The sequence below is a fragment of the Streptomyces sp. NPDC012794 genome, from assembly GCF_042901085.1.
In the GTDB taxonomy this organism is placed as follows: domain Bacteria; phylum Actinomycetota; class Actinomycetes; order Streptomycetales; family Streptomycetaceae; genus Streptomyces.
In genome coordinates this window covers 293,243-479,064 of record NZ_JBIBCI010000005.1, presented here as the reverse complement: position 1 = coordinate 479,064, position 185,822 = coordinate 293,243, and the positions used below count along the sequence as shown (strand labels likewise).

Annotated in this window: 221 protein-coding genes and 3 pseudogenes (1 of these 224 cut by a window edge); 152 read left to right on the top strand and 72 right to left on the bottom strand. The window is 72.0% G+C overall.

Annotated features, from left to right (window positions below; translation table 11 throughout):
- The 4 genes and pseudogenes from ACFY7H_RS13330 to ACFY7H_RS13315 all read right to left on the bottom strand — a co-directional run.
- Nucleotides 1–95: pseudogene (locus ACFY7H_RS13330) on the bottom strand (undecaprenyl-diphosphatase); the annotation flags it as partial.
- Nucleotides 86–1,480 carry an integrase gene (locus tag ACFY7H_RS13325; RefSeq protein WP_388937472.1) on the bottom strand — a complete coding sequence of 465 codons (1,395 nt, stop codon included), beginning with the start codon at nt 1,478–1,480 and terminating at the stop codon, nt 86–88. The pseudogene ACFY7H_RS13330 and the gene ACFY7H_RS13325, both read right to left, overlap by 10 nt.
- A 78-nt stretch (nt 1,481–1,558) precedes the next feature.
- On the bottom strand, nt 1,559–1,756 hold the full coding sequence (locus tag ACFY7H_RS13320) for a hypothetical protein (RefSeq protein ID WP_388937471.1): 198 nt from the start codon (nt 1,754–1,756) through the stop codon (nt 1,559–1,561).
- A gap of 149 nt (nt 1,757–1,905) precedes the next feature.
- Complete coding sequence (locus ACFY7H_RS13315) at nt 1,906–2,355, bottom strand: helix-turn-helix transcriptional regulator (RefSeq protein WP_388937470.1); 450 nt, start codon at nt 2,353–2,355, stop codon at nt 1,906–1,908.
- A 162-nt stretch (nt 2,356–2,517) separates the two neighbouring features.
- On the opposite strand from ACFY7H_RS13315, the gene ACFY7H_RS13310 reads away from it, so the two are divergent.
- The 30 genes from ACFY7H_RS13310 to ACFY7H_RS13165 all read left to right on the top strand — a co-directional run bounded on the left by ACFY7H_RS13310 (nt 2,518) and on the right by ACFY7H_RS13165 (nt 15,411).
- A complete protein-coding gene (locus ACFY7H_RS13310) occupies nt 2,518–2,760 on the top strand; it encodes a helix-turn-helix domain-containing protein (protein WP_388937469.1) in 243 nt (80 codons plus the stop codon).
- Between the two features lies 1 nt (nt 2,761).
- The gene (locus ACFY7H_RS13305) at nt 2,762–3,070 is read left to right on the top strand and encodes a hypothetical protein (protein ID WP_388937467.1); all 309 of its coding nucleotides are present in this window, start codon (nt 2,762–2,764) and stop codon (nt 3,068–3,070) included.
- A gap of 96 nt (nt 3,071–3,166) precedes the next feature.
- A complete protein-coding gene (locus tag ACFY7H_RS13300) occupies nt 3,167–3,376 on the top strand; it encodes a hypothetical protein (RefSeq protein ID WP_388937465.1) in 210 nt (69 codons plus the stop codon).
- The gene (locus ACFY7H_RS13295) at nt 3,373–3,573 is read left to right on the top strand and encodes a hypothetical protein (RefSeq protein ID WP_388937464.1); all 201 of its coding nucleotides are present in this window, start codon (nt 3,373–3,375) and stop codon (nt 3,571–3,573) included. Before ACFY7H_RS13300 ends, ACFY7H_RS13295 begins: the two co-directional genes overlap by 4 nt.
- Nucleotides 3,570–3,812 carry a hypothetical protein gene (locus ACFY7H_RS13290; RefSeq protein ID WP_388937462.1) on the top strand — a complete coding sequence of 81 codons (243 nt, stop codon included), beginning with the start codon at nt 3,570–3,572 and terminating at the stop codon, nt 3,810–3,812. Before ACFY7H_RS13295 ends, ACFY7H_RS13290 begins: the two co-directional genes overlap by 4 nt.
- 90 nt (nt 3,813–3,902) lie before the next feature.
- Nucleotides 3,903–4,247 carry a hypothetical protein gene (locus ACFY7H_RS13285; protein WP_388937461.1) on the top strand — a complete coding sequence of 115 codons (345 nt, stop codon included), beginning with the start codon at nt 3,903–3,905 and terminating at the stop codon, nt 4,245–4,247.
- Nucleotides 4,244–4,585 carry a hypothetical protein gene (locus ACFY7H_RS13280; protein WP_388937460.1) on the top strand — a complete coding sequence of 114 codons (342 nt, stop codon included), beginning with the start codon at nt 4,244–4,246 and terminating at the stop codon, nt 4,583–4,585. Before ACFY7H_RS13285 ends, ACFY7H_RS13280 begins: the two co-directional genes overlap by 4 nt.
- Nucleotides 4,582–4,971, top strand: coding sequence for a hypothetical protein (locus ACFY7H_RS13275; protein ID WP_388937458.1), 390 nt, complete (start codon nt 4,582–4,584; stop codon nt 4,969–4,971). The genes ACFY7H_RS13280 and ACFY7H_RS13275 overlap by 4 nt, the downstream gene beginning before the upstream one ends.
- Before the next feature lie 108 nt (nt 4,972–5,079).
- A complete protein-coding gene (locus ACFY7H_RS13270; RefSeq protein ID WP_388937456.1) occupies nt 5,080–5,403 on the top strand; it encodes a hypothetical protein in 324 nt (107 codons plus the stop codon).
- Nucleotides 5,403–6,380 carry a YqaJ viral recombinase family protein gene (locus ACFY7H_RS13265; protein ID WP_388937454.1) on the top strand — a complete coding sequence of 326 codons (978 nt, stop codon included), beginning with the start codon at nt 5,403–5,405 and terminating at the stop codon, nt 6,378–6,380. Before ACFY7H_RS13270 ends, ACFY7H_RS13265 begins: the two co-directional genes overlap by 1 nt.
- Nucleotides 6,377–7,162, top strand: a complete 786-nt coding sequence (locus ACFY7H_RS13260; RefSeq protein WP_388937453.1) for a recombinase RecT — start codon at nt 6,377–6,379, stop codon at nt 7,160–7,162. Before ACFY7H_RS13265 ends, ACFY7H_RS13260 begins: the two co-directional genes overlap by 4 nt.
- A gap of 76 nt (nt 7,163–7,238) precedes the next feature.
- Nucleotides 7,239–7,607, top strand: coding sequence for a hypothetical protein (locus ACFY7H_RS13255; protein WP_388937451.1), 369 nt, complete (start codon nt 7,239–7,241; stop codon nt 7,605–7,607).
- Nucleotides 7,604–7,864, top strand: a complete 261-nt coding sequence (locus ACFY7H_RS13250) for a hypothetical protein (RefSeq protein WP_388937449.1) — start codon at nt 7,604–7,606, stop codon at nt 7,862–7,864. The genes ACFY7H_RS13255 and ACFY7H_RS13250 overlap by 4 nt, the downstream gene beginning before the upstream one ends.
- On the top strand, nt 7,861–8,727 hold the full coding sequence (locus tag ACFY7H_RS13245) for a hypothetical protein (RefSeq protein ID WP_388937447.1): 867 nt from the start codon (nt 7,861–7,863) through the stop codon (nt 8,725–8,727). Before ACFY7H_RS13250 ends, ACFY7H_RS13245 begins: the two co-directional genes overlap by 4 nt.
- Nucleotides 8,727–9,668 (top strand): DNA cytosine methyltransferase, encoded by a 942-nt coding sequence (locus ACFY7H_RS13240; protein ID WP_388937445.1) that lies wholly within the window; start codon nt 8,727–8,729, stop codon nt 9,666–9,668. Before ACFY7H_RS13245 ends, ACFY7H_RS13240 begins: the two co-directional genes overlap by 1 nt.
- A 44-nt stretch (nt 9,669–9,712) precedes the next feature.
- On the top strand, nt 9,713–10,603 hold the full coding sequence (locus ACFY7H_RS13235) for a hypothetical protein (RefSeq protein ID WP_388937443.1): 891 nt from the start codon (nt 9,713–9,715) through the stop codon (nt 10,601–10,603).
- Nucleotides 10,600–11,265 (top strand): hypothetical protein, encoded by a 666-nt coding sequence (locus ACFY7H_RS13230; RefSeq protein WP_388937441.1) that lies wholly within the window; start codon nt 10,600–10,602, stop codon nt 11,263–11,265. The genes ACFY7H_RS13235 and ACFY7H_RS13230 overlap by 4 nt, the downstream gene beginning before the upstream one ends.
- Nucleotides 11,262–11,558 (top strand): hypothetical protein, encoded by a 297-nt coding sequence (locus ACFY7H_RS13225; protein WP_388937440.1) that lies wholly within the window; start codon nt 11,262–11,264, stop codon nt 11,556–11,558. The genes ACFY7H_RS13230 and ACFY7H_RS13225 overlap by 4 nt, the downstream gene beginning before the upstream one ends.
- Nucleotides 11,555–11,869: a hypothetical protein gene (locus ACFY7H_RS13220; RefSeq protein WP_388937439.1), complete on the top strand. Its 315-nt coding sequence runs from the start codon at nt 11,555–11,557 to the stop codon at nt 11,867–11,869. Before ACFY7H_RS13225 ends, ACFY7H_RS13220 begins: the two co-directional genes overlap by 4 nt.
- Nucleotides 11,866–12,129 (top strand): hypothetical protein, encoded by a 264-nt coding sequence (locus ACFY7H_RS13215; protein ID WP_388937437.1) that lies wholly within the window; start codon nt 11,866–11,868, stop codon nt 12,127–12,129. Before ACFY7H_RS13220 ends, ACFY7H_RS13215 begins: the two co-directional genes overlap by 4 nt.
- On the top strand, nt 12,129–12,500 hold the full coding sequence (locus ACFY7H_RS13210) for a hypothetical protein (RefSeq protein ID WP_388937435.1): 372 nt from the start codon (nt 12,129–12,131) through the stop codon (nt 12,498–12,500). Before ACFY7H_RS13215 ends, ACFY7H_RS13210 begins: the two co-directional genes overlap by 1 nt.
- 71 nt (nt 12,501–12,571) lie before the next feature.
- The gene (locus ACFY7H_RS13205) at nt 12,572–13,000 is read left to right on the top strand and encodes a DUF4326 domain-containing protein (RefSeq protein ID WP_388937434.1); all 429 of its coding nucleotides are present in this window, start codon (nt 12,572–12,574) and stop codon (nt 12,998–13,000) included.
- Nucleotides 12,886–13,335, top strand: coding sequence for a response regulator transcription factor (locus ACFY7H_RS13200; RefSeq protein ID WP_388937432.1), 450 nt, complete (start codon nt 12,886–12,888; stop codon nt 13,333–13,335). Before ACFY7H_RS13205 ends, ACFY7H_RS13200 begins: the two co-directional genes overlap by 115 nt.
- A gap of 150 nt (nt 13,336–13,485) precedes the next feature.
- A complete protein-coding gene (locus ACFY7H_RS13195; RefSeq protein WP_388937430.1) occupies nt 13,486–13,677 on the top strand; it encodes a hypothetical protein in 192 nt (63 codons plus the stop codon).
- 8 nt (nt 13,678–13,685) lie between these two features.
- Entirely contained in the window at nt 13,686–13,907 is a 222-nt protein-coding gene (locus tag ACFY7H_RS13190) for a hypothetical protein (protein ID WP_388937428.1), read from the top strand.
- 83 nt (nt 13,908–13,990) lie between these two features.
- Nucleotides 13,991–14,122: a hypothetical protein gene (locus ACFY7H_RS13185; protein ID WP_388937427.1), complete on the top strand. Its 132-nt coding sequence runs from the start codon at nt 13,991–13,993 to the stop codon at nt 14,120–14,122.
- Nucleotides 14,123–14,163: 41 nt separating this feature from the next.
- The gene (locus tag ACFY7H_RS13180; protein WP_388937426.1) at nt 14,164–14,295 is read left to right on the top strand and encodes a hypothetical protein; all 132 of its coding nucleotides are present in this window, start codon (nt 14,164–14,166) and stop codon (nt 14,293–14,295) included.
- Entirely contained in the window at nt 14,292–14,522 is a 231-nt protein-coding gene (locus tag ACFY7H_RS13175) for a hypothetical protein (RefSeq protein ID WP_388937424.1), read from the top strand. Before ACFY7H_RS13180 ends, ACFY7H_RS13175 begins: the two co-directional genes overlap by 4 nt.
- Nucleotides 14,519–14,770, top strand: coding sequence for a hypothetical protein (locus ACFY7H_RS13170; protein ID WP_388937421.1), 252 nt, complete (start codon nt 14,519–14,521; stop codon nt 14,768–14,770). Before ACFY7H_RS13175 ends, ACFY7H_RS13170 begins: the two co-directional genes overlap by 4 nt.
- Before the next feature lie 32 nt (nt 14,771–14,802).
- On the top strand, nt 14,803–15,411 hold the full coding sequence (locus ACFY7H_RS13165; RefSeq protein ID WP_388937419.1) for a hypothetical protein: 609 nt from the start codon (nt 14,803–14,805) through the stop codon (nt 15,409–15,411).
- Here ACFY7H_RS13165 and ACFY7H_RS13160 read toward each other — a convergent pair.
- Nucleotides 15,408–15,590, bottom strand: coding sequence for a hypothetical protein (locus ACFY7H_RS13160; protein WP_388937416.1), 183 nt, complete (start codon nt 15,588–15,590; stop codon nt 15,408–15,410). The two genes, ACFY7H_RS13165 and ACFY7H_RS13160, sit on opposite strands and share 4 nt — an antisense overlap.
- Before the next feature lie 895 nt (nt 15,591–16,485).
- On the opposite strand from ACFY7H_RS13160, the gene ACFY7H_RS13155 reads away from it, so the two are divergent.
- The 4 genes from ACFY7H_RS13155 (at nt 16,486) to ACFY7H_RS13140 (ending at nt 17,912) form a co-directional block, all read left to right on the top strand.
- Nucleotides 16,486–16,779, top strand: coding sequence for a hypothetical protein (locus tag ACFY7H_RS13155; protein WP_388937413.1), 294 nt, complete (start codon nt 16,486–16,488; stop codon nt 16,777–16,779).
- A gap of 149 nt (nt 16,780–16,928) precedes the next feature.
- Nucleotides 16,929–17,207, top strand: coding sequence for a hypothetical protein (locus ACFY7H_RS13150; protein WP_388937411.1), 279 nt, complete (start codon nt 16,929–16,931; stop codon nt 17,205–17,207).
- A gap of 17 nt (nt 17,208–17,224) precedes the next feature.
- Complete coding sequence (locus ACFY7H_RS13145; protein WP_388937408.1) at nt 17,225–17,467, top strand: hypothetical protein; 243 nt, start codon at nt 17,225–17,227, stop codon at nt 17,465–17,467.
- Nucleotides 17,468–17,513: 46 nt separating this feature from the next.
- Nucleotides 17,514–17,912: a hypothetical protein gene (locus ACFY7H_RS13140; protein ID WP_388937406.1), complete on the top strand. Its 399-nt coding sequence runs from the start codon at nt 17,514–17,516 to the stop codon at nt 17,910–17,912.
- Between the two features lie 610 nt (nt 17,913–18,522).
- On the opposite strand, the gene ACFY7H_RS13135 is transcribed toward ACFY7H_RS13140, so the two are convergent.
- The 3 genes from ACFY7H_RS13135 to ACFY7H_RS13125 all read right to left on the bottom strand — a co-directional run bounded on the left by ACFY7H_RS13135 (nt 18,523) and on the right by ACFY7H_RS13125 (nt 20,473).
- Entirely contained in the window at nt 18,523–18,888 is a 366-nt protein-coding gene (locus ACFY7H_RS13135; RefSeq protein WP_388937404.1) for a DUF6907 domain-containing protein, read from the bottom strand.
- 262 nt (nt 18,889–19,150) lie between these two features.
- Nucleotides 19,151–19,924 carry a GntR family transcriptional regulator gene (locus tag ACFY7H_RS13130; RefSeq protein ID WP_388937402.1) on the bottom strand — a complete coding sequence of 258 codons (774 nt, stop codon included), beginning with the start codon at nt 19,922–19,924 and terminating at the stop codon, nt 19,151–19,153.
- Nucleotides 19,925–19,927: 3 nt separating this feature from the next.
- Nucleotides 19,928–20,473 carry a UTRA domain-containing protein gene (locus ACFY7H_RS13125; RefSeq protein WP_388937399.1) on the bottom strand — a complete coding sequence of 182 codons (546 nt, stop codon included), beginning with the start codon at nt 20,471–20,473 and terminating at the stop codon, nt 19,928–19,930.
- 162 nt (nt 20,474–20,635) lie between these two features.
- Here ACFY7H_RS13125 and ACFY7H_RS13120 point away from each other — a divergent pair, with 162 nt between their 5' ends.
- The 19 genes from ACFY7H_RS13120 to ACFY7H_RS13030 all read left to right on the top strand — a co-directional run bounded on the left by ACFY7H_RS13120 (nt 20,636) and on the right by ACFY7H_RS13030 (nt 29,344).
- On the top strand, nt 20,636–20,881 hold the full coding sequence (locus ACFY7H_RS13120; RefSeq protein ID WP_388937396.1) for a helix-turn-helix domain-containing protein: 246 nt from the start codon (nt 20,636–20,638) through the stop codon (nt 20,879–20,881).
- A gap of 31 nt (nt 20,882–20,912) precedes the next feature.
- On the top strand, nt 20,913–21,317 hold the full coding sequence (locus ACFY7H_RS13115; RefSeq protein ID WP_388937394.1) for an HNH endonuclease signature motif containing protein: 405 nt from the start codon (nt 20,913–20,915) through the stop codon (nt 21,315–21,317).
- The gene (locus tag ACFY7H_RS13110) at nt 21,317–21,475 is read left to right on the top strand and encodes a hypothetical protein (RefSeq protein WP_388937392.1); all 159 of its coding nucleotides are present in this window, start codon (nt 21,317–21,319) and stop codon (nt 21,473–21,475) included. The genes ACFY7H_RS13115 and ACFY7H_RS13110 overlap by 1 nt, the downstream gene beginning before the upstream one ends.
- 156 nt (nt 21,476–21,631) lie before the next feature.
- Nucleotides 21,632–21,817, top strand: a complete 186-nt coding sequence (locus ACFY7H_RS13105) for a hypothetical protein (RefSeq protein ID WP_388937390.1) — start codon at nt 21,632–21,634, stop codon at nt 21,815–21,817.
- A gap of 40 nt (nt 21,818–21,857) precedes the next feature.
- Nucleotides 21,858–22,247 (top strand): hypothetical protein, encoded by a 390-nt coding sequence (locus ACFY7H_RS13100; protein WP_388937387.1) that lies wholly within the window; start codon nt 21,858–21,860, stop codon nt 22,245–22,247.
- A 31-nt stretch (nt 22,248–22,278) separates the two neighbouring features.
- A complete protein-coding gene (locus tag ACFY7H_RS13095; protein ID WP_388937385.1) occupies nt 22,279–22,464 on the top strand; it encodes a hypothetical protein in 186 nt (61 codons plus the stop codon).
- 21 nt (nt 22,465–22,485) lie between these two features.
- Nucleotides 22,486–22,707, top strand: a complete 222-nt coding sequence (locus ACFY7H_RS13090; protein WP_388937383.1) for a hypothetical protein — start codon at nt 22,486–22,488, stop codon at nt 22,705–22,707.
- Complete coding sequence (locus ACFY7H_RS13085; RefSeq protein ID WP_388937381.1) at nt 22,707–23,258, top strand: DUF6919 domain-containing protein; 552 nt, start codon at nt 22,707–22,709, stop codon at nt 23,256–23,258. The genes ACFY7H_RS13090 and ACFY7H_RS13085 overlap by 1 nt, the downstream gene beginning before the upstream one ends.
- Nucleotides 23,259–23,266: 8 nt before the next feature.
- Nucleotides 23,267–23,467, top strand: coding sequence for a hypothetical protein (locus ACFY7H_RS13080; RefSeq protein ID WP_388937378.1), 201 nt, complete (start codon nt 23,267–23,269; stop codon nt 23,465–23,467).
- 72 nt (nt 23,468–23,539) lie between these two features.
- Nucleotides 23,540–23,701 carry a hypothetical protein gene (locus ACFY7H_RS13075; protein WP_388937376.1) on the top strand — a complete coding sequence of 54 codons (162 nt, stop codon included), beginning with the start codon at nt 23,540–23,542 and terminating at the stop codon, nt 23,699–23,701.
- Nucleotides 23,702–23,892: 191 nt separating this feature from the next.
- Nucleotides 23,893–24,081: a hypothetical protein gene (locus tag ACFY7H_RS13070; RefSeq protein WP_388937374.1), complete on the top strand. Its 189-nt coding sequence runs from the start codon at nt 23,893–23,895 to the stop codon at nt 24,079–24,081.
- Nucleotides 24,081–24,272, top strand: a complete 192-nt coding sequence (locus tag ACFY7H_RS13065; protein ID WP_388937372.1) for a hypothetical protein — start codon at nt 24,081–24,083, stop codon at nt 24,270–24,272. Before ACFY7H_RS13070 ends, ACFY7H_RS13065 begins: the two co-directional genes overlap by 1 nt.
- An 18-nt stretch (nt 24,273–24,290) precedes the next feature.
- Complete coding sequence (locus ACFY7H_RS13060) at nt 24,291–25,517, top strand: hypothetical protein (RefSeq protein WP_388937370.1); 1,227 nt, start codon at nt 24,291–24,293, stop codon at nt 25,515–25,517.
- 5 nt (nt 25,518–25,522) lie between these two features.
- On the top strand, nt 25,523–27,562 hold the full coding sequence (locus ACFY7H_RS13055) for an FtsK/SpoIIIE domain-containing protein (RefSeq protein ID WP_388937367.1): 2,040 nt from the start codon (nt 25,523–25,525) through the stop codon (nt 27,560–27,562).
- A gap of 209 nt (nt 27,563–27,771) precedes the next feature.
- The gene (locus ACFY7H_RS13050; protein WP_388937365.1) at nt 27,772–28,224 is read left to right on the top strand and encodes a hypothetical protein; all 453 of its coding nucleotides are present in this window, start codon (nt 27,772–27,774) and stop codon (nt 28,222–28,224) included.
- On the top strand, nt 28,224–28,409 hold the full coding sequence (locus tag ACFY7H_RS13045; RefSeq protein WP_388937362.1) for a hypothetical protein: 186 nt from the start codon (nt 28,224–28,226) through the stop codon (nt 28,407–28,409). Before ACFY7H_RS13050 ends, ACFY7H_RS13045 begins: the two co-directional genes overlap by 1 nt.
- Nucleotides 28,406–28,909, top strand: coding sequence for a hypothetical protein (locus ACFY7H_RS13040; protein ID WP_388937359.1), 504 nt, complete (start codon nt 28,406–28,408; stop codon nt 28,907–28,909). Before ACFY7H_RS13045 ends, ACFY7H_RS13040 begins: the two co-directional genes overlap by 4 nt.
- A 14-nt stretch (nt 28,910–28,923) precedes the next feature.
- A complete protein-coding gene (locus tag ACFY7H_RS13035) occupies nt 28,924–29,196 on the top strand; it encodes a hypothetical protein (RefSeq protein WP_388937356.1) in 273 nt (90 codons plus the stop codon).
- Entirely contained in the window at nt 29,189–29,344 is a 156-nt protein-coding gene (locus ACFY7H_RS13030; protein ID WP_388937353.1) for a hypothetical protein, read from the top strand. The genes ACFY7H_RS13035 and ACFY7H_RS13030 overlap by 8 nt, the downstream gene beginning before the upstream one ends.
- Before the next feature lies 1 nt (nt 29,345).
- On the opposite strand, the gene ACFY7H_RS13025 is transcribed toward ACFY7H_RS13030, so the two are convergent.
- The gene (locus ACFY7H_RS13025; protein ID WP_388937351.1) at nt 29,346–29,537 is read right to left on the bottom strand and encodes a hypothetical protein; all 192 of its coding nucleotides are present in this window, start codon (nt 29,535–29,537) and stop codon (nt 29,346–29,348) included.
- A gap of 41 nt (nt 29,538–29,578) precedes the next feature.
- A complete protein-coding gene (locus tag ACFY7H_RS13020) occupies nt 29,579–29,896 on the bottom strand; it encodes a DUF6221 family protein (protein WP_388937349.1) in 318 nt (105 codons plus the stop codon).
- Between the two features lie 138 nt (nt 29,897–30,034).
- Between ACFY7H_RS13020 and ACFY7H_RS13015 the strand changes: the two genes are divergently transcribed.
- From ACFY7H_RS13015 to ACFY7H_RS12875, 29 genes are all read left to right on the top strand, one after another.
- Nucleotides 30,035–30,280, top strand: a complete 246-nt coding sequence (locus tag ACFY7H_RS13015) for a hypothetical protein (RefSeq protein ID WP_388937346.1) — start codon at nt 30,035–30,037, stop codon at nt 30,278–30,280.
- Nucleotides 30,281–30,298: 18 nt separating this feature from the next.
- Nucleotides 30,299–32,164: a hypothetical protein gene (locus ACFY7H_RS13010; RefSeq protein WP_388937343.1), complete on the top strand. Its 1,866-nt coding sequence runs from the start codon at nt 30,299–30,301 to the stop codon at nt 32,162–32,164.
- Nucleotides 32,164–32,856 carry an SGNH/GDSL hydrolase family protein gene (locus ACFY7H_RS13005; protein ID WP_388937341.1) on the top strand — a complete coding sequence of 231 codons (693 nt, stop codon included), beginning with the start codon at nt 32,164–32,166 and terminating at the stop codon, nt 32,854–32,856. The genes ACFY7H_RS13010 and ACFY7H_RS13005 overlap by 1 nt, the downstream gene beginning before the upstream one ends.
- A 224-nt stretch (nt 32,857–33,080) precedes the next feature.
- Nucleotides 33,081–33,341 carry an HNH endonuclease gene (locus ACFY7H_RS13000; RefSeq protein WP_388937337.1) on the top strand — a complete coding sequence of 87 codons (261 nt, stop codon included), beginning with the start codon at nt 33,081–33,083 and terminating at the stop codon, nt 33,339–33,341.
- Nucleotides 33,342–33,433: 92 nt separating this feature from the next.
- Complete coding sequence (locus ACFY7H_RS12995) at nt 33,434–33,889, top strand: phage terminase small subunit P27 family (RefSeq protein WP_388937335.1); 456 nt, start codon at nt 33,434–33,436, stop codon at nt 33,887–33,889.
- Nucleotides 33,858–35,600 carry a terminase large subunit gene (locus tag ACFY7H_RS12990; protein WP_388937332.1) on the top strand — a complete coding sequence of 581 codons (1,743 nt, stop codon included), beginning with the start codon at nt 33,858–33,860 and terminating at the stop codon, nt 35,598–35,600. Before ACFY7H_RS12995 ends, ACFY7H_RS12990 begins: the two co-directional genes overlap by 32 nt.
- A gap of 13 nt (nt 35,601–35,613) precedes the next feature.
- Nucleotides 35,614–35,835, top strand: a complete 222-nt coding sequence (locus tag ACFY7H_RS12985) for a hypothetical protein (protein ID WP_388937329.1) — start codon at nt 35,614–35,616, stop codon at nt 35,833–35,835.
- 1 nt (nt 35,836) lies between these two features.
- Nucleotides 35,837–37,804: a phage portal protein gene (locus ACFY7H_RS12980; protein ID WP_388937327.1), complete on the top strand. Its 1,968-nt coding sequence runs from the start codon at nt 35,837–35,839 to the stop codon at nt 37,802–37,804.
- Nucleotides 37,805–37,806: 2 nt separating this feature from the next.
- The gene (locus tag ACFY7H_RS12975; RefSeq protein ID WP_388937325.1) at nt 37,807–38,646 is read left to right on the top strand and encodes an HK97 family phage prohead protease; all 840 of its coding nucleotides are present in this window, start codon (nt 37,807–37,809) and stop codon (nt 38,644–38,646) included.
- An 8-nt stretch (nt 38,647–38,654) separates the two neighbouring features.
- A complete protein-coding gene (locus ACFY7H_RS12970; RefSeq protein WP_388937323.1) occupies nt 38,655–39,944 on the top strand; it encodes a phage major capsid protein in 1,290 nt (429 codons plus the stop codon).
- A 10-nt stretch (nt 39,945–39,954) separates the two neighbouring features.
- Nucleotides 39,955–40,170 (top strand): hypothetical protein, encoded by a 216-nt coding sequence (locus ACFY7H_RS12965; protein WP_388937321.1) that lies wholly within the window; start codon nt 39,955–39,957, stop codon nt 40,168–40,170.
- A 119-nt stretch (nt 40,171–40,289) separates the two neighbouring features.
- Nucleotides 40,290–40,520 (top strand): hypothetical protein, encoded by a 231-nt coding sequence (locus ACFY7H_RS12960; protein WP_388937319.1) that lies wholly within the window; start codon nt 40,290–40,292, stop codon nt 40,518–40,520.
- Nucleotides 40,507–41,058: a mobile element protein gene (locus tag ACFY7H_RS12955; RefSeq protein ID WP_388937317.1), complete on the top strand. Its 552-nt coding sequence runs from the start codon at nt 40,507–40,509 to the stop codon at nt 41,056–41,058. The genes ACFY7H_RS12960 and ACFY7H_RS12955 overlap by 14 nt, the downstream gene beginning before the upstream one ends.
- A complete protein-coding gene (locus ACFY7H_RS12950) occupies nt 41,055–41,402 on the top strand; it encodes a hypothetical protein (protein WP_388937314.1) in 348 nt (115 codons plus the stop codon). Before ACFY7H_RS12955 ends, ACFY7H_RS12950 begins: the two co-directional genes overlap by 4 nt.
- 9 nt (nt 41,403–41,411) lie before the next feature.
- Nucleotides 41,412–41,693 carry a hypothetical protein gene (locus tag ACFY7H_RS12945; protein WP_388937311.1) on the top strand — a complete coding sequence of 94 codons (282 nt, stop codon included), beginning with the start codon at nt 41,412–41,414 and terminating at the stop codon, nt 41,691–41,693.
- Nucleotides 41,690–42,112 (top strand): hypothetical protein, encoded by a 423-nt coding sequence (locus tag ACFY7H_RS12940; RefSeq protein ID WP_388937308.1) that lies wholly within the window; start codon nt 41,690–41,692, stop codon nt 42,110–42,112. The genes ACFY7H_RS12945 and ACFY7H_RS12940 overlap by 4 nt, the downstream gene beginning before the upstream one ends.
- A 50-nt stretch (nt 42,113–42,162) precedes the next feature.
- Entirely contained in the window at nt 42,163–42,927 is a 765-nt protein-coding gene (locus ACFY7H_RS12935; RefSeq protein WP_388937306.1) for an Ig-like domain-containing protein, read from the top strand.
- A gap of 78 nt (nt 42,928–43,005) precedes the next feature.
- Nucleotides 43,006–43,356, top strand: coding sequence for a hypothetical protein (locus tag ACFY7H_RS12930; RefSeq protein WP_388937304.1), 351 nt, complete (start codon nt 43,006–43,008; stop codon nt 43,354–43,356).
- A gap of 4 nt (nt 43,357–43,360) precedes the next feature.
- The gene (locus tag ACFY7H_RS12925; RefSeq protein WP_388937301.1) at nt 43,361–43,699 is read left to right on the top strand and encodes a hypothetical protein; all 339 of its coding nucleotides are present in this window, start codon (nt 43,361–43,363) and stop codon (nt 43,697–43,699) included.
- A gap of 80 nt (nt 43,700–43,779) precedes the next feature.
- Nucleotides 43,780–44,112: a hypothetical protein gene (locus ACFY7H_RS12920; RefSeq protein WP_388937299.1), complete on the top strand. Its 333-nt coding sequence runs from the start codon at nt 43,780–43,782 to the stop codon at nt 44,110–44,112.
- 17 nt (nt 44,113–44,129) lie between these two features.
- Entirely contained in the window at nt 44,130–47,507 is a 3,378-nt protein-coding gene (locus ACFY7H_RS12915) for a phage tail tape measure protein (RefSeq protein WP_388937296.1), read from the top strand.
- A 2-nt stretch (nt 47,508–47,509) separates the two neighbouring features.
- On the top strand, nt 47,510–49,732 hold the full coding sequence (locus tag ACFY7H_RS12910) for a hypothetical protein (protein WP_388937293.1): 2,223 nt from the start codon (nt 47,510–47,512) through the stop codon (nt 49,730–49,732).
- 12 nt (nt 49,733–49,744) lie between these two features.
- Nucleotides 49,745–50,839, top strand: coding sequence for a DUF5047 domain-containing protein (locus ACFY7H_RS12905; RefSeq protein WP_388937290.1), 1,095 nt, complete (start codon nt 49,745–49,747; stop codon nt 50,837–50,839).
- Nucleotides 50,836–51,465, top strand: a complete 630-nt coding sequence (locus ACFY7H_RS12900) for a hypothetical protein (RefSeq protein WP_388937286.1) — start codon at nt 50,836–50,838, stop codon at nt 51,463–51,465. Before ACFY7H_RS12905 ends, ACFY7H_RS12900 begins: the two co-directional genes overlap by 4 nt.
- Nucleotides 51,466–51,478: 13 nt before the next feature.
- Complete coding sequence (locus ACFY7H_RS12895) at nt 51,479–52,147, top strand: hypothetical protein (RefSeq protein WP_388937283.1); 669 nt, start codon at nt 51,479–51,481, stop codon at nt 52,145–52,147.
- 64 nt (nt 52,148–52,211) lie between these two features.
- Nucleotides 52,212–53,129 carry a hypothetical protein gene (locus tag ACFY7H_RS12890; RefSeq protein WP_388937281.1) on the top strand — a complete coding sequence of 306 codons (918 nt, stop codon included), beginning with the start codon at nt 52,212–52,214 and terminating at the stop codon, nt 53,127–53,129.
- A 2-nt stretch (nt 53,130–53,131) separates the two neighbouring features.
- Nucleotides 53,132–53,488 (top strand): hypothetical protein, encoded by a 357-nt coding sequence (locus ACFY7H_RS12885; protein WP_388937278.1) that lies wholly within the window; start codon nt 53,132–53,134, stop codon nt 53,486–53,488.
- A gap of 436 nt (nt 53,489–53,924) precedes the next feature.
- Entirely contained in the window at nt 53,925–54,284 is a 360-nt protein-coding gene (locus tag ACFY7H_RS12880; protein WP_388937276.1) for a hypothetical protein, read from the top strand.
- A 53-nt stretch (nt 54,285–54,337) separates the two neighbouring features.
- Nucleotides 54,338–54,595 carry a hypothetical protein gene (locus ACFY7H_RS12875; protein WP_388937273.1) on the top strand — a complete coding sequence of 86 codons (258 nt, stop codon included), beginning with the start codon at nt 54,338–54,340 and terminating at the stop codon, nt 54,593–54,595.
- A gap of 40 nt (nt 54,596–54,635) precedes the next feature.
- Here the strand turns inward: ACFY7H_RS12875 and ACFY7H_RS12870 are convergent, their stop codons facing one another.
- Nucleotides 54,636–55,028 carry a hypothetical protein gene (locus ACFY7H_RS12870; RefSeq protein WP_388937270.1) on the bottom strand — a complete coding sequence of 131 codons (393 nt, stop codon included), beginning with the start codon at nt 55,026–55,028 and terminating at the stop codon, nt 54,636–54,638.
- 431 nt (nt 55,029–55,459) lie between these two features.
- Between ACFY7H_RS12870 and ACFY7H_RS12865 the strand changes: the two genes are divergently transcribed.
- The 6 genes from ACFY7H_RS12865 (at nt 55,460) to ACFY7H_RS12840 (ending at nt 58,354) form a co-directional block, all read left to right on the top strand.
- Nucleotides 55,460–55,720, top strand: coding sequence for a hypothetical protein (locus ACFY7H_RS12865; protein WP_388937267.1), 261 nt, complete (start codon nt 55,460–55,462; stop codon nt 55,718–55,720).
- Nucleotides 55,717–56,733 (top strand): integrase, encoded by a 1,017-nt coding sequence (locus ACFY7H_RS12860; protein WP_388937265.1) that lies wholly within the window; start codon nt 55,717–55,719, stop codon nt 56,731–56,733. Before ACFY7H_RS12865 ends, ACFY7H_RS12860 begins: the two co-directional genes overlap by 4 nt.
- A 10-nt stretch (nt 56,734–56,743) precedes the next feature.
- On the top strand, nt 56,744–56,953 hold the full coding sequence (locus tag ACFY7H_RS12855) for a hypothetical protein (RefSeq protein WP_388937262.1): 210 nt from the start codon (nt 56,744–56,746) through the stop codon (nt 56,951–56,953).
- Nucleotides 56,954–56,992: 39 nt separating this feature from the next.
- A complete protein-coding gene (locus tag ACFY7H_RS12850) occupies nt 56,993–57,172 on the top strand; it encodes a hypothetical protein (protein ID WP_388937260.1) in 180 nt (59 codons plus the stop codon).
- The gene (locus ACFY7H_RS12845) at nt 57,169–57,357 is read left to right on the top strand and encodes a hypothetical protein (protein WP_388937257.1); all 189 of its coding nucleotides are present in this window, start codon (nt 57,169–57,171) and stop codon (nt 57,355–57,357) included. The genes ACFY7H_RS12850 and ACFY7H_RS12845 overlap by 4 nt, the downstream gene beginning before the upstream one ends.
- Before the next feature lie 208 nt (nt 57,358–57,565).
- Entirely contained in the window at nt 57,566–58,354 is a 789-nt protein-coding gene (locus tag ACFY7H_RS12840) for a phage antirepressor KilAC domain-containing protein (protein WP_388937251.1), read from the top strand.
- 173 nt (nt 58,355–58,527) lie between these two features.
- Here the strand turns inward: ACFY7H_RS12840 and ACFY7H_RS12835 are convergent, their stop codons facing one another.
- From ACFY7H_RS12835 to ACFY7H_RS12820, 4 genes are all read right to left on the bottom strand, one after another.
- Nucleotides 58,528–58,755, bottom strand: a complete 228-nt coding sequence (locus ACFY7H_RS12835) for a hypothetical protein (RefSeq protein ID WP_388937248.1) — start codon at nt 58,753–58,755, stop codon at nt 58,528–58,530.
- Between the two features lie 23 nt (nt 58,756–58,778).
- Entirely contained in the window at nt 58,779–59,114 is a 336-nt protein-coding gene (locus ACFY7H_RS12830) for a DUF6233 domain-containing protein (protein ID WP_388937246.1), read from the bottom strand.
- 154 nt (nt 59,115–59,268) lie between these two features.
- Nucleotides 59,269–59,502 (bottom strand): hypothetical protein, encoded by a 234-nt coding sequence (locus tag ACFY7H_RS12825; protein WP_388937243.1) that lies wholly within the window; start codon nt 59,500–59,502, stop codon nt 59,269–59,271.
- A gap of 66 nt (nt 59,503–59,568) precedes the next feature.
- On the bottom strand, nt 59,569–60,552 hold the full coding sequence (locus tag ACFY7H_RS12820) for a LuxR C-terminal-related transcriptional regulator (RefSeq protein WP_388937240.1): 984 nt from the start codon (nt 60,550–60,552) through the stop codon (nt 59,569–59,571).
- A gap of 132 nt (nt 60,553–60,684) precedes the next feature.
- Here ACFY7H_RS12820 and ACFY7H_RS12815 point away from each other — a divergent pair, with 132 nt between their 5' ends.
- Nucleotides 60,685–60,891 carry a hypothetical protein gene (locus tag ACFY7H_RS12815; RefSeq protein WP_388937238.1) on the top strand — a complete coding sequence of 69 codons (207 nt, stop codon included), beginning with the start codon at nt 60,685–60,687 and terminating at the stop codon, nt 60,889–60,891.
- A 163-nt stretch (nt 60,892–61,054) separates the two neighbouring features.
- On the opposite strand, the gene ACFY7H_RS12810 is transcribed toward ACFY7H_RS12815, so the two are convergent.
- From ACFY7H_RS12810 to ACFY7H_RS12800, 3 genes are all read right to left on the bottom strand, one after another.
- Complete coding sequence (locus tag ACFY7H_RS12810) at nt 61,055–61,285, bottom strand: helix-turn-helix domain-containing protein (protein ID WP_388937236.1); 231 nt, start codon at nt 61,283–61,285, stop codon at nt 61,055–61,057.
- 552 nt (nt 61,286–61,837) lie between these two features.
- Nucleotides 61,838–62,716: an undecaprenyl-diphosphate phosphatase gene (locus ACFY7H_RS12805; protein WP_388937233.1), complete on the bottom strand. Its 879-nt coding sequence runs from the start codon at nt 62,714–62,716 to the stop codon at nt 61,838–61,840.
- A 48-nt stretch (nt 62,717–62,764) separates the two neighbouring features.
- Nucleotides 62,765–63,505, bottom strand: a complete 741-nt coding sequence (locus tag ACFY7H_RS12800) for a TVP38/TMEM64 family protein (RefSeq protein ID WP_388937230.1) — start codon at nt 63,503–63,505, stop codon at nt 62,765–62,767.
- Between the two features lie 134 nt (nt 63,506–63,639).
- On the opposite strand from ACFY7H_RS12800, the gene ACFY7H_RS12795 reads away from it, so the two are divergent.
- The 4 genes from ACFY7H_RS12795 (at nt 63,640) to ACFY7H_RS12780 (ending at nt 66,852) form a co-directional block, all read left to right on the top strand.
- Complete coding sequence (locus ACFY7H_RS12795) at nt 63,640–63,789, top strand: hypothetical protein (protein WP_388937228.1); 150 nt, start codon at nt 63,640–63,642, stop codon at nt 63,787–63,789.
- Between the two features lie 89 nt (nt 63,790–63,878).
- Nucleotides 63,879–65,060 (top strand): elongation factor Tu, encoded by a 1,182-nt coding sequence (gene tuf / locus ACFY7H_RS12790; RefSeq protein WP_388937225.1) that lies wholly within the window; start codon nt 63,879–63,881, stop codon nt 65,058–65,060.
- Nucleotides 65,061–65,150: 90 nt separating this feature from the next.
- Nucleotides 65,151–65,993, top strand: coding sequence for a patatin-like phospholipase family protein (locus ACFY7H_RS12785; protein WP_388937222.1), 843 nt, complete (start codon nt 65,151–65,153; stop codon nt 65,991–65,993).
- Nucleotides 65,994–66,060: 67 nt separating this feature from the next.
- Nucleotides 66,061–66,852 carry a spermidine synthase gene (locus ACFY7H_RS12780; protein ID WP_388937506.1) on the top strand — a complete coding sequence of 264 codons (792 nt, stop codon included), beginning with the start codon at nt 66,061–66,063 and terminating at the stop codon, nt 66,850–66,852.
- Here the strand turns inward: ACFY7H_RS12780 and ACFY7H_RS12775 are convergent.
- Nucleotides 66,839–68,176, bottom strand: coding sequence for an MFS transporter (locus ACFY7H_RS12775; RefSeq protein WP_388937505.1), 1,338 nt, complete (start codon nt 68,174–68,176; stop codon nt 66,839–66,841). The genes ACFY7H_RS12780 and ACFY7H_RS12775 overlap by 14 nt on opposite strands.
- Before the next feature lie 62 nt (nt 68,177–68,238).
- Entirely contained in the window at nt 68,239–69,270 is a 1,032-nt protein-coding gene (locus tag ACFY7H_RS12770) for a hypothetical protein (protein WP_388937219.1), read from the bottom strand.
- A 111-nt stretch (nt 69,271–69,381) separates the two neighbouring features.
- Here ACFY7H_RS12770 and ACFY7H_RS12765 point away from each other — a divergent pair, with 111 nt between their 5' ends.
- Together ACFY7H_RS12765 and ACFY7H_RS12760 are read left to right on the top strand one after the other, a co-directional pair.
- Complete coding sequence (locus ACFY7H_RS12765; protein ID WP_388937504.1) at nt 69,382–69,819, top strand: DUF4442 domain-containing protein; 438 nt, start codon at nt 69,382–69,384, stop codon at nt 69,817–69,819.
- Nucleotides 69,820–70,163: 344 nt separating this feature from the next.
- Entirely contained in the window at nt 70,164–70,826 is a 663-nt protein-coding gene (locus ACFY7H_RS12760) for a DedA family protein (RefSeq protein WP_388937503.1), read from the top strand.
- Between the two features lie 27 nt (nt 70,827–70,853).
- On the opposite strand, the gene ACFY7H_RS12755 is transcribed toward ACFY7H_RS12760, so the two are convergent.
- On the bottom strand, nt 70,854–71,420 hold the full coding sequence (locus ACFY7H_RS12755; RefSeq protein WP_388937216.1) for a gamma carbonic anhydrase family protein: 567 nt from the start codon (nt 71,418–71,420) through the stop codon (nt 70,854–70,856).
- A gap of 132 nt (nt 71,421–71,552) precedes the next feature.
- Here ACFY7H_RS12755 and ACFY7H_RS12750 point away from each other — a divergent pair, with 132 nt between their 5' ends.
- Nucleotides 71,553–72,302 carry an acyltransferase gene (locus ACFY7H_RS12750; protein ID WP_388937213.1) on the top strand — a complete coding sequence of 250 codons (750 nt, stop codon included), beginning with the start codon at nt 71,553–71,555 and terminating at the stop codon, nt 72,300–72,302.
- Between the two features lie 127 nt (nt 72,303–72,429).
- On the opposite strand, the gene ACFY7H_RS12745 is transcribed toward ACFY7H_RS12750, so the two are convergent.
- The gene (locus tag ACFY7H_RS12745) at nt 72,430–72,633 is read right to left on the bottom strand and encodes a hypothetical protein (protein ID WP_388937211.1); all 204 of its coding nucleotides are present in this window, start codon (nt 72,631–72,633) and stop codon (nt 72,430–72,432) included.
- A 168-nt stretch (nt 72,634–72,801) separates the two neighbouring features.
- Between ACFY7H_RS12745 and ACFY7H_RS12740 the strand changes: the two genes are divergently transcribed.
- Nucleotides 72,802–73,806: a LuxR C-terminal-related transcriptional regulator gene (locus ACFY7H_RS12740; protein ID WP_388937209.1), complete on the top strand. Its 1,005-nt coding sequence runs from the start codon at nt 72,802–72,804 to the stop codon at nt 73,804–73,806.
- A 68-nt stretch (nt 73,807–73,874) separates the two neighbouring features.
- On the opposite strand, the gene ACFY7H_RS12735 is transcribed toward ACFY7H_RS12740, so the two are convergent.
- Entirely contained in the window at nt 73,875–74,741 is an 867-nt protein-coding gene (locus ACFY7H_RS12735; protein WP_388937206.1) for an EamA family transporter, read from the bottom strand.
- Between the two features lie 109 nt (nt 74,742–74,850).
- On the opposite strand from ACFY7H_RS12735, the gene ACFY7H_RS12730 reads away from it, so the two are divergent.
- Entirely contained in the window at nt 74,851–75,447 is a 597-nt protein-coding gene (locus ACFY7H_RS12730) for a helix-turn-helix domain-containing protein (protein ID WP_388937501.1), read from the top strand.
- 1 nt (nt 75,448) lies between these two features.
- Here ACFY7H_RS12730 and ACFY7H_RS12725 read toward each other — a convergent pair whose 3' ends face one another.
- Complete coding sequence (locus ACFY7H_RS12725; RefSeq protein WP_388937500.1) at nt 75,449–75,853, bottom strand: CoA-binding protein; 405 nt, start codon at nt 75,851–75,853, stop codon at nt 75,449–75,451.
- Between the two features lie 90 nt (nt 75,854–75,943).
- On the opposite strand from ACFY7H_RS12725, the gene ACFY7H_RS12720 reads away from it, so the two are divergent.
- The 4 genes from ACFY7H_RS12720 to ACFY7H_RS12705 all read left to right on the top strand — a co-directional run bounded on the left by ACFY7H_RS12720 (nt 75,944) and on the right by ACFY7H_RS12705 (nt 81,955).
- Nucleotides 75,944–76,573: a YigZ family protein gene (locus ACFY7H_RS12720; protein ID WP_388937204.1), complete on the top strand. Its 630-nt coding sequence runs from the start codon at nt 75,944–75,946 to the stop codon at nt 76,571–76,573.
- Nucleotides 76,574–77,018: 445 nt separating this feature from the next.
- Nucleotides 77,019–77,534, top strand: a complete 516-nt coding sequence (locus ACFY7H_RS12715) for a hypothetical protein (protein ID WP_388937499.1) — start codon at nt 77,019–77,021, stop codon at nt 77,532–77,534.
- A 249-nt stretch (nt 77,535–77,783) separates the two neighbouring features.
- The gene (locus ACFY7H_RS12710) at nt 77,784–78,947 is read left to right on the top strand and encodes an exonuclease SbcCD subunit D (RefSeq protein ID WP_388937202.1); all 1,164 of its coding nucleotides are present in this window, start codon (nt 77,784–77,786) and stop codon (nt 78,945–78,947) included.
- Nucleotides 78,944–81,955 carry an AAA family ATPase gene (locus tag ACFY7H_RS12705; RefSeq protein ID WP_388937199.1) on the top strand — a complete coding sequence of 1,004 codons (3,012 nt, stop codon included), beginning with the start codon at nt 78,944–78,946 and terminating at the stop codon, nt 81,953–81,955. Before ACFY7H_RS12710 ends, ACFY7H_RS12705 begins: the two co-directional genes overlap by 4 nt.
- On the opposite strand, the gene ACFY7H_RS12700 is transcribed toward ACFY7H_RS12705, so the two are convergent.
- Nucleotides 81,945–82,391, bottom strand: a complete 447-nt coding sequence (locus ACFY7H_RS12700) for an Lrp/AsnC family transcriptional regulator (RefSeq protein WP_388937197.1) — start codon at nt 82,389–82,391, stop codon at nt 81,945–81,947. The two genes, ACFY7H_RS12705 and ACFY7H_RS12700, sit on opposite strands and share 11 nt — an antisense overlap.
- A gap of 94 nt (nt 82,392–82,485) precedes the next feature.
- Here ACFY7H_RS12700 and ACFY7H_RS12695 point away from each other — a divergent pair, with 94 nt between their 5' ends.
- Nucleotides 82,486–83,001: a rhodanese-like domain-containing protein gene (locus ACFY7H_RS12695; RefSeq protein ID WP_388937195.1), complete on the top strand. Its 516-nt coding sequence runs from the start codon at nt 82,486–82,488 to the stop codon at nt 82,999–83,001.
- A gap of 74 nt (nt 83,002–83,075) precedes the next feature.
- On the opposite strand, the gene ACFY7H_RS12690 is transcribed toward ACFY7H_RS12695, so the two are convergent.
- The 4 genes from ACFY7H_RS12690 to ACFY7H_RS12675 form a co-directional block, all read right to left on the bottom strand.
- A complete protein-coding gene (locus tag ACFY7H_RS12690) occupies nt 83,076–84,785 on the bottom strand; it encodes a DUF885 domain-containing protein (RefSeq protein ID WP_388937192.1) in 1,710 nt (569 codons plus the stop codon).
- A 91-nt stretch (nt 84,786–84,876) separates the two neighbouring features.
- Nucleotides 84,877–86,310, bottom strand: coding sequence for a GNAT family N-acetyltransferase (locus ACFY7H_RS12685; RefSeq protein WP_388937189.1), 1,434 nt, complete (start codon nt 86,308–86,310; stop codon nt 84,877–84,879).
- Nucleotides 86,311–86,437: 127 nt separating this feature from the next.
- Nucleotides 86,438–88,036 carry an alkaline phosphatase D family protein gene (locus tag ACFY7H_RS12680; protein WP_388937186.1) on the bottom strand — a complete coding sequence of 533 codons (1,599 nt, stop codon included), beginning with the start codon at nt 88,034–88,036 and terminating at the stop codon, nt 86,438–86,440.
- Nucleotides 88,037–88,141: 105 nt separating this feature from the next.
- On the bottom strand, nt 88,142–88,993 hold the full coding sequence (locus tag ACFY7H_RS12675) for an alpha/beta fold hydrolase (RefSeq protein ID WP_388937182.1): 852 nt from the start codon (nt 88,991–88,993) through the stop codon (nt 88,142–88,144).
- A 333-nt stretch (nt 88,994–89,326) separates the two neighbouring features.
- On the opposite strand from ACFY7H_RS12675, the gene ACFY7H_RS12670 reads away from it, so the two are divergent.
- Nucleotides 89,327–90,079: a GntR family transcriptional regulator gene (locus ACFY7H_RS12670; RefSeq protein ID WP_388937180.1), complete on the top strand. Its 753-nt coding sequence runs from the start codon at nt 89,327–89,329 to the stop codon at nt 90,077–90,079.
- A gap of 113 nt (nt 90,080–90,192) precedes the next feature.
- Here ACFY7H_RS12670 and ACFY7H_RS12665 read toward each other — a convergent pair whose 3' ends face one another.
- The 3 genes from ACFY7H_RS12665 to ACFY7H_RS12655 form a co-directional block, all read right to left on the bottom strand.
- On the bottom strand, nt 90,193–91,347 hold the full coding sequence (locus tag ACFY7H_RS12665) for an ROK family transcriptional regulator (protein ID WP_388937178.1): 1,155 nt from the start codon (nt 91,345–91,347) through the stop codon (nt 90,193–90,195).
- Between the two features lie 100 nt (nt 91,348–91,447).
- Nucleotides 91,448–92,098 carry a response regulator gene (locus ACFY7H_RS12660; protein WP_388937176.1) on the bottom strand — a complete coding sequence of 217 codons (651 nt, stop codon included), beginning with the start codon at nt 92,096–92,098 and terminating at the stop codon, nt 91,448–91,450.
- A gap of 4 nt (nt 92,099–92,102) precedes the next feature.
- Nucleotides 92,103–93,275, bottom strand: coding sequence for a sensor histidine kinase (locus ACFY7H_RS12655; RefSeq protein ID WP_388937173.1), 1,173 nt, complete (start codon nt 93,273–93,275; stop codon nt 92,103–92,105).
- A 108-nt stretch (nt 93,276–93,383) separates the two neighbouring features.
- On the opposite strand from ACFY7H_RS12655, the gene ACFY7H_RS12650 reads away from it, so the two are divergent.
- The 3 genes from ACFY7H_RS12650 to ACFY7H_RS12640 are packed head-to-tail and all read left to right on the top strand — an operon-like array spanning nt 93,384 to nt 95,546.
- Nucleotides 93,384–94,298 carry an ATP-binding cassette domain-containing protein gene (locus tag ACFY7H_RS12650; RefSeq protein ID WP_388937171.1) on the top strand — a complete coding sequence of 305 codons (915 nt, stop codon included), beginning with the start codon at nt 93,384–93,386 and terminating at the stop codon, nt 94,296–94,298.
- A gap of 20 nt (nt 94,299–94,318) precedes the next feature.
- Nucleotides 94,319–95,068 (top strand): ABC transporter permease, encoded by a 750-nt coding sequence (locus ACFY7H_RS12645; protein ID WP_388937168.1) that lies wholly within the window; start codon nt 94,319–94,321, stop codon nt 95,066–95,068.
- A gap of 40 nt (nt 95,069–95,108) precedes the next feature.
- Nucleotides 95,109–95,546 (top strand): hypothetical protein, encoded by a 438-nt coding sequence (locus tag ACFY7H_RS12640; RefSeq protein WP_388937165.1) that lies wholly within the window; start codon nt 95,109–95,111, stop codon nt 95,544–95,546.
- A gap of 14 nt (nt 95,547–95,560) precedes the next feature.
- Here ACFY7H_RS12640 and mug read toward each other — a convergent pair whose 3' ends face one another.
- The 5 genes from mug to ACFY7H_RS12615 all read right to left on the bottom strand — a co-directional run bounded on the left by mug (nt 95,561) and on the right by ACFY7H_RS12615 (nt 100,786).
- Complete coding sequence (gene mug / locus ACFY7H_RS12635; RefSeq protein ID WP_388937498.1) at nt 95,561–96,109, bottom strand: G/U mismatch-specific DNA glycosylase; 549 nt, start codon at nt 96,107–96,109, stop codon at nt 95,561–95,563.
- Complete coding sequence (gene purB, locus ACFY7H_RS12630) at nt 96,106–97,539, bottom strand: adenylosuccinate lyase (protein WP_388937163.1); 1,434 nt, start codon at nt 97,537–97,539, stop codon at nt 96,106–96,108. Before purB ends, mug begins: the two co-directional genes overlap by 4 nt.
- Before the next feature lie 71 nt (nt 97,540–97,610).
- Nucleotides 97,611–98,393, bottom strand: a complete 783-nt coding sequence (locus ACFY7H_RS12625; RefSeq protein ID WP_388937160.1) for an SGNH/GDSL hydrolase family protein — start codon at nt 98,391–98,393, stop codon at nt 97,611–97,613.
- Between the two features lie 36 nt (nt 98,394–98,429).
- On the bottom strand, nt 98,430–99,449 hold the full coding sequence (locus ACFY7H_RS12620) for a hemolysin family protein (protein WP_388937156.1): 1,020 nt from the start codon (nt 99,447–99,449) through the stop codon (nt 98,430–98,432).
- On the bottom strand, nt 99,446–100,786 hold the full coding sequence (locus ACFY7H_RS12615) for a hemolysin family protein (RefSeq protein WP_388937153.1): 1,341 nt from the start codon (nt 100,784–100,786) through the stop codon (nt 99,446–99,448). Before ACFY7H_RS12615 ends, ACFY7H_RS12620 begins: the two co-directional genes overlap by 4 nt.
- Before the next feature lie 211 nt (nt 100,787–100,997).
- On the opposite strand from ACFY7H_RS12615, the gene ACFY7H_RS12610 reads away from it, so the two are divergent.
- Nucleotides 100,998–101,423 carry a GNAT family N-acetyltransferase gene (locus tag ACFY7H_RS12610; protein ID WP_388937151.1) on the top strand — a complete coding sequence of 142 codons (426 nt, stop codon included), beginning with the start codon at nt 100,998–101,000 and terminating at the stop codon, nt 101,421–101,423.
- 65 nt (nt 101,424–101,488) lie between these two features.
- Here ACFY7H_RS12610 and ACFY7H_RS12605 read toward each other — a convergent pair whose 3' ends face one another.
- Nucleotides 101,489–102,148 carry a class I SAM-dependent methyltransferase gene (locus ACFY7H_RS12605; RefSeq protein ID WP_388937149.1) on the bottom strand — a complete coding sequence of 220 codons (660 nt, stop codon included), beginning with the start codon at nt 102,146–102,148 and terminating at the stop codon, nt 101,489–101,491.
- A gap of 172 nt (nt 102,149–102,320) precedes the next feature.
- Between ACFY7H_RS12605 and ACFY7H_RS12600 the strand changes: the two genes are divergently transcribed.
- Nucleotides 102,321–102,917 (top strand): hypothetical protein, encoded by a 597-nt coding sequence (locus ACFY7H_RS12600; RefSeq protein WP_388937146.1) that lies wholly within the window; start codon nt 102,321–102,323, stop codon nt 102,915–102,917.
- A gap of 21 nt (nt 102,918–102,938) precedes the next feature.
- Here ACFY7H_RS12600 and bioD read toward each other — a convergent pair whose 3' ends face one another.
- The 3 genes from bioD to bioB are packed head-to-tail and all read right to left on the bottom strand — an operon-like array spanning nt 102,939 to nt 106,222.
- Nucleotides 102,939–103,655, bottom strand: a complete 717-nt coding sequence (bioD, locus tag ACFY7H_RS12595; RefSeq protein WP_388937143.1) for a dethiobiotin synthase — start codon at nt 103,653–103,655, stop codon at nt 102,939–102,941.
- A gap of 1 nt (nt 103,656) precedes the next feature.
- Nucleotides 103,657–104,991, bottom strand: a complete 1,335-nt coding sequence (locus ACFY7H_RS12590) for an adenosylmethionine--8-amino-7-oxononanoate transaminase (protein WP_388937141.1) — start codon at nt 104,989–104,991, stop codon at nt 103,657–103,659.
- Nucleotides 104,984–106,222 carry a biotin synthase BioB gene (bioB, locus tag ACFY7H_RS12585; RefSeq protein ID WP_388937138.1) on the bottom strand — a complete coding sequence of 413 codons (1,239 nt, stop codon included), beginning with the start codon at nt 106,220–106,222 and terminating at the stop codon, nt 104,984–104,986. Before bioB ends, ACFY7H_RS12590 begins: the two co-directional genes overlap by 8 nt.
- Nucleotides 106,223–106,401: 179 nt before the next feature.
- On the opposite strand from bioB, the gene ACFY7H_RS12580 reads away from it, so the two are divergent.
- A complete protein-coding gene (locus tag ACFY7H_RS12580) occupies nt 106,402–107,574 on the top strand; it encodes an 8-amino-7-oxononanoate synthase (RefSeq protein WP_388937135.1) in 1,173 nt (390 codons plus the stop codon).
- A gap of 9 nt (nt 107,575–107,583) precedes the next feature.
- Here ACFY7H_RS12580 and ACFY7H_RS12575 read toward each other — a convergent pair whose 3' ends face one another.
- Nucleotides 107,584–107,805, bottom strand: a complete 222-nt coding sequence (locus ACFY7H_RS12575) for a DUF397 domain-containing protein (RefSeq protein WP_388937133.1) — start codon at nt 107,803–107,805, stop codon at nt 107,584–107,586.
- 12 nt (nt 107,806–107,817) lie between these two features.
- A complete protein-coding gene (locus tag ACFY7H_RS12570; RefSeq protein ID WP_388937131.1) occupies nt 107,818–108,702 on the bottom strand; it encodes a helix-turn-helix domain-containing protein in 885 nt (294 codons plus the stop codon).
- A gap of 197 nt (nt 108,703–108,899) precedes the next feature.
- Here ACFY7H_RS12570 and ACFY7H_RS12565 point away from each other — a divergent pair, with 197 nt between their 5' ends.
- The 8 genes from ACFY7H_RS12565 (at nt 108,900) to ACFY7H_RS12530 (ending at nt 116,069) form a co-directional block, all read left to right on the top strand.
- Nucleotides 108,900–109,349, top strand: a complete 450-nt coding sequence (locus ACFY7H_RS12565) for an ATP-binding protein (RefSeq protein WP_388937128.1) — start codon at nt 108,900–108,902, stop codon at nt 109,347–109,349.
- A 311-nt stretch (nt 109,350–109,660) separates the two neighbouring features.
- Nucleotides 109,661–109,963, top strand: coding sequence for an urease subunit gamma (locus tag ACFY7H_RS12560; protein ID WP_388937125.1), 303 nt, complete (start codon nt 109,661–109,663; stop codon nt 109,961–109,963).
- A 14-nt stretch (nt 109,964–109,977) separates the two neighbouring features.
- Nucleotides 109,978–110,289 carry an urease subunit beta gene (locus ACFY7H_RS12555; protein WP_388937122.1) on the top strand — a complete coding sequence of 104 codons (312 nt, stop codon included), beginning with the start codon at nt 109,978–109,980 and terminating at the stop codon, nt 110,287–110,289.
- A complete protein-coding gene (locus ACFY7H_RS12550; RefSeq protein WP_388937119.1) occupies nt 110,282–112,003 on the top strand; it encodes an urease subunit alpha in 1,722 nt (573 codons plus the stop codon). Before ACFY7H_RS12555 ends, ACFY7H_RS12550 begins: the two co-directional genes overlap by 8 nt.
- A 31-nt stretch (nt 112,004–112,034) precedes the next feature.
- On the top strand, nt 112,035–112,709 hold the full coding sequence (locus tag ACFY7H_RS12545; RefSeq protein WP_388937116.1) for an urease accessory protein UreF: 675 nt from the start codon (nt 112,035–112,037) through the stop codon (nt 112,707–112,709).
- 33 nt (nt 112,710–112,742) lie between these two features.
- Nucleotides 112,743–113,438, top strand: coding sequence for an urease accessory protein UreG (gene ureG, locus ACFY7H_RS12540; RefSeq protein ID WP_388937113.1), 696 nt, complete (start codon nt 112,743–112,745; stop codon nt 113,436–113,438).
- Nucleotides 113,435–114,220, top strand: coding sequence for an urease accessory protein UreD (locus tag ACFY7H_RS12535; RefSeq protein ID WP_388937111.1), 786 nt, complete (start codon nt 113,435–113,437; stop codon nt 114,218–114,220). The genes ureG and ACFY7H_RS12535 overlap by 4 nt, the downstream gene beginning before the upstream one ends.
- Before the next feature lie 184 nt (nt 114,221–114,404).
- Complete coding sequence (locus ACFY7H_RS12530; RefSeq protein WP_388937108.1) at nt 114,405–116,069, top strand: alpha/beta hydrolase; 1,665 nt, start codon at nt 114,405–114,407, stop codon at nt 116,067–116,069.
- 56 nt (nt 116,070–116,125) lie between these two features.
- Here the strand turns inward: ACFY7H_RS12530 and ACFY7H_RS12525 are convergent, their stop codons facing one another.
- The 6 genes from ACFY7H_RS12525 to ACFY7H_RS12500 all read right to left on the bottom strand — a co-directional run bounded on the left by ACFY7H_RS12525 (nt 116,126) and on the right by ACFY7H_RS12500 (nt 121,371).
- The gene (locus ACFY7H_RS12525) at nt 116,126–116,836 is read right to left on the bottom strand and encodes a lysophospholipid acyltransferase family protein (protein WP_388937105.1); all 711 of its coding nucleotides are present in this window, start codon (nt 116,834–116,836) and stop codon (nt 116,126–116,128) included.
- A 68-nt stretch (nt 116,837–116,904) separates the two neighbouring features.
- A complete protein-coding gene (locus ACFY7H_RS12520; protein WP_185911042.1) occupies nt 116,905–117,063 on the bottom strand; it encodes a hypothetical protein in 159 nt (52 codons plus the stop codon).
- Between the two features lie 32 nt (nt 117,064–117,095).
- A complete protein-coding gene (locus ACFY7H_RS12515; protein ID WP_388937101.1) occupies nt 117,096–118,052 on the bottom strand; it encodes a cytochrome c oxidase assembly protein in 957 nt (318 codons plus the stop codon).
- Between the two features lie 91 nt (nt 118,053–118,143).
- Nucleotides 118,144–119,169 carry a 6-phosphofructokinase gene (locus ACFY7H_RS12510; RefSeq protein WP_388937099.1) on the bottom strand — a complete coding sequence of 342 codons (1,026 nt, stop codon included), beginning with the start codon at nt 119,167–119,169 and terminating at the stop codon, nt 118,144–118,146.
- A 208-nt stretch (nt 119,170–119,377) separates the two neighbouring features.
- A complete protein-coding gene (locus ACFY7H_RS12505; RefSeq protein WP_388937096.1) occupies nt 119,378–120,106 on the bottom strand; it encodes a type 1 glutamine amidotransferase in 729 nt (242 codons plus the stop codon).
- Between the two features lie 26 nt (nt 120,107–120,132).
- Complete coding sequence (locus tag ACFY7H_RS12500; protein WP_388937093.1) at nt 120,133–121,371, bottom strand: MurT ligase domain-containing protein; 1,239 nt, start codon at nt 121,369–121,371, stop codon at nt 120,133–120,135.
- 121 nt (nt 121,372–121,492) lie between these two features.
- Between ACFY7H_RS12500 and def the strand changes: the two genes are divergently transcribed.
- On the top strand, nt 121,493–122,041 hold the full coding sequence (def, locus tag ACFY7H_RS12495) for a peptide deformylase (RefSeq protein ID WP_388937090.1): 549 nt from the start codon (nt 121,493–121,495) through the stop codon (nt 122,039–122,041).
- Nucleotides 122,042–122,056: 15 nt separating this feature from the next.
- Here the strand turns inward: def and ACFY7H_RS12490 are convergent, their stop codons facing one another.
- The gene (locus tag ACFY7H_RS12490) at nt 122,057–122,701 is read right to left on the bottom strand and encodes a TetR family transcriptional regulator (RefSeq protein ID WP_388937087.1); all 645 of its coding nucleotides are present in this window, start codon (nt 122,699–122,701) and stop codon (nt 122,057–122,059) included.
- A gap of 176 nt (nt 122,702–122,877) precedes the next feature.
- On the opposite strand from ACFY7H_RS12490, the gene ACFY7H_RS12485 reads away from it, so the two are divergent.
- Entirely contained in the window at nt 122,878–124,107 is a 1,230-nt protein-coding gene (locus ACFY7H_RS12485; protein WP_388937084.1) for an acyl-CoA dehydrogenase family protein, read from the top strand.
- A gap of 54 nt (nt 124,108–124,161) precedes the next feature.
- Here ACFY7H_RS12485 and ACFY7H_RS12480 read toward each other — a convergent pair whose 3' ends face one another.
- The gene (locus ACFY7H_RS12480) at nt 124,162–124,908 is read right to left on the bottom strand and encodes a hypothetical protein (RefSeq protein ID WP_388937082.1); all 747 of its coding nucleotides are present in this window, start codon (nt 124,906–124,908) and stop codon (nt 124,162–124,164) included.
- A gap of 113 nt (nt 124,909–125,021) precedes the next feature.
- Nucleotides 125,022–125,444 (bottom strand): SRPBCC family protein, encoded by a 423-nt coding sequence (locus tag ACFY7H_RS12475; protein ID WP_388937080.1) that lies wholly within the window; start codon nt 125,442–125,444, stop codon nt 125,022–125,024.
- A gap of 155 nt (nt 125,445–125,599) precedes the next feature.
- Here ACFY7H_RS12475 and ACFY7H_RS12470 point away from each other — a divergent pair, with 155 nt between their 5' ends.
- Nucleotides 125,600–125,785 (top strand): DUF5999 family protein, encoded by a 186-nt coding sequence (locus ACFY7H_RS12470; RefSeq protein ID WP_388937077.1) that lies wholly within the window; start codon nt 125,600–125,602, stop codon nt 125,783–125,785.
- Nucleotides 125,786–125,945: 160 nt separating this feature from the next.
- On the opposite strand, the gene ACFY7H_RS12465 is transcribed toward ACFY7H_RS12470, so the two are convergent.
- Nucleotides 125,946–128,096 carry an ATP-binding protein gene (locus ACFY7H_RS12465; protein ID WP_388937074.1) on the bottom strand — a complete coding sequence of 717 codons (2,151 nt, stop codon included), beginning with the start codon at nt 128,094–128,096 and terminating at the stop codon, nt 125,946–125,948.
- Between the two features lie 77 nt (nt 128,097–128,173).
- The gene (locus ACFY7H_RS12460; RefSeq protein WP_388937070.1) at nt 128,174–129,139 is read right to left on the bottom strand and encodes a fibronectin type III domain-containing protein; all 966 of its coding nucleotides are present in this window, start codon (nt 129,137–129,139) and stop codon (nt 128,174–128,176) included.
- A 183-nt stretch (nt 129,140–129,322) separates the two neighbouring features.
- Between ACFY7H_RS12460 and ACFY7H_RS12455 the strand changes: the two genes are divergently transcribed.
- The 6 genes and pseudogenes from ACFY7H_RS12455 to ACFY7H_RS12430 form a co-directional block, all read left to right on the top strand.
- The gene (locus ACFY7H_RS12455; RefSeq protein WP_388937067.1) at nt 129,323–130,912 is read left to right on the top strand and encodes an ABC transporter substrate-binding protein; all 1,590 of its coding nucleotides are present in this window, start codon (nt 129,323–129,325) and stop codon (nt 130,910–130,912) included.
- Between the two features lie 32 nt (nt 130,913–130,944).
- Complete coding sequence (locus ACFY7H_RS12450) at nt 130,945–131,910, top strand: ABC transporter permease (RefSeq protein ID WP_388937064.1); 966 nt, start codon at nt 130,945–130,947, stop codon at nt 131,908–131,910.
- Nucleotides 131,903–132,781: an ABC transporter permease gene (locus tag ACFY7H_RS12445; protein WP_388937061.1), complete on the top strand. Its 879-nt coding sequence runs from the start codon at nt 131,903–131,905 to the stop codon at nt 132,779–132,781. The genes ACFY7H_RS12450 and ACFY7H_RS12445 overlap by 8 nt, the downstream gene beginning before the upstream one ends.
- A gap of 86 nt (nt 132,782–132,867) precedes the next feature.
- Nucleotides 132,868–133,752, top strand: coding sequence for an ABC transporter ATP-binding protein (locus ACFY7H_RS12440; protein WP_388937497.1), 885 nt, complete (start codon nt 132,868–132,870; stop codon nt 133,750–133,752).
- Nucleotides 133,745–134,404, top strand: coding sequence for an ABC transporter ATP-binding protein (locus tag ACFY7H_RS12435; protein WP_388937058.1), 660 nt, complete (start codon nt 133,745–133,747; stop codon nt 134,402–134,404). Before ACFY7H_RS12440 ends, ACFY7H_RS12435 begins: the two co-directional genes overlap by 8 nt.
- Before the next feature lie 41 nt (nt 134,405–134,445).
- A pseudogene (locus tag ACFY7H_RS12430) lies at nt 134,446–134,709 on the top strand (hypothetical protein); the annotation flags it as partial.
- 27 nt (nt 134,710–134,736) lie between these two features.
- Here ACFY7H_RS12430 and ACFY7H_RS12425 read toward each other — a convergent pair.
- Together ACFY7H_RS12425 and ACFY7H_RS12420 are read right to left on the bottom strand one after the other, a co-directional pair.
- Complete coding sequence (locus tag ACFY7H_RS12425; RefSeq protein WP_388937055.1) at nt 134,737–135,660, bottom strand: ion transporter; 924 nt, start codon at nt 135,658–135,660, stop codon at nt 134,737–134,739.
- 389 nt (nt 135,661–136,049) lie between these two features.
- Nucleotides 136,050–136,454 (bottom strand): DUF5997 family protein, encoded by a 405-nt coding sequence (locus ACFY7H_RS12420; RefSeq protein ID WP_388937052.1) that lies wholly within the window; start codon nt 136,452–136,454, stop codon nt 136,050–136,052.
- 58 nt (nt 136,455–136,512) lie between these two features.
- On the opposite strand from ACFY7H_RS12420, the gene ACFY7H_RS12415 reads away from it, so the two are divergent.
- The 3 genes from ACFY7H_RS12415 (at nt 136,513) to ACFY7H_RS12405 (ending at nt 139,739) form a co-directional block, all read left to right on the top strand.
- On the top strand, nt 136,513–137,298 hold the full coding sequence (locus ACFY7H_RS12415) for a LysR substrate-binding domain-containing protein (protein ID WP_388937049.1): 786 nt from the start codon (nt 136,513–136,515) through the stop codon (nt 137,296–137,298).
- A gap of 130 nt (nt 137,299–137,428) precedes the next feature.
- A complete protein-coding gene (locus ACFY7H_RS12410; protein WP_388937047.1) occupies nt 137,429–138,217 on the top strand; it encodes an alpha/beta fold hydrolase in 789 nt (262 codons plus the stop codon).
- Between the two features lie 121 nt (nt 138,218–138,338).
- Complete coding sequence (locus ACFY7H_RS12405; RefSeq protein ID WP_388937044.1) at nt 138,339–139,739, top strand: NADP-dependent succinic semialdehyde dehydrogenase; 1,401 nt, start codon at nt 138,339–138,341, stop codon at nt 139,737–139,739.
- Between the two features lie 15 nt (nt 139,740–139,754).
- Here the strand turns inward: ACFY7H_RS12405 and ACFY7H_RS12400 are convergent, their stop codons facing one another.
- Both ACFY7H_RS12400 and ACFY7H_RS12395 read right to left on the bottom strand, forming a co-directional pair.
- Entirely contained in the window at nt 139,755–140,348 is a 594-nt protein-coding gene (locus ACFY7H_RS12400) for a TetR/AcrR family transcriptional regulator (protein WP_388937042.1), read from the bottom strand.
- A 75-nt stretch (nt 140,349–140,423) separates the two neighbouring features.
- Nucleotides 140,424–142,433 (bottom strand): discoidin domain-containing protein, encoded by a 2,010-nt coding sequence (locus tag ACFY7H_RS12395; protein ID WP_388937496.1) that lies wholly within the window; start codon nt 142,431–142,433, stop codon nt 140,424–140,426.
- A gap of 281 nt (nt 142,434–142,714) precedes the next feature.
- Between ACFY7H_RS12395 and ACFY7H_RS12390 the strand changes: the two are divergent.
- Nucleotides 142,715–143,560: pseudogene (locus ACFY7H_RS12390) on the top strand (alpha/beta fold hydrolase); the annotation flags it as partial.
- Nucleotides 143,561–143,827: 267 nt separating this feature from the next.
- On the opposite strand, the gene ACFY7H_RS12385 reads toward ACFY7H_RS12390, so the two are convergent.
- Nucleotides 143,828–144,157, bottom strand: coding sequence for a hypothetical protein (locus tag ACFY7H_RS12385; RefSeq protein ID WP_388937508.1), 330 nt, complete (start codon nt 144,155–144,157; stop codon nt 143,828–143,830).
- Nucleotides 144,158–144,357: 200 nt separating this feature from the next.
- On the opposite strand from ACFY7H_RS12385, the gene ACFY7H_RS12380 reads away from it, so the two are divergent.
- The gene (locus ACFY7H_RS12380; protein ID WP_388937039.1) at nt 144,358–144,624 is read left to right on the top strand and encodes a hypothetical protein; all 267 of its coding nucleotides are present in this window, start codon (nt 144,358–144,360) and stop codon (nt 144,622–144,624) included.
- Here the strand turns inward: ACFY7H_RS12380 and ACFY7H_RS12375 are convergent, their stop codons facing one another.
- On the bottom strand, nt 144,625–145,080 hold the full coding sequence (locus tag ACFY7H_RS12375) for a GNAT family N-acetyltransferase (protein ID WP_388937036.1): 456 nt from the start codon (nt 145,078–145,080) through the stop codon (nt 144,625–144,627).
- 235 nt (nt 145,081–145,315) lie between these two features.
- On the opposite strand from ACFY7H_RS12375, the gene ACFY7H_RS12370 reads away from it, so the two are divergent.
- From ACFY7H_RS12370 to ACFY7H_RS12330, 9 genes are all read left to right on the top strand, one after another.
- On the top strand, nt 145,316–146,761 hold the full coding sequence (locus tag ACFY7H_RS12370) for a glyceraldehyde-3-phosphate dehydrogenase (protein WP_388937034.1): 1,446 nt from the start codon (nt 145,316–145,318) through the stop codon (nt 146,759–146,761).
- A gap of 76 nt (nt 146,762–146,837) precedes the next feature.
- Nucleotides 146,838–147,194, top strand: a complete 357-nt coding sequence (locus tag ACFY7H_RS12365; protein WP_388937031.1) for a zinc ribbon domain-containing protein YjdM — start codon at nt 146,838–146,840, stop codon at nt 147,192–147,194.
- A gap of 405 nt (nt 147,195–147,599) precedes the next feature.
- Complete coding sequence (locus ACFY7H_RS12360) at nt 147,600–147,782, top strand: thiazolylpeptide-type bacteriocin (protein WP_388937029.1); 183 nt, start codon at nt 147,600–147,602, stop codon at nt 147,780–147,782.
- 92 nt (nt 147,783–147,874) lie between these two features.
- Nucleotides 147,875–150,556 (top strand): lantibiotic dehydratase, encoded by a 2,682-nt coding sequence (locus tag ACFY7H_RS12355; RefSeq protein ID WP_388937025.1) that lies wholly within the window; start codon nt 147,875–147,877, stop codon nt 150,554–150,556.
- Between the two features lie 29 nt (nt 150,557–150,585).
- Complete coding sequence (locus ACFY7H_RS12350) at nt 150,586–151,740, top strand: hypothetical protein (RefSeq protein WP_388937022.1); 1,155 nt, start codon at nt 150,586–150,588, stop codon at nt 151,738–151,740.
- Complete coding sequence (locus tag ACFY7H_RS12345) at nt 151,737–153,857, top strand: hypothetical protein (protein ID WP_388937019.1); 2,121 nt, start codon at nt 151,737–151,739, stop codon at nt 153,855–153,857. The genes ACFY7H_RS12350 and ACFY7H_RS12345 overlap by 4 nt, the downstream gene beginning before the upstream one ends.
- Nucleotides 153,854–155,818 (top strand): TOMM precursor leader peptide-binding protein, encoded by a 1,965-nt coding sequence (locus ACFY7H_RS12340; protein WP_388937017.1) that lies wholly within the window; start codon nt 153,854–153,856, stop codon nt 155,816–155,818. The genes ACFY7H_RS12345 and ACFY7H_RS12340 overlap by 4 nt, the downstream gene beginning before the upstream one ends.
- 26 nt (nt 155,819–155,844) lie before the next feature.
- On the top strand, nt 155,845–157,500 hold the full coding sequence (locus tag ACFY7H_RS12335; RefSeq protein ID WP_388937014.1) for a thiopeptide-type bacteriocin biosynthesis protein: 1,656 nt from the start codon (nt 155,845–155,847) through the stop codon (nt 157,498–157,500).
- A gap of 137 nt (nt 157,501–157,637) precedes the next feature.
- On the top strand, nt 157,638–158,567 hold the full coding sequence (locus tag ACFY7H_RS12330; RefSeq protein ID WP_388937012.1) for a DMT family transporter: 930 nt from the start codon (nt 157,638–157,640) through the stop codon (nt 158,565–158,567).
- Here ACFY7H_RS12330 and ACFY7H_RS12325 read toward each other — a convergent pair.
- The gene (locus ACFY7H_RS12325; RefSeq protein WP_388937009.1) at nt 158,564–159,961 is read right to left on the bottom strand and encodes an STM4012 family radical SAM protein; all 1,398 of its coding nucleotides are present in this window, start codon (nt 159,959–159,961) and stop codon (nt 158,564–158,566) included. The genes ACFY7H_RS12330 and ACFY7H_RS12325 overlap by 4 nt on opposite strands.
- 242 nt (nt 159,962–160,203) lie before the next feature.
- On the opposite strand from ACFY7H_RS12325, the gene ACFY7H_RS12320 reads away from it, so the two are divergent.
- Both ACFY7H_RS12320 and recQ read left to right on the top strand, forming a co-directional pair.
- Complete coding sequence (locus tag ACFY7H_RS12320; protein ID WP_388937006.1) at nt 160,204–161,397, top strand: DUF1152 domain-containing protein; 1,194 nt, start codon at nt 160,204–160,206, stop codon at nt 161,395–161,397.
- A gap of 9 nt (nt 161,398–161,406) precedes the next feature.
- Nucleotides 161,407–163,401 carry a DNA helicase RecQ gene (gene recQ, locus ACFY7H_RS12315; protein ID WP_388937003.1) on the top strand — a complete coding sequence of 665 codons (1,995 nt, stop codon included), beginning with the start codon at nt 161,407–161,409 and terminating at the stop codon, nt 163,399–163,401.
- A 345-nt stretch (nt 163,402–163,746) separates the two neighbouring features.
- Here recQ and ACFY7H_RS12310 read toward each other — a convergent pair whose 3' ends face one another.
- On the bottom strand, nt 163,747–166,128 hold the full coding sequence (locus ACFY7H_RS12310) for an ATP-binding cassette domain-containing protein (protein WP_388937000.1): 2,382 nt from the start codon (nt 166,126–166,128) through the stop codon (nt 163,747–163,749).
- Between the two features lie 359 nt (nt 166,129–166,487).
- Between ACFY7H_RS12310 and ACFY7H_RS12305 the strand changes: the two genes are divergently transcribed.
- A complete protein-coding gene (locus tag ACFY7H_RS12305; RefSeq protein WP_388936997.1) occupies nt 166,488–167,429 on the top strand; it encodes an NAD-dependent epimerase/dehydratase family protein in 942 nt (313 codons plus the stop codon).
- 44 nt (nt 167,430–167,473) lie between these two features.
- Nucleotides 167,474–170,749: an aminotransferase class I/II-fold pyridoxal phosphate-dependent enzyme gene (locus tag ACFY7H_RS12300; protein ID WP_388937494.1), complete on the top strand. Its 3,276-nt coding sequence runs from the start codon at nt 167,474–167,476 to the stop codon at nt 170,747–170,749.
- A 7-nt stretch (nt 170,750–170,756) separates the two neighbouring features.
- Here ACFY7H_RS12300 and ACFY7H_RS12295 read toward each other — a convergent pair whose 3' ends face one another.
- The 4 genes from ACFY7H_RS12295 to ACFY7H_RS12280 form a co-directional block, all read right to left on the bottom strand.
- Entirely contained in the window at nt 170,757–171,329 is a 573-nt protein-coding gene (locus tag ACFY7H_RS12295; protein ID WP_388936994.1) for a toxin, read from the bottom strand.
- Complete coding sequence (locus ACFY7H_RS12290; protein ID WP_388936991.1) at nt 171,326–171,778, bottom strand: helix-turn-helix domain-containing protein; 453 nt, start codon at nt 171,776–171,778, stop codon at nt 171,326–171,328. The genes ACFY7H_RS12295 and ACFY7H_RS12290 overlap by 4 nt, the downstream gene beginning before the upstream one ends.
- A gap of 305 nt (nt 171,779–172,083) precedes the next feature.
- Complete coding sequence (locus ACFY7H_RS12285) at nt 172,084–173,238, bottom strand: MAB_1171c family putative transporter (protein ID WP_388936988.1); 1,155 nt, start codon at nt 173,236–173,238, stop codon at nt 172,084–172,086.
- A gap of 40 nt (nt 173,239–173,278) precedes the next feature.
- Nucleotides 173,279–174,007: a TetR-like C-terminal domain-containing protein gene (locus ACFY7H_RS12280; protein WP_388936985.1), complete on the bottom strand. Its 729-nt coding sequence runs from the start codon at nt 174,005–174,007 to the stop codon at nt 173,279–173,281.
- Between the two features lie 195 nt (nt 174,008–174,202).
- Between ACFY7H_RS12280 and ACFY7H_RS12275 the strand changes: the two genes are divergently transcribed.
- The 3 genes from ACFY7H_RS12275 (at nt 174,203) to ACFY7H_RS12265 (ending at nt 176,415) form a co-directional block, all read left to right on the top strand.
- A complete protein-coding gene (locus tag ACFY7H_RS12275) occupies nt 174,203–174,625 on the top strand; it encodes a CBS domain-containing protein (RefSeq protein ID WP_388936982.1) in 423 nt (140 codons plus the stop codon).
- A 38-nt stretch (nt 174,626–174,663) separates the two neighbouring features.
- Nucleotides 174,664–174,912, top strand: coding sequence for a DUF6213 family protein (locus tag ACFY7H_RS12270; protein ID WP_388936979.1), 249 nt, complete (start codon nt 174,664–174,666; stop codon nt 174,910–174,912).
- Nucleotides 174,913–174,999: 87 nt separating this feature from the next.
- Nucleotides 175,000–176,415 carry an amidase gene (locus ACFY7H_RS12265; protein WP_388936976.1) on the top strand — a complete coding sequence of 472 codons (1,416 nt, stop codon included), beginning with the start codon at nt 175,000–175,002 and terminating at the stop codon, nt 176,413–176,415.
- A 47-nt stretch (nt 176,416–176,462) separates the two neighbouring features.
- On the opposite strand, the gene ACFY7H_RS12260 is transcribed toward ACFY7H_RS12265, so the two are convergent.
- The 3 genes from ACFY7H_RS12260 to ACFY7H_RS12250 form a co-directional block, all read right to left on the bottom strand.
- The gene (locus tag ACFY7H_RS12260; RefSeq protein WP_388936973.1) at nt 176,463–177,689 is read right to left on the bottom strand and encodes a PP2C family protein-serine/threonine phosphatase; all 1,227 of its coding nucleotides are present in this window, start codon (nt 177,687–177,689) and stop codon (nt 176,463–176,465) included.
- Between the two features lie 64 nt (nt 177,690–177,753).
- Complete coding sequence (locus ACFY7H_RS12255; protein WP_388937492.1) at nt 177,754–178,575, bottom strand: SDR family oxidoreductase; 822 nt, start codon at nt 178,573–178,575, stop codon at nt 177,754–177,756.
- Nucleotides 178,576–178,756: 181 nt separating this feature from the next.
- The gene (locus ACFY7H_RS12250; RefSeq protein ID WP_388936970.1) at nt 178,757–178,987 is read right to left on the bottom strand and encodes a DUF6480 family protein; all 231 of its coding nucleotides are present in this window, start codon (nt 178,985–178,987) and stop codon (nt 178,757–178,759) included.
- Between the two features lie 202 nt (nt 178,988–179,189).
- Between ACFY7H_RS12250 and ACFY7H_RS12245 the strand changes: the two genes are divergently transcribed.
- Together ACFY7H_RS12245 and ACFY7H_RS12240 are read left to right on the top strand one after the other, a co-directional pair.
- Complete coding sequence (locus ACFY7H_RS12245; RefSeq protein ID WP_388936968.1) at nt 179,190–181,439, top strand: catalase; 2,250 nt, start codon at nt 179,190–179,192, stop codon at nt 181,437–181,439.
- A 189-nt stretch (nt 181,440–181,628) separates the two neighbouring features.
- Nucleotides 181,629–181,904 carry an isoamylase early set domain-containing protein gene (locus tag ACFY7H_RS12240; RefSeq protein WP_388936965.1) on the top strand — a complete coding sequence of 92 codons (276 nt, stop codon included), beginning with the start codon at nt 181,629–181,631 and terminating at the stop codon, nt 181,902–181,904.
- An 85-nt stretch (nt 181,905–181,989) separates the two neighbouring features.
- Here the strand turns inward: ACFY7H_RS12240 and ACFY7H_RS12235 are convergent, their stop codons facing one another.
- Nucleotides 181,990–182,553 carry a hemerythrin domain-containing protein gene (locus tag ACFY7H_RS12235; protein WP_388936963.1) on the bottom strand — a complete coding sequence of 188 codons (564 nt, stop codon included), beginning with the start codon at nt 182,551–182,553 and terminating at the stop codon, nt 181,990–181,992.
- Between the two features lie 109 nt (nt 182,554–182,662).
- Between ACFY7H_RS12235 and ACFY7H_RS12230 the strand changes: the two genes are divergently transcribed.
- Nucleotides 182,663–183,193, top strand: coding sequence for a hypothetical protein (locus ACFY7H_RS12230; protein WP_388936961.1), 531 nt, complete (start codon nt 182,663–182,665; stop codon nt 183,191–183,193).
- Between the two features lie 598 nt (nt 183,194–183,791).
- Here ACFY7H_RS12230 and ACFY7H_RS12225 read toward each other — a convergent pair.
- Complete coding sequence (locus ACFY7H_RS12225) at nt 183,792–184,034, bottom strand: hypothetical protein (protein ID WP_388936959.1); 243 nt, start codon at nt 184,032–184,034, stop codon at nt 183,792–183,794.
- Nucleotides 184,035–184,106: 72 nt separating this feature from the next.
- Nucleotides 184,107–185,060: an alpha/beta fold hydrolase gene (locus ACFY7H_RS12220; RefSeq protein ID WP_388936957.1), complete on the bottom strand. Its 954-nt coding sequence runs from the start codon at nt 185,058–185,060 to the stop codon at nt 184,107–184,109.
- Nucleotides 185,061–185,388: 328 nt separating this feature from the next.
- Here ACFY7H_RS12220 and ACFY7H_RS12215 point away from each other — a divergent pair, with 328 nt between their 5' ends.
- Nucleotides 185,389–185,822, top strand: the 5' portion of a protein-coding gene (locus ACFY7H_RS12215) for an SRPBCC family protein (RefSeq protein WP_388936954.1). The gene runs 13 nt beyond the window's last position; 434 of the gene's 447 nt are visible here — the first part of the coding sequence; its start codon is at nt 185,389–185,391; its stop codon lies off the right edge, out of view.

Here is a 185,822-nt window from a genome sequence, read left to right as displayed (position 1 = left end):
CCCATGCCGATGAGCGCGAACAACGCGATGCCGAGCAGGATCCGGTAGATGACGAAGGGCATGAAGCTCTTGGTGGAGATGAATTTCATGAACCACTCTCTGGCCAGGATTCTTTGGCGGACTTGACCTGCTGCTTCATCCACCTAGAAAGATCAACTGGGAGAGGACTGGGAGATGGAGGCAGCGCCCAGTCTTCGGGCAACCGGGCCAGACACTGCTCCCACCGCGACTGCAGGGAGGCCGCGATCTGCTTCTCCATCCCCAGAGTAACCATGGAGTAGAGGCCCTCGACCCCCGCGACCTCGTGCCCCATCCGAGACTCAGTCGCGATACGGGAGTGTCCGTCCTCGTCCAGCCACGCCTTGTGGCCGTGGCGCACCAGGTAGAACCGCTTGCCGGCCCAGGCTTCTACGGCGGGCCACCCCGGCAGCGGGCGCCAGGAGCCTCCGCCGCGGGCCTTGCCGCCCTGCTTGGGCGGCGTGGGTTCCCGGCCGTCGGCGATGCGCCGCCAGTAGTGGTAACTGAAGTTCGAGTTGGCCAGGAGCCCGCCGCCGATCGCCGTAAAGACGAACTCACCAGCGTGAGACGCTGCCAGCATCTCGTGCAGCTCGGCGAGGAACGGGGGGATCACCAGGGAGCGGTGGCTCTCATACTTTGGTGCGTACAGTCCCACCACGCCATTCTCCCGCTGGTGCTGGTACTCAACACGGATGGCCGGCAGGGCGTTCGTCGTCCCATAGCGAGCGCTGGCCTCGCGACGCTGATCCCTGTCCGGATCCGCCGTAGGCCATGCCGGGTGGCAGTACTCACGCCGAAGAGCGTAGAGCTCGGCGGGCCGCATGCCAGTGAACGCCTTCGTGAGGACGAAGACGAAGCCGGGGAAACCCCAGTAGCAGAGCGCGTTCGAGGCGAGCTGGAGGACATCCTCCATCACCATCTCGCGCTTCTTCTCCTTGGCCTTCTTCACGTACCGGCCGCGGCGCCTGTTGACGACAGGCACGGGGGAGGAAGCCCGCATCTCATCCGTGACGGCATCGTCCATGAGCATCCGGAACACACCGATGATCTCATCGACGTAGGGCTTGCCGAGCGGCGTTCCTCTTTCGGTGGGTTGAGTGCGCAGCTGCTTCTCCCACGCCCGGAACATGCTCGTCTTGATGTCCGCGACTGCTGTGTCTCCCCATCGGGGAACGATGTGCAGCCGCAGCATGGATCGCACGGCCTTGTCTCGCAGATGTCCGACGTCGAGGGTGTCGGGCCAGGTTCGGCAGTAGTCCCGCATGAGGGTGCTGCCGTCGCGCCGGCTGATGTAGCGGTCATTTCTGAGCGCGGACTCTTGGTCCAGGCCGTACTCGTAAGCGTCAGCCTCTTCATCGAAGCCTGACTTGCTGTCGTACAGCTTCTTGCCGGTGTCGGGGTCGAGCTTGCCGGACCACCACCGGACGCGCCACTTGTTGCCGCGCTTCTCCGTAAAGGGCATACGTGACCCCTCTGTTCACCTGGAGTGGTTCGGACAGCCGGCGTGCACCCCACGCCGCCGGCTCATCCGTCTGCATGCCTACTCTGCCCTGCCAACGGGGCAACCCCCACAGGACTTGCAGTCCACACCCTGACTCTGCATGAACCGGCGGACGAGTGCCTGCACATGCTCGTCGTCGGCCGCTTGCGGCGTCAGGATGCACACCATCTGCCCGCCGATCCGTACCGCGTGGGCGTAGTGCTCAGGCCCCAGATCGAGTTCGATGACTGTGCTCATAGGTCCCCCTAGGTTCGGGAACCCCTCCAGGTACTTCCCCAAGCGTGACAGATCGAACGCGTGTTGTGGCCCGGTTGGTTGAAGTTTGTGTGATTGCTGTTGTTGCGGATGAGTCTCGGCGGCATGGTTGTACGACTATTGGCCGAGTTTCAAGAGGCGGTAGGCAGAATCCCGCGCTTCTGAAGTTCCTCGAGAACCTTCTCGGTCATCGCGTCCGCCTGTCCGAGCGTGATGCCCGGAACGACGAGGCGGGCCGCCGTGTTCACGGCGGCCCGAACGTCCTCGGCTTGCCGCTCGAGGGAGGGACGCTGGATCTGGGCGCCGGCGATGAGCTCGGTCCCGTCGGTCAGGGTGATGAAGTCGGCACCCTGGATGACCGCCCGGCAGGAGCCGGCGCGCATGGTGAAGCCCCGCTCGACCTTGGCGTAGGTGGTGTCACGCACCTGCACGCCGCTCTCGACGTTCCAGTAGGTCTGGTTCGAGAGGCCGCAGGTCTTGGCGCCCTGCTGCTGCGTGAGTCCCAGTTCGACGCGACGCTGCCGAACGAGCGCGCCGAGCAGTGTGAGCCGGTTCGCCGGGGTTTCTGTGGTTGCAGCCATGCGTACATCATCCCAGCTACATCTAGCTACGGCCAGAAACATCTACTGACCTGCATGAACTCCCCACTTTTGGGGCCCATGACCTAGATGAATCAGGATGAATCTCGATGTTACTCGCTGGTTCCCCTAGTTTCATCCAGTTGCGGACGCTAGATTCAGTGCATGGAAAGACCCCGAGCCACCTACTTGGTGAACGGGGCGGCAATCCGCACACGCCGCATGGAGCTCGGCATGGACCTCGCCGAGTGCGCTGCCGAAGTCGGGATCAGCAGGGCCTACCTGGACCAGCTCGAACTCGGCTACCGGCGACGCCCCAGTCCCCGGATATACGCGGCGCTCCGCACTGCCCTCCGCGTGACCGACAACCAGCTCCTCGCCGCCGAGGAGAACACACCCAAGGAGTGACATGGCCGCCACCAAGGCGCCCTCGCTGACCGTCCTTGAACGCTTCTACAGCATCACCGCCGCCGCAGTCCGCATCGGTCTGCGCGACCCCGAGGACCCCTCCACCAAGGGGGAGAAGGTGCTCCGGGACGGGGTCAACAAGCTGGGCTGGCCGCACCACCGAATCGGCCGAGACATCGTGTTCAGCGACTCCAACCTCGCCCGCATCGCCGAACTGCATTTCGTACCCGAGTGCTCTTCCGGGGTTGCCCAGCAGTCCCGCCGGACCGTCCGGCGGCGCTCGGTGTCCCGCACCTCGTCGGCCGCCTAGAGCGGCAAACGGCCCCACCGCCGGCATCTCACCTCCGGCAGCAGGGCCTCCCGATCCACCCCTCACCTGCATCTACCTGCAAGGAAAAGAGGACCAGTGAACAACATCATGCCCGACACGGTCGTGGACCTGATCGAGTCCCACTACCCGGATCGCATCCGCGAGGCCGCGAAGCTGACGCGGAAGACGCACTGGCGGCTGCTGGTGCCCGAATCGATCGAGGACCGCGAGCGGTCGATCTCGACCCTGCACGCCGCGGCGAAGGTTCTGGCGACGTACCCCCTGGCTACGGAGGTGGCCCGATGACCGCCCCGACGCCCCCGATTGCCCGCCTGGACGCCGACCTGCAGATGCTCGCCCTGAAGCGCGCGGCCGACGAGCGGATGCGCCGGCTGATGGTGGCCGAGCAGCAGTACGACGTCGACCACCTCGACATCGACTCGCAGGCCAGCCTCCCCGGCTCGTACCCCGTCAGCTACCTGCGCCTGGGAGGGCAGTCGTGAACACGAGGGCCATCCGCGCCGCATCCGAGGTGATCTTCCGGGCGATGGAAAAGAAGTCCATGGTTCCGGCAACGATCGCGCTGGCTCTGGACGCGACGGGCATGCTCGCCAGCCCGGAGGAGGCCACGACCGTGGTGACGCTGCGGGCGACGATCGAAGAGCTCAGCGCACGCCTCGAGATCGCCGGCTACCTCCACGGGGTGGACGACGACGTCGACGAAAAGGCGGCCCCCTCATGAGCCTCCGGAACGCCGCCGTACTGGACGCCCTCGCGGGCCTGCTCTTCGCCGCACTCGCCCTCGCAGGGCGCCGCTACCTCAGGGGGGCCCGTGTCTGAATCCATGACCACCGACCCGATCCGCGACCTGCGCGAGTTCGCCCTCAACGCCCACCTCGTGATCGGCATGCGCGTCGCAAAGGACGTCACGCCGTCGATGATGTGGGAGCGGGCCTCGGGTACCGCCGCCGCCTGGTGCGTGCACCGGCTGCTGGCCCGCCTCGTCGAGGTCGACCCGGAAGGCGTTCGCGCGTTCGTCGAAGAGCTCATCGAAGAAGGCGAGTGGCCGGAGATGACGGACCCGTTCGGCGCGGCCGAGGCGCTCGGCTTCGACCCGCAGGCCTGGATCGACGCCGAGTTCGCCCGCCAGGACGCCGCGAAGGCAGCCCCGCAGTGAGCCGCCTCGCCATAACCCGCCACCGTGGCCAGCATCGTGCTGTCGACCGGGTGGCCGTGCTGGAGCACCAGCTCGAGAAAGCCCGCGCGCTGGCGGCGGACCTGCAGTACCGGCTGGCCATCGCGACGGCCGAGCGGAAGCACGCTGACGCGAAGGCCAACCAGCTCGAGGGCGAGTTGTCCGGGGCGGTCGAGGCCACGCGTCAGAACGCCAGCGCGGTGTCTTCGCTCACCTGGCACCCGGCGGTCGCGGAGACGCAGCCGATCCCGGTTCTGCCGCTGCATCTTTCGCCGCTGGCCCGTACCAACCCGAGCCGCACTCCGGAAGGAGCGTCATGACCGTCCGACCGCCGCTCGTCGGCGCCGCCCTCTGGTCCGCAGTAATGAAGGCCGCTGGAGACCGCTGCGAGTGCCAAGGCGCCTGCGGCAAGAAGCACGACCCCGACCGCACCCGTCAGCAGCAGCGCTGCCAGGTCAGCAACGGCGACCACGTCAGCAAGGTCGGACTCATCGCCCTGATCGCGGTACCGCGCGACCCGATCAACGAGGGCGACTTCGCCACCGCAGCCCGGCTGCCCGCCAAGCGTCTGGCCGCGATGTGCAGGCCGTGCCACGACGCGGTCCTCCGGAAGATCCGCAGCGCCACGAAGAAGCTCCCTGCGGGCGACGACCTCTTCAACGTCGACGAGTACCGCGTAGCACCGCCGACCACCGGCGCCGCTTAGTACCCGCCGGGCCGGCTGCGAGTCGACCAGCCGGCCCGGCGCACCAACCACCGCCCCCGGGCCCTGCACGCCAGGGCCCTACCCCGCCACACCCTGAAAGGGGTCAGCGTGACCACTCACCACCTGTTCGGGCCCAACCGACGGCGCGTCGGCTACGAGGACCAGGAGTGGGCCGTCTGGATCCTCGGCCTGGACGACATCCATCAGAAGAAGGCCCTGGCTGACGCTCTGGAACTCGCCGCCGAGCTGAACGCCACCTTCGCCGACCTTCGACTGCGGGACAGCAGCGAGTACTCACCCGTCCTGTACGCCGTCGTTCTCCACTGGGGCTACGCCTGGAACCAGGCCGTCGAGCACTCCTTCGGCATCGACTGCGGACACCCCGAGTGCGGACCGTGCACCGTCGACCACGTCCTCCCGAAGGCCGTCTGATGGTCGAGCTCACCTTCCCCTCCGGAGCCTTCGTCTCACTCTGCCCTGGCGCCACACAGGAGGCCTGGAACGCGTTTCGGCTGACGGGACTCGGCGGCAGCGACCTCCCCGCAATCATCGGCCTCAGCCCGTACACCAGCCCTACAGAAATCTGGCTCCGCAAGACCGGCCAGACCGTGCCCCGCCTGGACAATCCAGTGCTCTCGGAGGCTGCGGAGATGGGCCACGAGCTCGAACCCGTCGTCGCCCGCCGCTTCTCCAAGCAGACCGGCCTCCCGATCATCGAGAACCCGGGCACGCTCCGCCGGCCTGACAAGCCCCACATGATCGTCAACCTGGACCGGGCCACGATCGAGAAAGGCCAGCCCGGCGTTGTCGAGCTCAAGACCCGCTCCTCCTACGCCTTGAACGACTGGCTCGACGAAACTCCCGTCGACACCACCGTGCAAGTCATGTGGCAGCTCGCGGTTACCGGATGGCAGTTCGGTTACACCGCCTGCCTGATCGGCGGCCAGCGAACGATCGTCCACCGCATCCAGCGCGACGACGAAGTAATCGCGAACCTCGAAGCAATCGCCGACGAGTTCTGGGGCTGGGTCGAGTCCGGCATCCGCCCGCCGCTCGACGGCAGCCACGCCACCGGCCAGCTCCTCGACCGCCTCCACGCCAACCCCGTCGACCAGATCGTCGTCGCCGACGCCGCCGAGGTTGAGAAGTGGCTGGCGATCCGGGCCTCCGCGAAGGAGCAGATCGCAGCCGCCGACATCGCCCTGACCGAGGCGGAGAACCACCTCAAGGCGATTGCCGGCGACAGCACCGACGTCCACGTCCGCGGCGAGCTGGCCTACACGTGGCGGCGCCGCAAGGGCCAGATCTCGTGGAAGTCCGCCGCCCTCGCCATCGACCCGGACCTCGACCCCGAGCCGTACCGCGGCCCGGACACCCGCGTCCTCAACGTCCCCCAGGAGCACCAGTGAGCACCGCCGCCAGCAACGCAGTCGCCCGTCGCGCCCAGAATGTGGGCCAGGTCGAGCAGGCCGGTGAGCAGCAGAAGCCGACCATGGCCCAGCAGATCGAGCGCATGAAGCCCGAGATCGCCCGGGTTCTGCCGAAGCACATGGACGCGGACCGGATCGCGCGGATCGCCCTGACCTTGATCCGGAAGAACCCGGACCTGGCCAGCTGCACAACCGAGTCCTTCCTTGGCGCGCTGATGACCTGCTCGCAGCTCGGGTTCGAACCCGGCTCGCCGACGCAGGAGGCGTACATCATCCCGCGGAAGGGCCAGGCAGAGTTCCAGCTCGGATACCAGGGCATGGTGACGCTCTTCTACCAACACCCGATGGCCGCGTCCCTGAAGGTCGAGACCGTCTACGAGCGGGACTTCTTCGAGCACGAGGAAGGACTCCAGGAGAGCCTCACCCACCGCCCGTACCGGGACGGGCCTCGCGGCAACGCGGTCGCCTACTACTCGGTCGCCACGCTGATCAACGGGGCCAAAACCTTCAAGGTCATGTACCCGGCCGAGGTCGAGGCCCGCAGGCAGAAATCCTCCGGATCGAACTCGCCGGCCTGGCGCAACCACTACGACGAGATGGCCAAGAAGACGGTTCTCCGCAACCACTTCAAGGCCCTTCCGAAGTCCGCCGCGCTGGCCCGCGCCATGGCCCACGACGAGACGGTTCGCACCGACGTCCAGCCCGACGCCATCGACGTCCCGCCGGAGCACCTGCAGGAACCACCGGCCATCACCGCCTAGCGGAACCCGGGGCGCCGCGGCCCGAACCTGCGGCGCCCCACCCAGCCAGTACACAGCACGCGAGAGGACCACCGCCATGACCCGCCGCCTCACCGTCGCCGAACGCCACGCCTCCGCCAACAAGGATCTCCTCCTCGAGGAGATAGCCGACCAGTCCTCGTGGGATCAGTTCCTCGTCGAACAGGCCGTCTTCGCCGCTCTCCGCGCCTACGGCACCTGCTCCGCCAACGACATCCGCGACCTGCTGCCCGAACTCGGTCACGGCTTCCTCGGCGCCGCCATCAACGCGATGCGGACCGGCGGACTGATCCAGCACACCGGGCAGGTCGTCCCCTCGACCCTCGACAGCACCCACGGCCATCGCATCGCGGTCTGGCAGCTCACCAGCAAGGGCATTGAGGTCGCCACCCGCAGCTCGGCCGCCCGCCTGCGGAGGGCGGCATGAGCCCCGACACGGTCTGGCTGTGCTGCACCCTCGCCGCCGGCCTCCTCCTCGCCTGGGCCTGGCACGGCGCCTGCCGTGAAGACCGGCGCCGCTGGGAGCACAGCACCCGCACGAAAGACGACGTCCGTACCGATCTCGCCGCAGCCCGAGCAGCACGCGACCGACTCCAGGCAGCGGCCGACCTCGCCGACTGCATCGCCATCTGGGACCTCACCCACCACGACATCCCGCAGCAGCGGACGGAGGAAGACCAGTGACCAACAAGCCGCTCCCGCCGCACGGCACCCTCAGCCGCCGGAAGATGCACGGCTGCGCCTGCGAGGCCTGCCGCAAGGCCGACCGCGACTACATGGCCAAGCGCAGCCGACTCCAGGCCTACGGGCAGTGGCAGCCCTTCGTCGACGCCGAGCCCGTCCGAGCCCACGTCCGCATGCTCATGGACTACGGCATCGGATGGCAGCGCATCGCCACCCTGGCCGGCGTCTCCAACGGCGGACTCAGCCGTCTCCTATACGGCAACTACCAGCCCGGGAAGCCGCCCACCAAGCGGGTCCGAATCGCCACGGCCGCCAAACTGTGCGCCGTCCGCCCGAACTTCGACCTCGTGGCACCGTCTGCCCTGGTCGACAGCGCCGGCACCCGCCGTCGGCTCCAGGCCCTCATGGCCGCCGGCTGGCCGCAGCTCCGCATCGCCGCGGCAATGCGGACCCACCACAAGGTCATCTGGGACCAAATGCACAGCACCACACCGGTCATGGCCACCACCGCCCGCGCCGTGCGTGATCTCTACAACCGGTTGTGGAACGTCGCCCCTGCCTCCCAGGGCGTCCAGCAGCGATACATCGATGCGGCTCGACAGATCGCAACGAACAACGGGTGGCTGCCGCCTGCGGCCTGGGACGACGACTACATCGACAGCCCCGCGTTCCAGCCCTCCACCGAGTTGGAGCCGATCTCGAAGCGGGTGGACGTCGAGCACCTGCTCCGTATGGGCATCGCCCCGGAGGCGATCCGAAGCCGAACGGGAGCTTCCGCCGCCTACGTCCGCGAAGTCGCGGCCGAGATCCGTACCGGCCAGAAGCGCGACCGCAAGCTCCCCGACATGCGAAAGGCCGCCTGATGATCGTCCACGGATTCGCCGGCATCGGCTGGTCGGAAGCCCTCCCGCTCGGCAGCCGCGAAGTGGGCCTCGAGCTCAATTGGCAGGCGTGCCGCACCCGGATCGCCGCGGGCCACCGCACCATCCAGTGCGACGTCACCCAGTACCCCACCCACCCTTTCAAGGGCCGCGCCACCAGCAAGATCGACAGCCCGCCGTGCCCCGGCTTCGGGAAGTCCGGCAAGGGCCTCGGCCTCCTCGACCTGCCGCTCGTCCACCAGGCCGTCGAAGACCTCTCCCGCGGCAAGGACACCCGGGCGCAGCTCGATGCCGCCTGCCTCGACGAAAGGTCCATCCTCACCGCCGAGCCGATGCGCTGGCACTACGACCTCCAGCCGAAGTGGATCGCCATGGAGCAGGTGCCGTCCGTCCTCCCCGTCTGGGAGCAGTACGCCGGCATCCTGCAGCGGTGGGGCTACAGCGCGGTCGCCGGGGTCCTGGACGCCGCCGACTACGGACTCGGCCAGCAGCGCAAGCGGGCCGTCCTCATCGCCTCCCGCCTTCAGGCCGTCACCCTCCCCGCCCCCACCCACGGTGGACCGGGACAGCCCCCCCATACCTCCATGGCCGAAGCCATCGGCTGGGGGTACACGCAGCGGCCCGCGCCCACCGTCACTGGCGGCGGCACCGCAACCGGCGGCGCAGAGCCCTTCGGTAACGGCAGCCGCCAGGGCATGCGGAAGGCCATCGGCACCGACCGGTGGGCCGACCGCGGCATCCGCAGCCTGACCCCCACCGTCGCCGAGTGTGCCGCCCTCCAGGGCTTCCGGCCCGGCCTCGACTTCCACGGCCGCAAGGGCCAGCAGTACCTCCAGGTCGGCAATGCGGTCCCGCCGCCGCTCGCCCGCGCCGTCCTCGAAGCCGCCGGAGCCCTCACGCAGGCACTCGCCACCGCCGCCTGACCGCGACACCACCACCCGCACCAGCCAGCCAGAGAGAAGACGCCATGGGTTACGAGCTCCGCCGCAAGCTGCGGGTAGCGCTCGGGCCGAACATCACCGGCCTGCAGCGGGCCGTGGCCCTTGAGATCACCGACGACGCCAACGACCAGACCCGCGAGAGCTACGTCGGCCTGGACGAGCTCGCCCTATGGACTGGAGCCAAGGACGAAGGCGTGGTGCGGAACGCCCTGAAGCGGTTGTCGGCCGCCGGCTGGGAGTTTCGGGTGCCGATCGGCAAGGGCAAGGACGGGCGCCTGCTATACGCGGTGCCCGGCCGCCGGATGACGTTCAAGGTGCCCCTCTTCGAAGGGGTAGCGGTGGCTCCCCCTAGGTCGGAAGGGGGAGCGGTGGCTCCTTCGGAAGGAGCCCTCGCTCCCCCTAGGGAGAGCGAGGGCTCCCCCTCAAGCCCGGAAGGGGGAGCAGGGGCACCTTCAGAAGGTGCCGGGGCTCCTTGTGAAGGTGCCGTGGCTCCCCCCTTCCCCTCATCCCCTCACTCCCCTCAGGAGGAGGAAGAAGCTTCTTCCTCCCGGGTGACTGAGCACCTCGAAGCCTTCGGCGCCTTCTGGCTCAACTACCCGAAGAAGATCGACCGCGGCCGGGCCAAGACCGAATGGGTTGCCGCCATGCACCGCGGCGCGGACCCCGCTCAGATCGTCGACAAAGCCCAGGCTTACGCCCGGCAGCAGGTCGACACCGAACCCCGCTTCATCGCCTTCGCCGCGAACTGGCTGCGCAACGAGCGGTACTTCGACGAGTACCCCGAGACCGACGGCCGCCCCGGTCTCCGCGCCGTTCCCGGGACCGCCCACAGCCGCCAGCAGCAAGACACCGACGACCTCTTCGACCGCGCCATGCAGCGCGCCAAAGCCCGCATGCAGCAGCAGGAGATCTCATGACACCTGACGAGACTGTGGTCCTCGCCCGCTACGTGCGGGCGCTGTGCCCCCAGCAGAAGTTCGACGAGTACACCCCCGACGCCTGGCATGACGTCCTTGGCGACTACCCCCTGACCGCGGCCCGGCGGGCTGCCGCCACGGTGGCCAGGCGGCAGCCCTTCATCAGCCCCGCCGAGATCATCGAGGTCATCGAGCAGCAGCGAGCAGAGAACGCCTCCGACTTCCAGGGGCCCGGCCTTCCTGCCGAGGTGCCGGACGCCGACCCCGACGACCCGGTGGCCTACATCGCCGCCCTGCGCGCCCAGCGGTACCGGGCAGCGGATGGCCTGGAACTCAAGCCCCGGCCGATGAAGCAGCTCCTGGCCGGCATCACCCAGCACATCCCCAAGCAGCCGAACCCCGAACTGGACGCCGTCCGCCGCCCGGGCCCGCTCGGGATCGCCTGCCCCCGCTGCAAGGCCGCCCGCGGCCGACCGTGCAAGAAGCCCGGCAGCAGCGACCGCTACCCGCTCGGCGAACCGATGCGTGAGCCGCACCCCATCCGAGCCGCGCTCGCCACCGGCCAACCCCTGCCGACCGGACACGACGCCGAAGCCGAGGCCGCCGGCAAGGAAGCGTCCCGCCTCGCCCTCGAGGCACTCAACGAACAGGAGTCCGCATGACCCAGCGCTCCGCCCCGATGCCCGCCAGCCTCCGCTCCGGCCGGCCCCGGCACCCCGCCTACGACCACCGCTGCCCCCACTGCAGCGCCGCACCCCACGCCCGCTGCACCACCATCTCCGGCCGCCACACCAAAACCGCCCCCTGCCCCGCCCGCATCACCACCTGGGTCGTCACCACCGCCGTCTGCACCACCTGCCAGGTAGCGCCCGGCACCCCCTGCCACGACAACGGCCGGCCCATCGACGGCCATCACCCCGCCCGCGAGAACGAAGCCAAGGAGGACGTCGCGTGACCGACACCGACCGCCTGATCGCAGACAGCCGTCGAGCCCTGGCAGCCCTCGACGACCTGATCGCCTACTGCGACGACCCCGGCACGGAAGCTCTGGGCGCCCGCCACTGCCTGGCCGCAACCCTCAGCGCCGTGGACCCCAGCGTCACCATTCCGGGGCCCAAGCTCAGCCCGGACGCCGCCCGGATCCTTGAGGTGGTCGACAACTGGTACGAGGCTGCTGACACCCACTACGACCTCGACCCGGACGACCTCTGCCGCAGCCTCGAAGCGGCGGGCTACCCGCTACCCGACGACGAGGCCGACCGGTGACCGCCCTCGACCGCCTCCTCGCCGAGGCCCACCCCGACGGCACCTTCGGCGGCAGCCGGCCCGCCCCGCAGCCCGCCCGCAGCACTTGCGCTTGGTGCGGCCACAGCCGGGCCCTCACCGACGCCGGTCGCTTCTGGCCCCACCGCAAGGGCGACGACCCCTGCCCCGGTAGCGGACGCCGCCCCCGCACCCACCCCGCCACCGCAGCCCGACACCGGGCCGCACTCCTCGCCGACCTCCGCACCCGAAAGGCCGCCTGATGAGCGCCGAGCCCGCCGCTGTCGAGTTTCTGTATGAGCTGTGGGACGCCAACTGGGACGACGGCCCCCTCGGCAACTACAAGATCCTCCGGCATCCGATCACGAAAAAGACGGGTAAGCGGATCTACTTCACATTCCGAGGCCAGCCAGCGTTCGTGAATCGGCAGCTAATCGAATCCGACGGCGAGATCTACCACCGCCGCTTCCGGCGCCTGTACCTGGCCCCGCCAGAGATTCCCACCAGCCCGAAGCGAGCGTCCCTCCAGGAACTCCGGCAGGCCATGGCCGCCGCCCACCCTGACCGCGGTGGCACCGACGCCGAGTTCATCGCTGCCCGCCAGCGCTACGAACGAGCTCGTCGCACCACCTGAACGCAGGACGGACGCCCTCGAGGTAAGCGAGGGCGTCCGCACCTAGAGCCTCTCACGGACAGGAGACCCCGATGCCGAACCGCATCCAGCGCAAGCGCACCACCGGGTGGCGCAAGCCCGACAACTGCGTGATCGTCAGCCGACCCAGCCGGTACGGCAACCCGTGCAAGGTCGGGACCATGGAGGAGATGGGCTACGTCGATCCGCACGCGGCAGCCGCCGACTACTTCGCGACCTGGCTCCGAGGCAGCCGCTTCGGATCACCCACCGACGAAAGCGACCAGCGGCGCGAGCGCATCCTCACCGCACTCCCGACGCTCCGCGGCAAAGACCTCGCCTGCACCTGCCGCCCCGACCAGGCCTGCCACGCCGACGTACTCCTCCGATGGGCCAACCTCCCCGAGGCGGAACTCGCCGAGCGGATCACCTGGATCCGCTCCCGCGTCGACGTCCAGCGTGTCAACGACGGCGACGAGCCCATGTACGGCGGCCAGTCGTGAAGATGCCCAGGACGGAGCGCGAGGTCCTGGGCCTCATGGCCCAAGGGCGAACGCTGGTGCAGATCGCAACCCAATGGGACGTCAGCACGGGGACGGTCCACGAGTACGCCGAACGCCTTCGCCGTCGGCTCGGGGCCGAGACCAACCCGCAGGCCGTCCTCCTCGCCTGCCGGGCCGGTCTCCTCGACGGCCGCCCGTTCCTCCGCCACGGCGACCACGCCGGCTACGAGACCCACCGCAAGCGCCGCATCCCGTACTGCGACGACTGCCGAGCCGGCGAGAAGGCGTACCGGGAATCCCGGCGCGAGGCCTTGAAGGCCCGAGAAGCCGCCTGAAGGGGCACGGGAAGCCCGAACGCGGCTCGCCGGTCCCCGACTTCATCCGAACCGCCCACAGGTCCTCACAGGGCCACTGAGCGATCCACCACCGCAAGCGGTCAGGCCCGTCCCCGGGAGCCGGCCCCACCCACATCGAAGGAGACCGTCATGACCACCCCCGAGACCGGCCAGGTGTGGGTGAACCGCAGCCGGCCGTCGTCCCGCATCACGATCACCGCCGTCGGCTCGTGGACCCACTTCACCCGCCACGGCGAAACCGACCACGACGGCACGCCCGCCACCGGCACCATCCCGACCCGCGACCTGCCCCGGCACTACCAGCCGGCATCCGAGAAGTAGCCGACCCCGTGACCAGCGAGCAGCTGGCCCTGTGGGTGCCGGAGCCCTGCCACGCGGCAGACCCGGCACCCGCCAGGCCCCGCACCAGCGCCGCCGACCAGCTCCGCGCCCTACGCGAACGCCGCATCGAACCCGAAGCCGGACGCGCCGCCGGCGGCTGGCGGACCTGGACACCCTTCGGCGACGACATCCGCATCACCACGATCAAGCCCTCGAAGGAGTACCTGTGATTGAGCCCGGTCAGATTTACCGCTCCTGCAATCCCCGATCCCTCGGCTTCCGGATCCGGATCCGAACGGTAGGTGCCAGCACAGTGAAGGCCGAGGACGTAGCCAACCGTCGCCCGCTGCTCAACTCCGTGCCGATCGGGGATCTCCACTCCACGCCCCTGACCAAGACCGGCCAGCCCCGCCGCACCGGCTACATCCTCGAGGAGGCGCAGTGACCGGCCAGCCCAGCATCAGCCCTAGCCCGGATGGTGACGGCGTGATCCTTCACCTCCCCGAGATCACTTACCTCGACACCCAGACCTGGTCAGTCGACATCGGCCTCACCACAGACGGCCTCACCGCCCTCCAGGCCCTGCTCGCCATTCAGCCCGACGGGAGCAGCCGATGACCATCCAGCCCGGCCAGACCTACCGATCCGCCGACCCCCGCGACGCCATTCGGATCCGCATCTCCGGCTACACCCACGGCCACGACCACGCCCTTGTCGTCGACGCCGTCAGCGGGAAGCGACCCCGCTGGATCCAGGTGACCGCTCTCCACGCCACCAATCTGACGAAGGCTGGCAAGCCCCGCCGCACCGGCTACGTCCTCGAGACCGACGGGGCCGGCCGATGACCGAGCCGATCGACTGGGGCGGCGACGCCGACACCGGCTACTGCCCGCGCGGCGGACGTGGTGGCGTCGCGCCCACGGCCGGCGACGACCTCTGCGACGCCTGCGGCCTGTACATGGCCGCCCTCCGCGGCCTCCTCGCCGACTGGCACGCCGCCGGCCAGCCTCAGCAGCCCAGCGCCCACAGCCAGCAGATCGGCGCCGCACTCGCCATGTACCTCCAGCACGAAGCCAGCCGCCAGAACGCCTGACCCGCCCGCGCCACCCGCACGAGGAGCCACCCGTGATCGAGACCCCACAGTCCTGGCCCTGCACCCTCTGCCTCAAGCCCAGCCGCGACACCGTCCACGCCAGCTGCCGGCAGCACGTCTACGAAGACCTCGCCGAACTACCCGCCCTGTACCGGCAGCTCGGCGACGCACTCCAGCCCAGCCGGCGCGGCGACCAAACCCGCGGCGGAACCCGCACCGCACCCCTCCCGTGCAGCCTCGACGCACTCGACCTCAGAGCCCGCGGCGGCATCCAAGGCGTCCTCACCAGCTGGGAAGACGACGTGCGCGACACCCTCGACTGGGAGGAACGCCCCTTCCGCGGCAGCATCCAACAAGACGTCGACGGCGCCGCCGCCTTCCTCCAAAACCAGCTCGCCTGGATCTGCGACAGCCATCCCGCAGCCAAGGAGCTCGGCGACGAGATCAGGCAGATAGCCGGTCAAGCCCGCCGGCTCATCACCGGGGAACGGCCGGCCCGCCGGATCCCCGTCGCCTGCCCCTGCGGCCAGGTTCTCCGCGTCACCCTCGACACCCCTGGCGTCCGATGCGGCGGATGCGAGACGCAGTACGGGCACGCCGACGTGCTGCGGCTGCCGATGGCTCAGCGGACCGCGGCCTAAGCCAGCCGGGAGCCAATCCGGAACCGCATGTCCCCAGCAGCCCGGCGGACATCCTCCGACAAGGCCTCCACCTCCAGCACCCCCAACAGGATCATCAACGCCCGAGCCTCGTCCTCAGCCAGCAGCCGAAGACGAGGCTCAGGCACGCCGTCCAGCAGCGAATCCAACAGGTCCAGCACACCCTCATCCATGCCGGAGACAACGGAGCAGTGGGGCAGCAGTCACGCAGGGCTGGCTAGCCAGTGACTCCGTAGGTCGTTCGTCTCGCCTGGTTCCAGGTAGGCCAGGGATCACAGCAGCGTCTCCTGGTCCCACATCGAGAGGCCTGACAGACAGAAGGGTGAAGGTTCGCTGGAGTCAGCAGCACAGTGGCTTGCTCCAACCGACGACCAAGAGACGTCCAGAACGCTGACGCCAACGCAGCGCTAGGCCAGAGCCAGTAGTCCCCTGACCTGCAAGAAGGCGCTCGAGCGATCAGGACCTGTCGCTGTCTCGTTGACCGAGCCAGCGCTTGTCGCCGTCACAGCAAACTGGGTTCTCTGCCTATGGTTGGACAAGGTACTCGACGCCAGCGGTTCCACAGTCGAGAGACAGCAGGATGCGGCAAACTCGCTGGTCAGAATCTTCTGCGTCCGACTGGGAGACTCGGATCTTTGACGCTGGATGCTTCGTCAATCGGCCAGAAGCATTGCCGATGTTCCTTGCCAGGACATCTTGCTTGCTCGTATGCTCGCCACAACTTCATAGAGCACCAACGCAGTGCCGACGGCTTGCTCACTTCATCAATGAAGTGAGTGAGAGCACGCCGACCTCGCTTCCCCAATGAAGTGAGTGAAGGCGCGACACTGCAGCTGTCTGACAACTGATCGCCCGGGGCAACGGATTGGTCTCAGGGTCAGACGCGCGGGACCGATAGCGCCTACCACATCTCGTGGTCAGGCGCTACACCTGTTTGCTGTGCGCTGAATCAGCTTGCGCATTCGGCCGACGCCACTCCATGCTCCGAGCGTGACCTTGACGACCCCTTGCCCCGGGCGAGTCGAGGCACTCGGAATCCCGCACTATGAGGTCAAATTGACGATTAATCAGAGAGGGTCGGCGTCCAGTGCCGAGACCCGCAAGCTCCGCGCCATCTGCGTCGCCGTCTGCCTCCTGGCAGCCGCGGCGTTCGCCATGGACGCCAAGCTCCCCGACGCCCGCGCGACGGACATCGTGAAGGGAACGGCGCTCGCCGCCGCCCTCGGCGCCCTCGCGTACCTCGCCGGCGTCCGGGTCCACCGCGGATGGCGAAACGCCGTCGACCGGTTCTTCGAACGGATCGGCAGGGAGGTGAAGGGCCCCGACATCCCCACGGACTCCAGCCGCTAGTCGGCTCAAAGTTCGTGACCGAGCCCCCCGCCGCCGACGGGGGGCTCCCGCGGGCCGGGCACCGGGAACTGCTCACCGGGCCGTTAGCCCGCTACCGCTTGCCTCCTGCGATACCGTGGTCGCACCGGTTGCAATGAGTGGAGGCGGGCGTGGGCGAGATCCCCTGGACCATCGAGCGGATCTGCGAGGCCCTCGGCAGCCCAGACCTCGCCCAGCGATTCCTCGCTGAGATCAACCGGGCTCCGGCACACGAACTGCTTGGCGTCTTCGCCAAGTGGGAACGCATCGCCAAGAACACGCTGCTGGCCGTCGAACGTGCACGCGAACTCGCCCAATACGACGAGCGCGGTGAACAACTCCCCGGCGAATGGACCGACGCCACCCACCGGATCCTCGACGAAACCGGGGCTGCACGCGGCGCCGCGTAAGCTGACAGTATTCAGGTGTGTACGCACTGAAAGTGGACCCTGCCGCCGAAGCCGTCTGGGACGCGCTCCCGCCACAGGCCAGCGACAACCTCGGCAGAGCACTCGCCCTCGCCTGCGAACGGCCCCACGACGCGACACACCCCTACGGCGTCGACGAGAAGGTCGTGCGGCAGATCATCACGCCAGAAGTTCGGGCCATCCTCCTCATCGGACACCAGACCCGGACCATCGCCGTCCTCCAGCTCGACTACCTCGCATGACGAAGGCCTGCCCGCCCGTAGATGGGCCCCAGCGAAAGGCGCCGCCGTGATCGAATTCGTCCCCCGCAGTGGACCCCCCGAAGCCATGCACTGCGCCACCGTCGTCTGTGACGCCTGCCGGCAACAAGTCCACGGCAGTGGCAACCTCGTCTGGGGCAGGCGGATGGGAAGCCTCGCCGATGGCTCCGACATTCAGCACACCCCACTCTTCGCAGCCCACAAAGGCGCCTGTGACAGAGCCCTCGACGTCTGGCTCAAGCGCCAGTACCCCGAAGGCGAATGGCTCCTCATGTGGGAAGAACTGGGTGACTTCCTCAAGCAGGTGGCCTACAACGCCGAACACGCCTTCGCCGACGACAACAAGGGCGAGTACCACAAGACCATCCTCAAGATGCCGGCCAGCGACCTGCATGCCGAAGCTCCGACGTTCGACCCGCAGCGCTGACGCATGACGAAGGCCCCGCCCAACCGGGCGGGGCCTTCACTGCTGTCCGGGGTCAGGCACTGAGCGCGATCTGATCCCCAAGGCGCGATCAGAACCTGTGCGTGCAGGCAAGACAGACGTGCAATCCGCGCCACCGCTCCAACCGGGATGCCACCTTCGAGGCCTTCCTGAATATGAACGCCCCCCAAACGGCACCGGCCACGACCACCGCCAGGCCCAGCACCACCCCACCCGACGCGGCCGTCACAATCCCCAGCGCCACCACCGCCAACGACGCCCAGTAGCTCGCCGCCGGCCCCGCTGGCGGCGCGTAGCTCGCCTTCAGCGGAGACTCGGCAGGGAGCGACTGCCAGTAGTGCGGCAAATCCACGACATTCGACGAACCGCAATCGGCCTGCGGACAAACGACCACACCAACCCCCTGAACGCTGGCAGTGAACCACCGCACACTGCCCGCGAGGCTGGCTGTCCACGACTACGGCGGCACGGATGTGGCCAGCGCCACACATCAAGGCCTCACGCCCCCCTCTGGACACGCCAAAGGTCCGCCACCCATACGGACGGCGGACCCTTGTACGCTTCGGCTCGACGGAGCCTCGTGCGTCGGGGATCAAGACATCTGCCGTCGCAGCACCCGCAGCGTGTCCACGAACGCCTGCGCCTGCGCGATGAAGATGTCGGCCTCCGCCGGCGACAATTCCACGCACGTCTCACCGGAGATGTACAGGGCCTCCTCGCCGAAGCGGGCACCCTCGTCCAGGCGTACCAGCTCCGCCCGTGCCAGCACCTCCGACCCCTCACCCCGCAGCAGGTACAGCGGCGACCAGTGGGCAGTCGACGACGGGCCGAAGTGATGCGCCAGCGGGGTACGGCGGTCCTTGCACCAGGACGGGCACGCCGACGGGTGCGACACCACGGCCGGCAGGGTGGGGGACGGCACAGAGACGACCGGGGGCTCGGGCAGTACAGTGGTCACGAGAACTCCTTCTTGACGGTAGGGATCTCTTGATCAGCGAGCTGCGAACTCGCTGGTTGAACATGGCCGGGCGGCTGCGAACCGCCCGGCCGTTCTGCGTTTCGGCGCCAGGTGGCAATGCGCTCAGGCCTGAGGGCCCCCAGTTCTGGTGTGACTGGCGCCACGAGAGACCGTATCGCTTTTTGTGAATGGTTGGAAGTGGGGCTGTCGGAACAGATGCGAAAGCGCCCCCTCCAGCCAGGAGGGGGCGCTTAGGCGTAGGTCAGAACTCGTATCGCAGGCCGTAGAGGTGACCGGCCTTGGCCATGGTCGTGGCCTCGATAGGGCGATCGTCGTTGCTCAGTACGACGCGGAAGGTGCGCAGCACCGAGATGGGGCTGGGTAGTTGCAGCGCCGCGTACTCCTCCTGCGTCGGCTCCTCTGCCGTCACAAGGTCGATTGTTCGGACGGGCGGGAAGCCCAGCTCGTTGAGCAGTGTGGGTGTCCCGCCCTTGATGCGACGGCGCTCAGCCAGGCCGGTCCCCCGTGCGATTTCCAGCGGGTAGTAGGACTTCACGAGCTCGCAGGGTTCGCCGTCCAGTCGCAGCAGCTGCTGGCGAAGCACTGCCAACCCGTCCGCGCCTAGATCGAGAGCGGCGGCGACGTCGGCCGGAGGACGCAACTCTTCCACGTTCAGCAGCTCGATCGTCGGTACCTTTCCGCGCTTCTCCGCCTCCTCCAGCCAGCGGTACGGGCGCCCCGCTTCAGCCGGCTTCGAGTAGGCCGCCGGATGCATCACCTCCCGGCGATGCTCCAGGATGGTGACCGACGAGCCAGCCTTCCCGGAGGCAAGGCCCTCGGCCTTCAGCATCGAAACGGCCTTCTGGATGGTTGCGCTTGACGCGTCGAAGCGCTCCTTCAGCGCCTGGGTGCTGGGGAGCTTTTCGCCGGGCCGTCGCTCGCCAGTCAGGATCTCGCGGCGCAGGTCGGTTGCAATCCGTTCGTGGAGCGCCCGCGGGTCGACGGCGTCCTTGGGGGTTCTGTTGAGTGCGGGCACGACTTAGGTCACCTTCAGTTCGTACTGGAGTCGTCGGAACTTGGCGGGGGAGACCATCAGGTCTGCTTGGAGAGGGCGGCCGCTCTCGTCGAGGGAGAGTCTGGCGAGAATGAGCACCGGCTCGTCGTTGGCGAGTTCAAGGGCCATCCGCTCCTCGCTCGTTGGCATGCGCGCAGTGATGTCCTCCCGCACTCGAGCGGTCGCATACCCAAGCTCCGCGAGGAGGGTGACGGCACCACCCTTGATCTTGCGAGGCTCAGCCAGCGCCGTTCCTGCCGCTACGGCGAGGGGGTAATAGGTAGCCGCGAGCTCTACTGGGACGTCGTCGGCGTAGATGGTTCGATGCCGAGCAATCACCGTTTCGCCGGCGGCGATGCCCAGGATTTCGGCGATCACGCTCGGGGCGGCCTCTCGACCGGCAGCCGTGAGGGCCTGCCGGCCAACGGAACCCTGCGAGGCGGCTTCGGCAGCCCACGCGTCACCGGCGTTTTTCGGACGCGGCCTGATGTAGGGGGCCGAGGTACTCACCCACTCATTGCTGCTGGTCACATGCCTCTCCGTCCATCATTCCTGACTGCACAACCTAGCTGCTCATCACGATAAGCGGCCAGGTTGCGCTTCCGGTCGTCCCGAGAAGCTTGTTGCTTTTTAGAAAAACCAGTACAGTCGAGAACGTCCAGCCCCCGACAAACGGATTGGAGGACGCCCGCGATGGCGCTTCCCCTGAAGCTCCCGACGCTCTCTGTCAAGGAGGCGGCCACCGCCCTTGACGTGCACCCTTCGACGATTTACCGCTGGGTCGGCGAGGGGGAACTCGACTCGATCCGCTACGGCAAGCAGCCCGCGGAGGGCAGCAAGAAGCGCGGCGGAGAGATCCGGATCCCTGAGCACGTGGTCGACGAGCGTCTCCGCCGCGGTCCGGTCGTGGAGAACGCGAAGGCGGGGGTGGCCCGATGAGCGCCGCCTCGGAGAAGCTCGGGAGCGTCACGTGAACCGGCGACTGTCCGATCTCCCCGCTCCTTGGCGCGAGCGGATTCGCGAGACAGGATCCTGCTGGATCTGGTGTGGCCAGCGGACGAGGGATGGCTACGGGCGCTATAGCGGCTCAGGCGCTCATCGGGTCATCTACGAAGCCCTTGTCGGCCCCATACCGGAGGGGCTCGAGATTGACCACCTCTGTCGCGTCGTGTCCTGCGTCAATCCGGAGCACCTGGAACCGGTTGACCGCCTCGAGAACATGCGGCGCAGGTACGAGATCTACACGCACTGCAAAACCGGGCACGAGTTCACCCCCGAGAACACCTACGTGATGCCGAATGGTCGGCGCAGCTGTCGGACGTGCCGTAACGCCGCCTCGCTGCGGTACAGGGCGCGTAGGCGAGGTGCTGCGTGATGGCCGACCAGCAGCACTCGATCGTCGACCAGCCCGCGACACCTCAGGCGTGCAGCCAGGACTATCGTCCGCCGGCTGAGGCTGCTCAGGCCGCCGCCGAGGCTCGTACCCAGCTCGGCCAGCTCGGCACCGGCCAGCAGCACACCCACCGCAGCTGACCATGGACGCCGAGGACGACTACAGCCCCGACTGGTGGTGCCTGCTCTGCGGAGACAGCGGCCACTACAAGGACGGCCCCGCCATCCGCGAATGCCCGGATGGCCCCCGCAGCTGCACCTGAACCCTCCCGGCACTGCCAATCGAAGGGCATAGCCATGTTCACCGGAACCCCCGAAGAGCTCCAGCGCCGCGAGCAGCAGGCCAAGAACATCGCTGGCCGGATCGTGATGCTCCTCGACGACCTCGAGGCCCTCGGCCTCGGCAACGTCGGCGGCCAGCTCCACACCCCCGGCGGAATCATCCGCCAGACCGGGCGCGGCTGGACCGTCACCGCCCGCTAGACCCCACCCCTCCCGGCACGACCAACCGAGGAGCACTGTCATGGCTACCGACCCCTGGTTGAGCAGCTTCCCGTCGTCCGTCGTCACGTTCACCCCGACCCTCGACGACATGGAGTCCGAGCACTACGGGCTCTTCGTCTCCAGCCTGGGTGGCGAGGACACGGATGGCGAACTGATCGTCGTCGGGGCCGACCTGACCCTGCGGCGGGCGCTGGCGGCGATGGCCGCCCACGCCCGGACCGTCTGCAGCTGGGACGGCTACGACGCGGTCGCCGAACTCCGGGACCGCATCAACGGCGGCGACTTCACCGTCGCGATCACGAGCACCCTGTTCGTTCGTGAGGCTGACGGCGGCTGGTCCCTCCAGCGCCGCGCCGACGGCCAGCCGGCCGCGTGGCTCGTCAGCCCCTGGCACCCCGCCGCCCGCTAGCCCCTCCCCACTTGACCACCGAGGAGCCGTCATGCCCATCTTCAGCCGCACCCCCAAGCAGTCGCTCTGGCCGCTCGACATGCAGGTGATGGCCCGGGGTCTCCGTGCCATCGCCGACGGCCTGGACGCTGGCGACGACGAGGCCATCGCCCTGGTCGACGACGCCGACCTGCACCCCGAGACCATCCTCGTCTACCTCAGCCGCCACGCCATCTGACCAGCGAAAGGGCCACCAGTCATGTCCAATGTCACCCGCCTCGCGGACCGCCGCTCCTCCACTGTCGAGGATGCCCTCGCCTCGATTCACGCCGCTGCCATCGCCGATTACCTGACCGCTTCCCTGGCCCGGGACTGGGACGGGATGCGGATCGTCCGCCGCCGGGCTGAGCAGCTCGACGCCAAGCACGGTGGTGGCCTCGTCGACCAGCTCGACGCCCTCCGCAGCCAGCCGGCCGCCTGATGGGCAGCGTGTGGCGGGATGCCCGCAGCATCACCGACCTCGGCCAGCACATGGCCGCCTGGCTGGAGGGGCGACTCCCGTCCTGGCCGGGCTACCACGGTCCTTTCGGGCAGGAGGAGACGGACGGTGCCCGCCACCTGATTCCGGTCCTCGCCGCCGCGAACCGCGCTGGGTATGTCACCACCTGCTCGCAGCCGGCCTGCGATGAGGTCCTGGACGGCGTCCGGTGGCGGCAGCGGGCCTGGGTTGAGGGGGTCGTCGACAAGCGCAGCCCGCTCCTTCGCCGCCTGGAGGACCTTGCGGGCCGGGGGTTCACCGTCGTCCACGGGTGGCCACGCGCCGGGTACGAGCTCACCACGCGCGACGGCCGGGCTGTCACCGGCATCGGCGGGTTCCGGATGCGCCGCAACGACGTGGTCCGGGAGTGGCGAGGCGTCGGCCACCAGGCCATCCGCGACCTGAAGGAAAACGGCGTCCGCATCCACCTCATCGACCTGACCTACGGCCGTGACGACCGCCTCTGGCCCGCCCTCGCCAACGCGATCCGCTAGGAGACCCCGTGTCCAAGCTCGGCAAGAAGGTGTCCCGCAAGCTCGACCAGGCCGCGCACGTTTTTGTCTCGGCCGGGTACCGGAGGGGATCGGTGTCCATGGCCGTTGCGAACAACGCGTCCCGGCTGTTGCTCGGCCGGGACTGGGAGCGATGCGACGCCGGCACCGACTGCCCCATCCCGGAGCACGAGCACTACGACCTGCCCTGACCGGCTGCCCGATCCGCCCGTCTCGCACGGGCGGTGAGGGGAGCCGGGACAGTCCCAGCCCAGGAAGGCACGATGACCGAGCTCAAGACGATGACCACCTCGGAACTGCGGCGCTTTGTCAGCGTCACGGAGATTGCCCTGAAGCACGCCAGGAACACTACCGACTCGAAGCTCGCCACTGCGGCTCAGCGGGACATCGACGAGGCGACCCGAGAGCTGGCTCGCCGCTCCTGACCGGCTGCCTGTGGTTCTGGCACCCCAGCCGGAACCACAGGGAGCTGGGACAGCCCAGCCAGGCGATACGCCCTCGATGGCAGAAAAGTTCGTCGCCGGCTGACCTGTAGCCCTCGCCGGCCGTCTCGCACGGCCGGCCTGGAAATCCGGCCAGCACCACCACCCCACCCTGCGACACGAGGAGCTTCGCCATGCCCATCTTCCGCCGTCAGACCAAGTCCGTGGGCGTCCGCCCGACCGAGGAAGACGTCCGTGCCGCCGCCGCATCCATCAACGCTGGCGACCAGGGCCCGGCCGACCTGCTGTGTATCGGGTCCGGCGAGTACCGGCAGGAGACCGCCATGCGGATCTTCCGCTACATCGATGTCGAGGCTGACTGATGGGCGCCGCGCTGGTCGGCATCCACAAAGCCCGGGTCTTCCTGATCCTCGCGGGCCTGGCCTGGATTGCCGGCCTCCAGCCCCCGCTCCTGACCCGCCTTGCCATCGCCCTGCTGGTCGCTGTCGCGATCACCGGCGAGGGCTTCCTCGAACAGCATCAGCCCGCACCACCCACCCCCACACGTACCTGATCAAGGAAGGGCAGTCTCGTGAGCAGCGACATGGCCGGCTTCTACGCCGAGAAGCGCCAGACCAAGGCGGCGGACCGCGAGCAGGACCGCTTGGACCGCCGGGAGGAGCGGGAGCAGAATCGTGCCGACGCCCAGGCCCGGGACGATCTGCGGGCGAGGCAGCGACGCGAGGCCCTGGCCGAAGCCAAGCGCCGCAAGGCCGAGCAGGCAAAGAAGTGGGCCGACCGGCGGGCTGCCGTCACCAAGTGGCTTGACACCGACGCCGACACCGCGATGGTCCTCCCGATCATGGCCATCGGAATGGTCGCCGCCATCACCTTCCAGGTCGACGCACTCGATGGCGCTGGCTTCGGCCGGATCTTCGCAGGCCTGCCCCTCATGGTCGCCCTGGTCCTGGAGCTTGGCGCTGGCGCCGCCACCGTCATGACGGTCCGCGCGGCGAAGGACGGCCGGCCCGCCGGTCCGTTCCGTGTCGCCATGTGGGCCTGCGCGCTGGTTGCCGCGACTATCAATGCCGCCCACGGCTGGACGATGGAGATCGACGGCGAGCGCGCCTACTGGCCAGCCGCGGTCCTGTTCATCGTCTCCCTCGCTGGCACCGGCTACTGGGAGATGCGGTCCATCGGCCGCCACGGCACCTCGCGCCGCACGAAGGAGGAGCGCGCCAAGGACAAGGCGCGTGCCAAGCACACGAAGAAGCGCAAGAAGACCTACCCGGAAGTCGCCGCTCGAGCCCGGGAGATCATGCTGGCGAATCCCTTTGAGAAAGTCGAAGCGGAGCAGGCGTGGGCTGATGCGTGGATGGACATCAAGGGCGCCCCGCTCGGGATGTACGCCGAGGTGTACGAGAACCGCGGCAAGGCGCAGGCCGCAACGACGAAGGCTCGCGCCGTCGCCGACGAGGCGGCCATGGCTGCTGGACTGGACACCTTCCTCGACTCGCTTCTCAGTGGCGGGCCGAAGGGCGATGACGACCCCGGCGCGAGTTCCGCCAAGCGTGGCCCCAAGAGCCCGCCTCAGGCCCCTACAGCCCTTGGGGGGCTTGGGAAGCGTTCATCCGGGCGCGCGCCCCGCAAGGACGCCACGGAGCCCCTCGAACAGGCCCACATCGATAGGGCTCGCGAGCTCCTCAACCTCATCGGCGAGGACAAGTTCTCTGCCCGCGAGGTCGCCAAGCTTCTCGGCCGCAGCAACGTCTACGCCCGCCGGATCCGCAACGCCGTTACCGAGAGCCAGGAGGGATGAGTCCGATGTCGACCGCCGCCCAGCACCCGCACCTGACCGTCGTCCCGCCCACGCCCGTCCAGCCGCCCGCCCCCCTCGAGGGTGTTGTCGTCGGGAAGTCGAAGACCGTCGAGAAGACGACCCGACCGGCTTGGCTCGGAGCCGCCGTGAACCACGCGAAGGACAACCGGCTGTACCTGCCGCTCGCTGGCCGCGGGTACCGGCGGATCGGCGCCCGCTGGGCCGACCGCTACCACGACGACTACCCGGAGATGATCGCCACCGCCCGGGCAGCGCTGCGAGAAGCCACCGCCGACCGGCAGGGTGATCTGAAGGCTCTCGTGAGGGAGCGGCGGGTGCAGTACCTCAAGCACCGCCTCACATACACCGGCGTCACCGGGGCCTGGGCAGCGGCCGGCGGAACCGGGCTCGCGGTCGCCACCGCGACGGGGAGCCTGTGGATCGACCTCCTCGCCGGAGTCGGCGCCTACCTGTACGGCCTGCGTCACGGCATCGGCTGTGACCAGCCTCCCGGCATCCCCGCCGCGGGCCAGTTCGTGACCGCAGGTGGTCCGGGCTCGCACCTCGTCGACGGCCAGCATGATGCGGCCCCCGCAGCCGAAAGCGACGAGCCCGAGCTCCGACGAATCCTGGCCCAGCTCGGCTACCCGAACGTCACCATCATCGACAACCCGCCCATGAACGCCGACGGCACCCGAACGATCACCTTCGACCTCGGCGGTACGGGCACCGTCACCGAACTCCGCAAGAAGACCGAAGGACTTGCCAGCGCCCTCAAGCGAGACCTCACCATGGTCGACATCGACAAGGTGCCCGGCAATGCCGGCCGCGCCAGCCTATGGACCTCCACCACCGATCCGTTCGAGGCGCCCCGCCCCAATCCGCTCCTCGCCAACCCCCAGCACATCGACGCGTTCACCGACGGCGCTCCCGTCGGCTGGACCAAGCGCGGCACCACCATCCGGCTGCCCATCCGCAACTCGCACTTCCTCATCGGTGGCACCACCCGGTCCGGCAAGGGGGTCGGCATGGCCAACCTCATGGCTGGCGCCGCCCTCGACGCCCGGATCAACCTGCGCCTCGCGGCAGGCAAGGAGAACGGCGAGTTCGACGCCTACGCCAAGGCGGGCGTCGCGAGCACCTACTTCAAGCCCAACCCGAAGCGCCTCCTCGCCCTCATTGACGCCCTGCTCGCCGACATGGATCGTCGCAACAAGATCCTCGGCAAGCTCGGGAAGTCCAAGATGGTGCCCGCAACGATCAACCAGCTCGGCGGGATCGAACTCGTCGTCATCGACGAGCTGGCGACCTTCACCGCCAAGAACAGTCACGAAGACCGAGACGAGCTCCTGGAAAAGCTCATGAACCTAGCCGCGGTATCCGCAGGTGCCGGAATCCTTCTGGTCCTCACCACACAGCTGCCGCAGGTCGACGTCGTGCCCAGCCGTCTCTCCATGAACTGCCTGACCAAGTGGGCCATGAAGGTGGACAGCGCAAGCCAGTCCAACACAATCCTTGGCGACGGCCAGTCCAGCACCGGGCGGGACGCCAGCAAGTTCGATCCGCCCCGTCCCGGCCTCGGCTGGATGGCCAACCCCTTCGCTGGCATCACCGACCTTGCCCGATCCTTCGACCTGGACGAGGACGAGCGCGGAGAGGTCACGCAGCTCATGGAGCATGCCGCGCGCATCCGCGCGGCTGCCGGTCGCCTGGCCGGGCAGTGGGACGACCCGATCGAGCAGTACCTCCTGAACGCGACCAGGCTGTCCTCGGCCGCCGGTGGCCCGAAGAACGACGGGGTGCCAGGCCGCTCCGCGACTCAGGCCGCCATCCACCTGATCGTCGCCGAGGCCCTGGCGGTGATGGATGAGCGGGGAATCGACCGGATCCGCACCGAGACCCTGGCCGCGGCGCTCCACCTGGGCGCGGACGAGCTGAAGGCTCAGATGCGTGCGGCGGGCGTCCCCGACCCCAGTGGGATTGGCCCCACCGACGGCATGCAGAACCCCCGCGGCTACAAGCGCGAGACGCTCGCCAACGCCTGATATGCCCCGATCATCCCCCTGATCGGGCGCTGCGCGGCCTGCTTCACCGCAGGTCAGCGCCCGATCGGGAGTCGCTCGCCAACTGCTCGCGCCGACCGTCGAGCAGCCCCGATCCGACAGCGAGCAACCCCTGACCTGCACCGGAGCAGACCGAGCACGCCCTCGAGCAGAGTGCAAACCACCGCAAACCCACCATGAAGGAGACCGTCATGAGCAAGAGCTGGAGTAGCAGGAAGCGCGGCGACTGGAAGGATCTCAATCGCTGGCTGGGCAGGGGCAAGACGATCTACATCGTCCGCACCCCCGAGTACGCCGGCAACTCCGCGCTGTGGAACCACCCCCGCTACTGGGTCGCGCACACCTGCACCGGAGAGCACCCCCTCCTCGGCGGATGGATCTTCGACAAGTCGCCCACCACCACCCTCGAGAGCCTCTTCAGCCTCGGTGACGGAACCATCTACGACGCGCCGCCCGCCGGCATCCCCCACGTCTCCGATCCTGGCCCCGACTGCCGCGACGAGGGCCTGTACGGCATCGGCCGCGGCCAGGAGTTCAAGGGGAACCTGCAGGACGGCGAAATGGAGATGCGGCGTCTCGGCTGGGAGGCGCGCGACCGGGCCAAGGCAGACAGGAAGTCCGGCGTCCGCAAGGGGTGGTGGTGATGGACAAGCTCACCGACGAGCAGTGGATCAAGCAGAACAGCAACCTCGGACCTACCCGTGCCCGCCTCCTCGGGAAGTGCGTCAAGTGCGGCGGCAAAGGTCGGCTGTGGTGGGTCTTCGGTGGCGAACGCGGCTGCGTCCAGTGCGACAAGTGCCGCGGTGACGGGAAGGGTCAGCCCAAGTGACCGCCACCTGCGCAGCAGCCGCCCCCACGCGGGCGGCTGCCCCCACCCTCACCATCGACGACCGGCTCGCCCTCAGCCACCTGGCTATGGATGAGCGGCTCGCCAGCGGAGGCGTCAGCATCGCCGTCACTCTGGCCGGCCACCCGATCCCGGACGTCGACCTTGGCGCCCCGATCATCCCGGCCTGGCGGCCCACCCACACCAGCCCCGTCGCACAGGTCCTCGAGACCGCCGGCCACCTGATCGCCGAGGCGGGCTGGTCTCGGCGGTGGCTGCGGGAGACCGGCGGGGCCATGTGCCTCCTTGGCGCCATCCGCACCGCCGCCGGCGGCGAAGGCCCGCTCGCCGACGGCGCCGCAGATGTCCTCCTCGGCCAGATCCGCGCCGAGCAGCCCGAGGTCCAGTCGGTTGCCGCCTGGAACGAAGCGCAGACCAACCAGACGCCCGTACTCGGACTTCTCGACCGAGCTGCCCGCCATGCTGACAAGAACGGCATCTAACCCCAGGAGGCGTCATGGGATACGCGCACTACAAGATTTGGCGCAACGGCCAGCAGATTGAAGCCGGCTACGGCGTCACCGCCACCTGCGAGGAGCCCGGCTGCAGGGCTGAGATCGACCGCGGCCTCGGCTGCCTCTGCGGCACAGAACCCGGAGGCAGCGAGACCAGCTGTGGCGGCTACTACTGCGGCCAACACCTGTACATGTCGCTCGACGGCGACGTCGGCGACCTCTGCGGACGGTGCATCACCGCCTACCGGCGCGAACACCCGCACGTCGATGTCTGAGCTGAAGGAGACCCTCATGGACTACAACGAGCCCTGCGGCGAGGGCATGTGCCAGTGCCACTGCGGCGCCGGCCACGCGTGCGGCTGTGACTGTCCCCGATGCGACGACTGCCGCCAGCTGTTCGAGTACTGCGACTGCGAAGACTGACCTACTCGCGGCCCTGGCCCTCACCGGCCGGGGCCGCCTCCTTGACCGCACGTGCCATCCACCCTGGCCCGGACGCCTGCATCGGTGCCGTTGTCGGTACCGCGCCCAGCAGCTCGCACAGCCGGTCCAGCTCCCGCTGACACTCCTGCTCGGTACGACCACGGACCATGTACGAGACGCCAGAGACCCCCATGTGCACAGTGTGCCGGGCATGGGGGTCTCTGGCGGTGCAGATCAGACCGGGTTCGCCGAATCGGGGGCCCACTCCGTCCGGTAGTCCCGGTGCGCCGTGAACTCAAACGCCATCAGCCGCAGCTGGAGTTCCGCCAGCCGGCCCGCGCGTCCGTCTACCCACAGGTATGGGACGATCGTTTCCTCAAGGAGCCGAATGCGGGCCTGGGCTGCGGTCACCCTCTCCTGGGCGTGCGCCGCGGCCCGCCCTGGGTGCAGGTCAAGTGAGTCGGCATTCCGAGCCAGGGCGCCCGCTATGGAATGGGCGTTGAGGCGATCGTCGTCGAGGCGTGAGCGGAGAAACCGCAGCAGGTCATCCATGCCTCATTGTGGCGCGGCTCCATCTTCCTTGACGTCACGATCTGGCATATGTCACAGTGCCCTCAGCGAGATACTCGTGTGTCCGCATCCTCTAAGCCCCCATCCTCGCTGGGGGCTTTTCGTGTTCCTGGGGGTGGTATGGAACTGCACGAGCTGTACCCCGACGACCTCGTCTTCGAGAACGAGGCCAGCGAAGCCACAGGGGTTCCAGGCACGGTCATCCGGCAATGGGCACGCCGAGGCAAGATCCGGCGCTTCCATGGCCGGCCCGGCGAGTACTCGGGCAATGGGCGTGAACACAAGACGATGTACGCCCTTCCTGAGATCAAGGAGCGCGCCGCCTCCTACCGGCCCATGCCCCAGAGAACCCCCAAAGCCGCCTGATCGACGAGGAGGTGCCTCATGGCCTTCCCCGTCGGAACCCCGACCGTCACCCTCGTTGGCACAGTCCCGTCCGCAGTCGCTGGCGCCCCCTTCACAGGCCGGCTCGTCTGCAAGCCGTCCACCTACCTGGTCGATGCTGGACGCAACGCCGTCTACCCCGGTGGCGGCTCGGTCGCCTTCGATGCTGACGGCAGCTTCTCGGTCGTCCTGCTGCCTTGCGACGCATCCGGTGTTGAGCCCGCCGGGTGGCGCTGGTATCTCGACCTGCAGCCCACGGGCGGCACGCGAATCGCCTTCTACGCCAACATCACCGGCACGGGAACCGTGCACTTCGACGACCTCGCGCCCGTCCCAGCCCCCAACGGCGGACCGGTCGGCGGCAGCGCGGTCACATCGGTCAACGGCGAGACGGGCACGGTCGTCCTTTCCGCCGCGGACGTCGGTGCGGACCCGTCGGGGACGGCCTCGACCGCCGTAGCGGCGCACGCCGCAGCCACAGACCCACACGGCGACCGCACGGCAGCGGCGGCTGCTCTGTCCGCTCATGAGGCCAACACCACCGCCGTGCACGGCATCGCGGACACCGCGCTGCTCGAGACCCAGGCCGGCGCGCAGGCCAAGGCGACAGCCGCACAGAACGCGGCCACCACAGCCGCGGCATCGGCCCTGTCCGCCCACGAAGCCGACACGACTACGGTCCACGGCATCACCGACACCAGCGCCCTCGAGACGGCCACCGGCGCTACCGCGAAAGTGACCGCCCACAAGGACGCCCTCGACCCGCACGGCGACCGGGCTTGGGCGGACAACAAGTTCGCCACCCAGGTCGCGCTCAGCAGCCTCGATGGATTCGTCAACGACGCCCTCACGCGGGTCGCCGCCATCGAGGGCGGCACTGCCTGGCTGTCCGGCCTTCAGGTGGCCGGCAATGCCGTCGTCTCCGGCGGGGACCTGACCATCTCGGACTTCGCCAAGGGCTACCGGTTCCGCCGCGGTGGCAGCGCGCTCGACTTCGAAGCCACCGGCGCCGACATGATCCTCTCCAACTGGTCCGGCACCGGGTTCAACGGCACCCAGTACAGCTACCTGCGCTTCGCCTCCAATGGTCTCGCCTCACAGATCGCGGGCCAGGTCGAGTTCGTGGACGCCCTCTACGGCACGACACGGCACACACTGGACGGGGCCGCCAACAAGCTTGGCTTCCACGGCGCAGCCCCGGTCACCCGGCAGACCGTCACCGGAACCCAGTCCGACGGGGCCGCGCTCGCCAGCCTCCTGTCCGCGCTCGCCACCGTCGGCTTGATCACCAACAGCTCCACCGTCGGCCAGTACGGGCCCCAGCCCAGCGACCAAGGCCTGATCACTTGGACGGGAGACCCCAACGACGCCGGGCACGTCACCGCCCAATCCTCAGGTGGTGTCGCCGGCCGCATCACGCTGGTCCGCATTCCGATCCGCGAGCAGATCACCTGGTCCAACATCTGGCTAGGGCTCTCCGGGATCGACGCCGGGGCCAGCCTCTCCAACTGCTACCTCGGCGTCTACAACGCGGCCGGCACCCTGATGGGGGCCACGGCGGACATCTCGTCGAGCTTCATGACGGGGGCCGTCGCTAAGGCACTGCCTCTGACCGCCCCATTCACGGCGCCGCCTGGGTTCTACTACATCGCGATGCTGCTCAACGGCACCTGGACGACGAACTCGTTGCACTTCAAGGCGACGGGCGCCGGCATCAGCGTTAACGCGAACCTGACCGCGCCCAACCTCCGCTACAGCAACATGCTGACCGGGCAGACGTCGCTACCCGGCACGCTGACCATGGCAAGCCAGGTCACGACGATCATCAATACCGGCTGGGGTTCCCAGTGGTACGGCGTCTCCTGATGACGGCCTCGCTGATCGGACTCGTCGGATGCGTGCCCACCGCGGTGACGCCCTGCCCGACGACATCCGACACGGCGAGGCCCGCCATTCGGATCATGCCGCTCGGCGACAGCATCACCCAAGGCGTCGGCAGCACCACAGGCGGCGGCTACCGACTGCCACTTGAGGAGTCCCTGCGACGAGTCGGCGTGAATGTGGACTTCGTCGGCAGCCAGAAGGACGGGCCGCTCGTCGACCCCGACCATGAGGGCCACAGCGGATACCTCATCGACCAGATCGCGGACAGCGTCGAGGTATGGCTGGCCCATGCCCGGCCTGACGTTATCCTCCTCCACGCAGGAATCAATGACCTGGCCCGCGGGCCGATGCCCGCGCAGGCAGCCGACCGGATGCTCGCCCTCATCCATCGCATCCACGACGACGCACCCCGCACCGTCATCCTGGTGCAGGGCCTCATACCGACCACGGCCGGCCTGCAAGCGCGCGTGCGTGCATTCAACGACCGCATAGGCGGGTATGGGCGTGACTACGTCTACGTTGAGCCGCCGGCCCTCAACGGGGAACAGATGACAGACCAGCTGCACCCCAACGATGGGGGCTACCAACGGCTGGCCGCGGTATTCAGTACCCCCCTGGCCCAGGCGATGCGTCAGACACCCCCGGGGTGCGAAGACCCCCCACCCCTCAGGTAGCCCCCCCCGGTAGCCCCGCCCCCTTACGTCTGGCCCCTCGCCCAAAGGCGGGGTAGGTCAGTTGCCCGGACAGAGAACCGAAGGTGGTGACGCCTGTGCCGACATCACCACCATCCAGATGCAGCACGGTGGGCTGCAAGGCGCTCGCCATCGGAAGAGGTCGATGCGAGGAGCATCAGCCTGCAGCGTGGGCGAACCGAGCGCGCAAGCAGGATCGCTACGGGATGAGCTCGGGCACGATGCGCTCACTGAAGAAGCGCGTCATCGCTCGCGACAACGACACGTGCTACGTGTGCGGCCGAGAACGCGACGAGGGCGAGACCTACGACCTCGAGCACAAGCGGCCGATTAGTCAAGGTGGAGCAACACGAGACCTGGAGAACCTGGGCCTGATCTGTGCAGACTGCCATGCGATCAAGTCCAAGGCGGAAGCCGCCGAAGCCAACAGGATCAAAAACCAGACCAGGCGCCGGGCCAGGGGGTAGGGGAGTCGAAATCCCAAAACCCCAGGTCAGGGGGCCCGCCGCGGTCAGTGAAAAACACCGCTGCACAGATCTGGCGATAGGGGGTCTTGATCATGGCCCGCATAGCCCAGCCGGCCGCCCTCAAGCTGATCAAGGGGCGTTCGCCCGGCACGGATACGGCAGGCCGGCCGGTCAACCCTGGCCCGGCCTTCCGGCGCATCGCTCCAGAGCCACCGGACTGGCTGTCCGAGGAAGCGGCTTCCGAGTGGCGCCGGGTGGTGCCCGGCCTGACCCGGCTCGACATCCTGAAGGAGGAGGACCGCGCCGTCCTCGCGGCGTATTGCGAGACGTGGTCTACGTTCGTGGATGCCATACGCCAGCAGCACCGGGACGGGCTGACCATCGAAGCGAAACAGGGGATGCTTCCCCATCCGGCCGTGGGGATCGCCCGCAACGCCGGCCGTGAGCTGCGCAGTTTCGCCGCCCACTTCGGCCTGACCCCTTCGTCGGAGCAGGCCCTCGCGAGGGGGGCCGACGATGGCAACGAGGACGACAACCCGTTCGCGTAAGCAGGCGCGTGCAGGCCTGGATCTGGAGCGGCTTCGGCTGTCGCCTGAGGTCGCCTGGTATCTCGAGGACCGCGGCTTCCCGATCCCCGACTGTCCGCCCCTGATCCAGACACCTTCTCCTGGCGACGCTCCGGGTGCGGTTTTCGACCCGGACCGCGTGGACAAGGTGATCCACGCGTTCAGCCTGCTCCGTCACACCCAGGGGCAGTGGGCGGGCCAGCCGCTGAAGCCGGACCCGTGGCAGGTGGCCTACATCCTGGCGCCGGTCTTCGGCTGGGTCCGCTGGGACGAGGACGCCCAGTCGTATGTGCGGATCGTCCGTGAGCTGTACGTGGACGTGCCCCGCAAGAACGGCAAGTCCACGCTGGCCGGCGGCCTCGCGATCTACATGACGTGTGCGGATGGCGAGCAGGGTGCGCAGGTCATCACCGCGGCGACGACGAAGGAGCAGGCCGGCTTCGTCTTCGAGCCAGTCCGCAAGCTCGCCGAGGCGGCGCCCGCGCTCAAGAAGCACGTTCTGCCACTGAAGGACAAGATCCTTCACAAGCGGTCCGGCTCCTACTTCAAGCCCATCGCTTCCGTGGCCGGCGCCCAGCACGGCGCGAACATCCACTGCGCGATCGTCGACGAGCTGCATGAACACAAGACGCCGGAACTGGTGGAGACTATCGAGACGGGTACGGGCTCGCGTCGTCAGCCGCTGGTCGTCATCATCACGACAGCGGACTCGGGCAAGCGGGAGAGCGTGTACGACCGCAAGCGCAAGCGGGTCGAGCAGTTGGCCCGCCGGGTGTTCGTGGCACCGTCGGTGTACGGCGTGGTGTGGGCGGCCGAGCGTGAGGACGACCCGCACGTCGAGGCAACCTGGCGGAAGGCCAACCCGGGCTACGGCGTCTCTCCGACCCGCTCGTACCTGCAGGCCAAGTCGGATGAGGCGAAACAGTCGCCGGCTGACCTGGCCAAGTTCTTGCGGCTGCACCTCGGCCGCCGGACGAAGCAGGAGACGAAGTTCCTGACGATGGAGTCGTGGCATGCCAATGCCGGGATGGTCGATGAGGTGCAACTGGCGGGGCGTGAGGCCTATGGCGGGCTCGATTTGGCGGCGACATCTGACCTGTGTGCGCTGTGCTGGCTCTTTCCGGATGACGAGCGCGGCGGGTTCGACGCCTTGTGGCGGCTGTGGACGCCGGAGGACAACGTCGAGAAGCTTGACCAGCGGACCGCAGGCGCGGCGTCGGTCTGGGTCCGCGAGGGCCTACTCGTCGCCACGCCCGGCAACGTTGCCGACTACGACTTCATCAAGGTGCAGATTGAGCGGGACATGGACGCCTTCGATGTCCGGTCGATCGGCTATGACCCCTGGTCAGCAGTGCCGTTGACCAATGACCTGGCCGAGTCGCAGGCGCCGATGGTGAAGGTCAGACAGGGCGTTGTGACGATGTCGCCGCCCTTGAAGGAACTACAGCGCCTGCTGCTGAAGGGAACACCTCAGGCGCCTCAGCTCCGACATGGCGGCAATCCAGCGGTGACATGGATGGTCGACAACTTGGCTGTGGCGATGGATTCGTCCGGCAACGTGAAGCCGGACAAGGCCCGAAGCGCCGAGAAGATCGATGCGGTGTCCGCTCTGGTGACGGCCCTGTCTGAAGCCATGACCCGCGAGGCACCCGTGAAGAGCGCTTACGACGACGGCGACCTGATGGTCCTGTGACAGGAGGTCCGCTGTGTGGGGTTGGTTCCCGTGGCGTCGTACCGCAATCCGCAAGCGGGTGGTGGTCAACCTGGCTGACAAGGCGTTCGCCGGCGTGTTGTGGGCCAAGCGGGGCCCGCTGCTGGTCCTGAAGGACGCGACGCTCATGCAGCACGGCGCCGCGGACACCCCGATGGACGGCGAAGTTCTGATCGAGCGGTCCCGGGTCGAGTTCATTCAGGTGGCGGGAGGCTGACGTGGCGTTCGTCGTCTCCCAAGGGCAGCTGTCGGGTGTGGCCGTCGCCCCATCCCTGACTTTCCCCACCTACGTTCAGCTCGCCTCGGACGTCTACCAGGAGTACGGCGCCTTGTACCGGCGTCAGCCGCAGATCAGGACCGTCGTCAGCTTCCTGGCTCGGAACATCGCCCAGCTGGGGCTCCACACCTACCGGCGCGTGTCGGACACTGACCGCGAGCGGCTCACCGACCATCCGCTTGCACGGATCCTGGCGGCTCCGGGCGCGAAGCTGACCCGGTACCGGCTGATCGAGCGCCTGGTCTGCGACTACGCGATCTACGATGCCGCGTTCTGGGTCAAGGTGCGCCTGGACAACGGCGAGCTCCTCGGCGTAATTCCGGTTCCACCGCCCAGGATGGAGGTGCAGGGGGACAGTTGGCTGGAACCCCAGCGGTTCGTGGTACACGGATCGAAGGGGAACCTGGAGCTGGCCCCCGACCAGGTTGTCCACTTCCACGGCTATGACCCGGATGACCTGCGCACAGGGTCCTCTCCGATTGAGGCCCTCCGGTCGATGCTGGCCGAGGAATTCGAGGCGACCAGATCCCGGGAGCAGATGTGGCGGAACGGGGGCCGCATGTCCGGGGTCCTGAAGCGGCCGGCGGACGCCCCCAAGTGGGATCCGACGTCGCGGGCCCGGTTCGGCGAGTCGTGGAAGGCGTACACCGCGGGCGGCGGCTCGGCGGGCGGCACGCCGATCCTCGAGGACGGCATGGAGTACGAGCAGCTCGCCCTCGATCCGTCGAAGGCCCAGTACATCGAAGCGCGGAAGCTGACACGGGAGGAGGTCGCGGCGGCGTATCACATCCCGCTGCCCATGGTCGGGATCCTCGACCACGCCACCTTCTCCAACATCCGCGAGCAGCACCAGCAGCTCTACCAGGACACACTCGGCCCCTGGCTGACAATGATCCAGGAAGAGATCGGGCTGCAACTCATCCCGGATCTGGCGGACTCCGACGACGTGTACGTCGAGTTCAACCTGCAGGAGAAGCTGCGCGGCTCCTTCGAGGAGCAGGCCGCCCAACTGCAGACCGCGGTCGGCGCCCCCTGGCTGCTGCGCAACGAGGCCCGCGCACGCATGAACCTGCCAGCAATCGACGGCGGCGACGACCTGATCACGCCGATGAACGTCCTGGTAGGTGGAATGGCTTCACCGACCGACACGGCTCCTGATCCGGCGGAGGCTGCCGCGCTCCCAAAAGGGCGGGGCCGCCTGGTGTTGATGAAGGCGGCCGGCCCGAGCAAACCGGACGACCTCGGGGACTTCGACGAGGAGCGTGACGCCTTCTTGGCCTCGCTGGGGCGCTGGACGCGGCGTGCCTTCACCCGACTGGAGTCCCGGGCGTCCGCGAAGGCGGGCGGCGTGCCGGACCTGCTGGCCTGGTGGGACGAGGGTGCGGAGGGCCGGCTGGCCGAGCTGACGGCCCTGCTCTCCGAGCACGGCTACCGGATCGCGCAGTTGGCGGCCTGGGGCGTGTTGAGTGAGTTCAATCCGGAGGCGGCCGGCTGGGACCCGGAGGTGATGCTCCCGTGGCTGCTGGCCGCGGCCGAGACGCACGCCGGGCAGCATGAGTCCGCCGGCCGAGACCTGGTTGCAGCGGTCGACGACAGCGGTAACGGTTGGCTGGCCAACCTGCAGCACGCCGGTGACGTATGGCAGTCGGCGGCCGATGTCCGCGCGATGACCGCAGCTACGGAAGCCCGCGGGTTCGGCTCGCACGACGCGGCCGGAGCGTCCGGGCTGACGAAGAAGGTGTGGCGGACGGGCGGCACAAATCCCCGGGCGTCACACCGCGCCCAGGACGGCGAGGCAGTCAGCCTCGACGACGTCTTCAGCAACGGGCTGCGCTGGCCGGGGGACGGCAAGGGCGAAGCCAAGGAAACCGCAGGATGCAAATGCCGTCTCGACTACGCAACGGAGTGACGATGCGAATCAAGAGCTGCCCCGTGCGCATCAAGGCGGCGGGCGAGAACGAGGGCACCGAGGAGGGCGTGTTCGAGGCGATCGTTGCCGCGTACAACCTCGACTCGGTCGGAGACAAGATCACACCGGGGGCGTTCGCTGACACCCTTGCCGCGTGGAAGTCCACCGGTGACCCGATCCCAGTCCTGTGGTCCCATATGTCCCACGACCCCGAGTACCACATCGGCGAGGTCCTGGAGGCTGAGGAGCGACCGGAAGGCCTGTGGGTGAAGGCCCGCATCGACACCGACCCCGGCACCAAGGCCGCTCAGGTCTACAAGCTGCTGAAGGGGCGCCGGGTTACACAGTTCAGCTTCGCCTACGACGTCGAGGAAGGCGCCTGGGTGGACCAGAAGGACGGCGAGGGTTTCTACGAGCTGCGCAAGCTCAAGCTGTACGAGGTCGGCCCCACCCTGATCGGCGCCAACCAGTCGACCGAGCTGCTGGACGTGAAGTCCGCCGACGGCGCCACGATGCGCATCGCGGTCGAGGGTGCCTCTGCCGCGCAGACAGATGAGCTTCGCCAGGCCCTGACGGGGGTCATGGCGGCGAAGGCGGGGCGCACGCTCAGCCAGAAGAACGAGCAGCGCGTGAAGGACATCGCGCGTCTCGCCAAGGAGCTGCTGGACTCCCTGTCTTCCAGCACTGATGACGATGAGAAGGCCACGCCGACTCCGCCCGAGCAGTCCTCGCCGCAGCCCCCTGCGGCCAAGGAGGCTCCGGCCGGTCCGAGCCCCGCCTCGCTCCGTCTGCAATCGGACCTCGCTGCCCTTGCGGCCGAGGTCTCCTCGCTTACGGACTGAGGAGAGCCGTGAACAAGATCGAAGAACTGAAGGAACAGCTCAAGCACCACCTGCTTCAGGCCCGCACGATCGCGGAGAAGGCGGAGAAGGACGGCCGCGACTTCTCCGACGACGAGCGCGCACAGGTGACCGAGCACATGAAGAAGGCCACCGACGCGAAGGATGCACTCGAGAAGGCGAAGGCCACCGCCACCATGCGGCAGGCCCTCGCCGACCTCGGTGAGGGTGTCGAGCTCGAGGAGAAGTCCGGCGAGCGCCGCACCCCCTCTGGCCTCATCGTCCCCGACGCTAAGGGCAGCCTCGGCGAGGCGTTCGTCAAGAGCGCCGAGTTCCAGGGTCTGATGGCCACCGCCCCCAACGGCGTCTTCGGCAAGGATCACCGGGTGCAGTCCCGGCCGGTCGGCTACAAGGCCCTCGTCACCGGCGGCAGCGACACCTCCGGCGGCGCGTTCGTCACGAACGACATGCGCGGCCTGCAGCTTGGCCAGCTGGCCTTCCAGCGACCGCTGCGCCTGCGCGACGTGGTCACCAACCTGACTACCACCAGCGACACCATCGAGTACGTCCGGATGACGTCGCAGACCAACAACGCCGCCCCGGTGGCGGAGTCGACCGCGACCGCAGACCCGGGCACCATGAACGCCGCGAACGGCGTCAAGCCCGAGAGCGCGCTGGCGTGGGCGAAGGTCACCACCCCGGTCCGCACGATCGCCCACTGGATCCCGCTCACCAAGCGGGCCCTGTCAGACGCCGCGCAGGTCCGCAGCATCATCGACGCCTTCCTCCGCTACGGCCTGGAGGAGGAGCTCGAGGACCAGATGGTGTCCGGCGACGGCACCGGCGAGAACCTCGAGGGCCTCTCGAACGTGTCGGGTGTGCAGGCGCAGGCCTGGGACACGAACCTGCTCACCACGACCCGCAAGGCGCGTACCAAGGTGCGCCTCGTCGGCCGCTCCACGCCGAACGCCTACCTCTTCAACCCTGCTGACCTCGAGGCGATCGACCTGCTCCAGGACAACGAGGCGAGGTTCTACTTCGGCGGCCCGTCCGGGCTGGGCACTGCCGGCACCCTGTGGGGCCTCCCGGTCATCGAGACCGAAGCCGTCCCGGCCGGCACCGGCTACGTCGGCGACTTCCGCAAGGCCGTCCTGTGGGACCGCGAGCAGGCGTCCATCACCATCTCGGACAGCCACGCGAACTTCTTCATCCGCAACATGGTCGCCATTCTCGCCGAGATGCGGGCCGCCTTCGGCGTTATCCAGCCGAACGCCTTCGTCGAGATCGACCTGACGGCCTGAGGGGGCTGACATGGCATACCTCAATCCGTCCGCTGGAGCCGCACGCGCAGGCGGCCAGACCGCCTCGGTGACCCCCCTGACGAATAGCAACGGAACTGGCGACAACACGATCGCAGATGTCGGGGCGAGCTTCTCGCAGGCGACTCTGAACAACAACTTCCGCGACCTGTCCGACAAGGTCAACGCCATCATTGCGGCCCTCAAGGCTGCGGGCCTCATGGCGTGAGCCTGATCAATTCGAGGCTGATCCGAGGCCGCTGCCCCGTATGCGGTAAGCAGCACGCCACCTGCGGGGCGGCGGCCTCAGATTCGGTCGCCGTCGACACACGACTGGAGGTGGCCGTCGTGAGCGGACCGCTGAAGAGGTACCAGGTGACCACGCCGTCGGGCGTGACAACCACCATGAAGCTGAACGCCGAAGACGCCGAGCGGCTTGGCGTCAGCACGGAGGGAAGCACCAAGGAGGCCGGTGGGCCGGCCGCGGACGCGACGGAGGCGCCCGCGAAGGCCCGGACTCCGCGCAACAAGGCCCGTACCGCGGTTGACAAGGACGGCGGTACGGGTGGTGACGACTGACTACCTGGCCGATCCAGCGGAGCTGTCGACGTGGCTCGGCGTAGCTGAGACGGATGCCAAACTCCTCGCGGCACTCAGCGCGGCCTCACGCCGATTTCGCGGCGCGGTACGCCATCCGGTGTCTCTGGTGGTTGCCGACACGATCGTCCTGGACGGCAGCGGCGCGCTGTCGCTGCTGCTGCCGGCGGCCCCTGTCACGGAGGTGTCGTCCGTCCTGGCAGACGGGCAGGCGTTGTCGGCGGGCACGGACTACACATGGTCAGCCGACGGATACCTGCACCGCCTAGGGGCCGTGTGGCCCACAGGTCTGCGGTCGGTGACCGTGATCTACAGCCACGGCTACGCCGAGATCCCGGGCGACATCCAGGAAGTCGTCATCGACCAGGCACGGGCGCTCTACGCGGTACTCCCGGGTGTGCAGCAGCAGACGGTCGGCGCGCAGAGTGTCACATTCGGAGTGCAGGCCGCGACCGGGGTGACGGCTCAGTGGTCCGCGGCCGTCGACCGCTACCAGCTCAACCGCGGGGAACGCCCATGATGTTCAACCAGAGTGCCGTGCGTGTCCGCGCCGGCACACGGACGGACCGCGGCGGCAACACCGTCACCGACTGGTCTCCCGGCGCGGTCAGCCGGCTCACCGTCACCGGTCTGAACATCCAGCCAGCCAGCCAGACCGAGACAGCCGACGAACAGCGGACGGCAGTCGTGACCGGCTACAAGGTCCAGTCCGCCGCGGGCGCCGCTCCCGACGTCAAGGCGGCCGACCGCATCGAGTGGGCCGGGCTGCTCTACGAGGTCCAGGGGGAAGTCGGGCGTTGGCCGCAGCTGTTCACCGACGCTCCCCATCACATCGAGTTCGTGATGGTGCGCGCCACCGGATAGGAGGCGACGATGCTCATCGACTGGCGCCTGAACTCGGCCGGCGTGCGCGAGATCCTTCAGGGCTCCGAAGTGCGCACCCTGATCGACGGCCTTGCCTCGGATGTTGCCGACAACGTCCGCGCGCTTGTCCCACCCGGTACGACGATCGAGGTTCGCGCCTACACGACCGACCGCGGCGCGGCCACCGTTGTCGTGGCGAACCCGCAGGCGATGGCCTGGCAGGCCCGGGACGGGATCCTGACCCGCGCGGCCGGGTTCGCAGGCCTAGAGGTCAAGGCTGTCGAGCGATGAAGCCGCTCGTCGTCTTCGGGGATGCCCAGGCTGCTGCCGCCGGCGTCCTCCGCACCGCACTGGCGACGCGTCCTGAACCCTACGCGGACGACGCCACCGTCGGAACCAGGGTCCCGGACAGTCGGGCCCCGGAAGCTCCCCATCTGCCCTACGTACTTGTCCGCAAGGACACCGACATCCCGCATTCATCGCTGGCCAACGCCCGCTGCACCCTGCGCGTCACCGTGTGGCACGAGGACGCCGATCAGGCCCACGACCTCGCGATGCTCTGCCAAGGGCTGCTGCTGGTGCATTCCGGTCCTGTCATTCGCGGAGTGCGCTCCGCGACGGGGCCGCTGGCTGCCACCGATCCGGACAGCGGGGTCGACCTCTCAACCCTGACGGTCCTGGCCAACGTCAAGCCGATCCCGCTGACCTGACCCATCCGCCCACCTGCGGCGACAACCCTTACCCAGAAGAGGAGGACGCCGTGGCCGGCGACCCGCTGAAGGCAAATCTGTGGACGGACGCGGACGTCTACATCTCCACCAATCTCGCAGCAGCCCTTCCCGCCGACGCCTCCACGCCGTTTGGCGTGGACTGGAGCCTCGTCGGGCTCCTCGACGGGGACGACGGCATGCCCGAGACCCGCGACGAGGACACCGACGACAAGTACGCCTGGGGTGGCATCCTCGTCCGCACCAGCCGCGCCCACTTCAAGCTGACGAAGTCCTTCACCGCGCTGGAGGACAACGACACGACCGCCTCGCTGTTGTGGCCGGGCTCGACGTCCACGCAGATCAAGGTGCCCCGCCCCGCCAAGGTCCTCGTGGCCTTCGAGGTCCGCGAGGGTGACAAGGTCCGCCGGCTGATCACCGCCAACTACGCCGAGGTCAGCCTCGACGGCGACCACGGCGAGACCGAGACCGAACTCGAGTCGATGACTTTCGCCGCGACGATCTTCCCGACCGGCGCCGGCGTCCTCTTCATCAAGCAGACCACGCCCACCCTGGTCAGTCTCTCCATCCCCGCGACGCTCTCCGTCGCGGACGGCGACATCGCCAGCCTCACCGCCACAGCCACTTACGACGACGCCTCCACCGCGAACGTCACCGCCCTGGCGACCTGGGTGTCGTCCGTTCCCGCCAAGGCCACCGTCTCCGCCGGCTTCGTCACCGGTGTGGATCCTGGGTCGACCACCGTGACGGCCACCTACGAGGGACAGTCCGACACCTGCGCCGTGACCGTCACCTGACCAGCCGCCGGGGCGCCGCCTTTCGTCGCGGTTCGGCGGCGCCCCGGTGTACCTCGAACCGCGACAAGGAGCCGCGACATGCCCATCTCGTACACCGACCAAGAGATCCACGACCGAGCAGCCTTCCTCGGGTACATCTCCCCGAGCCAGGAGCTTCCTCGGAATCTCCGCAGCCGCATTGTGGCCAACCTCATGGCGCGCGACGCGCCAGAGGCTTCCATCGAGCCCTCCCAGCCGCAGATGGCAAGAGAGATCGTAATCCAGCCGGGCGGCGTCGTGCTGGTCGACGGCGAGCCGTTCCCCTGGCTGCTCACCCGGCAGGCCATGGAGGTCTACCTCGACCCAGACGGCATCAGCACCGTCCGCCTGACCCTGATGGCCGACGCCGTGCGCATCATTCAGCCCGAACCGCGACCTGAGAGCGAGTAGAGCCATGCCCGGCCGTACCGCAACAACATCCGACAGTCAGCCCTTCGACTTCAACCTCGACGCCGTACAGGCGGAAGCTGAACTGATGCCCTTCCGCGTGCATTTCGGGGGCCGCCGCTACGCCCTCGCGCACCTCCAGAGCCTCGACGTCTGGGACCTCGTGGAGATCGCCGAGAGAGGCGATACCGGAGCCACACTCGGAGTCCTGAAGGCCGCGCTGGGCGAGACGTTCACGGAGTTCCGGAAGAACCCCCTGCCGCAGTACAAGCTGAAGCAGCTCTTCGAGGCCTATCAGAAGCACTGCGGGCTGCTGCCGGGGGAATCGGACGCCTCCGCGAGCTGAAGCGGAGGCACCCCCGCGCCCTGGAGGCTGACCTCCGGGCCCACTACGGGGTCCGTCTGCGCGACCTGTACGTAGGCGACATGACCTATCGGGAGCTCGCCTCCTACGTGCAGGGCCTGCCTCCGCACGCCCGGACCCGGACAGCGCTTCGGGAGGGCCGCCAGGAACCGAACGGCGAAGAAATCCTGCTTGCCGACCTCTTCGACATGCTGCAGCGCCTGAACTGGACGCTGATGGCCGTGAACGCCGACAAGTCGAAGGCTCCAAAACCGCCCAAGCCCTATGCCCGCTGGTGGCTCGCCCCTGAGATAGGCAAGGGGGCGGACAACGGGCCGCGTCTGGCCCGCCTGGAAGACGCGCGCCGCCGGGCCGCCGAGCGCAAGCGGCAGATCGAGCAGGGCTCCATCGCCTGAAGTCGTGAGGGGGTCCGATGCCGAACGTCGGGTATGCCACGATTCAGATCATCCCGTCCGTGCGGGGTATCTCCGATGAACTGCGCCGACAGCTCGGCGGCCCTGCTGCGGATGCGGGCGAGCAGGCCGGCCGGGAATCCGGGGGTCGGTTCGCCGATCGGTTCAAGGCAGCCCTGGCGGTGGGCGGGGCGGCGGCTGGCGCAGTCCTCGCTGCAGCAACGATCAGCGCCATCGAGAAGGAAAAGCTGTCGGACCGCCTGTCCGCGCAACTAGGCCTCACGGGCAAGGGCGCGGAGAAGGCGGGGAAACTCGCCGGGACCTTGTACTCGAAGGCGGTCGTCGGCTCCTTCGAGGAGGGAGCCGCCGCCGTCCGCGCCGTCATGGGCTCTGGGCTGATCCCGGAGAAGGCCACTTCTGAGGCCATCGAGGCCATCACCACGAAGGTCTCAGACCTGGCGACGACGTTCAACCAGGACCTCGGCGGGGCTGCCAATGCGGCCGCCCAGATGATCCGCACCGGCCTCGCCCAGGATGCACCGCAGGCCCTGGACCTGTTGACCAAGGGGCTGCAGTCGGGGGCGGACAAGGCCGGAGACTTCCTCGACACGATCAACGAGTACGGAACCCAGTTCCGCAAGGCGGGCCTGGACGGCGCCTCCGCCATCGGCCTCCTCAACCAGGCCATCGCCGCCGGCGCCCGCGACAGCGATATCGCCGCGGACGCCATCAAGGAATTCAGCATCCGGGCCGTCGACGGCTCCAAGACCACCATCGACGGCTTCAAGCTGCTCGGCCTGTCCGCCGACGACATGGCCGCGAAATTCGCCGCCGGCGGCAGCTCCGCCAACGGGGTCCTGGACCTCACCCTCGACAAACTGCGAGGCGTCAAGGACCCAGTCATCCAGAGCGCCGCCGCGGTCAGCCTCTTCGGCACGCAGGCAGAGGACCTGGGCGCCGCGCTGCTGGCAATGGACCCCTCGACGGCTGCTGCCGGACTCGGGCAGGTCGAGGGCGCCGCCAAGGCGGTCGGCGACACCATCCGCGACAACACATCCACTGAGCTGGCGACGTTGTCGCGCGAGCTGATGAGCGGCGTCGGCGTAGTCGTCGACGCGGTGATCCTGCCTGCCCTGCTGGGGCTCGTCACAGCCCTTCGCCGGGTCGACGACGTGCTGCGGCCGGTCATCGCCTGGTTCCGCGAGTGGGGAGCCTGGCTCCTCCCGGTGATAGTCCTCATCGGCGGGCTCACCCTGGCCCTTAACGCACAGGCCATCGCGACAGGCGCGGTGACGCTGGTGTTCTCGGCCTACCGGGCGGCCATCCTGATTGGCACCGCCGTGACCACGGGATTCGCGGGAGCTCAAGCCCTCCTCAACGCGGTCATGGCCCTCAACCCGATCACGCTCATCGTGATCGCCCTGCTCGCCCTCGGCACCGCACTGGTCGTCGCGTACAAGAAGTCGGAGACCTTCCGGGCTGTCGTGCAGGCGGCGTGGGAGGGCATCAAGACGGCGGCCCTGTGGGTCTGGGAGACCATCCTCAAGCCCCTCTTTGCAGGGTTCATGATCGGGCTGCGTGCCATCGCGGACGCTGCGACCTGGCTCTGGGGCGTTCTTCAGCCGGTCTTCTCGTTCATCGGAGCGGCAGCCAGGATCCTGGCGACGATCATCCTTACGGTCCTGATTACGCCTATCGTCTTCGCGGTCAAGATTCTTGGGGCGATTTTCGGATGGCTGTGGGACACCGTCCTCAAGCCGATCTGGAACCTGATCGCTGCCGGGGCCCTCTGGCTGTGGAACAACGGCATCAAGCCAGCCTTCGATCTCATCATGGCCCAAGTCAGGAACGTGGCAGCACTCTTCAACTGGCTGTGGACCAGCGTCCTCAAGCCCGTGTGGAACTACATCGCAGGGTTGATCGCGGAGAAGTGGCAGCAGATCAAGTTCGTCTTCGACGTGCTGGTCGCCTACGTGAAGAGCGTCCTGATCCCCATGTTCATGCGCTTCTGGAATGACACGATCAAGCCCGCGTGGGAAGGCATCAAGGGCGTCATCGCGAATGCCTGGAACAACGGCATCAAGCCCATCTTCGACCTGCTCAGCAGGGGAGTCGACAGGGTCAAGGACTCCTTCAACAACGGCATCAGCGGTATCGGGCAGATCTGGGACAGGCTCCGCGAAATCACCCGCAAACCAGTCCAGTTCGTAATCGATACCGTTTACAACAACGGAATTCGCAAGGTCTGGAACACCATCGCCGAGTTCACCGGAGCCGGGAAGCTCGGTGCGCTGACGTTCGCAACTGGTGGCGCCGTATTCGGAGCAGGCACCGCAACATCAGACTCGATCCCCGCCCTCCTCTCCAACGGTGAGCACGTCTGGACGGCGAGGGAGGTGCGGGGTGCGGGCGGACACTCCGCCGTAGAGGCTCTGCGCGCTCGCGCCACACGGAGTGGCACCGCCTTCGCCAAGGGTGGGGCGGTCGGCATTCCCCGGTACGCGGAGGGGGGTATCGTCGACTGGCTGTCCGGCACCGCCAAGAAGATCGGCGGAGCGATCATGTCGGGCATCGACTTCCTCTCCAGCCCTGGGAAAGTCTGGGACACAGCCACGAAGTTCCTGCGGGACCAGATCAACTCGGGCCTCTCGGGATCTCAGTGGGCACAGGCCCTGTCGCAGTTCCCGATCAAGATGCTGCAGAGCCTGAAGAACAAGGTCATTTCGGCAGCGGAAGGCCTTACTGGCGGACCCGCCTCGGGGAACGTCGCAGCCGCCATGGGATTCGCCCGGTCGCAGGCAGGCAAGCCCTACCAGTGGGGCGGCGCAGGCAATCCGAGCTGGGACTGCTCTGGCTTCATGTCCGGCATTCAGAAGGTCATCGAAGGCCGGTCGCCGTTCGGACGGCTGTGGTCCACGTTCTCATTCCAAGGAAACACCGCTCCGGCCGGCTGGCACCGCAACCTCCGCAGCCCGTTCATGATCGGCATCACGAATGACGGAGTCGGGCACACGGCCGGCACCATCGGCGGGATGAACGTCGAAAGCCGCGGCGGTGACGGCGTTGTCGTCGGCGCGCGGGCGCGAGGGTACAACTCGGCCCTGTTCCACGACCGGTATGGATTCGCGCCCGCCCTCAGGAAATATGACGAGGGGGGATGGCTGCAGCCGGGCCTGACCCTCGCCCACAATGCGACGGGGAAGCCCGAGCCAATCCTCACCAGCGGGCAGTGGAATGCGCTCAGCCGCAGCTCCGGCGGACTCGCTCCCGGTGACCAGCTCACCCTCGTCGTCGAGGGGGCAGCCTTCCATGCCTACATCGACGACCGGGCAGATGGGCGTGTGACCGCCGGCGCCCGTCAGCTGCTGGAGACCGTGCGCCCCGGACGGAAGGGGTAGACATGGCAATCCCCGGGAACCTCCTGTCCGCCGTTACCGAGTCAGTCGACCCCAACACGTCAGGTTGGGTAGCCAAGAACAACTGCACCATTTCCAAAGGGACCGGAGGCCGCAACGGTGACGGAACCCTTCGCCTGTACAGCCTGACCGTCGGCGAAATGTCAGCCCGCACTGCGGCGTCCTACCCGGTGACAGCGGGCCAGGAGTATCAGGCGTTCGCCGACGGATCAGGCTCCTCGATCCCTGAGCGGATCGGGATCCGCTGGATGACGGCAGGCGGCAGCGAGATCAGCACCACCTGGTCACTGACCACCGCTGCCGCCTCCGCCACCTGGCACCGCATCTCCGTCGCAGGTATAGCCCCCGCGACAGCGGCCTCGGCGCAGGTGGTCGTCGCCGTGACCGCCACCGGTACCGGCATCGTCAACCACTTCGAAAACTTCTATCTCGGCCTTCCCATGCGGACGACTGGCAATCTGCTGTCCTTCGACGCCGAAACCCTTGAGTCCGCCACCCTGCGGTGGGTCGCCGAAACAAACTGCACGATCGCTCGTTCCGTGCCGGTCGTGTCCTGGCCTGTCGATTTCTATCTGGCCGGCGGCCACGTGCTGGCCCTGACCGTCACTGCGAACGGCAACGCGTCCGCGAAGGTCACGGAGACTCCCGTAGCGACGCCGGGAACCGAATACATCGGCTACTGCTACCTGAACCCCCCCACGAGCGGCTCAACCGTCTGGGTCGAGCTCCGCTTCTACAACGCGGCGAACAGTTTGCTGTCCGCCACGCGCTCCAACCTGGCAGCACCAGGCACCAGCTACTACCAGCAGCGCGTCTCGGCGATTGCCCCGGCGACCACTTCCTACGCCACGCTCGCCGTCGGCATCACCTCCGGTACGGCTGCCCAGGTCATGCGGGTCGACGGAGCCGTCATCGCGACGGCGCCCGTCATCCGGCAGGGCTCCGTCGTGCCCTATGCCGACGCCTCCTTCGAGAAGGACGCCGCGGGCTGGACGGTCCCGAGCGGCGTGGCGACCCTCGCGCGCTCCACACCATGGGGCGCCTACTTCATGGACGGCGCCTATGCGCTGACCGTCTCTTCTGCGACGGCCACTGCCAGCGTCCTGCGCAGCGCCAAATTCCCCGTCGGTGCCGCCGACGGCCTGTCCTTTCGCCTGCAGCTAGCGGAGAACGTCACCGCAGGCGGCTGGACCATTAGCCGTGGTGTCCGCTGGTACGACGCGGCCAACGCCGACCTCGGCCTCACGGCCGGCGGCACGACTGCCGTCCCCACCCCCAACTGGTGGTTCCTCAGCAACGACTTCACGGCCCCCGCAGATGCAACGCAGGCGGCCATTGAGCTGACTCTGACGGCCACGGCCGCATCGTCGGTCATCCGCATTGACCAGGTCGCGCTCTGGGAGGCGCTGCCACTCACCGAGGTCAGCGCCGACAACGAGACGGCCAGTATCACCCTCACCTTGCGGGAGCTGGACGTCGGGTATCTGCTGACCGTCTGGCGGGTGCTGGCCGACGGATCGAGGACCCTGGTTCGCGGGCCGAACGGTCTCATCTCCCAGGATCCCATCACCTCGGACCAGGTGGTGATCGAAGACTACGAGGCGCCCCTGGACACGTCCGTCACCTACTACATACAGACGGTGGCGTCAGTCGGTGCTGCCGTCGCGTCCCGCACTACCGACGCAGCCGTCATCGCATCGGGGGATCCCAACTACGCTTGGCTGAAAGATCCGGGATCACCTCAGCGCAATCGCAAGGTCATGATGGCGCAGGCTCCCAGCTGGCAGCGGCCTATCCAGGCGGCCGCCCACAGGGTGCGAGGTCGACGCAACGCGGTCACCTTTTCGGACGTCCGCAGCGGCTTGGAGGGGGAGCTCTCCATTCACACGGAGACCGACGAGGAGCGGGCCGCGCTCCACCTCCTGTTGGACAGCGGCACGGTCCTGCTCTGGCAGGCCGCTCCCGGGCACGGTGTCGACGACATGTACGTCAGCATCGGAGCGGTCACCGAAGACCGAGGCGGTGGCCGGGCGGATGATTCCTGGCGGACGTGGAATCTGCCGGTCACCCAGACCGACATGCCGACCACTGTGGGAGTCGCCGGGTCCGCAGGCCGCACCTGGCAGGACATCCTCAGCGAGAACGGCACATGGGCGGACGTGCTGTCGCGCCACAGCACCTGGGAAGACGTGCTGCTCGACCAGTGAGAGGGGGTTGCGATGTATCCAGTGTCCGACCGGTTCATCGCGGCCCTCGCCGAGAGCCACGTCGTCATCACCAAGGTCATCCTGTTCCGTGCCGCCGGCGGCAGCGAAACGCTGGATCACAGCGGGGGAAGCGTCTCCGTCGACCTGAATTCGGTGGCCAGGCGCACTTGCTCGGTCACGCTGGCAGATCCGGCGCTGATCCCCAGGACTGCCTCGGACAAGGCATCCACCTACGGGGCCCGCCTGCGGATTCTGCGCGGTGTTCGCTACAACGACGGCGCCGAGGAGCTCGCCCCCCTGGGGATCTTCAGATTGGACGAGGTCAGCGGCGATGTCGATGACGGGCCCGTCACCCTGTCCGGCAAGAGCCTCGAAGTGATCGTGTCCGACGACAAGTTCACCGCCCCGTACCGCGCGAGCGGCACAGCGGTAGGGGCGATCACTGCCCTGATCCACCGCTCGCTCCCGGACGCCGAGATCAATTCTTCCGGGGCCGTTGACGCCACGATCGGTGCACGCACTTGGGACATCGAGGCCGATCCTTGGGCCGCCGTCCTCGAGCTGGGCGCTGCGATCGGCGCCGAAGTCTTCGTCGACCCCGAGGGCGTCTTCACTATCGCCGAGCTGCCGGAACTGCTGTCCACCGCACCGGTGTGGACCGTGGCGGCCGGCGAGGGCGGCACCTACGTGAAGGCCGACCGAGGTATGAGCCTCGACGGTGTCTACAACGGCGTCCTCGCCCGCGGCGAGAACACCGAAGAGGGAGTCGCGCCAGTGTCGTCGCTGGTCGTGGACTCGGACCCCGGCAGCCCGACCTACTGGGACGGCCCTCTGGGGCATCGGCCAACCTTCGTCACCTCTCCCACCCTGATCACGACGCTGCAGTGCACGCAGGCCGCTACATTGAAGTTGCGGTCCGCGTCCGCCTCCAACGCGACGGCCGACGTCACGTGCCTGCCGAACGCGGCCTTGGCCCCCGGAGACGTGTTGCGTGTGCTCTACCCGGATGGGACGTCTGAGCTGCATCAGGTCGCGGCCTTCGACGTGCCGCTGAGCGTCGAGGGTCTGTGCACGCTCCGCACCATCTCAGCACAGGAAGACTCGTGAGCAGCGGTTCCAGCGCCAGCGCCGGCTCCCAGGCTCAACGCATTTGGGCCGACGTGGCTGACGCTCTCCAAGGGCAGGTCCAGCAGGCCAGCGACCAAAGTCCGAGCATCCGGGGCGCCGATTGGCGTCTCGCCGTGGTCGACAGCATCGGCACTACCGGAACCGTCACCACCACCGACGGCATCATCGCCCGCCGCGCAGCCGATTACCTGTCCCCGACGGTCGGCGACACCATCGTCGTCACCGCGTCCGGCTCCGGAAACTGGCTGGCCCTGGGGAAAATCACCCCCACCACCACTGCCGGGACGTGGCAGGCGCTCACCTATAACGGCAGTTGGGCCGCCTGGGGACCCCCCTACGGGGCCCCTGCCTACCGGATCAACGACGACGGAACTGTCTCGCTTTCGGGGCTGGCGAGAGCGCCGGCATCCACCACCAGCACCTCCACCATCGCCACCCTGCCCGCGGCGGCCCGGCCACCGGTCCTGGTGCGCTGCACGTGCATGATCTCGACCGGCAACGCATCCCCTCTCGAGATCACGACCGGCGGCCTGCTGCAGATCACCGACTTCAACGGCACCGCCGTCTGGGCGGCGCTTGAGGGCATTAGCTACCGCATCACCTAGGAGAGGGGGGCCGGTGCCCACCACCGACGCCTTCGGTCAAGGCATTCAGATCTCGTCCCTCACGGACCCGCCGAATGCCGCCCTCATGGCCCAGAACCTGGCTGCCGTCGTACCCCAGACCGTCATGCGGTTCGCCTCGGCCGCCGCCAGGAACGCCGCCTTGACCAGCCCCGTCGCGGGCATGACTGCCTGGGTGACGGCCGAAGGTCTCCTGACCGTCTACAACGGCAGCGCCTGGGCCGGCGTGGCAACCACAGTGAAGCCGATGTTCATCGGCAAGCAGACCATCACGCAGTCTGTGGGTAACACCCTCTGGGCGCCCTTGTCGATGGACAGCGAGATACTCGACACCCATGGGGGGCACTCGACCATCACGAACAACACCCGGTACACCTGCCAGGTCGCCGGCTGGTACGACGTGCGTGGCCGAGCTGCCTTCGCCAACAACAACGTCGGCGCCCGCGGCGCCCGGATCCACCTGAACGGCAGCTTCATCCAGGGCGCCGCGAACCTCTGCTCCCCCGGCAACCTCGCCGGCGTCGTCGAGGTCAATCACATTCTGTACCTCGGAGTAGGCGACTACGTCGAGGTCGCGGGCGGACAGAACAGCGGCGGCAGCCTCTCGACCGCGTACAGCGGCGAAGCCGGATCCATGCTGTACGTCACCTACCTGGCCGCCTAGCCGCCAGCCCCCTTCCACCGCCCTGAGCCGTCCCGGCCGGGGCTTTCGCATGTCTGGAGGCCTCATGGCCAAGACCGGCCCACAGAAGTACCCCGACGCCTCGCTCTCCTACTGGTGGCAGACCGCCTACCCGGGCAATGCGATGGAATCCAACGTCGGCGTGCTGCACACCACCGAGGGTAGGACACTCCCCGACTACCGCGGCGGGCGCGATGCTCCCAACTTCACCGCGCTCCCGGACATCCCGAACCGCAAGATCAAGTGGTATCAGCACTTCGACTTCGACACCTCCAGCCGCGCCCTCATGAACCTTTCGGGGGGCGTGGAGACCAACACCGCCAACGCCGTGCAGATCGAGCTCGTCGGCACCTGCGACGAGCGGAACGCCGTCACCTGGGACGGCAAGCGCGCCGGCGTCGACTACATCTTCTGGCCCGCAGCCCCCGACTGGCTCCTCGCCGAACTCGCCAAGTTCGTCCGATGGGCCCACGACAACCACGGCATCCGCCTCGCCTCAGCCGTGACCTGGAAGGCCTACAACAAGGGCCAGGTCGGCGGCTCCTACGGCGCCAACGGGGTCCGCCTGTCCGGCGCCCAGTGGCAGGCCTATTACGGATGGCTCGGGCACCAGCACGTCCCAGAGAACGACCATGGCGACCCCGGAAACATCAACTTCACGCGCGTCCTAGCCCTGGCCGGCGGCGGCGCAGCCCAACCTACCCCTGAGGAGAACGGCGTGGCTCTTACCCAGGAACGCTCCGACAGCTGGAACGCCATGATCTGGGGCCTCAAGAACACCACCGAGGCCACCCTGGCCCGCCTGACTGCGCTCGAGACGCTAGTGAAGCTGCTCGCCGCCGACCAGGACCTCGACGAGTCGGCCATAGCGACGGCCGTTGAGAACGCTGTCGCCAAGGCACTCCGCGAGAACACCGTCGCCGTTGATGTCACCGTCCAGAACTCCAGTACCGCGAAGGGCTGACCATGATCTTCAAGAGAGAACCGGCGCTCTGGCTCGGCCTCGTCGCCATCGCCGTCAAGCTGCTCGCGGCCTTCGGGATGGACGTCTCAGCCGAGCAGCAGGCCGTCATCAACGCCGTCGCGTCTGCCCTCGTCGGCGTCATTCTTGCCGTCATGGCTGGCGATGCGATCGGCGCCGCCGTCCTCGGCTTCGCCCAGGCTGCTCTCGCCCTCGCCGTCGGTTTCGGCCTCGACTGGTCCGCCGAGCAGCAGGCAGTCGTCCTCGCCGCCGCAGCTGCGGTCGTCGCCATGTGGGACCGCACGCAGATCACCGCTCCGGTGCCGGCTATCGCCGCCCGCCGCCCACTCTCGGGCGTGTAGGTGGAGTGCCGGGCTGTCCGGCGGGCCCAACGTCTGCTGGGCCGCCGCGGCCGCTTCCTTCTCATCCTCGGCACCGGCAAGACCTGCTGGGGTGCGGGCATGATCGTGGACCCTCCGCAGACCACAGGCCTCGGCCTCCTGACCCGCATCGCCCCGCTCCATTGCTGGGCGTGGCTGTGGGTCATAGCCGGGATCGTCACCATGGTCTCAGCCTTCCTCCGCGTCGGCCGGGATCGCTTCGGATTCGTCGCTGCACTGGTGCCGCCGTCAGTGTGGGCGATCGCATACCTCGCTGCTGTCATGTCGGGCGAGTTCTCCCGCGGCGCCTACGTCGCCGTCTGGTACCTGACCTCCCACGTGGGGGTGATCATGTGGGCCGCGACGGTGCCCGAGCACTCCGTGCCCAGAGCTCTTCGCGCCCGGAGAGCAGAGGACGATGAGTGTCTGGGCAGCAGTGGTTACGGTCACGGCGGCGGTGCTTACGGTGATCGGCACGGTGTACACGGCGCGGCTGTCGAAAGCCGCGGCAACCACGTCGGCCGAGGCGACCCGCGTGGTGGCGGCCGTGCAAGCGGCACCAGCGCAGCGGGCGGAGGACCTGAAGGTCCTCCAGGCGACGGTGAGCCGGGTGGATGAGGAGAACGGCTCCCTCAGGGGCCGGGTCAGCAGGATCGAGTCCATCCTGCGCGCCTTCGCATGGACGACCGACCGATGGGCCCAACAGATGCACCACGCCGGCATTGAACCCGAGCCCGTGCACCCGCTGGTCGAGGAGTACAACCGGACGGGAGTGTGATGAGCGATTCCGAGCCCGACCCCCGGCCCGCAACGCCCCGAAGGCAGCCGCATATGGCCGACGTCGAGACGCTCGTCGACATGGGCATCCTCGAAGAGCAGCCCCAGCCGCCCTCGGACGTGCCCCCTGCGCCACCCGCCGAGGAGCAGGCGAATCGGCTCGCCCTTGATACAGCTCTCGCTGAAGCCGGCGTAAACAAGGGAGCCTCCGATGCGGAGGCTGTCACCGCGCTCGCCCAGATGGACGCAGCTACGGTCGCGGCCGTCGCCTCCTGGGTCAAACACAAGAAGAAAGACTTCGGCGCCAAGTGACAACGCCCCCACCCCTCGCGGGTGGGGGCGTTCTGCTGTGTCAGGGGGCCAGTTCCTTCTTCACCTGGGCGACCTCCGGGCCGGAGTCCTGTGCGGGAACCTTCCAGCGGAAGGCAGCCCCCGCACCGTCGGTGTAGACGAGCGTCCCGCCGGCCTGCGCCTTGGCCAGGTCGAAGACAGCCGCATCCCAGACCCAGCTACCCGGCTGGATCGGTCCCCCCGCGTTGAAGCTTTTCGCGACGACGTTGTAGGCCTCGCCGTTGCCCTGCTCGATGGCCTGCCCGTCAGGGGCGATCCAGCTCCATCCGCCACCACCGGCAGGCGCCGCCTGGGCCGCTGCCACAGCCGTCGTAGGCCTGGCCTTGAAGGTAATGAAGGCGAACTGCTCCCGCGTGGGCTTGTCGAAGGTGCTTCCTGGCTGCAGGTAGGTCACCGACGTAGGGGTGAGCTCCAGCCGTCCCGTCCCGTCGGAGCCGACCGTCTCGGCCGCGGCTCCCAGCTCGAGGGCCGGGGGCGACGAGGATGCAGCTGGCGCCGGCGCTCCCGCACCCGCCGAAGGCGGCGCGGCAGCTTCGGGCTTGCCGCTTCCGCAGCCGGAGGCCGCAGCGAGGAGGAGCAGAGTGGCAGGGAGTGTACGCAGGCGCATGGTGACCCCAGAAGTCGATGAGGTCGCGACCGTATCGCCGACGGGGACGGCGCCGGGGGCGTGTTGCGGAATCGCGACCTCCGACGGGCAGAGGCAACCCCTGTAGAACGCGGCCCGGTTGAGAGGCGGGCCCCGGATAAGATGCCATATCGACGTCCAAAATTGATAGGATTGGGCGTCCCCAAGCGCGCCCCGCCCACTGCCCTTCGGAGGGACCAGTGCCCAACTTCAAGCGGATCACGGAAGCCGACCTGTCCACGCTGACCCGAAAACAACTCCTCGATCGGTTCGACAAGGAGGGCGCCTACTGGGACCGGAAGTGTCGGCGGGGCCTGAGCGAGGCCGACGCTGCCGCTCACCGCGAATATGGGCGTCTGCTTCACCTGGCGATCGATCCCTGCAAGGCGATGGACGAGCTTGCTGGCTACCTCAAGGGCAACGGGCGCCTCGGTTACTGGCAGGAGAAGCCGCTTCCGTGACGGACCTCCTCCCGCACTCGACGAGCACGGCCCCCGCTGCCTACGACCCGGCGACCCTCGCCGTCCTCGCCGCCATGGAACAAGCCGCCGAGGAACACCTCGACGCCATCCGCCCCCACAACACCAAGCGCGGCTACGCCAACGACTGGAACCTGTGGGCCGAGTTCCACGGCTGGCTCGCCGAACGCACCGGCCACCAGCTGCCCCTGACCGCCGTCACCAAGGGCACGCTCGTCGGCTTCGTCGTCTGGCTCGACACGGTGAAGCTCGCGGCGCCATCCAGCATCGACCGACGCATCACCGGCGTCACCGTGACCGCGCGGGCCCAAGGCGTCGAAGTTCCCAAGCAGGCCACGGAGGCCGCCCGGCAGGCGCTCAAGCCGATGAAGGCCGACCCCGAACGGCTCGCCCGCGGCCGAGGCAAGGCCGCCGCCGTCACGCCCGAGCAGCTCCAGCGGATGCACGCCGCCGCACCGGCCAGCCTCGCCGGACTCCGCGACCGCGCGCTCTGGCTCATGGCGTTCGGGATCGCCGGCCGGTCCGCCGAGGTCGCTGCCCTCCGCGCCGACGGCATCACCCACGTCAGCCAAGGCCTCGACGTCCACGTCCCCAGCGTCAAGGGCCGGCCTGCTCGAGACGTCGTCGTCGCCTACGGCAAGAACCCCGATACCTGCCCCGTCCGAGCCTGGCTCACCTGGCGGGCCGCGGCGGGCATCACCGCCGGGCCAGCCTTCCTGCCCATCAGCGTCCATGGCGCCCTCGGCAGCGACGGCCTGTCCCCAGCGGCCTGCCGGGAGATCATCGCCCGCAGCGCCGAACGAGCAGGCATCGCCGTCAGGCTCACCGGACACAGCATGCGGGCCGGGTTCATCACCGTCAGCCGCAAGGCCGGCAAGCGCGAAGAGAAGATCCGCGCGCAGTCCGGGCACGCCGCCAACAGCCCCGTGTTCTGGGGCTACATCCAGGAAGCCGACCGGTGGGCCGACGCCGCGTCGGACGACATCGGCATCTAACGGAGGAACCGTGACTGAGCCCCTGGACCTTCCTTCGTGGCACCTCTGGGCCTGGCTGCTCCGACACGGCGCCGACCCCGAGAAGGCGACGGAGCTGATGAACGGATATGCCCACGAGCTGGCTGAGCGGATCCGCGAGCACGAGTACGACGCTGGTGAGGTCGGTCCCGTACATCTCGCGTTCCAGGCGGCAGCGGACGTCATCGATCCGAGCGCCTAGGACTCAACAAGACGTTATGCGTTACACCGAGGAGGGTGCATGAAGGTCATCATCGACGGCAGGTGGGAGCTTGACCTGACGGCGCCGCCCCGTGTCGGCGAACTCGTCGCAAGTGGCGGGAGAGCCGACCGTGTTGCCGAAGTCGTCTGGTTCATGCCGGATGAGTTCGACGATGAGGTGCGCGTGCACGTCCAGCTGGAATCGAAGGAGGCGCAGTGAGCTACCGCCCGTACCCGAACGCCGACCGCGCACGACGACAGGTTGCCCGGCATGCGCAGCCGCCGCGCGAGTCGCTCCCGCCGTGGGCGGCGAAGATCGTCAGCGCCTACGAGCCGGGCGCTTGGCATCCTGACGCGATCTTCGATCCGGAGACGAAGCGGTTCATCCTCTGGCCTGCCGCCTGACTGTCTGCCCGTTGTCGGCGCCCGCTACCAACCGGTAGCGGGCGCCTCGTCGTTGGGCCTACGACACAGGGAGTGGTTTCTTACGCTGCGTCACCCAATCGGCGTAGAATCTCGCCTGCCGGGATGCATATGCGCCCTGGAACGAGATCAGCCCCCGCGCGGATGTAGGGTCCGCCGAGGGCTCGAAGATCATGGAGGTCAGCTCCACGTGATATCTCACCCCAACAGTAACCTGCCCGCGGCACCTGGTGCCACATCGGGGGCAAGCCCGTTCGACCAGATCCGGCGCGAGGACGAGATCGGCGAGTACTGGCTGGCCCGCGACCTGCAGCCCCTCCTTGGGTACGCCCGCTGGGAGGACTTCAAGCACAGCATCGAACGCGCGAAGCAGGCCATCACGAACACCGGTCAGGCCGCTCACCTGCACGCTTCGGAGCGCCCCGAAGCGTCCGGCAACACCTTCCGCAGCAACTACCGCCTCTCCCGGTACGGCTCGTACATGGTGGCCATGAATGGCGACCCACGGAAGGTCGAGGTGGCCGCGGCGCAGACCTACTTCGCCATCCAAACTCGCCGAGCCGAACTCGCCCCCGAGCCCAGCCGACCCATGTCCGAGCTGGAGATGGCCCGCCAGTACGTCATGGCTCTGGAGCGCGAGGAGCAGGTGAAGGCCGAGCTGGCCATCGCCGCACCGAAGGCCGGCAAGTGGGATGAGTTCCTCAACGCCGAGGGCCTGTGCGGCATGACCGAGCTCGCCGACCTCCTCCACACCGATGTCCGGACCCTGACGGGGTGGATGGTCGATGTCGGCTGGTTCAGGAAGCAGACGTCGAGGGCGGGCGGGAATAGGAACCTGCCGCGGAAGCCGCTCCAGGATGCCGGTTCGTTCGTCGTCAAGCAGGAGACGAAGAACGGGTTCAACTTCCCTGTCGCCTACGCGACGGCTAAGGGCATCGACATGGTGGTCGACGTCTGGCCCAAGCGCGCCGCCGCCTAGCTCGCCCTGACGCCCGTCTCCGCATTCAGCGGGGGCGGGCGTTCCCGCATCCGAAACTCCGCTTGTCATATGCCTACCGCCGCGCCCGCCTGCGGGTCTACGGTGCTGCCATCGGACCTGACCATCCCGGGCCCGTCGCCCTCCCGGCTCCCCACGGGAGGGTCGTCGCGCGCTCAGGCCGCGTCGTACTCGTGCGGCTGTCCGCCCTGCCAGGCGATGACCTCCGAGTCCCCGAGGACCAGCTCCTCCGGGTCGGGGACCTCGATGCGCCGTAGGAACTCGATCAGGTCCGAGTCTGAGTAGGCGATGCCGAGGACGGTGTCGACGCCCTGGATGCGGATCACGACCCGCCGGCCACCGGACGGGAAGATGCGGTGCACGAGGATCGGCGCGTGGTCCATGCCTTCAGCCTGCGACGGGTCTGCTAGTCCAGCACGCCGAGCGCGGTGTCCGGCCGGCACTGGACGCAGGCCTCGACGCCCTCGGCGAGGGCCCGGCGGGCGGTGTCCTGGTCGGCCGGCTTGCAGCGGGTGCGCGTGTCCCAGCAGCCGCCGAGGTGGACACGGACTGGGGGCCGGCCGGCGCCGATGCCGTGCTCGATCAGCCAGTCGGGTGGCGGAGGGGGCGGCTGCCGGTGGGCCTCGGCCTCCTGGAGCCGCTCCTCAGCAGCGATCCAGTCGCGGGTCCGGGCCAGGTCCTGCACCTGCACCCGCTCGAGGAAGCGGAGCTGGGCGAGGCGCGAGGCGGCAGAGTCGGACACAAGTTCGATTCTACGCCTCGATGCCGCCCGCGCTGTCAGTGCCCACCGCTAGCATGGACACATCACATTCGAGCGATTGCCTGCTGGGCGCAGACGCTGCTCGTACCGCCCCACCGGCCCTTCGGGGACAGCGACCGGCGGGGCGGGCCCACGTCTACGCCTCCGGCTGCGGCTCGGGGTAGCGGGCAGCCTTCTTCACCGCAGCCTCGAGGGCGTTCCGCGGCTCGCCAATCTCCTTCGCGTAGGCCGTCACCGCGGACTGCACCTCGCCGGCCCGGTCGCGCCACTCAGCCCACACCTCGTCGGTAGGGTTCTCGCGGACCTGGGCGTGCGCGTGATCCGAGGCGCGCTGGAGGTCGATCAGTTCGGCGGGGGGTTCGATAGCCACCGGTCGATCCTAGGCGGGGAGCCTCCTCTCGACGGCAGCGCCACCCCGCCGTCGGAGTCGGCCAGGCTAGCGGCCCCCCGTTCCCCCTGACCGGCCGGCCATCCAGCGCCCGTACCAGGCCATCAGTTGATACGTCGACCGCATCCCCAGCCGGGTACGCGCCTCCTTCAGGTCCGCAGTCACCTGGCGAGGGCTAATGCCGATCCGGTGAGCGATGACCTCCTGGTCGTAGCCGGCGGCCATGTCGCCCAGGATCTTCAGCTGCCGCTCCGACAGCGCCTCCGTGTCCCACGCGAGAGACTCTTTCCACGTGTAGGACGACTCCCACAGGTACGTGTACACCTGGCGGGCCCAGGCCACGACGGCGCGGTCGGTGATGTGGCAGCCTGCGGCCGGGGGTGGCGTCGACTTCCTGTAGTCATCAATGAAGAGGTCGCTCCCGTCCACGATTAACGTGCGGATGAAGGGGCGACGGTGGATGCGGACTCCACCTCCCTCGCCGATGAACTCCTCGACGTACTCGCGGGTGGCCGGGTCATTGAGCGCGGCCGGCCCATACAGGAGCCGCACCGTGACTCCTCGGCGGAGGAGTGCGAGGCTGCGCTCCAGCCCGGTCTGGAGGGACTTCGGATCCCGCTTCGCTCGGGGGATGGGCTGCGCCGACAGGCATTCGACTGTGGCCCGGGAGGAGGCTTCCCCGATGCGGGTGTCCATCTGAGTCATTGTCTGCAGCAGCTCACTCGAGGGCTCCCCGCGCCTCGGCTCCGGCTCGTAGGCGGTCCGCAGCGTCTCCAGTTGGGGTAGGAGTCGCAACTGCTCAGCCAGCGTAGCCAGCTCCTTGTATCGCGCTTCGAGCAGCTTCTGCTGGACATCGCGAGGGTCGAGGGCAACGGGGCGGCCGTCCGCGTAGGGACTCTGGACGACGAGGCCGAGGCGCAGCAGCCGCTCGGGGGCCTCCAGGGCTTCCCCGGCTGCGACGGTCTTGTAGTCGTCGATGTCGCTGGAGGTGAGCGGCAGGATGGGTCTGTCCGCGTCGTTGTCGGTCGGCATGGCCCCCCGTTTCCAAAAAGCGCAGTGCGGATAGTGACATCCCATCGAGTCTGGACGCAGGCACATGCACATGGCAATGTTTCGAACCGGAACGGGCGAGCGGTCGCCTGTTCGAATCGGGAGGGGTTGAAGATGATCGCCAAGCGCCTAGCCCTGGCCGCAGCAGCACTGGCCGCCGCTGCTCTGTTTGCCGTACCCGCCGCAGCCGACGAAGTCCCCGCTCCGCCGGCCTCCGAGGCCGTCGTCACCGACATCGGCTGGGGCGTCGCACCCGCCGAGCCGACCCCGACCCCGACGCCCACCCCCACGCCGACGTCGAACGACATCGGCTGGGGATAGATCGCCTGATCTCATCCCGCTCGTCGTGCGGCGGTGCGGCGAGCGGGATGCCCATGCAACACAACGTGTGCATATATGCGCGCTACGTCTATCGCTCCGGCATATGACGCGGCAAGATAGAGACCCCGCCCGCTGGCCGAAAACGGGCGGCTGAAGCGTGGCGCTACGGCAGGAAGTCCTTCGCTGGCACACGAAGGGCGTGCGCAACCATCAGCAGCGCGCTGATGCGCGTGTCGTGGGTTCCGGCCTCGAGTCGCTGCAACGTGGAGCGGTCGACGCCCGAGATCTCCACCAAGCGCTCTTGTGTCCAGCCTGCGTCTATCCGGGCGCAGCGCACGCGGTCAGCGACAACCCTGCGGGCGTCGAGCACCCACTGGGGCAGTTCTTTCGGCACCCCAAAACGCTCGACCGTTCATGATCGTTTGTCAGCATCAAATGTGAAGCATTTTGTGATCTTGCTCTATCGGCCGACCGAAAGGCGGCGGATGTGAGGTGCAGGCTCGGCCGGCTGGGTCCAATCCCTGGCTGGGCCGAGGGTCACCCGGCTGCACTGGCACCCCAAGTACCGGCCGCCGGGTGACCCGCGGATGTCCGTCTAGGCGTGACGGGCATCCGCTCCGACGAGTGAATAGCACCGGTGCGCACCGGCGCGAGTTGCTCGTCGGCCGAATATGCCGAAGCCGGGCGCACCCGTACCCCTCCAGGTACCCCGCCCGGCTTCGGTCTGCGTCTGGGCAGGAAGTGGGAGGAGTGGGAGACGACTGGGAGATGAGCACGGGGAGAACCGTCGAAGCGGATCGAGATTCATCTAGATGTATCCACTTGACGTCCAGGTCGAGGCGGGCTCATGTCTGGGTCTGGACGCCGATCGCGATTCGAAAATGGTGCCCCGGGATCACGTCCTGGGGCACCACCTTCTGGGCTCACTTAGCGATGAACCTGCAGATCAGGAGCCCGACTCACCCGCGTGCGGGCTGAGCACGCCCATGCCGATGAGCGCGAACAACGCGATGCCGAGCAGGATCCGGTAGATGACGAAGGGCATGAAGCTCTTGGTGGAGATGAATTTCATGAACCATGCGATGACCGCGTAGCCGACGAAGAAGGCGATCACCGTGGCGAAGACCGTCGGCCCCCAGGAGATGTGCCCGGGGTTCTCCACCACGTCCTTGATCTCGAACGCGCCGGAGGCCAGCACGGCCGGGATGGCCAGGAGGAAGGAGTACCGGGCCGCCGCCTCACGGGTGAAGCCGAGCAGCAGACCGCCGGAGATCGTGGCACCGGACCGGGAGACGCCCGGGATCAGCGCCATCGCCTGGCACAGCCCGAAGATCAGCCCGTCCTTGACCCCCAGTTCCCGGAGCGTCTTGCGCTGCTTGACCACCCGGTGCCGGCCGCCCTCCTCGTCGCGGGAGGCCAGCCAGTCGGCGAACCCGAGGACGAGGCCCATCACGATCAGCGTGGTCGCGGTCAGCCGCAGGTCGCGGGCCGGGCCGGTGATCTGGTCCTTGAACAGGACGCCCAGGACACCGATCGGGATCGAGCCGACGATGACCAGCCAGCCCATCTTGGCGTCCTGTTCGGAACGCAGCGCCTTGGTGTACAGGGAGCGGAACCAGGTGGAGATGATCCGCGCGATGTCCTTGCGGAAGTAGATCAGCACGGCGGCCTCGGTGCCGATCTGGGTGATGGCCGTGAAGGCGGCACCCGGATCGTGCCAGCCGGCGAAAGCCGCGGTCAGCCGCAGGTGCGCGCTGGAGGAGATCGGGAGGAACTCCGTAAGCCCCTGGACGAGACCGAGGATTAGGGATTCGAACCAGCTCATGTCGGGGTGCGCTCGTCCTTGTGATCGTCGGGCAGTTCGGGTCCGATGCTAGGGCCCGTGGGGAGCCGCCGTGACCACTGGGGGGTGTGCGGGCGCGGGCCGGGACGCACCGGCGGGTGCCAGCCGGTGCCGCTTGCGCCAGGCGACCGCCGCCGCGACCGCTCCGGACAGGGCGATGAACCCGAACGAAACCAGGAACGCGGGCGATCCGGGGGAGGAGGCGCTGGCTCCGGCGATCACGTACGCGGCGGTGTTGGGGACCGTCCCGAGCGCCGTCGCGAGCAGGAAGGGGAGCCAGCCGCAACGCGAGACGGCCGCGAGGTAATTGGCCGCGGCGAAGGGCACCCCGGGAAAGATCCGGACCGCCAGCACGGAGCGGAAGCCGTGCCGGCTCAGCTGGCCGTCGGCCGCCTCCAGCCAGCGCCCGCGCAGGTACGGACGCAACGCCTCCTGCCCCATGATCCGGCCCAGGCCGAAGGCGAGCCCCGCGCCGACCACGGTGCCGCCGACGGCCGCCACCAGCCCGAACTGGGACCCGAAGACCGCCCCCGCGGCGAGGTTCAGCAGCGGCCGGGGCACGAAGGCGGCCGTGCACGCGCCGTACGCGCCCGCGAACAGCAGCACCCCCGTCCCCACCGGGAGCCCCGGCGGCCAGCCCTGCGACAGCAGCCGCTGCGGCTCGTAGAGCAGTACGCAGGCCCCGGCCGCGACCAGCAGCACGGCGAGCAGCGACAGCCGGGCCACCGGCGCGAGGAGGAGGGACACCCGGGGAGAGTAACCGACCCCCATGACGCGGCGCCGTAATCCAGGCCTCATCCCGGCCCGCCGCGGCATCCCCCCGTGCGGCCCCCGCCCGCGCCCCGCCCGTCGTCGCCACCGTAATTCGTTCGACGCGGCCCCGGCGGTCCGGCAGGATCCGGTGCATGTCCCGGTACGCCTTCCCCGCAGCGCCGTCCGCAGTCGCGGACGCGCCGAAGGCTGCCGTCCTCCTCTCCTCCGCGTCGGAGGCACTCACCGCCTCCGCGGCCTTCGAGGCATTCGCCTCCGCCGCGTTCGACGGCGCACGAAGCTGACCCTTCCCGGATCGTCCGGCGGACCCCGCAGGGGGAGGGTCGGCTGAATCCAGGGGTCCCGACCAGCTTCGAGCCACGGGAAAGAGATCATGGCCAAGACGGCCTTCACCCGCACCAAGCCGCACCTCAACATCGGCACCATGGGCCACGTCGACCACGGCAAGACCACCCTCACCGCCGCCATTACCAAGGTCCTCGCCGAGCGCGGCGGCGCCTCCTTCGTGCCGTTCGACCGCATCGACCGGGCCCCCGAGGAGGCCCGCCGCGGCATCACCATCAACCTCACGCACGTCGAGTACGAGACCGACACCCGGCACTACGCCCACGTCGACATGCCCGGCCACGCCGACTACGTCAAGAACATGGTCACGGGCGCGGCCCAGCTCGACGGGGCGATCCTCGTCGTCTCCGCCCTCGACGGGGTCATGCCCCAGACCGCCGAGCACGTCCTGCTCGCCCGCCAGGTCGGCGTGGACCACATCGTGGTGGCCCTCAACAAGGCCGACGCCGGTGACCCCGAGCTCACCGACCTGGTCGAGCTGGAGGTCCGCGACCTGCTCTCCGCTCACGGCTACGGCGGGGACACCGCGCCGGTCGTACGGGTCTCCGGGCTCCGCGCGCTGGAGGGCGACCCGCAATGGACCGGGGCGATCGAGGCGCTGCTGGACGCGGTCGACACGTACGTGCCGATGCCGGTGCGGTACACGGACGCGCCGTTCCTGCTGCCGGTCGAGAACGTCCTGACCATCACCGGCCGGGGCACCGTCGTGACCGGCGCCGTCGAGCGCGGCACCGTCCGGCCCGGCGACCGGGTCACCGTCCTCGGGGGCGACGGCGAGCCCGTCGAGACCGTGGTCACCGGGCTGGAGACCTTCGGCAAGCCGATGGAGTCCGCCGAGGCGGGGGACAACGTCGCGCTGCTGCTGCGCGGGGTGCCCCGCGACGGGGTGCGCCGCGGGCACGTGGTCGCGGCGCCCGGGAGCGTGGTGCCGAGCCGGCGCTTCACCGCGCGGGTGTACGTGCTCTCCGCCCGCGAGGGCGGGCGTACGACACCCGTCGCGACGGGCTACCGGCCGCAGTTCTACGTCCGCACCGCCGACGTGGTCGGCGACGTGGACCTGGGCGCGGCCGCCGTGGCCCGTCCCGGGGAGACGGTCGCGATGACCGTCGAGCTGGGCCGGGACGTGCCCCTGGAGGCGGGGCTCGGCTTCGCCATCCGCGAGGGCGGCCGCACGGTCGGTGCGGGGACGGTCACGGCCGTGCTCGGCTGATCCCGGGCCCCCGCCGTGGTGGCGGCGGTCCGGCTGCGTCAGACTGCCGTCACCACCGGCGTGCGGGAACGAGGGAACAAGGGGGCCGAGATGGGCGGCGGAACGGCACTGGTGCTCGGCGGCGGGGGTCTGACCGGCGTCGGCTGGGAGTCCGGGATCCTGTACGGGCTCGCCCGGGCGGGCGTGGACCTCACCACCGCGGACCTGGTCGTCGGCACCTCGGCCGGGTCCGTGGTGGGCGCCCAGCTCACCGCGGGCCTCACCGCCCGGGAACTGTACGAGCGCCAGCTCGGCCACCCCGGCGGGGAACGCCCGGCCCGGCTGGGCGCCGGGGTCCTCGCCCGCTACGCCCTCGCGATGGCGCGCTCCCGGGACTCCGCCGCCTACCGGCGCCGGGTCGGCGCCTTCGCGCTGGCCGCCGACACCGGCGCGGAGGCGGAGCGGCGCGAGGTGCTGGCGGCCCGGCTCGCCTCGCACGAGTGGCCCGAGCGCCGGCTCGTCGTCACCGCCGTCGACGCGCTCAGCGGGGCCCCGGCCGACTTCGACCGGGAGAGCGGGGCCGGGCTCGTCGACGCCGTCGCCGCGAGCTGCGCAGTACCGGGTGTGTGGCCGCCGGTGACCGTCGGAGGGCGCCGCTTCATCGACGGCGGGGTCCGCTCGGCGACCAACGCCGACCTCGCGGCCGGGTACGCGCGGGTGGTGATCCTCGCCCCGATCTCGCTCGGCTCCTCCCTGGTCCCCTCGCCCGCCTCCCAGGCGGCCCGGCTGCGGGCGGCCGGCGCCCGGGTGCTGCTCATCACCCCGTCCCCGCAGGCCCGCAAGGCCTTCGGGCGCAACGTCCTGGACCCCGCGCGGCGGGACCCGGCCGCCCGCGCCGGGCTCGCGCAGGCCGCCGCGCACACCGCCGACGCGGCGGCCGTCTGGTCGGCCTGACAATGGTGGGGTGAGCGACGAACAGGTCCCGGTGATCCGGGAAGTGGGCCAGGGCACCGCCAAGCTGATGCCGGACGTGGACCGGGAGCGGGCCTGGCTGCTCACCGTCGACGGGGCGCCCCAGTCCTACGTCGACCTCGACGAGCCCGAGCACCTGGAGTTCGAGTACGTACGCCGCCTCGCGCACGTGCTGGACTGCGCGGCGGAGCCGGGGGCCGCGCTGGACCTCCTGCACCTGGGCGGCGGCGCGCTCACCCTCCCGCGCTACGCCGCGGCCACCCGCCCCGGGTCCCGGCAGGGCGTCGTCGAGTTCGACACGGCCCTGGTGGAGCTGGTGGAGCGGCACCTGCCGCTGGCCGCCGGGGCACGGGTGACGGTGCACGCCGCCGACGCGCGGGCCTGGCTGGAGGCCGCCCCGGAGGCGAGCGCCGACGTCCTGGTGGCCGACGTGTTCGGGGGCTCACGGGTGCCGGCCCAGCTGACCTCGGTGGAGTACGCGAGGCGGGCGGCGCGGGTGCTGAAGCCCGGCGGGCTGTACGCGGCGAACCTGGCCGACGGGGCACCGTTCGGCTTCCTGAAGGCGCAGCTGGCCAACTTCGCCGCCGCCTTCGCGGAGCTGGCGCTGATCGCCGAGCCCGGGGTGCTGCGGGGGCGGCGCTTCGGCAACGCGGTGCTGCTGGCCTCGGACGCCCCGCTGCCGCTGGCCGCGCTGGCCCGGCGGTGCGCCGCCGACGCCTTCCCCGCCCGGGTGGAGTCGGGCGAGGGGCTGGCCCGGTTCATGCGCGGGGCGCGTCCGGTGGCCGACGCGGACGCGGTGTCCTCGCCGGCTCCCCCGGCGGGGGCCTTCAGCCTCGGGTGAGCCCGGCGGGCGCGGCGGCCTCCGCCTGGGCGGGGGCGGGGACCTTCGCGGCCGGGGGCCTGCGGGTGGTCCGGCGGACGTCCGGGACGAGCAGGACCAGGGCGGTGGCGGCGACCACCAGCCCCGCGCAGCCCCACAGCGCCGGGGCGCGGCCGAAGGCGGCCTCGGCTGGGCCGGCCAGCGCGGTGGCGACGGGGAGCATGGAGACGGAGCCGAACCAGTCGTAGGCGGAGACCCGGGAGAACTTCTCCTCGGGTATCTCCTGGTGCATCGTGGTCATCCAGTTGACGCCGAACACCTCGATGGCGGCGCCGCTGACGAACATCACCGCGCACAGCCCCCACACCGGCAGCGGCACCGCCAGCGCCGCCGAGGGCAGCGCGAGCGGGAACACGCACAGGGTGCCGACCAGCAGCAGGCGGCGCGGCTTCCACACCATCATCAGGACGGCTCCCGCGATGGTGCCGGCACCGAAGAAGGCCAGGGCCACGCCCCAGGGCGCGGGCCCGCCCAGATGGTCGCGGGCGACGAGGGGCCCGTACACCGCCTCCGCGGCCCCGACGACGGCGACGACGACGGAGAACTGGAGCACGATGCTCCACAGCCAGGGCCGCGTCCGGAACTCCACCCAGCCCTCGCGCAGGTCGGCCAGCAGGCCGCCGCCGGGGGCCCGCTCGGAGACCTGGCCGACGTCGAGGAAGGCGCGCAGGGCGCCCGCGACCGCGAAGGCCGCCGCGTCGACGGCCAGCACCCAGCCGGGGCCGATCGCGGCGATCAGCGCGCCGCCGAGGGCCGCTCCGCCGATGCCGGCGCCGTTCATCGCCATGCGGAAGAGCGCGAAGGCCCGGTTGGAGTGCTCGCCGGAGACGCTGGACAGGAGCATGCCCTCGGCGGCCGGGTTGAAGAAGGCCGTACCCGTGCCGCACAGGGCGGTGAGCAGCATCATCTGCCACAGCCGGGGGTCACCGGCGAGGACGAGCACGGCGAAGGCGGCCTGCGAGACACAGTTGAGGGCGTTGGCCGCGACCATCACGTGGTGGCGCGGCAGCCGGTCGGCGAGGGCTCCGCCGACGAGGAGGAAGAGGACGAGGGGCAGCGTACGGGCGGCGGCGACGAGGCCGACGTCCGCGCCGCTCCCGCCGGCTTCGAGCACCGCGAAGGAGGCGGCGATGAGCGCCCCGTGGCTGCCGAGGTTGGTGACGACCGCGGCGCCCGTCAGGAGGCTGTAGTTGCGTCCGGCCCAGGCGGGCCGGCGGCGGGGGGTGCGGAGTGCGGGGCGCGGGTTCACCCCGGGACTATCCCCCGTCCCGGGCCGGGAATCCAAACGAAATAACGGTGGACGGATCATCGGCCCGGGGATCGTGCGGGGGCGGCGGCTGCGGGGGATCAGCCCTCGCTGAGCCGGACCGAGCTCAGGATCTTCTCGTAGGTCGCCTGGTCGACCTCGCCGGGGACCCCGGCGGCGCTGTAGAGGACCCAGCTGGCGAAGTCACCCTTGGCGTTCTTGAAGCTGAAGGCGATGCTCTTGCCGTCCGAGGAGCACTTGTTCTCCTTGGGGACGTTGCTCACGGTCGCCGTCGCCACGTGCCCCTTGAGGCCGGAGGAGGTGGTGTACTCCTTGGTCTCGGAGATCTTGACGTTCTCCTTCGGCAGCTTCTGCGAGTACCCGGCGAACACCCAGGTGCCGGCCTCGTTGCGGGCGGCGTCGGAAGTGTCCTTGGCGCCCTGGCCGCCCTTGGTGCCGGTACCGGCCAGGGAGGTGGTCTCCTCGCGTCCGTCCTTGTTGGAGTCCACCTTGCACCAGTCCTCCTTGAGGTAGGCGGGCGCGGAGAACGTGACGAGCGGGGAGCCGTCGTTCTTGGAGTCGTCCTCGAAGCCGGCGATCACACCGGCGCCCAGCACGTTCCACTCCGGCGGGACGTCGAAGGCGGTCCCGTGCTTCGGGTTGATGACCACCTTCCAGCCCGGGATGACCGGCTTGATGTCGCCGCCGGCACGCGGGTTGGGGCCGCTCGGGGCGGGGGGCGCGACCGGGGCGACGGGCGCGGAGGAGGAGGCCGGCGGCTTGTCGTCGGCCAGGTTCGTGCCCTTGTCCTCCCGGGTCAGTACGAACGCCGCGGTGGCGGCCGCCGTCACCACGACCGCGGAGGCCGCGACGATGGCCACGGTGCGGGTGGTGAAGGGGCTGCCACCCGAGGGGCGCGGCGGCTGCTGCGGAGGGGTGTTGCCCCACGGCTGGACCGGGGGAGGGGTCTGGTAGCCCGCCTGGGGGTATCCGTAGCCGGGCTGCTGCTCACCGAATCCCGGCTGCGGCTGCTGCTGGTACGGGTTCGGCTGTCCCGGCTGCTGCTGGTACGGGTTCTGGTGTGCGCCCTGGGGGTTCTGCTCTCCCCCGGGCTGCTGCTGTCCTGGCCACATGGCCGGTAACCATAGTGGGAGCCGCCGACAGGGGCCACGTCCGCCCCCCGTCCGGCTATGGCCAACCGCATCTACTCGTGGGTAACATCGGCTGCCATGAGCGCTGAACAGATGAACGTGGGCGAGCTGCTCGCCCAGACGGTCCCGATGGCCCGCACCCTGAACCTCGAGTTCCTGGAGACCACTCCCGAGCGCGCCGTCGTCCGGCTGCCGGACCAGCCCGACTTCCACAACCACGTCGGCGGCCCGCACGCCGGAGCCATGTTCACCCTCGCCGAGTCCGCGAGCGGCGCCATCGTCCTGGCCGCCTTCGGCGAGCAGCTCTCGCGCGCCGTGCCGCTGGCCGTCAAGGCCGAGATCGGCTACAAGAAGCTCGCCAAGGGCGTGGTCACGGCCACCGCCACCCTCGGCCGTCCGGCCGCCGACGTCGTCGCCGAACTCGACGCGGGCGGCCGCCCCGAGTTCCCCGTCACCATCGCCATCCAGCGCGAGGACGAGGCCGTCACCGGCGAGATGACCGTCGTCTGGACCCTGCGCCCGAACGCGTAACGTCACCCGGCCGCCCCTCCCGGGGCGGAAATCCGGCGGCGCGCGAGCGCGTCACGCGGCGAACGGGGCGCGGGAGCGGCACAGTGGGGGCGGGAGCGGTCCGGCGCGGGCCGCTCCCGCCGTGCGTCCGGAGCCGGGGCGGGAGGCGGCAGGGAGAGCACGGGGAGCGGGAGGCCGTACCGGGGTGCGGGAACGAGCTGCCCGGACCGCGATGGCATGAGGTGTCCGCCGGCCGTACGTCCGGAGAACTCCCGCCATGGACGAAGGCCGCCCCGCCGAGCGGATAGGCTGCCCGTTCGGCGTGTCTCGGGGGCCCGCCGGTGACGACGAGGGAGGACGTACCGGTGCACATCCAGGAATGGCTGGAGGAAATTCCGGCGATCAGTGTCTATCTCCTGGTGGGGCTGGTCATCGGGCTGGAGAGCCTGGGCATCCCGCTCCCGGGCGAGATCATCCTCGTCAGCTCGGCGCTGCTGGCCTCGCAGCACGGGGAGATCGACCCGGTGGTCCTCGGCCTGTGCGCGATCGCGGGCGCGATCATCGGGGACTCCATCGGGTACGCGATCGGCCGCCGCGGCGGCAAGCCGCTGCTGGAGAAGCTCGGCAGGCGGTTCCCCAAGCACTTCGGGCCCGATCAGGTGGCCATGGCCGAGCGCTCCTTCGACCGCTGGGGCATGTGGGCCGTCTTCTTCGGGCGCTTCGTCGCCCTGCTGCGGATCTTCGCCGGGCCGCTGGCGGGCGTCCTGCAGATGCCGTACTGGCGCTTCCTCGTCGCCAACGTCCTGGGCGGCATCCTCTGGGCCGGCGGCACCACCGCCGTCATCTACTCGGTCGGCGTCGTCGCCGAGCCGTGGCTCAAGCGCTTCTCCTGGCTGGCGCTGGTCCTGGCCGTGCTGATCGGCCTCACCGTCACCCTGGTCCTGCGCGGCGGGATGAAGAAGGCGGCGCACGAGGCGCGCGAGGCGGCGCCGGAGCCCGCCACCGCCCCGGTGGGCGCCTCGGACTGAACCCGAGGCCCCCGGCCGGGCGGGGGGTCAGGCGCCGGGGGTCACCGAGGCGCGGTGCTGCTCCGCCAGCCGCGTGTACATCGCGGAGTTCACCCTGATCCCCTCGCGCTCCTCCTCGGTCAGCTCCCGCCGCACCTTGGCCGGGACGCCCGCGACCAGCGAACCGGGCGGGACGACCATGCCCTGCGGAACCAGCGCCTGTGCGGCCACCAGCGAACCCGCGCCGATCAGGGCGCCGTTGAGCACGGTCGCGCCCATCCCGATCAGGCAGTCGTCCTCCACCGTGCAGCCGTACACGACCGCGTTGTGCCCGATGGAGACGCGCTCGCCGATGGACACCGGGAACCCGGGGTCCACGTGGATCGTGCAGTTGTCCTGCACATTACTGTCGGCGCCCAGCGTGATCGGCCCGCAGTCGCCGCGGAGCACCGCCGAGTACCAGACGCTCGCACCGGCGGCCAGCGTGACGTCGCCGACGACGACGGAGGTCGGAGCGGTGAAGGCCGTCGGGTCCACCGACGGCTTCCGGTCGCCGACGCCCGCGATGAGAGCCCCCGTGTGCGCCGGGGCCGCCTGGTTCGGCTGATCGTTCATGGTCACTTCCCTCTGCTTCCGGATGCCGCGCCAACTGCACCGTAGGGCACGGGACGCCGTGGCCCCGCGATGGGGTGAAGATCACAGGAGCCGGGCCCGGACGTCCGGCGCGGGGCGCACTACCGTGGCCGGGTGCCGAAGAACCAGAACACGTTCTCATCCCTGGCGGCCCTGCGCCGCCGGATCGCCAGCCGTGCCGTGCACGCCGGCTGGCGCTGGATGCAGCAGGCCGGGGCGGTCACCGCACAGCACCCGGGCCGGCTGCGCTTCGGGGCGATCGGCGAGGGAACCCGGCTCGCCTTCCCCCAGGGCACCGTCTTCGGAGAGCACTGGATCCGGCTCGGCGCCCACTGCATCATCGCCGAGCAGGTCACCCTGACGGCCGGGATGATGCCGGACCTCGACCTCGGCGCGGACCCGGTGCTCGTGCTGGGCAACGGTGTCGTCCTCGGCCGGGGCAGCCACGTCATCGCCGACGCCCGGATCGCCATCGGCGACGACACCTTCTGCGGGCCCGGGGTGTACATCACCTCCACCAACCACAGCTACGACGACCCGCACGAGCCCGTCGGACGGCAGTGGCCCCGCAGCGCCCCCGTGGAGATAGGGCCCGGCTGCTGGCTGGGCACGGGGGCGGTGATCCTGCCCGGCGCGAAGCTGGGCCGGAACGTCGTGGTGGCCGCGGGGGCCGTCGTACGGGGCGAGGTGCCCGACCACGCCGTGGTGGCGGGTGCCCCGGCCAGGGTCGTGCGGCGGTGGGAGCCGGAGACGGGCTGGCAGCCGCCGCTGCGCACCCCGGCGCCGGTGCCGATACCCGACGGGATGACGCCCGAGCAGCTGCGCGGGCTGGCGCTGCTGGCGGAGGCCGAGCAGTCCCCGTAGGCGGTGCCCGGCACGCGCGGGCACGGGCGACCCGGCCGGAGGTGGCGGGCGCGGCCCGGGAAGGACGCAGCACCCGGCGGGCGGGGTGACCGCTGCACCGGGTGCTGTGCGCCTCAGCGCGGGAGGATCATCCCCAGTCGGAGTCCGGCGGCTGGATCAGCGAGTCGGCAGACGAGACGGTGGCGTCGTTCTGCTGTTCCGCTTCTCCCATGGCTGCGATTCCCCAATTGGTGCCGGCCGGCGCGTCGGCCGCGACACCACTGAGTCCGATGACCGCGAGGATCGCGAGCAGCGCGGCGGAGACGGTTGACCGGATGTTGATCGATATCAAGGCGTTCCTCCCTTGGCCGGCCCGGCCCCCGCGGACGATGCGGGCAGCGGGACCATATCTGCGCCACGGGCCCTGTGGCACGCGATCAAGGCTCTACCGGGTGGGGGGCGCAATCAACCTTCGGGATACTGCGTCCACCCGCAGTTCAGCAAGAGGAAGAGGGATTTGATGACGGATCAGGAAATATCCACCGCCGCCCCGGACACCTCCCGTCTGACCGAGGCGGAGCTGCGGACCTACCGCAGGGCGTTGCGGGGGGAGACGCTGCCCGATGACGAGCCCGGCCTCGCCCCGCTCCTCGCGCGCGAGGTCCTCTTAGCGAACACCCACCAACCCGGCACGTACGTCCCCGCTCCCTCCCGCTACCTGGAGACCCAGCTCACCGCGGCCGTCCTCAGGGCCCTCAGCGGCGCCACCGAGGCCCTGGCCGGCATCCCCGCCCACGTACGGGAGCTCGAGGCCGAGCAGCAGCGGTACCACCACAGCCCCAGCCCCGTCGGCACGCTCCTGCTGCGCACCGTCCCGGAGGTGAACGCGGAGACCATCCGCACCATCCAGGCCGCCGAGTACGAGATCCTCACCGCGCAGCCCGGCCACCGGAAGCCGAAGGTCCTCAAGGGCGCGCTGCCGCGGGACCTGCAGGCCGCCCAGCGCGGGGTGACCGTACGGACGATCTACCGCACCAGCGGGCGGACCAACCCGACGCAGCGGGAATGGGTCGCCACCATGACGCGCGCCGGCGCGCAGGTGCGCACCCTGGGGGAGGACTTCCTGCGGTTGATCATCGTGGACCGGGCGCACGCCTTCTTCGAGGTCTACGGCGAGGACGGCACCGTCCAGCAGGAAGCGGCCTGGTACACCCAGGACCGAGGAGTGTGCGCCTTGCTGGCCGCGCACTTCCGGCAGCAGTGGGACCGGGCCGACCCGTGGGTGCCCGGCGAAGGGGCGGGCGCACCGGGGACGGACGACGACACCAAGACCTCGAAGCTCCAGCGGACCATCCTGCGGGGCATCGTGGCCGGCCGCAGCCACCGGCAGATCGGCGAGAACCTGGGTCTCAGCGAGCGCACCGTGACGGCCCACGTCTCGAAGATGCGCGAAGCGCTGGGCCTGGAGACGGTGCCGCAGCTGACGTTCTGGTGGGCGACGTCGCCGGAGCGGCTGCTGCCGTGAGGGGTCCGGGACCCGGCCGGGCCGGCGGCCGTCCGTCCCCGGCCGGGGCGGTGTTCCGGGGCGCGACGTCAGCCCGCGGCGAGCAGGACCGTACCCGCGAGGGCCAGTCCCGCGCCGGCGGCCTGGACGCTGCGCAGCCGTTCCTTGAGCACGACGAAGGCGGCGAACGCGGTCACCACCGGGTACAGCGAGGAGATCACGGCGGCCACGGTGACCGGGCCGGTCTGGGCGGCCAGGGAGTAGGTGCCGTTGGCCGCGACGTCCGCGAGGCCGACGAAGGCCAGCGCCGGCGCCATGCTCCACAGCACGCGCGGGCCGGTGCCCTCCGGCAGGGCCGGGACGCCGCGCCGGATCTGCGCGCACAGGGCGGCGCCGGCGACGGCGACGTTGGTGACGCGCTGGACGAACAGGGCGAGGAACAGCCCGGTCACGGTGGTGGAGGCCTCCGAGATCAGGGCCATGACGGCGCCGAAGCCGAAGGCGGCGACGAGCGTCAGCACCACCGCCCGCCGCTGGACGGGGGCGCCGCGCAGCTCGGGCCCGCCCGCCAGGACGATGCCGAGGACGGCCACCGCGATCCCCGCGAACTGGCCGGGGCCGGGCCGCTCGCCCAGGGCCAGCCCCACCCCGACCGGTACGACGACCCCGACGGAGCCGAGCGGGGAGACCACGCCCATCGGGCCGAGGGCCAGGGCCTTGTAGAAGGCGAGCATCGCCGCCGGTCCGACCAGACCCGCGGCCACCGCGAACCACAGCTGCGGCCCCGCCGCGCTCCAGGCGCCGGTGCCGAGGACGAGCGCGCCGAGCACGACGACCGCGGCGAGCTGCGAGACCACCAGCACGGTCAGCGCCGGTATCCGGCGCGTCAGCAGCCCTCCGCCGAAGTCGGCGAGTCCCCACAGCACGGCTGTGGCCAGGGCGAAGAGGGCAGTCATGGGCGGGGACCTCGCAGTACAGTGCGGTGGACGGTGGAGTGCAGCATCGAATACACCGCAGGTTAGTTCAGTCTATTGGACTGTGTCATCCAAAATATTGGACGGAATGGTGTCTGACCTCGAAGAGCTCACCCAGGCGCTCGCCCGGAACCTCAAGCGGTGGCGCGGCGAACGGGGCTTCACCCTGGACGCGCTGGCCGCCCGCGCGGGAGTCAGCCGCGGCATGATCATCCAGATCGAGCAGGCCCGTACGAACCCCAGCGTCGGCACCACGGTCAAACTGGCCGACGCCCTCGGGGTCAGTATCACCACCCTCCTGGACCACGACCGCGGGCCCCGGGCCCGCGTCGTGCCGCCGGGGGAAGGGGTGCGCATGTGGTCGAGCGCGGAGGGCAGCGAGGCGCGCATGCTGCTCGGCGACGACCGCCGCGGGCCGGTGGAGATGTGGACCTACCGCCTGGAGCCCGGAGACGGCACGGCCTCCGACCCCCACCCGGCCGGAACCTTCGAGATGCTGCACGTCACGGCCGGGGAGCTGACCCTGGACCTCGGCGAGGACCGGTACGTGGTCCCGGCGGGCGGCGCCGTCTCCTTCGAGGCGGACCTCCCGCACGCCTACCGCAACGAGGGCACCGCCCCGATGGTGATGACCATGGCGGTCTCGATCCCGCCCGTCCCCGGCACCGGTGCCCGCCGCGCCCAGTGAGTCAGAGGGCGGGGATCTCGATGGCCGGACAGCGGTCCATGACCATGTCCAGCCCGGCCTCACGCGTACGTGCGAAGGCGGCCTCGTCGACCACGTTCAGCTGGAACCAGACGGCCTCGGCGCCGGCGGCGACCGCGTCGTCGGCGACCCGGCCGGCCAGCGCGCTGTTCACGAAGACGTCCACCACGTCGACCTTGAACGGGATCGCCTCCAGCGACGGGTACCCCTGCTCGCCGTGCACCGTCTCCGCCTTCGGATGCACCGGCACCACCCGCTTCCCGAACCGCCGCAGCACCTTCGCCACCCCGTAGGCGGCCCGGTCCTCGTTGTTCGACAGGCCCACCACGGCCCAGGTGTCACCGAGCTCGGTGAGGATCTTCCGGATGGTCGCCTGGTCGCCGTACACGCGCGCCGCCTCCTGCTGGGGTCGTTCCACCGGACCGTTCGGCAGGATCAACGGCGGGGACACCTGTCCGATTCCCCGTAGGGTGGAGCGGTGAAGGCAGACCAGTACGTGACGGTGGCCCGTGAGGGGACGCACGAGGCGGAGATCAACCGCTCGCGGTTCCTGTGCTCGATCGCGCCCGCCGCGACCGAGCGGGAGGCGCAGGACTTCATCGCGCGCGTCCGCAAGGAGCACCCCGCCGCCACGCACAACTGCTACGCCTACGTCATCGGCGCCGACGCCTCCGTCCAGAAGGCCAGCGACGACGGGGAGCCCGGCGGCACCGCCGGCGTGCCCATGCTGCAGATGCTGACCCGGCGCGACATCCGGTACGCGGTCGCCGTGGTCACCCGGTACTACGGCGGTGTGAAGCTCGGGGCCGGCGGGCTCATCCGGGCCTACGGCGGGGTCGTCGGCGAGGCGCTCGACGTCCTCGGCACCGTCACCCGCCACCGGTACCGGCTGGCCACCGTCACCGTCGACCACCAGCGGGCCGGCAAGACCCAGAACGACCTGCGGTCCACCGGCCGCGTCGTGCTGGACGTGCGCTACGGCGAGGCCGTTTCCATCGAGATCGGCCTCCCGGAGGCGGACGTCGAGGCCTTCCGGGCCTGGCTCGCCGACGCCACCGCCGGGACCGCCGGCTTCGAACTCGGCGGTGAGGCCTACGGCGACGGCTGACCCCGGCGGGCCGCGCACGGCCGCAGCGGCCCGCCGGAGGAACCGACGGGCCGCTGCGGGAGCGGGGTTCAGTGGCCGGAGGGCGCCACCCGGGGGCGGCCGAAGCCGTCGATCGCGCCCCAACACCCTTTCCCCGAAAGGGCGGTGGAGCGGTGACCTGTCAACCCTCTTACAGGCACGGCCGAAACGTCCTCTCCCCGCGACGGACCGGCCGCCCCGGGCGCCCCACCGGAACCCCTCCGCGACCGGCTGCTTCGGGCCGCGCGTGAAGCCCGTCGGGAGACGCCAAAGTGGGTGAGGGTGCTCCGCTTCGGCGGCCGATCGGCCCCCTCTCGGCGGAGGGTGCGTTCCGCTCAGGTCGTACTCAGCGGGGTGAACCCTCCGCCGCGCGGGGGAGGCGCTCCGCCGTGGTGGGCGATGCGTGCCCGCCATGGCCACGGCCAGCATGGAGGCCATGACGACAGCACCCGCTCCGCTCACCGCCGCCCCCGCGCCCGTCTGGGCCCGCCGCGCCGCCCACGCCATCGCCCTGTGCGCCGTCCCCTCCGGTCTGTGGCGCATCGCCATGGCATCCGGCGTCTACGTCGGCTACAGCGACCAGGTCCTGCGCGATGTCTTCGGCATCCCGGGCTGGGGCATCGCGTACGTCGTCGGACTTTCCGTCATCGCGGAGCTGGCCGCCCTGTTCCCGCTGCTCCTCGTCAGCGACCGGTGGCGGCCACTGCGCCCCCGGACCCTCGCCGCGCTGGCCTGGACCGCCTCGGCCGTCCTGGTCCTGGTGGCACTGTGGCAGCTCGTCGTCGCCTTCACCGTCGAGAGCCAGACGTACATGTCAAGCGGTACGGCACGGACCGTCTGGGCCCTCACCTTCGCCCCGCTGTGCGCAATCCCGGTCCTGATGACGGCCGTGACCTGGTCTTACGCCAAGCGGCACCGGGCGGGGGCCCAGGGCCGGCCGTGATCCGCCGGACGGCCCCCAGCGGCGGCGTGCCGCCGCCGGAGGTCTCCCGGTGGCGAGGACATGCCACGAGCCGGATCGCCGCTGACCTCCACGGTCACTCGACCCCGGACGCCGGTGGCAGACTGAGGTCTGTCATGGATCGGGCGCCGACGGGCCCGGGGACGGTGGGCGCGGACCACGGCGACCGTGCTGGTCCGGTGCTGGGTTCGGAGACGGAGGAGCGGTAAACGTGCAGGTCGGAGCGGTATCTTGAAGTTTCTGCACACCTCCGACTGGCACCTCGGCCGGTCCTTCCACCGCGTGAACATGCTCGGAGCCCAGGCCGCCTTCGTCGACCACCTCGTCGAAGCCGTCAGGGAGCACCGGGTCGACGCCGTCCTCGTCGCCGGGGACGTCTACGACCGGGCCGTGCCCCCGCTGCCCGCCGTCGAGCTCTACGACCGGGCCCTGCACCGGCTCGCCGACCTCGGCGTCCCGACGGTGATGATCTCCGGGAACCACGACTCCGCCCGCCGCCTCGGTGTCGGCGCCGGGCTCATCGGCCGGGCCGGGATCCACCTCAAGACGGACCCCGCCGGCTGCGCCGACCCCGTGGTGCTGGCCGACGTACACGGTGACGTGGCCTTCTACGGGCTGCCCTACCTGGAACCGGCACTGGTCAAGGACACCTTCGCCGCCGAGAGGGTCAGCCACGAGGCGGTGCTGGGCGCGGCCATGGACCGGATCCGGGCAGACCTGGCCGGCCGCGCCCCCGGCACCCGCTCCGTGGTCCTCGCCCACGCCTTCGTCACCGGCGGGCAGGCCAGCGACAGCGAGCGCGACATCGCCGTCGGCGGGGTCGAGGCCGTACCCGCCTCCGTCTTCGACGGGGTCGACTACGCGGCCCTCGGCCACCTCCACGGCTGCCAGACGATCAACGAACGGGTCCGCTACTCCGGTTCCCCCCTCGCCTACTCCTTCTCCGAGGCCGCCCACCGCAAGACCATGTGGCTCGTCGACCTCGGCCCGGGCGGGGAGATCACCGCCGAGCGCGTCGACACCCCCGTCCCCCGCCCGCTCGCCCGGCTGCGGGGACGGCTCGAGGACCTCCTCGACGACCCCGCGCACACCCCGTACGAGGACTCCTGGATCGAGGCCACCCTCACGGACCCCACCCGGCCCGAGGACCCCATGGCCCGGCTCGCCGCCCGCTTCCCGCACACCCTCAGCCTCGCCTTCGACCCCGAGGGCCGTCAGGAGGAGGGCACCGCCTCCTACGCCCAGCGCCTCAAGGGCCGCAGCGACCAGGAGATCGCCGAGGACTTCGTCGCCCACGTACGCGGCGGCAACGCCGACGAGGCCGAGCGGGCCGTGCTGCGCGACGCCTTCGAGGACGTACGCGCCGAGGACGGCCGTCAGGAGGCCGGCCGATGAGGCTCCACCGGCTCGGGATCACCGCCTTCGGCCCCTTCGCCGAACCCCAGAGCATCGACTTCGACGCCCTCTCCGGCGCCGGCATCTTCCTGCTGCACGGCCCCACCGGCGCCGGCAAGACCTCCGTCCTCGACGCCGTCTGCTACGCCCTCTACGGATCCGTCCCCGGCTCCCGCCAGGCCCCCGGCACCACCCTGCGCAGCGACCACGCGGCCCCCGGCACGCCCACCGAGGTCACCCTCGAACTCACCGTCGGCGGACGCCGGCTGGAGATCACCCGGCGTCCCGAACAGGACCGCCCCAAGAAACGCGGCACCGGCACCACCAGGGACAAGGCCCAGTCCTGGCTCCGCGAGCACACCGGGGACGGCTGGACCGCCCTGAGCCGCTCCCACCAGGAGATCGGCGAGGAGATCGAGCAGCTCCTCGGCATGAGCCGCGAACAGTTCTGCCAGGTGGTCCTGCTGCCGCAGGGGGAGTTCGCCCAGTTCCTGCGGGCCGGGGCCGAAGCCCGCGGCCGGCTCCTCGGACGGCTCTTCGACACCCGCCGCTTCGCCGCCGTCGAGACCCTGCTCGCCGAACGCCGCCGCGCCGCCGAGGCCAGGGTGCGGGCCGGCGACGAGAAGGTGCTCGCCGCCGCCCAGCGGCTCGCGCAGGCCGCCGGCGACAGCGCCGACCTGCGCGCCTGGCCGCTGCCCCGCCACCAGCCCGGCGACCCCGGCCTCGCCGAGGCCGTCCGGGCCTGGGCGGCCGTCGCCCGGTGCTCCGCCCGCGAGCGGCTCACCGTCGCCGAGTACGCCCTCGCCGCCGTCGAGGGACGGCACGCCGCCGCCCGGCGCGACGCCGAGGAGGCGCGGGAACTCGACCGCCTCCAGCGCCGCCACGCCGAAACCGCCCGCCGGGCGGCCCTGCTGGCGCAGGCGGCACCGGAGCGCGAGCGGGTACGGGCCCTGCTCGACCGGGCCCGCCGGGGCGCCCTCGTGGCCCCCGCCCTGGAACTGCGCGGAGCCGCGGCCGCCGCCCACCTCACCGCCGCGCACGCGGAAACCCTCGCCCGGGCCGAACTCCCCCCGGGCCTCGCCGAAGCCGGCACCGAACAGCTCGCCGCCGTCGAGCAGCGCCTGCGCGAGGACCTCGGCGCGGCCGGCGCCGCTCAGCGGGCCGAACAGCGCAGCGCCGAGATCGGCCGGGAGCGCGCCACGCTGGAGCGGGAGTCCCGGGACGCCGACGAGCGGTACCAGGAGTCCGCCGAGTGGCTCGCCCGCTGGGAGGCCACCCGGGCCGCCCTCCAGGAGCGCGTCGACTCCGCGCAGCAGGCCCTCACCCTCGCCGAGCAGCTCGCGGGCCGGCTGGAGCCCGCCCGTATGCAGCTGACCGCCGCCCGGCGCCGCGACGCCCTCGCCGCCGACGCCGAAGCCGCCGCGGGCGAACTGCTGCGGGCGCGCGAGGAGTCGTCCGCCGCCCGGGAGACCTGGCTGGAGCTGAAGGAGGCCCGGCTGCGGGGCATCGCCGCCGAACTCGCCGGGGCCCTGAGCCCCGGGGAGCCCTGCACGGTGTGCGGGTCCGCCGAGCATCCCGCGCCCGCCCGCCCCGCGCCCGGACACGTGGACCGCGCCGCCGAGGACGCCGCCCACGCCCGCTCCGAGCAGGCCGAGGAGCGCAGGGCCGGCGTCGAGCGCCGGCTCGCCGCCGTCCGGGAGGCGCAGGCCGAGGCGGCCTCCGCCGCCGGGGACGCCACCACCGCCGAACTCCTCGACCTCACCGCCGACCTGAGCGCCCGTCATGCCGCCGCCCACGCGGACGCGGCCGCACTGCACACCGCCCGCGAGCGGCTCGCCCGCGCCGAGCGGGAGCACGCCGCGCGCAGCGCCGAACGGCTCGAAGCCGAACGCCGTGCCGCCGCCCGGGCCTCCCGGCGCGAGGCCCTCGACGAGGAGCAGGCCTCCCTCGAAGCCGAACTGGTCCTCGTCCGGGCCGACTCGCCCAGCGTCGCCGCCCGTGCCCGCACCCTCGAGGACCGGATCCGGATGGTGACCACGGCCGCCGCCGCGCTGCGCCGTGCCGAGGCCACCGCCGCCCGGCTGAAGGAGGCCGACGACCAGCTCGCCGACGCCGCTTTCAAGGCCGGGTTCGACACCACCGAGCAGGCGGCCGACGCCGTGCTCCCGGAGTACGAACGCACCGCGCTCCAGCACCGCCTGGACGCCTGGCAGGCCGAGGAGGCGATGCTGGCCGACCGGCGGGCCGAGCGGGACACCGCCGCGGCGGCCGCCCTGCCCCCCGCCGATCCGGCCGCCGCCGCGGCCGCCGAGGAGCGGGCCGCGGCCCGGCTGCGCGGCGCCGGCTCGGCCGTCGACGCGGCCCGGGTGCGCTGCGCCGAGCTGGACCGGCTCTCGCGCCAGGCGGAGCAGGAGCTGCGCGCCCTGGGCCCGCTGCGCGAGGCGTACGAGCGGGTGGCCCGCCTGGCCGGGCTCACCGCGGGCACCTCCGCGGACAACGAGCGCAAGATGCGCCTGGAGGCGTACGTCCTGGCCGCGCGGCTGGAGCAGGTCGCCGCCGCCGCGACCGTACGACTCCTGCGCATGTCCGGCGGCCGCTACACCCTCGTGCACTCCGACGCGCGGGCGAGCGGACGCGGGCGTTCCGGCCTTGGGCTGCACGTCCTGGACGCCTGGACCGGCAGCGAGCGCGACACCGCCACCCTCTCGGGCGGCGAGACCTTCTTCGCCTCCCTCGCCCTGGCCCTGGGACTGGCCGACGTGGTCACCGACGAGGCGGGCGGCATGCGTCTGGACACCCTCTTCATCGACGAGGGCTTCGGCAGCCTCGACGACCAGTCCCTGGACGAGGTGCTCGACGTACTGGACTCGCTGCGCGAGCGGGACCGCAGCGTCGGCATCGTCAGCCACGTCGGCGACCTGCGCACCCGGGTCCAGGCCCAGCTGGAGATCGTCAAACAGCGCGGCGGCTCCGTGGTGCGCCACCGCACGGCGGGCGTCACGGACTGAGCGGCCGCCGGGCGAGCGGGGAGGAGTACACGATGCTGGTGGTCACCGGGCCGAGCCCGGCGATCCGGCCCGTGACCTCCTCCAGGTGGCCCATCGAACGGGCCGCCACCTTGAGGACGAAGCAGTCGTCCCCGGTCACGTGGTGCGCCTCCAGGATCTCGGAGGTCGCCTCCAGGAAGTCGTGGAACGGCTTGTAGTTGCCGTGGGGATAGCGCAGCCGCACCAGCGCCAGGATGGTCTTGCCCAGCTTCTCGTGGTCGACCACGGCCGTGTAGCCGATGATGATCCCGGCCTCCTCCAGCCGGCGGATCCGCTCGGTGACGGCGCTCGCGGACATCGACACGGCGCGGGCGAGCTCCGTGAAACTGGCGCGGCCGTCCCGCTGGAGGGCCGCGAGGATCCGCCAGTCGGTGGCGTCGGGGGAATAACCGGTCATGGCGCAGGTCTAGCAGGGGAATCCCCGGAGGAACAGGGGAAAGGCCGGGGAAAACCACTTCACGCCTTGATCAACGGTTCGTAGATTTTGAGCCATGACGACGACGCAGCCCCAGACCGGCGCCCCCGCCCCCGCGAACCCCGTGCTCCGGGTCCCCCCGGCCGGCCCGGCCGCCGCCGCCGCGTACTTCGCGGCGAGCCTGGCCTTCCACGCGGACGTCTCGGACGTCGCCGCCGCCTTCAAGGCCCACCGTGAGCAGGGCGCCGACCTCGGCTTCCAGCTGATCGACTCCCGCTCCACCCCCTCCTGGGACCAGGCCCACGTGCCCGGCGCGATCCACCTGCCCACCGCGCTGATTCCCGAGCAGGCGGAGAAGCTGCTCGACAAGGACGTCCCCGTGGTCACCTACTGCTGGGGCCCGGGCTGCAACGGCGGCACCCGCTCCGCCCTCGCCCTGGCCGAACTCGGCTTCCGGGTCAAGGAGATGCTCGGCGGCATCGAGTACTGGATCCGTGAGGGCTTCGAGGTCGAGACCTGGCAGGGCTCGCAGCAGCGCGTCGAGGCCGACCCGCTGACGGCTCCCACCGACTCGGACGACTGCGGCTGCTGAGCCGCCCCGACGGCGACGGGCCGCCCACCCCCTGGAGGGAGCGGGCGGCCCGTCGCCGTGCGCGAACCGGAGCCTCAGAGCCGCGACAGCTCGTCCACCAGGTCGTCCAGGCCCAGCGAACCCTGCGACAGCGCCGCCATGTGCCACTTCTTCAGGTCGAAGGAGTCGCCGTGCGCGGCCCGGGCGTTGTCCCGGCCCAGCAGCCAGGCGCGCTCACCCAGCTTGTAGCCGATGGCCTGCCCGGGCATCGACAGGTAGCGGGTCAGCTCGCTCTCGACGAAGTCCGCCGGGCGGCCGCTGTGCAGGCCGAAGAACTCCTGCGCCAGGCCCACCGTCCAGCGCTCGCCCGGGTGGAACGGCGAATCCGCCGGGATCTCCAGCCCGAGGTGCATGCCGATGTCCACGATCACCCGCGCGGCACGCATCATCTGGCAGTCCAGGTAACCCAGGCGCTGCTCGGCGTCCTTGAGGTAGCCCAGCTCGTCCATCAGCCGCTCCGCGTACAGCGCCCACCCCTCGGCGTTGGCGCTGACGAGCCCGACGCTCGCCTGGTAGCGGGAGAGCTGGTCCGCGACGTGCGTCCACTGCGCGAGCTGGAGGTGGTGCCCCGGAACGCCCTCGTGGTACCAGGTGGAGACCAGGTCGTACACGGGGAAGCGGGTCTGGCCCATGGTCGGCAGCCAGGTGCGGCCGGGACGGGAGAAGTCCTCGGAGGGATTGGTGTAGTAGGGGGCCGCGGCGCCGCCCGGCGGGGCGATCATCGACTCGACCCGCTTGACCCGCTCGGCGAGTTCGAAGTGGGTGCCGTCGAGGTTCTCGATGGCCTCGTCCATCAGGCCCTGGAGCCAGTCGCGGACCTCCTCGACCCCCTCGATGTGGGTGCCGTGCTCGTCCAGGTGCCGCAGGGCGTCCCACGGGTCGACGCAGCCCGGAAGGATCTTGGCGGCCTCGGTCTTCATCTCGGCGAGCAGCCGGTGGTACTCGGCCCAGCCGTAGGCGTACGCCTCGTCCAGGTCCAGGTCAGTGCCGTTGAAGTAGCGCGACCAGCGGGCGTAGCGCTCGCGGCCCACCGGGTCCGGGGCGTCCGCGACGGCCGGTACGTACACGTCGCGCATCCAGTCGCGCAGTTCGGCCACGGCGGCCGTCGCACCGGCCGCCGCCCCGTCCAGCTCCGCGCGCAGGGACTCGGGGCCGGCGGCGGCGAACTCCCCGAAGAAGTCCCGGGAGCCGTCGCCATCCTGGCCGGCCCAGGTGGTGAGCTGCTCCACGAAGGTGGCGGCGGGGCGCGGGCTGCCGTACAGCCCGCGTTCCAGGCCGAGCGCGAGGCTCTCGCGGTAGCCGGCGAAGCAGGCCGGTACGGCCCGCAGCCGCTCGGCGATCGCGGCCCAGTCCTCCTCGGTGTCGGCCGGGGTGAGGGTGAAGACCTCACGGACGGCGTGCGCGGGGGAATGGATGTTGCTCACGGCGCGCAGGTCCTCGTCGGCCTCGGACACCGCGAGTTCGGCGCTCAGCCGCTCCCGCAGCAGCCGCGCGCAGCGACGCTCCGCGTCGGTGCCGGCGCCGGGCAGCCGCTCGGCGGCGTCCAGCCGGGCGAGGGTGGCGCGCAGCAGTTCGGCGACCGCGGCGCGGCCTGCGGGGGAGTAGTCCGGCAGCTTGCCCGAGCTGGCGGCAACGCCGAGGTAGGTGCCCTGGATCGGGTCGAGGGTGATGAGGTCGTCGACGTAGGCGTCGGCGACCTGGCGGGGCAGACGCGCTGCGCTGTCGGTGTGGAGGGTCTCTGGCATGCGGACATCTTCGTATGCGCGGGGCCCCCGCGTCATCACCATAGCCGCCCAGCCTCCTGACGGACGGCTGGGCGGCCGGGCGGCCGGGGACCTACGGCCGCCGGTCAGGGCCCGGGGCCTTGCCGCGTTCGGTACGGGGCCGCTCGCGCGGGACTTCGTACGGCAGGCGGGAGACGACCGGGGTCGCGTCCAGCCGGGCGGTGATCACCAGGGTGCCCTCCTCGATCTGGTAGTCGAGGGGCAGTCCGAGGCCGCGCATCGCCGCGACCATCCCCGTGTTTGCGGCCTGGGTGACGGCGTACACGCTGTCGCACCCGGCCTCGACGGCCATCGCGACGAGGCGGCGCAGCAGCTGCGAACCGATGCCCCGGCGCTGCCAGTCGTCCTCGATGAGCAGGGCCACCTCGGTCTCGTCGCCGTCCCACAGCAGGTGGCCGAGGGCGACGAGCCTGCCGGAGGCGGCGGTCGCGGCGAGGGTGCGGCCGAAGCGGGGGCTCAGCAGGTGCCCGAGGTAGCGGTCGGCGTCGGCGACGGGACCGTGGTAGCGCAGGCCGAGGGTGCGCTCGCTGCACCGCTCGTGCATGGCGCGCGCGGCCTCCAGGTCGGAGCCGTCCGCGCGGCGCACGGTGATCTCGTTGCCCTCGGGCAGGGTCAGCACGTCCTGGCTCCGGGGGATCCGGGGCCCGAGGCGGGCGTCGAGCTCGACGAGGGCGCGGGCACGGGCGAACTCGGTCGGGGTGAAGGGCAGATGGGGCCGCTCCACGGTGATGGCGCCGCCCGAGGGGTCGCGCAGCCGCATCACCGTGGACTCCAGGACGCCTTCGACGGGGGCGTCGGCGCCGGCGTTGGGGCGGCCCGAGAGGGTGGTGGCGGGGATCGACTGGATGGTGCAGCGGCCGAGCAGCTGGCGCAGTGCGAGGGGGAGTTCGGCGGCGTCCAGGGCGGTGCGGGTGGCCAGGCCCAGGACCCGGGTGGGGGCGTCCACCAGGTCGTGGGCGTCGGCGCGCTCGATCCAGGTGCTGCGGCCACCGGCCTGGGAGACGGCCCGGCTCAGGCCGGCGGAGGGCACCTCGCGGGGGGAGCGCAGCAGGAATTCGTCGACCGTGCCGCCTTCGGGGAGGGGGTGCGTCTGCAGGGACAGGATGTCGACGCCTTCGCGGGCGAGGGCGGTGCACAGCGCGGCCAGGCTGCCGGGCTCGTCGCGCACCGTGGTCCGCATCCGCCACAGTGCCGGGGAGGCGGATGCCGCCGGCACGGGGGCGGGCGCACCGGGTGCGGCCTTGTGCTCCGGGGGCGGCGCATGACTGTGCCGGCGCGCCCACCAGGTGTGGAAGGCCGCCGTGACCAGGAGGGCGACGGCCGAGGCGATGAGCAGGACCGGGCCGTCGGGGCCGTGCACGACGAGGTTCGCGATGCCGTCGGCGACCGCGACGGCGCAGAAGAGGGCGGCGAGTTCGACGAGGTCCCGGCGCCAGTGGTGGCGGTGGGGGCGCTGGGCGTGGAAGGCGGGGTTACGGTCAGTCATGCGACCACTGTGACCCAGGGGTGTTGCGTGATCACGAACGGTCTGTGACCGACTGGTTAAGCGTCACTCTGGCCGGTTTCGCCGGGTTTTCCAGCGGATTTCGGACGGCGGGCCGGCCCGCCGCCCGTCACGGCTGCCCCACGCGGCCCGGCTGGAGGGACTTCGTGAAGAGCACGCCGCCTCCTTCGCGCCGCAACCGGACGGTGAGATCCCCGCTGCCGCCGTTGATCTCGACCTCGCCGTAGTACGGCGGGTTCTCGGCCGGGGACATGTTGGCGACCGGCGCCGACTGGACGAACTCCGTCCGCGGCCCGAAGGTGGCGTCGAGCCGGCCGGCCGGGAAGCCGCCCGCGCCGACCGGCCCGGACACGAACTCCCAGAACGGCGCGAAGTCGGAGAAGGCCGCGCGCTCGGGTGCGTAGTGGTGGGCGGCGGTGTAGTGGACGTCGGCGGTGAGCCAGAGGGTGCCCGTGATCTGCTGGTGCTTGATGTGCCGCAGCAGTTCCGCGATCTGGAGCTCGCGCCCCAGCGGCGCCCCCGGATCGCCCTGCGCCACCGCCTCGAAGTTCACCGCCCCGTCCGGGACGACGATGCCCAGCGGCATGTCGGCGGCGATCACCTTCCAGGTCGCGCGGGAGCGCGACAGTTCCCGTTTCAGCCAGGCCAGCTGCTCGGCGCCGAGGATGCCGACCGGGTCGTCGGTCCGGCGGCCGGGCGAGTTGGCGTCGCGGTGGGTGCGCATGTCCAGCACGAACACGTCCAGCAACGGGCCGTGCCGCAGCACCCGGTGCATCCGCCCCTCGGCCCGCCCGCCCCGCAGGTCCGTGACCGGGAAGTACTCGCCGAATGCGCGGCGGGCGCGGGCGGCGAGGGTGTCGACGTCCTTGACGGTGTAGCGCGGGTCGTCGAGGAGCTGCCCCGGGTACCAGTTGTTGCGTACCTCGTGGTCGTCCCACTGGGCGAGGACGGGGACCTGGGCGTAGAAGTCGCGCAGGTTGCCGTCGAGCAGGTTGTAGCGGAAGTTCCCCCGGAAGTCGTCCAGGGTCTGCGCCACCCGGGACTTCTCCTCGGTGGTGACGTTCTGCCAGACGCGGCCGTCGGGCAGCGGCACGGCGGCCTTGATGGGCCCGTCGGCGTAGATGGTGTCCCCGCTGAAGAGGAAGAAGTCGGGGTCCCGCAGGCGCATTTCGCCGAAGACGCGGTACCCGCCCAGTTCCGGGTTGATGCCCCAGCCCTGGCCCGCCAGGTCTCCGGACCACAGGAAGCGCACGTCGTGGCGGCGGGAGACGGGCGCGGTGCGGAAGGCGCCGCGCACCGGCTCGCCGGAGCGGCGCGGGTCGTCGGGGTCGGTGAGCACGACCCGGTAGTGGATCTGCCGGCCGGGCGGCAGGTCGCGGAGGGTGACGGTGCCGGTGTGGTCGGTGGCCGGGCCGAGGTAGGGGCCGTCGTGGCGGCGGACGCCGTAGCGGAACGACTCGCTCGGGGAGGTGTCCACGTACATCCGGGCGGGACGGTCGGAGCGGGTCCAGACGGTGGCCGAGTGCGGGGTGACCTCTCCCGACTGGGTCCCCCAGGGCGCGGCCGGGCGGCCGGCGCGGACGAAGCCGGGGGCGCGGCGGGCGGAGGCCATGGCCGGTGGGGCCGGCGCGGCGGACAGGGCGAGACCGAGCGGGACGGCGAGGGAACCGCCGAGCAGGGTCCGTCGGGTGTGCGGCATCGGTGCCATGGGTGCGTCTCCAGGGCCGGCGGGGGCGGGCCGGACCAGTGTGCCTTCGCACACGGGACCGACCGCGTCCCCCACGCGAACCGTGGATGAACAACCGTCAGCCGGTCATGACCGGTGCCCGGCCGCTGCCCGCGCGGTGTCCAGGATGACGCGCGCCACCAGCGCCGGATCGTCGTTCATCGGCACGTGGCCGCAGCCGGGGAGCCGGACCAGCCGGGCCCCGGGGACGGTGTGCTTGGCGCGGACGCCCTGGCGGCGGAGCAGCAGCCGGTCGAGGGTGCCCCAGGCGATCGTGACGGGCAGTCCGGGAACGTCGTCCGTGAACCGTACGGAGCCGCCCGCGGCGAGGGTCCGCTCGAAGCCGGTCGCCCGCCGCAGGGCGAGGGTCTCGGCGACCACCGCCTCCGGGGCGCGCCGCGCCGGGCGGGCGTAGATGGTGCCGGTCAGCGCGGCGCGGCCGGGGCCGCTGCGCGAGAGCCGCTCCAGGACCGGCAGGGGCAGCGCCCTGGCCCCGGCGCGCATGGCGCGCAGCGCGCCGAAGGCGTAGCGCCGCTCGGACTCCGTCCAGAACCCGGCGGGAGACAGGGCGGTGACCGAGCGGGCCAGACCCGTGCGCCCCATCTCCAGGGCGAGCAGTCCGCCGAGGGAGTTGCCCGCGACGTGCGGGCGCTCGACGCCGAGCGCCGCGCAGAGCGCCCCGAGGGCCGCGGTGATGGTGGCGAGGTCGTATGGGACGCCCGGGGGCAGCGGCTCGGAGTCGCCGAAGCCGGGCAGGTCGACCGCGATGACCTCGTGATCGGCGGCCAGGATGTCGGTCACCGGCTGCCAGGCCCGGAGGTGGTGGCCGATGCCGTGCAGGAGGAGGAGCGGTTCGCCGGCGCCCTTGCGCTCGTGGGCGACGGTGGCGGTGCGGGGGCCCAGCGGCGAATCGATCGTGAAGGAGACCGTGGCGGTCATGCTGCTCCTCGTCGGGGGACGCGTATGAGACAGGCCGTCAGTAATGACGAGTTCATCACTACCGCCCGGTAGCCCCGGGCACAAGTCCATACGGAATCCCCGCGACGAGGTGGGTGCGGGGCGCGAACATCCTGTGAACGGCTTGCTACATATGCCCGGTCTGCCCGGCAAAGCGGCCAGGATTGGTCTTGACCAAGGGGGTGCGCCGTCCTATCGTCGCGGATAGTGCAGGAACCTTTAATAAACAAGGGCGCGGAACTGCGGCGCGGAAACGCCGCTGGAGCACGGCGATGCCGAGCACGGTGACAGCGGCGGATTGCAGGAGGAGTCAGGGTGGGGACGACGCAGCTCGAAACGGTGCCGGAGCCGAAGTACTGGCACCTGAAGACCGTGCTCAGCGACGCGCTGGACCAGGACTTCGCGGTCGGCGAGGTCCTGCCGAACGAGCGTGAGCTCGCCGCGCGCTTCGGAGTGGCCCGCGCCACCCTGCGACAGGCCCTGGAGCAGCTCGAACTCGAAGGCCGCCTCCAGCGCCGCCGTGGGGTCGGTACCACCGTCGCCCCGCCGCGCGTGGGCGTCGCCGTCGGCGGCGCGCGGCACGGCTGGCCCGGCGAGGGCACCGAGGGCTGGGAGGCCGTGGACGCGGTCGAGGCCGTCCCCGCCGCCGCCGTCCTGAAGCTGCTCGGAACCGCGGCCGGCGAGGCCGTGCACACCGTGCGCCGGACCCGCGTCACGCAGGGCCAGGCCGTCGCCGCCGAGCTGCTGTACGTGCCCGCGGCCTCCGTGCCCGGGCTCTCCGCCATCGACGCGCCGACCGGTCCCGCCCGGGCGCGGGCCGTCATGAGGGAGCTCCAGCGCCTCTCCCTGGAGGGGCAGGACCGCTCGGTCGAGCTGGGCTCGGCCCGGGCCGACGACGCCAAGGAGCTGGACCGGCTGCCCGGTGCGCCCGTGCTCCTCGTGACCACCCGCTACTTCACCGCCGCGGGCACCGCCGCCGTCTCTGTGGCCACCTACCGGGCCGACACCTGCCGCCTCACCTTCGGCGACTCCGGCGTGGAGATCACGGAGACCCGCGCCGCCTCCTGACAGCGCCGCACGCGCAACCACCGACGCACCGCGCGGAAGAACCCCGGGAGCCCACGGCCCGGGGGTTCTCCGTGTCCGGGCGCCGCCACGAGGCGGGCCCCCGGGACCGGGAGTCACCGGCGGGTGGTGACCGTCTTCTCCACCGCGAACAGCTCTTCCTCGACGTGGTCCAGGGCGAGGCGCAGGGCCCCCGTGGCCACGGCCGCTTCGCCGAGCAGGGACAGGGCCACCCGTGGCGGGCGCAGGCAGTAGCGCTCCAGTTCCCGGCGCAAAGGGTCCAGGACCCCGTCCAGACCGGCCGCCCAGCCGCCCACGACCACGAGCTCCGGGTCCATCGCCAGCACCAGCGCCGCCACGTCGTGGACGAGCCGCTGGAGGAACCGGTCCACCGCGGCCACCGCGCGCACGTCGCCCCGCTTGGCCATCGCGAACACCTCCGCGACCGCCGGCTCGTCCAGCGGATGGAGGGGTTCACCCGTCGTCGACAGCAGCCGCTCCGGGGTGGCTTCACGGCCCAGCAGGTGCAGGGCGCCGATCTCGCCCGCCGCGCCGCCGAAGCCCCGGTGCAGCCTGCCGCCGATCAGCGAGCCGGCGCCCGGGCTGAGCCCGGCCATCACGAACACCATGTCACCGGTGTCGCGCGCCGCGCCCTTCCAGTGCTCGGCGACGGCCGCCGCGTTGGCGTCGTTCTCCACCTGGACCGGGCAGCGGAACGAACGCCGCAGCCGCTCGCCGAGCGGCAGTCCCGTCCAGCCCGGCAGGGCCGTGCCCAGGCGGACCGTTCCGTCGGCCTCGACGATGCCGGGGCTGCCGACCCCGACCGCCCGCAGGGAGTCACGGGGAATCCCGGCCCGGCGCAGCAGATCGGCGACCGCCGCCCTGACGCGCTCCAGACGCTCGTCGGCCGAAGCCGTCTCGGAGACTTCCTTGGTGCCCGCCCCGATGACCCGGCCGTCGAGCCCCGACAGCAGTACCGCGATCCGGTGCGAGCCGATCTCGATGCCCAGCAGGTGCCCCGCCTCGGCGCGGAAGCGGAATCGCCTCGCCGGCCGGCCCTGCCGGCGCGCGCCTTCCTCGGCGACCGCTTCGACCACCAGGCCGGTGCCGATCAGCCCCTCCACGACCCCCTCGACGGTCGGCCGGGACAGCCCGGTCACCCGCGTGAGGTCGGTGAGGGTGGGCGATCCGGCCGACCGCAGCGCGCGAAGCACCACGGCCGAATTGATGCGCCGGAGCAGAGAGGGATCCCCGCCGGTCAGCTGCCCCAACGTGTGTCCTCCCAGCTAGCGACCCTGTCAGGCGGATCGTACTGCGCCCCCGCCGCGGCGGCGAGAAGCGGCCCCCCTCAGCCGGAACCAGCGCCTTCCCTCAGGCCGGCGAGACGAATCCGGACTCGTACGCCGTGATCACCGCCTGCGTCCGGTCGCGCGCCCCCAGCTTGCCCAGGATCGCGCTGACATGGGACTTGACGGTCTCCGTGCCGACGATCAGCTCACGGGCGATCTCCACATTGGTCAGCCCCCGCGCCATGAGCCGCAGCACGGACTCCTCGCGCTCCGTCAGCGCGGCCCGCTTGAGGACCGTGCGGGCCTCCTGGTTGCCGTACTCGGCCGCGAGGGCCCGCACCGCCGCGGGGAAGAGCAGGGTCTCGCCCTCGGCGACGAGCCGTACCGCGTGGACGATCTCCGAGGGGCGGGCCCGCTTGAGCAGGAAGCCGTCGGCTCCGGCGCGCAGCGCCTGATAGACGTACTCGTCGTTCTCGAAGGTCGTGACCACGAGGATCTTCGGCGGCGAGTCCACCGACCGCAGGACCGCCTTGGTCGCCTCGATCCCGTCGAGCAGCGGCATCCGCACGTCCATCGCCACCACGTCCGGCCGCAGCCGGCGTACGAGGGGGATGACGGACGCGCCGTCCGCGGCCTCACCCACCACCGCGATGTCGGGCTGGGCCTCCAGAATGGCACGCAGACCCGCGCGCACGAAGGGCTCGTCGTCGACGAGCAGTACGGTAACCGGCATCCGGTCAGGGTATTAGCTCCAGCGGGAGCCGCGCGCGCACCCGCCAACCACCCTCGTGGGGACCGGTTTCCGCTGTGCCGCCGAGCAGCGCGGCCCGCTCGCGCATTCCCCGCAGCCCGCTGCCCCCACCCGTTATGACGGCCGGGCGCCCCGACAGCGGGTTCGTCACCTCCAGGTCCAGCAGGCCCGCGGTCATGCCGACCCGCACCCGGATGGGAACGGGACCGCAGTGGCGCAGCACATTGGTGAGCGCCTCCTGCAGGATCCGGTACCCCTCACGGGTGACCGGGCCGGGCAACTTCTCCAGCGGGCCCGACAGTTGGGCGTCGACCGCCGCCCCCGAGGCGCGCGCCGACTCCAGCAGCCGGTCCGCCTCCACGAGGGTCGGCCGCTGCGACGGCGGCTGCGCGGACTCCCGCAGCACCAGCAGGACCCGCTCCAGATCCTCCAGAGCGGCCCGGCCGGTCTCCTCGATCGCGCTCAGGGCGCGGTCGGTGAACTCCGGGTTCCCGGCCGCCCGTGCCGCACCCGCCTGGACCACCGCCACCGTCAGGGCGTGACCGATGGAGTCGTGCAGTTCGCGCGCGATCCTGGTCCGCTCCAGCAGCCGTTCAGTACGCGCCTCCAGTGCGGTCAGCCGCTCGGAGGCGGACGGCCCCAGCAGGAGCCGGGCGATCGCGGTGATCAGCTCGCCCAGCAGGGCCACGACGGTGATCAGCAGGACCAGTGGCACCGGGGCGAGCACGGCCGCGGCCCAGCGCGCCGGGACGAACGGCAGCATGGGGTCGGCCGGGGGGTGCCCGAGCGCGGCCGCGGCCAGCTCCACGGACACGACCGGGAGGCAGACACTGGCGAACATGGCGGCCCCCGACACCACCAGCCGTATCTCCAGCCACAGCAGGGTGCGCCACCGGTCCGCCCAGCGCGCCGACGGGGCGGCGCTGATCAGGCTCTCTTCACCGGCCCGGTCCTGGGGAGTGAGCAGGAACTGCGCCTGGAGCCCTTCGGCCAGCCGTACCCAGGGCACGAACGCGAACGGTATGACGATCAGCAGGGGCATCCACGGACTGCGCGGGTTGATGAACATCCAGAGGGCAAGCAGCAGCAGCGGGACGCACAAGTGCAGCCAGCGCGAGTACGTCACCGGCCGGAACGGGGCACGGAGAAGTCGGATCATGCCCTCATCGTGGCAGGCGGAGAACCGGTGCCGTCTCCCCCACGTGGGGGAGACGGCACCCTCGCATGGGGGAGGGAGCGGCCGGGGCCGGACGGCGAATCTTGAGCCATGAAGCGCATCGAGATCCGCGAACTGACCAAGGACCACGGCACCCACCGGGTCGTGGACCACCTCACCTTCGACGTCCTGCCGGGCAGGGTCACGGGATTCCTGGGGCCCAACGGGGCCGGCAAGTCCACCACCATGCGCCTGATCCTGGGCCTGGACCGGGCGACCGCCGGCACCGCCACGATCGCCGGGAGCCGGTTCACCGATCTGCGGAGCCCGCTGCGGGAGGTCGGCGCCCTGCTCGATCCACAGGCGGCCCACGCGGGACGGCGGGCCCGGGACCACCTCCTCGCCCTCGCCGTCAGCAACGGCATCCCCGCCGCCCGGGTGGACGTGGTCCTCGAGCAAGCCGGCATCGCGGCGGTCGCCCGGCGCCGGATCGGCACCTTCTCACTCGGCATGCGCCAGCGCCTGGGCATAGCCGCCGCCCTGCTGGGAGACCCCGGCGTCCTGCTGCTGGACGAGCCGACCAACGGCCTCGACCCCGAGGGAATCATCTGGATCCGTGAGCTGATGCGCGGCCTCGCCGCCGAGGGGCGCACGGTCTTCGTCTCCAGTCACCTGATGGCCGAGTCCGCCGCGTTCGTCGACCACCTCGTCGTGCTCGGGCAGGGCAGGCTGCTCACCGACAGCTCGCTGGAGGAGTTCATCGACGCCCGCAGCACGCCGAGGGTGCGGCTGCGGACCCCGGAACCGGACCGGCTGGCAGCTGCCCTGGCCCGCGAGGGCCTGCTCATGACCGCCGCCGAGGAAGGGCGCTGGACCGTCGACGGCATGCGGGCCGAGCTGGTCGGGGCCCTCGCCGCCCGGGAGGGCATCGCCGTACTGGAACTCGCCGACGAACGGGCCTCGCTGGAGCAGGCCTACCTCGAACTGACCGCGAGCCGCACCCCCTTCTCCGCCAACGCCGCCTGAAACCGATGGGAGCCACTGCCATGACCGCCGCCCTGCCCACCGTCCCCGTCCTGCACTCGGAATGGATCAAGATACGTTCCGCCCGCGCGGTCCTCGGATCGCTGACGGCCGTCTTCGCGGCCACCGCCGGCATCACGGTGCTCACCGCCGCCGCGATCGGGAAGTCCGAGCCCGGAGCCCTGGGGGAGGACCGGCTGCTCGGGGCCTTCTTCGGAATCAACTTCGGTCAGATAGCGGCCATAGCCTTCGGTGCGACCGCCTTCGCCGGGGAGTTCCGCAACGGCGCCCTGCGGGTCTCGCTCACCGCGGTGCCCAACAGGACCAGGCTGTACCTGTCCAAGGCCGCCGCCGTGGCCGGACTCGCCTTCCTGGTCGGGCAGGTCACCGGCCTCGTGACCTTCGTGGCCGGGCAGGCCTTCATGGGGGAGTACGCCCTGTCCCTGGGCGACGCCGGGACGGTGCGCGCCGTCTTCGGCAGCGGGGTCTACCTCACCCTGATCGCCCTGCTGGCGGCCGGTCTCACCGCCCTGGTACGCAGCGGCACCCTCGTGATGAGCCTGCTCATACCCTTCCTGCTCATCGTGCCCTTCGTGGTGGGTCAGGTCGTGGGCGGGGCCATGCAGTTCATGCCGGACCGGGCCGGCCAGGCGGTGATGCGGACACACGCCGAGGGCGCGCTCGGGCCCTGGAGCGGGCTCGCGGTGGCCGCGTTGTGGGCGCTCGCGGCCCTGGCGGCGGGCTGGGTGGCCGTACGGCGTCGCGACGCGTGACGCCGGGCCAGTTGTCAGTGGTCCGCCGGATACTGACGGCATGACCACGGCAGACCATCTCGACACGATCGACCGGCTCCGGACGCGGGAATTCCCGTCCGAGCAGGCCGTGCGAGGCGAACGGAGCACCGGCCCCGGTTACCACCTGGTCCAGCTCAGCCGCACGCGGGATTTCTGGGACGACGACGGCTCCGGCTGGGAGGAGGCCGAGGAACAGATCAGCGCCGAGTACGGGGCGCTCGCCGAGGCCCTGAGCGACCGGTGGGGGCAGCCACAGGTCTTCGCCCTGGCGTCGACGCTCGACCGGGTGTTCGACGGAGAGGAGATACCGGACCCGTGGCTGGAGCTGTGCAACATCACCGACCACGTGCACCTGTGGCGGGTCGAGGACCGGTGGCTGGTGGTGTGCGTGGCCCAGTGGGACAAAGAGTTCCCGTTCCTGCTGATGGCCGGGGTCACCGTGGTGGACCCGCCGTAGCCGGAGGGGGCGGATCAGGAGCCGTCCGGCCCCTGGGCGGCGACGCGCAGGCGGGCGTACTCCTCGGCCATGGACTCCGCGGTCCAGTGGGCGTTCAGGCCGCTGGGGTTGGGCAGGGCCCAGATGCGGGTGGCGCCGATGGTGCGGTCCTGGGGGCCTATCCGGGCCTTCCTTTCACCGAACGCCGTGCGGTAGGCGGTGACGCCGACCACGGCCAGCCACTGGGGGCGCAGCCGCTCCACCTTCGCGGTGAGGATCCTGCCGCCCTCGCGGAACTCCTCCGCGGTCAGCTCGTCGGCGCGGGCGGTGGCCCTGGCGACGACGTTGGTGATGCCCAGGCGGTAGGACAGCAGCTCCTCCTGCTCCTCGGGGGCCAGCCTTCGGGGGGTGAAGCCCGACAGGTGCAGGACCGGCCAGAAACGATTGCCGGGGCGGGCGAAGTGGTGGCCCGTCGCGGCGGAGAGGAGACCCGGATTGATTCCGCAGAAGAGTACGCGCAGACCGCCCGCGACCACGTCCGGGAGGACGCGGCCGCGGGCGGCTTCGAGCTCGTCGGGGGTCAGAGGATCGACCCCGGAGCGTAACCGGCAGCCTCCGGGTGCTCCTTGGCGATGGCCTCGATACGGGAGACCACGGCGGCGACCTGGTCACCCGCGGCGCCCGTGAAGGAGAGCTTGTCCGCCATGAGGGCGTCGAGCTGCGCACGGTCCAGCGGCATCCGCTCGTCGGTCGCCAGCTTGTCCAGCAGCTCGTTGCGCTCGGCGCCCTGCTCGCGCATGGCCAGGGCAGAGGCGACGGCGTGCTCCTTGATGACCTCGTGCGCGGCCTCCCGGCCAACACCGGCCCGCACCGCGCCCATCAGCACCTTGGTGGTGGCGAGGAACGGCAGGTAGCGGTCCAGCTCGCGGGCCACGACGGCCGGGAAGGCGCCGAACTCGTCGAGGACCGTCAGGAAGGTCTCCAGCAGGCCGTCGAAGGCGAAGAACGCGTCGGGCAGGGCGACCCGGCGGACGACGGAGCAGGAGACGTCGCCCTCGTTCCACTGGTCACCGGCCAGCTCGGCCGTCATCGAGGCGTAGCCGCGCAGGATGACCATCAGGCCGTTCACGCGCTCGCAGGAGCGGGTGTTCATCTTGTGCGGCATCGCGGAGGAGCCGACCTGGCCGGGCTTGAAGCCCTCGGTGACCAGCTCGTGGCCGGCCATCAGGCGGATCGTCTTCGCGATCGACGAGGGGGCGGCGGCCAGCTGGACCAGGGCGGACACCACGTCGTAGTCGAGGGAGCGCGGGTAGACCTGGCCGACCGAGGTGAAGGCCTGGGCGAAGCCGAGGTGGGAGGCGATGCGCTGCTCCAGGTCGGCCAGCTTGGAGGCGTCGCCGCCCAGCAGGTCGAGCATGTCCTGGGCGGTGCCGACCGGGCCCTTGATCCCGCGCAGCGGGTAGCGCCGGAGGAGGTCCTCCAGGCGGTCGTAGGCGACCAGCAGCTCGTCGGCGGCGGTCGCGAAGCGCTTGCCCAGGGTGGTCGCCTGCGCGGCCACGTTGTGGGAGCGGCCGGCCATGACCAGCTCGGCGTGCTCGCCGGCGAGCTTGCCGAGGCGGGCCAGGACGGCGACGGTGCGGTCGCGGACCAGCTCGAGCGAGAGCCGGATCTGGAGCTGCTCGACGTTCTCGGTGAGGTCGCGGGAGGTCATGCCCTTGTGCACGTGCTCGTGGCCGGCGAGGGCGTTGAACTCCTCGATCCGGGCCTTCACGTCGTGCCGGGTGACCTTCTCGCGCTCGGCGATGGAGGCGAGGTCGACCGTCTCCAGGACACGCTCGTAGTCGGCGAGGGCGGCGTCGGGGACCTCGATGCCGAGGTCCTTCTGGGCGCGCAGCACGGCGAGCCACAGCCGCCGCTCCAGCGTGACCTTGTACTCGGGGGACCACAGGACGGCGAGCTCCGCGGAGGCGTAGCGGCCGGCCAGGACATTGGGGATGCGGGGCTTGGCAGTCACGTGTAGGGATTCTACTTGGGCCGTGGCTGTGCGTTTGCGCAGGTAGGGACCGGCCCGGCGATTGTGGCTTGCTACGAGGGAGGCAGGGCCCCGTACGGCAGCAGGTCCGGGCGCTTGGCGGGGCGGCCGTCCCCGGAGGAACGGCCCGTCAGCCGGCGGCCGATCCAGGGGAACAGGTGCCGCCGGGCGAAACGCAGGTCCTCGGCCCGGCGCACGGGCCAGCCCGGGGGAGCCGCTGGGGACAGGGGCGCCCGCCAGTCCTCCTCGGCGGGCAGCCCTAGGGTCTGCCAGACGGCCTCCGCCACCCTGCGGTGGCCCTCCGGCGTCAGGTGCAGCCGGTCGACGTCCCACAGGCGCGGGTCCCCGAGCACGGGGGCCCCGTACAGGTCCACCAGCAGGGCCCCGTGCCGTGCGGCGAGCTCTTCGAGGATCCCGAAGAGCTCCTCCATGCGCGGCCGGAAGCGTTCCATCACCGGGCCGTTGCGGCCTGGCGAGCGCATCAGCACCAGCTGCCCGCAGGACGGCGCCAGGAGTTCCACGGCGCTCTCCAGATGGGCCCGCACCCGCCCCATGTCCACCTTGGGGCGCAGCGTGTCGTTGAGTCCGCCCACCAGGGCCACCACGTCCGCGCCCATCGCGGCCGCGGCCGGCGCCTGCTCCTCGGCGATCTGGCCGATCAGCTTTCCGCGCACCGCCAGGTTCGCGTAACGGAAGCCCGGCTCGCGGGCGGCGAGCCGGGCGGCCAGCAGGTCGGCCCAGCCCCGGTAGGAGCCGTCCGGAAGCAGGTCGGACATCCCCTCGGTGAAGGAGTCGCCGACCGCGACGAAACTGGTGTATGACGCATTCATCTCCATGGCGGAGCGATGCTACCGCGCGGTAGGGATTCCCGGCTAGGCGGAGGCGGGCCGCCCGAAGAGCTCCCGCAGCACGTCCTCCATCGTCACCAGCCCCGCCAGGGCACCGTCCGCCCCGAGGACCGCCGCCAGGTGCGTACGGCTGCGCCGCATGGCGGTCAGTACGTCGTCCAGGGGGGTCTCCGCCCGCACCTGCGCGATGGGGCGCAGCGCGGACAGCGGGAACGGATCGTCCCGTTCCACCACGTCCAGCGCGTCCTTGACGTGCAGGTATCCCAGGATCCGCTGGCGGGCGTCGACCACCGGGAAGCGGGAGTACCCCGACTCGGCGGACAGGGCTTCCAGAGCGGCCGCGGAGATGCCCTGCCGGGCCGTGACGACGCGGTGCGCGGGCAGCACCACATCGGCGACGGGGCGGCGGCCCAGTTCGAGGGCGTCGTGCAGCCGTTCGCTCGCCCGGTCGTCGATGAGCCCCGCGTCACTGGAGTCCTTGACCATCCGGGCCAGCTCGTCGTCCGAGAACGTCGCCGTCACCTCGTCCTTCACCTCCACGCGCAGCAGCCGCAGCAGGGCGTTGGCGAAGGCGTTCACCGCGAAGATCACCGGCTTCAAAGCCCGGGTCAGGGCCACCAGCGGCGGCCCCAGCGCCAGCGCGGTGCGCACCGGCTCGGCCAGGGCCACGTTCTTCGGCACCATCTCGCCGAACAGCATGTGCAGGTACGTGGCCAGCCCCAGCGCCACCACGAAGGAGATCGCGTGCGCCACCCCGGCCGGCACGCCGACGGCGTCGAGCAGCGGGCTCAGCAGGTGCTCGATGGCCGGCTCGGCCACCACGCCCAGCACCAGGGTGCACAGGGTGATGCCGAGCTGGGCCGCCGCCATCAGGGCCGAGACGTGTTCCAGCCCCCACAGCACCGCGCGGGCCCGCCGGTCGCCCTGCTCGGCGTGCGGTTCGATCTGGCTGCGCCGGACCGAGATCAGCGCGAACTCCGCGCCGACGAAGAAGGCGTTGACGACCAGCGTCGCGAGGCCGATCAGCAGCTGGACCGCGGTCATCGGATCTCCTCCGGGCTCTCGTCGCCGACGGGACCGGCCGGCGCGTGCAGCAGCACGCGCGCGGCCCGGCGACCGCCGGCGTCGACCACGTCCAGGCGCCAGCCGTCCAGCTCCAGGGTGTCGCCGACGGCCGGGATCCGGCCCAGTTCGGTCGCTATCAGCCCGGCCAGGGTCTCGTACGGCCCCTCCGGCACCCGCAGCCCGATCCGCTGGAGCTGATCGGTGCGCGCGGCGCCGTCGGCCGAGTACAGGGTGCGTCCCGTCCCGTCCGTACCGGCCGGGGCCAGGTCGGGGGTCTCGTGGGGGTCGTGCTCGTCGCGCACCTCGCCGACGACCTCCTCGACGATGTCCTCGAGCGTGGCCACTCCGGCCGTGCCTCCGTACTCGTCGATCACCACGGCCATCGTCTGCTTGCCGGACAGCCGGTCCAGCAGCCTGTCCACGGTCAGCGACTCCGGTACGAGGAGCGGCTCGCGCAGCAGCTCCGACACCGGATGGCGGTGCCGCTCCGCGGCGGGCAGGGCCAGTACGTCCTTGATGTGGACGATGCCGACCACGGTGTCGAGGCTGCCGCGGTAGACGGGGAAGCGCGACAGCCCGGTGGCCATGGTCGCGTTGGCCACGTCCTCCGCTGTGGTGCGCACGTCGAGGGCCGTGACCTGGACGCGCGGGGTCATCACGTTCTCCGCGGTCAGGTCGGCGAGGTTCAGCGTCCGCACGAACAGCTCGGCGGTGTCCTTCTCCAGCGCGCCCGCCTTGGCGGAGTGCCGGGCCAGGGCCACCAGCTCCTGCGGACTGCGGGCGGAGGCCAGTTCCTCGGCGGGCTCCATGCCGAGCCGCCGGACCATGTGGTTGGCGGTGGTGTTCAAGTGGCTGATCAGCGGCTTGAACGCCCGCGAGAAGACGCGCTGCATGGTCGCCACGCGCTTGGCGATCGCCAGCGGCGAGGAGATCGCCCAGTTCTTGGGGACCAGTTCGCCGACGACCATCAGCACGACCGTCGACAGGCCGGTGGCCAGGACCAGTGCGGTGGAGGACGCGGCGGCGGCCGACAGGCCCATGTCCTCGAACGGTCCCTTGAGCAGGGCGGCGATCGAGGGCTCGGAGATCATGCCGATGACCAGGCCGGTCACGGTGATGCCGAGCTGGGCGCCGGAGAGCTGGAAGGTGAGGCTGCGGACCGCGGCCAGGGCGCTGTCGGCCCCGCGCTCGCCCCGCTCGACGGCCCGTTCCAGCTCGCCGCGCTCGATGGTCGTCAGCGAGAACTCGGCCGCGACGAAGGCTCCGCAGGCAAGGCAGAGCAGCAGGGCCACGACGAGCAGGAGTACCTCGGTCATCGCTCGTTCACCTCCGTCCCATGATCGGTCAGGAGGGGAGGCGCCGCGCGATGTCGCGCACCGGGATGTCGGGGACTGGGAGGCTCGCCCATGGGCGGAGGCTCACACCTTTCGTCTTCGATCGAGGAAACCGTTCGTCACATGGTAAAGGAAAGGCAAAGGTGATGGCTCTTCCTCCGGGGCGAGTGGGCGCGGGTGATGGGATCGCGGGATGAACGATCTTCACATCGCCCCCGCGGCGGCCGGTGACCTGCCCAGCGTGCTGGACTTCTGGAAGGGCGCCGCCAAGGGCGCGAGCATCAGCGACGACCTGGCCGGAGTCCAGCGGCTGTACGAACGGGACCCCGAGGCGCTGCTGCTCGCCCGGCGCGGCGGCGAGCTCGTCGGCACCGTGATAGCCGGCTTCGACGGCTGGCGCTGTCACCTGTACCGGCTCGCCGTGGACCCCGGCCACCGCCGGCAGGGGATCGGCTCCGCGCTGCTGGCCGCCGCCGAGGAGCGGTTCGCGGCCCTGGGCGGCAGGCGCGCCGACGCGATGGTGCTCGACGGGAACGGGCAGGCGCACGGGGCCTGGCGGGCGGCCGGCTACGGGCCCGAGGACATCTGGACCCGCTGGGTCAAGCCACTCACCGTCTGACCCGCGTTCTGCCCGGCGTCCGTCTCGCGGGCCGGCCCTTCGTCCGCCCCGGGACGCTAGACGGCCTAGTCGTCCAGCCGGCGGGCCGAGCCGATGACGCAGTACGAGGTGGGCAGGGCCGGGCCGCGTTCGGGCAGGCGGAAGGAGCGGTGCGAGACGATCCGGAAGCCGGCGGCCTCCACCGCGGCGAGCGGGTCGCGGGCCGTGTGGCAGCCGCCGAACAGGCGGGGCCACACCGTCCGGTCGAGCGCCCGCTGGACGGCGGCCATGCCCGGCCCGGGGGCCAGCCCGTGCTCCAGGAACCGCAGCTCGGCGCCCGGGCGGAGCACCCGGTGCAGTTCGGCGAGGGCGCGCGGCAGGTTGCGTACGGTGCACAGCACCAGGGAGGCGACCGCGGCGTCGAAGGCCTCGCTCTTGACCGGGAGCGCCTCGGCGACACCCGGTACGAGGTCCACGGGGACCTCGGCGCGCAGCGCTGCCGCCGCGGCGAGCCGGCGCAGGGTGCGCTCCGGTTCGATGGCGACGACCTCGGAGACGGCGGAGGGGTAGTGCGCGAAGTTCAGGCCGTTGCCGGCGCCGATCTCGATGACCCGACCGGACACCCCCTCCAGGAGCTCGCGGCGCAGGGCGCCGATCCCGGCGCGGGTCTCGGCGGCGGTGCTGGCGCGGGCGTAGAACCGGGCGAAGAACGGGTGGTGGACCGGATCGGGGGCGGCGGTGGGCATGGCGGGCCTCCGGGCGCGGATCGGCGGCGGGCGGACGACACGGCTGGGCGTGCCCTCCCGGGCTGTTCCCCGCCGGGGACCGCCCCGAAACCGGTGCCGTCCGTGCGGTGCGGGCCATAATCGGCACCCCGGACCCGTACGTGAAGCGGCACAACTTGAGGAGAGCGGAACCTTGATATCCCCTACGTCCCCGGCCCGGGGCACGTTCCCCGCCAGGGGCACGACCGCCGCCCTGCTTACCGCCGCCGCGGTGTTCCTGCTGGCCGGCTGCGACTCCGCCCCCGCCGCCGCCCCCGCTCCCCGGGCCGAGGCGCCCGCGGCCGACCCCCAGGCCGCCTTCCTCGCGGAAGTGGCCGCGCGCTGCGCCACCGCCACGGCCTCGCCCACCCCCACGGCGCCCGCGGGCGAGGCCGTCCCGCCGGACCCGGAGTCGCGCAAGTACGCCGAGAACCACGCGTACCGGCAGCAGACGCGGCTGACCCCCGCCGCCCGCTGCCGTGGGGAGGCCCACGCGGCCCGGATCAGGGCGGAGCTGGCCACCGCGCCCGCGGCGAACCCCGCCGAACTGACCGCGCTGCTGCGCGGCCTGGGCTACCCCGTCGCCGGCGGTGACGTGTACGAGGGCAACGCCGCCGAAGGCCCCGGCTTCGCGCTGATGGTGCCCGGCACCGGTCCCTGCGTATCGGGGCGGTCAGGCGCCCCCGCCCGCGTCGAGGTCCACGGGGTGTACGTGGAGGGCGGCTGCCGGGAACCGGCGGGGGGTCACTGACCCCCCGCCGTCAGCGCCGCGTCAGGCGGGCCACTCGGCGAGGAAGGACCCCGCCGTCCAAGTCCCGTCCAGCGGCGCCGCCAGCCAGCCCGGCGCCGCCGCGCGGAAGGCGGCGGGCGCCAGCCCTCCGGCGCCCTCCGGTACGGCCCCCAGCAGCGGGAGCCCGGACTTGGGGAGGTCGGCGAGGTTGCACCGCGAGGCCAGGTCGGGTGCGGAGGGCCAGCTGCCGACGACCACCCCGAGCGGGCTGATCGCCCGGGCCGCCAGCGCCTGTGCCGTGAGGTCGGTGGAGTTCAGCGTGCCGAGCCCCGCGGCGGCCACGACCAGCACCGGCGCCGCCATCAGCCGCGCCGCGTCCGCCAGGGTGTGGCCGTCCTCGTCGAAGCGGACGAGCAGCCCGCCGGCGCCCTCCACCAGCACCAGGTCGTGCTCGGCGGCCAGCCGTGCGGCCGCCTCCGCGATCTCGGCCGGGGTCAGGGTGGGCAGGCCGGAGCGCCGCGCGGCGGTGTCCGGGGCCAGGGGTTCGGGGTAGCGGGCCAGTTCCAGCGCGGTCACGGCCGGGCCGGCGAGGCGTACGACCTCGGCCGCGTCCCCCGGCTCGTCCGGGCCGACCCCGGTCTGGGCGGGCTTGAGCACGGCCACCGAGCGGCCGGCGGCCAGGGCGGCGGCCGCGACCGCCGCGGTGACCACCGTCTTGCCGATCTCCGTGCCGGTACCGGACACGACGACTACGGACATCTCAGCCTTCCTGCGCCGCTGCGACGGCCGCGCGGCAGATCCGGGCCACGTCGGCGTCGCCGGTGACGAACGGGGGCATGGTGTAGATCAGGTCGCGGAACGGACGCAGCCAGACGCCCTCCCGGACCGAGGCCCGGGTGGCGGCCCACACGTCGACCGGGTGGTCGAGCTGGATCACGCCGATCGCGCCGAGCACCCGCACGTCCCGGACCCCGGGCAGTGCGGAGGCAGCCGCGAGGCCCTCGCCCAGGCCCGCCTCGATCCGCTTGACCTCTCCCGCCCAGTCCTGCCCGAGCAGCAGGTCGACGGAGGCGAGCGCCACCGCCGTGGCGAGCGGGTTGCCCATGAAGGTCGGCCCGTGCGCCAGGACCGGGACCTCGCCCTGCGAGATCCCATCGGCGATCCGCCCGGTGCACAGCGTGGCCGCCAGGGTGAGGTAGCCGCCGGTCAGGGACTTGCCGAGGCACATCACGTCGGGGGTGATGCCCGAGTGGTCGGCGGCGAAGAGCGCGCCGGTGCGGCCGAAGCCCGTCGCGATCTCGTCCAGGATCAGCAGCACCCCGTACTCGTCGCACAGCTCGCGCAGCACCCGCAGGTATTCCGGGTGGTGGAAGCGCATGCCGCCCGCGCCCTGGACCACCGGCTCCACGATCACCGCGGCCAGCTCGTCGGCGTGCGCGGCGATCAGGGAGCGCAGGTGGGCGGTGTACGCCGGGTCCACGGGGGTGTCGAAGTCCCCGGGCGGGGCGTCGGCGAACACCTGCCGGGGCAGGTGGCCCTGCCACAGTTCGTGCATGCCGCCGTCGGGGTCGCACACGGCCATCGGCTGCCAGGTGTCGCCGTGGTAGCCGCCGCGCCAGGTCAGCAGCCGGGTCTTGCCGGTGCGGCCCAGCGAGCGCCAGTACTGGAGGCACATCTTGACGGCCACCTCGACGGACACCGAGCCCGAGTCGCTGAGGAAGACGTGCTCCAGACCGGCGGGGGTGATCTCCACCAGCCGGGCGGCCAGCCGGACGGCGGGCTCGTGGGTGAGCCCGCCGAACATCACGTGCGACATCCGGCCCAGCTGGGCGGTCGCGGCCTCGTTCAGCACCGGGTGGTTGTAGCCGTGGACCGCCGACCACCAGGAGGACATGCCGTCGACCAGCTCCTCCTGCCCCTGGGCGGGGGAGGCGAGCCGCAGCCGGACCCCCGAGGCGGAGGAGACCACCAGGGTCTCCTGCCGCCCGGGCATCGGTCCGTACGGGTGCCAGACGTGCTGCCGGTCCAGGGCGAGCAGGTCCGCCGTGGCCGAGCCGGGGTCGAGCGGGTCGTGCAGGGGGAACCGGTCACGCATTGGGGGCGATGTCCGTCCCCGCGCCCCGGCGGCGTACCGCCACCAGGTCCGAACGGACCTCTCCCGCCTCCGCCTGGGCGGGAACCGGCGTCTCCCCGGCGTGTCCGGAGCAGCCGCCGCAGGCGGAACCGCAGCCGGAGGTCTCGGTGTCGGCCGGTCCGCAGCCGCCGGAGCCCGCCGCCGATCCGCACACGCCGCCCGCCCGGGCGGCGGCCGCCGCCGCGTCGGCGCGGTGCGCGGGAAGGGTGGTCGTACCGGCACCCTCCACCTCGAAGCCGGCGTCCGCGATCATGTCGAGGTCGGCCTGGCCCGCCTGCCCCTCACTGGTCAGGTAGTCGCCGAGGAAGATCGAGTTCGCCACGTGCAGCGCGAGCGGCTGCATCGAGCGCAGGTGCACCTCGCGGCCGCCCGCGATGCGGACCTCCACGTCGGGGCAGACGAAGCGGACCATCGCGAGGATCCGCAGGCAGCGCTGCGGGGTGAGGTTCCACTCCTTGGCGAGCGGGGTGCCCTCGAAGGGGATCAGGAAGTTGACCGGCACCGAATCGGAGTCCAGCTCGCGCAGCGCGTAGACCACGTCGACCAGGTCCTCGTCGCTCTCGCCCATGCCCGCGATCAGACCCGAGCACGCGGACAGGCCCGCCGCGTGCGCCTTCCGCACCGTGTCGACCCGGTCGGCGTAGGTGTGGGTCTTGGTGATGCCCCCGTACGTGGCCTCGGAGGTGTTGAGGTTGTGGTTGTAGGCATCCGCACCCGCGTCGCGGAGCTTCTCGGCCTGGCCGTCGGAGAGCAGCCCCAGACAGGCGCAGACCTCGACGCCCTCGTTCTGCTCCTTGATGGCGGCGATCGTCTCGCCGACGCGGGCCACGTCGCGGTCGGTCGGACCGCGTCCGCTGGCCACGAGACAGACCCGCTTGGCGCCGCCGGCGACGCCCGCCGCGGCCGCCTGGGAGGCCTCGTCGGGCTTCAGCCAGGTGTACTTGAGGATCTCGGCCTTCGACCCCAGGCGCTGGGAGCAGTACGAGCAGTCCTCGGGGCAGAGCCCCGACTTCAGGTTGACCAGGTAGTTCAGCTTGACGCGGCGCCCGAACCACTGGCGGCGCACCTTGCCGGCAGCGGCCACCACGTCGAGCAGTTCGTCGTCGGAGGTCGCCAGAACGGCCAGCGCCTCTTCGCGGGTCGGCAGCTCGCGCCGCAGTCCCTTTTCCACCAGGGTGTTCAGCAGGTCCATGCGCCCGATCCTGTCCCACGCGACCACTCCCGGCCAAGGAGAGATCGGACAACATGGCCGGAAGGGAGTGTGTGGATCGCCACACCAGCCCCTCCGGTCACGGCGGATAGGGTCGAGCCGATCTGTCGACTGCCGACAAAACGCGAGACACATCGCGAGACGCGACGCGAGGACCGCCGATGACCCAGCACACCCCGCAACCCGAGGACGTCTTCGCCTGGATCGACGGCGCGGAGCGCGTCCGCGAGCAGGCGGGGCTGGTACGGACCCTGCGGCCGAGGCCCGCCTCCTCGCCCCTGCTGGACCTGGCGAGCAACGACTACCTGGGCCTGTCCCGGCACCCCGAGACCGTACGCGGGGCCTGCGAGGCGGCCGAGCGCTGGGGGGCAGGTGCGACCGGCTCGCGCCTGGTCACCGGCACGACCGAGCTGCACGCCGAACTGGAGCGGGAACTCGCCGCGTTCGCGGGCTTCGAATCCGCACTGGTGCTTTCGTCCGGATACGCGGCGAATCTGGCCGCGGTGACCGCGCTCAGCGGCCGGGGCACACTGGTCGTCTCCGACGCCGGCAACCACGCCTCGATCGTCGACGGCTGCCGGCTCTCGCGGGCCGAGGTGGCGGTCACCCCGCACGGAGACCCCGAGACGGCCCGCAAGACCCTGACCGGCCACGAGGGCCGCGCCCTGCTGGTGAGCGACTCGGTCTTCTCCGTCGACGGGGACGCCGCCCCGCTCGCCGCCTACTACGCGGCCTGCCGGGCGGAGGGCGCGGCCCTGGTCGTGGACGACGCGCACGGACTGGGCGTGCTGGGCGAGGGCGGCCGCGGCGCGCTGCACGCCGCCGGGCTCGCGGGAGCGCCTGGGGTGGTCGCCACGATGACCCTCTCGAAGTCGCTCGGCAGCCAGGGCGGCGCGGTGCTCGGGCCGGCCAAGGTCATCCGGCACCTGGTCAACACGGCCCGCGCCTTCATCTTCGACACCGGTCTGGCCCCGGCCGCCGCCGGCGCGGCGCTGGCGGGCCTGCGGCTGCTGCGCCGGGAGCCGGAGCGCGCGGCCCGGGTCCGGGAGGTGGCCGCCGAGCTGTACGAGCGGCTCACCGCGTCCGGCCTGACCGCGGCCCGGCCGGACGCGGCCGTGGTGTCGGTTCGGGCCCCGTCGGCTTCGGCGGCACTGCGCTGGGCCGCCGACTGCCGCGAGGCAGGTCTGTCCGTGGGGTGCTTCCGTCCGCCGTCGGTGCCGGACGGCATCTCCCGGCTGCGGCTGACGGCTCGGGCGGATCTCACGGGGGAGGAGATCAGCCGGGCCGTCGGCACGGTCCTCGCGACCGCTCCGGCCGGAGCCACGGAACGCTAGGGCGTCACGTCACGCGTGCCCGTCCGCCCGTACGGAGGCGAGGAAGCCGTCCCAGGCCGGCCCGGTGAAGAGCACGGCCGGGCCGTCCGTCCGCTTGGAGTCGCGGACGGCCAGCAGACCGCCGGTCAGGGCGGCCGCTTCCACGCAGTTGTTCATTCCGGTACTGCGGCTGCTCCGCCGCCACCGCGCGCTGTTCAGAAGTCCGCTGGTGGATAAGGGGGTTGCGGACACAGGGGTGCCTCCTTACGCGTCGTCAGCGATTGAGCTGATGAGATCCGACGAGTCACGGGGCGGTAGGGCGTGCGCCTGGATGGTGCGGAACGCGGCGCTGTACGCCTCAAGGTCTTCCTTCCGCTCCAGATAGAGGCTACTCGTCAAATGGTCGAGCACCACCACATCCAGATCGGCGATGTTCGGAAATGAGAAAATGACGAACGGTCCGGTCAGGCCGAGATGACCCCCCACGGTGAACGGCAGCACCTGCAGCCGCACTTGGGGGAGCCGCGCCACATCCACCAGATGCCTCAGCTGCTCCACCATCACCTCCGGCCCGCCGATCTGCCGGCGCAGCACCGCCTCGTCCAGCACCGCGCTGAGTTCCAGGGGCGGATCCGCCCGCAGCACCGCCTGCCGTGCCAGCCGTACGTCGACCAGCGCGTCCACCTTCGGCTCCGGCAGCCCGCCCAGCGCGGCCCGGGTCACGGCCCGCGCGTAGTCCGGGGTCTGCAGCAGCCCCGGCACCACGGAGAGCTCCACCGTGCGCGCCGCGCGGGCCCCGGCCTCCAGGCTGATGAAGTCCCGGTACTCCTGCGGGAGCAGGCCGCGGTAGTCGTGCCACCACTGCCGCCCGCGCGCGGTGTCCCCGCTCGACGCCGGACCGGCCGCCGATGCCCCGAGGGCCTCCAGCAGCGCCCGCTGCTGGGCGCTCACCACGCCTCCGTAAGCGTCGAGCAGCAGCCGGATGTCCTCGGTCTTCACACCGCTGCGGCCCGTCTCGATGCGGCTGACCTTCGACTGGTGCCAGCCGACGATGCGGGCCACCTCGCCGCTGGTGAGTCCGGAGCGGTCGCGCAGCGCGCGGAGCTCCTCGCCGAGCTTGCGCCGACGTACCGCGGGACCGTGCTGCATACCCGCTCTCCTTCCACCGGCACACCTCGCGCCAGTCTGCCGTCCAAATACGCTCTTCCGTAGCAGAGTTCACCGCATTGAGCGACAGATATATGCATATCTTGGGGGAACAGCGGAAACGGCGGCACGATGGGTGGCACTCTGGCGCTCAGCGTAGATCCGGGGCGGCTTCGTCCCGGTGGGAAAGGGACGTCGCCATGGCAGATCAGCTGGAAGCATCCGTCACTCTGCCGAGCGATCCGGTATCGGTCGCCGCCGCCCGCCGCTACGTGGCACAGGTACTGTCCGACTGGGGACTGCCGGAGGACGCCGGCACCGCCGACACCGTCCGGCTGATCGTCTCGGAACTCGCGACCAACTCGGTGCAGCACACCTTCGGCCAGTCGCCCACCTTCACCGTCGACGTCCGCCTCGAACGTGACGAGTGGCTGCGCGTCGGAGTGACAGACAGCCACCCGCGCTGGCCCAGGCGGCTCCCCGCCGCGGTCCAGCAGGACAACGGCCGGGGGATGGTCATCATCCGCTGGCTGGCGGCGGAGGCGGGCGGCCGGCTCTCGGTCAGCCCCACGGAGGACGGCGGCAAGACCGTGTGGATCACCCTGCCCTGGCCCGCCGACGCCTCCGCGCGGACCCTCAGAGGCTGTTGACCCGGCGCGCGGCAACCCCGCGCCCGCCGTATACGACTCCCCCCGCCGGGACCGGGGCGGAGTCCAAACCGCGTGCCTTCCCGAAACCTGGGTTAACGCGGTGGAAAAATGCGGGCCCTACCGTATGGCCCTCGGTCTTCGGCCAATGATCACCCACGCTCCGGTAAAGCGGCGGTGATCGGGACGGAAAGCCTCGTCCTGTATGGGGAAAGACGCGCTTGGCACGGACAAGCGCAGGTCAACAGGGTGTTGACGGCCGGTACGGTCGCCCCGGCGCGATGAAGACATGTCCCGGAAGCTTGGTGATACAGGTGCAATTGACACCGCACGAACAAGAGAGACTCCTGATCCACGTGGCCGCCGACGTGGCCGCGAAGCGCAGGGCGCGCGGGGTGCTCCTCAACCACCCCGAGGCCGTCGCCCTGATCACCTCTCACCTCCTCGAAGGCGCCCGCGACGGGCGGACCGTCGCCGAGCTGACGGCCTCCGGCCGCACCGTGCTCACCCGCGCCGAAGTCATGGAGGGTGTCCCCGAGATGATCCACGACGTCCAGGTCGAGGCGACCTTCCCCGACGGCACCAAGCTCGTCACCGTCCACGACCCGATCGTCTGAGGGGGAGCGGCAGCATGATCCCCGGCGAGATCGTCCACGGGGAGGGTCCGGTGCGCCTCAACCAGGGTCGCCCCGTCACCCGCCTCACCGTCCTCAACGCCGCCGACCGGCCCGTCCAGGTCGGCTCCCACTACCACTTCGCCGAGGCCAACCCCGGCCTCGACTTCGACCGGCGGGCCGCGCGCGGCCTGCGCCTGAACATCGCCGCCGGCACCGCCGTCCGCTTCGAGCCGGGCATCCCGGTCGCCGTGGAACTCGTACCGCTCGGCGGACTGCGCACCGTGCCCGGACTGCGCGGCGAGACCGGGGGACCGCTCGATGGCTGAACTCTCCCGCCGGGCCTACGCCGACCTCTTCGGGCCCACCGCCGGCGACCGGATCCGGCTCGCCGACACGGCCCTCTTCGTCGAGATCGAGCGGGACCTCAGCGGCGGACCGGGCAACTCCGGCGACGAGGCCGTCTTCGGCGGCGGCAAGGTCATCCGCGAGTCCATGGGCCAGGCCCGCACCACCCGCGCCGAGGGCGCCCCGGACACGGTGATCACCGGGGTGGTGATCCTCGACCACTGGGGCATCGTCAAGGCCGACGTCGGCATCCGCGACGGCCGCATCTGCGGCATCGGCAAGGCCGGAAACCCCGACACCATGGACGGGGTGGACCCCGCGCTCGTCATCGGCCCCGAGACCGAGATCATCGCGGGCAACGGGAAGATCGTCACCGCCGGCGCCATCGACGCCCACGTGCACTTCATCTCCCCGACCGTCGTCGACGAGGCCCTCGCCTCCGGCATCACCACCCTCGTCGGCGGCGGCACCGGCCCCGCCGAGGGGTCCAAGGCCACCACCGTCACCCCCGGGCCCTGGCACCTGGCCCGGATGTTCGCGGCGCTGGAGGCCTACCCCGTCAACATCGGCCTCCTCGGCAAGGGCAACACCACGTCCCGCGAGGGCATGCTCTCCCAGCTGCGCGGCGGAGCCCTCGGATTCAAGATCCACGAGGACTGGGGGGCGACCCCCGCCGCCATCGACGCCTGCCTGAGCGTCGCCGACGAGACCGGCGCCCAGGTCGCCATCCACACCGACACGCTCAACGAGGCCGGCTTCGTCGCCGACACCCTCAAGGCCATCGCCGGGCGGACCATCCACTCGTACCACACCGAGGGCGCGGGCGGCGGCCACGCACCCGACATCATCACCGTGGTCTCCGAGCCCAACGTCCTGCCCAGCTCCACCAACCCCACCCGGCCGCACACCCTCAACACCGTCGAGGAACACCTCGACATGCTGATGGTCTGCCACCACCTCAACCCGGCCGTCCCCGAGGACCTCGCCTTCGCCGAGTCCCGGATCCGGCCCTCCACCATCGCCGCCGAGGACGTGCTCCACGACCTCGGAGCCATCTCCATCATCTCCTCCGACTCCCAGGCCATGGGCCGGGTCGGCGAGGTCGTGCTGCGCACCTGGCAGACCGCCCACGTGATGAAGGAACGGCGCGGATTCCTGCCCGGCGACGGCCCCGCCGACAACCACCGCGCCCGCCGCTACGTCGCCAAGTACACGATCAACCCCGCCGTGGCCCAGGGCCTCGCCAGGGAGATCGGCTCCGTCGAGACCGGCAAGCTCGCCGACCTGGTGCTGTGGAGCCCCGCCTTCTTCGGGGTCAAGCCCGAACTGGTCGTCAAGGGCGGCCAGATCGCCTACGCGCAGATGGGCGACGCCAACGCCTCCATCCCCACCCCGCAGCCGGTCCTGCCCCGGCCCATGTACGGCGGCATCGGCCGGGCCCCGGCCCTCAACTCGCTCAACTTCACCGCGCAGGCCGCCCTCGACGACGGCCTGCCCGAACGCCTCGGCCTCGGAAAGAGGTTCACGGCCATCGAGAACACCCGCAAGCTGGGCAAGGCGGACATGCGCAACAACGACGCCCGGCCGAGGGTGGAGGTCGACCCCGACACCTTCACCGTCACCATCGACGGCGAAACGGTGGAGCCGGCCCCCGCGGCCGAACTGCCCATGGCACAGAGATACTTCCTCTTCTGATGGGGCCCAGCCTGCCGAAGGGCCCCCTGCCATGAGCCTCGCCGCGCTGCTCGTGCTCGCGGACGGCCGCTTCCCCGCCGGAGGGCACGCCCACTCCGGCGGGGCGGAGGCCGCCTGCAAGGCCGGCCGCATCCACGACGCCGCCACCCTGGCCCAGTTCTGCCGGGGCCGGCTGCACACCGCCGGGCTCACCGCCGCGGGGCTCGCCGCTGCCGCCGCCCTCGGCCTCGACCCGGCGGAACTCGATGCCGCCGCCGACGCCCGCACCCCCTCGCCCGCGCTGCGCGCCGCCGCCCGGCGGCTCGGCCGGCAGCTGCTGCGGGCCGCCCGGGCCACCTGGCCCGCCGCCGAACTGGACGCCCTGGCCGCCGCCTTCCCGCGCGGGGCCCACCAGCCCCTGGTCCTCGGCCTCACCGCCCGGGCGGCCGGGCTCGGGGCGCTGGACGCCGCGCACGTGGCGGCGTACGAGAGCGTCAGCGGGCCGGCCACGGCCACGGTACGGCTGCTGGGCCTCGACCCCTTCGAGGCGAGCGCCGTACTGGCCCGCCTCGCCCCCGAACTCGACGCCGTCGCCGCCCGCGCGGCCCAGGCCGCCCTGCTCGCCCGTACCGAAGGCGCGGACGCCCTGCCCGCGGCCTCCTCACCGCTGCTGGAGATCGCGGCCGAGGCACATGCCGACTGGGCGGTACGCCTCTTCGCCTCCTGAGCACCCCGACCGGCTTCCCGAAGGAGACCTGCCGTGCACCTCGACCACGACGTGACCTACCCCCACCGCCACACCCACGGCGCCGCCCCGCTGCGCGCCGACGGCAGCCGCCGCGCCCTGCGCGTGGGCCTCGGCGGCCCCGTCGGCTCCGGCAAGACCGCCACCGTCGCCGCCCTCTGCCGGACCCTGCGCTCCGAACTGTCCATGGCCGTCGTCACCAACGACATCTACACCCGCGAGGACGCCGAGTTCCTGCTGCGCGAAGCCGTCCTGCCCCCCGAGCGGATCAGCGCCGTGGAGACCGGCGCCTGCCCCCACACCGCGATCCGCGACGACATCTCCGCCAATCTGGAGGCCGTCGAGGAACTGGAAGAGGCCTTCCGCACCCATGCCCCCCTCGACCTGATCCTCGTCGAATCCGGCGGGGACAACCTGACCGCCACCTTCTCCCGCGGCCTGGTCGACGCCCAGATCTTCGTCATCGACGTGGCGGGCGGCGACGACATCCCCCGCAAGGGCGGCCCCGGAGTCACCACCTCCGACCTCCTCGTCGTCAACAAGACCGACCTCGCCCCCCACGTGGGCTCCGACCTGGAACGGATGGCCCGCGACGCCGCCGCACAGCGCGGGGACCTGCCCGTCGCCTTCCAGTCCCTGCGCGGCGCCGAGGGCGTGGCCCCGGTGGCCGACTGGGTACGGGAGCGGATCGCCGCCTGGGCCGTACGGTGACCAGCGCGCCCCCCGCCGCCCTCCACCCGGCCTCCCTGCGCGCCACCGCCCGCATCCGCGCCGCCGCCGACGGCCGCGGCGGCACCGCCCTGCCCCTGCTGGCCGGGGAGGGGCCGCTCGCCCTGCGCCGCACCCGGGGCGAGGGAGCCGAGGCGGGGGTGACGCTGGTCGGCGCGATGAGCGCCCCCCTCGGCGGCGACCACCTCACGGTGGAGGCCGAAGCGGGACCCGGCGCCCGTCTGGCCGTGCGCTCGGCGGCGGCCACCCTGGTCCTGCCCGGCCGCGGCGGCGAGCCCGCGCGGTACGACGTACGGCTGACGCTGGCCGCGGGGTCGGCGGTGCGCTGGCTGCCGGAGCCGCTCGTCTCCGTGCGCGGCAGCGACCTGCGCGCCACCACCCGCGCCGAACTGGCCCCCGCCGCCCGCCTCCTGCTGCGCGAGGAACAGGTGCTGGGACGCAGCGGCGAGGCCCCCGGCCTGCTGCGCAGCCGCCTCACGGCCACCCGGGACGGCCGGCCCCTGCTGGACCAGGAGCTGTCCTGCGGCCCCGGCGCACCGGGCGGCTGGGACGGCCCGGCCGGAACGGCGGGGCACCGCGCCCTCGGCCAGCTGCTCGTCGTCGACCCGCGCTTCGAGGCGGACCCGCCGCGCGCCGCCGTACTGGGGGAGTTCGCGGCGGCCACCCCGCTGGCCGGGCCGGCCGTACTCGTGACGGCCCTGGCCCCGGACGCGCTGCGGCTGCGCGAACTGCTGGACGGGGCCCAGCGCACGTACGGCTGGTGACCCGGCCGCTGACGGGGGGACAGAACCGGGACAATGGGACACCGCTCAGCGGTACACACCTTTCCGGTTATCGGGTTGGCAAAGAACTCCACCGTGCTCTGTTGCCGGGTACCGGTCAGACGAAAGGATCCCCCTGTCCCAAACCCGCCGCTCCGGGCGGCACATGACCAGGGGGATCAACCACGTGATACGCAATGCGACGCTGGGGAGCGCCGCCACCCTCATCACCGGCGCGCTGGCGGCAGGCCTGCTGCTCGCGCCGCCGGCCTCGGCGGCTCCGGCCGGCCGGGACAACGGCGGCGCCGAGGCGATCGGCGTCCAGATCGCCGCTGCCCGCGCCGCGCGCGCGGGCATCGACTGGAAGGACTGTCCCGCCGACTGGGGCTTCGAGAAGCCGATCCAGTGCGGCTGGGTCAAGGTCCCGCTCGACTACGCCAAGCCCTTCGGCAAGACCATCGAGCTCGCCGTCGACCGCGCCGTCAGCACCGGCACCAAGGAGGAGCGCCAGGGCGCCCTCATCTACAACCCGGGCGGCCCGGGCGGCTCCGGCATGCGCTTCCCGCGCCGGGTCACCACCAAGAGCCCGCTGTGGGTCAACACCTCCAAGGCGTACGACTTCGTGGGCTTCGACCCCCGCGGCGTCGGCCACTCGGCGCCGATCTCCTGCATCGACCCGCAGGAGTTCGTGAAGGCCCCCAAGGCCGACCCGGTCCCCTCCAGCGAGGCCGACAAGCGCGCCCAGCGCAAGCTCGCCGCCGAGTACGCGGACGGCTGCAAGGAGCGCAGCGGCGAGATGCTGCCGCACATGACCACGCCGAACACCGCGCGCGACCTGGACGTCATCCGGGCCGCCCTCGGCGAGAAGAAGCTGAACTTCCTCGGCGTCTCCTACGGCACCTACCTGGGCGGGGTCTACGCGACCCTCTTCCCGACCCACGTGCGCCGCATGATCCTCGACAGCGTCGTCAACCCGTCGCAGGAGAAGATCTGGTACCAGGCCAACCTGGACCAGGACGTCGCCTTCCAGATGCGCTGGAACGACTGGCAGGACTGGGTCGCCAAGAACGACGGCGTCTTCCACCTCGGCGACAGCCGCGCCAAGGTCGAGGCCAAGTACCAGGAGCTGCGCGCCCAGGCCAAGGCCAACCCGCTCGGCGGGGTCGTCGGCCCGGCCGAGCTGATCGGCTTCTTCCAGGGCGCCCCGTACTACGACTCCTCGTGGGTCCCGGTCGCGCAGGCGTTCAGCGCCTGGGCCGCCGGTGACGAGAAGCCGCTGATCGAGGCCATCGCGCCGGACATGTCCGACACCAAGGGCAACGCCGCCTCCGAGAACGGCAACGCCGTGTACACCGCGGTGGAGTGCGCCGACGCCAAGTGGCCCACCAGCTGGACCAAGTGGGACCGGGACAACACCGAGCTGCACAAGAAGTACCCGTTCCTGACCTGGTCGAACGCGTGGATGAACCTGCCCTGCGCGACCTGGAAGTCCAAGCAGAGCACCCCGGTCGAGGTCGGTGCCAAGCGCGGCATCGCACCGGTCCTGATCGTCCAGTCCGAGCGTGACGCGGCCACCCCCTACGAGGGCGCCGTCGAGCTGCACCGCCGCCTGGCGGGCTCGCGCCTGATCACCGAGCAGAACGCCGGCTCGCACGGCGTCACCAGCCTGCTGAACTCCTGCGTCAACACGCGCGTGGACGGCTACCTGCTCACCGGCAAGGTCGACACCCAGAACGTCACCTGCGCCCCGCACGCCACCCCGGTGCCCCCGGCCCCGGCCGCGGCGAAGTCCCTCGCGGAGGCCCCGGCCGCCGCGCTCCCGCAGCACGAGGAGCTGCCGGCCGTCCGCTAGGACGCCGGAAGCGGGAGCGGTGTGACAGCACCCCGGTGACCCGGGCGGGAGAAGGCTCAGCGCGTCAGGCGCCGGGCCTTCTTCCGCTTCTCCTCCTCCTCGGCCTTCACGTCGGCCGCGTACCGGTCGACGTACTCCTGGCCGGAGAGGCCGAGGATCGCGTACATGATCTCGTCCGTGACGGCCCGCAGCACGGCCCGCTCGCCCTCCATGCCCGCGTACCGGGAGAAGTCCAGCGGCTCGCCGAAGCGGATCGTGACCCGGCGGATCTTCGGGAGCTTCTGCCCGGGCGGCTGGATCTCGAAGGTACCGACCATCGCGCAGGGCACCACCGGCACCCCCGCGCCCAGCGCCATCGCCGCCACCCCGACCTTGCCCTTGTAGAGCCGCCCGTCGTGGGAGCGGGTGCCCTCCGGATAGATGCCGAGCAGCTCGCCCCTGGACAGCACCCCCAGCCCCTCGCGCAGGGCCGCCCGCCCGGCGTCCTTGCCGGAGCGGTCCACCGGGATCTGCCCGGCGCTGCGGAAGAAGGCGGCGGTCAGCCGGCCCTTGAGGCCGGGCCCGGTGAAGTACTCGGCCTTGGCGAGGAAGGTGATCCGGCGCGTGAGGATCGCGGGCATCAGGAAGTGGTCCGAGAAGGACAGGTGGTTGCCCGCGACGATCGCGGGCCCCTCCTCGGGGATGTGCTCCAGCCCCTCGATCCGCGGCCGGAACAGCAGCCGCAGCAGCGGACCGAGCAGTACGTGCTTGAGCAAGTGGTAGAACACCAGGCCGCTCCCGTCGATGCCGCTATGTCACGGCCATCCTACGGAAAGTCAACGCGCGGCCGGGAGGGTCATGCGCTGCGTGAAGCGGCCAGCCCCATGGTCAGCAGCCCCAGCACCACCCAGCCGAACCACAGCCAGCCGTTGCTGCCGAGCGCCACCGAGTACGTGGAGACGGCCACCAGGGCGGCGAAGGTCGTCACCGCCATCGCCTTAACGGATCCGGTCATGCCCCATGGTGGCGCCTGAGGCGGGTCCCGCGCTACTGGCCGCGCTGCTGGAGCGAGGCGAGATACGCGTTGTAGGCGGCCAGCTCCCTGTCGCCGTCCCGGTCGGCGGCCCGGTCCGAGCGCCGCGCGATCCGCTGCTCCGAGTGGTACCACTGGTAGATCAGCGCGATCAGCACCAGCACCGAGGGGATCTCGCTGAACGCCCAGGCGATGCCGCCGCCCCACTGCTGGTCGAGCAGCGGGTCGATGTCCAGGGAGGCCGGCGGGTTCGCGTACGTCTTGATCATCGGCTCGCTCGCCATCATCAGCGCGATGCCGAAGAAGGCGTGGAAGGGCATCCCCGCGAACAGCTCCAGCATGCGCATCACGTAGCCGGGGCGGTGCGGGCCGGGGTCCACGCCCATGATCGGCCAGAAGAAGATCAGGCCGACGGCGAGGAAGTGGACCATCATGCCGATGTGGCCGGGCCTGCTCTCCATCAGGAAGTCGAAGAGCGGGGTGAAGTACAGCGCGTAGAGGCTCGCGATGAACATCGGGATCGTGAACGCCGGGTGGGTGACGATCCGCATGTACCGGCTGTGCAGCAGCATCAGGAGCAGCTCGCGCGGGCCCCTGTGGCCGCGCGCCGCGGGCGGCAGCGCCCGCAGGGCCAGCGTCACCGGTGCCCCGAGCAGCAGCAGGATCGGGGTGATCATGCTGATCACCATGTGCTGGACCATGTGCACGCTGAACATGACCATGCCGTAGTCGTTCAGCTTGGTGCACATCACCAGGACCACCGTCAGCACACCGGTGACGAAGGCGATCGTGCGGCCCAGCGGCCAGGAGTCCCCGCGGCCGCGCAGGCGCAGCACGCCCCACCCGTACAGGGCCAGCCCCAGCAGCGAGCCGAACAGGAAGAAGGCGTCGAAGGAGAACTCCAGTCCGCGCCCGAGAGTGAACGGTGGCAGGTCCATGTTCATGTCCATGCCGTGACCGTTGTGATCCATACCTTCACTCCCTTGACTGTGGCGCCCCACCACAGTAATGCCGCCCCCGGACGCGATCGCGTCCGGGGGCGGCATCAGAAGGGGGGAAACCTCACAGAACGGTCTGGGCCTCGTCGTAGCGGGCCGGCGGGACCGTCTTCAGGGTGGAGGTGGCCTCCGCGAGCGGCACCATCACGATGTCCGTGCCGCGCAGGGCCGTGAGCATCCCGAACTCGCCCCGGTGCGCCGCCTCCACCGCGTGCCAGCCGAAGCGGGTGGCCAGCACCCGGTCGTACGCGGTGGGCGTGCCGCCGCGCTGGACATGGCCCAGGATGACCGGCCGGGCCTCCTTGCCCAGGCGCCGCTCCAGCTCGACGGCGAGGATGTTGCCGATGCCCGCGAAGCGCTCGTGGCCGTACTGGTCCTTGCCGCCCGCCTGGTACTCCATCGTGCCGGGACGGGGCTTCGCACCCTCGGCGACCACGACGATCGCGAACCGCTTGCCCGCGGAGAAGCGCTCGCCGACGATCGTCGTCAGCTCCTCGATGTCGAAGGGGCGCTCCGGGACGACGATGGCGTGCGCGCCGGCCGCCATGCCCGAGTGCAGGGCGATCCAGCCGGTGTGCCGGCCCATGACCTCGACGACCATCACTCGTTGGTGCGACTCGGCGGTGGTCTTCAGCCGGTCCAGGGCCTCGGTCGCGACGCCCACGGCCGTGTCGAAGCCGAAGGTCACGTCGGTGGAGGCGATGTCGTTGTCGATGGTCTTCGGCACGCCGACGATCGGCAGACCGCCCTGAGCGAGCAGGTTGGCGGCCTTCAGGGTGCCCTCGCCGCCGATGGGGATGATGGCGTCCAGACCGAGGTCCGCTACGTGCCCGCGGGCCCGCTCCACACCGTCGCGCAGGTGCGCCGGCTGGACCCGGGAGGAGCCGAGGATGGTGCCGCCGCGGGCCAGGATGCCGGCGACGGAGTCCAGGTCGAGCTTGCGGTAGTCGCACTCGAGGAGGCCGCGCCAGCCGTCGTGGAAGCCGATGACCTCGTCGCCGTGGTCGACGACGGCGCGGTGCACGACGGAGCGGATGACGGCATTGAGGCCGGGGCAGTCGCCGCCGGAAGTGAGCACACCAATGCGCATGGCAGGAAGAACCTTTGCAACGTGGGCCGACGACCGGACCACGTCGTCCGGTTGGAACTACCCGTCACCCTACAAGCGGATTCCCGGTGGACTGAACCATCCTCCACAGGATGGTCGGAACAGACAGAAGATCGTACGAACGCACACCGGCCCGGACTCCCGAGGGGGAATCCGGGCCGGTGGCCGGGCGGTGCGGGCGGCCGCCCGCCTACGCCGGCTGCGTGGCCGTCGCGATGCGCTCCGCGCGCAGCGCCTCGTACCAGCGGTCGTCTATGGCCGGCAGCGCGTTCACGTCGAGGGCCAGCTTCAGCAGGTGGTCCGCGATGAGCGGGTTGCGGGCCATCACGGGACCGTGCATGTACGTGCCGAAGACGGTGTCGTTGTACGCGCCCTCGGTGCCGTCGCCGGTGCCGTTGCCGCGGCCCATCGTCACCCGGGCGAACGGCCGTGCCGTCGGGCCGAGGTGGGTGACGCCCTGGTGGTTCTCGAAGCCCGTCAGCTGGGGCAGGCCCAGGCGCGGGTCGATGTCGCCGAGGACGTCGCCGACGCACCGCTCGCCCTCACCGCGCACGGTCACCACGTCCAGCAGGCCGAGGCCCTCCTGACGCTGCCCCTGGTCGTTGACGAACTCCTGGCCCAGGATCTGGTACCCGGCGCAGACGGAGAAGACGATCGCCCCGTTCGAGACGGCGCGCTCCAGACCGCCGTCGCGCAGCAGCCGCTCCGCGGCCAGCCGCTGCGGCCGGTCCTCGCCGCCGCCGATCAGGTAGATGTCGCCCGAGGTCGGGATGGGCTGGTCGCTGCGCACGTCCACGCGCTGCACGTCCAGGCCGCGCTGGCGGGCCCGGCGCTCCACCACGAGGGCGTTGCCCTGGTCTCCGTACGTGCTGAGCAGGTCGGGGTAGACCCACACCAGACGCAGGCTGTTGTCGCTCATGCTCTTGTCCTTCGAAGGTCTGGGTACTAGTTGCCGACGCGGCGGCGCACGTCCTGGAAGGCCGTGTAGTTGGCGATCAGCTCGATCTGCCCGGGCGGCGCCAGCTGGGCGGCCTCGTCGAGCGTCTCGCAGACCCGGAAGTCCAGGCCCGCGACCTCCAGGCGGACCGCGAGGTCCAGTTTGCGGTCGCCGATGACGAAGATCGGGTGGCCGGCGAGGCGCGGGTAGTCCACGTCCCACAGCCAGGAGGTGTCGGTGCCGTCCGCGCCGCGGGCGTTCACCGAGAGGATCACCGGCGCCGGAGGTCCGTCGATCAGCGAGAACGTCTCGAGCCAGCCCGCCGGGTTCTTCGCGAGCAGCAGCCGCAGCTCACGGCCCATGAAGTTGACCACGTCGTAGCGGCCGGCCACGGCCTGCACCTGGTACATGCGCTCCAGCGCGACCTGCGGCGGCACGCCGAACACGGCGGCCACGGCGGCCGAGGTGGCGGCGTTGGCCTTGTTGGCGCGGCCGGGCAGCTGGAGGTGGATCGGCCAGGCGCTGCCGTGCGGGTCCAGCACGTGGTCGCCGGAGAGCACCCAGCTCGGGGCCGGGCGGCGGAAACCGCACTCGCCGCAGAACCAGTCGTCGCCCGGGCGCTGCATGACGCCACCGCAGGAGGGGCACGACCAGGCGTCGTCCTTCCACTCCTGGCCGGCGGCGACCCACACCACGTTCTGCGAGGAGGAGGCCGACCACACGATCAGCGGGTCGTCGCAGTTCGCGACCACGACCGCCTTGGAGCCCTGGAGCCCCTCGCGCCACTTCTCGGCGAGCATGCGGGTCTCGGCCGCGCGGTCCAGCTGGTCGCGGGAGAGGTTCAGCAGGGCGATCACCTTGGGGGTGACGTCCCGGGCCACCCCGGCCAGGTACTTCTCGTCCACCTCGATGACGCCGTACCTGGCGTCCGAGCCGCCGGCCAGGGCGGAGGTGATGCCGGCCGGCATGTTCGCGCCCAGCGCGTTGGACACGACCGGACCGCTGGCCCGCAGGGCCTCCGCGATCAGGCGGGTCGTGGTGGTCTTGCCGTTCGTCGCGGAGACGAGGACGACGTCGAGATGCTGCGCCAGCGCGCCGAGAAGATCGGGGTCCAGCCTGAGTGCGACCTTGCCTCCGATCACCGATCCGCTTCCGCGTCCCGCGGCCCGCGACACCGCCGCCGCGGCCTTGCCCGCCGTCACGGCCAGCTTGGCCCGCGGCGAAAGCGGCTCCGTGTTGCCTGCCATCGTCCCTTGTCCTCCTAGCGTCGGTCGCCCCAGCCTATCCAGTACCGGCCGTGGCCTTGACCGCGGCGCCCCAGGTCGCCGCGGATCTGCTCATATATTCGCCCGTCGTACCCTTACGGCCATGCGACAGCGTCCCCTCCCCGGTACCACCGGTTCCGTCCGCCCCATGAGCCTGCTGGGCGACCCGGTGCTCCATTCGCCCTGCGCGGAAGTCACCGACTTCGGCCCCCAACTCGGGCGGCTCATCGAGGACATGTTCGCCACGATGTACGCGGCCCAGGGCGTCGGCCTCGCCGCGAACCAGATCGGCACCGGGCAGCGGGTCTTCGTCTACGACTGCCCCGACGACGAGGACGTCCGTCACGTGGGACACGTCGTCAATCCCCGGCTGGTGGAGGCCGACGGGGACGAGTTCCGCGGCCCCGAGGGCTGTCTGTCGCTGCCCGGCCTGGAGGCGGGCACCGTCCGCTTCGACCGGGCGGTCGTCGAGGGGGTCACCTCCGACGGGACCCCGGTGCGGATCGAGGGCACCGGATTCTTCGCCCGCTGCCTCCAGCACGAGTGCGACCACCTCGACGGCACGGTCTACGCGGACCGGGTGACCGGGCTGCGCGCCCGCAGGCTGCGCCGGGCCATCGCCAAGGCCCCGTGGGGCGGTGCCCGGGGGTAGGCCGTCGCGGGCGGGTCAGAAGCCGGGGCCGTCCGCGCGGTTGCCCGCGGTGGCCAGACGCCCCCAGAGCAGGTCGGTGAGGCCCGCGACCAGAGCGGCCCGGTCGCAGGGCCGCTCGCCCAGCCACCAGTCGCCCGCCGCGTGCATCATGCCGACGATGCCGTGGCCCCAGATCCGGGCGAGCTGCCGGCCGTCGGGACCGAGGTCCACACGTTCCCCGACCACCTCCGCCAGCTCCTCGCCGAGCCGGCGCAGCAGCGGGGCGGAGTGCAGGCCGACGTCGAAGCCGCGCTCGTTGCTCTGCGAGTCCTCGGCGGGGTGCATCAGGAACCGGTAGACCTGCGGGCGGGCCTCGATGGCGGCGAGGTAGGTGTCGAGGGTGGCCTCCACCCGACGCCGGCGTTCGGCCGGGGCGTCGAGCGCGGCCCGCAGCGAGTCCAGCAGGGCGTCGGTGTGCCGGACGGCGAGTGCCTGGTAGAGGCCCGCCTTGTCGCCGAAGTGCCGGTAGAGGATGGGCTTGGTGATGCCGGCCTCCGCCGCGATGGCGTTCATGGAGGCCTTCGGACCGTCCCTGAGTACGACGCGGTCCGCCGCCTCGAGCAGCTCGCGCCGACGGCGTTCTCCCGCTCCCGGCTCGCCCGCCTGCTGACTGGTCTCCATGACGTGTTTCTCTCCCCGCCCTTGCGATGTGCCTGACGCCCACGCAACGTAACACCCCGAGTACCCCGGTCACCGAACCGGCCGCGCTTGACAGTGCTTACCGGCCGGTAACAGACTGTGGCCACGATGGGGGTTACCCGCAGTAACGGTAACCCTGTGAGACAGCTGGAGGGGACATGGCGGAGTTCACCATGGAGCTCAACGACGACCAGAAGCAGGTCCGGGACTGGATCCACGGCTTCGCCGCCGATGTGATCAGGCCCGCCGCCGCCGAATGGGACGAGCGGGAAGAGACTCCGTGGCCCGTCATCCAGGAAGCGGCCAAGGTCGGCATCTACTCGCTGGACTTCTACGCCCAGCAGTTCTTCGACCCGACCGGCCTCGGCATCCCCATGGCGATGGAGGAGCTCTTCTGGGGCGACGCGGGCATCGCCCTGTCCATCGTCGGCACCGGCCTCGCGGCCATCGGCGTCGTCGCCAACGGGACCGAGGAGCAGATCGGCACCTGGATCCCGCAGATGTACGGCACCCCGGACGACGTCAAGGTCGCCGCCTTCTGCTCGTCCGAGCCGGACGCCGGGTCCGACGTCGGCGCGATGCGCACCCGGGCCGTCTACGACCAGGCCAAGGACGAGTGGGTCCTCAACGGCACCAAGACCTGGGCCACCAACGGCGGCATCGCCAACGTCCACATCGTCGTCGCCGTCGTCGACCCCGAGCTCGGCACCAAGGGCCACGCCTCCTTCATCGTGCCGCCCGGCACCCCCGGCCTGACCCAGGGCCAGAAGTTCAAGAAGCACGGCATCCGCGCCTCCCACACGGCCGAGGTGGTCCTGGAAGACGTACGCGTCCCCGGGTCCTGCCTGCTCGGCGGCAAGGACAAGCTGGACGAGCGGCTCGCGCGGGCCCGTGAGCGGGCCGCGGCGGGCGGCGGCGAGCGCGTGAAGAACGCCGCGATGGCCACCTTCGAGGCCTCGCGGCCGGCCGTCGGCGCCATGGCCGTCGGCACGGCCCGCGCGGCGTACGAGGTCGCCCTCGACTACGCGAAGACCCGTACCCAGTTCGGGCGCCCGATCATCGACAACCAGGGGGTGGCCTTCCAGCTGGCGGACATGCGCACCCAGATCGACGCGGCCCGGCTGCTCGTGTGGCGCGCGTCCTGGATGGCCGTCGCGGGCAAGCCCTTCACCTCGGCGGAGGGCTCCATGTCGAAGCTGTACGCGAGCGAGGTGGCGAAGAAGGTCACCGCCCAGGCGGTCCAGATCCTCGGCGGCAACGGCTACACCCGGGAGTACCCCGTGGAGCGCATGCACCGGGACAGCGCGATCTACACGATCTTCGAGGGGACCAGCGAGATCCAGCGCCTGGTGATCGCGCGCACGCTCTCCGGCATGCCGATCCGGTAGCCGCGGTCCTCGCCGCCGCCCCGGGAGCCCGTCTCACGGGGCGGCGGGCGCGGGTCAGCGCAGCGGGGTCAGGCAGTGCAGGGTCCAGTCGTCGCCGCCGTACTCGGGGGCGGAGAGGAAGTCGCCCGGGGCGCAGGACTCGCCGGCGGTCAGCCGCTTGCTGACGCGGTACTGCGCCTTCGGCGAGCCGCAGCCCGTGACCAGCAGCTCCTGGTCGCTCCAGTCGCCCACGTTGCGCACGCACTGTCCCACCGTCAGGACCGGCGGCTCGTCGTCGCCGGCCGTCAGGCCGGCCAGGACGAGGGCGGGGACGCCGAGGGCCAGGAGCAGCGCCGGTACGAGGAACAGCATCGCGGGCGGGCGCCGCCACAGCGGCCGGCCCGGATCCAGCGGGGGCCGGAACCCGCCCGACGGCACCCCGAGGCGGCGGAAAGCCGCCCGGCGGCCGAGGTTCAGCAGCAGGACGACCGGGGTGACGAACAGCGACAGCGGACCCCACCAGCCCTGCCACAGGGTGTCCGAGGACATCCTGCGGTACGTGGCTGTGCCGCAGTCGCGGCAGAACGGCCCGGGCACGCTCAGGAACCGCATCAGGACCAGCAGGCCCTGATGACCGCGCACGGTGGCCGGAACCGCGGGCCAGCAGCCGCACACGCGGCACGTGTACCCGTCGGAGCGCTCCGCCCGCTGCTGCGGCACCGCGGGGGCGTACGGCGGGAGGTGGGGGTCTGCGGCGTCCACCCGCCGGGCGGGGAACTCGTAGGGGCCGCCGGCGCCGTACTGCGGTGGCGGTGTGGCCAAGGGGACCTCCTCGAAGGCTCGGCGATCACCCGGCCGTGATCCGGGCCGGGCGGTGATCCGGGCCGTGCCGTGATCCGGGCCGGGCGGTGATCACGGCACCATAGCCCGGCCCCTCAGGGGCGCAGGAGGCGGGTCATGGCCCGGCCGAAGAGGTAGTGGCCCGCGCGGGCCACCAGGGGGTCCAGGACGCGGGGGAGGGGGCGCACGCGCAGGTCCTCGCGCCAGTGGACCTCCGTGCCGCCCGCGGGGACCGGGCGCAGCTCGATCTCCGCCCAGCCCGTCACCGTCCGGCCGCGCTTCTCCAGGCGGACCAGCCGAGGGGGCTCCCAGACGACGATCTCCATGGTGTCGTCCACCGTGACCCTCCCCACTCCCGTGCGCGCGGTGAAGCGCGTCCCGGCGTGCGTCGGGGGCTCCGTCTCGACGACCGTCCGGGTCAGCGGCACCTGCGCGCCGTGGCGTTCCCAGTCCGTCAGCCGCCTCCAGGTCTCGTCGGGCGGAAGGGGCGTGCGGCGAATGATCCGGACAACGGGCATGAGCGCATGGTAAGCGGGCATACACACCCTGAACCGGACCTCGGATATGGCTTCCGTCGGGGGGCGGCAATCAGTAATACTCACCGCCACCGTGGATCGCGGATTCGACCGGGTGACCACCGGCCCTCCCGCCCCACACTGCGAGGAGGTGCGCCATGTGCTCCCACCAGCCCCCCTGCCCGTCCGCCGACAGCGCCGACCACGAGGCCGCACGGGTCGTTGCCTCCCATCCCGAGCAGGGCTGGAGCCTGCTCTGCAACGGGGTGGTCGTCTTCGACGACACCGGTGAACTGCTCCCCGAAGGCCGGACGGTGGAACCCCGTCGGCCGGCCCTGGTCTGAGCGAGGAGGCAGCATGCGTCAGCAGCTGATCCGCAAGCCCGTTCCCAAGCCCGCCCCCCGAGACCTGGACCTGCGCACGCCGTCGGGCAGACCCCTCCCGTACTGACGGGAGTCCAGGCATTACGCGGCGCACCGGCTGTCCTTCGCCCGTGAGGCGCGGTCAGCCGGTGGACGCCGCCGCACCGCCCCGGAACGCGGTCTCGTACGCCGCGTCGCCGATCGCCGCCCTGGCCTGCCGCTCGCCCCGGTCCCGGAGGGCCGTCAGCGAGGGCGAGCCCATCTGCGGCCGCCCCACCGTGCGCCACCAGGCGTGTCCGGTGCCGAGGAGCCGCGCGGCCAGTTCCCCGTCGCCGAGGGCCGCCACCGCCGCCGCCAGCAGGTCCAGGCCCAGCGCGATCCCGAAGCGGTCGCCCAGCAGCCGTTTGCCGGACAGCATGGCCCGTACGTGCCGTGCGGCCTCGCCGTGCTGGCCGAGACCCAGGGCCGCGACGGCCAGGACGTAGTCCGCGTACGCCCGCAGCCAGCGCTCACCCAGCTCCGCGCACGCCTCGCGCAGCCCGTGCGCCTCCTCGGCGGCCTCCTCGAAGCGCCCGAGGTCGCACAGGGCGTACGCCGTGGCCAGCTGGCACAGGAGCCGGCCCGCCCCGTCATCGCGCCCCCCGTGCGCCGCCCGCGCCCGCGGCCCGGCCAGTACGAGCGCTTCCGCCGGGTCTCCCCGCATCAGGACCGACACGGCATGCAGGTGGGCGGCGCGCAGCCGCAGTTCCGGGTCGGTGACCAGGGCGGCCGCCCGGGTGCACTCGACGCCCGTCGCCCGGGCCGCGTCCATGTCGCCCTGGAGCAGGAGCGTCAGCCCGAGCGCCCACTGCGCCTGGACCCGGGTGGCCCCCGGCCGCGGGGCCGCGCGCAGGGCCCGCTCCAGGAAGGCCCGGCCCTCGTGGACGTGCCCGCACGAGAACCAGAAGAACCACAGGGCCCCGGCCATCTCCAGGGCCGCCGCGGGATCGGTGCCGAGCAGGTGCTCCAGGGCGGTGCGCAGCTGCGGGTGCTCGGCGGTCATCCTGCGGTACCAGTCCAGCTGGCCCGGCCCCAGCCAGCCGCGGTCGCCGGCGGCGCAGAGCGCGGCGTACCAGTGGGCGTGCCGGTCCGCGACGGTGCGCACCTCGCCCAGTTCCGTGAGCCAGTCGTGGCCGAACTCCCGGATCGTGTCGAGCATCCGGTAGCGGGCCCCGGCTCCACGCTCGTGGGAGCGCCGGACGACGGACTTCGCGACCAGACCCTCCAGCACCCGTTCCACCCGGGCGGCCGGCAGCGGCCCGCCGGCGCACACCGCCCGGGCGGCGGCGACGTCGAACTCCCCGCTGAACACCGACAGCCGCGCCCACAGCAGCCGTTCCACCGGCTCGCACAGCTCGTGGCTCCAGCCGATCGTGGTCCGCATGGTCTGGTGCCGGGGCGGGCGCGCGGCGCGGGTGCCGGAGAGAACCTCCAGGCGCGCGCCGAGGCGCTGCGCCATCTCGTCCAGGCTCCACATCCGCATCCGGGCGCCGGCCAGCTCCAGGGCGAGCGGGATGCCGTCCAGCCGGCGGCACACCTCGGCGGCGGTGCGGCACCGCTCGGGGTCGGCGAAGTCGGCGGAGGTCCGCGGGCTCGCGGCGAGCGCGCGGGCGCGGAAGAGGGCCAGCGCCTCGCTGTCGGGGCCCTCGCAGGCGAGCGGGCGGACTTCGAGCACCGTCTCGCCGGGGGAGTCGAGCCGTTCCCGGGAGGTGGTCAGGACCGTCAGGCCGGGTGCCGACTGGAGCAGTTCGCCCGTGAGGTGGCGGACTTCGGCGACCAGGTGCTCGCAGGTGTCGAGGACGAGGAGGAGGGCCTTGTCGGCCATCCACGCGCACAGTTCCTCGTCCAGGGGGCGCACGGAGTGGCCGGCGGGTCCGATGGCGTGCGCGACGGTCGTGGTGAGGAGCGCGGGGTCGCGCAGGGCCGAGAGGTCCACCCACCAGATCCCGTCGGGCCAGAGGGAGCCCGGCCACGGTCCGCCGGACCGGGCGGTGCGGCTGCGGCGGGTGGCGGCGCGCAGGGCGAGCCGGGATTTGCCGACGCCGCCGACCCCGGTCAGGGTGACCAGTCTTCTTCCGCGCAACAGGGTGTCGAGACGGTCGAGTTCCTCCTCGCGGCCGATGAAGCCGGCGGTTTCCGGAGGCAGGTTCCCCGGCAGGTCGGGCAGGCCGGCCGGCTTGGCGCCGCTGCCGGGCGCAGGTTCTCCGCACGCGGAGTCTGCCTGATTGTGGTTGACCGAGTACTCACCGAACACGAATGTATTGTGCGCGATCTTCTTTCGCGGGACCTGCCGTTCGCTTCGGTTCCCGTCGAGGGGCGGACGGTCCGGGGTCAGCCGGGCAGCAGGATCCGCCGTTCCTCCGAGAAGGCACCCCAGTTGCCGTCGGGCAGCCGGGCGCGCAGTTTCAGGGTCCAGGCGGTCCCCGCCGGTTCGGCCGTGGTGAGCCGGTAGGAGGCCCGGCCGCGCGGTACGGCCCCGGCGCCGAACTGGATGACGGTGACGGGCAGGTCGTTGACGTAGAGCTGGTACTCGCTCGTCGCGCGGCCGGTGTCCGGGGCGGTCCAGGTCAGTTCCACCGCGCCGGGCGAGGCGGTGGCGGTGAACGAGCCGGGCGCCGTGTGCGGGGCCCGGCCGGGGTCGGCGGGGGTGGTGACGGCCACCGGCGGGCCGTCCGGTGAGGAGTTGTCGGAGCCGTCGCGGGCGCGGACGGTGAACACGTAGGCGGTGCCGGGCTGGAGCCCGGTGACGGTGGTGGCCCGGTCCGTGCCGGGGGCGGTGTGGACGCGGACCCCGGCCTGGTAGACGTCGTACGCGGTCACGCTGGTGTCGTCGGCGGCCGCGTCCCAGCTCAGCCGGACCGCGTGCGGCCCCTCGGCGCGCCCGTCGGCGGCGGCCGGTGCCGTGGGGGCCAGCCGGTCCTCGGCCCGGGCGTCCGGGGTCGTGACCTCTGCCGGGGCGCTGAGCGGCGAGCGGTTCCCGGCGGCGTCCTCGGCGCGGACGGAAAAGGTGTAGGCCGTCCGCGGGGCGAGGCCGGTGATGTCGGTCATGGTCTTGTCGGCGGGGAGTTCCCGCACCAGCCGGCCGCCCTGGAACACCTGGTAGCCGCTGACCCCGTCGGCGGCGTCAGGAGCCCGCCACATCACGTGGACCGAGGTGGCGCTGCCCGCCTGCGCGGTGAGACCGGCGGGAGCGTGCGGGGGCCGGGTGTCCCCGCCCGCGCCGCACCCGGTCAGGGCGGCGGCGAGGCCGAGGGCGAGCACCGCCGGTGCGCGACGCGGGGAAGTGGTGCCTCGCAACGGGCCGCCCTCCTCTTGGTCTAGACATATATGGCACGAGGAGACCGGACCCACAAGACCCCCGGTCCCGCGGCCACCCGAGGGGGCCGCCGGTCTGGGCGGATTCGTCTTCGTCTGATCTCGTCTGGCAATATTGCGATCCGTTTGCAATAACGGATGATTTTGAACAGGGATGTGCACGACATGACGGCCCGGACAGCACGGGGAGCGGGCGGCGCGATGCTCGCCACCGCACTCATCACGGGCCTGGCGGCCTGCTCGAACCCCTCGGCGACCGCATCGCCGGCGGACTCCGCGGTGGTCGGCATCGCGACCGAGCCCGAGAGCCTCAGCCCGCTGCTCGGCTACGGCAAGGACGGCAACTCCAAGATCTTCGACGGTCTGCTCACCCACGACGCGGACATGAAGCTCAAGCCCGCGCTGGCCGAGGCCCTGCCGGAGGTCTCCGCGGACGGCCGCACGTACACGTACAAGCTGCGCCGGGGCGTGAAGTTCAGCGACGGAGCGCCCTTCTCCGCCAAGGACGTGGAGTTCACCTACCGGACCATCCTCGACCCGAGGACCAACAACCCCTCCAGGACCGAGCTGGACGCCATCGAGAGCGTCACCGCCCAGGGGCCCGACCGGGTCGTCTTCACCCTCAAGTACCCCTACGCCCCGTTCGCCGAGCGGACCGTACTGCCCATCGCCCCCGAGCACATCGCGGGCCGGCAGGACGTCAACAGCGGAGAGTTCGCCACCAAGCCCGTCGGCACCGGCCCGTACCTGCTGACCGGCTGGTCCAAGGGCGAGAAGCTCAGCTTCAAGGCCAACCCCGGCTACTGGGGCGGCGAGCCCGCCGTGAAGAAGTTCACCATGGCCGTCGTCAAGGACGACGACGTCCGCGCCACCCGGCTGCGCGCCGGGGAGCTCGACGCGGCCGTCCTGCCCCCGAACCTCGCCCGCGGATTCGCGAAGGACAAGGCGCGCAGGACCTTCGCCGCCAAGACCTTCGACTACCGCAACGTGACCCTGCCGACCCACCACCCCGTCACCGGGGACGTGGCGGTCCGCCGCGCGCTCGACATCGCGGTGGACCGCCAGGCCATGGTCGACAAGCTCCTGGAGGACGCGGGCAAGGCCGCCTACGGCCCCGTCCCGACCGACAGCCGCTGGTTCACCGCGGGCACCGAGCGCCCGTACGACCTCGAACGGGCCAAGCAGATCCTCGACGAAGCCGGGTGGAAGGCCGGCGGGGACGGCATCCGCGTCAAGGACGGGGTCCGCGCCTCCTTCCCCCTCTGGTACACCTCCGGCGACAAGATCCGCCAGGACCACGCGCTGGCCTTCGCCTCCGACGCGAAGAAGGCCGGCATCGAGGTCAGGACCGAGGCCGGGACCTGGGAGGTCATCGAACCCCGGATGAAGACCGACGCCGTGCTCGCCGGCGGCGGTTCCCCCGCCGACCCCGACTTCGACCAGTACCAGCTGCTGACCTCCTCCCTCGCGGGCGACGGCTTCAACAACATGGCCCAGTACGCCAACCCCGCCGTCGACCGGGCGGTCGCCGACGGCCGCACCAGCGGCGACCCGGCCGCCCGCAAGGCCGCGTACGACACCGTGCAGCGTGAACTCGTCCAGAACCCGGGCTACGTCTTCCTCACCCACATCGACCACCTCTACGTGGTGAACGACAAGTGGGACGGCCCCTCCACCCAGGTCGAACCGCACGACCACGGCCTCGGCACCGGCCCCTGGTGGAACATCGAGAGCTGGAAGCCGAAGCAGAAGTGACGTCCCGCCGTCCGGGCCCGCCCTGGGGACCGATGGCGCGCATGGCGGGACGGCGGACCCTCTCCGCCGCCCCCGTCCTGCTCGTCGTCACCTTCGGGGTCTTCGCCGTCGCCGCGCTGTCCCCCTTCGACCCCGTCAAGGCGTACGCCGGCACCGCCGGGCTCACCGCGTCCCAGGCCGAACTCGACCAGCTGCGCACCAACCTCGGCGTGGACCGGCCCTTCCCCGCCCGGTGGTGGGACTGGCTCACCTCCGCGCTCACCGGCGACCTCGGCGACTCCGCCGTGCTGCGCCAGCCCGTCGCCGACGTCATCGCCGGACGCGTCGGCTGGTCCGCGCTGCTCGCCGGCTGCGCCTTCGCCGTCGCCGTGCTGCTGGGCACGGCGCTCGGAGTGCTCGCCGCCCGCCGGCCGGGCGGGGCACTGGACCGGACCGCGACCGGCCTCGCCTACACCCTGGAGGCGGCCCCCGCCTTCTGGCTCGGGCTGCTCGCCGTCTGGTTCTTCTCGGTACGGCTGGGCGTACTGCCCTCCGGCGGGCTCACCGACGCCGCCGACGACACCGTCACCCTCGGCGCGGTCGCCTCCCACCTGGTGCTGCCCGCACTGGTCCTCGGCATCTCGCAACTGCCCTGGTTCTTCCTCTACGCCCGGCAAGGAGTGGCCGACGCCCTCGGCGAGGACCCCGTACGCGGGGCCCGCGCGCGGGGCCTGTCCGAGCGGCGGGTCCTGCTCGGGCACGGGCTGCGCTCCGGGATGCTGCCGATGCTCACCCTCATCGGCTCCCGGGTACCCGAGCTGATCACCGGCGCCCTGCTGGTCGAGACCGTCTTCAGCTGGCCCGGCGTCGCCGCCGCCACCGTCGCCGCCGCGACCTCGGTGGACTTCCCGCTGCTGGCCGCGCTGACCGTACTGGCCACCGCCGCCGTGCTGGCCGGCAACCTGCTCTCCGACCTGCTGTACGGGCTGGCCGACCCGAGGGTGGGCTTCGATGGCTGACACCGCGGCCGGCACCGCCTGGCGCCGCCACGGCCGGGACCGGCGCTCCACCCGCGCCCTGCGCGTGCGCGCCTCGGCCGCCGTCACCGCCCTCCTCACCCTCGCCGTCCTGCTGGTGCCCCCGCTCGTCCAGCTGGACCAGCAGGCCGTCGACCTCTCCGCGAAGCTGCTGCCACCCGCCTGGGACCACCCCTTCGGCACCGACGACGTGGGCCGCGACCTGCTGCTGCGCTGCGTCTACGGGCTGCGCGTCTCGCTGCTCGTCGGCGTGGTCGCGGCGCTCGCCGCCACCGTGCTCGGCACCGCCGTGGGCGCGGCCGCCGGAGCGCTCGGCGGCCGGACCGACCGGCTCGTGATGCGGGCCGTCGACACCCTGTCGGCCATCCCGCACCTGCTGCTCGGGATCTTCGTCGTGGCCCTGTTCCGCCCCGGCGTCTGGCCCGTGGTGGTCTCGGTGGCGCTGACCCACTGGCTGTCCACCGCCCGCATCGTGCGCGCCGAGGTGCTGTCGCTGCGCGGCCGGCCGTACGTGGACGCGGCCGTCTCCGGCGGCGCCTCCCGCCGGCGGGTCCTCGTCCGGCACCTGCTGCCCGGGGTGCTGCCGCAGGCCGGGCTGGCGGCGGTGCTGATGATCCCGCACGCCATGTGGCACGAGTCCGCCCTGTCCTTCCTCGGCCTGGGCCTGCCCGCGCACCAGGCCAGCCTCGGCACCCTCGTCCAGGCCGGCCGCGGCTCGCTGCTCGCGGGGGACTGGTGGCCCACCCTCTTCCCCGGCCTGCTCCTGATCGCCCCCACGCTGGCCATCGCCGGCCTCGCCGGTGCCTGGCGCGAGCGCCTCAACCCCCGCCGCCGCTCGGAGCTGACCCTGTGAGCCCGCACCCTTCCGCCGCCGCCCCTTCCGCCGCCCCGCCCGCCGGGGAGGTCCTGCGCGTCGAGGGGCTGTCCGTCCGCTTCCGGATGCGTGGCGGACGGTACGTCGAGGCCGTCTCCGACGCCGCTTTCCGCCTCGGGCCCGGCGAGTGCCTCACCCTCGTCGGCGAGAGCGGCTGCGGCAAATCCGTCCTCGCCTCCGCCCTGCTCGGCCTGCTCCCCGCCAACGCCGAGACCGCCGGCTCCGCCCGCCTCGCCGACGGCCTCGACCTGCTCGCCGCCGACGAACGGACCCTGGCCCGCACGGTACGCGGACGCCGCGTCGGCCTGGTCCCGCAGAGCCCCGCCGCGCACCTCACCCCCGTCCGCACCGTCCGCTCCCACCTGGAGGAGGCCGTCCGCGAGCTCACCGGCCCCGGTGACCCGCGCGCGGCCGCCGAAGCCGCGGCCGCACGGGCCGCCTTCCCCGTGAGCCACCTCGACCACTACCCCCACCAGCTCTCCGGCGGCCTCGCCCAGCGCGCCGCCACCGCCCTCGCCCTCATCGGGGACGCACCCCTGCTCCTCGCCGACGAGCCCACCACCGGCCTCGACCGGGAGCTCGTCGACCGCACCGCCGACGAACTGCGCGCCCACACCCGGGACGCCGGCCGCGCCCTCCTGATGATCACCCACGACCTGGCGGCGGCCCGCCGCATCGCCGACACCGTCGCCGTCATGTACGCGGGCCGGATCGTGGAACTCGCGCCCGCCGAAGCCTTCTTCGGCCGGCCGGGACCCCGCCACCCCTACGCCCGCGGCCTGCTCGACGCCCTGCCCGAGCGCGCCTTCACCCCCATCCCCGGCGCCCCGCCCGAGCTGGGCGACCTGCCGCCCGGCTGCGCCTTCGCCGCCCGCTGCGCCCTGGCCGACAGCACCTGCCGGTCCGGGCGGCCCCCGCTGACCGAAGGGGTGGCCTGCCACCATGCTTGAGCTCAAGGGCATCACCGCCGGTTACGACCGCCGCGGCCCGGTCGTGCGGGACGCGCACCTCGCGATCCGCCCCGGCGAGGCCGTCGGTCTGCTCGGCCCCAGCGGCTGCGGCAAGTCCACCCTGGCCCGGGTCGCCGCCCTGCTGCACCGGCCCGACCGGGGGACGGTGGCCCTCGACGGCCGCGCGGTGACGGGCTTCAGGCACCGGGCCCCGCGCTCCCTGCGCATCGAAGTCGGCGTGGTCTTCCAGCAGCCCCGTCTCTCCGCGGACCCCCGCCTCAGGCTGTACGACCTCGTCGCGGAACCGCTCCGCGCCACGGGCCGGCGTAAGGAAGCGGAATCCGCCGTGGGGGAGCTCGCCGACCTGGTCGGCCTCGGCGCCGACCTCCTCACCCGGCGCCCCCACGAGGTCAGCGACGGCCAGCTGCAACGCGCCTGCGTGGCCCGGGCCCTGGTCCTGCGGCCCCGCTGGCTGGTCTGCGACGAGATGACGGCGATGCTCGACGCCTCCACCACGGCGGCCCTGGTCGGGGTGGTCGAGGCGTACCGGCGCCGGACCGGAGCCGGCCTGCTGGCCGTCGGGCACGATCCGGTGCTGCTCGGCCGCTGGTGCGACCGCACCGCGAACTGGAGCGACATCACCGGCGGTTGAGCGTCCGTTGCGCCTTCGTGAATCATCCGGCCCGTCCATGCGCGATCCGCGCTCCCTCCGTGGTCCCGTAGCTCTCCACCGGGAACGGGCTGGTGTACTTCTACGAGAAGGAGCCCAACGCCTGGGGCATCGACGCCTGGTACCTCACCGCCGTCGACTTCCGCACCGGCGAACGCCGCCGGCGCCGGCTGACGGGCACCGGCCCCCTGCACGACAACAACTGGGCGCCGATCACCCTCGGCCCCGACGGCACCGCGTACGTCGGCGTGTTCAACGGCGTCGTCGCGGTCCGTGACGGCGGCTGACCCCCGAGCGGACCGCGGCGCGGTCCGCTACACGGCGGTCTCCAGCTGCCGGTCCGCCGGGCGGTCCCGTTCCTGCGCGGAGGGCGGCACGGGCTTGGCCAGTTCGAGGCTCGCCTCCAGATCGTCCAGTGCGAGGCGGGCGGCGGCGATCCGGTCCCGGACCTCGTCGGCCGGGTCCATGGCGTTCGCCGCGCGCTCCCGGGCCCGCGCGTCGGCCTCCTCCATCTCCCGGGCCTCGTCCAGCGAATTGAGCACGACCCCGATCAGGACGTTGACCAGGACGAAGGAGGCGAGGAGCGCGTACGAGGCGTAGTAGAGGATGCTGAACCGGGAGATCTCCAGCCCCGCCCGGACCGCGTCCGTCAGCCCGTCCAGGGTGGTCAGCAGGAACAGGGTGAGCGCGGCCCGCCCGATCGAGCCGTAGTGCTGCGGGTCGGAGGAGGCGAAGCAGACCCAGCCGACCATGGCGTACACGTACACCACCAGCGCGCCGATGAACAGGAAGCTGGCCGTGCCCGGCAGGCTGCGCCCGACCGCGAGCAGCAGGATCCGCAGGTGGGGCAGGAAGCGGGCGGTGCGCAGCACGCGGGCGAGGCGCAGCAGCCGCAGCACGGTGGTGTTGTCGCGCAGGAACGGCAGGAAGGCGGAGGTCAGGATCAGCAGGTCGAAGAGGTTCCAGGGGTCACGGAAGAATGCTTTCGGCCGGTCGGCGTGGGCGCCCGCCCGCAGCAGCATCTCCAGCGTGAAGAGGGTGAGGCAGGACTGCTCCGCGATCTGGAGCAGGTGACGGTTCGCGGCGGCCAGCCCGCTGTACGTCTCCACGCCCATCAGCGCCGCGTTGAGCATGATCACGGCGAAGACGCCCATCCCGAACGACGGCGCCTCGGTGATGCCGCGGCAGCGGGCGGCCAGTCTCCTTCGGCCGAAACCGGCCGGCCTGGGGTCCGTCATCTCGCTCCTCGTACTCGTGTCGCTCGTGGTCGGCGGTCGCGCGGACCGGCGCGGGCGGGGGCGCGCGCGCCGGTCCGTACGTCCTTCTAACGCCGTACGGGCGAACGGGTTTCAGGCGGTCGTGCGGAGGGGTGCAGCCGGGCCGGGGGCCGGACGGCCTCTGCCGGGGGCCGCCCACCCGCCCGGGTGCGCGGACGGGAGGAGGCGGGAAGGCCACCCGGAGGCGGTATTGGACACGTGTACGAAGCGGCGCGTGGCGGCGCTGCGCCACGCGAGTGGCCTCCACGCGAGCGCGGCCCCGCGCGGGGCGCCGGCCGCGGGAACGCATACGCGGCCGGGCCGGGTCCCCGAAAGGACCCGGCCCGGCCGTCAGCGTGCGGGGAGGAGGATCAGCCCTGCTTCTCGGCGCGCCGAGCGGCCTCCTCCGCCTGCTTCTCCTTGATCCGCACCGCTTCCTTGCGGACCTCCGCCTGGGTGGCGCGCTCCTTCTGCAGCCACTCCGGGTTCTCCTGCTTGATGGCCTCGATCTGCTCGGTGGTGAGCGCCTCGGTGACCCCGCCGCGCGCGAGACCGGCGATGGAGACGCCCAGCTTCGAGGCGACCACCGGACGCGGGTGCGGGCCGTTGCGCCGCAGCTCCACCAGCCAGGCCGGCGGCTCGGCCTGGAGTGCGTTCAGCTCGGTGCGCGAGATGACACCCTCCTGGAACTCTGCGGGGGTGGCCTCGAGGTACACACCCAGCTTCTTCGCCGCGGTCGCGGGCTTCATCGTCTGGGTGCTCTGGTGCGACGTCATGGAGTCAAGGGTATCGAGCATGTGCGCTACCTCCGACCACGACCGGTAACCTGGCGGGGTGACAGGCTCGGATGTACCCCCTTCCTTCCGGCTCGCCTACGTCCCGGGAGTGACGCCCACGAAGTGGGTGCGGATCTGGAACGAGCGGCTGCCCGACGTCCCGCTGACCCTCGTCGGCGTGCCCGCCGCCGAGGCCTTCGCCGCGCTGCGCACAGGCGACGCCGACGCCGGCTTCGTACGGATGCCCGTGGACGGGGCGGACCTCAGCGCGATCCCCCTCTACACCGAGACGACCGTCGTGGTGGTCCCCAAGGACCACGTCGTGGCCGCCGTCGAGGAGGTCACCACCGAGGACCTGGCCGACGAGATCGTGCTGCACCCCCTCGACGACGTCCTCGACTGGGAAACCCTGCCCGGACGCCCCGCCTTCGAACGGCCCGCCACCACGGCGGACGCCATCGAGCTGGTCGCGGCGGGCATCGGCGTCCTCGTCGTCCCGCAGTCCCTCGCCCGCCTGCACCACCGCAAGGACCTCACCTACCGGACGGTCTCCGACGCCCCCGCGTCGCGGATCGCGCTGTCCTGGCCGGAGGAGAAGACCACCGACCTGGTGGAGGAGTTCATCGGGATCGTCCGCGGAAGGACCGTGAACAGCACCCGCGGCCGCCAGCCCACCCCGCCGCAGCCCAAGCAGCGCAAGACCGCCGGCGGCGCCGGCGGCAGGACGGGCGCCAAGGCGGGCGGCGCGAAGACCGGCGGCGCCAGGACCACGGGCAAGCCCGCGGCCCGGTCGGGCGGCAAGCCGGCCGCCAAGCGCGGCGGCAAGCCGCGCGGCCGCCGCTAGGGGTCCCCGACCGGCGGGGTTCATCCTGTCCGCGACGCCTTCGGGCGCCCGCCCGCGCCGCTGCGCCGTTGGGGCGAAGCCTCGGGCCGATGGGCTTTCGGGCCCGGTGCGGAGGGGGAGACCCAGCATCGTGACAGCTCATGCGGCAGGGCACGTGATTCCGTACGAGGTGCAGGGCAACGGCCCCATGCGGGTCCTCGCGCTCCACCACTGGCTCAGCGACAGGTCGGGCTTCGGGCACCTGAGGCGGTACCTGGACGGGAGCGCGTTCAGTTACGCGTTCGTGGACTGCCGGGGGTACGGCGAGGCGACGGACACCCCCGGGGCCTACACGATGGAGGAGGTCGCGGCGGACGCCCTCGCGGTGGCCGACCACCTCGGGTGGGACACCTTCTCGGTGGTCGGTCACTCCATGGGCGGCAAAGCGGCCCAGCAGCTGTTGCTGGACGCCCCCTCGCGGGTCAGCTCGATCGTCGGCGTCTCGCCGGTACCCGCGTCCGGGTTCCCGCTCGAAGGGGAGATGTGGGAGCTGTTCGCCGGAGCCGTGGAGGATTCCGGCAACCGCAGGACGATCTTCGACGTCACCACCGGCGGCCGGCACGACGACGCGTGGCTCGAGGCCAGGGTGCGCGGCTCGGAACGCTCCTCGCGGGCGGCCCTGCGCTCGTACCTCGAATCCTGGACGCGCGGCCCCGACCTCCGCGAGCGGATCGAGGGCAACCCGGCCCCGGTGCTCGTCGTGGCCGGTGAGCACGACCCGGCGATGGGCCCCGACACCATGCGGTCCACCTGGCTGCGGTGGTATCCGAACGCCGAGCTCGAGGTCTTCGACGACGCCGGCCACTTCGCCCCGGACGAGAGCCCGGAGGACCTGGCGACCGTGGTCGAGGAATTCCTGGGACGCCAGGGCGTGCGGTGAAACCGCTGGTCTTTCCTCCGCCCCGGCGGGGTGCCGGGCGGGCGGGCCGGCCCTCGCGTTGCGGGGGCGGGCCGGGGCGGGCAGGGTCGGTGGGGCGGTTCCCTCGCAGGAAGGCCGGACCATGCCCATCGCCTCCGTCAACCCCACGACGGGCAAGACGCTGCTCTCCTTCGACGCCCTCGACGCCGCCGGCATCGAGCGCCGCCTGGCCCTGGCCGCGCGCACGGCCACCTCGTACCGGCACACCACCTTCGGCGAGCGGTCGGCGCTGCTGAACAGCGCGGCGGACCTGCTGGAGGCGGAGGCGGAGGACGTCGCCCGCACCATGACCGTCGAGATGGGCAAACCCCTCGCGGCGGCCCGCGCGGAGGCCGCCAAATGCGTCAAGGCGATGCGCTGGTACGCGGCCCACGCCGAGTCCCTCCTCGCGGACGAGCGGCCCGCCGACGCCGACGTGCGCGACGCGGGCGCCTCCGCCGTGACGGTCCGCTACCGGCCCCTGGGCGTGGTCCTGGCGGTCATGCCGTGGAACTTCCCCCTCTGGCAGGTCGTACGCTTCGCCGCGCCCGCGCTCATGGCCGGCAACGTGGGCCTGCTCAAGCACGCGTCGAACGTCCCCCAGACGGCCCTGTACCTCGGCGACCTCTTCGACCGGGCGGGCTTCCCGCAGGGCTGCTTCCAGACCCTGCTGATCGGCTCGGGCCCCGTCGAGGGCATCCTGCGCGACCCGAGGGTGGCGGCGGCCACCCTGACGGGCAGCGAGCCCGCCGGGCGCGCCGTCGCCTCGGTCGCGGGGGACGAGGTCAAGAAGACCGTCCTGGAGCTCGGCGGCAGCGACCCGTACATCGTGATGCCCTCGGCGGACGTCGCGCGGGCCGCGCGGACCGCCGTGACCGCGCGCGTGCAGAACAACGGCCAGTCGTGCATCGCCGCCAAGCGGTTCATCGTCCACACCGACGTCTACGACGAGTTCGCCCGCCTCTTCACGGAGGGCATGGAGGCGCTGACCGTGGGGGACCCGATGCGGGAGTCCACCGACGTCGGACCGCTGGCCACCGAGGGCGGCCGCGCCGACGTGGAGGAGCTGGTCGACGACGCCGTACGGCACGGGGCCACCGTCCTCTGCGGCGGCCGGCGGCCGCCCGGCCGCCCGGACGGCTGGTTCTACGAGCCGACCGTCCTGGCCGGCGTCACCCCGGCCATGCGCGTCGATCTGGAGGAGACCTTCGGGCCCGTCGCCACCCTCTACCGGGTCGACGGCCTGGACGAGGCCGTGGAGCGGGCCAACCACACGCCCTTCGGACTCAGCTCCAACGTCTGGACCCGCGACGACTCCGACCTGGAGCGCTTCGTGCGCGACCTCGAAGCCGGAGGCGTCTTCGTCAACGGGATGACCGCCTCCCACCCGGCCCTGCCCTTCGGCGGGGTCAAGCGGTCGGGGTACGGGCGGGAGCTGTCCGGCCACGGCATCCGCGAGTTCTGCAACATCACCACCGTCTGGCGGGCGGCGGAGCCCGACTGACCGCTCAGCCCTCCCTCAGCCCTCCATCAGCCCCACGACGTGTTCGGTGATCATGTCCAGGACCGCCCCGGCGGCCTTCTCGTCGCCGAGGACCAGCACGTTCAGGGTCAGCCCGTCGGTCATGGCCGTCAGGTACCGGGCCAGTACGGGGGCCGGCACCTTCGGGACGAGCCCCATGTCCCGGCACAGCTGCCCGATCAGCTCCTCGTAGGTCTGGCAGTACAGCTCGTACTGGCGGCGGGCCAGGTGCTCGAAACCGGGCCGGCGCAGCGCGTACTGGGTGAGCTCGTAGGTGAGCATGTGCTCGCCGGGCTGGGCGCCCACGTGGTCCCAGTACGCGTGGAAGCCGGCCCGCACGGTCTCGCGAAGGGTGGGTTTCGGCCGGATCGCCTCCTTCACCACCGTGATGTAGTGCGCGGTGATCGCCTCGAGGACGGACTCCAGCAACTCCTGCTTGGAGTCGAAGCAGTAGTGGAAGACGCTCAGGGACACGCCCGCCTCGGCGGCGATCGAGCGGGTCGTCGTCCTGGCGACGCCGTCGCGGGTCATCGCGCGGATCGCCGCCTCGGTCAGCTGGGCGCGCCGATCGGCCGACGGCATCCGGGGCATGGGACTCCTCTGGGTGGGGCCGCCTGGTACGGCGGCGGGGCCGGCCGGGTCGTCCGGCCGGCCCCGCCCGTGGTGTCAGTTGCTGTAGACGCCCAGCTCGTGGAGGGAGTACCCCCACTGGGTGGCCCGCTGGACCCCCTGGACGCGCAGGTACCGGGCGGTCACCCCGGCGAACCGGGCCGTGTCCAGGCCGCCGTCGCCCTCGCTGGTGGACCAGGCGGTCTGCCAGTTCGCGCCGTCCGTGGAGACCTCGATCCGGTACGCCTTCCCGTACGCCCGTTCCCAGTCCAGGGTGACGCGTCCGATCCGGTGCGCGGAGCCGAGGTCGACACGCAGCCACTGGGCGTCGTTCCACTCGCTGGCCCAGCGGGAGCCCGGGTCGCCGTCCACGGCCCGGCCGGGGGAGTAGTCGACGAAGGGGTTCCACCACTCCGAGGACGAGGCCGACGCCGGTGAGCCGGCGGCGAGGTTCACCTCGGACCTGTGCCGTTCGGAGCCTCCCCAGGTGGTGAGGTAGGACTCGGCGCCCTTGAAGAGGTCGTCCACCACGTCCTGGCCGCCGACGAGCCGGATGTCCTCGATCCAGTCGGGGACCAGGCCGTAGTGCGAGGCGCCGTCGGTGTTGAGGTCCCAGGTGCGCTGTCCGGTGGTCTGCCTGTCGATGACGGAGCCGCCGTCGGTGCTGCGGAAGGGGTACTTCACCGGGTTCGGGGTGTCCGCGCCCCGGGGGCCGGGCCAGCCGCCGACGCCGTTCATGTCGGTGCCGTAGCCGTAGCCGACGTCGTACTTGTCGCGCAGGGCGTCCGTCCGCTTGGCCTCCGCGCTGAAGGCCTCGGAGCCGCTCATGTACTGGGCGGCGAATCCGCCCAGCTTGTAGAGCCGCTCGGTCCAGCCCAGGTCCATCCAGCTGTGGGAGGAGATGACGCCCGGGTAGGACTCGGACTCCAGGATGTCGAAGGCGCGGCCCGCCGCCTTGACGCCCATGTGGTCGATCTCCAGCATCATCCCGCGCTTCATCATCCCGCGGACGGCGTACTCGCCGAGCTCGGTCAGACCGCGCTTGTTGCAGCGCGCGTCGGCGGAGTACGAGGGGACCGAGACGCCCGCCGGGAGCTCCTTCTGTGCCGCCGGAGCCGCCGCGAGGCCGATCGGGTTGTCCTTCTGCGGGCCGGTGCACTGTTCCGTCTGCCAGAAGGTGCCGGTCGACAGGAACTGGCCGACGTTGATCGCGGTGCCGAGGGCGCCCTCGTCGAAGCGGACCCCGCACAGGGCGTTGTCGAACTTGTGGCACAGGAACATGCTGCGCACGCCGAGCCCGTGCAGTTCGTCCAGGCCGCGGTCGATGTCGTCCCTGCCGCACTGGGCGACGTCCAGGATCTGCTTGCAGCCGAAGGGCTCGGAGGTCTCGACCCCCAGGACGACGGCCAGCTTCCCCTGCTTGATCACCTCGCGGGCCTGGCCGGAGTCGGTGACGATGCGGAACCAGCCCTTGCCCGGGCCGCCGTACATCTTGTCGACGTAGGCCTGCATGTCGTACGTCTTCCGCGCCTCCAGGCGGATGGCGGTCATCTCGTCGCAGCCGCGGTCCTTGAAGAAGTAGACCGAGCAGATCACCCCGTTGGTGACGAGGTCGTTGACCAGGACCCGCTGGCCACCGCGCCAGGCCCGCTCGACCCAGGCGTAGTAGTTCTGCTGGTGCGTCAGGGAGTCGTGGGCGGGCCAGTCCTTGAAGGTGGGCCAGCCGTCGGGGTCGTGCTTGCCGTCCCCGCCCTTGGTGATGAAGTCGAAGACGGCGAGGGACCCGTCGGGGTAGTGCTCGGGACAGTCCTTGAGGGCGTCCGCGACGCCCATCTCGGAGAAGGGCTTGCCGCAGATCAGCCGGCCGCCGAAGCCCTCGTTGGACATCAGGTGGTCGTGCGCGTCGACGAACCCGCGCACCCGGCCCTGGGCGTCGGTGCCCTTGAAGGGCTCGCCGGTGACGTTGATCTCCGAGTCGGGCTGGGGCCGCGCGGCCGGGTTCCACCAGCCGGCGTCGGCCGTGGAGCCGCCGTCGGCGGAGGAGAGGGGGGCGGGGCCGAGCAGCATGGCGAGCACGGCCACGAGCGGTGTCAGGAGCGCGATGCGGCGGCGCCCTCGGCGCGCGGCGCCGCGGTACGGCCGTGGGGGCGGTGGGGTCAAGGTCATCACTCATGTCTCGGTCGGCGGATGCGGCGCGGGCGGATCCGGGCACGAATTGTCATGCCCCGCACAAGGGTGGGACGAGAATCCCGACTGCCCCCGAAGGAGTCAAGGGTCCGGGACGGATGACCTGATGGAGCGTCGGCCCGCGCGGAGCCCGCCGGGCACGGCCGCGACCGGATCGGACGGTGACCCGGCGACGGGCCGAAGGCCGGGGGCGGTTACGGTCCGCCCCTCGCGGCCGTCCCCGGCCCGCCGGCACGCCTCCGAGCCGGCCGGCGAGGCCCCCAAGGCGGGAAGGCGACCGGACAGCGGACAGTGGCCGGAACCCACCGGTCCCGGCGGGAGCCGATCCTGGAGTCGCCCGTACGAGCGAACAGAACGACATCGTCCAGGACGGCGGCTGGTCGCGCCGCGGAGCCCTGAGGGCCGCCGCGGCGGGCGCGGGCACGTTCGCCGCCGTGGGCGCCGGAACCTCCACCGCGCACGCCGACGGCCGCGGGCGCGGCGCGCCCACCTTCGTCCTCGTCCACGGCTCCGCGAGCAACTCCTACGGCTGGGCCCCGGTCCTCGCCGAACTGGGCCTGCGCGCACACCGGACGATCGCCGTCGACCTCCCCGGGCACGGCCTCGGCGCCTACTTCCCCCTCTCCTACCAGGCGCCGCAGGACCTGGAGCGGCTGAGCACCGAGCCCTCACCGATCGGCAAGGCCACGCTGGCGGACTTCGCGGAGCACGTCGAGGGCGTCGTGCGCGCCGCCCACCGCAACGGTCCCGTGATCCTGGTCGGGCAGAGCCTGGGCGGGGCGACGCTGAACGCGGTCGCCAACCGGGTCAACTGGCGCTCCGCCGACGCGGCCTTCTTCGCCGTGATGAAGGAGGCGCTGGCCGCAGACCGGCCGGACGCCGAGGTGTGGGCGCTCCTCAACACCCTGGAGCCTGACGAGTCCTCGGCGATCGGAGCCGCCGACTCCCGCGGGCCGGCGGACCGCTGGGGCAGGGTGCCGCGCACGTTCCTCCGGTTCACCGAGGACCGCTCGATCCCCCTCGCACTCCAGGACCTGATGATCCGCGAGGCCGACGAGACCACCCCGCGCAACCGCTTCCGCGTGCGCTCGGTCGCCGCCCCGCACGTCGGACCGCGCGACGCGGCCGTATGGGGGGGGACGAGCCGGAACGGGTCGCGGAGCTGTGCCGCTAGGTCGTCGCGTCGTCGAAGTGGCGCGGGGCCGCACGGGACTTCGACGACACGGCCCGAGGGCCGTCCCGTGCTCCCCGGCGGGCGCGCGGAGAGCTCCAGCTCAGTCGTTGAAGCCGCTGCACTCGGTCAGTTCGCCGCCCTGGCGGACGCTGTACTCGGCGGGCGTCACGTTCAGGATCTGGAAGCCGCCGTTCTGGGCGATCTCGATCGTCCCGCCGAATCCGGCCGAGCCGTAGACGTAGGCCGGACCAGGGGTGAAGCCGCCGCCGGACAGGTGTACCTTCCCGTTGTCGAGGATCCCGGAGACCGAGCACGTCGCCGCCGGGGCGGCCGCCGGCTCCCGGGGGAGCGCCGCCAGAGCGGTGGGGGCGGTGATGAACGAGGCGGCCACGAGGGGGCCGATGACGAGGAGACGGGTACGCCGGGTCATGGGTCTTCCTTACCGGTAGGGCCGTCGGCGTCTGTCCGAACCGGTGCCCCCGGCCGCACGATAAGCCGTCGGGAGCCCGGGAACCGGTCCCCCTGTCCGGGACCGGGACGCGACGGGCACGAGTACCGCCCCCTCATCGTCTCTCCTCCCCCTCTCCGGTGCGACCGGCGGGTTGCGGCCGGGGCGCCTAAGGTCGAGGTATGAGCGGGACGGTCGTGGTGTACGAGTACGACCACAGCGCGGGAGCGGCTCCCGGGGACCGGGCGCCGGTCCTGCGCGTGCACGCGGCGCCCGCCGCCCCCGGGCAGAGCGCCGTACGGGGGCCCAGGACGCTGTGCGGCAAGGACACCTTCGCCATGGGGACGGCCCCGTGGCGGCCCGCCGAACACCCCGGGTCGGACTGGTACCCCCCGGAGCACGCGGACCGGGTCTGCCCCGCCTGCGACGACGCCGCCTCCGAAGGATGATCAGCGGCCGGGTGCCATGTCGTAGGTGACCCACATGGTCCGCGTCGCCACCTGGTCGTACTTGGACCGCGCCCGGTGGTTGTCGTCGGCGGTGATCCAGCGCACCACGCTCCAGCCGCGCTCGGCGGCAAGCTCGCGCAGGGCCCCGAGCAGCAGGTCGGCGGCTCCGGAGCCGCGGTGCTCGGGGGCCACGAACAGGTCGTCCAGGAAGCAGCCGACGGTCGCGGACAGCGGCCGGGCGAACGGCCGGTAGTGCGCCAGCCCCAGCAGCCGGCCTTCCGCGTCCTCGGCGACCAGGGCGTTCACCTCGTGCCCGGGGTCGTTCACCCACGCCCACACCGTGCCGGCGGCCTCCTCCGTCTGCTCCACCCGGTAGAAGTCGGCATAGCCCCGGTACAGGGCGCGCCACTGGGCGAAGTCCCCGGGCCGGACGGCACGGACCTGGATGTCGGACATGTGTGGCAGCTCCTGTGTTCGGCGGACCGGCGGACCGATGGACCGGCGGCCGACGCAACGTAGCAACCCGCCGCCCGCCCCGTACCTGTCCACGGAGGTGTCCCGCCCACCGGCCTTTTCTCCACGGCGGAGGATTGGATCCGGGCCACCGGCGACGGTCGGACGGTCCCCCTTGAAGGAACGATCCGGCGGGGGGTTAGCATATGAGCGCCGCCTAGCTCGAAAGATAAAGTCTGTGACTGTCAACGAGGACTCGTTCGCCAACTGGAAGACCCGCGAGGAGATCGCGGAGTCGATGATCCCCCTCATCGGGAAGCTGCACCGGGAACGGGACGTCACGATCCTGCTCCACAGCCGCTCCCTGGTGAACAAGTCGGTCGTGAGCATTCTCAAGGCCCACCGCTTCGCCCGGCAGATCGACGGCGAGGAGCTGTCGGTCACCGAGACGATGCCGTTCCTCCAGGCCCTCACCGCCCTCGACCTGGGTCCGTCCCAGATCGACATCGGCATGCTCGCCGCCACGTACAAGACCGACGACCGCGGTCTGTCGGTCGAGGACTTCACCGCCGAGGCCGTCGTCGGCGCCACCGGCGAGAACAAGATCGAGCGCCGCGAGGGACGCGACGTCGTCCTCTACGGCTTCGGCCGCATCGGCCGCCTCGTCGCCCGCCTGCTCATCGAGAAGGCCGGCTCGGGCAACGGTCTGCGCCTGCGCGCCATCGTCGTGCGCGGTGGCGGCGAGCAGGACCTGGTGAAGCGGGCGTCGCTGCTGCGCCGCGACTCCATCCACGGCCAGTTCCAGGGCACCATCACGGTGGACGAGGCGACGAGCACGATCCTCGCCAACGGCAACACCATCAAGGTGATCTACGCGAACGACCCGTCCGAGGTCGACTACACCGAGTACGGCATCAACGACGCCATCCTCATCGACAACACGGGCAAGTGGCGCGACCGCGAGGGCCTCTCCAAGCACCTGCGCCCGGGCATCGACAAGGTCGTCCTGACGGCCCCCGGCAAGGGCGACGTCCCCAACATCGTCCACGGCGTCAACCACGACACCATCAAGCCGGACGAGCGGGTCCTGTCCTGCGCCTCCTGCACCACCAACGCGATCGTCCCGCCGCTGAAGGCGATGGACGACGAGTACGGTGTGCTCCGCGGCCACGTGGAGACCGTCCACTCGTTCACCAACGACCAGAACCTGCTGGACAACTACCACAAGGCCGACCGCCGCGGCCGCTCCGCGCCGCTCAACATGGTCATCACCGAGACCGGCGCCGCCTCCGCCGTCGCCAAGGCGCTGCCCGACCTCAAGGCCCCGATCACCGGCAGCTCGATCCGCGTCCCCGTCCCGGACGTCTCGATCGCCATCCTGAGCCTGCGCCTGGGCCGGGAGACCACCCGCGCGGAGGTCCTCGAGTACCTCCGCGGCGTCTCGCTGCACTCGCCGCTCAAGCGCCAGATCGACTTCACCACCGCTCCCGACGCCGTCTCCATGGACTTCGTCGGCTCGCGCCACTCCTCGATCGTCGACGCGGGCGCCACCAAGGTGGACGGCGACAACGCGATCCTCTACCTCTGGTACGACAACGAGTTCGGCTACTCGTGCCAGGTGATCCGCGTCGTCCAGCACGTCTCCGGCGTGGAGTACCCGACCTACCCGGTCCCGCAGGTCTGATCCCGCCCACGCGCGTGATCCGGTGCCCCGCCGACTGCCGTCGGCGGGGCACCGCCGCGTTGCCTAGACTGACCGGGTGACCGAGAACGCCCTTCCCCCCTGCCCTGAATGCTCCGGGTCGTACGCCTACGAGATGGGCGCCCTCCTCGTCTGCCCCGAGTGCGGGCACGAATGGCCCGCCGCGGCCGGCGAGGCCGGCGACGCCTCCGAGGAGCGGGTGATCAAGGACTCGGTCGGCAACGTCCTCACGGACGGTGACACCGTGACCGTGGTGAAGGGCCTGAAAGTCAAGGGCCACCCGACCGGGATCAAGGCGGGCACCAAGGTCCGCAACATCCGGCTCGTCGACGGAGTCGACGGTCACGACATCGACTGCAAGATCGACGGCTTCGGCTCCATGCAGCTCAAGTCGAGCGTCGTGAGGAAGGGCTGATTTCCGACTGACATTCAGCCCCGCGGCTCCTCTCTCCGCCCCCGTCCACGCTCCCGTGGCCGGGGGCGTCGCCGTGTCCGTACCGGCCATCGCCGTCCCGATCCGGCCACGGTGGCTTGACCGAGCGCGGGACGAGCCCGCCAGAGAGGGCCGTTCCGCGTATTCGAGCCATCTGCCGAACGGGCCCGCAACCGCGGCCGGATCCCCGCTCTAGCGGTCCCCGGGGCCCTGCGTGATGCTGAGGACCGGGTCGGCCGCTCCGATGGCCGGATGGCATCGCCGTCCGGCCGGACCGGAACCCGAGGAAATCCGGCATTCCCCCTTCGCGGCCCGCGCCGCTCCACCGGCGCGCGCACTCCGCCCAGCGCACCTTCCGGCTTTCGTTTCCACATGAGGGAGACACGCATGTCCGACACCGCACACACCCCCGAATCCGGCTTCGAGGACCTCGACCTCGACCTCGGCGACCTCAGCGTGACCTCGATGCGGGACACCGTCGCGCTGCCCGAGGGCGGCGCCTCCTGGGGCTCGTGCTCCTGCCAGGGCTCCTCGTCCTGCGCCCAGCCGACCCAACCGAGCCCCATGTAACCGCCGCACCACCACCACGCGGACCGCTTCCCGCCGCACCCCGCGTACGGCGGGAAGCCCGCGCGCCACCACCTACAGGAGGGGGGACCGGCATGCCGCCGCAGCAGCACCACACGCCGGCCGCGGCCGAGGACGGAGCCGACGGCTACCGGGTGTGGCCCGCGCCGTACGCGCTGGTCCGAGCCACCGTACTGACCCACCCCGCCCAGACCCCGGACGCCGCCCGCTTCCGCGCCCAGCTCGCCCGGCTCCACCACCTCGACCGGCAGCTCACGCGGACGGCCGCACCGCTCTGCGGCGACCTCCACGACAGCCGCGACGGCCACCCCGCCGCCCTCCACCGCGACGTAGTCCTCCCGCTGCGCCGAGCCCTGCACAACGGACGCGAACCCCGCCCCGCCCTGCTGGACCGCCTCGGCGACCTCCCCGAGCGGGTGCCCCGGCTCGCCCACTGGCTCGGCCTGCGCACCCGGCGCACCGCGCTCCTCGCCGGCCTCGGACCCGCCGCCGAACGCGCCCTCGCCGCCGAACGCGGCGCGCTGGCGGCCCTGTGCCGCGAACCGGCCCTCGCCAAAGCCGTCGCCCTCACCAGCGCCGACCTGCTGCGAGCCGTGGAACGGGCGGGCACCGGAACGCAGGACCGCAGGGCCCGCAAGGAGGAACCCGCCGTCCTGCGCTACGCCCTGCGGGCCAGCACCAAGACCAGCCCGCTGTCCTGGTTCACGGCGGTCGGCTGGGGGCCCCTGCCCTCCGGCCCGCGCCGCGGCCGTGCCGTCCCCGCGTGGGGCCTGGCCCCCCTGTTCGACGGCCCGCTCCACCCGGTCGTGCAGCCCAGCCGCACGCTGACCACCGCCCTCACCCTCGCCCTCCTGGACGCCCCGCACCGCCGGTCCGCCCTGCCCCACCGCACCGCCAGCACCGCCCGGATCACCGGCGGCCGGGCCGCGTACTCCCGCGAACGGACCGCCTTCGCCGGGGGCCGCTACCTCGTGGCCGGTGAGGACGAGGCGGAACTCGCCCTCACCGGCCCGCTGGGCCTGGTCACCGAGCGGGCCGGGGACCCCGTACCGCTGGACGAGCTGACCGGGCTGCTGGCCGCCGCGCTGCCGGGCGCGGCCGGTGACGTCCGGTCCGCCGCGGCCGGTTTCCTCGGCCGGCTCGCGGAGGCCGGGCTGCTGGTGCCGGTCGAACCGGTCCCGCCGCACGACCCTGACCCGCTGGGCCGCATCGCGGACTGGCTGACCGCCCTGGACGGCGCCCCGGACGACGCCGCCCACGCCGGGCGCCTGCGTGCGATCGCCCGCATGACCGCCGACTTCGCGGGCACCCCCGCCGCCGGCCGCCCCGCCCTGCTGACCGGCCTCTCCCACCGCTGGACGGAGGCGCTGGCCGCCGCCGGGCGCCCCGTCCCGGCCGTGTCCGCCCCGCTCAGCGTGGTCTCCGAGGACGTCGTCGCCCCCCGGCCGCTCGCCCTCGACGGCTTCCTCGACGCAACCGACCACGAAGCCCTCGGCGAGGTCACCGCGCTGGCGGAACTCTTCGACCTCGGCCACCTCCTGCGCCGGATCGTCCGCGACCGCTTCGTCGCCCGCTACGGCCCCGGCGGCCGCTGCCCGCACCCGTGGGAGTTCGGCACCGACATCGCCGATGCCTGGGCGGCCGCCGGACGGCTCGCCGCCCTCGGCCCGGCCGACGACCTCCCCACCGGGACCGGGGTGCTGGCGGAGCTGCGGGCCGAAGCCGTGGCCGCCGTTCACGGCGCCCCGGGCGGCGGTCCCGCCGCGGCCGCGGAGCTCGTCCTGCCCCCGGAACTCCTCGCGGGACTCGGCGACCGGCTGCCCGACTGGGCCCTCGCCCGCCCGCTGAGCTACGCGTACTTCCTCCAGCGCGACCCCCGCCACCACCTCCTCTGCGTCAACCAGGTCTACGGCGGCTGGGGCCGCTTCACCAGCCGGTTCCTGGACGCCCTGGACCCCCGTGCCACCACCGAGGTCTCCCGGCAGGTCCGGCGCGGCCTCGGACCAGGCGCCCGCGCCGCCCAGATCAGGCCCGTCGGCGGCTTCAACGCCAACCTCCACCCCCTCCTCGTCCCGGACGAGATCGGCCCCGACCGCCGCTGGGCCTCCCTCGGCGAAGCCGACCTGGAACTCGTCCACGACGAAGCCGACGACCAGGTGCGCATCCGGCTGCGGAGCACCGGCGAACTCCTCGACGTGCTCTACCCCGGCTTCCTCTCCCCGGTGCTGCTGCCGCGCCGCCTCGGCGCCCACCTCGGCGACCACCCCCACGGCATGGTCGACCTCGGCCCCCTCGTGCCCCGCAGCATCCTCCCCGCACCGGGCGGCGGCCGCGTCACCCACACGCCCCGACTGCGCCACCGCCACGTGGTGCTCCGCCGACGGCGCTGGCTGCTGCCGCCCGACGCGGTGCGCGAACTCCGCGCCGGCCTCGCCGCCGGAGGCCCGGTCCCCGCGGAGACCGCCGCCCACTGGCGGGCCCGGCTGGACCTCCCCGAACAGCTCTTCCTGCGCCCGGCCGCCCCCGCCCCCACCGGGCGCCCCGCCGAGGACTTCCTGAACGGGCTGAGCCGCCCCAAACCGCAGTTCGTGGACCTCGGCAACGCCCTGCACCTGCGCTGCCTGGCCAAGTGGCTCTCCCGCCACGACGACGGCGCCCTCCTCGAGGAGGCGCTGCCCGCACCCGGCGCCCAGACCGCGCCCGCCCGCGCGGTCGAACTCGTACTCGAGGTCTACCGGGCCGGGCGGACCCGATGACCCACCCCCCGACAGCGGAGGAAGGAACCATGCCGGCACTCCCCGGCGGCCGCCCCGGCGGCCGTGCCCTCGACGTGGTCGCCTACCACCACCACCCCGTCAAGGCCCCCCTGCTGCGCGAGGCGCTGCTGCCCCTCGCCGCGAGCTGCGCGCGGCAGGGCCTGTCCGCCCACGTCGAGCGGCACTGGCTGCACGGCCCGCACCTGCGGCTCTGCCTCCGGGGCCCGGCGGTGCGGGTGGAGGCCGCCGCGGGATCCGCCGCCTCCCGGATCCGGGACTGGCTGCGCCTGTGCCCCTCGCGCAGCGACCTCACCCCCGCGCAGCTGCTGGAGGCGGCGGCCGTGAACGGGCGCGCCGAACTCGTCCCCCCGCCCTACGGGCCCCTCGCCCCGGACAACACGGTCCGTGTCGAGCCCGCCGACCGGTCCCCGGTCCGCGCCCTGCTCGGCGACGACGGCGCCGCCCTGCGCGACGACCTGCTGCGCGACGGGCTCGGCGCGCTGCGGGCCGGCGCCGGCTTCCTCGCCGACCACGCGGACACCGCCCCCGCACGGGTCCGGCTCGCGGTGACCGCGCTCGCCGCACACGCCGCCGCCCATCCCGGGGGCCTGGCCGGCGGCCACTACTCGTACGTGTCCCACCTGGAGGACTTCCTGCTCCACGACGACCCCGACGGACGGCTGCGCGCCTCCTTCGACCGCCAGTGGGAGCGCGCCGGTGACACCCTGACCCCGCTCGTCGGGCGGATCGCCGACGGCGGCCCGCACGGCTGGGAACGGGCCTGGGCGGGCTTCTCCGCCGCCGCCCGGAACCGGACGCGGGCCCGGTACGAGGCCGGCGCCGACCTGCACGGCAGCCCGCCCGCCTACCGGGACCGGGCCGCCGCCACCGGCGACCGGGCCGCGGCCGAGCGCTGGGACCCGGACGCGCGCACCCGCTACAGCGAGTTCCACCGGCTGCTGCGCCGCGCCGACCCGCAGGGGGCGATGTTCACCGACCCCGGCTACGTGGTCCACCGGGTCTGCACCAACGCCCTCTACCGGCTCCTCGCCATCTGCGACGTGCGCCCGCTGGAGCGGTACCTGGCGGCGCACCTGGTGGTCCGTACGGTCCCGGCGCTGACCGGCTCCGACTGGCGCACGGAGCTCCGCGCAGCCGTGGCCGCCGTGGAGCGTGGCGCATGACGGCCATCGGGGACCGGACGACGGGCGCCGCCCCCGCCGCCCGTACCGTGCGCAGGCTCCGCCCGGGCGTCGCCGTGACCCCGCTGCGGGCCGGCCTCCACCTGCGCGGCCGCGACGGCAGCGTCACCCTGGAGGGCAGCACCGCACTGCCCGCGCTGTGGCGGTGGCTGGAGGGGCCGCTGCGGGACGGCGGACTCGACGGCCTGCTGGACGCGACCGAAGCCGGCCCGCGCCTGCGCACCGCCGTACGGACCCTCCTCGGCCGGCTGGAGGCCCATGGCCTGCTCATGACCGAGCCCGCCGGGTACGAGGACCAGTGCGCCGGAGATCACGGCCGTGACCCCGTGGCGCTGTGGCTCCGGGCGGGCGCCGCGCGGCCCGCCGCCGCCCGGGCCGCGCTCGCCGCCGCCCGCGCCGAGGTGCTGGCCGGCGACCCCGACGGGCCGCTGGCCCGGGCCGCTGCGCGGGCCCTGGCACTGGGCGCGCTGCCCGTCACCCGCACCGCCGATCCGGCCCTGCCGGCGGGCCGGGTCCTGCTCCGGCTCCACGGCACCGGACCGGTACGCGCCCTCGCCGCCGGACTCCGTGCCGGCGGCGGCTACGCCACCGCCCCCGGCAGCCCGGCCCAGGCCCGCTCCGACGCGGCCGCCCTGGAAGCCCGGCTCGGCCCCGGAGACGGGGACGGGGACGGCTCGCCGGCGCTCGCCTCCCTGCTCGGGGGTGCGGCGGCCCACCGGCTGCTCTGCGCGGCCGCCGGTCTCCCGGACCCGGCGGCCGAAGGCGGCGACGACCGGCTGCTGCCCGGGCTACCGGCGGTGCTCCTGGCCGAAGCCGCACCGCCGAGGGCCGAGTACCGCACCTGGCTCGGGCCCGGCCGGCTGGACACCGACCGGCGGACGGACCTCCCCCCGGCGGGCACCCTCGGCGAAGCGCTGCGGCGGCTGGCGGCCCTGGGCGACGAGTGGTGCGGGGCCCTGCCCGCGCCGCTCCCGGCGGACCTGCGCCAGCTGCCGGTGCCGCTCGCCGCCTGCGGACTCCCCGGGGAAGGGCCGGCCGGCGGTCGCCTGGTCGCCGGGGCGCCGAGGCTGGACCTGGCCCGCCTGGAGGTGTTCTGCCGCGCGGCGGAACTGCTGCTGGGCGGGCCGGGGTTCACCGTCGGCGCGAACCCCGGGCACGCCCGGGGCCGGGCCCTGCGCGCGGCCTTCGCCCGCCGCGCCGCCGACGACGGCCGCGCGGCCGAGGAGCGGGCCGGCGCGGTGGACGCGAACGGGGGCGGGACGCCGGCCGCCCCTCCGCCGGGCGGCCCGGCGGCCCGGATGACCGACGCTCCGCCCCCGGGCCCGGCGGCCCGGGCGACGGGCGCTCCGCCGTCCGGCCCCACCGGCGCCCCGCCGGCATGCCCGGGGGACTGGCCGACGGGCGCCCCGCCGGCAGGCGCGGCCGACGCACCGCCTCCCGGCCCGGCGGACGCCCTGCCCCCCGGCCCGGCGACCCGGATGACCGACGCTCCACCGTCCGGCGCCACCGGCCCCACCGGCGCCCCGCCACCCCGTCCCACCGGCCCACCGCCGGCCGGCGGGGACGCGGGCCGGGCGGTGCCCGTCGCCGCGCCCCTGTGGGCCGGGCACCCGCAGTTCCGGCACTGGTGGCACACCCTGACGGCCCGTCTGGAGGTGCCTGCCCGCCTTGAGGTGCTCCGGGCCGGGCCGGACGGGGTGTACCACGCCGTGGTCCGCCGCGCCGGAGGACCGGCCCCGGTGCTCGGTGAGGCCGTGGAGGCCACCCCGGGCGACGCGGCCGCCTTCGCCGCGCTCGCGGCCGTGGCCGCCGTCCGTACCGGGCGGCCCGGCCCAGGCCGGACCCCGCCGTCGGGCGGGGCCGTCGCCCCGCTGGCCTGCGCCGGCGTCCGCACGGCCGGCTGGGAGGACGCCGGCTGGACCGGTCGCTGGCTCGCCGACGCCGCCGGACGGGAGGAGGCCTTCCAGGACGCGCTGCGCCGACTGGCCGGGCCGCCCCCCGCCACCGGCGCACCGGCCCCGGTCCGGGACCCCGCGCTCCTCGCCCGGCTGCGGGCCTTCGGCTTCACCGTCCTGCACACCCCCGAGGAGCCGTCATGACCGCAGCAGCCCCGGCCTTCGCCGCCCCGGCCTTCGCCGCCCCGGCCTTTCCCACCGTGGCCGGCCTCTTCCCGGGCCTGCCCGTCCCGGTCCTCGACGCCGCGGCCGCGCTGGAGGCCACCGCCGGACCGGCCGCCGTACTGCTGACCGAATGGACCCCGGGGCTCGCCGAGGAGCTGAGCCGGCATGCGCTGGCGCACCCGGTGGCCCTGGTCCCCGTACGCTTCGACGGGCCGCTGGCGTTGGTCGGGCCGCTGCTCGCGCCGGACGCGCCGGCCTGCCTGAGCTGCGCCGAGTACCAGCGGCTGGCCACGGCCGGCGGACGCGTGCCCCGGCAGAGCCCGGAGCTCGCGCTGGCCGGCTTACCGTCCCCGGCGCTGGCCGAGTCCCTGGGCGCGCTCGTACGGGACCTCCTGGACGGCCACGCACCGCCCTCGCCCGCCCAGGACCCGCCGGCGGCCACCGTCTACCTCCTCCACCAGGGGCGCGGCACCTGGTCCGGCCACCGGGTCCGCCCGGTCGGCGGCTGCGCCGTCTGCCACCCCCTGCCCCTGGACTCCGCCGCCGAGGCGGTCCCGCTGCCCTCGGCGCCCCGCCCGCTGCCCGACCCGTACCTGCTGCGCGCCCCCAACCCCCGCACCACGGCGGACGGGCTCCGCGCGGCCCTGCACGACGAGCGGTTCGGCCCGGTGCGCCGGCTGTTCCGCACCGAGGACTCCGCCTTCTGCCTGACCACCGCCCTCGTGACCGACGGCCGCCCCGTCGACGACGGCGGCCACGGCCGGGCCGGGGACTTCGCCGACAGCGAGCGGATCGCCCTCTTCGAGGCCGTCGAACGGTACGCCGGGATGCGCCCGACCGGCCGGCGCACCGGCCTGCGGGCCTCCTTCGCCGAGCTCGGCCCCGAACGCGCCCTGGACCCGGAGCGGCTCGGCCTGCCCGACCCCGCCCACCACGGGCACCCGGCCTCGCCGACCGTGCCCTACACGCCCGGCCTGCGCATGGACTGGGCAGGGGGCTGGTCCCTCACCCGGCAGCGGGCGGTGGCCGTCCCCGAGCACGTGGCGTACTGGGACCCGCCCGGAGAGGGCCGGCCGCGCGTGGTGTACGAGTCCTCCAACGGCTGCGGCCTCGGCAACAGTCCCGAAGAGGCGGCGCTTTACGGCCTGTTCGAGGTCGCCGAACGCGACGCCTTCCTGATGGCCTGGTACGCGGCCACCCCGCTGCGCCGCGTCCAGCCCCCGCCGCGGGACACCGACACCGCCCTGCTCGCCGACCGGGCGGCCCTGGCGGGCTACCGGCTGCTGCTGCTCGACGCGACGAACGACTTCGGCATCCCCGCCGTCGTCGCCGTCTGCCGCTACGAGGGCTCCCATCCCGACGCGCCCCGGATGTTCCTCGCCGCGGGTGCCCACCACGACCCGCGGGCGGCGATCCGCTCCGCCGTCGCCGAGGTCGTCACCAACGTCCTGGAGTCCGCGCAGCGCGCGCTCGCCGAGGGCGGTCCGCGCGATCCCGCGCGGCTTCGGCCCATGCTGGACCACCCCGAGCTGGTGGTCACCCTCGACGACCACGTCGGGCTGAACGCCCTCCCCGAGGCGGCCCCGCGCCTGGAGTTCCTCTTCGCCGACACCCCGTGCCTGACCGTCGCCGAGACCTGGCCGGGAGCACCCCGGCCGGTGGGCGACCTCTCCGCCCTGCTCACGGCCACGGTGCGACGGCTGTCGCAGGCCGGCCTGGAGGTGATCACCGTCGACCAGACCGAGCCGGGCCTGCGCCGACGGCTCGGCCTGCACTGCGTGAAGACCGTCGTCCCCGGCTCCCTGCCGATGACCTTCGGACACGTCAACCGCCGCACCCGCGGCCTGCCCCGGCTCCTGGAGGTGCCCCACCGGCTGGGCCGCACGCGGCGGCCGCTGCGCCATGAGGACCTCGCGCTCCACCCGCACCCCTTCCCCTGAACCGGACGACGACCGGACGTGACGACGTGACGACTTCCGACACCTGGCACAGCCACCACCTCTTCCTGCACTCCGCGACCGACGACACCGACGCCTTCCTGCTCCGTGACGCCGCCCCGCTCCTCGACGGCCTGGTGGCGGCGGGGGAGGCCGCCGGATGGTTCTTCATCCGCTACGGGGAAGGAGGACCCCACGTACGCGTCCGGGTCCGCGGCCTGAGCGCCGCGGCCGCCGCCACCCTGCCCGGCGACCTGGCCCGCGCGGCCAAGGCGGTGCCCGCCGTGCCGGGCCCCTGGCCGTCCCGCCACGGCGAGGTCCGCGCCGTCGCCTACGAACCGGAGACCGAACGCTACGGCGGACCGCGGGCGCTGCCCGTCGCCGAAGAGGTCTTCGAAGCCTCCACCCGCGTGACCCTCGACGCCGTGCGCGCCCTGCCCGACGGCGGCGGAACGGGGGCCCGGCTCACCACCGCCGCCGACCTGGCCCATACGACGGTCCACGCGCTCGGCCTGGACCCGCTCACCGCGGCGCGCTGGCTGCGCCGGCACGCCGCCGGCTGGCGGTGGGTCACCGAGGTGGAGCTGCTGCCCGGCGCGGCCGTCCACACACGGGTCGACTCCGTGTACGCGACGCAGCGTACCGGCCTGCGGCGGCGGGCCGCCGGCCTGCGGGAACGGCTCGCTGCGGGCACCGCCCCGCCCTGGCTCGTACGGTGGGCGGCCGCGGTCCGCGCCGCCGACGAGCGGCTGGCGGACCTGGGGGAGGGGCCGCGGCTCCTGGTGTGGGGCTCACAGCTCCACATGCTGTTCAACCGGCTCGGGATCACCCCCGACGAGGAGCGGGCGGTGTGCCGGCTGGCCGCCCGCACCCTGCTGGAGACCGAGGAACCGCCCGGGTTCTTCCCGCCCGGACACACCGCCGCCGACGTCCAGTACCTGGAGAGGAGCAAGTTCCGGATCGGCCGCAACGAGGACAGCGCGCTGCGCCCGCTGCCGCACGAGCCGGCCCCGGCGCCGGCGGCGGGGTCCGAACTGGCCCTGCCCGCCCACCCGCTGCCCGAGGTGTCGCTGCGCGCCGCGCTCGCCGCCCGCACCTCGCTGCGCGGCCCGCTCCGGGGACCGCTGGACGCCGGGACCCTGGGCTCGCTGCTGTGGCACTCCCTGTCCGACAGCGCGCCCACCGGGCGGCCCGGCCCCGACGGCCCGCCCCCGGCGCACCGCCCCTACCCCAGCGCGGGCGCCCTGTACACCGCCCGGGTGCGGCTGCTGGTGCTCGACGTGGCGGGCCTCCCGCAGGGCACGTACGACTGCGTGCCGGAGCGGCGGACGCTGCGCCCCGTCGGCCCGGCGCCGGCCCCGGCGGAGCTCAGGGCGCTCTCCACGTACCTGTCCCGGCCGGAGACGGACCCCCACTGGATCGGCGTCGACGGGGCGCCCGCCGTCCTGGCCGTCTACGCGGACCTGGGCCGGCTGCGCCGCCGCTACGGGCTGCGCGCCCTGCGCCTCGCCCTGCTGGAGGCCGGCCACCTCACCCAGAACCTGCTCCTGACCGGAGCCGCCCTCGGCCTGGCGGGCACCCCGCTGGGGGGCTTCCACGACGACCTGGCCCACGAACTCCTCGGCCTGGACGACCTGGAGCAGCCCCTCCAGTACCTGCTGCCGCTGGGGCGGTACGCGCCCTGACCGTCCCCGCCGCTTTTGTGCGAAGGCACGGAGCGGGCCGTGTGCCGAAGGGAAATCCCATGGTTTTCCCCAGTGGGTCTGGAGGATCCCGCCCCGGTACGTTCGCCGGGTTCTGCACGTGGTGAAGGGGGGAAGCCGTGGGAGCAGTGGCGTCCGTACTGGCGGCGGCGGTGCTGTGGGGGACGGTGGGGCCCGCCCAGCTGTGGGCGGACGCCGGCGTGCACCCCGTCTCGCTCGGAGCCTGCCGGATGCTTCTGGGCGGGCTCGTGCTCAGCCTGCTGACGGTGCGTCCGGCGGGGCTGCGCACCCTGCGCGGACCCGGAACGGGCCGGTGGCTCGGGCTGAGCGTGCTGGTGACGGCCGCCTTCCAGGTCTGCTTCCTCCAGGCGGTGGAACGCGGCGGGGCGGCCCTGGCGACGGCCGTCGCCTTCGGGACCGTGCCCGTGGCCGGCGGGCTGTGCGCCCGCCGGCTCTCCGGTGAGCGGCTCACCCGCCGCTGGCTGTGGGGGACGGGCTGCGCCGTGCCGGGCATCGCGCTGTTGCTGCTGCCCGGCAGCGGGGCGCGCGCCGATCTGGCGGGCGTGGCCTTCGGCGTGGTGGCCGGGGCGAGCTTCGGCGTGTACATCGCCGCGTCGAAGCGACTGGCCGCGGGGGGCGCGGACCTCGGCGCGGCGGCCCCGGTGAGCGTGCTGTGCGCGGGGCTGCTGGTCTCCCCGTACCTGCTGGTGGCTCCCGAGGAGCTGGCCGCCGGCCGCTCGCTGGCGCTGATCGGCTGGCTGGGCCTGGGCACCACCGCCCTCGGCTACCTGCTGTTCACCCGGGGCGTCGGCCGGCTCAGCGCCGCCACGACGGGGACGCTGAGCCTGACCGAGCCACTGGTGGCGACGGTGCTCGGGGTCGCGGTGCTGGGCGAGAGGCCCGGCCCGCCGGCGGCGGCCGGTGCGGCGCTGATGCTGCTTGGCCTGGTCCTCGTGTCCCTGCCGGAGCGGCACCGGGCCCCCGCACGGCCTTCGCAGCACCCGCAGCACCCGCAGCAGTCGCAGCCGTCGCGGCGGGAGCCGGTCTAGCGGTCGTGGTAGGCGGTCATGTTCGTCCGGACGCGGTCGGAGAAGAACATCGGGCCTATCGCGTCGGCCCAGGCCATGCCGTCCGGGGTCAGTCCCAGCGTGCCGCCCTTCTCCCGCAGCCAGTTCCGCTTCAGCAGGAAGTCGAGCTGGGGCCCGAAGTCGTCCTCGAAGCGCGTCGCGAAGAGCTGCTCGTAGGCGCCGGTGCGCAGGCCCGTCGACTCCAGCAGGTGCTGGAGGACGTACATCCGGCGCCGCTCGCCGTCGTCCATCGCGAACGCCCACTGCGCGCGCCGGAACCGCTCCGTCGGAGTGGCGATGTAGTCGTCGATGATCCGCCGCACCTCCGGCACCGCGACCGCGTAGTCGGTGGTGTAGTGCAGGCCGGTGGTGAAGGAGCGGGCGCCGACGCCCAGGCCGACCATGCCGGCCTGCTGGTTGTACTCGCTGATGCTGCTCCCGTCGGTGTCCTCGACGGCGGCGGTGCCGGAGCGGCGGAAGACCCGCATGGAGGTCTGCTCGTACCCGGCGGACAGCAGGTGGTCACGGCCGTAGCGGTAGAGCCGCAGCCGCTGGTCGTTCCAGTCCCGGAGGGTCTTGGCGTGGCGCGTGCTCAGCCCGGTCAGCGGGCGCACGTACAGCGGGTAGAGGTAGATCTCCTCCGGCTCCCAGGCGAGGGCGGCGTCGAGCGAGACCCTGAAGGTGCGCTCGGTCTGGCCGTCGATGCCGTAGATGAGGTCGATGTTGAGGATCGGGAACCGCGCCTCCTTGAGGCGGGCGAGCGACGCCTCGACCTCGGCCCGCTTCTGGGGCCGTACCGCCGCGCGGGCCTCCTCGTCGACGAAGCTCTGCACACCGATGCTCAGCCGGGTCGCGCCGCGTTCGGCGAGTACGGCGATCCGGTCGGCGGTCGCGGTCGCCGGGGAGGTCTCCACGGACCAGGAGGCGGCCTTGAGGTCGGCTCCCATGATGTTCTCGCTGATGTCGCAGAGGCGGGTGAGCTCGTCCGCGGTGAGGTAGGTGGGGGTGCCGCCGCCGAACGCGGCGAGGGTGAAGCGGATCGGCTCGCCCTTGGCCTCCAGCGCCTCGCGGGTGACGCGCGCCTGCCGCTCCAGGGTGGCGAGGAAGCCGCGGGTGACCTCCTCGGGGGCTCCGGTGCGGGTGAAGAGGTTGCAGAAGCCGCAGCGCATCTCGCAGAAGGGGACGTGAGCGTAGAGGGAGAGCGCGTCGAGGCGCTCCCCGGCCCACAGGTCGCTGAGCAGCGGGCCGTTCTCGAGCAGGCGGTACGCCTTCTGGTGCGGGTAGGCGTACACGTACTGCTCGTACGGGGTTTCGGGATCGGTGTCGGAGGAGGAGCCCGGGAAGGCCGGCGTCGGAAGCAGAACAGGCGTCGTCATAACGGGAATCGGCTCTCTTTCGGAAGGGATCTCACGCGAATGACGTCACGCTTGGTGACAGGGCGTCACCTTAGGTTCGTGCTCGGGCCGTTTTCTGTAGTGCAATTCCCATGAACCGGCTTTCGGCGTGTAGAGCTTCATATGTACTTTTTGTGGAAGCCGGGGTTCCGTACCGGAACGGCCCGGTATGGGAATCCACCGCGCTCGCGGCGGCACCGGGTGCTGGGGTATCCGTGTCCGGCATGGAGAGCACGAAGAACACGCAGAACACGAAGAGCGCCGGCAGCACGGGCGGCACGAAGAGCGCGCGGAGACTCCTCGTCGCCGCCGGCGGTGGCGGCGACGCGATCACGGCCGCCATGGTCCACGCCGCCCTGCACGGTGCGGACACCCCGGCCCTGGTCCTGACCTACGCGTGGGAGCGGCTGGTCGTCGACCCCGTCCCCGGGCCCCGGCGCACCACCGACTTCCACGGCACCGAGTCCGTCGCGCCCGACCTCGCCCTGGTCACCCCCGCGACGCGGCCCGCCGCCCCGGCCGGTTCCCTGCTCCCGCGCCTGTCCGGCGAACTGCGGCCGCGGCTCGGGCTGCTGGACCCCTACGGCGGCGCGCTCGGCCTGACCCGCCAGATCGCGGCGGCCGCCCGCTGGTGCCGGGCCGACCGCATCGACCTCGTCGACGTGGGCGGCGACATCGTGGCGCGGGGCGACGAGCCCACCCTGCGCAGCCCGCTCGGGGACGCCCTCGCCGTCGCCGCCTGCGCGGGCACGGGACTGCCGGTCCGCGTGCACGTGGCCGGGCCCGGGCTCGACAACGAGGTGCCCCCGCCAGCCCTGCTGCCGCGGCTCGGCGAGCCGGCCTTCACCCTCGACGCCGCGCACACCGAGCCAGTGAACGGGGTCTTCGACTGGCACCCCTCCGAGGCCGGTGCCCTGCTGGTCGCCGCCGCCCGCGGGGTGCGCGGGGTCTGCGGCACCCGGGACGCACCCCGGCCCGTACACCTGGACGCCCGGGCCGCCGGCGTCCACCGGCTCACCCTGGACCGCGTCCTCGCCCTCAGCCCCCTCGCCCGGGCGCTGGCCGGCACCCGCGGCCTGGAGGAAGCCGAGGAGGCCTCCCGCGCCGTGTGCGGCTTCTCCGAAATCGAGCGGGAACGCCGGCGCGCGGCCGCCCTGCCCGCCGCCCCGCCCGCCCCGCTCCCGGACCGGGACCCCATCCGGGTCGGGGCCCGCTTCGCCGCCTGGGAGCACGCGACGCTGGCGGACGGGATCGCGTACGTCACCACCCGCAGGATCACCGAGGAGCTCGGACTGAGCGCCGGGGAGGCCCGCGGCCTGTTCGCGGCCCTGGACGACCGCCGCACCGGGCCGCTGTGGCGGCTGGGCCCGGCCGCTGGCGACCGCGGGCGGGACGGGGGTGTCGGCGGGGGCCGCTAGGCTTCTCGAATGGCCCTTCCGGACGCTTCCCCCGAGATCTCCGACTCCCTGCAGGTACTGCACCGCGTATTCGGATACAGCTCCTTCCGCGGCGAGCAGGAGCAGATCATCGAGCAGGTCGCCGGGGGCGGCGACGCCCTCGTGCTGATGCCGACCGGCGGCGGCAAGTCGCTCTGCTACCAGATCCCGGCCCTCGTCAGGGACGGCACGGGCATCGTGATCTCCCCGCTGATCGCACTCATGCAGGACCAGGTGGACGCGCTGACCGCCCTCGGGGTGCGGGCCGGATTCCTCAACTCCACGCAGGACCCGTACCAGCGGCAGGCCGTCGAGCAGGCCTTCCTCGCGGACGAGCTGGACCTGCTCTACCTGGCGCCCGAGCGGCTGCGCACCGAGGGCACCCAGCGGCTGCTCGACCGGGGGAAGGTGTCCCTGTTCGCGATCGACGAGGCGCACTGCGTCGCCCAGTGGGGCCACGACTTCCGGCCCGACTACCTGGCCCTGTCGATGCTGCACGAGCGGTGGCCGAAGGTGCCGCGGATCGCCCTCACCGCGACCGCCACCGAGGCCACCCACGCCGAGATCGCGGCGCGGCTGGGCCTGGAGGACGCCCGGCACTTCGTCGCCAGCTTCGACCGGCCGAACATCCAGTACCGCATCGTCGCCAAGGACAAGCCGCTGGCGCAGCTGCTGGAGCTGATCAGGACCGAGCACGACGGGGACGCCGGAGTCGTCTACTGCCTGTCGCGGGCCTCGGTGGAGAAGACGGCCGCCTTCCTGGTGGAGCAGGGCATCGACGCCGTGGCGTACCACGCCGGCATGGACGCCCGTACGCGTGCCGCGAACCAGTCGCGCTTCCTGCGGGAGGACGGGGTCGTGGTGGTGGCCACGATCGCCTTCGGCATGGGCATCGACAAGCCGGACGTGCGCTTCGTGGCCCACCTGGACCTGCCGAAGTCGGTCGAGGGCTACTACCAGGAAACCGGCCGCGCCGGCCGCGACGGGGAACCGGCCACCGCCTGGCTGGCCTACGGCCTCCAGGACGTGGTCCAGCAGCGCAAGCTCATCGACGGCTCCGAGGGCGACGAGAACCACCGCCGCTCCCTGGCCGCCCACCTCGACTCCATGCTGGCGCTGTGCGAGACCGTCGACTGCCGGCGCGTCCGGCTGCTCGCGTACTTCGGGCAGACCGGCGAGCCCTGCGGCAACTGCGACACCTGCCTGACGCCCGCCGAGTCCTGGGACGGGACGGTCGCGGCGCAGAAGCTGCTGTCCACGGTGTGGCGGCTGGCGCGGGAACGGCGCCAGAAGTTCGGCGCCGGCCAGATCATCGACATCCTCCAGGGCAAGAAGACGGCCAAGGTCATCCAGTTCGACCACGACGCCCTGTCGGTGTTCGGGATCGGCGCGGACCTGAGCACCGCCGAGTGGCGCGGAGTCGTGCGCCAGCTGCTGGCGCTCGGACTGCTGGCGGTCGAGGGGGACTACGGCACCCTCGTGCTGACCGACGCCAGCGGCGAGGTGCTGGGCGGGCGCCGCACCGTCCAGCTGCGCAAGGAGAAGGCGCCGGCCGCCCCGTCCCGCAAGGAGGCCGGCTCGCGCTCCGGCAAGAGCGCCCGGGTACCGGTCGACCTGCCCGCCGCCGCCGTGCCGGTCTTCGAGGCCCTGCGCGCCTGGCGGGCCGCGACGGCCCGCGAGCAGGGCGTCCCCGCGTACGTCGTCTTCCACGACGCCACGCTGCGGGAGATCGCCACGCGCCTGCCCGGCACGGTCGGGGAACTGGCCGGCGTCGGCGGGGTCGGCGAGGCCAAGCTCACCAAGTACGGCGAGGGGGTCCTCGAGGCCCTGGCCGGCTTGGGCCCGGCAGCGGCAGCGGCCACGCCCGCCCCGCTCCCGGCCACGGTGGACGCCGCCGCCGAGCCCCCGCCGCCCCAGGAGCCGCCGTACGGCGAGGAGCCGCCCTACGACCTCGACGAGGATCCGCCCTGGGACGACTGGCGCTGAGCCCGGTCGCCAGAACGGCGCGGCCTGGCCCGTTCCGGTCGGGTCGGGAGCCGCTCCCGCGCCGGACGGGCACGTCAGGGCCGTGTCAAAGATCGGTCTGCTTGCGCGAAGGGGATGTCAGGAAGTACCCCCGGAGGAGTCGGCCGGGCACAGACTGGTGATGCGACGGAGCCGGCCTACGGCCGACGGCGCGCCGGCCGGAGCACGGTCCACCGTGGGGGTAAGACCGTGCGCCGGGGCTGCGCGCCGTTTCCGGTCGCACCACAGGGGCCGTCCGGCCTCCGGTATGGGGATACCGGTGACCGGACGGCTCGGTGCTTGCGGGGGCCCGGAACGGGCGACCGTTCAGACGCCCGCGTAAGCCGCGAGGTGCTCCGCGGTGAGGGTGGAACCGGCGGCGACGAGGTCGGCGGGCGTGCCCTCGAAGACGATCCGGCCGCCGTCGTGTCCGGCGCCCGGACCCAGGTCGATGATCCAGTCCGCGTGCGCCATGACCGCCGGGTGGTGCTCGACGACGATGACGGACTTCCCGGAGTCGACCAGCCGGTCGAGCAGGCCGAGGAGCTGCTCCACATCGGCCAGGTGCAGGCCGGTCGTCGGCTCGTCGAGGACGTAGACCCCGCCCTTGTCGGCCATGTGCGTGGCAAGCTTCAGCCGCTGCCGCTCGCCGCCGGACAGCGTGGTGAGCGGCTGGCCGAGGGTCAGGTAGCCGAGCCCGACGTCCGAGAGCCGGCCGAGGACGCGGTGCGCGGCCGGGACGCGGGCCTCGCCGGACCCGAAGAACTCCTCGGCCTCCCGCACCGGCATCGCCAGCACCTCGCTGATGTCACGGCCCCCGAGACGGTAGTCCAGCACGGACGCCTGGTAGCGCTTCCCCTCGCAGTCCTCGCAGGTGGAGGACACGCCGGCCATCATCCCGAGGTCCATGAAGATCACCCCGGCGCCGTTGCAGGAAGGGCAGGCACCCTCGGAATTGGCGCTGAACAGGGCCGGCTTCACGCCGTTGGCCTTGGCGAACGCCGAGCGGATCGGGTCGAGCAGTCCCGTGTACGTCGCCGGGTTGCTCCGGCGCGAGCCGCGGATCGGGCCCTGGTCGACGCGGACCACGCCCTCCTCCGCGGGGATCGACCCGTGCACGAGCGAGCTCTTGCCCGAGCCGGCCACCCCGGTGACCACCACCAGCACACCGAGCGGGACGTCCACGTCGACCCCGCGCAGGTTGTGCGCGTCCGCCCCGCGGATCTCCAGGGCGCCCGCGGACTTGCGCACGGCCTTCTTCAGGCCGGTGCGGTCGCCCAGGTGGCGGCCGGTGACCGTGCCGGAGGCTCGCAGTCCCGCCACGGAGCCCTCGAAGCAGACCGTGCCGCCCGCCGTGCCCGCCCCGGGGCCGAGGTCGACGACGTGGTCGGCGATCGCGATCGTCTGCGGCTTGTGCTCCACCACGAGCACCGTGTTGCCCTTGTCGCGCAGCCGCAGCAGGAGCTCGTTCATCCGCTGGATGTCATGGGGGTGCAGTCCCGTGGTGGGCTCGTCGAAGACGTAGGTGACATCGGTGAGCGCGGAGCCGAGGTGGCGGATCATCTTGACGCGCTGCGCCTCGCCGCCCGACAGCGTGCCCGCCGGCCGGTCGAGCGCGAGGTAGCCCAGACCGATCTCCACGAAGGAGTCCAGGGTGTGCCGCAGCTTCTCCAGCAGCGGTGCGACCGAGGGCTCGTCGAGGCCGCGGACCCATGCGGCCAGGTCGCTGATCTGCATGGCGCAGGCGTCGGCGATGCTGATCCGCCCGATCTTCGAGGACCGGGCCTCGGGCGTGAGCCGGGTGCCCTCGCACTCGGGGCAGGTGGCGAAGGCCGTGGCCCGCTCCACGAACGCCCGGATGTGCGGCTGGAGCGCGTCGATGTCCTTGGACAGCATCGACTTCTGGATCTTCGGGATCAGCCCCTCGTAGGTGAGGTTGATGCCGTCGACCTTGATCTTCGTCGGCTCCTTGTGGAGGAGGTCGTCCAGTTCCCTCCTGGTGTACTCGCGGATCGGCTTGTCCGGGTCGAAGAAGCCGCAGCCGCCGAAGATCCGGCCGTACCAGCCGTCCATGCTGTAGCCGGGAACGGTGAGCGCGCCCTCGTTGAGGGACTTGGAGTCGTCGTAGAGCTGGGTCAGGTCGATGTCCGAGACGCTGCCGCGGCCCTCGCAGCGCGTGCACATGCCGCCGGTGCGGTTGAAGGTCGCCTTGACCGTCTTCTTGGAGCCCTTCTCGACGGTGATCGCCCCGCTGGCCCGGACCGAGGGCACGTTGAAGGCGTACGCGCCGGGCGGGCCGATGTGCGGCCGGCCGAGGCGGCTGAAGAGGATGCGCAGCATCGCGTTGGCGTCGGTGGCGGTGCCGACGGTGGAGCGCGGGTCGGCGCCCATCCGCTGCTGGTCGACGATGATGGCCGTTGTCAGCCCTTCCAGTACGTCGGCCTCCGGCCGCGCCTGCGCGGGCATGAAGCCCTGCACGAAGGCGCTGTAGGTCTCGTTGATCATCCGCTGGGACTCGGCGGCGATCGTGTCGAACACCAGCGAGCTCTTGCCCGAGCCCGAGACGCCCGTGAACACGGTCAGCCGGCGCTTGGGGATCTCGATGTCGACGTCCTTGAGGTTGTTCACGCGCGCGCCGTGCACGCGGATCAGACCGTGGCTGTCGGCGATGTGGGGCGCGGGCGACCGCGTCTCCGTCCTCTTGGCCATGCTCTTCGTGTCTCCATCGTTCGGTCCGGCCGCTTTCGAGCAGTATGTCTGCTCCGGCTGCGCCGGTGCGGCGTGGCCGCCGCACCGTCCGACAGCCACGCTATGCGGGGTCCGGGCACCGGCGCTTCTCGATTCCTGACCGGCCCGCCGGCGGGCCCGCGGGCCGACGCGGCGGTCCCACCGGCGCGTACGGGGCCGGCGCCCCGAGGAAGGCGCCGTCCGGCACCTGCCGGCGCTCGTTCCGCAGCGCAAAGCCCGCCTCAACGGCGCGCGCGGCAGGGCTGCTTCCGGCCAAACAGACCGGTGCGGCCCGGCGGAGACCTGCCGGGTGGCGGCACCCCTCGCGCTAGTGTGCGTACGTGAACTCTCATGTCGTCATAGGCTTCGGGCCCGCCGGAGCCGCCACCGCTCGGCTGCTCGCCGAACGGGGCCACTCAGTCAAGGTCGTCACCGCCTCGGGCCGGGCCCCGGAGCCCGGCATCGAGCACGTCGCGCTGGACGCCCGGGACACCGGGCGGCTGACCGAGGTGGCGCGCGGCGCGGCCGCGCTCTACCACTGCGCCGCACCGCCCTACCACCGCTGGGCGGGCGAATGGCCGGCGCTGGTCGCGTCGGTGTGCGCGGCCGCCGAGGCCACCGGTGCGGTTCTGGTCATGCTGGGCAACCTCTACGGGTACGGCCCGGTGGACGTCCCCATGACGGAGGATCTGCCGCTCGCCGCGACCGGTCCCAAGGGGCGGGTCCGCGCGGCCGGCTGGGAACGGGCGCGCGCCCTCCACGAACAGGGCCGCGTCAAGGCCGTCGAGGTGCGGGCCTCCGACTTCTTCGGCCCCGGCGTCACCGACGGCGGGCACCTGGCCGCCCGGGTGGTTCCCCCGCTGCTGCGCGGCAAGCCGGTCTCCGCCCTCGGCGACCCCGACGCCCCGCACAGCTGGACCTACCTCCCGGACGTGGCCAGGGCCCTGGCCGAGGTTGCGGGCGAGGAGCGGGCCTGGGGCCGGGCCTGGCACGTGCCGACCGCGCCGCCGCTGTCCGTCCGGGAGATGGCCGGCCGGATGGCCGCCGAGGCGGGAACCGGTCCCGTCGCCGTACGCGGGCTTCCTCCCGCCGTCCTGGGCATCGGGTCGCTCTTCTCCCCGCTGCTGCGCGAGCTCAAGGAGATCCGCTACCAGTTCGACCGCCCGTTCGTCGTCGACGCGAGCGCCTACGAAGCCGCGTTCACCGAGCGGGCCACCCCCGTCGACGAGCAGGTGAAGGCCACGGTGGCGTGGTGGCGCGAGCGACTGGCAGCCGCCCGATGACGGCGCCGGCCACCGTGACGCGCGACGACATAGCCGTCGTCGGCATGGCGTGCAGGTTCCCCGGCGCCCGTGACGTCAACCAGTACTGGCGGCTCCTGACGGACCCGCGCCCCCAGTTCTCCCCGATACCCGACTCGCGGTGGCGTGCCGCCGCCTTCGTCAGCGACGACTTCCGCGACACCTCGGCGGCCTACACCGACACCATGGCCCTGCTGCCGGACGTGGACCGCTTCGACGCCGCCCACTACGGCATCCCGCCGCGCCGGGCCAGGGCGATGGACCCCCAGCACCGGCTGCTGATCGACCTCGCCCGCGAGGCCCTGCAGGACGCGGGATGGGAGACGGACGGCTTCGACCGCGAGGAGACCTCGGTCATCACCGCGCTCACCGAGAGCGGCTACCGCCAGCTCAGCACCATGCGGCTGCGCATGCGCCAGCTGGCCGGGGGCGAGTTCGGGGCGCGGGCGGCCGACCCCGGCTGGCACGAGACGGTCCGCGCGGTCGACGGGCTGCACGGCACCTCCGCCGCCGGACTGCTACTCAACATGGGCCCGAACACGGTCAGTTCGGTCTTCGACCTGCACGGCGAGAGCTACGCCCTCGACTCGGCCTGCTCCGGCGGCCTCATGGCCGTGGCCAACGCCGTGTACGCGCTGCGCGCCGGCCGCTCCCGCATCGCGCTCGCCGGCGGCGCCCAACTGGTCCTCACCCCCGACCTGCTCGTCGGGCTGTGCCGGATCGGCGCCATCTCGCGCAGCGGCCGGTGCCTGCCCTTCGGGGCGAAGGCCGACGGTTTCGTCCTGGGCGAGGGCGCCGGCGTCCTGGTCCTGCGGCCGCTCTCCGACGCCCTGGCCGCGGGCGACCGCGTCTACGCGGTGATCCGCGGCGTGGGCACGGCCAACGACGGGACCGTGCAGGGCGGTATGCACCCCCAGGCCGCCGGCCAGCTCCGGGCCCTGCGCCGCGCCTACCGCGACGCGGACCTGACGCCGGACGCGGTGGGCTACCTGGAGGCGCACGGCACCGGCACCACGGTGGGCGACCCCGTGGAGCTCGCCGTCCTGCGCGAACTGCGCGGCGAGGAGGCCCCGCCGGCCTACCTCGGGGCGGTGAAGGCGGTGGTCGGGCACTCGCTGAACTCCGCCGGCATGGCGGGGCTCATCAAGTCGGTGCTGGCCGTGCACCGGGGCGTCATACCCCCGCAGCCGGAGTTCCAGCCGGCCGACGCCTCCCTGCTCGACGGCGCGCGGCTGACCGTCCCCACGGCGCCGGTCCGCTGGCCGGAGAGCGGCGGACCGCGGCGGGCCGGGGTGAGCGCCTTCGGCTTCGGCGGCACCGGCGTCCACATGGTGGTGGAGGAGGCCCCCGCGCCGGCGGCGGGTACGGCGCGGGCGGAGGGCCCGCACGTGCTGGTGCTCACCGCCCGCGACCGGGCGGGGCTGGCCCGCCACGCGCGGGAACTGGCGGAGGTCATCGCCGAGGACCGGCCGGAGCCGGCCGCGGTCGCGGACACCCTGGCCCGCCGCACCCCCCTCGGGGAACGCCTCACCCTGGTGGTGGAGGACACCGCCGACGCCGTCGCACGGCTGACCGAAGCCGCCGCGGGCGTGGAGGCGGGCCGTACGGGAGACCCCGTCGCGCGGCCGCTGCCGGTACCCGGGGAACGCATACCCCCGTGCACGCTGCCGCCGAGCCCGCTCGCCCCGCGCCGCCACTGGGCCGTGGACGAGTCGGCGCGCGAGCTGTCGGGCCCGGACGCGCCCGTGAACGCGTACGGGGACGCGTACGGGGCGGGCCGGCCGGCTTCCTCCGGCGGCGGGTCCATCGCCACCGCCGTGCTCGAAGAGGTGTCGCGGGCAGGCGTCTTCCCGCTCTCCGACCTGCACCCCGGCATGACGCTCGTGAGCGACCTCGGCTTCGACTCCCTCATGCTGCAGGAGCTGGAGGTCACCATCGGCAAGCGCGTGCCGGGCTTCCGGACCGAGGAGCTCTTCTCGGCCGACCTCACCATCGGCCGGCTGATCGCCCTGGCCCGCGGTGAGGGGGACGGCACGGCGACGGCCGTCCCCGTCACGGAACCGGTTCCCGCCGGAGCACCGCCGACGTGGAGCGCCGACACCGCCGACATCGACGCGTTCCCCGAGGTGGCCCGGTTCGAGGAGCGGCTGGCGGCGGTCACCGGCAGCACGGAGGGCTCCCCGTACTTCCGCGTCCACGAGGGCACCATCTCCGACACCACGGTCATCGGGGGCCGCCCGTACCTGTCCTTCGGCAGCTACAACTACCTCGGGATCTCCGGCCATCCGGCGGTCAACGAGGCCGTGCACGAGGCCGTGGACCGCTACGGGACCTCGGTCTCGGCGAGCCGGGTGCTCTCCGGCGAACGGGACCTCACCGTCCGCCTGGAGCGGGCACTGACGGACTTCCTCGGCGTCGGGGACTGCCTGGCGCTGGTGAGCGGCCACGCCACCAACGTCACCGCCATCGGCCACCTCGTCGGCCCCGGGGACCTCGTGGTGCACGACGCGCTCGCCCACGACAGCATCCTCCAGGGCTGCGCCCTGTCCGGTGCCGCCCGGCGTCCCTTCGAGCACAACGACATGGGCCGGCTCGAGCAGATGCTGAGGCTCAACCGGTCCCGGTTCCGGCGGGTCCTGATCGCCGTGGAGGGCGCGTACAGCATGGACGGCGACCTCGTCGACCTGCCCGCCGTGATCGAGCTGAAGAAGCGCTACGGAGCCCTGCTGATGGTGGACGAGGCGCACAGCATCGGAACGGTGGGCGAACGCGGCCGGGGCGTCGGCGAGTTCTTCGGCGTCGACCGCTCCGATGTGGACCTGTGGATGGGCACCCTCTCCAAGGCCTTCGCCAGCTGCGGCGGTTATCTCGGCGGCTCGGCCCGGATGGTGCGCTGGCTGCGCCACACGCTCCCCGGCTTCGTCTACAGCGTCGGCCTCACCCCGGCCAACGCGGCCGCGGCGCTGGCCGCCACCGAGCTGATCGCCGCGGAGCCGGAGCGGGTGCGGGCGTTGAGACGCAACTCCGAGCTCTTCCTGGGCCTCGCCGCCGAGGCCGGCCTGGCTACGGGCTCCAGCGCCGGAACGCCGATCGTGCCGTGCGTCCTGGGGGACTCGGCGAAGACGCTGCGCGTGGCGGGCGGACTCTTCGGACGGGGTGTCGTCGCCGATCCGATCTTCCACCCCGCCGTGGAGGAGGGGCTGTCGCGGCTGCGCTTCTTCATCACCAGCGAGCACCGCGAGGACGACATCCGGCGCGCGGTCGCCGTGCTGGCCGAGGAGGTGGCGTCCGCCGGGAGGTAAACCCATCTCAGATCAGGGTGCGTTCGATGCGGCTGAGCGTGGCGCTCTTGGCGGGCCGGTCGCCCTCTTGCGGGTCCGCGTCGGTGCCGTGCCGCTGTTCGGCGCCGCCCATCCGCTGGGAGAGCAGGTAGGCGATGATCTCCGCCTCCTGCTCCTGGACGTCGTCGTAGGTCGCGCGCAGCAGCATGTCGCGCACGATGTCGGGGTCGAGGTCGGGGAAGAGGAGGCGGGCGGCCGCCTCGTCCAGGCCGCCGGCCCCGCGGTGGCAGCAGATGATGTGGCCCAGCTCGTGCAAGATGATGTGCTCCTGATGCGCGCTGGTGGTGTTGGCGTCGTAGAAGATCAGGTCCTCGTCGCGGGCGGCGACCCACATGCCGCAGGGGTGCGACGAGGGCATCTGCATCGGGACCAGGATGATCGGGCGGTCGCGGACCTCGCCGAGGTGGCGGCAGAGCTCGGCCACGTCGGGGGCCTCGGGGAGGTCGAGTTCGGCGATCCGCCGGGCTCCGGCCTTCCGCAGCTTCTTGAGCCGGCTCCGGCGGTCGTGGTCGGCGGCCCGTTCCTTCCAGGCGCCCCTCATTCGGGTTCGCTGGAGTCGGTGACGGGGGGAAGGCCCTGCAACTGCCGGTACTGGTCCATGATGGCCGTGATGGCCTGGAGGTTCTCCTTCTTCATCCCCGCCGCCCGCATCGCCACGGCGCGGACCCCGGACTGCCGCAGCGCCTCGATGGCGGCGACCTGGCTGAGCACGGACTCGGCGACCTTGTCGTCGAAGAAGTAGGCGACCGAGACGCCGAAGAAGCGCGCGAGGCCCGCCAGCAGGTCGGGCGAGGGGTTGGAGCGCTTGCCCGTCCGCAGCTGGGACAGGTACACACCGCCGACCTTGAGCTCGGGATTGGCCCGCTTGAGCTCCTCCGCCACCTCGGCATTGGTCCAGTGCTTGCCCTTGGGGCGAACGGTCTTGAAGAGGTCGTCGAGGCGCACTGCGAGCAGGGGCCGGTCGCCGGCCTCGGTCTCGGTCTCGGTCATTGGTGATCCTTCCTCCCGTCACCTCCTCGGTATAGCCCTTGGCTATACGTCAGTTTCACAGATTAGCGGCCAGTTGACAATTGGGCTGGACTCCGCCAACGTTGGGTCTCGCCGATAGCTGGCAGTTAACTCGACTCACGGGGGTTCGTCGGTTGGCTTGCCGGTGAAAAACGGACTGGCCCGGCCCTCGGGGGATGGGCCGGGCCAGTCCGGGCGGTGTCCGCCGTCCCGCCCCGTGCGGAGACGGGGGGCAACGGGGGAGCTGCCCGCCCGGTTTGACGGGGGATGCAAACCGGGCGGGAGCTTCAACTCGCGGTGCCGAGCTTACTGTAGGCGGCCGCTACTTGGGTGAGCCATGCCACCTCCGCCGTGAAGTTGTCGGTGTCGCGGTCGTCGAAATCGCCGGCGTCCTTGTTGTCGTGAGGGACGGTCCCGTTCCGCTTGGCGAGCAGAGCCTGCTTGATCTGCGCCGCTTCCGTGAAAGCCTGCCGCGACTCCTCGCTGGCCTCCTGGCCCGGACCCCCGTCACCCGGTGCGGTGCGGTCGATGTAGGGGCGCAGATCGCGCCATCCGTCGCGTATCTCGACGACCCGGCGGTGGAGGCGGTAGTCCATCTCCGAGACCGAGGCGCCCGGCGGCTCCAGCGCGATGTCCGGGGAGGACTCGTACAGGTCCCGCCACAGCGGGTAGAGGGCCCGGTAGGACCGGTAGCTGCGCGCCCAGCCCAGGAGCCTGGTGGCCGAGGGGCCCCAGGACGAGTTGGTGAGGCTCAGCGAGAGGATCACGATGCCCGCCGCGCTGAAGATGTTCGACGCGAGCTTCCAGACGCCGATGTCGATCCCGGCCGCCGACGTGAGGATGTTGACCGTCCGCGCCGAGCAGTACAGGAAGAGGACCACCGCGGCGACGCGGAGCATCCGCAGCGCCTGCCGCAGCGAGGCGTTGTCGGTCATCCGGGCGTAGGGGCCGCACTGGCGGAAGATCGTGACGCACGGAACGGCCTGCGACACGATGAAGGCCAGGAGGTACGTGAGGACCAGCGGCTGGCCGCTGCCCGTGTCGAAGTCCGACGACGGCCGGCCCGGGCCGTCGGCGAGCAGGAACAGCGCGACGAGGAGCACGTTCAGGCCGATGCCGGTGACCGTCCACCAACGGGCCCTGCGGATGGCCTCCTCGTCGGCGTCCGCCCACTTCAGCAGGATGATCTGCGAGCTCACGCAGAAGGCGACCGCCGCCAGGTGCATGAGGAGGATGGCGAGGTTGCCGACGCCGAGGAAGCTGCCGCCGCCCATGGCGACGGCGCCCATCGTGAAGGTCAGGCACTGGAGCAGGAGGGTGGTGATCAGCGCGCGGTAGGCGCTGTCCTTCCAGCTGCGCCGTGCCTGGCACAGCCGGTAGACGAGCGCCGCGTACGACGACAGCGCGGCTATGACGAAGCAGAGGGTTCTGGTGGTGTTCACGTCCTGGATTTTCTGCGGGTGCCGCGGGGGCGGCTGACGGTCAGTCGGTCGTCCCGGCCAGGGGGACGTCGAGGCCGATGGCCTCGGCCGCGACGGCGATCGCGTAGTCGAAGAAGGCGGCCTCGTCGCTGACGCTGTCGTGGGTGCGGCTGAAGACCTGGAAGACCAGCAGGCCGATCAGGTTGCTCCAGAGGACGATGCCGCGTTCGATGATGTCCGAGAACGGAGCCCCGGGCACCCCGCCGAAGGCGGCCACGGCCTCGGGCAGGAGCAGCTGCCGGGCGGGCGGCGTCCGCCGGGGCGGGGTGAGTTCACCGGCCTCCAGTGCCGACCGGATGATCCCGGCGAGCACCGCGGGCGTACGGGAGGCGGGCGGGACCGTGTCCTGCGGGGCGTGGTACCCGGGCACGGGCGAGCCGTAGATCAGCGTGAACTCGGCCGGGTACTCGAACGACCACTGCCGCAGGGCCCGGGTGGCCGCCAGGAGACGCGCACCGGCCGGGGCCCCTTCGGCCGCGGCGGCCGCGTCGGCCCGTTCCATCGCGGCGCCGGACGCGTCGTACGCGTCGATGACCAGGGCGGTCAGCAGGTCGTCCCGGTGCGGGAAGACGGCTTCCACCTCGCTGACGGCGAGACCGCTCTCGTGCGCCACGGCCTCCGGGGTCAGCCCCGCGGCCCCCAGCTTCGCCAACTGCGCACGGGCGGCGTCCTTGACCACGGCCGCCCGACCCGTGTCTTCGGCGTTCGAACTCGTTGTGGAAACGTCCATGCCGGAACCGTACCCGCCGCACGACGGCGGCCGGGAGCGCGGTCTCCCGGTCACCCGGGCAGGGCGCCGAGTTCCGGCCACCGCCGCCCGGAGCCCTCGCCCCGCCGCCGGTCCGGGGGCCCGGGCGGGGTGGCGTACCGCCCGCCGGGGCGGGTAGGCGCCCGGCAGGAGCCGCTTCCAGCAGCCGGAGGAGCCATGACCCGCAGCGTCCACGAGGTGATGACCTCGAACCCGGTGACGGTCGAGAAGCTGACCTCACTGGCTGAAGCCGCACGCGTGATGCGGGACGCCGGCATCGGGGACGTCCTCGTCGTCGACGGGGGCCGGCTGCACGGCATCGTCACCGACCGCGACCTCGTCATCCGGGGCATGGCCGAGAACCGGGACCCGGCCGAGACGACCGTGCAGGCGATCTGCAGCACCGAACTGCTCACGGTCGGACCCGGCGACGACGTCCACCAGGCCGTCGCCCTGATGCGCCGCAACGCCCTTCGCCGCCTGCCCGTACAGACCGAGGACGGAGAACTGGTGGGCGTCGTCACCCTCGGCGACCTGGCGGTGGAAAGCGACCCGGGCTCGGCCCTCGCCGCCATCGCGGCCGCCGAGCCGGACACCTGAAGCGCGCCCGTCGCCGGAGGAAGGGAGGTGGTGCCGTCGTGAACGCGTCCATCCCCCTGATCTCCGTACCGGACGGCCGGGTACTGATCCCCGCCGACGAGGTGACCGCCCTGCTGCGGTACGTCGCGGGGGAGTGGCTGCACACCGTGAGCCGGGGCGGGGCGGAACTCGATCCGGGAACGACCCTGCGCCTGGCGGGCTTGCTGACGGCCTACGCGGACCAGATCGACGTGGAATGCATCGGTTTCATGCCCGTCCCCGACGAGGACCCCGGCCCCGGACCCTGAGCGCCGCACCGTCCGTCCCCCTCCCGTGTTACTCCGCGGTAAGCGATGATGGCGGGCGACCACTCAGAGGGCGGGGGCTGATCAGCGGTGACCACTTTCGAAGAACGGGCCACGGTGCACGCGTTCCGGGACGACGCCCTGGGCGAGCACGACGCCGTCGGCCTCGCCGCGGCGATCCGGCGGGGCGAGGTCTCCGCCGCGGAGGCCGCCCGCGACGCGCGGGAACGCGTACGGGGGGTCGAGGCCCGGCTGCACGCGGTCCAGGCGTACGCGGACACCCCCGCGCGCACCGGCCCCGGGGTCGGCCCCTTCGCCGGGGTGCCGACCTTCGTCAAGGACAACACCGACTACCGGGGGCTGCCCACCGGCCACGGCAGCGCCGCCTTCCGGCCCAGGGAGGCCCGGCGGCACGCGCCGTTCGCCCGGCAGCTCCTCAGCAGCGGGGTCACGGTGCTGGGGAAGACCCGGATGCCCGAGTTCGGCTTCAGCCCCACCACCGAGTACGAGGGCGCCGAGCCGGTGCGCAACCCGTGGCACACCGGCCACTCCGCCGGCGGCTCCTCGGGCGGCAGCGCGGCGCTCGTCGCCGCCGGAGCGGTGCCCGTCGCGCACGCCAACGACGGCGGCGGCTCGATCCGGATCCCCGCCGCCTGCTGCGGGCTCGTCGGCCTCAAGCCGACCCGCGGCCGGGTCGTGCCGAACGAGCAGAGCCGCCGGCTCCCGATCGACCTCGTCACCGACGGCGTCGTGAGCCGGTCGGTCCGCGACGCCGCCGCCTTCCTCGCCGCCGCCGAGACGTACTGGCGCAACCCCGGGCTGCCGCCCGTCGGCCTGGCCGAGGGGCCCTCCGGGCAACGGCTGCGCATCGGCTTCCTGCTGGACTCCCCGAACGGCGTCCGCTCCGACCCCGCCACCCGGGCCGCGGTCAGCCGGACGGCGGCCACCCTCGAAGGGCTCGGCCACACGGTGGAGCCGGTGGAGATCGCCATCGACCCCAGGTTCACCGACGACTTCCTCACGTACTGGGGGATGCTGTCCTTCCTCCTCGGCGTCACGGGCCGCACCCTCGGAGCGGACTTCGACCGCGGCCGCATGGACGGCCTCAGCCGGGGGCTGCGCGAAACGTACCTGGAGAACTGGCGCCGCACGCCCGGAGTGCTCAGCCGGCTCAAGCACACGAGGGAGGCGTACGCGGCCGCCTTCCGCGGGCGGGACCTCGTGCTGTCCCCCGTGCTGGCCCACACCACGCCGCCGATCGGCCACCTCGGCCCGGCCGTTCCCTACCCGGCGCTGATCGAGCGGATCCTCGCGTACGTGGCGTTCACGCCGGTCGACAACGTCGTCGGCACACCGTCGGTGTCGCTCCCCGCCGAGACGACCACGGAGGACGGACTGCCCGTCGGGGTGATGTTCTCCGCCCGCCCCGGCGGCGAACGTACCCTGCTGGAGGTCGCGTTCCAGTTGGAGGCGGAGCGTCCGTTCCGGCGGATCCAGGACCGGTGACAGGGCGGGTGCCGGCCGCCCGCGTGCGGGCGGCTCCTGACGGTCGTTCAGGTGGTGGGGTGCCATTCGGACAGGACGATGGTGGCGTCGTCGTGCAGCCGCTGGCCCTGGTGGGTGAGGAGGTCCAGGACCAGGCGGCGCAAGGCCTCGGGGGCGGTGGCGCCCGAGGCCATGGAGCGGATGACGGTGTCGGCCAGCCGGTTCTCGCCGAACAGCTCTCCCGCGGCGGAGCGGGCCTCGATCACGCCGTCGCTGTAGAGCAGCACCCGGTCACCGGGCTGGAGCCGCGCCCGGTCCTGCCGGGGAGGTTCCTGGGCGTGGAAGCCTAGCCCGAGGGGGAGTTGGGCCGGGCGTTCCAGTGCTCCGGGCAGGACGTGGCCGTTGCGGATCAGCAGGGGCGCCGGGTGGCCGCAGTTGACCCAGGTGAAGTCTCCGTGCCCGGTGTCGAGGTTGGCGAGGATCCCGGTCATCAGCCGGTCCGGGATCCACTGCTGGAGGGTGCGTTCGATGGTGACGGCGATCTCGGTGAGCGTGCCGCCGGAGCGGCGGGTGGACCGGCAGGCGGCCAGGCCGGCCGCGCTGGCGCCGCCGGAGGCGAGGTCGTGCCCCATGGCGTCGAGCAGGGTCAGGTGCAGCAGGTCGTCGCTGAAGTTGTGGTCGAAGGCGTCACCGCCGATGTCGTACGCCGGTTCCAGGACGGCGGTCGAGGTCGCCTGGCTGGTGCCGATCGTGCGCGGCGGCAGGAACCCCCACACCAGCTCCGCCTGGAGCGTCATGGGCCGGCTGCGGCTCCTGACGACGAGGGGGTCGTTGTGCGCGGACTTGGAGACGACCATAAGCGTGGCCAGCGCGGCCAGGGCCCGGCAGACCTCCAGGTCGCCCTCGTCCAGGGCCGCTCCGGAGGCCTTCATGACCCCGATCCGCTCGACCCCGTCGATCATCGGCAGCCACGCGGTGGTGCGGTCGCGGGACAACTGCGTGCGCTGGCTGCGGTACGCCAGACCGGCCAGGGAACCGTCGATGTCGAGGGCCTCCGCCTCCCGGTCGGCCTCGGTGGCCTCCGCCGGGCCCGGCCGGGGGGCCGCGAGCTGGGGGAGTGCCAGCAGGCGCACCTGCTGCACGTCGGCCACGTACAGGCGGGTCCCGGCCAGCCCCAGCCGCTGTGCGGCCTGGTCGATCAGCGCCGGTACCTGGCGGGCGGAGGCGTCGTGCGAGCGCTCCAGCACCCAGCCGAGGACGGAGCCCGGCAGGTCCTCCCGCCGACGCGCGTTCACGGGGCGGCTCCTGCCCGCGGACCCGGGGTGCGCCTCGGGCCTTCCCGCACCCGTGCCGAGACGCTCACGGCTCGCGCCAGGCGTCGGTCTCCAGGTGGGAGCCCGCCATCGGGCCCATGCGGAGCATCCCGCCGTCCACCGCCCAGGAGGCCCCGGTCACGTAGCCCGAGCCGGGCCCCGCGAGGAAGGCGACGACCGCCGCGACCTCACGCGCGTCACCGGGGCGCCCGAGGGGGATCCCGGGCCGCGCGACCGAGCGGACGTCGACGTCCTCCTGGCCGGTCATCGGGGTGGCGATCTCGCCCGGGGCGACGGAGTTCACGGTGATCCCGTACTCGGCGAGTTCGAGGGCCATCACCTGCGTGAGCAGGCCCAGCCCGCCCTTGGCGGCGCAGTACGGAGCGGTACCCACGCGGGGCTGGTGCTCGTGCACCGAGGTGATGTTGACGATGCGCCCGCCCCGCCCCTGCGCGATCATCCAGCGGGCCGCCCGCTGGCCGCACAGCAGCGGTCCGACCAGGTCCACGTCCAGGATCCGGCGCACCGTGTCCAGCTCCAGCTCCAGGAAGGGCTCCGACACCCCGGTGCCGGCGCAGTTGACCAGGACGTCCAGGCCCCCCAGCTCCCTCGCGAGACCGTCCACCGCCTCAGCCGCTCCGGGCAGCCGCGACAGGTCCATCCGCGCGACGGCGGCCCGGTGCCCGGACCGCGCCACCTCCTCGGCGGTCTCCCGGGCCCCGGTTTCGTCGGAGTGCCAGGTGATGCCGACGTCCGTCCCCGCGTCGCGGGCGAGCGCGACCGCGATGGCGCGGCCGATCCCGGAGTCGGACCCGGTCACCACGGCCGTGTGCGGAGCGAAGGGCCGCGGCCCGCCGGCGCCGGTCACGGCAGTCCCCGCCACGGCGCCGGGCTCGCGCGCCGTCCGGCAGCCGGCGGATGCCGGCGCGCCGGCTCCGCGGGCCGTTCGCGGGAGCGCCGCACGGCCCTGAGCCGTCCGTCCATGACAAGCACCGCCTCGTACTCGGTACGCCGCCCCGCCCGCGTGCGCGGGCAGCGGCGGCCGTGATTCAGAGGGCCAGCACGATCGCGAACACCAGGAAGAAGAGGGCCACCAGGACCGCCAGGGCGACGATGACCGCGAGCGGGCCCTTGGCCCACCCGCGCTTCAGCGGCCGGTAGGGGCCGGCGCCGGAGGAGGTGCTCGCCTCGCCGGGAGGGGTCTCGCCGGGCGGAACCGAGCCGCCCGGTTCCAGGCCGGGGGTGGTGCGGGGATCCGGGTCAGGATTGTGGGTACTCATGTCGGGCGTGTCCCCGTAATCCGGACACCCATGCCGGGCGGGGCGGACTTCCCGAGGAGACCGGCACCGACCTGGTGTCCGGCGGCGAAGCCGGGGCAGACGGGGCACCATGAGCGTCGTCGGGCTCCGCGGACGCGGGGCCCCGGGCCGCCCGGGTGCGGATGCCCAGGACCGCGCCCCCACCGAACCAGCGGGAGAGAGAATGCCCGAGAAGTACGAGCCGGAGCAGCCCATGGCCGCCGAGACCCCCGCGGACCACGTACCCGGCAAACCCGCCGCCGCCTCCCCCCAAAGGGAGGAACCGACCAGTCCGCGCCCGCCGCTGCCTCCCAAGGCGGACCAGGAGGGCCCCGAGACGGTCAGTCCCACCGGCCAGGCCACCGGGGCGGAAGGAGCGCGCGACGCCCAGAGCGGGGCGTACCTCACCAGTGCGCAGGGCACCCGGCTGTACGAGACCGACCACTCCCTGAAGGCGGGGCCCCGGGGGCCCGTACTCCTCCAGGACCACCACCTGCGCGAGAAGATCACGCACTTCGACCACGAGCGGATCCCCGAGCGCGTCGTCCACGCCCGCGGGGCCGGCGCGCACGGGGTCTTCCGCGGTTACGGCACCGCGGGCGAGGTCTGCAGGGCGGCCTTCCTCGGCCGGGACGTCGAGACGCCCGTCTTCGTCCGGTTCTCCACCGTGCTGGGCTCGCGCGGATCCGCCGACACCGTGCGGGACACCCGGGGCTTCGCGGTGAAGTTCTACACCGAGGAAGGCACCTTCGACCTGGTGGGCAACAACATCCCGGTGTTCTTCATCCAGGACGCCATCAAGTTCCCCGACGTCATCCACGCCGGCAAGCCGCATCCCGACCGGGAGATCCCGCAGGCCCAGAGCGCGCACGACACCTTCTGGGACTTCGTCTCCCTGCACACCGAGGCGACCCACCACACCCTCTGGAACATGTCCGACCGGGGCATCCCCCGCTCGTACCGGATGATGGAGGGCTTCGGGGTCCACACCTTCCGGCTGGTCAACGAGGCGGGCGAGAGCGTACTGGCCAAGTTCCACTGGAAGCCGAAGCTGGGCGTGCACTCCCTCACCTGGGAGGAAGCGCAGATGATCGGCGGGACGGACCCGGACTTTCACCGCCGCGACCTCTTCGACGCCATCGAGTCCGGTGCCTTCCCCGAGTGGGAACTGGGCATCCAGGTGTTCCCCGACACCCCGGAGCAGACCTTCGAGGGCATCGACCTCCTCGACCCCACCAAGATCGTGCCCGAGGAACTCTCCCCGGTACAGGCCATCGGCCGGCTCACGCTGAACGCCAACACCAAGAACTTCTTCGCCGAGACCGAGCAGGTCGCCTTCCACCCCGGGCACCTGGTGCCGGGGATCGACATCACCGACGATCCGCTCCTCGCCGGCCGGCTGTTCTCGTACCTGGACACGCAGATCAGCCGCCTCGGAGGCCCCAACTTCGCCCAGATTCCGGTCAACCGCCCGCACGCCCCCGTCAACGACATGCTGCGGGACGGCATGCACCAGACCGCCGTGCACACCGGCGTGGCGCCGTACCGGCCCAACAGCCTGGACGGCGGCTGCCCCTTCCTGGCGGGCGCGGAATCCGCCGCCTACATCGAGGCGCCCGTGCGGGTGCCCGCGGCGAGCAAGAGCCGCGAGGCCGCCGCCTCCTTCTCGGACCACTTCAGCCAGGCGCGCATGTTCTGGCTCAGCATGAGCCCGCCGGAGCGCGAGCACATCATCGCCGCGTACAGCTTCGAACTGGGCAAGTGCTACGAACAGGCCGTCAAGGAACGGATGCTCGGCAACCTCGCGAACATCGACCCCGAACTGTGCGCCCAGGTGGCCGCCGGGCTCGGGCTGCCCGCTCCCGGCCCCACCGTCCCGCTCGCCGAGGTCGAACCCAGCCCGGCCCTGTCCCAGCTGGGGCGGACCTGGCCCGTCGACGGCCGGGTGATCGGCATCGTCGCCGATCCCGCCGGGGAATCCGCCGAGGTGCGCGCCGTACAGCGGGCCGCCTCCGCCCGGGGCCTGCTCCCGCTCGTCATCGCCCCGAACGGCGGCACGCTCGACGCCGAAGGGGAGCCGGTGGCCGTCCAGCGCACCTTCGCGACGGCGCGGTCGGTGGAGTACGACGCCATCGTCCTCGCCGGCGCCCCCCGGCCCGCCGCCGACGCCAGGGGCGCCCGCGACGCCAAGGCGGGCACGCCCGGCGCGACGGAAGTCGACCCGCGCGTACTGCTGCTGATCACCGAGGCCTACCGGCACGGCAAGGCCATCGCCGGCTGGAACGGGGGCGAGCGGGCGCTGGAGGCCGCCGGCATCGCCGCCGACGAGCCGGGAGTCATCGTCGGGGACTCGGGATCCTCGGTGCTGGACGCGCTCACCGGTGCACTGGAGAAGCACCGGGTCTGGGAGCGGTTCCCCGCGCCGGCCGCCTGAGGAGCCCTGCCGGCCGGCCGGCGCGGGTCGCGACGGCCGGCCGGCACAGGCCTGATCGGCGGTGTCCGGACGGGTGACGCAGCACCCGCCCCGGCGGGTCGCCTGACGGGGACCGCCCGGACCGCGACGATGGCGGGCGTCCGGCCGGCCCCACCGGTCCCCGGCCCCGACACCGACAAGGAGCACTCCGTGCTGGAACGAAAGCGTCGCAAGAACGCCACCGAGGTCACCTTCGTGCTGCCCGAGGGCGACCCGCCGGGGCCGGTCAGCGTCGTGGGGACGTTCAACGACTGGCGGCCGGGCACGCACGTGCTCGCACCCCGCCCCGACGGCAGGCGAGCGGTGACCGTCGAGCTTCCGGCGAAGGGCACCCACGCCTTCCGGTACCTGGCCGCCGGGGACTACTGGTTCAACGACGAGGGCGCCGACGGCCACGACGGCGCCAACAGCCGCCTGCGCACCTGAACGCCCGCGCACCCGAACGCGGCGGAGGGAGCCGTGCCGCGCACGGCTCCCTCCTGTGGCCGGGAACGCCGGCCGGCGAGCGGTGTCAGGACTCCTTGCCGCGCCCGCTCATCGCGTCGCGCAAGCGGTCCACCAGCCCCAGGCCCGGCGCCAGGAGCTTGTTGGCGGGCGGAGTGTCGGGAGCCGAAGGGTGCGGCCGGGTCGGCGCGGTCTTCTTCGCCGTCCGGACCTTGTCACCCAGCGTGCCGAGCATCTCCGGGCCGCACGCGGTCCGCAGCCGGGGGAACAGGTTCTGCTCCTCGTCGGCCATGTGCTCGCGGATCTCCGCCATCAGCTTCGCTGCCAGCACGTCGAAGCGGGGGTCATCCGCCTCGCAGCCCTCCAGGTCCTTCATGACGCGCTCGGCCGCGGCGTGGTCCGCGAGCTCCTTGTCGGCCAGCGCGTCGCCGTTCGGCAGCTTCTCCCGTACGGCCGGGTACAGATAGGACTCCTCCGCCACGGAGTGGCGGACCAGTTCCATGATCGCCTGGTCTGCGTACTCCTTCCTGCGGGCATCGCCCGGAGGCAGGGCTTCCATCTTGCCGAAGATCTCCTCCACTTCCCGGTGGTCGGTGGTCAGCTCTGCGATGACGTCGCCGCCGTGTCCCATCGTGTCCCTCCTCGATCGGTCGGAATAGGCCGCGCCTTTCCATTCCGATGTCATTTATTCGGTCATTAAGGTGAGGGGAGGAAGCCCGCACCCCGCCCTGGAGGCCGCCGTGTCCACGGACAGCGCGCTGGCGCCGCTCATCGCGGCCACGGCGCAGTGGTTCGACCGCGCGTACCCGTCCGGGCGCGGCGCGCTCCAGCGGGGCCTCGCCCAGGCCCAGTCCCGCCAGGCCGTCACGCTCGCCGCCTGGCTCCGCTATCCGACGCGGCTCGACGTCCACCTGGTTGCCCTGACCGGTCCCGGCGGCTCGGGCAGACTCGACTGGATCACCGGATCCGACTTCGCCCGCGCGGCGGAGACCGCCGACCCGCGGGCCTTCGCCTGGCGGACCTGGGTGGACGAGGTGGTCGCCAGCTGGGCCGCGTGCCTGCTGGGTACGCCGTCCCTCGCCGAGGCGGCGGCGCGGGCGGTCACCGGCACGGAGCACGTGGGGGCGGTGCCCGTCTCCTTCCGCCGACTGACCGAGCCGGACCCGTACGACCACCGGGGCGCGGAGCTGCTGCGCCATCCCGACCTGCTGGCCCCGGTGGCGGACCTCCACCGGAGCCGGCTCCTGGCCCGCCTGGAGGCCCCGGCCTGAGCCGCCGGCGGGCCCACGCGTACGGGCCGGCGGCACGGCCGGCCCTCCCCGCGCTCCGCGCGGGCGGTGCGGCCGCCCGTGTACGGCGGCTGCCCGAGGCCTTCGCGGGAGCCGTGGCGGGCGTGCCGCGACGGGATGCCCCCGCCGCGCTGTGCCGTGCCTGCGTCCATCTGCTGGACATCACCGGGGCGTCCGTCTCCCTCGCCGGGGACGCGGACGCGCGCGTGCTGTGGTGGTCCTCCGACGAGCGGGCCCGCCCGGCTGGCCGAAGCGCAGCACACCCTCGGGGACGGGCCGTGCCGCACGGCGATCGCACTGGCCGCGCCGGTCCTCGCCGAGGACCTGACCGGTGGCCAGGACGCCCGCCACCGGCCCATGTGCGCCGAGCAGGCCGTGTCCCCGGACGTCAAGGCGCTCTTCCCCCTGCCCTGGGAGGCGGGGGAATCGCCGTGGAGACCCTGGACGTCTACCGGCCGCTGTCGGAGCGGGACCGGTCGTTCGCCCTCCCGGCGGCCGACGCGATCACCACCGCGCTGCTCGCCCTCCACGCCGGGGAGGTGACGTCGGGCGGACAGCCCAGGCCCCTGCGTCGACGCCTTCACCACGGGAGAGCCGGTCCACGCCGGGGGACCTCGCCGAGCACGAGGACCGCTGGCCGGACTTCACGCCCCTCGCGGCCGCCGCCGGATACCGAGCCGCGCACGCCCTGCCCCTGCGGGTGCGCCACCAGCAGGTCGGAGCCCTCAACCTGCTCGCCCACGCCCCACCGCCAGAGCGCCCTCTCCGGCAAGGCGGTGGTGGACACCGCGGCCGGCATGATCGCGGCCGCGACGGGCGTCATCCCGGCGTCCGGCACCTCACGGCGTACGCGGCGGCGCACGGCCGGCGCCCGACCGAGGCCGCCGACCGGCTCCTACGGCGCACCCTCACACCGGAGGCCGTCCTGCGGCCGGGGCCGGCCGCGTAGCCCCCGCCTTCCCGGGCGTCCCCAGCGTGCTGCACCCTGCGCGCGCGGTGTCGTCCTCCCTCCGAGCGTGAGCATCGCCTCCGCGACCTCGCCGGCCGCCGCTTCGGGGAGCGCGGTGGCGGCCGCGTCGAGGACGAGCAGCCGTGCCCCGGGGATCTCGCGTGCGATGGCCTCGCCGTGGCCGACGGGGAAGAACCGGTCGCGGCGGCCGTGGACGACGAGCGTGGGAACCGCGATCCCGGGCAGGCGCTCGCGCCAGCGGGGTGCGCAGTCGAGCCTGGAGAACACCATGCCCAGCTGGTTGGCCATCTGCACCGGGGGCGCGGTGCCGGGCGTGCGGTCCCAGACGCGCGCGGCGACCGCCCGCGCGGCGACGGGGTCGTCTCCGCGGATCTCCGCGCCCGCGGCGGCGAACTCCACGACGGCCCCGCGGTCGCTCCAATCCGGCAGCGGACGCGCGAACAGCCGGCTCATCGTCGCCCGGTCGTGGTCGGGGAGGTCGTCGTCGGGCGGACCAGGGGCGACGGCGCGGGTGCCGGCCAGGGTGAGCGCGGAGAACGCGCCCGGATGGTCGAGCACGGCCACCTGGGCGACCATCCCGCCGACGCCGATCCCCGCGAGGTGCGCGGGCCCGCCACCGAGCGCGCCGGCGAGGGCCGCCGCGTCGGCGGCGAGGTCGCGCAGGGTGTAGGCGGGCGCCTCCGGATCCGCCGTGGTCGACTCGCCGCTGTCGCGCAGGTCGTAGCGCACCGCCCGGCGCCCGCCGGCGGCGAGGCCCTCGCACAGCGCGTCCGGCCAGGAGAGCATCGTCGGTCCGCCCGCGAGCAGGACGAGGGCCGCGTCGTCGTCACCGAACGACTCGATGCCCAAGGCGATCCCGTTGACGTCGACCGTGGTCATCGGATCACCCCCGGGCGGTCGTGGGCGGACAGCGGTGTTCCGGCGCCCGGTGCGACGGGCCCGAGGCGCGGTGACAGCGGGTGGCCCCGGTCGTGACGGGAGTTCCCAGCGATGATTCGAGTCATGCCGGGGCAGACCCGGCCCGCCGCCCGAACTCATCGCTCGCGCCCGAAGCGGGTGGCGGACGCGCACCAGGCGCCCGGTACCCGATGCCCGGTGCCCGTCGCCGCGTGCGCGACGCGGCCCACCGGTGGCGGCGGACGGGGCCGGTCCGTGAACCCCTGACATCCTGGAACCACGCTCCGCCCTCGCAGTCCCGGAGGCTCCGATGAAGGTCGACGTCCTGACCGAGGCCGTCATCGCCGCCCCCTGCGCCCGGGTCGCCGCCTACGCGGCCGATCCCGCGAACGCGCCCGCGTGGTACGTCAACATCACCTCCGTCGAATGGCGGACCCCGCCACCCGTGGCGATCGGCTCCAGGATCGCCTTCGTCGCCCGCTTCCTCGGCAGACGGCTGGCCTACACGTACGAGATCACCGCGTACGAGCCCGGGCGCCGGATGGTGATGCGGACGGAGCAGGGGCCGTTCCCCATGGAGACCACCTATACGTGGGAGCAGTACGGGGAAGACCGGGACCGCACCCGCATGACCCTGCGCAACCGGGGCGAGCCCAGCGGATTCGCCTCGCTCGGGGCCCCCGTGATCACGGCCGCCATGCGCCGCGCCCAGCGCAAGGACCTGGCGGCCCTCTCGGCGCTGCT

Bases quoted from the DNA above. Each gene is read 5' to 3' on its own strand.
- ACFY7H_RS13325 (WP_388937472.1), bottom strand. From the start codon at position 1,480: ATGCCCTTTACGGAGAAGCGCGGCAACAAGTGGCGCGTCCGGTGGTGG.
- ACFY7H_RS13320 (WP_388937471.1), bottom strand. From the start codon at position 1,756: ATGAGCACAGTCATCGAACTCGATCTGGGGCCTGAGCACTACGCCCAC.
- ACFY7H_RS13315 (WP_388937470.1), bottom strand. From the start codon at position 2,355: ATGGCTGCAACCACAGAAACCCCGGCGAACCGGCTCACACTGCTCGGC.
- ACFY7H_RS13310 (WP_388937469.1), top strand. From the start codon at position 2,518: ATGGAAAGACCCCGAGCCACCTACTTGGTGAACGGGGCGGCAATCCGC.
- ACFY7H_RS13305 (WP_388937467.1), top strand. From the start codon at position 2,762: ATGGCCGCCACCAAGGCGCCCTCGCTGACCGTCCTTGAACGCTTCTAC.
- ACFY7H_RS13295 (WP_388937464.1), top strand. From the start codon at position 3,373: ATGACCGCCCCGACGCCCCCGATTGCCCGCCTGGACGCCGACCTGCAG.
- ACFY7H_RS13275 (WP_388937458.1), top strand. From the start codon at position 4,582: ATGACCGTCCGACCGCCGCTCGTCGGCGCCGCCCTCTGGTCCGCAGTA.
- ACFY7H_RS13265 (WP_388937454.1), top strand. From the start codon at position 5,403: ATGGTCGAGCTCACCTTCCCCTCCGGAGCCTTCGTCTCACTCTGCCCT.
- ACFY7H_RS13255 (WP_388937451.1), top strand. From the start codon at position 7,239: ATGACCCGCCGCCTCACCGTCGCCGAACGCCACGCCTCCGCCAACAAG.
- ACFY7H_RS13250 (WP_388937449.1), top strand. From the start codon at position 7,604: ATGAGCCCCGACACGGTCTGGCTGTGCTGCACCCTCGCCGCCGGCCTC.
- ACFY7H_RS13240 (WP_388937445.1), top strand. From the start codon at position 8,727: ATGATCGTCCACGGATTCGCCGGCATCGGCTGGTCGGAAGCCCTCCCG.
- ACFY7H_RS13235 (WP_388937443.1), top strand. From the start codon at position 9,713: ATGGGTTACGAGCTCCGCCGCAAGCTGCGGGTAGCGCTCGGGCCGAAC.
- ACFY7H_RS13230 (WP_388937441.1), top strand. From the start codon at position 10,600: ATGACACCTGACGAGACTGTGGTCCTCGCCCGCTACGTGCGGGCGCTG.
- ACFY7H_RS13225 (WP_388937440.1), top strand. From the start codon at position 11,262: ATGACCCAGCGCTCCGCCCCGATGCCCGCCAGCCTCCGCTCCGGCCGG.
- ACFY7H_RS13210 (WP_388937435.1), top strand. From the start codon at position 12,129: ATGAGCGCCGAGCCCGCCGCTGTCGAGTTTCTGTATGAGCTGTGGGAC.
- ACFY7H_RS13205 (WP_388937434.1), top strand. From the start codon at position 12,572: ATGCCGAACCGCATCCAGCGCAAGCGCACCACCGGGTGGCGCAAGCCC.
- ACFY7H_RS13200 (WP_388937432.1), top strand. From the start codon at position 12,886: ATGGGCCAACCTCCCCGAGGCGGAACTCGCCGAGCGGATCACCTGGAT.
- ACFY7H_RS13195 (WP_388937430.1), top strand. From the start codon at position 13,486: ATGACCACCCCCGAGACCGGCCAGGTGTGGGTGAACCGCAGCCGGCCG.
- ACFY7H_RS13175 (WP_388937424.1), top strand. From the start codon at position 14,292: ATGACCATCCAGCCCGGCCAGACCTACCGATCCGCCGACCCCCGCGAC.
- ACFY7H_RS13170 (WP_388937421.1), top strand. From the start codon at position 14,519: ATGACCGAGCCGATCGACTGGGGCGGCGACGCCGACACCGGCTACTGC.
- ACFY7H_RS13120 (WP_388937396.1), top strand. From the start codon at position 20,636: ATGGCGCTTCCCCTGAAGCTCCCGACGCTCTCTGTCAAGGAGGCGGCC.
- ACFY7H_RS13110 (WP_388937392.1), top strand. From the start codon at position 21,317: ATGGCCGACCAGCAGCACTCGATCGTCGACCAGCCCGCGACACCTCAG.
- ACFY7H_RS13105 (WP_388937390.1), top strand. From the start codon at position 21,632: ATGTTCACCGGAACCCCCGAAGAGCTCCAGCGCCGCGAGCAGCAGGCC.
- ACFY7H_RS13100 (WP_388937387.1), top strand. From the start codon at position 21,858: ATGGCTACCGACCCCTGGTTGAGCAGCTTCCCGTCGTCCGTCGTCACG.
- ACFY7H_RS13095 (WP_388937385.1), top strand. From the start codon at position 22,279: ATGCCCATCTTCAGCCGCACCCCCAAGCAGTCGCTCTGGCCGCTCGAC.
- ACFY7H_RS13090 (WP_388937383.1), top strand. From the start codon at position 22,486: ATGTCCAATGTCACCCGCCTCGCGGACCGCCGCTCCTCCACTGTCGAG.
- ACFY7H_RS13085 (WP_388937381.1), top strand. From the start codon at position 22,707: ATGGGCAGCGTGTGGCGGGATGCCCGCAGCATCACCGACCTCGGCCAG.
- ACFY7H_RS13075 (WP_388937376.1), top strand. From the start codon at position 23,540: ATGACCGAGCTCAAGACGATGACCACCTCGGAACTGCGGCGCTTTGTC.
- ACFY7H_RS13070 (WP_388937374.1), top strand. From the start codon at position 23,893: ATGCCCATCTTCCGCCGTCAGACCAAGTCCGTGGGCGTCCGCCCGACC.
- ACFY7H_RS13065 (WP_388937372.1), top strand. From the start codon at position 24,081: ATGGGCGCCGCGCTGGTCGGCATCCACAAAGCCCGGGTCTTCCTGATC.
- ACFY7H_RS13055 (WP_388937367.1), top strand. From the start codon at position 25,523: ATGTCGACCGCCGCCCAGCACCCGCACCTGACCGTCGTCCCGCCCACG.
- ACFY7H_RS13050 (WP_388937365.1), top strand. From the start codon at position 27,772: ATGAGCAAGAGCTGGAGTAGCAGGAAGCGCGGCGACTGGAAGGATCTC.
- ACFY7H_RS13045 (WP_388937362.1), top strand. From the start codon at position 28,224: ATGGACAAGCTCACCGACGAGCAGTGGATCAAGCAGAACAGCAACCTC.
- ACFY7H_RS13035 (WP_388937356.1), top strand. From the start codon at position 28,924: ATGGGATACGCGCACTACAAGATTTGGCGCAACGGCCAGCAGATTGAA.
- ACFY7H_RS13030 (WP_388937353.1), top strand. From the start codon at position 29,189: ATGTCTGAGCTGAAGGAGACCCTCATGGACTACAACGAGCCCTGCGGC.
- ACFY7H_RS13025 (WP_388937351.1), bottom strand. From the start codon at position 29,537: ATGGGGGTCTCTGGCGTCTCGTACATGGTCCGTGGTCGTACCGAGCAG.
- ACFY7H_RS13020 (WP_388937349.1), bottom strand. From the start codon at position 29,896: ATGGATGACCTGCTGCGGTTTCTCCGCTCACGCCTCGACGACGATCGC.
- ACFY7H_RS13015 (WP_388937346.1), top strand. From the start codon at position 30,035: ATGGAACTGCACGAGCTGTACCCCGACGACCTCGTCTTCGAGAACGAG.
- ACFY7H_RS13010 (WP_388937343.1), top strand. From the start codon at position 30,299: ATGGCCTTCCCCGTCGGAACCCCGACCGTCACCCTCGTTGGCACAGTC.
- ACFY7H_RS13005 (WP_388937341.1), top strand. From the start codon at position 32,164: ATGACGGCCTCGCTGATCGGACTCGTCGGATGCGTGCCCACCGCGGTG.
- ACFY7H_RS13000 (WP_388937337.1), top strand. From the start codon at position 33,081: ATGAGCTCGGGCACGATGCGCTCACTGAAGAAGCGCGTCATCGCTCGC.
- ACFY7H_RS12995 (WP_388937335.1), top strand. From the start codon at position 33,434: ATGGCCCGCATAGCCCAGCCGGCCGCCCTCAAGCTGATCAAGGGGCGT.
- ACFY7H_RS12990 (WP_388937332.1), top strand. From the start codon at position 33,858: ATGGCAACGAGGACGACAACCCGTTCGCGTAAGCAGGCGCGTGCAGGC.
- ACFY7H_RS12975 (WP_388937325.1), top strand. From the start codon at position 37,807: ATGCGAATCAAGAGCTGCCCCGTGCGCATCAAGGCGGCGGGCGAGAAC.
- ACFY7H_RS12965 (WP_388937321.1), top strand. From the start codon at position 39,955: ATGGCATACCTCAATCCGTCCGCTGGAGCCGCACGCGCAGGCGGCCAG.
- ACFY7H_RS12950 (WP_388937314.1), top strand. From the start codon at position 41,055: ATGATGTTCAACCAGAGTGCCGTGCGTGTCCGCGCCGGCACACGGACG.
- ACFY7H_RS12945 (WP_388937311.1), top strand. From the start codon at position 41,412: ATGCTCATCGACTGGCGCCTGAACTCGGCCGGCGTGCGCGAGATCCTT.
- ACFY7H_RS12940 (WP_388937308.1), top strand. From the start codon at position 41,690: ATGAAGCCGCTCGTCGTCTTCGGGGATGCCCAGGCTGCTGCCGCCGGC.
- ACFY7H_RS12930 (WP_388937304.1), top strand. From the start codon at position 43,006: ATGCCCATCTCGTACACCGACCAAGAGATCCACGACCGAGCAGCCTTC.
- ACFY7H_RS12925 (WP_388937301.1), top strand. From the start codon at position 43,361: ATGCCCGGCCGTACCGCAACAACATCCGACAGTCAGCCCTTCGACTTC.
- ACFY7H_RS12920 (WP_388937299.1), top strand. From the start codon at position 43,780: ATGACCTATCGGGAGCTCGCCTCCTACGTGCAGGGCCTGCCTCCGCAC.
- ACFY7H_RS12915 (WP_388937296.1), top strand. From the start codon at position 44,130: ATGCCGAACGTCGGGTATGCCACGATTCAGATCATCCCGTCCGTGCGG.
- ACFY7H_RS12910 (WP_388937293.1), top strand. From the start codon at position 47,510: ATGGCAATCCCCGGGAACCTCCTGTCCGCCGTTACCGAGTCAGTCGAC.
- ACFY7H_RS12905 (WP_388937290.1), top strand. From the start codon at position 49,745: ATGTATCCAGTGTCCGACCGGTTCATCGCGGCCCTCGCCGAGAGCCAC.
- ACFY7H_RS12890 (WP_388937281.1), top strand. From the start codon at position 52,212: ATGGCCAAGACCGGCCCACAGAAGTACCCCGACGCCTCGCTCTCCTAC.
- ACFY7H_RS12885 (WP_388937278.1), top strand. From the start codon at position 53,132: ATGATCTTCAAGAGAGAACCGGCGCTCTGGCTCGGCCTCGTCGCCATC.
- ACFY7H_RS12880 (WP_388937276.1), top strand. From the start codon at position 53,925: ATGAGTGTCTGGGCAGCAGTGGTTACGGTCACGGCGGCGGTGCTTACG.
- ACFY7H_RS12875 (WP_388937273.1), top strand. From the start codon at position 54,338: ATGGCCGACGTCGAGACGCTCGTCGACATGGGCATCCTCGAAGAGCAG.
- ACFY7H_RS12850 (WP_388937260.1), top strand. From the start codon at position 56,993: ATGAAGGTCATCATCGACGGCAGGTGGGAGCTTGACCTGACGGCGCCG.
- ACFY7H_RS12835 (WP_388937248.1), bottom strand. From the start codon at position 58,755: ATGGACCACGCGCCGATCCTCGTGCACCGCATCTTCCCGTCCGGTGGC.
- ACFY7H_RS12820 (WP_388937240.1), bottom strand. From the start codon at position 60,552: ATGCCGACCGACAACGACGCGGACAGACCCATCCTGCCGCTCACCTCC.
- ACFY7H_RS12815 (WP_388937238.1), top strand. From the start codon at position 60,685: ATGATCGCCAAGCGCCTAGCCCTGGCCGCAGCAGCACTGGCCGCCGCT.
- ACFY7H_RS12805 (WP_388937233.1), bottom strand. From the start codon at position 62,716: ATGAGCTGGTTCGAATCCCTAATCCTCGGTCTCGTCCAGGGGCTTACG.
- ACFY7H_RS12800 (WP_388937230.1), bottom strand. From the start codon at position 63,505: ATGGGGGTCGGTTACTCTCCCCGGGTGTCCCTCCTCCTCGCGCCGGTG.
- ACFY7H_RS12795 (WP_388937228.1), top strand. From the start codon at position 63,640: ATGTCCCGGTACGCCTTCCCCGCAGCGCCGTCCGCAGTCGCGGACGCG.
- tuf (WP_388937225.1), top strand. From the start codon at position 63,879: ATGGCCAAGACGGCCTTCACCCGCACCAAGCCGCACCTCAACATCGGC.
- ACFY7H_RS12785 (WP_388937222.1), top strand. From the start codon at position 65,151: ATGGGCGGCGGAACGGCACTGGTGCTCGGCGGCGGGGGTCTGACCGGC.
- ACFY7H_RS12780 (WP_388937506.1), top strand. From the start codon at position 66,061: ATGCCGGACGTGGACCGGGAGCGGGCCTGGCTGCTCACCGTCGACGGG.
- ACFY7H_RS12770 (WP_388937219.1), bottom strand. From the start codon at position 69,270: ATGTGGCCAGGACAGCAGCAGCCCGGGGGAGAGCAGAACCCCCAGGGC.
- ACFY7H_RS12765 (WP_388937504.1), top strand. From the start codon at position 69,382: ATGAACGTGGGCGAGCTGCTCGCCCAGACGGTCCCGATGGCCCGCACC.
- ACFY7H_RS12755 (WP_388937216.1), bottom strand. From the start codon at position 71,420: ATGAACGATCAGCCGAACCAGGCGGCCCCGGCGCACACGGGGGCTCTC.
- ACFY7H_RS12740 (WP_388937209.1), top strand. From the start codon at position 72,802: ATGACGGATCAGGAAATATCCACCGCCGCCCCGGACACCTCCCGTCTG.
- ACFY7H_RS12735 (WP_388937206.1), bottom strand. From the start codon at position 74,741: ATGACTGCCCTCTTCGCCCTGGCCACAGCCGTGCTGTGGGGACTCGCC.
- ACFY7H_RS12715 (WP_388937499.1), top strand. From the start codon at position 77,019: ATGGAGGCCATGACGACAGCACCCGCTCCGCTCACCGCCGCCCCCGCG.
- ACFY7H_RS12705 (WP_388937199.1), top strand. From the start codon at position 78,944: ATGAGGCTCCACCGGCTCGGGATCACCGCCTTCGGCCCCTTCGCCGAA.
- ACFY7H_RS12700 (WP_388937197.1), bottom strand. From the start codon at position 82,391: ATGACCGGTTATTCCCCCGACGCCACCGACTGGCGGATCCTCGCGGCC.
- ACFY7H_RS12695 (WP_388937195.1), top strand. From the start codon at position 82,486: ATGACGACGACGCAGCCCCAGACCGGCGCCCCCGCCCCCGCGAACCCC.
- ACFY7H_RS12690 (WP_388937192.1), bottom strand. From the start codon at position 84,785: ATGCCAGAGACCCTCCACACCGACAGCGCAGCGCGTCTGCCCCGCCAG.
- ACFY7H_RS12685 (WP_388937189.1), bottom strand. From the start codon at position 86,310: ATGACTGACCGTAACCCCGCCTTCCACGCCCAGCGCCCCCACCGCCAC.
- ACFY7H_RS12680 (WP_388937186.1), bottom strand. From the start codon at position 88,036: ATGGCACCGATGCCGCACACCCGACGGACCCTGCTCGGCGGTTCCCTC.
- ACFY7H_RS12675 (WP_388937182.1), bottom strand. From the start codon at position 88,993: ATGACCGCCACGGTCTCCTTCACGATCGATTCGCCGCTGGGCCCCCGC.
- ACFY7H_RS12660 (WP_388937176.1), bottom strand. From the start codon at position 92,098: ATGCCGGTTACCGTACTGCTCGTCGACGACGAGCCCTTCGTGCGCGCG.
- ACFY7H_RS12655 (WP_388937173.1), bottom strand. From the start codon at position 93,275: ATGATCCGACTTCTCCGTGCCCCGTTCCGGCCGGTGACGTACTCGCGC.
- ACFY7H_RS12650 (WP_388937171.1), top strand. From the start codon at position 93,384: ATGAAGCGCATCGAGATCCGCGAACTGACCAAGGACCACGGCACCCAC.
- ACFY7H_RS12645 (WP_388937168.1), top strand. From the start codon at position 94,319: ATGACCGCCGCCCTGCCCACCGTCCCCGTCCTGCACTCGGAATGGATC.
- ACFY7H_RS12640 (WP_388937165.1), top strand. From the start codon at position 95,109: ATGACCACGGCAGACCATCTCGACACGATCGACCGGCTCCGGACGCGG.
- ACFY7H_RS12625 (WP_388937160.1), bottom strand. From the start codon at position 98,393: ATGGAGATGAATGCGTCATACACCAGTTTCGTCGCGGTCGGCGACTCC.
- ACFY7H_RS12620 (WP_388937156.1), bottom strand. From the start codon at position 99,449: ATGACCGCGGTCCAGCTGCTGATCGGCCTCGCGACGCTGGTCGTCAAC.
- ACFY7H_RS12615 (WP_388937153.1), bottom strand. From the start codon at position 100,786: ATGACCGAGGTACTCCTGCTCGTCGTGGCCCTGCTGCTCTGCCTTGCC.
- ACFY7H_RS12610 (WP_388937151.1), top strand. From the start codon at position 100,998: ATGAACGATCTTCACATCGCCCCCGCGGCGGCCGGTGACCTGCCCAGC.
- ACFY7H_RS12605 (WP_388937149.1), bottom strand. From the start codon at position 102,148: ATGCCCACCGCCGCCCCCGATCCGGTCCACCACCCGTTCTTCGCCCGG.
- bioD (WP_388937143.1), bottom strand. From the start codon at position 103,655: ATGTCCGTAGTCGTCGTGTCCGGTACCGGCACGGAGATCGGCAAGACG.
- ACFY7H_RS12590 (WP_388937141.1), bottom strand. From the start codon at position 104,991: ATGCGTGACCGGTTCCCCCTGCACGACCCGCTCGACCCCGGCTCGGCC.
- bioB (WP_388937138.1), bottom strand. From the start codon at position 106,222: ATGGACCTGCTGAACACCCTGGTGGAAAAGGGACTGCGGCGCGAGCTG.
- ACFY7H_RS12580 (WP_388937135.1), top strand. From the start codon at position 106,402: ATGACCCAGCACACCCCGCAACCCGAGGACGTCTTCGCCTGGATCGAC.
- ACFY7H_RS12570 (WP_388937131.1), bottom strand. From the start codon at position 108,702: ATGCAGCACGGTCCCGCGGTACGTCGGCGCAAGCTCGGCGAGGAGCTC.
- ACFY7H_RS12565 (WP_388937128.1), top strand. From the start codon at position 108,900: ATGGCAGATCAGCTGGAAGCATCCGTCACTCTGCCGAGCGATCCGGTA.
- ACFY7H_RS12555 (WP_388937122.1), top strand. From the start codon at position 109,978: ATGATCCCCGGCGAGATCGTCCACGGGGAGGGTCCGGTGCGCCTCAAC.
- ACFY7H_RS12550 (WP_388937119.1), top strand. From the start codon at position 110,282: ATGGCTGAACTCTCCCGCCGGGCCTACGCCGACCTCTTCGGGCCCACC.
- ACFY7H_RS12545 (WP_388937116.1), top strand. From the start codon at position 112,035: ATGAGCCTCGCCGCGCTGCTCGTGCTCGCGGACGGCCGCTTCCCCGCC.
- ACFY7H_RS12520 (WP_185911042.1), bottom strand. From the start codon at position 117,063: ATGACCGGATCCGTTAAGGCGATGGCGGTGACGACCTTCGCCGCCCTG.
- ACFY7H_RS12515 (WP_388937101.1), bottom strand. From the start codon at position 118,052: ATGGATCACAACGGTCACGGCATGGACATGAACATGGACCTGCCACCG.
- ACFY7H_RS12510 (WP_388937099.1), bottom strand. From the start codon at position 119,169: ATGCGCATTGGTGTGCTCACTTCCGGCGGCGACTGCCCCGGCCTCAAT.
- ACFY7H_RS12505 (WP_388937096.1), bottom strand. From the start codon at position 120,106: ATGAGCGACAACAGCCTGCGTCTGGTGTGGGTCTACCCCGACCTGCTC.
- ACFY7H_RS12500 (WP_388937093.1), bottom strand. From the start codon at position 121,371: ATGGCAGGCAACACGGAGCCGCTTTCGCCGCGGGCCAAGCTGGCCGTG.
- def (WP_388937090.1), top strand. From the start codon at position 121,493: ATGCGACAGCGTCCCCTCCCCGGTACCACCGGTTCCGTCCGCCCCATG.
- ACFY7H_RS12490 (WP_388937087.1), bottom strand. From the start codon at position 122,701: ATGGAGACCAGTCAGCAGGCGGGCGAGCCGGGAGCGGGAGAACGCCGT.
- ACFY7H_RS12485 (WP_388937084.1), top strand. From the start codon at position 122,878: ATGGCGGAGTTCACCATGGAGCTCAACGACGACCAGAAGCAGGTCCGG.
- ACFY7H_RS12475 (WP_388937080.1), bottom strand. From the start codon at position 125,444: ATGCCCGTTGTCCGGATCATTCGCCGCACGCCCCTTCCGCCCGACGAG.
- ACFY7H_RS12470 (WP_388937077.1), top strand. From the start codon at position 125,600: ATGTGCTCCCACCAGCCCCCCTGCCCGTCCGCCGACAGCGCCGACCAC.
- ACFY7H_RS12455 (WP_388937067.1), top strand. From the start codon at position 129,323: ATGACGGCCCGGACAGCACGGGGAGCGGGCGGCGCGATGCTCGCCACC.
- ACFY7H_RS12450 (WP_388937064.1), top strand. From the start codon at position 130,945: ATGGCGCGCATGGCGGGACGGCGGACCCTCTCCGCCGCCCCCGTCCTG.
- ACFY7H_RS12445 (WP_388937061.1), top strand. From the start codon at position 131,903: ATGGCTGACACCGCGGCCGGCACCGCCTGGCGCCGCCACGGCCGGGAC.
- ACFY7H_RS12440 (WP_388937497.1), top strand. From the start codon at position 132,868: ATGCGTGGCGGACGGTACGTCGAGGCCGTCTCCGACGCCGCTTTCCGC.
- ACFY7H_RS12435 (WP_388937058.1), top strand. From the start codon at position 133,745: ATGCTTGAGCTCAAGGGCATCACCGCCGGTTACGACCGCCGCGGCCCG.
- ACFY7H_RS12425 (WP_388937055.1), bottom strand. From the start codon at position 135,660: ATGACGGACCCCAGGCCGGCCGGTTTCGGCCGAAGGAGACTGGCCGCC.
- ACFY7H_RS12420 (WP_388937052.1), bottom strand. From the start codon at position 136,454: ATGACGTCGCACCAGAGCACCCAGACGATGAAGCCCGCGACCGCGGCG.
- ACFY7H_RS12405 (WP_388937044.1), top strand. From the start codon at position 138,339: ATGCCCATCGCCTCCGTCAACCCCACGACGGGCAAGACGCTGCTCTCC.
- ACFY7H_RS12400 (WP_388937042.1), bottom strand. From the start codon at position 140,348: ATGCCCCGGATGCCGTCGGCCGATCGGCGCGCCCAGCTGACCGAGGCG.
- ACFY7H_RS12395 (WP_388937496.1), bottom strand. From the start codon at position 142,433: ATGCTGCTCGGCCCCGCCCCCCTCTCCTCCGCCGACGGCGGCTCCACG.
- ACFY7H_RS12385 (WP_388937508.1), bottom strand. From the start codon at position 144,157: ATGACCCGGCGTACCCGTCTCCTCGTCATCGGCCCCCTCGTGGCCGCC.
- ACFY7H_RS12380 (WP_388937039.1), top strand. From the start codon at position 144,358: ATGAGCGGGACGGTCGTGGTGTACGAGTACGACCACAGCGCGGGAGCG.
- ACFY7H_RS12375 (WP_388937036.1), bottom strand. From the start codon at position 145,080: ATGTCCGACATCCAGGTCCGTGCCGTCCGGCCCGGGGACTTCGCCCAG.
- ACFY7H_RS12360 (WP_388937029.1), top strand. From the start codon at position 147,600: ATGTCCGACACCGCACACACCCCCGAATCCGGCTTCGAGGACCTCGAC.
- ACFY7H_RS12355 (WP_388937025.1), top strand. From the start codon at position 147,875: ATGCCGCCGCAGCAGCACCACACGCCGGCCGCGGCCGAGGACGGAGCC.
- ACFY7H_RS12350 (WP_388937022.1), top strand. From the start codon at position 150,586: ATGCCGGCACTCCCCGGCGGCCGCCCCGGCGGCCGTGCCCTCGACGTG.
- ACFY7H_RS12345 (WP_388937019.1), top strand. From the start codon at position 151,737: ATGACGGCCATCGGGGACCGGACGACGGGCGCCGCCCCCGCCGCCCGT.
- ACFY7H_RS12340 (WP_388937017.1), top strand. From the start codon at position 153,854: ATGACCGCAGCAGCCCCGGCCTTCGCCGCCCCGGCCTTCGCCGCCCCG.
- ACFY7H_RS12325 (WP_388937009.1), bottom strand. From the start codon at position 159,961: ATGACGACGCCTGTTCTGCTTCCGACGCCGGCCTTCCCGGGCTCCTCC.
- ACFY7H_RS12320 (WP_388937006.1), top strand. From the start codon at position 160,204: ATGGAGAGCACGAAGAACACGCAGAACACGAAGAGCGCCGGCAGCACG.
- recQ (WP_388937003.1), top strand. From the start codon at position 161,407: ATGGCCCTTCCGGACGCTTCCCCCGAGATCTCCGACTCCCTGCAGGTA.
- ACFY7H_RS12310 (WP_388937000.1), bottom strand. From the start codon at position 166,128: ATGGCCAAGAGGACGGAGACGCGGTCGCCCGCGCCCCACATCGCCGAC.
- ACFY7H_RS12300 (WP_388937494.1), top strand. From the start codon at position 167,474: ATGGCGTGCAGGTTCCCCGGCGCCCGTGACGTCAACCAGTACTGGCGG.
- ACFY7H_RS12295 (WP_388936994.1), bottom strand. From the start codon at position 171,329: ATGAGGGGCGCCTGGAAGGAACGGGCCGCCGACCACGACCGCCGGAGC.
- ACFY7H_RS12290 (WP_388936991.1), bottom strand. From the start codon at position 171,778: ATGACCGAGACCGAGACCGAGGCCGGCGACCGGCCCCTGCTCGCAGTG.
- ACFY7H_RS12280 (WP_388936985.1), bottom strand. From the start codon at position 174,007: ATGGACGTTTCCACAACGAGTTCGAACGCCGAAGACACGGGTCGGGCG.
- ACFY7H_RS12275 (WP_388936982.1), top strand. From the start codon at position 174,203: ATGACCCGCAGCGTCCACGAGGTGATGACCTCGAACCCGGTGACGGTC.
- ACFY7H_RS12250 (WP_388936970.1), bottom strand. From the start codon at position 178,987: ATGAGTACCCACAATCCTGACCCGGATCCCCGCACCACCCCCGGCCTG.
- ACFY7H_RS12245 (WP_388936968.1), top strand. From the start codon at position 179,190: ATGCCCGAGAAGTACGAGCCGGAGCAGCCCATGGCCGCCGAGACCCCC.
- ACFY7H_RS12235 (WP_388936963.1), bottom strand. From the start codon at position 182,553: ATGGGACACGGCGGCGACGTCATCGCAGAGCTGACCACCGACCACCGG.
- ACFY7H_RS12225 (WP_388936959.1), bottom strand. From the start codon at position 184,034: ATGACGCCCGTCGCGGCCGCGATCATGCCGGCCGCGGTGTCCACCACC.
- ACFY7H_RS12220 (WP_388936957.1), bottom strand. From the start codon at position 185,060: ATGACCACGGTCGACGTCAACGGGATCGCCTTGGGCATCGAGTCGTTC.